The following is a 226941-nucleotide window of genomic DNA, read 5'->3' as shown; positions in this document are numbered from 1 at the left end:
CGGTGTAGTCGCCGTTGGCCCGCAGGCCCAGCCAGCCGCTTCCGGCGGCGCTTTGCCCCGGGTCCACGCGGCGCAGGTCGGGCAGGCCGCCATTGCCGGACCGGTCCACCAGCCAAAAGACGCCCCCGCCCGTGGCCTTGGCCAGGGGGGCCAGGCGGTCGGGTGTGGTGCGCATGTCGGCCAGCTCTGGCGGGTTCAGCGCGCCGACCACGGCCAGCGCCGTCCTGTCGCCGTCCTTCACCCGCCACAATCCGGGCTCGGTCGCCTCTAGGCTGCCGCGCGCCACACCATCGGGGCTGTCGACCAGGGGCAGGCTGGTGACGGCGTCGCTGGGGGACCGCACCTCCACCGGATCGGCGTCCGGCTTCAGCGAGCGGCGTTCCACCACCAGGCGGTCGCCGTCCACATGGGCCTTGAGGTCTTCCTCCTCCAGCGCCGGCTCTTTCATCAGCCAGTGGGCCAGGCGGCGCAGCAGCTCGGCAGCGGGTCCGCCACCCTCGAAGCCGCGCGACCATAGCCACATGTGATCGGACGCGATCTGGGCCACGCGGCCCTTGCCCACGCGGTCCAGCACCACCAGCGGCTGGTTGTTGGCGCCGGTCATGACCACCGTGCCCTGGCGCGGCACGATGTCGATCTGCCGGAACCAGCGGCCCCAGGGCGCCTTCTGTTGTCCGGCCTGTGCGGGAGCCGTGTCGCCATAGCCGTCCAGGCCGGCGGTGACCGGGTGGCGGCGGCCGGCTTCGGTCAGGGTGGGGGTGAAGGGCTGTTCCGTCACCGTGCCCGTGGGCTCACCCGGCAGGATCGCGCCCAGGGGCGTGCGGTACAGCGACAGCGGCGTGGCATAGGCGGGGCCGCTGGCCTCCAGGAAGGCGCCGCCGTTGCGCACATACTCCGCGATATTGGCCAGATAGCCCATGGGCAGGACGTTGCGCTGGCGATAGCGGTCGAAGATGACGAGGTCGAAGTCGTTCAGCTTCACCTCGAACAGCTCGCGGATGGGGAACTGGATCAGCGACAGCTCGCGGATGGGCGTGCTGTCGGATTTCTCCTGCGAGCGCAGGATGGTGAAGTGCACCAGGTCCACCGCCGGGTCGGCCTTCAGCAGGTCGCGCCAGGTGCGCTCACCGGCATGGGGCTCGCCCGAGACCAGCAGCACGCGCAAGCGATCGCGCACGCCGTTGACGATGAAGGCGGTGCGGTTGTTGGCCATGGACAGCTCGGCCGGGCCGGCGTTGACCGACAGTTCCAGCAGGTTGGGGCCGCCATGGCCCACGGTGACGGTCAGGGGCACATCCTCCCCCACCGGCACCGGCACCTGACGTTCGGGCTGGCCGTCCTGGCGGATGGTCAGCAGGGCGCTGTCGGCCCCCTTTCCCGCCGGCAGGTCCTCCACCCGCACGGTGGCCGTGACCGTCTTGCCGACGATGCCGTAGCTGGGGCCGCGTACCAGCACCAGGCGGCGGTCGCCCTCGCCATGCTCGCCCGTCAGCAGGGTGTGGATGGGGCCCAGGTCGGCCAGGCTGTCCGGCTTGTCCGGCACGTCATGCACCTGCCCATCGGTCAGCAGGATGGCGCCGGCCAGGCGGCGGCGGGGCACGTCGGCGACGGCCTGGGTCAGGGCGTCGATGGCGCGGGTCTCCTCCCCCTTGCCGCCGGCGGTGGAGGTGCCGGTTTCCACCACCCGCAGGTCCAGGTCGGGCACCTGGGACAGCTTGGCCTTCAGTGCGGCCAGTGCTGCGTCCGTCCGCTCCTGCCGGTGGCCCACCTTCTGGCTGGCGGAGGTGTCGACCACCACCACGGCCACGTCCTTCAGCGGGTGGCGGTCCTCCCGCACCAGGGCGGGGTCCAGCAGCAGCAAGGCCAGCGCCGCCAGCGTGGCCACGCGCCAGGTCAGGCCGCGCGCCCGCCGCCACGCCATGAGGCCCAGGCCGAAGAGCGACAGGACGCCCAGCAGGATCAGCAGCCAGGGGGGCAGCAGGGGCTGGAAACTGACGCTGAGGCCGGAAAACAGGTTCATCATTGGCCCAGCCGCTCCAGAATCGCCGGCACATGCACCTGATCGGCCTTGTAGTTGCCGGTCAGGGCGTACATCACCAGGTTGATGCCGAAGCGGTAGGCCATCTCACGCTGGCGCTCCCCCCCGGGCACCACGGCGTTCAGCGGCCGTCCCTGCCCATCGATGGCCCAGGCGCCGGCCCAGTCGTTGCCGCCGACCAGCACGGGCGAGACGCCGTCGTTCACCCGCCCCTCCGACGCTTCCGCCCACACCTGGCCGCCGGCCTGCCGGCCGGGGAAATCCTGCATCAGGAAGAAGGTGCGGCTTAGCACATGGTCGGGGCCCACCGGGGCCAGGGGCGGCACGTCCAGGCCGTGGGTCAGGTCGCGCAGCCGCGCCTGGACGGCGCTGTCGGGCGCGCCCTGGTCGCGGGTGTCGAACAGGATCATGCCGCCGGCGTGCAGGTACTGGTTCAGCTTGGCCACCGCCGCGTCCGACAGGGAGGGCTGGCCCGGCGTCACCACCCAGTACAGCAGGGGGAACAGGGCCAGGTCGTCCTTCTCCACGTTCACGCTCATGGCGCCGGCCACCTCCACCGCCGTGCGGCGGTTCAGTTGTTCGCCCAGGCCCAGCAGGCCGGCCTTGGTGGTGGCGTCGGCGGTGCGGTCGCCCGTCTCGACGTAGGCCAGCCAATTGGCGGTGGTGGCCTTCACGATCTCACTGTCCGGTGTCGCGGCATGTCCGCGCGGGGCCGCCAGCACGGTCGCCAGCGCCAGCGCGGCCGCCGTCGCCCCCCGGCGCCAATTGCGGCCGGGCGACGGCCGCAGCGATGTGGGCAGCAGGCCGCGCACGAACAGCGACAGGAACAGGTCCGCCACCCACAGCGCCGCCGCCACGCCCAGGAACCAGGGGCGCAAATCCGTCTCCCGCATGCCGCCGAAACCCTGGTAGGTGACGCCGGCCAGGGTGGGCATGGGCACCAGCGGCGCCACCGCCCCGGCCAGGTTCAAGGCGCGGCGCCGATCCCCCACGCCGTAATAGCCCGGCGGGTGCAGCGGGCCCACCTGGACCTCCATCCCGTCCTTGCCCTCCGGCTCCAGCGGCTGAGCCAGGGCGGAAGGGGCGACCAGCCGGCCCTGGCCATCCAGCAGCATCAGGGGCGGCAGGGCGCCGCCGGCATTGCCGCCGATGCCCCCCGGCAAGCCGTCGCTGAGCGCCACCAGGCGCCGCAGCATGTCGACATACAGGCCGGACAGGGCCAGGTTGGACCAGGCGGGATCGGCGCTGGTGTGCACCAGGACCAGCCAGCCCTTGCCCCGCCGCTCGCCCGTCACCAGCGGCGTGCCGTCCTCCAGCCGGGCCCAGACCTTGTCGCCCAGGTCGGGGCCGGGCTCGGCCAGGACCTGGCGGCTGACGGTCACGTCGGGCGGCACCTCCAGCCCCGCGAAGGGGCTCTTGTCGTCGAAGGGCGACAGGTGGGCGGGCGTGGTCCACGACAGGGCGCCGCCCAGCGAGCGATCCCCCCCGCGCAGGCGGACGGGCAGCAGGGTTTCGGCGCCAATGGGTTCCTGCTCATGGGCAAGGCGGGTGCCGCCGAAGCGCACCAGGACGCCGCCCTGGTCGATCCACCGGCTGACGCGGTCCGTGTCGCTGTCGCTCAACGCGCCGGTGTCGGGCAGCACCAGGACGGACACGCCGCCCTCCAGCAGGGCGCGGATGGTTCCGCGCCGCACCTCGGCATAGGGCGCCAGCGCCCGGTCCAGATAATACAGGCTGGACAGCAGCGGCTGGCTGTCGCCGCCCGGCCCGGCGGTGGCCAGGCCCACGGGCCGGCGGCGCCAGCGGTCATCCAGCAGCAGGCTGGCGCCCACGCCGGTGCGCTCTTCCAGATGCAGGCGGACGGCGGCGTTGCGCAATTCACCGGGCAGGGTCAGGGGCAGGGTCAGTTGACGTTCGCCCGGGGCGAAGACGCCTTCGGACCGGCCCAGGGCGCGGCCATCCTCGCCCAGCGCCTCCACGGCGATGGGCTGGGCCTGCGCGCCCTCCGCCCGTTCCACCGGCACCATCAGGGCGCCGCCATCGGTGCGGGCATCGCTGTTGGGCGCCCGCAGCAGCAGGGGGCTGTGGTCGGCGCCGGCGGTCAGCACCGTGACGCGACCCAGGGCGCGCAACCGGCCGGCCATCGCCGCCACGCTGCCGTCGTTCAGGCCATCGGCCAGCCAGTAGCTGTCGGCGGCTAACCCCGCCAGCGGGCCGGTCTTCTGGGCCGTGTCCAGGGCCGCCAGGGCCGCCGCGCGGTCGCTGGGCCAAGGCTGCGGCGCCAAGGCCTGCACCAGGCGGCGGGCCGCCGTGGCGCTCATGGGACCCTGCACCTGGGGCGCCTGCCCATCGGCGCCGGCGGCGGTGGGCAGCAGCAGGACCGGGCGGTCCTGGCGTTCGGCCTGGGTCACCAGCCGGTCCAGCGCCTGTTGCCGCTCCGGCCAGTCGCGGCCGGCGGCCCAGCCGGTGTCGACCACCAGCAGCATGGGCGCGCTGCCGGGGGCCGGCGCCGCGTCCGGGTGCAGCAGGGGACGGGCCAGGCCCACGATTAGCAGGGCGCCCAGCGCCAGGCGCAGCACCAACAGCCACCAGGGCGTGCGCGCCGGCGTCTCCTCCTTGGCGGTCAGGCCCAGCAGCAGGCGCAAGGCGGGGAAGGTGACGCGCTTGGGTGCCGGCGGTGTCAGGCGCAACAGCCACCACAGGCCCGGCAGCAGGATCAGGGCCCACAGCACCAGCGGGCTGGCGAAGGCCATCAGACGCCCCCCTCATTCATATGCGCCACGCCGGAATGGGCGGCGGCACTGCGCAGGCTTTCCTGGGACAAGGCGCCCCACAGGCCCAACAGGGCGGCCTGCGGCGGCGTATCGGTGCGGTGCAGGGAGAAAGACCAGCCGCAGGCGCGGGCGATCTGGGCCAGGCCGGCGCGGTGGGCGGCCAGCCGCTCCCGGTACGCGTCGCGCAGGGCGTCGACCCGGGGCACCAGCAGGCGCCGGTCGCCCTCAATCGCCCCCGCCACGGACTGGAACTCCACCCGCCCGTCATAGGGCAGCGTTTCCTCCGCCGGATCGAGGATCTGCAGAAGGTGGCCGCGCACGCCATGGCCGGCATGGAAATCGACGGCCGCCTGGACGTCCTCCAGCGGCGACAGCAGGTCGCCCATCACCACCAGCCGCGCATGGCGGGCCAGCGGCTGGGCGGGCGGCACCGGCGGTGGCGGGGCAGGCTGGGCGCGGGTCAAGGCCAAGGCCAGCGGCTCCAGCGCCGGGCGGCCGGGCAGGGGGCGGGGACCGCCCATCAGGCCCACCCGCTCCCCGCCGCGTACCAGCAGGCAGGCCAGCGCCAGGGCCAGCAGGTCGGCGCGCTCGCGCTTCAGGGGCAGCTCCCGGTCCGACCGCCAGTCCATCGACGGGCCGGCGTCACGCCATAGCCAGACGGTCTGCGCCGCCTCCCACTCGTTTTCCCGGACGTAGACGTGATCGCCCTTGGCCGACTGGCGCCAGTCGATCTGGTCGGTGTCGTCGCCCTGCTGATAGCGGCGGAACTGCCAGAACGCCTCGCCCGTGCCGACGCGGCGGCGGCCGTGCAGGCCGGGCGACACGGTGGCCGCCACCCGTTCCGCCGCCACCAGCAGCGGTGGCAGGCGCTGGGCCAGCGCGTCGGCGCGGTCGCGCAGCCGACTGGCCGCCGGCGCCGGATTCGCCTGCACGGGATTTTGGGGGGCCTTTGGGGGGGCGGCGGACATCAGGCCAGCGGCGCGCACAGACGATCGATGACGGCGTCCAGGGTGATGCCCTCGGCCCGCGCGCTGAAGTTCAGCGCCATGCGGTGGCGCAGCACCGGCTTGGCCAAGGCCACCACGTCATCCCGCGACGGGGTGTAGCGGCCGTCCATCAAGGCCCGGGCGCGGCTGGCCAGCATCAGGGCCTGGGCGGCGCGGGGGCCGGGGCCCCAGGCCACGTGCCGCCGCACCTCCGCCACGTCACTGGTCTCGGGCCGGCCGCTGCGCACCAGGTCCAGGATGCCGTCGACCACGCTGTCGCCCACCGGCACCCGGCGCACCAGCTCCTGGGCCGCCTGCAATTCCGCCGCCGTCAGCACGGGCCGCACGGTCGCGGAGGCGGCGCCGGTGGTGGCGATCATCATCAGCCGCTCGGCGTCGCGCTCGGGATAGGTCACGTCCACCTGCAGCAGGAAGCGGTCCAACTGCGCCTCCGGCAGGGGGTAGGTGCCCTCCTGTTCCAGCGGGTTCTGGGTCGCCAGCACATGGAAGGGACGGGGCAGGGGGTGGTACTGCCCGGCCACGGACACGCGGCCCTCCTGCATCGCCTGCAGCAGGGCGGACTGCGTGCGCGGGCTGGCGCGGTTGATCTCGTCGGCCATCAGCAGCTGGGCGAAGACCGGGCCGGGGATGAAGCGGAAGGCGCGGCGGCCGTGCTCCCCCTCCTCCAGAACTTCGGAGCCCAGGATATCGGCCGGCATCAGGTCGGGGGTGCATTGCACCCGGCGTTCATCCAGGCCCAGCACGGTGCCCAGCGTTTCCACCAGGCGGGTCTTGGCCAGGCCGGGCACGCCCACCAGCAACAGGTGGCCGCCGGCCAGCAGGGTCACGAGGCTAAGGTCGATCACCTCTTCCTGGCCGAAGATGGCCTGGCCGATCATGGCGCGCACACTGGCCAGTTTCAGGCCGGTGTTTTCGATGTCCAAGGCCAGGCTCGCATCCGGGTAAACGTGGTCACGGGGCAGGTCGGTGATGCTCAACACGGGGTCTCCCAGGGAATGGTTCACCAGCAATGCCAAAAACGCCGGCTCCGGGCCTGTATGCCAGCCCCCTTTATGCTAGCTTTGTGGCCGAAATCGGAAAATTTTCCGGTCCACCCGCCTCGGCAGATAGGTCGAGGGGGTGGCCCATTCGGCTTGATGGTTGATTGCGTCATGACGGAAAGCAAGCCCGATGCCGGTTCCCAGGCCGGCCAGCAGACGGCCGGCACGGCCGCGCCCGCCGCCGAAGGCCCCGCCGATCTGGCCGGCTTAAGGGCGGCGGCGGCCCCGGACGGCGGGGCTTCTGACACCCGCCCGGACGAAGGCTACGATATCCGTATCGCCCGGGACGGCACCTGGTTTTACCACGGCAGCCCCATCGGCCGGCTGCCCCTGGTCAAGCTGTTCGCCACCGTCCTGCGCCGGGACGAGGCCGGCGACTATTGGCTGATCACCCCGGCGGAGCGCGGCCGCATCCGGGTGGACGACGCGCCCTTCGTGGCGGTGGAGATGCGGCGGGAGGGTGAGGGCCCGAACCAGGCGCTGTCCTTCCGCACCAACCTGGACCAGTGGGTGACGGCGGGGGCGGAGCATCCGATTCGGGTGGCCATCGACCCGGAAACGGGGGAGCCCGGCCCCTATATCCACGTGCGCGGCGATATCGGCCGCGGGCTGGAGGCGCGGCTGAACCGGCCCGTCTTCTATGAACTGGCCGATCTTGCCCTGGCCGGTGCCACGGAGGCGGGAGGGGGTGATGGACCCGCGGGGGTATGGAGCCAGGGTGTGTTCTTCCGGCTGGAGGCGGCGTGACCACGGCGGCGGCGATCCGCCGCGCCTTCGCCGGGCGCTGGCACGGGGCCTTCGCGTTCGAGGGGCCTGGCATCAACGCCCGGGGCGACCGCGATGGCAACATCCCGGACGCCGTGTTCGATGTCCCGTCGGTGCGTGATGCCGCCGTGCTGGTTCCCCTGGTCGACCGGCCCGACGGCATGACCGTGCTGCTGACCCAGCGCACCGCCCATCTGGCGGCCCATGGCGGCCAGATCAGTTTCCCCGGCGGCCGGGTTGAGCCGGAAGATACCGACGCCGTGGCGACGGCCTTGCGCGAAACGGAGGAGGAGGTGGGCCTGCCGCCCACCCAGGTGGAGGTGGTGGGGCGCCTGGACACCTACTACACCCGCACAGGGTTCCGTGTGGTGCCGGTGGTGGGCCTGGTCCAGCCGCCCTTCTTCCTGCAGCCCGACCCGTCGGAGGTGCAGGAGGTGTTCGAGGTGCCGCTGGCCTTCATTCGCGACCCCGGCAGCCGTCAGCGCCAGTCGCGGGAGTTCAAGGGCGCGCTGCGCCACTTCTGGGTCTTCCCCTACAACGAGCGCTACATCTGGGGCGCCACGGCGGGGATGCTGGTGAACCTATGCGATGTGCTGGGCGTGCCCGACTGATCCTGGCGCGCGCCGGTGGGGGCGTTGCCCCTTGATCATCGGCTTGCTAAACTTCCCTCAAAATACAACCATTAGGCGTCATGACTTCCGTCCGCTCCCTGGTGCCCGCTGGCCCCTTGGCCTCCGTGGCCAGCCGCCGCGTCCTGCAATCGCTCATGCGCACCGGGCAAGAGGCGCGATTCGTCGGCGGCTGCGTGCGCGACTGTCTGCTGGAGGTGCAGGCGGCGGACATCGACATCGCCACGCCGCTGCCGCCGGAGGAGGTGATGCGCCGCCTGAAGGCCGATGGCATCCGCGTCATCCCCACGGGCCTGAAGCACGGCACCGTCACCGCCATCATCGGCAGCGAGACGTTCGAGATCACCACCCTGCGCCAGGATGTGGAAACCTTCGGCCGCAGCGCCCGGGTGGCCTTCACCGACGACTGGCTGGCCGACGCCGCCCGCCGCGACTTCACCTTCAACGCCCTGTCGCTGACGGTGGATGGGGAACTGTACGACCCCTTCGGCGGCGTGCCCGACCTGACGGCGGGGCGCGTGCGCTTCATCGGTGACGCCGAGACACGCATCCGTGAGGATGTGCTGCGCCTGCTGCGCTTCTTCCGCTTCTACGCCCGCCTGGGCAAGGGGCCGCCGGACGCGGTGGCGCTGGACGCCTGCACCCGACTGGCGCCCCTGGTCAGTGGCCTGTCCGGCGAGCGGGTGCGGGAAGAGGTGTTGAAGCTGCTGGCCACCGACCGCGCCGCCGATGTCTGGCGCATCATGGTGGACCAGGGAATCATGGAGCATGTCCTGCCCCAGGCCATGGCGGTGGACCGGCTGGCCGCGCTGGACCGCCTGGAATGGATGGTGGGGGAGACGGAGCCGCTGGCCCGCCTGGCCGCCTTGCTGCCCGCCGGCCCCTTGGCCCACGGCGCGGCCGAGGCGGTGGCCGACCGTTTGCGCTTCTCCAACTTCCAGCGGGAACGGCTTAAGGCCATCGCCGCGCCGGCGGTGGATGTCCATCCCGAGCTGCCCTTCAAGTCGCGGCGAATCGCCTTGCACCGCCTGGGACCGGAAGTCTACCGCGCCGTGCTGCTGCTGTCGGCGGCGGGCATGGGCACGCCGGCCTTCGAGCTGTTCGAGCCCCTGGCCGAGGCATCCGCCTGGCGGGAAATCCCCTTTCCCCTGCGCGGACAGGACGTTTTGGACCGGGGTTTGCCACCGGGACCGGAGGTCGGCCGCCTGATGGCTGAGTTGGAACGCTGGTGGATCGCCCACGATTTCCAGCCCGACCGCGATGCCTGCCTGGCGGAGCTGGAGCGGCGGTTGGCCTCCATCCCTCGCCCCGCGAAGCAATAACGCCAGCGGCACGAGCCAGCGGCACGAGATGGTGACTCGTGCCGCTATAGGCCACGACCGTGGCCGCCGGAGCGAGCACCGCAGGGCGCAGCGAGGACAAGCCTGGGCGGACGGATGTCCGCCGCCCGGCGATTGAGGGAACGTCTAACGCGCCGCCTTCACGTCCGCCGCCGTGACCGCGTCGGTGTAGTGGTTGCCGAAGTGGGTGCGGACATAGTTCACCACCGCCGCCACCTGCTCGTCGTCCAGGAATTCGCCGATGGGCGGCATGGCGCGCTGGCCGTGCACCACCATGGCGACGGGATAGCCCGCCGCCTCCAGATTGGGATTACCGGCCAGGGCGGGATAGGTGCCGGCGCCGGTGGCGCCCTTGGCGTCCGGCATGTGGCAGCCCTGGCAGATGGCCTGGTACAGCGCGGCGCCGTCCCTCTGGCCGAAATGGCGGGGGCTGGCGAAGGCGGCGGAACTGGCGTCCGACGCCTGGGCGTGGGCGGCGTGGGGCAGCATGCCCGCCGCCCCATAAAGGCCGGTCAGCAGTGCCGTCAGGCCGGCCGCCTTCACCGTGAAAGACTTGAGGATCGTCATGGATGGTCTCTCGCGATAGGGGGGCGTCAGGCCGTCACGACCCGCTTGTGCAGGCGGGTGATGGCGTCGAGGGAGGACAGGACCGCCCCCTCCTGCCAGCCGGTGATATAGCTGGCGTGCTCACCCGCCAGGGCGATGCGCCCGTCCACCTGGCACAAATCCTGGTAGTGCGCGGCCCGCGTCTCTTCCGTCCAGGCGGCGTGGCAGCCCAGGGTCCAAGGCACGCGGTGCCAACCCACCGCCACGCCGGTGTCGAACTCCTTGATGTATTGCGGGTGGATCTGGGCGCCATAGGCCAGGGCGCGCTTCACGCGCTCCTCCGGCGGCATGGCGGTGTACTCCATGGCGTAGGGGCCGAAGACGTAGGTGCCCAGCAGCACCCCCTTGCCCGGGCTGCCGTAGCCGCTGTTGGGATAGCCGATCATGGCGATGGGCAGGTCGGTGAAGCTGATGCCGCCGTAGATGGCCTCGTCCTGTTCCCAGAAGCGGCGCTTGAACTGCAGGCCCACCTTGGCCGCGGCCTCATAGGGCACGGCATTGATGGCGTTGGTCATCTTGGCGCCGACGTTCAGCTTGATCTGGCTCAGCACCGTCAGCGGGATGGTGCATAGGCACCAGTCGGCCTTGGCCGTCTGCGGCGCACCGCCCTTCACGGTGTCGGTATAGGTGACGGTGACGCCGTGGTCGTCCTGCCGGATCTCCGTCACCTTGGTGTTGTAGCGGATCAGGTCCTTCACCTGCCGCGCCAGGGCGGTGGGGAACTGATCCATGCCGCCCACCGGCTGGAAGATGGTGGACTGGAACTCATCCCGCATCCCCATGCCCAGGAAGCGCCACAGGCCACCCTGCATCACGTCGCTGAGGCCGGCGGGGGTGGAGGGGACGGGCGCACCGTTCACGCCGCCGCCCGGCGCCTTGGCATAGCCGCGCACGTTGCTGGACTCCAGGCCGGCGGCATAGGCGTAGTTCTTGTCCAGCCCGCCCCAGGCGCGCAGCGATTCCAGCAGCTTTTCCTGGTCTTCCTTGCCCACCGTGCCGTCCAGCGCCCGCTGGTTGGTCAGCTTGGCCAGCAGTTCCGCCACATGGCCGTGGTAGTCGGCCTGGATCTCGCGGAAGCGCTGCGGCTTGCCGCCGTAGGCTTGGCTGGAATGAAGGTAGGCGTTGTAATTGACCTGGTTGAACGGTTCCAGCGCCACGCCATAGCGGTGGCAATAGTCCAGCACGGCGCGGTGGTGATAGGGAATGCGCCAGGGACCGGGGTTGATGTACAGCCCGGGATCGAAGCCCACCGTCTGCTTGAATCCGCCCAGTTCGGTGTAGGTGTCGCCGCCACGCAGGGACCAGCTGCGGCCGCCGGCCTTTTCCCGGTACTCCAGCACCTGGACCTTGTAGCCCGCCTTGCGCAGCTCGATGGCCGCGACCAGGCCGGCCACGCCGGCCCCCAGGATCAGGACGGAGGCGCCCCTGGCGTCGCCGTCCAGCTTGATGGGGCCGGTGTAGGTGGTCTCCGCCGCCAGGCCCAGGCTGGTGGCCGCCTGATACATCACGGCGCTGCCCGCCACCGTGCCGATCATGGCCAGCAGGTCGCGCCTTTTCATGTCCCTAAAACCCATGCCCGTTCCGCCTCCGTTATTTTGGAAAGGCGGCGAGTCTCCCTGTTTATTTTTCTGTTTATTTTTTGCCGGCGGCATTGCCGCCCGGCTACCTGACACCCCCCAAGCCGGGGAACGGGACGCCAACGACCGAACGCGATGGAATCGCCGGGTTAGATGTCTGAATTAATTAAATGAACTGCCCGATTTGCCCCGTCTTCACGGAATTTCGCTGACATGCCGCCGGCCCCCGTGAAACCGCGTCCAACAGCGGAATTCAGCGTTACATGGGCCGGCGGGGCTGTCAATTCGATTGCCGGGTCGATTGCCGGGGGACCAGCGGGCCTATTCGCCCAGGGTCGCGGCGTAGCTTTGGATGCCGCCGCTGGCCGGCTGATAGATGCCGATCAGGGTGTTCCCCAGAATGGAATTGGCGGTGCAGAGGCCGGTGGTGGCGGGGTTGGTGCTGGCCAGCCAGCGCGCTTCGCCGAAGCCGCCGCCCGTCTCCCGGGCCACATGGGCGAAGGCCGCCCCGGCATCGGTGGTGGCGGCCAGGGCATAGCCGCCGGGGACGCCGGTGATGCCTTCGAAATGGGTGATGATGCCGGGCAGGTTCTTGTAGCTCAGTTCCGTGATGTTGCTGAGCGCGCCGGTGGCCGGGTCATAGTCGGCCAGCAGGCCCACGTTCAGGCCCTTGCCGTTCTTGTAGCCGCCGGCCACGGTATAGGCGGCGGGCCCGTCGGCGGCGTTTTGCCAAATGCCGTACAGCGTGGCCAGTGGCCCGATGTCCAGTATCTGGAAGGCCCCGGTTTTCAGGTTGTGGATGAAGCCGTTGCCAGAGGCCGGCTTGCCCGCCACGTCATAGTTGCCCACGACCAGGTCGCCCATGGTGCTGTGGGGAATGGTGTTGGCCACGGTGCCGCCGGCCACGTCCGCCGGCACGTCGATCTGGGTCCAGGTGCCCGACCCGTCCGGGGCGCCTTGGTAGATCATGCCGTGGTCGGCTTTGCCGCCCTCGCTGTACTTGTAGCTGCCGACCGCCCGGATGTTGCCCTTACCCAGTGTGGGATCGAACAAGGGGGTGTTGGGCCCGTAGAAGATGGACGAGGTCACGGTCTGGCCGGGGAAGGTGGGCGTCAGGAAGATATAGCCGTCGCTGTCGGTGGGCGACAGCGGCCCGCGATACAGCAACCCTTGAGGGGCGCCGCCGTTCTGCTGATAGCTGCCGGTGATGATCACCGGGTGGCCATCGCCCCCGTCCTGCCGGATGCCGGTGACGGAGTAGTTCGGGGCGAAAATGTCGGTGTAGGTTACGGTCGGCGTGCTCATGACGGGTATCTCCCGCTGGGGTTGTGGTTCATTGGCTTATATACACGAGCGCGACAGGGCATTTCTTTCTCTTTTGGGTAGTAAGTCCTTCTCCGCAGGCGCGGTGCATGGTTTTGGCTTGCAAGTGCGAATGACTCGCATTACTGATGGTGTCACACGCTGATGACTGCGGTTGAGGGATGGGACGATGAGGGAAGTGGAACGAAAGGCTGACGGCTGGCATTCGGCCCCGCGCGCCCTGGCCCACAGCCGCACCGCCTTAAGCCGCAGTCCGGCCCGTTTCGCCGCCACCGCTCTGGTCGGCGCGGCTTTCCTGGCCTTCGGTGTCGCCCCTATCGGGGATGCTCATGCGGCGTCCCACGACATCGCCAGCTTCATCAAGGAACATGACCGGAACGGCGACGGCGTGGTCACCGCCCAGGAATACCAGGCGGTGCGGGACCAGCAGTTCAGGGCACTGGACACCAACGGCGACGGCTGGGTGAGCGAGGCGGAGTACACCACCGAGTTCGAGGCGCGGCTGACCAAGGAGAACGTGCCGGCGGAGCGCAAGGCCCAGCAGTTGAAGCAGACCCATGTCCGCTTCGTCGCCATCGACCTGGATGGCGATCAGAAGATGTCGCGGGAGGAGTTCATGGCGTCCGGCTGGCGCATGTTCGGTTTCCACGACAAGAACGGCGACCAGAAGGTGGACCAGGCCGACGTGGCCCTGGCCGCGTCCTTCAAGCCGCTGTTGGACAAAGATCGCGAGGCGGCCGGCAAGGCGCCCTGAGTTTCAAGTTTTCGAGTTCCTATCGGTGCCTGGGGCCTGGACGATGCGGAGTCCACGCCCCCGTTTAGACAGGGCACCGTACAGCCGGTCGGCGGCGTGCTAGTCGTGTGGCGCGACGGGCGGAATGGCGGCCTCCTTTCCCCTTCCGTCGACCGGCTCTTTTTATCGGGCCCCGGGGTGATGCCCCCGGGGCCCCTTGCTTTTTCGCCCTCAGGCGGCGGGCGGACGCATCCGCGTCCTTGCCTTGTCCTCGATTTCCAGCCCGCCTGCGGCTCTCCGGAAATCTCCGGCGCCCGCGGTCGCGGGCTGCCAGCGGCTTTGCCGCTGGGGTGGCGCGCTAGGGTTAGGTCGCGCTTACGGCCACTTCACCTCGGGCGGCAGGCTCATCAGGATGGCCTCGATGTTGCCGCCGGTCTTCAGGCCGAACAGCGTGCCCCGGTCGTGCAGCAGGTTGAACTCGACATACCGGCCCCGGCGCACCAGCTGGTGGTGGCGCTGCGCCTCGGTCCAGGGCAGGCGCATGCGGCGGCGCACGATCAGGGGATAGACATCCAGGAAGGCCTGGCCCACCGCGCGGGTGAAGGCGAAGTCGGCCTCCCAGTCGCCGGTGTCGTGCCGGTCGTAGAAGATGCCGCCGATGCCGCGCGGCTCATTGCGGTGGGGCAGGAAGAAGTAGCGGTCGCACCACTCCTTGAAGCGGGCGTAATAGTCGGCGCCATGCGCGTCGCACGCGGCCTTCAGCGCCGCGTGGAAGGTGGCGGCGTCCTCCGCCGTTTCGGCGCTGTCCAGGAACATGGGCGTCAGGTCGGAGCCACCGCCGAACCAGGCCTCCTGCGTCACCAGGTGGCGGGTGTTCATGTGCACCGCCGGCACCAGGGGGCTGCGCATGTGCGCCACCAGGCTGATGCCGCTGGCCCAGAATTGGCCGGTGGCCGCGGCGCCGGGAATCTGGGCGCGGAATTCCTCGCTGAAGGTGCCGTGGACGGTGGAGATGTTGACGCCCACCTTCTCGAACACCCGGCCGCGCATCAACGACATGACGCCGCCGCCGCCCTTGCTCTCGCCATCGCTGTCCGGTCGATCCCAGCTCTTGCGCTCGAACCGGCCGGGCGCGCCCTCGCCATAGGCGGGCAGGTCGGCCGCCTCATCCTCGATGGCCTCGAAGGCGGCGCAGATGCGGTCGCGCAGATCCTGGAACCAGGTGGCGGCCCGGGCCTTGCGCTCCTCGGCCAGGGGGGCGTCGCCCGCGAGCGCTTGCGGGGACAGGAGGCTGGCGGACAGGGGGATGTCGGTCATGGGTCGAGGTTCCGGAGCAGGTCAGCGGGGCCAGGCGTCCAGCTGGCGTATGGCCTCACCCACCACCATGGCGGCGGCCATGGCGACGTTGAGGGAGCGCAAGCCCGGGCGCATGGGAATGGCGAGGCGCGCGTCGGCGGCGGCGTGAACCTCCTCCGGCACGCCGGCCGATTCCCGGCCCAGCAGCAGGATGTCGTCCGGCTGGAAGACGAAATCGGTGTACCACATGGCGGCCCGCGTGGTCAGCAGCAGCAGGCGCGGCATGACCGCACCCTGCCCGGGGCGGGGCTGCCCTGCGTCGCCCCCGGATTGACCGTTCGCCCGCCGACGGGTCTCGAACGCCGCCCAGGACGTGTGGCGCGCCAGGTCCACACCCTCTAGGTAGTCCATGCCCGACCGGCGGAGACGTTTATCGTCCAAAACGAATCCGCACGGCTCGATGATGTCGATGCCTACATTCAAGCAGGCGCCAAGGCGCATCAAGGTTCCGGCGTTCTGGGGGATGTCAGGTTGGTAAAGGGCGATGCGCACGGGAAAGTAGTCCAGTAAGGTGTTGGAAAGACTAGCTCTTCGGCCGCCAAACCTTTCGTTTGTGCAGCTAAGAATAGCGCTAGGGCTGCATTCACACGCTTCCCAAGCCACGGGGGCGCATGTATATGGATTTACCGCGACCGGACAAGACGCCGGCCGTCAACCTTATTCTCGGGTGCACCTGCGCAAGGCAGGTTCGCTCAGGATAGGGTTATAACAATATTGGGAAACCCTTGTGAGGCGGGCGCCGGGGCGTTTTCAGGTGCCCCTGACTTCGAGGAGAAGCTTGGTATGGCGGACACGACCCAAACGGCCGGTCACGGGCCGGGGAGCGGCTCTCACAGCGGCGGGGATCCTACACGTCGCGACTTCATTTATCTTGCTGCCGCCGCGACTGGTGTCGTGGGCGCCGCCGTCACGGCCTGGCCCTTCATCGACAGCCTGAATCCCGCGGCGGATACCCTGGCCTTGGCCAGCACCGACGTTGATCTGGCCCCCGTGCAGGTGGGCCAGTCCATCACCGTCACCTGGCGCGGCAAGCCGGTGTTCATCCGTCACCGCACGCCTGAGGAAATCAAGTCGGCCGTGGACGTGAACGTCTCCGAACTGCGCGACCCCCAGACGGACGCCGCCCGCGCCAAGAAGCCGGAATGGCTGATCGTCGTCGGCATCTGCACCCACCTGGGCTGCATCCCGCTGGGCCAGAAGAATTCCGATCCCCGTGGCGAATACGGCGGATGGTTCTGCCCCTGTCATGGTTCGGTCTACGACACGTCCGGCCGCATCCGCAAGGGTCCCGCGCCGCGTAACCTGGAAGTGCCCAGCTACGCGTTCAAGACCGACACTTCGATCCGTATCGGCTAAGCCGGACCCCCAGGGAGCGAGAAATGGCTCACGGCCCTTCATCCTCTTTCAAGAACCCGGTGGTCAACTGGCTCGACCAGCGGCTGCCGATCTTCACCATGATCCAGAAGGAATACGGGGTGTTTCCCACCCCGCGTAACTTCAACTACTTCTGGAACTTCGGCGCCATCGCCATGATCATGCTGGTGACGATGATCGTCTCCGGCATCGTGCTGGCGATGCACTACACGCCCAACACCAACCTGGCCTTCAACTCCGTCGAACGCATCATGCGCGACGTGAACTTCGGCTGGTTGATCCGCTACATCCACATGAACGGCGCCTCGTTCTTCTTCATCGCCGTTTATATCCACATCTTTCGCGGCCTCTACTACGGTTCCTACAAGAAGCCGCGTGAGCTGCTGTGGATGATCGGCGTGGTGATCTTCCTGCTGATGATGGCCACGGCCTTCATGGGCTACGTGCTGCCGTGGGGCCAGATGAGCTTCTGGGGCGCCACCGTCATCACCAACCTGTTCTCGGCCCTGCCGCTTGTGGGCCAGGACATCGTGACCCTGCTGTGGGGCGGCTTCTCCGTCGACAACCCGACGCTGAACCGCTTCTTCGCCCTGCACTACCTGCTGCCCTTCGTCATCGCCGCCGTCGTGTTCCTGCACGTCGCGGCCCTGCACGTCACCGGGTCCAACAACCCGCTGGGGGTGGAGCCCAAGGGCCCGCAGGACACGCTGCCCTTCCACCCCTACTACACGGTGAAGGACAGCTTCGGCACGGTGGTCTACCTGGCCATCTTCGCCGCCTTCGTCTTCTACGCCCCCAACTTCTTCGGTGAGCCGGACAACTACATCCAGGCGAACCCGATGGTGACCCCGCCGCACATCGTGCCGGAGTGGTACTTCCTGCCGTACTACGCGATCCTGCGCTCCATCACCTTCGACATCTCCATCCCCTTCACCGGGCTGAAGCTGATCGAGGCCAAGCTGGGCGGCGTCATCGCCATGTTCGGTTCCATCGCCATCCTGTTCATCCTGCCCTGGCTGGACACCTCGCCGGTGCGCAGCGCCCGCTTCCGTCCCATCTTCAAGAAGGGCATCCTGGCCTTCCTGGTCGCCTTCTTCCTGCTGATGTACGTGGGCGCCCAGACGGCCGATGCCGCCTGGCACCTGGGGGGCCTGGAAATCCCGCTGGTCTATGTCGGCCAGTTCGCTACCCTCGTCTACTTCGGCTTCTTCCTCTCGCTGCCGTTCGTCGGCCTGATCGAGAAGCCCCTGCCGCTGCCGGCCAGCATCGCCAAGCCCGTCCTGGGTGGTGGGGCCACCGCCGCCGGTGCCGCCGCCAAGCCGATGGAGAAAGCCTGATGCGTCGTCTTCGGTCCCTGATCCTTGCCGGTCTCGTCGCCGTCGCTGCGGCCGCTCCCGCGGTCGCCAGCGAAGAGATGGAGTATCCGAAGAACGAATGGAGCCACGGTGCTGTTACTCGCGGTTTCAGCAACATCTTCGGCACCTTCGACCGCAAGGCGCTGCAGCGCGGCTTCCAGGTTTACAAGGAAGTCTGCTCCGCCTGCCATTCCATGAACCTGCTGTCGTACCGCAACCTCAGCGCGCTGGGGTACAACGAGGCGGAGATCACCGCCATCGCCGCCGGCTACGACATGACCGACGGGCCCAATGACGAGGGTGAGATGTTCACCCGCAAGGGCGTGCCGGCCGATCACTTCAAGGCCCCGTTCCCCAACGAGAAGGCCGCCGCCGCCGCCAACGGCGGCAAGGCCCCGCCGGATCTGTCGCTGATCGTGAAGGCGCGCAAGGGGGGTGAGGATTACATCGTCGCCCTGATGACGGGCTTCGAGCCGGCCCCCGCCGGCTTCACCGTCCCGTCGGGCGGCAACTACAACAAGGCCTTCCCCGGCCATGTCATCGCCATGCCGCCACCCCTGTCGGACGGCGGCGTGACCTACGCCGACGGCACCAAGGCCACGGTGGAGCAGCAGGCCAAGGACGTGGCCACCTTCCTCGCTTGGGCCGCCGAGCCCAACCTGGAAGCCCGCCACGAAATGGGCCTGAAGGTCATGATCTTCCTGATCGTGCTGGCTGGCATCCTCTATGCCGCCAAGCGCGCCGTGTGGGCGGACCAGCACTAAGCCGGTCCCCCGGACGGGAGAGTGAAAAGGGCGCCTCGGGATGACCGGGGCGCCCTTTCTGTTTGGCCCGTTTGCGCAGACGGTGGCGAAGGGAATGGAGGGACGGCATGGGCATGCTGACCGCAGCGGAAGTCTTGGCCTTCTGGTTTCAGGAGCTGACGCCGGACGATTGGTTCAAGGGCGGGGCGGACATCGACGCGCGTGTCCGCGACCGGCTGGCCGACAGCTACCACGCGGCGGCCGAGGGCGCACTGGACGCCTGGGCCGACACGTCGGACGGGGCCTTGGCCTTGCTGATCCTGCTGGACCAGGTGCCGCGCAACATCTTCCGGGGCGACGCGCTGGCCTTCGCCACCGATACGCGGGCGCAAGCGCTGGCCAGCCGCGCCGTGGCCCGGGCGCAGGATCTGGAACAGCCGGTGGGGCGGCGCCTGTTCTTTTATCTGCCGTTTGAGCATGCGGAGGAGATCGTGCTGCAGGATTGCTGCGTCGCCCTGGTGGGGGAGCGCATCGGCGTAGGCGATCACCTGGACCATGCCGAGCGGCATCGCGAGGTCATTCGCCGCTTCGGCCGCTTTCCCCATCGCAACGGCATCCTGGGCCGCGCCTGCACGGCGGCGGAACGGGAGTACCTGGAGCAGCCGGGGGCCGGCTTTTGACGGTTGGGGTGCGGCGGACGGCCGCAGGCCATCCCGCCAATGGGCACGTCCTAAAGTGGTTCTATGACCGATCCGTCATCGCCGTTACCATTCCCGCCGAAGGGTTCGACGGAACCCATCGCGGGGAGCATGAGATGAGCGCGTATACCAAGGCATTGACCTTGAACGGGATTTTAATGGGCGTCGGTTTGGGGCTGCTGCTGGGGGCCAGTGTTCCGGCCTGGGCGGCGGCGACGCCGGAGCAGGTGAAGAAAGCAGTGGATGCCGGCGACCTGCCGGCGGCCGAGCACATGCTGCGCGACGCCATTCGGGAGCATGGCGACAGCGCCCGCGCCCATTATGAGTTGGGCGAGGTGCTGGGCATGGAGGGGCTGCATCAGGACGCCGTGGGCGAACTGGAACTGGCCCGCAAGATGGACCCGACCCTGCATTTCGCGCGCAGCCCGGAGACGTTCCAGCAACATCTGGCGCGCGAACAATCCTTCCTGAAGCCGGCGGCGGAACCCGCCCCGGCGCCCAAGCCCACCCCGGAGCCCAAGCTCGCCGCGCCCGTCGTGTCGCAGTCGGTGTCCCATCCATCGGCCCCGCCGGCCAAGACCCCCGATGATGGCGGCATGACCATCATCCTGGTGGTGGGCGGGCTGCTGCTGGCGGGCCTGGCCATCTTCATGGTGTTCCGCCGCAGCCGTCCGGCCTATGGTGGCAGCTATCGCCCCGCCACCGGCCCGGTGCCGCCGCCCTATCCCCAGTCGGCGCCCCCTGTCTATGGTCAGCCGGGCTATGCCCCGGTGGTGGTCCAGGACAACAGTGGTTCCAGCTTCTTGACCGGCATGGTCGTGGGGGAACTGATGTCCGGTGGCCATCACCACGACACCGTGATCCACGAGACGGTGGTGAACAACGTCACGGAAAACCGGGTCTATGAGACCGAGCGCCGGCCGGACCCCAGCTTCGACTCCGGCAGTTCGTCCAGCGATGGCTGGGGTGGTTCGTCGGACGGGGGCGCCTCGTCCAGCAGCTTCGACAGCGGCAGCAGCAGCAGCGACAACAGCAGCTGGTGAGGCGTCAGAAGAACGCGGCGGCGTAGGCCGGGTCGTACTGCATGGCGCCGACCCGGTTGCCCTCCGTGTCTTCCAGGTAGATCAGGCGGCCCACGCCGTCGATGGTGTAGGGCGGCATGGCGATGGTGCCGCCCTGGGCTGTGACCTTTGCCATGATGGCGTCCAGGTCATCCACGCCCACGGTGCATTCAAAGCCCTTTATGCCCGTGCCGGTCACGGGCTCCTGCCGTTGCTGCAGGGCGCCGCCCACGGCCCGCTCCCCCTCCGCCCCGGTCTGGATCAGGTAAAAGCCGGGCGGCCCCCAGGGGGTGATGCGCCAGTCGAACACCGCCTCATAGAACGTCTTGGCGCGCTCCACATCCTCGGCATGGATGGCGAAGAAGCGCAGGTGGTTGGCCATGGGGACCTCCGTGGTGGGAATAGCCGGATGATGCCGTATTGGCCCGTGGCCGTCTTGCGCTAGGATGACGATCCATGTCGTGAAGGCGCCAAGATGGCCGACCCCTTCCTCATCCGCAGCCTGGCCCTGACCTTCAGCGACGGTCACCGCCTGCACGCGCACCGGCATGACTGGGGCCAACTGCTGTATGCCGCGCGCGGTGTCATGCGGGTGACGGCGGGCGACGTCGTCTGGCTGGTGCCGCCGGCGCAGGCGGTGTGGCTGCCCCCTGGGGTCGGGCACGCGGTGGACATGCGCGGCGCCGTCGCCATGCGCACGCTGTACATTGCCCCCACCCTGGCCGCCCCCACCCTGGCCGCCGATGTCGACGCTTTGCCCGCCGCCTGCCAGGTGCTGGGCGTGGCGCCGCTGCTGCGCGAACTGATCCTGCACGTGGTGTCCGTGGGCATGCTGCGCGCCGACCTGCCCGATCAGGCGCGGTTGGCCGGGGTGCTGATGGATCGGCTGGCGGCGGCGGAGCGGCTGCCCCTGTCGCTGCCTTGGCCGCGTGACCGCCGGGCCATCGCGGTGGCGGAACGCCTGCGCCGCGATCCCGCCGATGGGGCGGACCTGGATGCGCTGGGCGCCGCCGCGGGCGCCAGCGCCCGCACCCTGCAACGCCTGTTCAAGGAAGAGACGGGCCAGCGCTTCGGCGAATGGCGGCAGCGCCTGCGCCTGTTGCACGCCGCCAGCCTGCTGGGCAGCGGCCTGTCGGTCACCCAGGCCGGGCTGGAGTCGGGCTACGACAGCACCAGCGCCTTCGTCAGCGCCTTCCGTCGCCGCCTGGGCGTGACCCCGGCGCGCTACCGCCCCTCCATCTCCGCTTCATAGGTCTTCCGCATGAAGTCGATGAAGGCGCGCAAGGGGGCCGGCACATGCCGGCGGCTGGGATAGTAAAGGTAGGGTCCGGGGAAGGGGGGCAGCCAATCCTCCAACGCCGTCACCAGCCGCCCAGCGGCCAATGACGGTGCCAGGAAGCCCTCGAAGGTGCAGATCCAGCCCAGTCCAGCCTCCGCCGCGCTGACGGCGATGGGCACGCTGTTTCCCACCAGCCGCCCGTCGGGCATGATGCGCACCACCTCATCCCCCCGCTCGAACTCCCAGGGCTGGACGGCGCTGTCGGCGAAGCGGTGGCGCAGGCAAGGGCGGCCGATCAGGTCGCGCGGGTGACCGGGCAGGCCCTCGCGCGCGATGAGGTCCGGTGATGCGGCCAGGACGTAACGCTGCGGCGGACTGATGGGCACGGCCACCACGTCCTGGGCCAGGGCTTCGCCATAGCGGATGCCGGCGTCGAAGCCCTCGGCGAAGACATCGACGAAGGCGTTGTTCTCGATCACCTCCAGCGTGATACCGGGATAAAGCGCCAGAAAGCGGGGCACCAGCGGCGCCAGGGTCAGCCAGGACACGACGACGGGCACGTTGAGGCGCAAGGGGCCCGTGGGCGTGTCGCGGAAGCTGTTCACCTCGTCCAGCGACTCCGCCACCTCGGTGAACACGGGCGCCAGCCGGGCCACCAGCCGCTGGCCCGCCTCGGTCGGGGTGACGCTGCGTGTCGTGCGGTTCAGCAGGCGCACGCCCAGATCCTCCTCCAGCCGTTTCAGCGCCAGGCTGAGGGTGGAGGGGGCCACCCCCCGTTCCTTGGCGGCGCGGCGGAAACTGCGGTGCCGGGCCACGGCCAGGAACAGGTCGAGATCGGCCAGATTGGGCGCGGGCATGGGGCTCACCATTGTTCGATTACTCGAACAGCACATTGCGGATTGGCCAGATTATCACGCGGCATGCGTTGGCGGCATAGTCTGGCTCATCAACGCCCCGCCCACACGCCTGGGCCGCGTCGCACCCACCCGCTTTTCCAAAGGAATCAACGATGCAGCAGCGTATTCTCGGCACGTCCGGCGGTGCCCAAGGTCTCGCCACCTCCGCCCTCGGTCTGGGCTGCATGGGCATGTCCGGCATGTATGGCCCCAGCGACCGGTCCGAAAGCGTCGCCACCCTGCATGCCGCCGTGGACGCCGGCATGGTCCTGTTGGACACCGGCGACTTTTATGGCATGGGTCATAATGAGATGCTGATCGGCGAAGCCCTGGCCGATGCCGGTTTCACCCGCGCCCACCAGCGCGATGAGGTGCAGATCAGCGTGAAGTTCGGTGCCCAGCGCGACCCGGCCGGAAACTGGATCGGCTTCGACGCGCGCCCCTCGGCGGTCAAGACCGCGCTGTCCTATACTTTGCAGCGCCTGCGGGTGGACCACATCGACATCTATCGTCCGGCCCGCCTGGACCCCAACGTTCCCATTGAGGACACGGTGGGGGCCATCGCCGACCTGGTGAAGGCCGGCTATGTTCGCCACATCGGCCTGTCTGAGGTGGGTTCTGACACCTTGCGCCGCGCCGCGGCTGTCCATCCCATCGTCGACCTGCAGATCGAGTATTCCCTGATCTCGCGGGGCATCGAGCGGGACATCCTGCCCACCTGCCGCGACCTGGGTATCGGCATCACCGCCTACGGCGTGCTGTCGCGCGGCCTGATCAGCGGGCACTGGAACAAGGAGCGGGAGAGCAAGGGCGCCGACTTCCGCGCCCACAGCCCCCGTTTCCAGGGGGGGAACCTGGACCATAACCTGGCCCTGGTGGAGGAACTGCGCCGCGTGGCGGCGGAGAAGGGCGTCAGCGTCGCCCAGATCGCCATCGCCTGGGTGTTGGCCCAGGGCCAGGACATCGTTCCCCTGATCGGCGCCCGCCGCCGCGACCGGCTGGCGGAATCGCTGGGGGCCCTGGACGTGACCCTGACGCCGGACGATCTGGCCGCCATCGAACGGGCGGTGCCCAAGGATAGCGCCGCCGGCGATCGCTACAACGCGCACGCCATGGCTTCGCTGGACAGCGAGCGTTGAAAACAGGAAGGGCGGCCGGGTTGCCCTGGCCGCCCTTTTTCGTTTCGTTCGCGTAACCAAGCTGCGCGGCTAAGGGTTCCTGTTCCTAAACTTTCTAGGACCCTAAACTTTCTAGGACAAGGCCCGGCCCCGGATGGGGCCGCCGGCCGCTTCAGGGCATCAAACGTTAAACCGGAAATGGAAGATGTCGCCGTCCTGGACGACGTATTCCTTGCCTTCGATGCGCAGCTTGCCGGCATCCTTGGCGCCGGTTTCGCCGCCCAGGGTGATGTAGCTGTCGAAGTCCACCGTCTCGGCCTTGATGAAGCCGCGTTCGAAGTCGGTGTGGATGACGCCGGCGGCCTCGGGGGCCTTGGCGCCGCGGCGCACGGTCCAGGCGCGCGCTTCCTTGGGGCCGACAGTGAAGAAGGTCAGCAGGTTCAGAAGGCCGTAGCCGGCGCGGATCAGGCGGTTCAGGCCAGGCTCCTCCAACCCCAATGAGGACAGGTACTCGGCCTTGTCCTCATCGCTCAGCTGCGCCAGTTCCGATTCGATGGCGGCGGAGATGACAACCGACACGGCACCCTGGGCCTTGGCCATCTCGGCCACCTTGGCCGACAGGCTGTTGCCGGAGGCGGCGGACGCCTCCTCAACGTTGCAGACGTACAGCACGGGCTTGGCCGTCAGCAGCTGCAACTGGCGCCAGTACGGGCGCTCCTCCTCCGACACCTCGGACACGCGGGCGGGCTTGCCATCGCGCAGCACGACCAGCGCGCGTTCGATCAGGTCGGCGAAAATCTTGGATTCCTTGTCGCCGCCCTTGGCCTTCTTCTGCAGCGCGGGCAGGCGCTTCTCCAGGCTGTCCATGTCGGCCAGCATCAGCTCGGTTTCCACCGTCTCCGCGTCGCGGGTGGGGTCGATGGAGCCTTCGACGTGGGTGATGTCGCCATCCTCGAAGCAGCGCAGCACATGGACGATGGCGTCCACCTCGCGGATATTGGCTAGGAACTGGTTGCCCAGGCCTTCACCCTTGGAGGCGCCGCGCACCAGGCCGGCGATGTCCACGAACTCCAGCTGGGTGGGGACGGTCTTCTGCGACTTGGCGATGGCCGCCAACTTGTCCAGGCGCGGGTCGGGCACACCGACGCGGCCCACATTGGGCTCGATGGTGCAGAAGGGGTAGTTGGCCGCTTCCGCCGCCGCCGTGCTGGTCAGCGCGTTGAACAGGGTCGACTTGCCGACGTTGGGCAGGCCGACGATGCCGCAATTGAATCCCATGGGAATACTCTAGATGTAAGGGGCCGCTTTGGCCGCGTTTATCGGGCAAAGACGGCCGGATTGCAAACCGCCGTTACGCAGATCCGCCATCGGCGGGATGGCCGTTCCCAGGCGCCCAGCCGGCGGGCGCCATCTCGAACGCCTGGAACTCGAACGCCGGGGCCACGGTGCAGCCGACCAGTGTCCACGCGCCCAGGGATTCGGCCGCCTGCCACTGGCCGGCCGGAACCACGCCTTGAGGCCGTTGGCCGGCGATCAGGTTGGCGCCCAGCATCAGATCGGTCGTGGCCAGGCCATCGGCCGAGAGCGACAGGCGCAGGGGCGCGCCGGCATGCCAGTGCCAAACCTCGTCCGCATCCAGCACCCGGTGCCAGTGCGACCGCTCCCCCGCCTTCAGCAGGAAGTAGATGGCGGTGGAGCTACCCCGGCCACCCTGCGCCGGGGTGTGGCGATAGGTTTCCACATAGTGCCCGCCCTCGGGATGGGGCTTGAGGTCCAGCAGGCGGATGATGCTGTCGGCGTTCAGGGGGGCGTCCAAGGAGATGGGCTCCATCGGCTCAGCCCCGCGGCGGCACGGTCAGGCGGAAGCTTTCCCGGTCCGATGCCTGGGTGAACCAGATGGCCAGCTGGGGCGCCCGGTCGCGCCAGTGGTCGCAGTCCCACCGCAGGTCCAGGTAGGCGAGGGCGATCACCACCGACAGGGTGCCGATGGTCAGGCCCTGCAACTGGTCGACCTCGGCCTCCAGCAGATCCACGGCGCGGGTCATGGCCTGGCGCTGGCGTTCCGTCCAACTGGCGGAACGCAGGTTTTCCGGCCGCAGGCCCTCCATGCGGCGCAGGATGGCGGCGTCGCACATGCCGTCGGCGATAGCCTGCTGCCGCAGCGCCAGCCAGCGCGCCGGTCCGGCGGCCGGGAACAGGGGCTGGCCCACCGTGCCCAGGCTGTCCAGGTACTCGGCGATGACCGGGCTGTCGAACAGGGTCAGGCCGTCGTCCGTCACCAGGGTGGGAATCTTGCCCAGGGGGTTCAGGGTCGGCACCACCGTTTCCGGCGACCAGACATCGGTGGGGGACAGGTCGATCCGGGATGCCAGTCCCCGCTCATGGGCGACCATCAGCGCCTTGCGCACGAAGGGGGACGTCTGGCTGTAGAAAAGCTTCATGAGGGGGCTTTCGGGAAAGGCTGGAACGCGATGGCTTCTTATCCCCGGAAATCGTCTTTCCGGCGGCGGATTTCGGCGAAGACGGCCACCGGGTCGCTGTCCGCCAGACCCACGGCGGCGGCCAGGGCGGGCAGGTCGGCGCGCAGGAATGGGTTGGTCGCCCGCTCCACGGCCAGGGTGGTGGGCAGGGTGGGGCGGTCATCGGCGCGCAGGGCTGTGACCTCCCTCATGCGGGCCGCCAGGTCGGCGTTGTCCGGCTCCAGCGTCAGGGCGAAGCGGCCGTTGCCGGCGGTGTATTCGTGGCCGCAATAGACGATGGTTTCCGGCGGCAGGGCGCGCAGTCGGGTGAGGGAGCGCCACATCTGCGCCGGCGTGCCTTCGAACAGGCGGCCACAGCCCATGGAGAACAGCGTGTCGCCGGAAAACAGCACGGCGTCCTCCGCTCCATGGAAGGCGATGTGGCCCCGGGTGTGGCCGGGCACGTCGATGCCGGTGAGGGGGCAGGCGCCCACGGTGAAGCTCTCCCCATCCGCGATGGCGCGGTCGATGCCGGGGATGCGGTCGCGGTCGGCGGCGGGCCCGACGATGGCGGCGCCATAGCGGGCCTTCAGGTCCAGGTTGCCGCCGACATGGTCGCCATGATGGTGGGTGTTGATGATCAGGTCCAGGGTCCAGCCGCGCCGCTCCAGCACCGCCGTCACCGGGGCGGCCTCGGCCGGGTCGACGACCGCCACCACGCCCGTGGCGCCGCAGCGCAGCAGGTGGATGTAGTTGTCGCTGAGGGCGGGGATCAGGGCGACGTCCAGGCGGGGCGGGGGCTGTATCATGGGCGCAAACCTATCGCAGCGGGGCATGTAATGCTAATCCTTGCGGCAGGCGCCCGCGCCATCGCTTGACAGGGCCGCGGCGCCGGGATTGCCTACAGGGGAAAGCGCCTTGCAACCATATCCGAACCGAAACGGCTCATGAGCGATCTGCTGACGGCGGTGGCGATCTTTATGATGGTGGCGGGGCTGTCCTACCTCGCCGCCCTGGCCGTTTCCCATCTGGTCGAGCGCCACCTGCACCTCAGCGAAGGGGTGGACCGGGTGGATGAGCGCTTTCAGGAGGCGAACATCCTGCATCGCAAGTTCGAGGACCGGGGCGCCAAGATCATGCCCCGCGTCGCCCGTCTGGACAATACGCTGAAGTCCGCCCGCCGCCAGAACTACATGTCCACCCGCCGCGTCGCGGATTTGGAGGCCAGGCGCGATCAGTTGATCCGCGTGCTGGGGGAGGAGGAGGCATTCTCCCGCCCTGGTCGTCCCGCCCGTCATTTCGTGGCGGCCGTCATCAACCGCCATGTGCAACGGGCCGTGCTGGAACAGAAGGAGGTGCTGGGCCTGTCGCGCAGTTGGGCACGCACCCAGAACGTCCACGCCTGGGCCCCCAACGCCGGTGACGCCAAGACCTTGGTGGAAAGCTATTACCCCCACTCCATGGGCTTCCACATCATCGAGATCCGGGAGCCCTCGCAGGATGGTCCGGGGGACGAGGAAGGAGATCAGGTCATGCTGGATGAGGCGGACGCCTCACCCGCCCGGTCCTAAGCCCGCCCATGTCCATCAGCTTTTCCCTGCTGTTCGGTATCGCCGCCGGTCTCACCGCCGCGGGGCAGGTGGCCAGCACCACGGCGCGGCGCATCCGGCGCATGCGGCGTGACACCCGTGCCCGCCGCACCCAGGTGGAGGAGTTGTTCCAGGCCGTGCGCGCCAAGGCCAAGCTGACCCTGGATCTGAAGCGCGAGGAGCGCAAGATGACGGCGGAGCTGGAACAGTTGCGCAGCAGTGTCACGGAGCATGACCGCCTGGCCGAGGCGCGGCGGGCGGATGAGGCCCTGCTGTATGTCTATGATGAGCGCCGCATGCCTAACGACAGCGGCTTCACCGTCACCATCAGCCATTCCAATTTCCAGATGGTGTCGCGGGGTGCGCCGGAACCGGTGGTGTCGTCCTGGCGCCTGGGGCGCCGCTATCTGGTGTGGGCGTCCAGCGCCAAGCTGGCCGTGTCCAAAACCTTGCAGCGCTTCCCGCCCGAGCGGGGCTACGCGGTCAAGGGGGGAGAGCCCTATCCCAGCGACCCGGAAGAATTATAGGGCGGGTGGTGCGGGATGACGCGGGGCGATGCGTCGCCTTGCGATGGGTGCGTGACCGCCCCAAACGCCCCGGCATGGTCCCAGCCTTGCCCGCCTTCCGCCGCAATCCCGGTGTTGAATAGGACCATCAACGGTCGCTTTCCCCCACGCTCCCACCAATGGTGGCCGCCAATCGGGGTAGGGATCGGACGGATGTTCCTCCTTCGGGATCAGCGTGACGCCATGTTGCTCAAGACAGTCTTCCTTCCCCTGACCGCCGCGGGTTTCGGCGCCGTGGCCGGGTTGTGGGACCTGACGTCAGCCAGCCTGGATGGCACCTTGGTCATGCTGGCCATGGCGGGCTTCCTGCTGGCCGTCGCCGCGCCCCGGCAATGGGGCGTGTGGGTCCTGGTCATTGGCGTCGGCGTGCTGCTGGCCCATCTGGTGACCCCCGCCCGTCCCGGCATGCTGTTCGATCTGACGGTCGTGTCCGGCTTGGTGGCGGGCGCCGTGGCCCTGTTGCCGGCGGCGGTGGGGGCGGTGGTGGCCCTGGCCGTGCTGTGGGTCCTGCGCCCCGCCCTCTCGTCCGCCACCTTGGCGCCGGCCGCCCTGGCGCAACAGGGTGCCCAGGCCGCCCGCCGTATGGCCGGCCGGGTGGCGACCTTCAACGGCAGCTCCCTGGGTGGCAACCCCCTGGCTGGACGTGCCAGCCTGGATGCCGGCGACTGATCCCCCCGCACCACCTGGTGGACGTCTGGAATCGGACCACGGGCTGAATCCAGGGCGTTGGTTGACAGCGTCATCGCGCACCCCCTACGGTCGCGCCGGCCTCGCCGCCGCAGGGCAGAGCCGACACCACCCAACGCCGTAGGGACCCTCCCATGAAAATTGCCGCCGCCGTCGCCTTCCTGGCCATTGCCGTCGCCGGTTCCGCTGCCGCCGATCCGGCCGGCGATCCCGTGAAGGGTGAAAAGGTCTTCCTGCGCTGCAAGGCCTGCCACAGCGCCGAAAAGGATGGCGCTGACAAGCTGGGCCCCAACCTGTGGGGCGTGGTCGGCCGCGCCTCCGGCAGCAAGGACGGCTTCAACTACTCCCCCGCCATGAAGGGCGCCGGCAAGACCTGGGATGCCGCCACGCTGGACACCTACCTGACCAATCCGCGGGCCTTGGTCCCGGGCAACCGCATGGCCTTCCCCGGCCTGCCCAACGCCCAGGATCGCGCGGACGTGATCGCCTATCTGTCGACCTTGAAGTAAGCGCCGGTATCCGGTCCTGGCCCCGACGGGTCGGGGCCGGATCGTTGCGATCGCGCGACTGCTGCCGCCGCGACACAACCGGAGACATTCGCCGGAATGTGACTTTTGATCCCTTGACGGCGGGGGATGCTTTCGTGGGACTCTGCCTCCGCGTCAAGAACGAGCAGGCCGCCTGAACGGCCCGCCGTGGAGGGATAGAGGGAGCCCATGACCAGCCGGATGTTACGCACGACCACCGCCATGGCGGTGGCGATGATGGCGTCTTTCGTCGGTATCACCGCGCACGCGCAGCAATATTCCGCCGGCATCGTCTTCGGCGACAGCCTCAGCGATCCGGGCAACCTGGTGCCCCTGGGACTGGCCCCGCCGGCACCTTATTACAATGGCCGTTTTTCCAATGGGCCGTTGTGGGATGAAAAGGTGGGCGCGCTGATCGGCGGCGTGCCGTTCAAGAGCTACGCCTATGGCGGCGCGCGGTCGACGGCCGAGCGGCCCATCGACTTCCTGAACCAGATCAACGCCTTCCTGGCGGCGAAGCCGACCATCACCAGCAGCCAGCTGTATTCCCTGTGGATCGGCGCCAACGACTATTTCCAATACGCCACCAGCGGTTCCTCCGTCGATGCCGCGACCGAGGCGGCCACGGTCGTGGGCAACATCGGCACCGGTGCCAGCAAGCTGATCGCCGCCGGCGCCCGCAACGTCCTGGTCTTCAACCTGCCCAACCTGGGCAACACCCCCTCCATCTCGGCGCAGGGGGCGACGGCGGCGCTGCAGGCCAACCAGCTGACGGCCATCCACAACGCCGACGTGCTGAACCTGACCAAGAGCCTGAACGGCACCAGCGGCGCCCGGGTCATCCTGGTGGATGTGAACACCATCTTCAGCATGATCCAGGCCAACCCGTCAGCCTATGGCATCACCGACGCCACCCATTCCTGCCTGCTGGGCGGCAAGGCCACGGGGTACTGCACCGCGTCCAACATCAACACCATGCTGTTCTGGGATGACGTGCACCCAACCACCACCGGCCATACCCTGGTGGCGGAATATGTGGCGGGCACCCTGACCACCGTGCTGCAGGCGCCACAAGCCGCCGTGGCGGCAACGCAGCTGAACTTCATCGCCGATGACGGCATGACCGGCGCCGTCCGCGCCCGCCTGAACGGCATCCGCTCCGGCACCGCGGTGGCCGGCGTCGGTGGCGGCATGGGGACCGGCACCTCCACGGGGCGCGACGGCCGCGTCGGCGTCTTCCTCTATGGCAACTACGGCACCGGTGACCGCCAGGCCATCGACGGCCAGATGGGCTATAATTACGACAGCTACACCGGCGCGCTGGGCGTCGACTACCGGGTGTCGGACTTCGTCACCACCGGCATCGCGCTGGGCTATGGCGACAACCGCATGCGCTTCCAGAACAATTTCGGGAAGGATGAGCTGCACGCCTACAACCTGATGGCCTATGCCACGGCCACCATGGGTGCGTTCTACGCCGACGGCATGATCACCTACGGTTATGACGAGTTCACCCAGATGCAGCGCCAGACCGGCTTCGCGCCGCAGCCCTGGGGCAACGCCACGCCCAACGGCACGACCTACGGCGCCAGCCTGTCGGGCGGGTACAGCGTCACTCTGGGCAACGTGGCCCTGGGGCCCACGGCGGGCCTGCGCTACACCCGCGCCAGCATCCACAGCTACACGGAAAAGGATGCCGGCGCCCTGGCGATGAGTGTGCCGGACTTCGATGCCGAAAGCTTCCGCGCCCAGGCGGGCGGCCAACTTGCCGTTCCCTTCGTGATGGGGGACGTGGTGGTGGCGCCACAGATCCAGGCCGGCGTGCAGCATGAGTTTCTGAACTCCGGCCGCATCTTCCAGGCCACCCTGCCGGGCGGCCAAGTGGCGGAGACGGATGGGGGCGCCGGCAAGCGCACCTCCTACTATGGTGGTGGCGGCATCGCCATCCAGGCCAACGGCTTCAATGTCGCCGTCTCCTACCAGGGGACGTTCGACAATGGCGACCGCACCGACCATGCCGTCATGGGCCATATCCGGGTCAGCTTCTGAGTTTATAAGAACAGTGCTAGGTTGACTGGAGGCGCGGGATATTCCCGCGCCTCTTTTGTTGCTACCCTGGCGGCCAGGAACAAGGACGCGAGGGAGGATAAGACCATGTCCCGTTTGCGTTTTTCCCTGGGGGTGGCCGCCTGGGCCTTGGCCGTCCCCTTGCTGACGGGCGCGAGCCAGCGGCCCGGCAACTCCGCCGCTGTTGACCCCGCTGCCGTTAACCCGGCTCAGGAGATCCTGGACACCGACCGAGCCTTCGCCGCCAAGGCGCGGGAGACCGATGTGGGGGCCGCGTTCCAGGCCTTCGCCGCTGAGGAGGTCACGCTGCTGAACCGTCCGCGGGCCAAGGTGGACCGGGCGGCGTTGGCCACCCTGTTCCCCGCTGGGCTGGAGCTGGAATGGGCGCCGGAGGACGCCTCAGTCTCCGCCGACGGCACCTTGGGCTATAGTTGGGGCAAGGCCCGCTCCCGCCTCAGGAAGCCCGATGGCACGGTGGTGGAACGCCCGCCCGTGCGCTACGTCACCGTCTGGCGCCGGGCCACCAGGGACGCCCCCTGGCGCTTCATCCTGGACGGCGGCACGGTCGACCCGGAATGGGAGGCGGCGCAGTCGAAGGCGCAGTAACGGTGCCGAAAACGAAAGCTCCGTCGGGCGTAGCTTCAGGCCTGCCACTGCAGGCCCCGGAGTGAGCACCGCAGGGCGGAACGAGGATAGCCAAGCCAGCGGATGCTGGCGCCGGCGCCGGAGGCAAACGCTAGAGCAGATCGCGTAAAGGCGGAATCACCTTGTAGCGTGAATCTGCTCGCGGACAGGCTCAGTGCGCCGCGAAGGTCCGCTTCTGCGCGCGCTTGACCTCGCCCTCGAACAGGCGGGGGAACAGGCGATAGAGCGTGGCGGCGATGGCGGGCAGCAGGATGATGGCGCCCAACATGTTGGCGATGAAGACGAAGGTCAGCAGTTCGCCCATGTTGGCCTGGAACTTCAGGGCGGAGAAGGACCAGGTGGCGACGCCCACGGCCAGGGTGAGGGCGGTGAACAGGATGGAGCTGCCGGTTTCCTGCAAGGTCTTGTAGTAAGCCTCGGCGAAGCCCAGGCCATGCTTCAGGTAGGATTGCAGACGGTTGAAGATGTAGAGGCCGTAGTCCACGCCGATGCCCACGCCCAGGGCGGTGACCGGCAGGGTGCTGGTCTTGAGGCCGATCTTCAGCTCGGCCATCAACGCGTCGCACAGCACCGAGACGACGATCAGGGGCAGGACGGTGGCGATGGTGCCGACGACGGAGCGGAAGGTGATGGCGCAGAACACCAGCACGGTGGCGTAGACCCACAGCAGCATGGGCGTCTCGGCCGCCGTCACCGCCTGGTTGGTGGCGGCCATGACACCGACATTGCCCGTGGCCAGGCGGAAATGGATGGGCCCCTTGTCGTTGGCGTCCGTGCCGTTGGCCTTGTTGTAGGCCTCCACCGCCTTGACCACACGGTCGATGGTCTCAGCCTTATGGTCCTTGGTGAAGATCATGACGGGCATGACCGAGCAGTCGGCGTTCAGCAGGCCGGTGGACGTCTCGACGGGGGAGACGGCGCGCACCAGCACCTGGCTGTTGCGGGGCAGCACCCGCCAGTTCAGGTTGCCCTCATTCCAGCCCATGTTGACGGTCTTCATGACCTGGGGCAGCGACAGGGTGGACTGCACCCCGTCGACATTGCGGATCCGCCAGGCGAAGTCGTCCACCTTCGAGATGACGTTGTAGTCGATGCAGCCGTTGGCCGGCGCCTCGGCGATGACCTGGATGATGTCGACGCCAATGGCGAAGTGGCTGGCGATGAAATCCGCATCCTTGTTGTAGCGGCTGTCCGGCCACAGCTCCGGCACGCCGGCTTCGGCGTCGCCGATGACGCGGCGGCCGGACTCATGGTGTGCCCAGGCGAACACGGCCAGGCCGATCATCAGGGCGGGAATGGCGCCCTTGGGCCGGGCGAAGACGGTGAAGACCTTCCACACCGCGTCGAAGCGATCCACCTGGCCCGCCACCCGCCGGCGGTAGCTGTCGCCCAGCGACAGGAAGGACAGGGCAACCGGCAGGATGACGAGGTGGGTGACGACGATGATGACCATGCCCACGGACGCCGACAACGCCAGTTCCTGGATCATCTGGATCTTGACGATACGGATGGTGAGGAAGGCGATGGCGTCGGCCACCAGGGCGCTGGTGCCCGGCACCAGCAGGCGCTGGAAGCTGATGCGGGCGGCGGAAAAGGCGTCGGCGCCCTTGCCGATCTCCTGCGTGATGGTGCCCACGTTCTGCACGCCGTGGCTGATGGCGATGGCGAACACCAGGAAGGGTACCAGGATGGACATGGGGTCCATCGCCAAGCCCATCAAGACCAGCAGGCCCAGCTGCCACACGACGGTGACGACCGACAGGGCCAGCAGCACGGCGGTCATGCGGAAGGACCGGCCGTAGACATAGACCAGGATGGCGGTGATGACGAAGGCGACGCCGAAGAATCCGATGACGCCCACCGTGCCGTCGGCCACGTCGCCCATGGCCTTGGCGAAGCCGATGATGTGGATGTCCACGGCATCGTCGGCGTATTTGGCGCGGATGGCCTCCAGCTTCTTGGCCACCTCCATGTAATTCAGCTTGGCGCCGGTGCTGGGGTCGCGGTCCAGCAGCTGAATGCTGACCAATGCCGCGGTGAAGTCCTCCGCCACAAGGCGGCCCACCTGGCCTGATTTCAGCACGTTGCCGCGCACCACGTTCAGCCAGTCCGGCGTGGCCTGGAACTCCGCCGGGATGACGTTGCCGCCGCTGAACCCGTCCTCCACGATCTCGATGAAGCGGACGTTGGGGGTGAAGAGCGAGGTGACGCTGGCCCGGTCCACGCCGGGAATGAAGAACACCTCGTCCGTCACCTGCTTCAGCTTGGTGAAGAACTCCGGCGTGTAGATGTCGCCCTTCTTGACGCTCAGCGCCACCACCACCCGGTTGGCCCCACCGAATTCCTTCTGATACTGCAGGAAGGTCTTCATATAGGGGTGTTCTTGCGGCAACTGCTTCTCATAGGCCGTGTCCACCGCCAGGTGGCTGGCCTGCCAGGCGAAGAAGGCCGTGGTCAACGCGAACAGAACCAACACCACCTGCCGGTGGCGGAAGATCACGGCGTCGAGGAAACGGGGCAGGGAGGTCATCGGGCACTCGGGGGAAACGGGGAAACCGGAAAGGGCGTAAGCGGCCGGCGGGCCGGACTGTCAGGGGGCTTTAGGGCAGCGCGCCCGCCAGCTTGGGCCCCTCGTCGCCCAGCAGGACCAGACTGCCGTCGGCGCCCCGCACCGCGTCGGCGAGGGCCAGGCGATCGGGCCGGTAGCTCAATGTGAAGCTGCCGCCGCCGTCGGCGCTGTTCAACACCGTGCCCAGGGCGCCCACCAGCACGACATGGCGGTTCGGGGTGGCGACCCCGCCCATCAGGCCAGCCTTGGTGCCGGTATCGATGGCCTGCCAGTTCTGCCCGCCATCGGTGGAGCGGAAGGCGTGGCCTTGCAGGCCGAACACCAGGACGGTCTTGTCGTCCACCATCAGGCCACCGAACAGCGAGCCCTCATAGGGCAGGGCCCGCTTGGTCCAAGTGTGGCCCTTGTCCGGGCTGGTGTAAACGCCGCCGGCCTCGCCCACCACCATGCGGGTGTCGCCGCCGGTGGCGAAGATGGCGTTGAGGTGCAGGTCGTCGTCGGTGATGCGGCGCTTGGTCCAGGTCTTGCCGCCATCGGCCGTTTCCAGGAACAGGCCGTAGGCCCCCACCGCGATGCCATGGTCGGCATCGTCGAACAGCACGTCCATCAAGGGCTGTTCCCAGTCGGGCGCGAAGTTCTGCAGGGTCCAGCTTTCGCCGCCATCGGTCGTGTGCAGGATGGTGGCGTCGTGGCCCACGGCCCAGCCCTGCTTGGCGTCGATGAAGCGCACGCCGGTCAAGGTGGCGTTGGCCGGGGCCGGCACCTGGCGCCAGCTGTGGCCGTTGTCGTCGGACAGCAGGATGTGCCCGCGTTCCCCCACCGCCACCAGCCGCGTACCCGCCAGCGTCCCGGCCAGGATCAGAGAGCGCGGGGCGAGGGGGGCCAGCAGCGCCGGGATGGGGGCATTGGCGGCCGGGGTCTTCGCGGCGATGGGCGCGGTGACCTTGATGGCGGACGATGAGGGGCTGTCGCCGGTCGCCATCTCCCTCGCTCTTAGGTTGTCCCCAGGGGCGAGGCTGGAAGCCAGGACCAGGGACAGGGCGCCGGTGGCAAGCCGGGCGGCGAGGGGGCGGCATCTCATCATTCAAGTCGCCTGCCACCTCTCGGCGGCCGACGCCCATAAAACCGGGAAAGGGATTCTGCTCTGTCACGGGCCGCCGAGGGAAATCCGGCGGTCCCGTGACGGCGCAGGATTAGAAGGAATACTTCAGGCTGAAGCTGATGAAGTCACGATCGTTGATCAGGTTGAAGTCACCACCGCCGAAGAAGTTGGTGTAGTTCACATCGGCCGACCACTTGTCCAGGAAGGTGGCGGTCAGGCCCACCGACACGGCCTTGCGGCCATCGATGAAGGTGCCGACGGGCAGCGGCGTGGTGCCGTGGACGTCATGCTCCCACACGATGCGCGGCATCAGGTTGACGCCGCCGATGGCGTTCAGATAGTCGAAGCGGGCGACGATGCGGTAACCCCAGGAGAACTCGGTGCCGAAGCCGCTGGTGGCCACGCTGTCCATGCCGCCCAGGCCCAGGAAGTTGGCGTTGCCGCCCACATTGGTCCCCGTGCCGCTGAAATGCACGCCATCGGGCATGTTGTGCACGATGTCGGCGCCCACCTCGCCCAACAGGATGACCTGGCTGGCGCCCATCATGGGCGGCAGGTCCTTGGTGAAGGTCATCTGCACCTGGCTGATGTCGTAGCGGCCATAGCCCTGGATGGTGCTGCCGAACAGGCGGGACGCGCTCTGCTCGATTTCCGCCGTCGTCGTGCCCTGGATGCCGCCCAGGCGCTTGATCAGCGCGTTGGTGTTGAAGATGTGGGCGGCGGCGGTGGCCGCCTGCTGGGCACCGGCGGTGGCGCCGGCGGTGCGGCCGGCGGCGGCGCCCTGGGCGGCACCCGCAGCCTGGGCCGCGGTAAGCGACGCCGGCCCGCCGGCGGCGGCGATGGCGGCCTGCACCTGGGCCTGCACCGGGGCCGGCAGCGAGCTGAAGCTGGTGCCCACCAGGGACGGGGCGGCGACGGACAGGACCCGGTTCACCGCCGTCTGATAGGCGGCGGTGGCCGCGGCGGTGCCCTGGGCGGCACCCTGCGAGGCGCCCAGGGCCGCGCCCTGCTGCGTGCCGGTCTGGATGAAGCCGAAGACCGAGGGTGCGGCCAGCATGGCCTGCAGCACGTCCACGGCGTCATACTGCAAGGGTTGGCCCTGGCGGAACGAGTATTCGCCCTGGATGGCGATGCCTTCAACACTGGTGTTGAAGCTGACGCCGTACATCTTGATGTCGTTGACATAGTCGGCGTAGTAGCCGCTGTGGTTGCTGAACGTCTCGGGGTTTGAGGCGAAGTCACCGAAGCTGCCCACCTTCACCGACAGGTCGGGCACCCGGTTGTTGTACTTCATGAAGAAGAAGCCAAAGTCGGTGTCGTCCAGTTCCGGCACCGAATAGTGGACGCCGAAGCCGAACTGCCCGTCGTCGCGGCCGTTGTGGTCGTTCAGGCGCGGCACGTTGGTGCCGAACGGGGCGATGGGGGTGACCTGGCCCAGGATGGGGTTCTTGACGGTGCCGTTGGTCTCGATGGCGCCCTGGAAGGGGCTGTCCTTGGCCAGCGGGTTGCCGAAGGGCAGGGACAGGTAGCGGGCGCCCGGTGACAGCGCGTCGTCGCTGCTGAAATAGGTGCCCGCCGGGTCCAGCAGCGTCTTCTCCCATTTGAACTGGTAGAAGGCTTCCAGGCTGAGGTTGTTGGTCAGGCCCAGGTTGGCGCTGATCATCGGCACCGGCAGGAACACTTCCTTCAGTTCCGTGCCGGGCTGGTGCAGCGCCGAGACGTCCACCGGGTTGATGGCGTTGATGCCGTTGGGAATGAAGGTGCTTTCACCCCAGCTCAGCACCTGGTTGCCGACGCGCATGCTGAGCGACGTGCCGCCACCCAGGTCGAAGTTGCCATAGGCGTAGGCGTCCAGCAGCCGGGCGTAGGCCGCCGACTGGTCGCGGGCGGTGGAACTCAGCGTGAAGGCGCCGGTGCGGGCGCCGGCCGTGCTGTTCGCATCGTTGTTGATGGGGTCGTAGAAGAAGGTCGCGCGGCCGAAGAAGCCGATGTTGTCGTAGTCCAGCTTCAGTTCATTGGTCATGCGGCCGGTGGTCGACACCAGGCCGGTGCCGTAGTTCAGGTCGCCGTTGTCCTGGTTGATGGAGGCGGCGTTGCCGCCGTTGGCCTTGCCCACCAGGTTCTTGTCACGCTCCTGCACGCGGATCAGGCCGCCGAAGGTCAAGGTGGTGTTGAAGCTGCCCTGAAGGTCGCCGGAATTGAAGTCCAGGGCGCGTGCCGGCATCGACGCGAATAGCGACGTGCCCAGCGCGGCAACGCTGACGCCTGTCAGAATGCGAGATTTCAGGCACGACTTTCCAAAGACGTTCGCCACCATGCGTCTTTCCTCCCAGTACGTTATTTTTTGAGACGCGGCCGTTCCTGGCATTCCTGTCAGGGACCGTGTCCAGCCTCTCTGGGCAAAGAGTCGGTTTTCCCGCCCGGCTCGTCAAGCATTGATGAGCAGGATCAAGGGATTCCGGGCCGAATAGGGCAAATCTGCAACGCCGTTCAACTCGGATTCCGGGGGGCTGGCGGGGGTGTTTGGAGGGTTGCCAGTAGGCGTCAAGCCGGGTTCAGGAGGCGACCGCCTGCATCTTTGTCGGCTTCAAAAAAGTTTTGCAGAAGTCGTCCGCGGGACGCGGTTTTGAGAAGAAGAAGCCCTGAAGCTGGTCGCATTGGTGCCGGCGCAGAAAGTCCAGCTGCTCTTCCGTCTCGATTCCCTCCGCCACAACCGTCAGGCCCAACTGCCGTCCCATGGCGATGATGGTGGCGGCGATGGCGGCGGTGTCGGTGTTCGACGTGGCCTCCGACACGAAGGACCGGTCGATCTTCAGCGTGGTGATGGGCAGCCGGCGCAGATAGGACAGCGAGGAATAGCCCGTGCCGAAATCGTCGATGGCGATGGAGATGCCCTGCGACCGCAATTCCGCCAGGGTGTCGGCGATGTAGGCCAGGTTGGACATCATCGCCGTTTCGGTGATCTCCAACTCCAGGAACTCCGGCCCCACACCATACTCCTGCAGCAGCTGGCGCACCCGTTCCGCGAACTGCCCGGACGACAGTTGGCGGACGGAGACGTTGACGGCCACGGGCAGGGGTTGCAGTCCTTGCTCTTGCCAGGTGCGGATCTGGGCCAGGGCGGTGCGCATCACCCATTCGCCGATGGGCACGATCAGGCCGTTCTCCTCCGCCATGGGGATGAAGCGGGCGGGGGAAACCGAGCCCATCTCCGGATGGTTCCAGCGGATCAGGGCCTCGGTGCCCACCGGATTCAGTGTTTCGAGGTCGATCTTGGGCTGGTAGTGCAGGCTGAACTGGTTGAGGTCCAGGGCCTCGCGCAGCGCGTGCTCCATGGACAGGCGGGCCACCGCCTCCTCGTTCATGCGCGGGGTGAAGAACTGATAGCTGTTGCCGCCCGCCGCCTTGGCATTGTCCATGGCGGTGGCGGCGTCGCGCAGCAGGGCGTCGGTGTCCGTGGCGTCGCCCGGGAACAGGCTGATGCCGATGGACGTGGTGATGAACAACTGCTGGCCATCGATGGCGAAGGGCCGGGTCAGGCCCACCAGGATGGCCTCGGCGATGCGGGCGGCCACCTGCGGCTCCGGCAAATCCTCCGCGATCACCATGAACTCGTCGGCCCCCATGCGGCCCACCGTGTCGGCGGCGCGCACGCAGGACACCAGGCGTTGGCCCAGGGCGCGCAGCAGCTTGTCGCCCACCTGGCTGCCCAGGCTGTCGTTGACCAGTTTGAAGCGGTCCAGGTCCATGACCAGCACGGCGACGGAGGTGCCCTTGCGGGCGCCGTGGGCGATGGCGTGCTGCAATCGGTCCTGCAGCAAGGTGCGGTTGGCCAGGCCGGTCAGGGGGTCGTGGGTACTAACGTACAGCAGCTGCTCCTCGAAGCGCTTGCGGTCGGTCACGTCGGTCATGGTGCCGGTGAAGCGCACGGGGCGGCCCCGCTCGTCCCGGATGGCCAGGCCGCGCGCCTCGATCCACAGCCAGCTGCCATCGCTTTTGCGTAGGCGGAAGACGCTGAGATAGTCGCCGCTGTCCCCGGACAGATAGCGCTCGATGGTGCTCATGGTCGCTGGGGCGTCGTCCGGGTGCAGCAGCGCTTCCAGCGGCTTGTCGTGCCAGGGGCTGGCGCCGCCGGGATAGCCCAGCATCTCCAGGAACTCCGGGCTCCACCACGTCAGGCCGGTGGCGAAGTCGGCGTCGAACACGCCGGAGCGGGTGGCGCTGACGGCCTGCTTCAGCCGCTCCTCGCTTTCCCGCAAGGCCCGTTCCGACCGTTTGCGCTGGGTGATGTCCTGGACGACGCAGATGGCGGTGCGACGATCGCCCAGCCGCATCTGGCTGACGCCGAAGGCCATGGCGAAGGTGGTGCCGTCCTGCCGGCGGCCCTGCACCTCCGCCCGCTGCTCGCCGCCATGGCTGCCCCCCTGGCGGCGCAGGCAGGCCATCAGTTCCGTCGAAACGCGCGGCCAATCCTCATCGGCGATGAAGCCGACGAAGGGCTGGCCCGCCGCCTGGCCCGGCTCATAGCCGAACAGCAGGTGGGCCGCGCGGTTCATGGTGGCGACCCGCAAATCCTCATCCAGGGTGATGATGCCATCGGCCACGTTGTCCATGATGCCGGACAGATGCGTCTCTCGCTCGCGCAGGCGGGCCTCCACCCGTTCGCACTCCACCAGCGCCCGGTCGAATTCCAGCAGCAGGTCATTGGTGGTGCGGGCCAGCAGGCCCAGCTCGTCATCAGCATGCTGCGGGGGCACGGTCAGCAGCACATCGGCCGGACGGCGGGCATCCACCGCGGCGATGCCGTGGGTCAGCCGCAGGAAGGGCTTGGACAGCGAGATGTAGAAGACCACGACCAGGATCAGGGCCACCGTCCACACCAGGCCGACGCCCAGCACGATGGCGGAACGACGGAAGAAATCCAGCGCGATCAGGTAGCGGTCGACGCTGACCTTCAGCACGCCCACGTTCTGGTTATGGCGCTCGATCACCAGTTGAATCGAGAAGGTCTTCTCTTGCGGCAGCAGGATCTCCGCCAGCCATTTCAGCCCACCTTCCGCTTCCGGCCGGTCCTTGGCGGCCAACTGGTTGCCGAAGTCCTCATAGATCACGGCGTGATACAGTGGCCGGTATTCGAACAAGCCGGTCAGAACCCGTTCCGCCAGCGCCTGGTCGAAGGCGTAGGCCGCCTCCGCTGCCGGCTGGCGCGCCGTGCTCAGCACCTGCTGCACCAGCTGATCGGTCTGCTGCTCGACATTGAACAGGTCATAGGTGATCTGGGCGGTGTTGAGGATGACGCCCAGCGCCAGGGTCAGCAGCGCCGTGTTGCGCGCCTGCTTGTACGAGAGGCGCTTGCGCAGCGGCAGCCGCCCCTTCCCGCCGTCGCCGCCCTTGCCGTCCGGCGCCGTGCCTGTACCGGTGTGTTGGGGGTCCGTATGTTGGGAAGCCGTGTCCTGGGGGCGCGCTCCATCGTGGGGGGCACCGTTGGTGACGGCGTGCGCGGTACCGAACCGCGCCAGGATTCGGGACGACGACGGTGCCTCGGAGGACGGTGGGGGCGTCATGCCAACCTTCTGGTCACGGGGCGTTCACGGGCGGCAGGGGCGGCGACACCGCCCCTGGGTCGACCTTAAGACTTATGGGGGGCCGGAGTCTCGCACTTCTGTATGATTGACCCGCTGGGATAGGTGTCAGCGACCCTCCACGATGTTGCGGAAAATCTTGAGCCATTCGTCCGCGGTAGCCCGTTTGCGGAAGCTGACGACAAGTGGTTGGGGGAAGCGGCGCGCCCGGAGGGTCATCTCGAAATGCTGGTCCTTGGCCTGGTAGCGCCAAGCCGTCAGATCCTTGGCCGCCAGCAGCACGGGTGGTCGTCCGCCCAGGCCCTTGCCGATCACCGCGACCAGCCCGCGCGCCTCATCGGCGGCGATGCCGGTGCCCTCATGCGCGTGGCGTTCGGTGATGGTGAAACCGTCCAGCGCGTCGAAGCGGCGGAAAATCTCCCCTTCCGACGGGCCACGCGTCGCCAGCCAGGCGACCAGCGCCAGGACCAGCCCCACCCCCATGACGGTCAGCACGATCAACAGCATGGGGTATGGATAGAATGAACGGGCGCCCCCCGCAACCCTGCGCTGCGGGAGGCGCTTTTCCCTTACCAGGACCCGGTGTTGGGCATGGAGGCCCAGGGTTCCTGCGGGGGCAGGGCGTCGCCGGCCTGCAGCAGCTCGATCGAGATCTGGTCGGGGGAGCGGACGAAGGCCATGTGGCCATCGCGCGGCGGGCGGTTGATGGTGACGCCCGCGTCCATCAGACGCTGGCACGTGGCATAGATGTCATCCACGGCGAAGGCCAGATGGCCGAAGTTGCGGCCGCCGGTATAGACCTCCGGATCCCAGTTCCATGTCAGCTCGACCTCCGATTCCGGGGAGCCGGGGGCAGCCAGGTAGACCAGGGTGAAGCGCCCCTTCTCGTAATCGCGGCGGCGCACCAGTTCCAGCCCCAGCTTGTTGACGTAGAAGTCCAGCGAGGCGTCCAGGTCGGTGACGCGGACCATGGTATGCAGGTATTTCATCGACGCATTCCCGGATGATGGCGTGTGCGCCGACCTTAGGCCCTTGGTCGCAAGGACGAAAGCCCACCGGTTTCCCGGCGGGCTTTTTCCGATGGCACCAGGGGGGCGGCTCAGCGGCCGTTGCGGATATGCACCTGACCGGACCCGTGCTGGCTGATGGACTGGTTGGTGGCGACCCCGTCCAGGGTGAAGTCGCCAGAACCGGCGATGTCCACCGACAGGGGGTCGGCCTTGCCGGCATGAATGGTGACGTTGCCGCTGCCGTGGATTTCAGCCGACACCGCGCCGTTGACCGAGGCCATGTCGACATTGCCCGAACCGCTGATTTCCAGCGACACCGCGCCGCTCGTCTTGCCGGTGCGCACTTTGCCGGAGCCCTTGATCTCCACCGAGACGGCCTTGGCGACGTCGCCCACGGTGATATCGCCACTGCCTGTCACGTCCAAAGCGGCCGCCTGCACCCGTCCCACGGTGATGGAGCCGGAGTGCAGATCCGCCACTGCCAAATCGGCGTTCAAGTCACCGGCGGTCAGGTCCCCGACGAAATCATCGACCGACAGGGCGGTGCCGGCGGGCAGGGTGACGCTGACCTTCATGAAGTCGCGGTCGCTGTAGTGTTCGTGGTGGCGGTGCTCCTGCTCCACCTTGGCCTTGTCACCCTCGCTGTGGAAGGACAGGCGGTTCACCTGGTCATCATCGCCGGTGGCGGTGACGGTGATCTCCTTGGCGGAGGGCGATACCGTGATTTCGACATGGGCCACCAGGCCCTCCAGCTCCAGCGTGCGGCCATGCAGGGTCTGCGGGCCGACGCTGGCGGCTTGGGCCGGGACGGCCAAGGGCAGGGCGGACAGGACGACGAAGGCGGCGGCCAGGCGGTGGGGCATACGAGACATGGAACGGGATTCTCCCTCACGGATGGGTCCGGCCCGGATGTCGTCCGGGCAGTCGACACCCTTTACGCAAGGGGTATGCCAATGCCGAAGCCGGCGGAAAGCCTGGGGCGGGAGCCCATAGGCGACAAGTGAACGGCGATTTAATCGCCGTTCAGGCCAGTCGCGTGGCGAATCTCGCGATTATTCCGGCGCGGCGGTCTTGCCGCTGATGAGGTCCACCCACTCCTGTTCTGTCAGGATGGTCAGGCCCAGTTCACGCGCCTTGGTGGCTTTGGAGCCCGCGTCGGCACCGACGACGACATAGTCGGTCTTGGCGCTGACGGAACCCGCGACCTTGGCGCCCAGGCTCTCCGCCTTGGCCTTGGCCTCGCTGCGGCCCATGGTTTCCAGCGTGCCGGTGAACACCACGGTCTTGCCCACGACGGGGGAGCCGGTGGTGCTGGGCCGCTGGTAGGTCTCCACGGTGATCTGGGCCAGCAGGCGGTCCAATAGGGCGCGGTTATGCTCTTCGCGGAAGAAGGCCATCATGTCGTCGGCCACGCCCACGCCGATCTGCTCGATGGCGCACAGCTCGGCATAGGCCTCGCCCACCAGTTCCGGCTTGCGCTCCGTGGGCTGGGCCGCCCGTTCCTGCGCCGCCTTGATCATGGATTCCTGCCAGTGGTCCACCGTCAGGTAGTGGCGGGCCAGCAGCTTGGCCGTGGCCTCGCCCACCTGGCGGATGCCCAGGGCATAGATAAGGCGGTCCAGGCCGATGGTGCGGCGGGCCTCGATGGCCGCGAACAGCTTCTCCACCGACTTCTTGCCGAAGCCGGTCATGGTGACGATGCGGTCCAGCCGCTCGTCCTCCCGCTTTTCCAGGGTGAAGATATCGGCGGGTTCGCGGATGCGTCCCTGGCTGAAGAACAGCCGCATGCGCTCGATGCCCAGGCCCTCGATGTCGAAGGCCAGGCGGCTGGTGAAGTGGATGAGGCGCTCCACCGCCTGCGCCGGGCAGATCAGGCCGCCGGTGCAGCGGCGCACCACGCCGTCGGGTTCGGCGGCCGTTTCAATGGACTCGCCCGGCGGGGCTTCGGCCGCGTCCGTTCCGCCTTCCACGGCGGCCATTTCCGCCGCCATGTCCGCCTTCTCGGCCGTGGAACGCACGGCCAGGCTGCCGCAGGCGGGGCAATGGGTGGGGAATTCATAGGGCTTGGCGTCGGCCGGGCGCAGGGACGCTACCGAACTCACGATCTGCGGGATGACGTCGCCGGCGCGCTGGACGATGACCGTATCGCCCACCCGCACGTCCTTGCGGCGGATCTCATCCTCGTTGTGCAGGGTGGCGCGGGAGACGACGACGCCGCCGACGGTGATGGGCTCCAGCTCCGCCACCGGGGTCAGGGCGCCGGTGCGGCCCACCTGGATGCTGATGGCCTTGAGGATGGTCTGCGCCTGTTCCGCAGGATACTTGTGCGCCGTCGCCCAGCGCGGCGTGCGGGTGCGGAAGCCCAGGCGCTCCTGCAGATCCAGCCGGTCCACCTTGTAGACCACGCCGTCGATGTCGAAGGGCAGGGTGGCCCGCTGGGCGCCGATGGCACGGTAATAGTCCAGCAACTCCTCCGCCGTGCGGCACAGGCGCGATGGCTCGCTGAGGGTGAAGCCCAGCTCGGCCAGGCGCTGGCGGCTTTCCGACTGGGTGGTGCCCAGCGGCTCCGACAGCTCCCCCCAGGTATAGGCGAAGAAACGCAGGGGCCGGCCGGCCGTGATGCTGGCGTCCAACTGGCGCAAGGACCCGGCGGCGGCGTTGCGTGGATTGGCGAAGACTTTCTCGCCCTTCTCCGCCTGGGCCTTGTTGAGCGCCAGGAAGTCCTCGCGCCGCATATAGACCTCGCCCCGCACCTCCAGGACGGCCGGGGTCCCTTTTCCGGAAACTGGGCCCGTCAGCGTGTTGGGGATGTCGTCGATGGTGCGCACGTTGGCGGTGACGTCCTCGCCCTCCGCCCCGTCGCCGCGCGTGGCGGCCTGCACCAGCCGGCCGTCCTCATAGCGGATGGACAGGGACAGGCCGTCGATCTTGGGTTCCGCCACGAAGTCCAGCGGGGCCTCGTCATCCAGCACCAGGAAGCGGCGGATGCTGGCGACGAAGTCGGTGACGTCCTCGTCCTCGAAGGCGTTGCCCAGCGACAGCATGGGCACCCTGTGCTTCACCTTGCCGAATCCGGCGGCCGGGGCGGCACCCACCGTGGCCGTGGGGCTGTGGGCGCCGGCCAGCGTCGGGAAATGCTTCTCCAGGGCCGCCAGGCGCTTTTCCAGCGCGTCATACGCGGCGTCGGAAATCTCCGGCGCGTCCTTCTGGTAATAGAGGGCGCGGTGGTGCGTGATTTCCGCCACCAGGCGGGCATGTTCCGCCTGGGCATCCTCAGGCGTCAGGGTGTCGATGGCTTGCGTGGCGGCCATGGCATGTACTCAGGCAGAGGCGAGGGGGCAAAGGCGGAGAGAGGGGCGCCGGGCTCAGCCGGCGGCCATCAGTTCGGACGCGGCGGCGCGGGCGGCGGCGGTGATCTCGGCGCCCGACAGCATGCGGGCGATCTCCTCCCGCCGCTCCTCGGGCGATAACATGACCACGTCGGTGGTGGTCTTGCCGGCGGCCACGCGCTTGCGCACGTTCAGATGCTGCTGGCCGCGCGCCGCGACCTGCGGGCTGTGCGTCACCACCAGCACCTGGACACCGGCGCCCAGGCGGGCCAGGCGCTCGCCCACGGCGTTGGCCACGGCGCCACCGATGCCGGTGTCGACCTCGTCGAACACCAGGGTGGGCACGGTGCCGACCTGGGCCAGGATGACCTTCAGCGCCAGCATGAAGCGGGCGAGTTCGCCCCCGGACGCGATCTTGGCCAGCGGGCCCGGCGGGGCGCCCGGGTTGGTTGCGACGGTGAAGGCCACGCGGTCGCCGCCGCCAGGTCCCCAGTCGGCCTCCGCCACCGCCTCCACGGCGGTGACGAAGCGGGCCCTGTCCAGCTTCAACGGCGCCAGTTCGGCCATCACGGCCTTGTCCAGCTTTCCCGCGGCCTTGCGCCGCTCCTCCGTCAGGGCGGTGGCGGCGGTGGCATAGGCCTGCTTGGCCTCGGCGGCGTCCTTGGCCAGGCGGGTCAGCAGGTCGCCCTGATCCTCGATCAGCGACAGCCGCCGGGCGAAGTCGGCGCGCAAGGTCGCCAGGCCGGCCACGGCGATGCCATGCTTGCGGGCGCAGGCGCGCAGGGCGAACAACCGTTCCTCCAGCTTTTCCAGGCTGGCGCCGTCATGGTCCATGTCGCTGGCCATGACCTGAAGGGTGCGCGCGGCCTCCCCGATCTCGGCGGCGGCCTGGTCCAGGATGGCGATCAGCGGGTCCAACTGGCCGGCGGCCTTGTCGGCCACGCGGGTCAGGTGGCGCAGGGCGTTGGCAAGGGCGCGTTCCGCGCCGCGCTCGCCGGAGATTTCGCCGGCCGCCCCCGTCAACGCCTCCACCAGCTTTTCCCGGTGCATCATGACGGCGCGCTTTTCCGCCAGCGCCTCTTCCTCATTGTCCTTGGGGTCCAGCGCGTCCAACTCGGCCAGCGCATGGCGGACGTAGTCCTCCTCCTCGCGCGCCCGGGCGGCTTCGCGGTCGGCGTCGGCCCGCGCCGTTTCCGCCGCCTGCCAGGCGCGGTAGAGCGCGGTCAGGGCGGCGCGCTTCGGCGCCAGCCCGGCGTAATCGTCCAGCAGGTCGCGGTGGGTCAGCGGGTTCAGCAGGCCATGGGTGTCGAATTGCCCATGCACCTCCACCAGCGTCTCGCCGATCCGGCGCAACAGCGCCACGCCAACCGGCTGGTCATTGATAAAGGCGCGGGAGCGGCCATCGGCGGTGACGGTGCGACGCAGGACCAGCGTGGTGTCGGCGTCCAGATCCTGTTCACGCAGCAGGGTCAGCGCGGGATGGCTGTCGCCGCCCTTGGCGAAGGCGCCCAGGTCGAACTCCGCCACCACCGTCGCCTGGTCCGCGCCATGGCGCACCAGGCCGCTGTCGCCCCGGCCGCCCAGCGCCAGGCCGAGCGCGTCCAGCAGGATGGACTTGCCGGCGCCGGTCTCGCCGGTCAGCACGCACAAGCCTTGGCCGAACGACAGGTTCAGCCGTTCGATCAGGACCACGTCACGGATCGAGAGGGACGCCAGCATGGCACTCACCCGGTTTTGCGAGCCTTGGGACGATACTCCCCAGACGACAAGGGCCCCGGACCGATCCGCGACCGATCCGGAGCCCCGCTGTCGGGATATGATTTTTCTAGGGCTTAATCGCCGAAAAGCCAACCCAAGAAGCCACGGCTCTTGCCTTCCTGACGGGGCTTGTCGGCTTTCTCGTCCGTCGGCTTCTGGTCGGCGGGCTTGTCGGCCGCCGGGGCCGCTTGGTCCGCCGGCGTCGCGCCGGCCGCCGGGGCGGCACCCACGGCGGAAGCGCCCGCTGCCGGAACGCCCGCCGGGGGAGTGCCGGTGGGGGCGACGGCATCGGCCGGGGCCTTGGCGGTCAGGTTGACCGGGATGATCCGCGGCTTGGGCAGATCCTTCATCAGGTCGTAGGTGTTCTGGTACCAGTCGCTGCCCGGGTAGTTATAGCCCAGCACGGCGGCGGCCTTGCGCGCCTCATCCAGCATGCCCAGGGACAGGTAGACCTCCACCAGGCGGTGCAGGGCCTCCGGCACATGGCTGGTGCTCTGGTACTGGTCCACCACCTGGCGGAAGCGCTTCATGGCGGCCAGGTTCAGGCCCACGCTCTGGTAATAGCGGCCGATGTCCATTTCCTTGCCCGCCAGATGGTCGCGGGTCAGGTCGATCTTCAGCTTGGCGTCGCGGGCGTAGGGGCTGTTGGGGAAGCGGCGGATCACCTCTTCCAGGGCCTTCAGCGACTGCACGGTCGGGGTCTGGTCGCGCCGCACGTCGGAGATCTGCTCATAATAGCAGAGGCCCTTCAGGTAATAGGCGTAGGCGACGTTGGGGTTGCCGGGGTGCAGGCTGATGAAGCGGTCCAGCGAGCCGATGGCCTCTTCATACTTGTTGGCCTGGTAATAGGCGTAGGCCGCCATCAGCTCGGCGCGCATGGCCCAGGTGGAGTAGGGGTGCTGCTGCTCCACGGCACCGAACAGCAGGGCCGCCTTCTGGTATTCGCCCCGGTCGATGGCGTTGCCGGCTTCGGAATAGATTTGCTCCACCGGGCGCTCGATGTAGGGCGCCTCCTTCTCATCGCTGGAGCAGGCCGCGACCGCGAGCAGCGCCACGGGGGCGGCGAGCGGGACCAGGCGGCGGAGGCGACGGGGCGACAAGGCAATGCGAGGGAAGGACAAGGGCATCTTCTCGGAGCGGAATAGGCGGCGGGATGCGCGACGGCGTGTTATAGCACGGTCATCCCGCCCATCGCCAAGCGGCACATTGTCGGGCGAACAGCGAATTTTTTCAAAAAACCCGTCCGCTCGACAGGGGGGGATGCCGTTCCCCCACCCTACACGGGCGTATAGGATTGGCCCTGGCGGGGCATTTTCGCCTCGACAGGCGCGTTCGATGGCGCTGGATGTGCGATACGTCAATCTCCACTTTACTATTTGGACGCTATCGTAAAACGCCTCCCAGGACAGCTTCCCATCGCCATGTTCGACAAGTCGGCCAAGCCCAACGTCACGGAATTCCGCTTCGCGCACCCGGCGTTGTGCCTGCCCAATTCCTTTTTCACGCTCAGCCACGGTGAGCCGGTGCTGCAGGTCGACCTGGGCGACGCCCGGGGCGCCATACCCTTGCGCCAAGTGTCGCAGATGTTCGCCATCGCGCCCGACAGCGGCGACGGCCAGTTGCTGGGCATGATCGCGCAAAGCCTGAAGTTCGTGCGCATCATCCATAATGGCGACCGCATCCCGTCGGAAATCCTGGACGGCAGCGCCAGCTGGTCCATTGAACCCCGCCACCGCGACATGGCTTTCCTCAAGATCGGCGGCTCCCTGCTGAAGGCCATCGCCGGCGCGCGCGACACCGCCACCCTGGATGAGAGCGAGGAAGCCAAGCGCCGCATGCGGGAGCAGGCGGCGGAGATCGCCGCTCTGGTCGGCCTGGCGGTGGAGCGCAAGCAGGAGGTGGTGGACAGGGTGGAGGTACTGGCCAATGAGCTGGCCTTCCTCGAGGCGCTGCGGGAGTACTTCAAGCCCGTGTTCGACATCGGCCGCAAGCTGCGCGAGATGCAGAAGCTGGCGCGCGGTGACCGGGAGCTGGACCACCAGCTGCGGCGCATCCAGTCCCTGCTGAAGGTGCCGGTGGACAAATACCGCGGCTGGTTCGATGAGGTGGAGGCCGGGACCGGCGAAGCCGTGGCCGCGCTGAAGCAGTTCGACGGCACGGTCGCCATGCTGCGCCGTCACCGCGACAACCTGCACTTCGAAACCCTGGCCTGGGAGGACATTCCCCAGCGCTGGAAGTCCGTGGATCCGGCCAAGGACGAGGCGATGCTGGAGATCGGCCGCCTCTATCGTTTCCTGGCCTCCCGCTATCTCGATACCAAGGTGTGGTTCGGCGCCTGAGCGGTGCCGATGTCCAGCGGCGGACGATAAAACTGTCCGTTTGCGGACAGTGGGCGATTCCGTACGCTGAAATGGTAGCCGTATTTGCCAAATGTGGCGAATGCGGCCATTTAGTGGCGACCGCTAGTCAATGACCCATAAACCTTAAGCCGTGACCGACGGAAATCCGCGGGTTTCGGCGGTTGGCACACCCCTTGCTGATAAGGGGTCATCCTCACCAACCGCCTCCGATGGAGAAAAACATGTCGTCCTTCACCGCCGCGCCCCGCACCGCTTCCTTCCGCTTTTTCAAGTACTTGCCCAGCACCGACCTCATCGAGTCCGTCGCCATGCTGGCCGTGGCGCTGGTGATCAGCGTCAGCGTCAACGCGATGCTTTGATCCAGACAGCTTGACCGAAGGGAAACGCCATCATGACCATCCTGACCGTCCCCCGTCGCGCCGCCGCCCGCCGTACTGTCGTCCCTGGCCTGATGAGTCGCCTGACCGGCCTGGTCGAAACCGCCGGCATGCTGGGCGTCGCCGCCGTCATCGCGCTCTGCATCAACGCCATGCTGTAAGCCTGACCGATCACCGTTCAACCGCCGCCCGACCCGCGGCCCGCCAGAAGAGAAGGGGATAGCCATTATGACCACCATCACGACCAGCCATACCGCTAGCCGCACCGCCACCCCTAACCTGATGAGCCGCATGACCGGTCTGGTTGAGGTCGCCGGCATGCTGGGTGTCGCCGCCATCATCGCGCTGTGCATCAACGCCATGCTGTGACACCGCTGAATAATCCGCGCGCCCTGCCGTGATGGGGCGCGCTGGCCGGGGTTCCGGCGCAAACGAAAAGGCCTTCTTCCCAAATGTGGAAGAGGGCCTTTCGCTTTTGGGCTGGGCGGTGGCGTCCGCCGGCGGACAGCGCGGGGTGTCCGTATACGGACAGTGTTCGTCACCGCACAGCGGGAGGTATCTGAAATCGCCACTAAATCGTCATTAAGGCAAAAATCTGGCGATGCTGTGGCGAGGGTGTGGGGCGACAGGGTCTAAACCCCAGGATTTCCGCCATTTCGAATGGTTGGCACACCCCTTGCTAATATAGGGACATCACCGACCAACGCACCGATGGAGACAGAAATGACCGCCTTCACCGCTTCCAGCCGCACCGCTTCCTTCCGTTTTTTCAAGGGGTTGCCCGACATCGCCGTTGTCGAGGGCGTGGCCATGATGGCCGTGGCCCTGCTGATCGCCGCCAGCATCAACGCCATGCTGTAACCGCCGTCAGACCCGCTGCTTCCTGCCAACCGACCATCGCCCGACCAGCGATCATCATTCAAAAGGGGACCAAGATCATGACCACCGCCGCCATCACCGCCACCGAAACCGCCGTCACCACCGGCTTCGCCGCCCGCCTGTCCGCCATCGTCGAGACCGCCGGCATGCTGTCCATCGCCGCTGTCATGGCCCTGTGCATCAATGCCATGCTGTGAGACCAGGCTGATCAATCGCGCGCCCTGCTGGGATTGGGGCGCGCCGGCCGGGGTTCCGGCACAATCGAAAAGGCCTTCTTTCCGCTGGGGAAGAGGGCCTTTCGCTTTTGGGCGTCAGGGTTGGGCGCCGCCGTAGTGGCCCTCTTCGAAAAACCAAACGCCCCGCTTTTCTCCCTGAAGCATCGGTGCATAAGCCCTTCCGAGGGAGGTCTGTTGTGCGGAGCCTGGCGCGTCCTACGCCATCGTCCGCCCGTGAACACTGGGAGTGTCCGTAATCGGACAGTGTCCATTCCTGCACGGAACGAAGTGGTTCATTCTAACACTAAGTTGCCATTGAGGCTAAATTCTGGCGGCCGCGTGGCGTGGAGGTGGTGGATGGAGGCTCAAACCCCAGGCTTCCCGCCATTTCGATGAGTTGGCACGGCCCTTGCTTTTATAGGGACATCACCGACCAACGCACCGATGGAGACAGAAATGACCGCCTTCGCCGCTTCCAGCCGCACCGCTTCCTTCCGCTTTTTCAAGGTGTTGCCCGACATCGCCGTTGTCGAGGGCGTGGCCATGATGGCCGTGGCCCTGCTGATCGCCGCCAGCATCAACGCCATGCTGTAACCGCCGCCGGACCCGCCACTTCCTGCCAACCGACCATCGCCCGACCAGCGATCATCATTCAAAAGGGGACCAAGATCATGACCACCGCCGCCATCACCGCCACCGAAACCGCCGTCACCACCGGCTTCGCCGCCCGCCTGTCCGCCATCGTCGAGACCGCCGGCATGCTGTCCATCGCCGCCGTCATGGCCCTGTGCATCAATGCCATGCTGTGAGGGGCGCGCCGATCCAGACCTGGCGGCCGGGCAGTCCCGGCCGGAAACGGAAAAGGCCTTCTTCCCGAGATGGGGAAGGAGGCCTTTTCGTTTGAGGCTCAGTTATTGGTGTTTGTTTGATTCTGGTGCTTGTTGGCCGGACGGAGAACGGCGTGGTTTCGTCTGATCTGTAATGACGGATCAGGCGGTGGCGGCCAGGCGCGGACGCTCCCAGGCCGGAACGAAGGCGGCATCCACCTCTTCGACGATCTCGTAAGCGGAGGCGTCGGCGAACAGGGCATGCAGCAGCTTGTTGTTCAGGGCGTGGCCCGACCGGATGCCGGAGTAGTGACCGACGATGGCGTGACCCGCCATGTACAGGTCGCCCACGGCGTCCAGGATCTTGTGGCGCACGAACTCGTCATCGAAGCGCAGGCCACCCTCATTCAGGACGCGGTCGCCGTCGATGACAATGGCGTTGTCCATGGAACCGCCCCGGGCCAGGCCGGCACGGCGCAGCATGTCCACTTCCTGCAGGAAGCCGAAGGTGCGGGCCTCGGCCACCTCATCCTTGAAGCTTTCGGCTTCCAGCCGGACGAAACCTTCCTGGCGGCGCACGGCGGCGCTGGCGAAGTCGATCTCGAACGCGAAGCTGGAGCCCGAGGCGGGGGTCAGGGTGGCGACCTTCTCGCCCTCCACCACCGACACGGGGCGCAGCACGCGGATGACGCGGCGGGCGGCGTCCTGCTGGGCGATGCCGGCGCATTCGATCAGGAACACGAAGGGGGCGGCGCTGCCGTCCATGATGGGAACTTCGGCGCCGTCCAGGTCGATGACCAGGTTGTCGATGCCGCAGCCACGCAGGGCCGACATGACATGCTCAACCGTGCCCACCGTCGCGCCGGTGGCGTTGGCCACCACCGTGCACAGGCGGGTGTCCACCACCGCGTCCCAGCGGGCTGGGACGGTGGCCTGGGCCTCCGTCGCGCCGCCGCGCAGCAGATCCACCCGACGGAAGACGATGCCGGTGTTCACCGGCGCCGGGCGCATCGTCATGGCAACGGGCAGGCCGGAATGCAGGCCGACACCGGTGCAATTGATGGGGGCCTTCAGCGTCTGCTGGCGGGCGGCGATGATGGGTTCACGATCGGCGTACACGGTTCCAACTTCCTTATTCGGCCGTGATACGGATGGGCCGGGGCCTTTCCTGCATCACGCTCGCCCCAAGGTTTCATCCCTGGGGGCTTGGGTTCGGACGGGGAGGGACGGAGCGGGCGGTCCAACCGTGACTGCCTCAATCGCGACTGCGAGCCCTGTCATCCACGTCCGGCGACCGGTCCGGCTTGCGGTCTAATTTTCGACCGTGCCGCCTTGCCGCCTTGGGCTTGACCCTCCGCCTTGGCTTTCACCGCGTGTTGCGGTGCATCCAAAGCGGAACGTCACGCTGCCTAAGTAACAACGTAGGCGCCAGGCATCAAATCACTCTTTGTTACCGAATGTTACGCGGCGCTATGCGTATCTACTTGAGCACAAATGCAATTTCGCCTTCTTTTCGCCGCAAATGAAAAGGGCCGCTTCCCTGCGGGGGGCGGCCCTCGACATGATGCAATGCAGTGATGCCAGTCACACGACGGGCATCAATTCACCAGGGTCAGTTCGCCTGGCGACGCAGGAAAGCGGGGATGTCCAGCGAGCTGTCCTCGCCCGGAGCGCGGCCCAGGCCCGGCTCCTGGTGGACGGCGGGGGCGGGTTGGCGGGGTGCCATCTGCGGGGCCGGGGCGTGCTGCTGCACCGGCTGCTGATGTTGGACCTGCGGGGCATGCTGCTGCGGCGTGTAATGCGCGGCGGGGGCCGGCTGGCGCGGCATCGGCTGCGGGTGCTGGACCTGCGGGGCCGGGGCCGGCTCGTCGCCGCCAAAGCCGAACATGCGCTGGAAGATGCCCTTCTTGCGCGGCTCCGCCTGCGGCGGTGCGTAACGCTCAGGGTTGGGCGCACCCAGGCGCGGACCGGCATCGGCCGGACGCGGCGGGATGAAGCCGCCGGCGCCGCGCTCGCCACGCAGGGCACCCGGGGCCGGCGCGCGCATCGGCACCTCGGCACGGGGGGCGGGCTGCTCGGCCACCGGCTCCGGCCCCATCTCGGCGACCGGCGCGGGTGTCGTCTCAACCGGGCTGTAGGGTGACGGCGCGGATACGGCCATCTGCGGCGCCGGGGCGGCGGCCGCGACCGGGGCCGCGGCGGGCGTTGCGGCCGGCGCGGTCGGGGCGGAGGCCGTGGCCGTGGGCGCCACCGGGGCCGGCGTCAGCGTGGAGTGATAGCTGGCCGTGGCGGGGCGCACCGGCGTGCTGACCGACGGCGTGGTCGCCGGGGCGGGGGCGCGGCGCACGGCGCTGGTGCTGACGACCGACAATTGCGGAGCGGCCGGCTGCTGGCGCGGCTGCTGGCCGGCCAGGGTCTCGATGCCCGTGGCCACGACCGACACCCGCATCTTGCCATCCAACTGGGCGTCGAAGGTGGAGCCGAAGATGATGTTGGCGTCGGGGTCGACCTCGTCGCGGATGCGGTTGGCCGCCTCATCCACCTCGAACAGGGTCATGTCGTAGCCGCCGGTGATGTTGATCAGGACGCCGCGGGCACCCTTCATCGACACGTCGTCCAGCAGTGGGTTGCTGATGGCGGCCTCCGCGGCCTCCACGGCCCGGCGCTCACCGGTGGCCTCGCCCGTGCCCATCATGGCCTTGCCCATCTCCGTCATCACGGTGCGGATGTCGGCGAAGTCCAGGTTGATCAGGCCGGGCATGACCATCAGGTCGGTCACGCCGCGCACGCCGGAGTGCAGCACGTCGTCGGCCATCTTGAAGGCGTCGGCGAACGTGGTCTTCTCATTCGCCACCCGGAACAGGTTCTGGTTGGGAATGATGATCAGCGTGTCAACGTAGCCGGCCAGCTCATTGATGCCGGATTCGGCGATGCGCATGCGGTGCGCGCCTTCGAAGTGGAAGGGCTTGGTCACCACGCCCACGGTCAGGATGCCCTGTTCCCGCGCGGCGCGCGCGATCACCGGGGCGGCGCCCGTGCCCGTGCCACCGCCCATGCCGGCGGTGATGAAGCACATGTTGGTGCCTTCCAGGTAGGAGAGGATCTCCTCCAGCTGCTCCTCGGCGGCGGCCCGGCCCACGTCCGGGCGCGAGCCGGCGCCCAGGCCGCGGGTGATGGTGCTGCCCAGCTGCAGGCGCTTGGTCGCCTCGCTGCCGGTCAACGCCTGCGCGTCGGTGTTGGCGACCACGAACTCCACCCCTTCCAGGTTGGAGCGGATCATGTTGTTGACGGCGTTGCCGCCGGCGCCGCCGACACCGAACACGGTGATGCGCGGGCGGGTCAGCACTTCCACCGGCGGAATGGTGACTTTGATGGTCATGGCGTTGTCCCCTTTGCGGAGCGTCCGGAATACGGTGCGGTTAGGTCTTTGGTGTGTTTCGGTCTTCGACCGACGGATCGGGGGCCGGTACATCGACCCGTCCTGGCGGACGGGCGCGATGGGGGCGGCCTGAATTTCTGCAGGGAGATGGCCGGGGTCATAAGTTGTCCCTCAGCCAGTTGCCCATGCGGCCCAGCCAGCCGGTGCCGGCGGGCTCCATCAAGGGGGCCAAGGCCGGGGCCTCGGCATGTTGTTGCACGGCGTAGGCCAGCAGGCCGGCGGCGGCGGAGAAGGCGGGGCCCCCCACGGATTCCGCCAGGCCGCCGATGCGCAAGGGGCGGCCCAGCCGCACCTGCTTGTCCAGCACCTGCTGGGCCAGCTCGCGCATGCCGGGCAGCTGGCTGGCGCCGCCGGTCAGCACCACGCGGCGGCCGGCCAGCTTGGCGAAACCCGAGGCGTCCAGGCGGCCACGCACGAACTCGAACACCTCCTCCAGCCGGGGCTGGATGATGCCGACCAGCAGGGACTTCGGGACGTGGTGGGCCTGGGCCCGGTCCTCTTCCCCGATCTGCGGCACGTCGATGATCTCGCGCTCGTCCGATGGGGCGGGCAGGGCGCTGCCGTACAGGGTCTTCAGCCGCTCCGCATGGGCCAGCGGCGTGGTCAGCCCCCGGGCGATGTCGCTGGTGACATGGCTGCCGCCGATGGGCACGCTGTCCGTCCACACCATCTTGCCGTCGAAGAAGACGGAGATGCTGGTGGTGCCACCGCCCATGTCGATCAGGGTGACGCCCAGGTCCATCTCATCCTCCACCAGGCAGGACAGGCCTGCGGCGAAGGGGGACATGACGAAGCCTTCCACACCCAGGTGGCAGCGGCCGACGCATGAGTTGAGGTTGCGCACCGGGCCGGCTGCCGCCGTCACCACATGCAGGCGCACGCCCAGCCTCTCCCCCACCATGCCGCGGGGATCGCGGATGCCGCTGGAGCCGTCCACCGTGTAGCCCACGGGGATGGAGTGGATCAGCTCCGCGTCGGCGGAGACGTTCAGGTTGCGGGCATGGGCCAGCGCCCGGCGCAGATCATGGTCGGTGATCTCGGATCCCGAGATGCCCGTTTCCACCGTCAGAGTCTGGCTTTCCGGCTGGCCGCCGGACAGGCCCACCAGCACCTCGCGGATCTGCTCGCCGGCCATGGTCTCGGCGGCATGGACGGCCGTGCCGATGGCGGTCTCCGCCGCCTCCATGTCCACGATGGCGCCGGCGCGCACGCCGCGCGACACCTGGTGGCCGATGCCGACCACGCGGATGGCCCCGGGCTCCTCCACCCGGGCGATGAAGCACACGACCTTGCTGCTGCCCACGTCGAGCGCCGCGATGGTGCCGCCGCGCGCCACGCGCTTGGGCTTGGACCGGCCGGTTACGGTGAATGCCATGGTCTGGTCCGCCTCAGTTCTTCTTCGCCGCCGCCTGGGCGGCCGCCTGGCGCTTTTTGTCCGCTGCCTTCGCCGCCGCTTTGGCCGCGATCGCGGCGGGCGACGCCTGGACAACAAGCCGGTCCGGCACGCGCAGGTCGATGGCGACCACATCGCGTTCCAAAATCTTGTCCGATGCTTCAAGGGCGGCCAGCTGATGGATGGCCGCGTCGTAATTCAATTCCGGCAGGCGCACTTCCATCCCGCCCTTGAGGTGCAGGTCCCAGCGCCGGGCGCCCACCAGCACGGCGGCGTCGACGCGGGACTGGATGGCGGGCTCGGACGCCAGCGCCGCCAGCAGGGCACGGCCCTGCTTGGGGGCACCCTCGCCGACCAGGATGGGCAGGTTGGGGAAGTGATCCAGATTGTGGTCGGTCAGCACCGTGCCTTCGGCATCGACCAGGGCCAGCTTCTGCTCGCGCTGCCAGATGGCCATGGGCTGGCGTTCCGTCAGCACGACGAACAGGGTGTCGGGCAGGCGCCGCTCGATACGGGCGCTGGCGATCCAGGGGATCTGCTCCAGCTGCTTGCGCGCCGCGTGCGGGTCGAAGCCCAGGATGGGCGAACCGCGCTCTACGCCCAGCGCCGCCAGGACCTGGGCGCCGTCGGTTTCCTTGCGGCCCTTGACCAGCACTTCCTGCACCTGCAGGCCGCCGCGGGCGGTGATGTCCAGGAAGGCGGCGTCCACGGCGTTGCCGGCGGCGGTCAGCTTGCCGCTGGCCCAGCCCCAAAGCGCAAGGCCGCCGACCAGGGCCAGCGGCACGATGATGGTGGCCCGGCGGCCCAGGAACTGTTGCCAGCGCGGAACGGCGCGGCGGCGGTTGGCGGCCTGGGCGGCCTTCTGCGTCGTCCGCCGCGTCTCGTACGCGATGCGGCTGCGCGGGGTGTCGCCCTCGGGGAACAGCCCGGGGCTGGAGGGATGGGTCACCCGTGGCATGCCGCGTGCTCCACAATCCAGCCGCACAGGTCGGCGTAGCTGAGGCCAACGTAAGCCGCCTGTTCCGGCAGCAGCGACAGGGGCGTGAAGCCCGGCTGGGTGTTGGTTTCCAGGAAGCAGAGGCCGGTGACGCCGGGCTTGCCGTCATCCCAGCGGAAGTCGCTGCGGCTGACGCCGCTGCAGCCCAGGGTCTGGTGGGCCAGCAGCGCCAGGCGCTTGGCCTCCTCCGCCACCTCGGCCGGGATCTGGGCCGGGCAGACGTGGACGGCGTGGCCCTCGGTGTACTTGGCCGTGTAGTCGAAGAACTCGGTGCTGGCCACGATCTCGGTCACGGTCAGGGCGCGGTCGCCCACCACACCCACGGTCAACTCCCGACCGGGGATGAACTTCTCCACCATCACGGTGTCGCCGTAGACCCAATGCTCCGCCTCGACGGCCGGCCCGTTGTGGCCGGCATGGACGATGCGCACGCCGACGCTGGAGCCTTCGTCCACCGGCTTGATGACGTAGGGCGGTTCCATGACGTGGCCGACCAGCACCGCCTCGCGGGTGGCGATGACGTCCTCGGCGATGGGCATGCCCACGGTGCCCAGCACCCGCTTGGTCATGGCCTTGTCCATGGCGACGGCGGAGGCCATGACGCCGGAATGGGTGTAGGGCACGCCCAGATATTCCAGGACGCCCTGGATCATGCCGTCCTCACCGCCGCGCCCGTGCAGGGCATTGAAAACGACGTCCGGCTTGGGCGTCAGGGCCGCCAGCAGGCCGGCCAGGTCGCGCTGCACATCCACGGCGCGCACGACATATCCCTTGGATTCCAAGGCGGTGACGATGGACGCGCCGCTGACAAGCGACACCTCGCGCTCGGCAGACCACCCGCCCATCAGGACGGTGACATGCTTAGGCTGGTGACCACTCATCAAACGGCTCCCTATCGGCTGAGGCGGTTCAGCCAGGCGACACAATCCCTAGAGGATAGCCCACCTTTGCAGAACCGCTGGGAAACGCAACATTTTGTGAGTTTCTTGGCGCCTCTTTTTGAAAACCGCTAGCTATAGCGTTGAAATGTCCAGGCCGCTGCAACCGGGGTATAACTACCCTTAGTCTTTCCCTATGTCCTCCGGATGGGTCGAAAATCGACTCGGGCTCCAGAGGTTGCTGCACCCGCTCAGGACTGATTCGCAGGCGTGTCACACGTGTCCAAGGGCACCCCGATGCGGCGGATTTCCCAGCGCAAGGTGATGCCCGAGGTTTCCAGGACGCGGCGGCGCACTTCCTCGCCCAGGGCCTCGATATCGGCCGCGGTGGCGTCGCCCAGGTTCAGCATGAAATTGGCGTGCTTTTCCGACATCTGGGCGCCGCCCACCACCAGGCCGCGGCAGCCGGCCTTGTCCACCAGGGCCCAGGCCTTCTCCCCTGGTGGGTTGGCGAAGGTGGAGCCGCCGGTACGGGCGCGCACGGGCTGGCTGGCGGCGCGCGCGGCCGCGATCTCCTCCATGCGGGTCTGGATGGCGGCTTTGTCGCCGGCCGTCCCGCGCAGGGTGGCGGCGGTGAAGATCACGTCCTCCGGCACGCCGCAGTGGCGGTAGGTCAGGTGCAGCGCGTCGCGGCTGTAGTCGTGGCGGGTGCCCTGGCGGTCGATGCCCACGGCGCTTTCGATCACGTCCACCGTTTCCCCGCCATAGGCGCCGCCGTTCATGCGGATGGCGCCCCCGATGGTGCCGGGGATGCCGGACAGGAACTCCAGCCCCGACAGGCCGGCGGCCTGCGCCGTCTGCGCCACGGTCAGGTCCAGGGCGCCGGCGCCGGCGTGGACCCGGTCACCCTCGACGGAAACCTGGGCGAAGCTGCCGCCCAGGCGGACGACCACGCCCCGCACGCCGCCGTCGCGGACCAGCAGGTTGCTGGCGACACCGATGACGGTGATCGGCACGTCGGCCGGGCAGCCGGCGAGGAATTGGGCCAGGTCGTCCTCGTCCGCTGGGCGGAACAGCACGTCGGCCGGGCCGCCCACGCGGAACCATGTCAGGGGGCCCAGGGGCGCATCTGGCGTCAGGCGGCCGCGCACGGTCGGCAGGCGGCGCAGCAGGGCGGTGCCCCGGCTGACCTCTCCTTCATCCATCGTGCGCCGTTCCGCCATCATGTCAGCCCTGGCTCCCCCCATGATGCGAACCGGGAATGGAGGTGCCGAACAGGCGGTCCAGCTCCGCCGGCAGGGCGTTGGCCCAGGTGGTGATGCTGCCGGCGCCCAGGCAGACGACCAGGTCGCCCGGCCGCGCCATGTCGCGGATCATGGACGGCAGCGCCTCGGGCGAGGGCAGGGGCAGGGCGTGGCGGTGGCCGTGGGTGCGCAGGCCGTCGACCAGCGCCTCCTTGGCGACACCGGGGATGGGCGTCTCACCGGCGGCATAGACATCGGCGACGATGACGGCGTCGGCGTCGTTGAAGCAGGTGCAGAACTCCTCGAACAGGCTCTGCAGGCGGGTGTAGCGGTGGGGCTGGACCACGGCGATGGTGCGGCCGGTGCCGGCGGTGCGGGCGGCGCTCAGCACCGCGGCGATCTCCACCGGGTGGTGGCCGTAATCGTCGATGACGACGATGCCGTTGCTCTCCCCCGTCTTGGTGAAGCGGCGCTTCACACCGCTGAACTTGGCCAGGCTCTGGCGGATGCTGTCGTCGCGGATGCCCATGTTGAGGGCGACGGCGATGGCGGCCAGGGAGTTCTGCACGTTGTGCAGGCCGTACATGGGCAGGTGCAGGCCGGTGATGGTCCGCTCCTCCCCCGCCACGCGGTCGGAAACGACGACGTCGTAGAAGGCGCCCTGCACCGTGGTCTGCAGGTTGGTGGCGCGCAGATCGGCCTGGGGGTTGAAGCCGTAGGTGACGATGCGGCGGTCCACCCGGCTGATCAGGGCTTGCACCTCGGGATGGTCGATGCATAGCGCCGCGAAGCCGTAGAACGGGATGTTCTGCACGAACTGGTCGAACGCCTCGCGCGCCTTGTCGAAGGTGCCGTAGAAGTCCAGGTGCTCGGGATCGATGTTGGTGACCACGGCGATGGTGGACGGCAGCTTGGTGAAGGTGCCGTCGCTTTCATCCGCCTCGACCACCATCCAGTCGCCGGAGCCCAGCTTGGCGTTGGTGCCGAGGGCGTTGATGATGCCGCCGTTGATGATGGTGGGGTCGAAGCCGGCGCCGTCCAGCAGGGCCGATACAAGCGAGGTGGTGGTGGTCTTGCCGTGCGTGCCCGCGATGGCCACCGACCACTTCAGGCGCATCAGCTCCGCCAGCATCTCGGCGCGCCGCACCACGGGGATCAGCGCCGCGCGGGCGGCCATGACCTCGGGGTTGTCGCGCTTCACGGCGGAGGAGATGCAGACGACGGCGGCGTCGCCCAAATTCTCCGCCCGCTGACCGATGGACACGGGAATGCCCAGGTCGCGCAGGCGCTTGACGTTGTAGTTGTCGGCCAGGTCGCTGCCCTGGACGGAATAGCCCAGATTGTGCAGCACCTCGGCGATGCCGGACATGCCGATGCCGCCGATGCCCACGAAATGAATGGTGCCGATGGACAGGGGCATCGCCCTCATTGGCCGTCTCCGCTGCGATAGGGGGATTGCGCCCGGGCCGGCCCCGGGGCGGCGGGACCATAGGCGAACGGTGCCGCGGGAGGGAAGCCTGTCTTACGAGGGGGGCTCATGCGGCGGCCCTCCTGTTCTGGGCCGTTTCCAGCACGGCGTCGGCCAGGCGCTCGGCCGCGTCCGGGATGGCGAAGGACCGGGCGCCGGCCGCCGCCAGGGCCAGCGGCGCCGGGTCGTCCAGGAAAGCGGCCAGGCGATCGGCCAGCGCTTCCGCCGTGAACTGGGCATGCGGCATCAGCCAGGCGCCGCCAGCCTCCACCAGGGACTTGGCGTTGGCGGTCTGGTGGTCGTCCATGGCCTGGGGGTAGGGCACCAGGATGGCCGGGCGGCCGGCCACCGCCAATTCCGCCACCGTTCCGGCACCGGAACGGCAAATGGCTACGTGGCAGGCATCCAGCCGACCGGCCATATCGCGGAAGAAGGGGGCCAGTTCGACATCCACGCCCAGGCCGGCGTACCCCTCCCGCGCCTGCTCCATCGTTTCCGGCCGGGCCTGCTGCTTGATGCTCAGGCGCAGGCGATGCTCCGGCGACAGTCGGGCGACAGCGGCGGGCAGGATGGTGCTGAAGACGGAAGCGCCCTGGCTGCCCCCGGTCACCAGGATGGACAGGGTGCTGGTGGGGGCGGTGTAGGGGCGGCCGGCCAGGTCCAGGATGGCGGGGCGCACGGGGTTACCGGTGCGCACGGTTGCCACATGGCGCGGCAGGCCGCTGACCTGGGGAAAGGAGGTGGCGATCAGGCGGGCGCCGCCGGCCAGTAGCTTGTTGGCCCGGCCCATCACGGCGTTCTGCTCATGCAGCACGACCGGCAGGCCCAGGCGCTGGGCCGCGAACACCGTGGGGACGGAGGGATAGCCGCCGAAGCCCACCACCACGGCGGGCTTCAGGGTCTTCAGGATGCGGCGGGCCTGCATGGCGCCGGCCAGCAGCGACAGGGCGGTGCGCGCCTTGGATGCCAGGCCACGGCCGGGCGTGCCGGCGCTCACCCGGTGCACCGGGATATCCGCCAGCCCCTCGCCAAAGGCGTGGCCGCGCGTGTCGGTCACCAGCACCACGGCATGGCCCCGGGCGCGCAGCGCCCTGGCCAGCGCCTCCGCCGGGAACAGGTGGCCGCCGGTGCCGCCAGCCGCCAGGACGATCGGGCCCGTGGGGGGCTGCTGCTGGGTCATGGCAAGTCCCCCTGGCCGAAGCGCTTGCGGGTCAGGGCCAGCAGCATGCCGACGCCGATGCCCAGCGCGATGAGGGAGGAGCCGCCGTAGCTGATGAAGGGCAGGGTCATGCCCTTGGTCGGCATCATGTGCAGGCTGGAGGCCATGTTGATGCAGGCCTGCAGGCCGAACTGCATGGCCAGGCCGGCGGCGCCCAGCATGACGAACAGGCTCTGCTCGCTGTACGCCCGGGCGAAGCTGCGCATCACCACCACGCCGAACAGCAGCACGATGAACAGGCACCACAGCATGCCCAGTTCCTCCCCCGCCACGGCGAAGATGAAGTCGGCATGGGCGTCGGGGATGGTCATCTTGACGGTGCCCTGGCCGGGGCCGGTGCCCCACAGGCCGCCATGCTGGAACGCGTCCAGGGCGCGCTGGACCTGGTAGTTGTCGCCGGCGGCGGGATCAAGGAAGCGGTTCACGCGGCTCTGCACGTGCGGGAACAGGAAGTAGGCGCCGACCAGGCCGGACAGGCCGCACACCACCAGCACCGCCACCAGCAGGATGGGCAGGCCGGCGATGAAGAACTGGCCGAACCACACGGCGCTGACCACGAAGGTCATGCCCAGGTCCGGCTGCATCAGCAGCAGGGCCACGATCATCAGGTAGAAGATGATGCAGACGCCGAAATAGACCACGTTGTTGGTGTGCCGGGCCTGGGCGAACAGCCAGGCGGCCACCACGGCGAAGGCGGGCTTGATGAATTCCGACGGCTGGACCGACAGGCCAGGCAGGTGGATCCAGCGCGTCGCGCCCTTGATCTGCACACCCGACACCAGGGTCAGGGCCACCCCCGCCAGCGACAGCAGGAACAGGATCATCGCCATGCGCCGCACGCCTTTGGGTGACAGCAGCGACACGCCCACCATGATGATCAGGGTGGGGATCAGCATCATCACGTGATGCTGGATGAAGTGGAAGTTATCCAGGCCGATGCGTTCCGCCACCGGCGGGCTGGCGGCCTGGATCAGCACCACGCCGATGGTGGCGATGAGGAAGACGGTGGCCAGGGTCCAGCGGTCGACGGTCCACCACCAGCGGCCGATGACGGATTGGTCGGTACGCGACAGCGTGATCATGACGCCCCGTCCTTTCCGTCTTCCAACTGGTCGGCCAATTGGCGCACGATGCGGACGAAGGCGTCGCCCCGCACCTCGAAGTTGGGATATTGGTCAAAGCTGGCGCAGGCGGGGGACAGCAGCACCGTGCCGCCGCCGGCCTGTTTCGCCAGGGCGTAGGCGGCGGGTACCGCCTGATCCAGCGTGCCGTAGCGGCCATAGCTGACCTTGCCCTCCAGCCAGGGGGCGAATTCCTCCGTCGCCTCACCAATCAGGAAGGCGTGGCGCACCCGACCCATGAAGGGTTCCAGGCCGCTGAGCCCGCCCTCCTTGGCCTTGCCGCCGACGATCCAGTACATGTCCTCGTAGCAGCCCAGGGCCTTGGACGCCGCGTCGGCGTTGGTGGCCTTGCTGTCGTTGACGAAGCGGATGCCGTCGAGGGTGGCGATGGTCTGCTGGCGATGCACCAGGCCGGGGAAGGTGCGCATCGCCTCGGCGATCACCTCGGGCGGCACGCCCACGGCGCGGGTGGCGGCATAGGCGGCGCAGGCGTTCTGCCAGTTGTGGCGGCCGGGCAGGGCCGCGCACTGGCGCAGGTCGACCACGGTCCAGGCTTGTCCCTCGGTATCGTCCACCAGCACGCCATCGGCGGCGTGAACGCCGCCCGGCACCGCGCGTTCCGATGAAATGCGGATGACTTTGCGCCCCTCCTCCGACTCCAGGCTGTCGGCCATGGCGGCGGTGTTGGGCTCATCCACCCCCAGGATGGCGACGGCCGGGGGCTTGGACGGATCGCGGGCGCCCGGCTGGAAGATCAGGCGCTTGGCGGCGATGTAGCCATCCATGCCGCCGTGGCGGTCCAAATGGTCGGGCGTGATGTTCAGCAGGACGGCGGCGTCGAAGCCCAGGGAGGGCGTCAGTTCCAGTTGATAGCTTGACATCTCCAGCACATAGACGTCGCCCCTGGGGTTGTTGGGGGCACCGAGTGCCGGGAAAGTCAGGACGGGGATGCCCAGGTTGCCGCCCACGGCCAGGGTGCGGCCGGCATGGGCCAGGATATGGCCGGTCAGGGCGGTGGTGGTGGACTTGCCGTTGGTGCCGGTGATGCCGACGTAGGCGGCGTCCGGCTGGGCCAGGCGCAGCAGCTCCACATCGCCGATGATGGGCACGCCGGCCGCCTTGGCCCGCGCCGCCACTGGGTGCGGCGCCGGGAAGGTGTGGGGAATGCCGGGCGACAGCACCAGGGCCGCGACACCCGAAAGATCAGCCTCATGCAGGTTGGTCAGGGGGATGCCGGCGGCCTCCGCCGCCTTCTGGCCCCCGGCGCCGTCGTCCCAGGCCAGAACCTCCGCCCCGCTGGCGGCCAGCACGCGCGCTGCCGCCAAACCGGAGCGCGCCAAGCCCATCACCGCCACGCGGCGGCCTTTGAAGGAGGGGAGGAGGATGGGCTGGGACATGGGGGCTTAACGCAGCTTCAGGGTGGACAGGCCGGCCAGGGCCAGGATGACGGCGATGATCCAGAACCGGATGACGACGGTGGGCTCCGACCAGCCCTTTTTCTCGAAATGGTGATGCAGCGGCGCCATGCGGAACACCCGTTTGCCCGTCAGCTTGAAGCTGGCGACCTGCACGATGACCGACACCGTCTCCAGCACGAACAGCCCGCCGATGATGGCCAGCACCAGCTCATGCTTGGTGATGATGGCGACGGTGCCCAAGGCACCACCCATGGCCAGCGACCCCGTGTCGCCCATGAACACCATGGCCGGCGGCGCGTTGAACCACAGGAAGCCCAGGCCGGCGCCCACCAGGGCGCCACAGAACACCGCCAGTTCACCCGTGCCCGGCACGTGGTGGATCTGCAGGTAGTTGGCGAAGACGGCGTTGCCCGACAGGTAGGCGATCAGGCCGAAGCTGGCGGCGGCGATCATGATGGGCACGATGGCCAGGCCGTCCAGGCCGTCTGTCAGGTTCACGGAATGGCTGGAGCCCACGATGACGAACACCGCCCAGGGCCCGAACAGGAAGCCCAGGGGGACCAGCACGTCCTTCAGGAACGGCACGGCCAGGCTGGTGTCCAGCGGGCTCTGCGCCACATGCAGGTACCAGGCGGTGGCCACACCGGAGACCACGATCATGGCCACCATCTTGCCCCGGCCGGACAGGCCCTTGGTGTTGCGCTTGGTCAGCTTCAGGAAGTCGTCGCCGAAGCCCACCAGGCCGAAGCCCACGGTCACCAGCAGCACGATCCAGGTATAGGCGTTGGTGACGTCCACCCACAGCACGGTGGAGATCAGGACCGAGATCATGATCATCAGGCCGCCCATGGTGGGCGTGCCCTTCTTCTTTAGGTGCGTCTCCGGCCCGTCGGTGCGGATGGGCTGTCCCGCGCCCTGCATGGACTTCAGCCAGCGGATAACCCCCGGGCCGATCAGGAAACTGATGATCAGCGCCGTCAGCATGGCCCCGCCCGTCCGGAACGTGATGTACCGGAACAGATTGAAAAGCTGGAAGTCGTCGGCCAGCGGGAACAGCAAATTGAACAACATGGGACGGGTCTTAGCTCCCGGAGACGGCGGGTGAGGGGGGCGGAGGCGGAGTATCCAGGGCTTTCAGGGCGTCGACCACCAGCGCCATGCGGCTGCCGGCGGACCCCTTGACCATGACGATGTCGCCGGCGCGCACGGCGGCCCCCACCAGGGGGGCCAGCTCGGCGCTGCTGTCGGCGTGGGCGCCCCGGCGGTCGGCCGGCAGGCGGTTGAACAGGTGGCGCATGAGGGGGCCGCAGGTGAAGACCAGCCGCACGTCGGCGCTGACCAGGGGCTCGGCCAAGCCGGCATGCAGCGCGGGGGCATCGGTGCCCAGCTCCAGCATGTCGCCCAGCACCGCGATGCGCCGGCCGCCCGGACCCGGCTGGGCCTGGCCCAGCACGGATGCCGAGGCCGCCACCGATACGGGGCTGGCGTTGTAGCTTTCATCGATCAGGGTCAGGCTGCCGCCGCCATGGGGCGTGGCGGGCAGCGGCACGCTCTGGCGCACACCCCGGCCCTTCACCGGGGCCAGGGTGGCCAGGGCCTGGGCGGCGACGGTGACGTCCCCCCCCGCCGCGGCCACGGCCAGCAGCACGGCCAGGCTGTTCAGCGCCTGGTGGCGGCCGGGCACGGCCAGGGTATAGCGGATGACCTCGCCCTGGATTTCGGCGGTCACGTCGCTGCCGGTCGGGCCCAGATCCAGGTCAATCAGGCGGGCGTCGGCCCCGGCGGTGGCGCCGAAGCTCAGCACCTGGCCCACGCCCTGGGTGCGGGCGGCGGCCAGCAGGCGGGCGTATTGCGGGTTGTCCCGGTTCAGGATGGCCGTGCCCTGGCGCGACATGCCCTCGAAAATCTCGGCCTTGGCGTCGGCGATGCCTTCGATGGACGCGAAGAACTCCAGGTGCACCGCCTCGACCGTGGTGATGATGGCGATGTCCGGCCGCGCCATGCGCGACAGCGGGCCGATCTCCCCCGCATGGTTCATGCCCATCTCGAACACGCCATAGCGCGCATCGGACGGCAGGCTGGCCAGCGACAGGGGCACGCCCAGATGGTTGTTCAGGTTGCCTTCGGTGGCGAAGGTGGGCCCCAGCGCGCCGAGCGCGGTGCGCAGGAACTCCTTGGCGCTGGTCTTGCCGACGGACCCGGTGACCGCGATGATCTTGGCGGTGGCGTTCAGCCGCGCCACCCGCGCCAAATCTTCCAGCGCCGCCTGGGTATCATCCACCAGCAGCAGCGGGGCGTCCGCCGGCACGCCCTCCGGCACCTGGCTTACCAGGCAGGCGGCGGCCCCGCGCTGCAAGGCCACCGCGACGAAGGCGTGGCCGTCGAAGTTGGGGCCCTTCAGCGCCACGAACAGGTCGCCGGGCTTCAGGGTGCGGGTGTTGATGGACACGCCGGTGGCGGCCCAATCGGCGCCCAGCGCGCGCCCGTTGGCGGCGGCGGCGGCATCGGCCGCCGTCCACAGCACTTTGCTGGTGGGGGGCGGGGTCATGCCTGCCCTCCCTGGTCTGTTCCGCCAGTGAGGCCCAGCACGCCACGGGCGACGGCGGCGTCGTCGAACGGACGCACTTCCTTGCCCACGATCTGGCCCTGTTCATGGCCCTTGCCGGCGATGACCAGCACGTCGCCGGCCTTCAGCTCGCCGATGGCCAGCGCGATGGCGGCGGCGCGGTCGTCCACCTCGGTGGCGCCGGGGCAGCCGGCCAGCACCTCGGCCCGGATGGCGCCGGGAATTTCCGTGCGCGGATTGTCGTCGGTGACGATGACGCGGTCGGCCAGGCGGGCGGCGATGGCCCCCATCATGGGGCGCTTGCCCCGGTCCCGGTCGCCGCCGCAGCCGAAGACGACGGACAGGCGGCCCTCGGCATGCGGCCGCAGGCTGTTCAGCACCGTCTCCAGCCCGTCGGGCGTGTGGGCGTAATCGACATAGACGGCGGCGCCGTTGTCCAGCGTCGCCACCAGTTCCAGCCGGCCGCGCACGCCGTCCAGCTGCGACAGCAGGCCGGCGGCTGCCTGGGGTTCGGCACCGCTGCCGATGACCATGCCCAGCGCGCACAACGCGTTCCACACCTGGAAGCGGCCGACCAGCGGCAGGACGATGTCGTGGCGGGTGCCCATGACCTCCAGGGTCAGGGCCTGGCCCTGGGGCAGGGGGCGCAGGGCCGTCACCGCCAGCTCGCGGCCCCGCTCGCCAAAGCCGATCAGGGTCTGCTTGCGGGCGCGGGTCAGGTCGGCCAGGGCCTGGAATTCCGGAATGTCGGCATTGACCACGGCCGTGGCCCCGCGCGGCATCACGCGGTCGAACAGCATGGCCTTGGCCTTGAAGTAGGCCTCCATGGTGCCGTGATAGTCCAGGTGGTCACGGGTCAGGTTGGTGAAGCCGCCCACGGTGACCAGCACGCCATCCAGGCGGAACTGGTCCAGGCCGTGGCTGCTGGCCTCCATCGCCAGATGGGTGATGCCGCCCTCGGCCAGGCGCGACAGCGTGCTGTGCAGGGCCACCGGGTCGGGCGTGGTCAGGCTGTCCTCCCGCGGGAAGCCGGGGGCGATGAGGCCCAGGGTGCCCATGGCGCCGGCCTGGTGCCCCTGCAGGGACCACAGCTGGCGGGTGAACTGCGCGGTTGAGGTCTTGCCGTTGGTGCCGGTGACGGCGGCGATGGTGGCGGGCTGGCGCTTGTAGAAGGCCGCCGCCAGTAGGGCGAAGCGCCGCCGGGGGTTGGCGTCCTCGATCAGGCTGACGGGATGGGGCAGGTTTTCAGGCAGCGTGGTGCCCTTGGGCGCCAGCACGGCCACGGCGCCGGCGGCCACCGCCTGGGGTATGAAGTCCCGGCCATCGCGGGCGCTGCCCGGCATGGCGGCGAACAGCATGCCCGGCTTGACGGCGCGGCTGTCCGCGGTCAGGCCGGTGATCTCGGGGTCCCGTTCCAGGGCCAGCGCCGATACGGCGATTTCGGTGCGCGATGCCATCAGATCGGTCAGACGCAAGGGTCCCTCTCACACGTGATGCCGGGGCGGGTTGATAGCGCGCTCCCCGGCATCGGTCGACCCCCACCTTACGGTGCCCTGTCGTCGGGTTTCAGGGGGGGCTGGTTAATTGATGGCCATGGCCTGCAACACCTCGGGATCGTTGCGGACCACCGGCTTGACCCCCAGCAGGGGGGCGGCCTGCCAGACGATGCGCTGGACGGCGGGGGCCGCCACCCAGCCAGCGGTGGCGAAACCGAAGCTCTTCTTGTTGCCATGCGGCTCGTCCACCATGACGAACACCACATAGCGGGGATCGGTCATGGGGAAGGCGCCGGCGAAGGAGGTGCGCAGCGACTTGTGGGCGTAGCCCTTGCCGCTGACCTTTTCCGCGGTGCCCGTCTTGCCGCCCACCAGATAATCCAGGGTGTCCGGCGCCTTCAAGTCGCCCGTGCCGAAGGCCGTCTTGCCCGTGCCCTCCGTCACCACCAGGCGCATCAGCTTGCGCAGGATGGCCGAGGTCTGGGGCGAGATCACCCGCGTCTCGGGGATCTCCGTGTTGGGATCGCGCTTCAGCAGGGTGGCGGGGCGCAGGATGCCGCCGTCCACGACCGCGCCCACGGCGGACACCATCTGGATGGGGCTGACGGAAATGCCGTGGCCGAACGCCACGGTCAACAGCGTGGTCTGCCGCCAAGGGTTGGGCACGAGCGGGGCGCCCACCTCGGGGATTTCCAGGGACGGGGCCTTCAGCATGCCGAAGCGGCCCATATAGTCGCGCTGGACGTCGATGCCGAACTTCTCCGCCATCTTGGCGGAACCGATGTTGGACGACTTGCGGAAGATGTCGACCACATCCATCCAGTAGTTCACCGGCTCATCGTCATGGATGGTGAAGCGGCCGATCTTCAGCGGATGGTTGGTCTCGAACGTCTCGTGCAGCTTCACCGATCCCGTTTCCAGCGCGATGGCCGTGTTCAGGATCTTGAAGACCGAGCCCATCTCATAGACGCCCAGGGTGGCGCGGTTGAACTTCGAATCGTCGTGCATCTCCCCCGGGTTCTGGGGGTCGAAGTCCGGCAGGCTGACCATGGACAGGATTTCGCCCGTCTTGATGTCCATGATCAGGCCGGCGCCGCCGATGGCATTGAAGTCCTGGATGGACTGCGTGATCTCCTTGCGCATGATGTGCTGCAGGCGCACGTCGATGGACAGGCGCAGCGGCTCCGAATTCTCGCGCAGGCGCTTGTCGAACGACTGTTCGATGCCCATCAGGCCGTTGTTGTCGATGCCGGTCAGGCCGATCAGGTGCGCCGTCAGGCTGCCCTGCGGGTAGATGCGGTGCTCCTCCTGCTGGAAGAACACGCCGGGGATGCCCAGCTTGTTGACCTCGAACTCCTGACGGGGCGTCAGGTTGCGCTTGATCCAGACGAAGCGCTTTTCGCCCTTCAGGTCCTTCAGCACCTGGCGATAATCGAGGTCCGGCAGGGTGGCCACCAGCTTGCGCGCGGCCTCCTCCGCATCGATCACCAGCTTGGGATCGGCATAGGCGGACGCGGTGGCCAGCGAGGTCGCCAGCAGCACGCCGTTACGGTCGGTGATCTCCGCCCGGGTGACGGGCAGGGGCCGGGCGGTGGTGTTCTCGGCCACCGGCGGCTCCGCCTCGCGGCTGAACACCATAGTGTCGGCCAGACGCACACCGATGGCGCCCAGCACCAACGCGAACAGGGCCGCCGTCACCAGAAGGCGCGACCGGCCCTGTTCCAGCGCGTGGCTGGTGGGATTGTTCAGGCGAACCCTGCCTTCCGGCCGCGGGGCCTGGATGCGCTCCATGCCCGCGATGTCGAAGCCGGTCAGGGAAAACGGCGCGTCGCTCATCGTGCCGCCCCCAGCTTGGCGCTCAGGGTCTGCTCCGCCATCACCATGGGCTGGGCCTTGGACTTGGCGGCGGCGAGGGTCACCTTGCCGTCCCGGCCGGTCTTGTCGGCGGCGTCCAGGCTGGCCATCAGCGCGCCGATGCTGTCCATGCGCTCAGGGCGCGCGGACTGCTTGGGCGCCGTGGCCGCCGGCTTGGGGGCCGCGACGGCCTTCACCGGGGCGGCCGGCACGTCCGGCGCCTTCAGCGCCACGACCTGCGCCTTGGGCTGGGCCAGCGGCGCGCGGGCGGGGGCCTGGGCGGCGGCCATCTGCACCGCCGTCGCCGTGCTGGCGACGTAGGTGGATTCCGGCGCGGGGGCCGGCTTGACCGTCGGCTGGTCGGCGGGGGCGGGGCTGGCCGCCGGTGTGAGCGGCGCGGGCGCCTCGGGCTTCACCGGGACGGCGGCCATGGCCACCATCTGCTCCGCCTTGGTGGGGCGCAGGGTCAAATGTTCGGTCGCCAGCCGTTCCAGCCGGGTGGGATCGTTCAGGTAGGCCCATTCGGCCCGCAGTACCTGGATGGACTGCTGTTCCTGCGCGATCTGCCGGTTCAGCGAGGCCAGGTGCTCCTGCTCCTCCTGCACGCGATAGCTGGTGTGATAGAGGATGCCGCTGGCGACCGTGGCGAGGCACAGCCAGACGAGCGTGGACTTGCCTATCATGCTGCTTCTCCCATGGGCCAAGCGGGGGCGTTGGTGCGTTCGGCGGCGCGCAACCGAGCGGATCGGGCGCGCGGATTATGGCGAAGTTCCGGCTCGCCAGGGGTGACCCCGCTGCGGCCCAGAAGCTGGAAGGTGGGGGCGGGGCCGCTGTGCGCGGCCGGCATGTGGCGCGAGGGCGCGCCCTCCGATCCGCTGCGCTGGCGCAGGAAGTCCTTGACCCGGCGGTCTTCCAGGGAATGGAAGGAAACGACGGCCAAGCGGCCACCCGGCGCCAGCACCCGTTCGGCGCCGGCCAGGCCGCGGTCCAACTCGCCCAGTTCATCGTTCACATGCAAGCGCAGGGCCTGGAAGCTGCGGGTGGCGGGGTCGATGCCATCCTTCTTCGACCGGGGAACGACGCCGCGGATGATGTCCGCCAGTTGCGCCGTCGTCTCGATTCGCGCGGTCGTACGGGCGGCCACGATGGCGCGGGCGACGCGTCGGGACATGCGCTCTTCTCCCAGGCGCCACAGGATGGTGGCGATGTCGGCCTCGTCGTAGTCGTTGACTACGTCGGCGGCGGTGGGGCCGCTCAGGCTCATGCGCATGTCCAGCGGGCCGTCGAACCGGAAGGAGAAGCCGCGCGAGGGGTCGTCGATCTGGGGGGAGGAGACGCCGATGTCCAGCGCCACGCCGTCCACCGGGCCGATGCCGTGGGCGGACAACAGCTCCGCCATGTCGCCGAACTGGCCCTCGATGATGCGCAGGCGGCCGGGGAAGCGGGCCAGCAGGGGCTCCGCCCGCTTGATGGCGGCGGGGTCACGGTCGATGCCCACCACCTGGCAGTTCGCCGCCTCCAGGATGGCGCGGGTGTAGCCGCCGGCGCCGAAGGTGCCGTCGACGTAGACGCCGCCCTCGCGCACGGCCAGCGCCGTCAGCACCTCCGCCAGCAGGACGGGGATGTGGACCTGGGTAGCCCCCGCCTGGGCGCCCTCAGCCTGGGTAACGGTCGCGGTCATTGCGCCCCCCCACCATTGGACCCGGCCGCCAGCACGGAGTTGGTGCGGGCCAGGATGGTGGACAGCGAGATGTTCTGGGCGCGGCTGCGGTCGCGGCTGGCGGCCTCGTGGGCGGACAGCGCCTCGGGGTCCCAGATCTGGAAGGTGTGGCGGCGGCCGACGAAGGCGGCCCCCTCGGTGATGCCGGCGAACGCCAGGAAGTTTTCCGGCAGGACGATACGGCCCTCCGGGTCGAGGGCCAGGCGGACGGATCCGCCAAACACCGTCGTCTCGATCAGGTCGCGCATGTCATCGGGCATGTTGGGGTTGTCCAGCGCCTCTGACAGGCGATCCATATAGTCGACGCTGCACGCATCGATGGCGTTGGCCTGCAGCGACCGGAAGACGATCAGCTCCGTCTGTCCACCAAGGACGCCGCGGAAGGAAGACGGGACTGAAACCCGACCCTTCTTGTCGACCTTGTTCACATATGTGGACAGGAACAAGCCCATCGATCCCCGCGTCTCCTGCGCCTCCGCGCCCCATCCGATCCGGCACCAGGCCCGCCTTCAGAATGCGCCGCACCTCCGGGTAAGACCGGACAGGCATGCGCGCCCTGTTTTTGGGTCCATATGGGGTACCATGGGAAGTTATGGGCGTCAATGGGAGGAGGGGGCTGAATGCTTGTCCACACTGTGCTTTTCCACAGTTGTGGATAAGGTTCTTCTTGGTTGCGACCTTAAATCGAATGGGTAGGTGCGCTTGCCCCATATTCCCGGGTTTCCGCCGAATTTAATAGGCGGCGACCAAGCGACACCTATCCTGTGGATAAAGGCCTGGCCAATGCCTCTGTTAATGAAAAGGGCGTGAAATCTTTTGGATATGCCATCCTGGTTATTCGGTGGCCGCATTTCAGGCCAAGTAGTCGTCAGCCTTAAGTCACCCACCAAATATGGTAAGGGAAAGGTGATAGGCCCCCGATATGTAGGCCGCCAGGGTGGCTGGCAGGGAATTTCCCATCATTTTCCCATGAATTCCCATGCCGGGCCCATGCCGAGCCGTGTCGCCCATGTCTTCCCAAGGCGCGCCCTCAGGCACCCATTGTCCCGGCACTTTCCCATGGCTGCCCATGTCGGGGCTGTGCCGGCGCGGCGCGCCCCGCCGGCCATGACGCACGGGCCCCGCCGAGCGAAGGGAACCTATTCGATTGCACCAAGGCCCACGCGCGATGTCGTTGCCGCAGCCAAGATAAAATTAAGCATTCCCGTCGTATCACCGCAGGTGGAAAGGGAGATTCTCCCCATTGTATTCCCGGAAGGGTGTGATTCGTGGCGGCACTGTTCCCTTCGGAGGTTGACCACCGGTCCGGCGGCATCGTCCTGAGCCGCCAATTCCTGTTCCTGTTCCTGCCCATCGCCGTCCTTCTTCTGGCCGGTGCGCTGCTGATCGCCCAAGCGCGGGTGAAGGCGGAAATGGACCGCATGGTCATGGCCGACGCCGGCGGCGTCGATTTGGGCGCCGGCCGTCTGCGCGACCGTCTCGAGGAACCGCAGCGGGATTTGCGCTCCCTCGCCACCGAGGTCGCCACCCGCGCGGCGGTCGACGCGCCCACGGCCGCCGCCCTCGCCCAGTTGACGGGGGAACTGACGACCCTACTTCGCCGTGACCCGCGATATGACGGGGCGGCGTGGGTCGACCAGAGCGGCAAGGAACGGGTCCGGGCTTGCCGGGCCGGGTCAGGGCCCGACCCGGTCGCCGTCCCGCCGGAGAGGCTGGCGGACCTGTCGGGCGACGCCTTGTTCGTACGGACGGTGAACGGGTTGCCCGGCGCCATCCAGATCATCGGACCGGACGGGGGCCCGACCGGCCGGGCAACCGGTCGGGCCCTGCGGTTGGCGACGCCGGTGGCGGCTGCCGATGGCACGGGCCGGGGCGCGATGATCCTGGGGGTGTCGAAGACCTACCTGTTCCAGGACCTGATGGCGCCTCCCGGCGGCGCGTGGCCCATGGTCCTGGACCACTCCGGGAATTGGCTGTTCGGTGGCAGCGAGACGGACCGGTGGGACCTCGTCGTCAGCCGTCAGTCCCTGGCCAACGCCTATCCCAAGGTTTGGACACGGATGACCGCGGCGCCGAACGGCCGGTTGGTTGATGCCAGCGGCATCTGGACCTGGCGCCTGGTTCGGCTTGGGAGCGTGGGCTTGGCCGCGGAAGACCCTGGAGATGCCCGCTGGCTGGTTGTCACCCATAGAACTGCGGCGGATGTGGCCGGGGCGCGGGCGGCCATCTGGGAACAGGTGATGGGCGTGACGGCACCCCTGCTGGGATTGTTCGCGCTCCTGTCCTGGTTCGCGGCGGCGCATACCCGCGCCCGGGAACAGGCGGCGCGCGCCGCGCTCGCGGCCGAGGTGGCGGAGCGGGAGGGCCGGCGCCGCGTCGCTGAACTGGAGCAGGCCCACCGGGCCAGCGCCATGCTGGCCGCCATCGTCACCTCGTCGGACGACGCCATCGTCAGCAAGACGGTGGAGGGACGCGTCACCAGTTGGAATCCCGGTGCCGAGCGGCTGTTCGGCTACACCGCCGAGGAGATGGTCGGCCAGTTCGTGACAGCCATTTTCCCAGCCGACAGGTTGGAGGAGGAGACGGCGATCCTGGACCGGGTGCGGCAGGGCGAGACGGTGGGCCATTTTGACACCGTCCGCCGCCACAAGGATGGCCATCTCGTCGATATTTCGGTTGCCGTGTCCCCCATCCGCGATACGGCGGGCCGGATCATCGGCGCGTCCAAGATCGCGCGCGACATCACCGAGCGGAAACGGGCCGTCGATCAGATGGCCGAGTATCGCCGCACTCTGGAAATGCAGGTCGCGGAACGCACGCAGGAGATCGTCGCGGCCAACAGCCAGCTGGAAGCCGCGCTGCGGCAGGCGAACGCGGCCAACGATGCCAAGAGCCGGTTCGTCGCCAACATGAGCCATGAGCTTCGCACCCCCATGAACGCCGTCCTGGGTTTTCTGGCATTGGTGCTGGAGCGCGACCTCCCGCCGGAGATCCGGCGACAGTTGCTGATGGCACATCGGGCCGCGCAGGCCCTGCTGGCCCTGATGAACGACCTCTTGGACCTGTCCCGCCTGCAAAGTGGCAGCCTGGTTCTGGAACCGGTGCTTTTCGATCTGCACGGGCAGATGCGCGCCTGTTTGGGCCAGGTCGGGGAAAAGGCGCGGGAGAAGGGGCTGACGTTGGCGCTGGACTACGGCCTGGGTTCCGATCAGGCGCATATTGGCGACCCCGCGCGTGTCCGCCAGATCGTCCTCAAACTGCTCGACAACGCGATAAAATTCACCCAGAGCGGCGACGTGCGGCTCTCGGTGCGGGCGGGGCCGAAGCCGGGGTTGGTGGAACTGGCGGTCACCGATACCGGGATCGGCATGACGGCGGACCAGGTGGACCGCATCGTCGATCCCTTCTTCCAGGCCGACAGCCGGCCCACCCGCCGGTTCAACGGACTGGGCCTGGGGGTTTCCATCTGCAAGGAACTGGCCGAACTCATGGGCGGGGCCATCGCGGTGGAAAGTCGTCCGGGTCAGGGCAGCACGTTCCGGGTCCGTCTGTGGCTGCCGTCGGCGCCGGGCGGGCTTTCCTCGGCGGCCGGTTCCGCAAGCCCGGTCGAGGGCACCGCCGCCCCCCGTCATTTCACCGTCCTGCTGGTCGATGACGTGGTGGAGAACCTGGAGCTTGCCCAGCTTCATCTCAAGGAACGGGGCCATGCCGTCGTCACCGCCCGGGATGGCGAGGAGGCGGTGGCGCTGTCACGGGACCGGCGCTTCGACATCATCCTCATGGATGTGCAAATGCCGCGCTGCTGCGGGAAGGAGGCGACGCGCCGCATCCGCCAGGGGACCGGCGCCTGCGACCCCTCCGTGCCCATCATCGGACTCAGCGCGGATGAGAGCCTGGGGGAACGCCAGGCCTGCCTGGATGCCGGCATGACCGCCTATGTCACCAAGCCCGTCGATTACGACGCCCTGGCCGACCTGATGCAGCGGCTGGTTTCCGGCGGCGCCGCAGCGGCACCAGCCGTCCCGGCCCCATCCCCGGCGGTCCAGCCCGCTCAAGGGGCGGTCCTGCAGGTGGGGGCCGCTTCCCCCGACGCGCGCCGGGCATTAAGCGCATTGCGCCACGCCCTGGAAAGTGATGACGTGGAGCGTATCGAGCCCGCCCTGCACAACCTGCGCGAAACTGGGCTGGCGGGCCGGCAGATGAGGACACTGGAACGCCTGGTGCACGAATTCGAGTTCGAGCAGGCCCGTGCCATGGTCGCCGGCCTGGATGAAGCCCTGGCCGCCCGGGGGGCGCTTCCGGTGGCCGTCGACCAAGGATTATCCGCTCATGGATAAGCTATGGAAGATACTGATCGTGGACGACGAGGCGGTGAATCTCCACGTCCTGCGCGACATCCTCTCCGACAGCTATGCCCTGGTCTTCGCCAAGGGCGGTCAGCAGGCGCTGGATTCTGCGCACCGGCACCGGCCGGACCTGATCCTCCTCGACGTCATGATGCCGGACATGGACGGCTATGAGGTCTGCCGCCAGCTGAAGGCGGAGCCGGATTTGCGCCATATCCCCGTGATCTTCGTGTCCGCGATGGGAACGGTGGAGGATGAGGCCCGCGGGTTCGAGGTGGGGGCCATCGACTATGTCACCAAGCCGGTTTCAGCGCCCCTGGTGCGTGCGCGCGTGCGCACCCAAATCGCCCTGGTCGACCAGGCGTCCATCCTGGACCGGCTGTGCGTTGCCGGCGAGTACAAGGACCAGGAAACCGGCGACCATGTGCGTCGCATCGGTCATTACGCCGAACTGCTGGCCCGGGCGCTGGGGTGGGGGGAAGATTGCTGCCAGGCCCTGCGGCTGGCGGCGCCCATGCACGACATCGGCAAAATCGCCATACCCGACAGCATCCTGTTGAAGCCGGGCAAGCTGGACGCGGAGGAAATGGCCGTCATGCGCACTCATCCCGAACGGGGGGCGGCGATCATTGGCACCAACGGTCCGGCCCTGCTGCGGCTGGCCGCCAGCATCGCCCTGACCCATCACGAGAAATGGGATGGAAGCGGCTATCCCCGCGGCCTGTCGGGAACGGACATCCCCATCGAGGGGCGCATGGTCGCGCTGGCGGATGTCTATGACGCCCTGCTGTCACCCCGGCCGTACAAGCGGCCCTGGTCGCGGGCGGAGGTCACCGCCCACCTGGCGTCCGAGGCGGGCCGCCATTTCGACCCCACGCTGACGCCCCTGTTTTTGGAGGCCGTGGCGGCCGACCATGCTGCTGCCGGTGACAGGGTCGGTAATCTGCCAGACGGTCTGTAAGCCGGGTTCTGTCCTCCGGCCCGTCCCCCCGTGAAGGGGGCAGCGGCCGTGGGATGGCCATTCATCTGGGACGCCTGTCGCCAGGCGCCTCGCGCGACCTACCCGGGCGGCGGCTCGGAAGATGCTTTGGCCGGTTGCCCGGCCGTGCCGCCCCTATTCGATCTTGCTCCCGGTGGGGTTTACCGTGCCGCCCCTGTTGCCAGGGGCGCGGTGCGCTCTTACCGCACCCTTTCACCCTTGCCTGACGGCCATTCCCCGAAGGAGGCGGCCGGCTGGCGGTTTGCTTTCTGTGGCACTTTCCCTAGGGTCGCCCCCGCCAGGCGTTACCTGGCACCGTTCTTCCGTGGAGCCCGGACTTTCCTCCCCCCGGCGGCTTTCGCCATTGCCGGAAGGCGGCCATCCGACCGTCTGGCAGGCGGCGACCCTAGGCGCACGGGTTCGCGGATGCAAGCGCGCAAAACAGGCCCATGGCATGAATTGTCCACCTGGGACCTGTGGTCAAGCCGCCGACTGTCCAGCCCGGGTCAGCAGGCTTTGCAGCCGCCGCACGGTTTCGGCATCCGCCGGCTGACCCAGCGCCTCCGGGTGCCAATGGCGCTGGAAGGCGGTCAGCGTCTCGCTGAAAGTCGCGATGTCCAGGTCGTAGCCCAGGCGCGCCAGCAGCCGGGCCACCTGGTCCTGATCCGGGTCCCCCCTGGGCCGTGGGACTCCGGTGTCCGGCCACAAGCCGATGCCGGCACCGGCCAAGCCCCGCCAGTCGAATAATTCACCCGGGTCCTGTTTGCGGGCGGGCGCCATGTCGGAATGGGCGATGACGTTGCCGGCCGGGATGGGGTGCCGCGCCAGGATGCCCTGGCAAAGATCGGCGACGGCCCGCATCTGCGCGTCCGGGAAGGGGCGGTAGCCGTACTCGTGTCCTGGGTTCACGATCTCCACCCCGATGGAGTGGCTGTTGACATCGCTGATCCCGCGCCAGGCCCCACGGCCGGCATGCCAGGCGCGGCGGCCCTCATCCACCAGCTGCCAGACGGTGCCATCCTCTGCCACCATGTAATGGGCGCTCACCTCTGCCGCCGGGTCGCACAGCCGGTCCAGGGCGGCCTCGGCTGACGCCATGCCGGTGTAGTGCAGCACCAGCATGTCGACGCTGGCCCCATCCGGCCGGGGGCCATGGTTGGGTGAGGGGCGGTCACGGAAGCGCATGCGCATCAACTCGCCGTTCGGGCCGTCACCAGGCGGGGGCGGCGCAGCAGCACCACGCCCACGCCGGCGATGGTCACCAGCGTGCCCGCCGCCAGGTGCCAGGACAAGGGCTCACCCAGCAGGGCCACACCACCCGCGACACCGAACACCGGCACCAGCAGCATGAAGGGCATGGTCTGGTTGACGGCGTAGCGCTGCACCAGCGGGAACCACAGCACATAGGCCAGAATGGTGGAGATCAGCGCCATGAACAGGATGGAGGCCCAGGCCGCCGGTGGCGCTGTCTGGATCGCCGCCCACTGCCCATCCTCCAACACCGCGGACATCAGCACCAGCTGCGGTACAGCGAACAGGGCCATGTAGCCGTTCAGCGTGAACGGATCCATGGGCGGCATCCATTTCAGCTGGATGCTGGAAAAGGCGAAGGCCGCCGCCGCCAGCACCACCAGGCCCAGATGCGCGGGGTCGTCGGCCCCGCCAGGATGATAGGCGATGATGCCGACGCCGGCGATGGCCGCCGCCATGCCCACCGCCCGGCGCCAGCCCAGCCTGTCCTTGAAGAACATGGCCGCCATGAGGGAGGCGAAGGGTACCTGCAGCTGGATGGCGACGGAGGCCGCGGCGGCGCTGCATCCCATCAGGCCACTGAACACCAAGGGGAAATGCAGGCCCCCCAGCACGAAGGAATAGGCCAGCACCGGCCGCACGTGGCCCCATGGCAGCCGCCGCCAGGGCACCAGCACCAGCGCCACCAGCGCGAAGCGGATGGCCATGGCGGTGATGGGATGGAATTGGCGCAGGGCGAATTTCGAGATGGAGAAGTTGATTCCCCAGATGGCCACGACGGCCAGGGCGCGCAGGATGTCCAGCGGCCTCACGCCCCGCTCTCCAGCTCCTCCTTCAGCGCCTCCAGTTCCAGCCAGCGCTCCTCGGCCGTGGCCAGGTCCTGATGGACCTTGTCCAGCTCGGCGGTGGCCTTCTGGAAGGCCGCCGGGTCGCGGGCGTAGAGGGTGGCGTCGGCCAGCTTTGCCTCCAGCTTCTTCACCTGGTCGCCCAGCTTGTCCATCAGCGCCGGCAGCTGGTCCAGCTCACGCTGTTCTTTGTAGCCCAGCTTGCGCTTGGCCTTCGGGGCCTCCGCCGCCTTGGGGGTGTCCGCCGTCTTGACTGCGGCGCCGGCGGCCGGGGCGCGGGCCGGGCGCTGGACCAGATAGTCGCTGTAGCCGCCGGCATATTCCGCCACCACGCCATCACCCTCCACCGCGATGGTGGAGGTGACCAGCCGGTCCAGGAAGTCGCGGTCGTGGCTGACCAGCAGCAGGGTGCCGGGATAGTCGCTCAAGACCTCTTCCAGCAGGTCCAGCGTGTCCATGTCCAGGTCGTTGGTCGGTTCGTCCAGCACCATCAGGTTGCTGGGCTGGGCGAACAGCTTGGCCAGCAGCAGGCGGTTGCGCTCGCCACCCGAAAGCGCCCGGGTCGGCTGTTCCAGCATGCCGCCGTCGAACAGGAAGTCCCGCATGTAGGAGGCGACGTGGCGGGGCGTACCGCCCACCACCACGCTGTCGCCGCCGAAGGGCAGCAACACCTGGCGGATGGTCTGGTTGGGGTCCAACTGGGCGCGGCGCTGGTCGAACACCACCGTCTCCAGGTTGGTGCCACGGCGGATGGTGCCACTGTCCGGCGCCAGTTCACCCATCAGCATCTTCAGGAGGGTGGTCTTGCCCGCACCGTTGGGTCCGATCAGGCCCACCCGGTCGCCGCGGAGGATGCGGGTGGAAAAGTCGCGGGCGATGATTCGGGTCTTGCCTTCCGCATCCTGGAAGCTCTTGGCGATGTTGGTCGCCTCGATCACCAGCCGGCCGGAGTTCTCGGCATCCGACACCGCCAGCTTCACCTGGCCCTGGCGGTTGCGGTCGGCACGCTCCTTGCGCAAGCCCTGAAGGGCGCGGACGCGGCCCATATTGCGGGTGCGCCGGGCGCTGATGCCCTCGCGCAGCCACTTCATCTCCACCGCGATTTTGCGGTCCAGCTTGGCGAAGGCCAGGTCCTCGGCCGCGAACACCTCATCCCGCCAGGCCTCATACTCGGCGAAGGGGCGTTCCGTCTCACGCATGGTGCCGCGGTCCAGCCACATCGTCTTGCGCGCCAGAGTGTTCAGGAAGGTGCGGTCGTGGCTGATCAGCAGCAGGCCGCCGCGAAAGGCCTGCAGCGCCTTTTCCAGATACTCGATGGTCGGCAGGTCCAGGTGGTTGGTCGGCTCGTCCATCAGCAGGACGTCGGGGTCGCTGACCAGGGCCTGGGCGATGGCGGCGCGGCGCGCCTCGCCGCCCGACAGGGTCGCGGCCGCGCGGTCGCCGGGCAGGCTCAGTTCGTCCAGCACCGCCTGGACGCGATAGGGCGCGTCCTCCACCAATCCGGCGCTGACGAAGTCCGCCACCGTGGCATGGCCGCTGAAATCCGGTTCCTGGTGCAGATAGCCGATGCGGGCGCCCGGCTGGATGAAGCGCTCCCCCTTGTCCAGGTCGACCACGCCGGCGAGGGCCTTCAGCAGGGTGGATTTGCCGCTGCCGTTGCGGCCGACCAGGGCGATCTTGTCCCCCCGGCCGATGGCGACGTCCACGTCCTGGAACAGGGTGGTGGCACCCAGGGTGATCTGGGCGTTCTTCAGGGCGACGATGGGCGGGGTGGGGGCCATGGAAGCGGTATGCTCTGAGATGCGGGGTTACTGGTTTGGGCCGGCGGGCGTGCCGGCCCGCAGGCTTTGGACCTTGTCATAGGCGGCGTTCAGCGCGGCCGTCTTTTGGGTGGCGACCTCCACGAACTCCGCCGGCAGGCCCTGGGCCATGACCGTGTCGGGATGGTTGTCGCGCAAGGCCTTGCGCCAAGCCAGCTTGATTTCCGCATCGCTGGCGGTACGGGGGACGCCCAGCACGGCGTAGGGATCGTCCAGCGGGTCGTCATAGCCGCAGGCGGCCCCGCCATGGATGCGGCGGATGCCCTCGAACGTGGTGTCGGGAATGCCGAAGAGGCGGGCGACCTCCGCCAGGAAGGCCAGTTCGGCCGGATGCAGGCGGCCATCGGCCGCGGCGATGTGGAACAGGCAGCCCAGCAGGTCCTCCAGCACGGTCGGCCGGTCGTGGAACATGCCGGCCAACTGGCGGGCATAAGATTCGAAGCCCACGCTGTCGCGTCTGGCCATGTCGAAGACGCGGCCCACATGGCGCGCCTCCTCCGCCGGGATCTGGAACACGCGCTTGAAGGCGTCGATCTCCGCCCGGTCCACCACGCCATCGGCCTTGGCCATCTTGGCGCCAAGGACGATGACGCCGATGGTGAAAGCCATGCTGCGCGTTTGATCCGGCTGGCCGTCCGGGCCCGGCGGCACCGGGGGCTGGGACGGCCAGGCGTCGGCGGCCCAGGCATCGGCGGCATGGCCGGCGGCCACCCCCAGCAGCGCACCCAGCGGGCCGCCCACGGCGAAGCCCGCGACCCCGCCCACGATCTTTCCCCAGATGCTCATCGATCCCAGCCTCGGCCATAGCTAGGCCCGCCGGATTTGCCGGGCCGGCCGCACCATAGCCGGCCGGCCCGGTCACGCCAATGGGCTCAACCGGCCGCCCCCGGGTTCGCCCCGGGGTTCGCTTGGGGGTTCGCCTATGGGGCTCATTGCTGGACGGTGACCAGCAGCTCCATGTTGTGGTGGATGTCGCAGCTGACGACGACCAGCTTTTCCGTGGTGTCGAAGACGATCTTGTTCTCCTGGCCGGGCGCCTGAAGGTCCAGGTCGAACAGGAAGTGCGGGGTGTAGGACACCACGTGGTGCGGCTGGTTGTCGTCATTGCGGATGATGACGATGTCGCCGCGCTTGATGGTCAGGGTCGAGGGCACGTACTGCCCGTTCTTCTGCGTGACGGTGTAGGTCGCCGGCTCCGCCTGCGCGGCGACGGAAAAAAGGCCCAGGGCCAAGGTCAGGGCGGCGCTACGGATGGCGGTACGGATGGGGGACATGGTGTTCGCTTCCTTGAGGGAGAGGTCAGATGCTGAGGCGGACGGACAGTTGGAACTGCCGGTTCGCCGTGTCCGCCGGCTGGTCCAGGACGGTGCGCAGGGGACGGTTGCTGTCGATGTTCATCAGTTCACCGGTCAGGGTGAGATAGCGGGTGGCGCGCCAGGCGGCGCTCAGCACCTCCGCCTTGCCGTGCTCGCTGAAATTCACCCGATCGGCGGGGCCGCGCTCGGCGGTGCCGAAGGCGTCGACGCGGAAGCCGAAGCGGAAATCCCGCCAGTCATAGCCGAGAAGGACGTAGGCGGACTCGAACTGCGTCGTGCTGCGGCTGTCGGGGGTGGGGGCGATGATGGTGACGCCGCGCATGGCCTGTGACATCAGCACGAAGCCATAGGGCAGCCGCTGTTCCAGGCTGGCACTCCAGAACCGCGTCTCCCAGGCCAGTTGCACGCGGAAGGCGGAGGGGTCGGCATTGTTGTCATAGCGCATGACCGACAAGCGGGGCAGCCCCGGCTTCTGCCAGGTGGCGCCCGCATACCAGCCGGGTGTGTCGTCGATCTCGCGGTACATGTCGATGCGGATGGGCGGCTGGCGGAAGGAGTCGGCCGTGGCGTCGGGCTCGCGCGGGCGATCCAGCAGGCCCACGGGCCGGTCGTTGAAGGTCCAGCCGCGCACGGACAGCAGCGCGCCCGCCGGGTCGTTCCAGCCGTAGACGGCGCCGAACAGGTCCACCCGCCCGATGTCGCCGTGCCAGGTGTAATTGATCTCGCCGCCGATGGTGCGCAGCTCATCCCCAACCCAGCTGTTGATGGCGGATGGTGTCAGCGTGTAGGTGGGCGTCCAGCCCGGCCCGTCGTTCTCCAGCGAGATGGGCGGGAAGAAGGCGCCGACCTTGATCGTGACGTCGCTGGCGAAGGCGGGATGCCAGCGGGCGTAGGATTCGATGACGTCGAAGATCGTCTTCTGCTTGGGGTCGATGCGGATCTGGCCCTGAACGTCCAGCCCCTGCGCCACCTTCCACACGCCCATGACGTCGGCCTCGGCGAATTCCTCGGTGACGGAACCCGACTTGCCGTCCCCGCCATAGCGGGTCTTGCCCAGGCCGCCGTCCAGCCAGGATTTCTCGGCACTGGTGGCGACGGTGCGGAAGTCGGCGAAGCCGTTGAGGTAAATATCCATGGCCTGTGCCGGCAAGGCCGACAGGCCCGTCAGCAGTACCGCCGCGCATGCCGGCAGGTGGGATGGGCGCATTCCCCGTAAGCTCCTTTTCGGTTCAGGCCCTTTGATTCGGCCTTACAGGAAAGACGGGAGAGCGAACGGAATATTCCCTAAGAGGTACAGAATCTTTTGTTTGTGGCTGAGGGGCCACATGGCCGGCCCCGGATGGGGCCAGCGCTGGCCGGGGCGGTGGCATCTTGGTAAAAGGGGGGCGATACCAAGGGCGGGTCCGCGGGGGACATGAACGGCCCGGTTGGACAGGGAAAGGGCGTGGCGCCATGGCGGAATGGTTCTTCCACAACGGTCAGCAGCAGGCGGGGCCACTGGATGACGCGGCGGCGCGCAATTTCGCCCGCGCCAATCCAGGCGCCCATTGCTGGCGGGAGGGCTTCGTCGACTGGCTGCCCGTGGGCCAGGTAGCGGAGCTTTATGGCGGCACCGCTTCATCTCCCCCGCCGCCCCCGCCGGGTGGCGGCGGCATCTGGGGCGCCTTCACCGGGGGCGGCAACCCCTTCGCCGCGGCCCCGCCGGGTCCGGCCAGCGCCCTGGACTACACCATCCATGGCCATGAGATGCAGTATGTGGCGGTGACCCTGGCGCCCGGCGACAGCGCCATCGCCGAGGCGGGCGCCCTGCTGTACAAGGACGCCAGTGTCGAGATGGCCACCATCTTCGGCGATGGCTCCGCCCGCGATGGCGGCAGCGTCCTGGACCAGCTGTGGGGGGCGGGCAAGCGCGTGCTCTCCGGTTCCACCCTGTTCACCACCGTTTTCACCCAGCGCGGCGCGGGGCCGGGCACGGTGGCCTTCTCCGCCCCCTATCCCGGCACCATCTCGGCCCTGAAGCTGTCGGACTACGGCGGGCGCCTGATTTGCCACAAGGACAGTTTCCTGGCGGCGGCGCGCGGTGTCGCCATCGGCATCTATTTCCAGCGCCGCATCCTGACCGGCCTTTTCGGCGGCGACGGCTTCATCATGCAGAAGCTGGAGGGCGACGGCATCGTCTTCATCCATATGGGCGGCACCCTGGTGGAGCGCACGCTGGCCCCCGGCGAGGTCATCCATGTGGACACGGGCTGCCTGGCCGCCATGACCGCCGACATCGACTTCGACGTGGAACAGGTGGGCGGCATCAAGTCCATGCTGTTCGGCGGCGAGGGGCTGTTCTTCGCCCGCCTGCGCGGCCCCGGTAAGATATGGCTGCAAAGCCTGCCCTTCTCGCGCCTGGCCGGCCGCATGCTGGCCTCTTCCCTGGTGGGAACCCGGGAGGAGGGGGGTGTGTTCGGCGCCATAGGCAACATCCTCGACAAGCGCTGACATCGGGCGCCGGGGTAAGCTCGGCGTCCCACAGCCTGGAGGATCAATCCCATGACCGCCCCATCGCCCCAAGGTTTCCGCACCGAAACCGACAGCTTCGGCCCGCTGGAGGTTCCCGCCGACCGCTACTGGGGCGCCCAGACCCAGCGATCCCTGGGCAACTTCAAGATCGGGGGGCATCGCATGCCCCCGGCCCTGATCCACGCCCTGGGCATCCAGAAGCAGGCGGCGGCCCAGGCGAACGTGAAGCTGGGCGAACTGGATGAGGCGCTGGGCCGCGCCATCATCCAGGCGGCGGCGGAGGTGGCGGCCGGCACGTGGGACGACCACTTCCCCCTGGTGGTCTGGCAGACCGGCTCCGGCACCCAGAGCAACATGAACGCCAACGAGGTCATCTCCAACCGCGCCATCGAATTGCTGGGCGGGGAGATGGGCTCGAAAAAGCCGGTGCATCCCAACGACCATGTGAACCGGGGCCAGTCATCCAACGACAGCTTCCCCACCGCCATGCACATCGCCGCGGCGGTCGAACTGCACCGCACCCTGGTGCCAGCGCTGGAGCATCTGCGCGACGCCCTGGCCGCCAAGGCCGACGCGTTCAAGGCCATCGTCAAGATCGGCCGCACCCACCTGCAGGACGCCACGCCCTTGACCCTGGGCCAGGAATTCTCCGGCTACGCCCAGCAGCTGGCCTATGGGGTGGAACGGGTGAAGGCGGCGCTGCCGGCGCTGCTGCGCCTGGCCCAGGGCGGCACGGCCGTGGGCACCGGCCTGAACGCTCGGAAGGGCTTCGACGCCGCCTTCGCCGCCGAGGTGGCGGACCTCACCGGCCTGCCCTTCGTCACCGCCCCCAACAAGTTCGAGGCGCTGGCGACCCACGACAGCCTGGTGGAGGTGTCGGGCGTGCTGAACACGCTGGCGGTGTCGCTCATGAAGGTGGCGAACGACATCCGCCTGCTGGGCTCCGGCCCGCGCTGCGGCATCGGTGAGTTGAGCCTGCCGGAGAACGAGCCCGGCAGTTCCATCATGCCGGGCAAGGTGAACCCGACGCAGTCGGAGGCCATGACCATGGTGTGCGCCCAGGTGATGGGCAACCACACCACCGTCACCATCGCGGGCGCCACCGGCCATTTCGAGCTGAACGTCTTCAAGCCCGTCATCATCCACAACGTGGCGGAGTCCATCCGCCTGCTGGCCGACGCCGCCGTCAGTTTCACCGACAATTGCGTGGTGGGCATCACGGCCAACGAGGACCGCATCGCCAAGTCGCTGCATGAAAGCCTGATGCTGGTGACCGCCCTGAACCCGCACATCGGCTATGACAAGGCGGCCAAGATCGCCAAGAAGGCCCACGCCGAGGGCACCACCTTGAAGGCCGCCGGCCTGGCCCTGGGCTTCCTGACCGAGGCGGAGTTCGACGCCTGGGTGAGGCCGGAGGACATGATCCATCCCAGCTGATCCAGAGATGCGGGCAAGGGGACACAAAATTCCCCTTGCCTGAATTCCTGTTCTGTGCCTTGATCGTTCCTAGTTTGTTCTTTCGCAATGTCAGCGATGGAGGACGATATGGCCGGCGCGTTTCAATGGGGGCATCTGGACCAGACGAGCATCGTGGCTGACATGGCCACCGCCGTGGCGGTCTACGCCAACCCCCGCGATGAAATCGTCATCCGCCGCCAGGGCGGTTTCGACGCCGAGGACGATGTGGTGGTGGTGCCGCTCAGGGTGGCCGAGGCCCTGCTGCGTCGCATGGAAAACCTGATCCGTGAGATCAGGGCGGAGACGGCGCTGAGCTGAGGCTGAACCTCTTTGGCGTTTCCCTTGCCCTACCCTCTGGTCAGTGTGTATCATACACATGAAAAGCGTCGACCTTATCCGGGAACTTCAAGCGGTAGGTTGGATTCTGGATCGTGTGCGCGATTCGCACCATGTCTTCAAGCATCCGCATCGCCCCGGTACTCTGGTGGTCCCTCATCCCAAGAAGGATTTGGGCATGGGCTTGGTCGCCGCCATCCGCAAGCAGGCGGGATTATGAGGGCGCGCGATGGAGGACGGAATGCGGTATCCCGTAGTAATTGAGCCGGGAGACGAGGCCACCGCCTATGGCGTGGTTGTTCCCGATTTGCCGGGCTGTTTCTCCGCTGGCGATACGCTGGATGAGGCGCTGAAGGCGGCGGAGGAAGCGGCCGCCGCTTGGCTGGACGCCACCCTGGATGAAGGCGGCTCCGTTCCATCGGCCTCCCCTCTGGAGGCGCTGCGGGCCAACCCCGACTATGTCGGCTGGATCTTCGCCATGATCGAGGTAGATCCCGCCGTGCTGGACGACAAGGTGGAGCGGGTGAACATCACCTTGCCGCGCCGGATTCTGCGCCGCCTGGATGTCCTGGCCAAAGCGGCGGGTGAAACCCGTTCCGGCTATATCTCTTCCATGACCTTGCGCGACGCTGCCCGCAAGCGCGCCTGATTTTACAGGCCCAGCGCCGCCAGCAGCGCGTCGAACGCCGTGTCAGCCTCTTCCACCCGTTCCACCCTCGGTATCGCCGTCAGGGGGATGCCGGGGGCGAAGCGGGCGAGGGTGGTGAGCGTCTCGGCCAGGGGCACGGTGGCGCCGGGGGTGGCGCTGACGGCGATGGCGGCGACCCGCAACCCCCGGCGGGCCAGCACGTCCAGGGCGGTCAGGGTGTGGCTGAGGGTGCCGAGATAGCTGCCGGTGACCAGCAGCAGGGGCAGGTCCAGCGCCACCATCCAGTCCAGCACCGTGCGGTTGTCGTCCAGCGGCACCATGGCGCCGCCGACACCCTCCACGAACAAAGGCGCTGCGGCGAAGGCCGCCTTTTCCCGGCACCATTCGATCATGCCGTCCACGTCCAGGGGCCGGCCCTCGCGCGCCGCCGCCATGTCGGGCGAGAGCGGCGCGGCGTAGCGGTGCGGGCTGATGCGCGCCACCTCGGCTGGCGTCACCGGCCGGCCCATGGCGGCCAGCAACTGCGCGGGGTCGCTGGCGGCCAGGCTGGAGGCGTCGTCCACATCGATGCCGCTGACCACGGGCTTCAGGGCGGTGGCGGCGATGCCCTTGGCGCGCAGGCGGCGCACCAGGCCGGCTGTGACGAAGGTCTTGCCGATGTCGGTGCCGGTGGCGGTGACGAAAAAGGCGGGGACGGTCATTCGGGGCTCTCGACACTTTTGAGCGGCAGGATGCGGTCGCGGATCAGGCCGGCCAGGCGCTCGATCTCCGCATCCGGCGTGTGGGCGGTGAAGGTGACGCGCAGACGGGCGGTACCGGCCGGCACGGTGGGCGGGCGGATGGCGGTGACCAGCAGGCCCTCTTCCTCCAGCAGGCGCTGGGCCCGCAAGGTCACCTCGGCGCCGCCCAGCACGATGGGCACGATGGGGCTTTCGGCGGCGGGCAGGTTCAAGAGGGCGGTGAACCGACGGGCCTTGGCCACGGGCAGGGCGCACAGGTCGGGGTCACCCTGGATGATGTCCAGCGACGCGATGGCGCCGGCCACCGTGGCGGGCGGCAGGCCGGTGGAATAGATCAGGGTACGGGCGCGCGTCTTCACCAGGTCGATAACCGCCTGGGACGCGCAGAGATAGCCGCCATAGCCGCCCACCGCCTTGCTCAAGGTGCCCATCTGCAGCGGCACCAGCGGCTTGTCGCCAAAGGCGAAGCTGGAACCCCGGCCCTGGGCCAGCACACCGATGCCATGGGCGTCGTCGGTCATCAGCCAGGTGTCATGCTGCGCGCACAGGCTGGCCAGGGCGGGCAGGGGGGCCAGATCCCCGTCCATGGAAAAGACGCCATCCGTCACCAGCAGGGCGCGGCCATGGCGCGGCCGGTAGGTGCCCAGCACCTGGGCGGCATGGTCCACATCGTTATGGCGGAAGATGCGCAGCGTGGCGCCGGACAGCTTGGCGCCGGCCCAGATGCAGGCGTGCGCCAGTTCATCCACCACCACCAGATCCTTAGGGCCCACGAAGGTGGGGATGATGCCGGCGTTGGCGAGATAGCCGGAGCCGAAGACGCACGCCGCCTCCGTCCCCTTCAGCGCGGCCAGTTTCTGCTCCAGCACGGTGTAGAGCGGGTGGTTGCCGGTGACGAGGCGTGAGGCGGCGGCCCCCACGCCGTACCGCTCCACCGCCGCCACCGCGGCCACCTTCACCCGGGGGTCGTGGGCCAGGTTCAGGTAGTCGTTGCAGGAGAAGGACAGCAGGCGCCGGCCGCCACGGGTGATCCACAGACCGCCCTCGCCATTGCGGTCGCTGTCCACCAGCCGGCGGCGCAGCGAGGCGTCGTCCATCTCGGCCAGCTTGGCCTCGGCGAAGTCGGTCAGGGACTGCATGGGCGCGCCATTCATTGAAGAAGTCGGCCGGAGCTTAGCCGCAAGAGTCCGCGATACGCGTGCGAAAGTGCGGCGCCTGGGTTGCGGGCGTCAAATTCCGTGTCCATCTCAGCCTACGGATGCGCTTGGTCTGTTGCTCACCCTGTTTTGATGCGCGGGCGTGAAAAGGGGTCACCTTTGGCTGAGGAAGAGTCCCGGTTGGCGGACCGCCTGAACAATTGGTCCTGGCTGTTCGAGATCGTCGGCCAGATCCTGATCTCAATTCTTGAAACGGTGTTCAAGGCGCTGGTCTAGCGCTGTCGCGCAATCATCTGTCGCGCACGGCATGTCGGCTCTCACCAAGTTTCCCCGAGATCCCCCGGCAGCAGGCGCCGCCCCGGTTTTTCTTGACCGGTCTCCGCCGCTGCCGTTAGGTGCGGGCAGGCCTTGAGCTTCGGCCCGGCCCCCGGTATTCCCCAAGGAAACGCACCCGTGACCGCTATCGACATCAGCCGCCCCGCCGCCGCCTTTACAGACAATAGGGGCACCCCGGTTCTGGAGAGCGACGACGTGCGCACCGACTGGACGCGCGCCGAGATTCAGGCGCTGTTCGACCTGCCCTTCACCGAGCTGGTGTTCCGGGCGGCCGCCGTCCACCGCCGCCGTTTCGATCCCACCCAGGTCCAGATTTCCACCCTGCTGTCCATCAAGACCGGCGGCTGCCCCGAGGATTGCGCCTACTGTCCGCAGAGCGCGCACCATGAGACGGGCCTGAAGGCGTCGAAGCTGATGGAGGTCCAGAAGGTGCTGGCGGAGGCCAAGGCCGCCAAGGACGCGGGAGCCAGCCGCTTCTGCATGGGCGCCGCCTGGCGCAGCCCCAAGGACCAGGACCTGGAGTCGGTCTGCGCCATGGTCGAGGGCGTGAAGGCCCTGGGCATGGAGACCTGCGTCACCCTGGGCATGCTGAACTCCGGCCAGGCCCTGCGCCTGAAGGAGGCGGGGCTGGACTACTACAACCACAACCTCGACACCTCGCCCGAGTTCTACGGCAACATCATCACCACCCGCACCTATCAGGACCGGCTGGACACCCTGGCCAACGTGCGCGAGGCCGGCATCAACGTCTGCTGCGGCGGCATCGTTGGCATGGGCGAGGATCTGACGGACCGCGTCGGTATGATCCACACCCTGGCCACCCTGCCGCAGCACCCCGAGAGCGTGCCCATCAACATGCTGGTGCAGGTGGACGGCACGCCGCTGGATGGCGAGGCCGCCCTGGACCCCATCGAGTTCGTGCGCACCATCGCTGTGGCCCGCATCACCATGCCGGCCTCCATGGTCCGCCTGTCCGCCGGCCGCGAGGGCATGAGCGACGAGACCCAGGCCCTATGCTTCCTGGCCGGCGCCAACTCCATCTTCTACGGGCCGAAGCTGCTGACCACCGCCAACCCGGTGGCCGATCATGACAAGCAGTTGCTGGCCCGCCTGGGCATGACCTCCATGGACGTGGTGGAAGAGGGCTGCGCCCCCGAGGACCATGCCGACGAGGACCATGCCCACCCTGGCGAGGGGGGCTGCTCCGGGGCGTGCGGCCACTGATCATGGCCGGTCCTGAATCGTTTCCTGTCCGGAATGAAAGCCGGAACGACTGGTATGAACAGGGCGGCCGGCACATCTGGCTGCCCTACACCCAGATGAAGACGGCCTTGCCGCCCCTGCCCGTGGTGGCGACGGAAGGGGTGCGCCTTACCCTGGCCGATGGCCGGCAGCTGGTGGATGGGGTGGCCAGCTGGTGGACGGCCTGCCACGGCTACAACCACCCCCACATCCGGGAAAAGGTGGCCGAACAGATGGCGCGCATGCCGCACGTCATGTTCGGCGGCCTGGCGCATGAACCGGCCTACACCCTGGCGGCCCGCCTGGCGGCGATGCTGCCCGGCGACCTGACCCGAGTGTTCTTCTGCGACAGCGGCTCCGTCTCCGTCGAGATCGCCATGAAGATGGCGACGCAGTATTGGCTGAACCGGGGCGTGCCCGGCCGCACCAAGCTGGCGGCTTTCCGCGGCGGCTATCACGGCGACACCATCGCCACCATGGCGGTGTGCGATCCGGAGGAGGGCATGCACAGCCTGTTCGCCGGCTTGCTGCCCGAACACCTCATCCTGGACCTGCCGGTGGATGAGGAGAGCACGGCGCGGTTTGAGCGTGACCTGGCCGCCCATGCCCCCACCCTGTCCGCCATCCTGGTGGAACCGCTGGTGCAGGGGGCGGGCGGCATGCTGTTCCATGACGCCCAGGTGCTGCGCACCTTGCGCGCCGCCGCCGACCGCCACGGCCTGCTGCTGATCTTCGATGAGATTTTCACCGGCTTCGGCCGCACCGGCACGATGGTCGCGTGTGAAGCCGCCGGCGTGGTGCCGGACATCCTCACCCTGTCCAAGGCCCTGACCGGCGGCACGATGGCCCTGGCCGCCACCGTGGCCAGCGATCGGGTTTTCCAGGCCTTCTGGTCGGACAACGCCCAGGCGGCCCTGATGCACGGCCCCACCTACATGGCCAACCCGCTCGCCTGCGCCGCCGCCAACGCCTCCCTCGATCTGTTCGAGAGCGAGCCCCGGTTGGCCCAGGTGGCCGCGATCTCCCAGGGGCTGGCGGCGGGGCTGGAGCCCTGCCGCGACCTGCCCGGCGTCCGCGACGTGCGTACCCTGGGCGCCATCGGCGTGGTGGAGCTGGAGCGCATCGCCGACATGAACGGCCTGAAGCGGCGCCTGATCGACCGGGGTGTCTGGGTGCGACCCTTCGGCCGCATCGTCTACCTCACCCCGTCCTTTACCATGGATGCCGATGACCTGGCCTTCCTCACCCGGGCCGTGGTCGACGCCGTGACCGAGCATCAGCGAGCCACCGCATGACCCTGCGCAAGCGTTCCGTCCTGATCGCCGGCCACCCCACCAGCGTGACGCTGGAGGAACCGTTCTGGGAAACGCTGAAGGACATGGCCGTGGCCCGCGGCCTGTCGATCAACGCCCTGGTGGAGGAGATCGACGGCAACCGCGACGGCAACCTGTCCAGCGCGCTGCGCGTCGCGGCGCTGCTGTGGGTGAAGGGGCAAATGCCGGCCTGATCAACCGGCTGGCGCCCCAGCGGCTGTCCCGGTGGGCACCAAAGTCACCAGCTTCACATCCGTCTGCCCGGCCAGGGCGAAGGTCAGCTGCTCATAGCGCAGGGGGCCGTCGGTCGGGTGGTGGAAGGCGCGTTCGCCACCGGCGCGGGCGGTGACGGCGTGGGTGTGCCAGAGGTCGGCGAACAGGGGGCTGCGCTGGCTGAGGTCCGCCACCAGGGCCCGCATGCCGGGGTCGTCCAGGTGGTGGCTGTAGTCCACCCGGAACTCCGCCACCACCCGCCGCGCCCGCTCCACCCAATCCGGGATCAGGGCCTGGGCGGTAGGGTTCAGGAACAGATAGCGCAGTTGGTTGCGGTCGGTCCCCGGGTCTGGCGGGACCAGCCAGCCGGTGAACAGGCGGGCGGCCGCCGCGTTCCAGGCCAGGGCATTCCAGCATCGGTCCAGCAGATAGGCGGGGTGGGGGAGGCTCCGCACCAGGGCGTCCAGCGCCGACGGCACTGGGGTGTCATCTCCGGCGGCGGCCCCTTCCGGGTCGCGCTTGCCGGCCAGATCGAACAGATAGGCCCGCTCCGCCGCCGACAGGCGCAGCGCCTGGGCCAGACGCGTCAGCGCGGCGGGGGAGATGGAGACGTCGCGCCCCTGCTCGATCCAGGTATACCAGGTGACGCTGACGCCGCTCAGTTGCGCCAACTCCTCCCGCCGCAGGCCCGGGGTGCGGCGGCGGGGGCCGGGCGCCAGGCCCAGGGCCGCTGGTGACAGCCGCTCACGCTGCGCCCGTACGAATTCCCCCATCTCCCGCCGTTTCGAGGTGTCGAGGACATCCATGGGGTGGACCTTTGAGGATAAGGTGAGGATAGGGTGGTGGCGTTTGATACCAGTATAAACCTGGATCTGGTACCAGTTTAAACGGATGCCATCCTGCCGCCCCACGACGCCGCATCGGCGTCGTCTCAAAAGAAGGGGAATAGGGAATGACCACCCAGCAAGCGCCTCAAATGATTGGCGGGCGGGACCAGGAATCGCTGGTGGCCGGCCAGTTCGGCCCGCAGGCCGCCGCCTATGTCGCCAGCGCCGTCCACGCCCAGGGGGAGGATTTGCGGCAGCTGGCCGGCCTGGTGGCGGGCAAGGGCTACAAGACCGTCCTGGATTTGGGCTGTGGCGGCGGGCACGTCGCCTTCACCGTGGCGCCCCACGTGGGCCAGGTGGTGGCCTGCGACCTGTCGCCCGACATGCTGGCCGCCGTGGCGACGGAGGCGGAGCGGCGCGGCCTGGCCAACATCGGGACGCGGGTGGGCCGGGCCGACGCGGTGCCGGCCGATGACGCCCACTTCTGCGCCGTGGTCAGCCGTTACAGCGCCCACCATTGGCCGGACCTGGCGGCGGGCCTGAGGGAGGCGCGGCGGGTGGTGAAGCCCAATGGCGTCGCCGTCTTCGTGGACGTGGTGACGCCGGGTCAGCCGCTGCTGGACACCTTCCTGCAAAGCATCGAGCTGCTGCGCGACCCGTCGCATGTGCGCAATTACGCGGTGGCGGAATGGCGGGCGGCCCTGGGGGCGGCGGGCTTCCGCGTCACGGGTGTCACGGAGCGGCGCCTGCGCCTGGAGTTCGGCAGCTGGATCGCGCGCATGACCCCACCGGATAGCCATGTGGCGGCCATCCGCTCCCTACAGGGGCGCATGGCGGACGCCGTCACCGGGCATTTCGCCATCGAGGCCGACGGCACCTTCACCCTGGACACGGCGACCTTCGAGGCCGTTCCGGTTTGATTTTTTGGAAAGTCCTCAGTCGCCGGGCGCCCGCATCCGAAAGCTCAGGCCGCCGCTAGCTCTTAAAAAACGCGGCGGCGGCGTTCAGCGAGGCCTGTTTGGCCTTGATGGCGTCGTCCACCCGCGCGATCTCCGCCTCCAGGCTGTTGCGGTATTCGCGCAGTTCCCCCACCGACAGGCGGGCGATGTCCAGGAAGCTGCTGGGGCGGCTCGGCGGTGGGGCGATGTCGTCGGTGTCCATGGGGCGGTTGCCTTGTCCTGGGGAGGGGCTGGCCCTCCAGCCGTGTCGGTTGTCACTGTGCCGCCGGGGGCCTACATGGTGCAAGACCCCAAGCGGCGAGGGGGCATCCCCCGCCGGATGTAAGAACGGAGATCTGGAAGCCATGCGCGCCATCGCCATCACCGAACCCGGCGGGCCTGAGGTCCTGAAGCCCATCGAGCGGCCGCTGCCGCAGCCGGGCCCCGGCCAGGTTCTGATCCAGGTGGCCGCCGCCGGTGTCAACCGGCCGGATTGCCTGCAGCGGGCGGGCCTCTACCCGCCACCGCCCGGCGCCTCCGACCTGCCGGGGCTCGAGGTCGCGGGCACCGTCGCGGCCCTGGGCGAGGGCGTGACGGGCTGGGCGGTGGGCGATGCCGTCTGCGCCCTGGTGAACGGGGGCGGTTATGCCGACCATGCCGTGGCGCCGGCCGGCCAGTGCCTGCCCGTACCGGAAGGATTCAGCATGGTGGAGGCGGCCGCCCTGCCGGAAACCTTCTTCACCGTCTGGACCAACGTCTTCGACCGCGGCCGTCTGGCGGCGGGGGAAAGTTTCCTGGTCCATGGCGGCACCAGCGGCATCGGCACCACGGCCATCCAGTTGGCCAAGGCCTTCGGTGCCCGCGTCTTCGCCACCGCCGGCGGGCCGGACAAGGCCAAGGCCTGTGAGGAGATCGGCGCCGAGCGCGGCATCGACTACAAGGCGGAGGATTTCGTCGCCGTGGTGAAGGAGGCGACGGGTGGCCGGGGCATCGACGTCATCCTGGACATGGTGGGGGGCGATTACCTGCCCCGTAATATTGACGCCCTGGCCGACCAGGGCCGTCACGTCACCATCGCCTTCCTGCGCGGGGCCAAGGTCACCCTGAACATGGTGCCGGTGATGACCAAGCGTCTGGTCCTGACCGGGTCCACCCTGCGGCCCCGCACGGCGGAGGAGAAGGCCGCCATCGCCGCCAGCTTGGCGGAAAAGGTGTGGCCGCTGCTGGCGCAGGGGAAGGTCCGTCCGGTGATCTACAAGACTTTCCCCTTGGAAGAGGCGGCGGCGGCGCACGCGCTGATGGAAAGCAGCGGCCATGTCGGCAAGATCGTCTTGATCGTTTAAGGCCGCGATCTACCCAGGGCAAGAGGGGCCGGGCCTATAAAAAGGCGTGGCCTCGCCCGCCGCGTGCCTCTATATAGCAAGTGTACGCGTCACAGTTTTCCGTCCGGCTGCGTGGGGCCTTCAGCCCGCGCGACGGGCGGATATTGCTTTTCGCTACCGTATTCACGGGTTTTAGGCGTGTTGGCGGGACGCCCCGCCACGGGTTAGGAGGAAGCATGGCACTGCCCTTGATGCCGAAGGCCACCGCGGTCTGGCTGGTTGAGAACACCGCGCTGTCCTTTGAGCAGATCGCCGAGTTCTGCGGCATGCACTCGCTGGAAGTGCAGGCCATCGCCGATGGCGAGGTGGCGATTGGCATGGTCGGCCGCGATCCGGTGGGCAACGGCGAGTTGACCAAGGACGAGATCGAGCGCTGCGAGAAGAACCCGGACCTGAAGCTGCAGATTCGTATCCACGACCTGCCGCAGCCGATCGCGCGTGCCAAGGGCCCGCGCTACACCCCGGTGACCAAGCGTGGCGACAAGCCCGACGGCATCGCCTGGCTGCTGAAGAACCATCCGGAACTGTCGGACGCCGCCATTTCCCGCCTGATCGGCACCACCAAGCCGACCATCGCCGCGGTGCGCGACAAGACCCACTGGAACACCAGCAACATCAAGCCGCGCAGCCCGGTGCTGCTGGGCCTGTGCAGCCAGCGTGAGTTGGAAGCCGCCCTGTCCCGCGCCCGCCGTGGCCTGCCGGAACCGGAGATGGAAACCACCACCCTGCTGGAGACGGCCGAGGACCGCGCCCTGGCCGCCGAGCAGGCCGCCCTGGAGGATGAGGAGCACGAGGAGGAGATCGAGGAGTGATCCTCTGATCGGTTCCAGTGACGTGAAAAGGGCGGCCCCGCGAGAGGCCGCCCTTTTCTTTTCCCAAACGTCCGGCGCCCCCCACCGGCATGAAATGTCATGGCGGTGTTAGCCCGCGACCGCCGGCGTTTGAGGCAACCGGCGTCACGCCGCGTTGGGCCAGTCGGTGTAGCCCTTGGCGCCACCGCCGTAGAACGCCTCCTGCGGGGCCTGGGCCAGGGGCGTGCCGGTCTTCAGGCGGTGGACCAGGTCGGGGTTGGCGATGAAGGGGCGGCCGAAGGCCACCATGTCGGCGCGGCCCTCGGCGATGGCGCGGGCCGCCAGGTCGCGGTCATAGCCGTTGTTGGCGATGTAGGCGCCGCCGAACTTCCGGCGCAGGGACTGGAAGTCGAAATGCTGCGCGCCGTTGGGTCCGCGCGTCTGCCCCTCCACGCAATGCAGATAGGCCAGGTTCATCTCGCCCAGGCGTTCGGCCAGGAAGCCGTAGGTGCCGTTGGGGTCGCTGTCCAGCGGGGTGTTGCCCGCCGCCTGGGTTATGGGCGACAGGCGCAGGCCCACGCGCTCCGGCCCCCACACCTGGGCCACGGCCTGGGCCACCTCCACCGTCAGGCGGGTGCGGTTCTCCACGCTCCCGCCATAGCGGTCCGTGCGGTGGTTGGTGCTGTCGCGGATGAACTGCTCCAGCAGGTAGTTGTTGGCGGAATGGACCTCGACCCCGTCGAAGCCGGCGGCCTTGGCGTTCTCGGCGGCGCGGTGGTAATCGGCGATGATGCCGGCGATCTCCTCCGTTTCCAGCGCGCGGGGCAGGGAAGGTTGGGCGAATCCGCCCTCGACATAGGTTTCACCACCCGCCTGCAGGGCGCTGGGGGCCACCGGGGCGGCGCCGCCCTCCTGCAGGCTGGTGTGGGAGATGCGGCCCACATGCCAAAGCTGCAGTACGATGTGGCCGCCGGCTTGATGCACGGCGTCCGTCACCGCCTTCCACGCCGTCACATGTTCCGGCGTGTAGATGCCGGGGGTGTAGGCATAGCCGCGCCCCTGGCGTGAGATGTTGGTGGCCTCGGTGATGATCAGGCCGGCGCTGGCGCGCTGGCGGTAGTAATCCACCGCCAGCGGGGTATGAACCCCGTCCATGCCGGCGCGGGCGCGCGTCAGGGGCGCCATGGCGATGCGGTTGGCGGCGGGGATGGCGCCGATATGCGTCGACGCGAAAAGATCGGGGGTGGTGGTCATGGTGGAACCCATTCCTATCGGGGGCGTGCCGGGTGGGTGGCGTGGGGCAGGGACGGTGGGTAACCGCCCGCTCCTGAACATAGGTCCATGCGGCCGCCGCTTTTAGACCGCAGCCGCGACAGGACCCTTCACGATACGGAAAGAATGGCGGCCCGTTCTCAACGGCATGGACCGGGCAACCGCAAATCCGATGGACGCCATGCCGGGGCGGCGTTAGATCCCGGGGATCATGGACAGAGGTATCATGACCACCGCACCCTCCCGCCTTATCGTCGGCATCAGTGGCGCCTCGGGCGTGCTCTATGGCGTCCGCCTGCTGGAAATGCTGCGCCCCCTGCCCATCGAAACCCATCTGGTGATGAGCCGGTCGGCGGAGATGACGCTGGCGCATGAGACGGACTTGAAGCCCGCCGACGTGCGGGCTATGGCGGACGTCAACCACGCCGTCGCCAATGTCGGCGCCGCCATCTCCAGCGGCAGCTTCCGCACCCTGGGCATGGTCATCGCGCCGTGCTCCATCCGCACCATGAGCGAGATCGCCACCGGCGTGACGTCCACCCTGCTGACCCGGGCGGCGGACGTCGTGCTGAAGGAACGGCGGCGCCTGGTGCTGATGGTGCGCGAGACGCCGCTGCACCTGGGGCACCTGCGCACCCTGACGGCCCTGGCCGAGATGGGGGCCGTCATCGCCCCGCCGGTGCCGGCCATGTACATCCGGCCGGACAGCGTGGACGATCTGGTGGATCATACCGTCGGCCGCGTCCTGGACCTGTTCGACATCGACAGCGGCCGCCTGCGCCGCTGGGGCGAGGCGCCGCCGGAGGATGCGGAGACGGAGTGAGCACAAGAAAACGGCGCCACCGATCAGCGGGGCGCCGTTTCGTTTAGCCGTGACAGGGATGAGGCCGGCGATCAGCCGTCCAGCTTTGCCGTCAGGCCCAGGAAGGCGGGCAGCGGGTGGGTCACCACGTAGGTGGGGATGGGGCCCAGATAGTCGCGCATGCGGCCCTTTTCCACGAAGCGCTTGCGGAAGCGGCTGTGGGTGAAGAAGGGCAGGATGCGGGGGGCGATGCCGCCGGCGATATAGACGCCGCCGCGCGCGCCGATGGACAGGGCCAGGTTGCCGGCCACCGTGCCCAGCATGCCGCAGAATAGGTCCAGGGCCTCGATACAGGCGGGGTCGCCGGCGTGCTGGGTGCCGGCGGCCGTGACCTGGGCGGCGGTCAGGCGCGCCGGCTCCTTGCCATCGGCCAGGCACACCGCCTCATACAGGTTGACCAGGCCGGGGCCGGACAGCACGCGCTCCGCCGACACATGGTCGAACTGCTTGCGCAGCACCGCCAGGATGGCCGACTCGCGGTCGTTGATCGGGGCCATGGTGACATGGCCGCCCTCGGTCGCCAGGGCTGTCCAGCCCGGCTGGCCATTGCTGCGCTTGCGCGGGACCAGGGCGGAGACGCCGAGGCCGCTGCCGGGCCCCAGCACGGCGATGGGCGCGTCCGCCACCGGGGCGCCGTCGCCCACCTGCACCCGGTCGTCGGGCACCAGGGTGGGGATGGACAGGGCCACGGCCGTGAAGTCGTTGATGACTTCCAGCCGATCCAGCGACAGCGAGCGGCGCACCCCGTCGATGGAAAACTCCCAGGGCAGGTTGGTCATGCGGATGCGATCGCCGGTGACGGGGCCGGCCAGCGCGATGGCCGCCTGCTTGGGCCGCACGCCCGGGGCCTCCAGTGCCAGGTAGGCCTCCGCCGCCGCCTCCAGCGAGGGGTAGTCGGCGCAGGGCAAGATGCGCACGCCGGAGATGGTGGCGGCATGTGCGTCATGGGACGCCGCGTCCGAGGACTCGGAGAGGGCGAAGCGGGCGTTGGTGCCGCCGATATCCGCCAAGAGCGAGAGGCCCTGCATGGGTGACGCCTTCCTTTCCCGTTTCCGTCCCAGTTCACCTGTTCCCATCACCTTGTCAGCGGTGACGGTGAGCGCGCGCACCGTTCCCCAAGAGGAAGGCGCGGGCGGGCGGACCACATCCTGCCCGCACGATTTCCACCCCCGTCTTAGAACGTGGCGGCGACAGCGCTGTCAATATCGTTGGTGCAGGAAATTTGGGGTGGGGGCTGCCCGTCCGATGTAACGCAATTACACGAACTTCTCTTGAATCAACGTGTTGCGTCGCACAACGGTTGAGGTGGGCCGCTCTTCGTCCACCAGACGCAATAGCCTGAATAATCAAGATTCTTCCACCGGCCTTCATTTTCCGCTTGATCAACCGGGCTTCGATCGGCATATTGTGCAGTGCGACATGGCCGCGATCGCGGTTCTGTCGTAACGCACTTCTTGGGCGTTTCCTCCCTAAACTCAGGGCCGTGCCGATAGGCGCGGCCCTTCTTTATTTCCGGGCCCGGAATCATCTCCGGCGCCGCGCCTTGACGAAGCGGTTCCAGGCTGACTCTCAACGAGTCGTCTTTCCATCCCTCGATACCGTGGCTGGCTCTGGTTGGCCTTCTTTATGGTGGCCGCCCCCAGGCGGCGCATTGTCAGGCGGCGCATCGCCCGGGGGCCCCCCCTCGGCCTGCCCGGGTGAGGCCACTCTCCACAATGCCGTTCCGGAAAACAGGCTCCGCGTAGAGTCCCGCCGAGTGGGGAAGAAAATTTTCGGTTTGATGAAACAGAAGGGTTGCCAGCCGGTTCGGGCGATGCTACACACCCGCCCACGCCGATGACCCCGGCAACGGGGCCCCGCAAAAATCGGCGGATTTCGAAGGATGGGCGCGTAGCTCAGCGGGAGAGCACTACCTTGACATGGTAGGGGTCACAGGTTCAATCCCTGTCGCGCCCACCATCCTTCACCAGAAAATCCAGATTTGGAATCAGCAGCTTGAAGCCGCGACGGATCACCGGACGCGGCTTTTGTCTTTCTGGCCGCCCGATGCCCTTGGGGGAAGGGCCCACCCGCGCCGGCCGGCGGGATAGGCCCCATCCGGCGTTCAGGCCTTGCCCTTGGACAGGAAGGCCTGGAAGGCGGCCTTGGCCTCGGGGCTGGCCAGCGCCTGGCTGAACAGCACGGCTTCCCGCGCCATGGTTTCCAACACCTGGGGCGTGTCATGGCGCATCAGGGCCTTGGTCTGGGCCATTGCCGCCCGGGGCTTCGCCGCCAGCGCCGCCGCCTTGGCGGCGGCATGTTCATACAGCGTGTCGGTGGGGATGACGGCGTTGATCAGGCCCGCCGCCTCCGCCGCGTCCGGCGCCAGCGCTTCGCCGGCCATCAGCATGGCGGCCGCCTTGGGATGGCCCAGCAGGCGGGCGGCCAGCAGGCTGGACCCCGCCTCCGGCACCAGGCCCAGGCTGACGAAGGGCATGGCGAAATGGGCGCTGGGCGCGGCATAGACCAGGTCGCAGTGCATCAGCAGGGTGGTGCCGATACCCACCGCGTGGCCCTCCACCGCCGCCACCACGGGCTTGGGGAAGGTGGCGAGCGCGCGCAGGAAACGCATCACCGGATTGTCGGCGGTCAGCGCCGGGCCGGCCAGGAAGTCCGCCAGATCGTTGCCGGCGGTGAAGCTGCCGCCCGATCCCTGGATCAGCACCGCCCCCACCGACTCGTCGGTGGCGGCGCCGGTCAAGGCATCGGCCAGGGCGGTGTACATGGCGCCGGTCAGGGCGTTCCGCTTTTCCGGGCGGTTCAGCACCAGGGTGCGCACCCCGTTCCCATCCTCCACCAGGACCGTGGCGTGACTCATCTCATGTCTCCCGAGGTGCCCCGGCGGCGGCGCAAGGACCTGCCCCGGGGTTAGTGATTGCTTATCCCCGGATGCTGCCGTAGGGGCGCGCGCCGGGCAAGGTTTGGTTGGCGCCTGCTTCCGCCTGTCCATCCTGTGGTGTGGAACCGCCGTCCCCGCAGGGAGGTTGACGGGGGCATTGGGCATGTCGCGCCACTGTTCAAGACTGTTAACCCAATCTTTAGATGTCCCGGCCAAAGATGACAGCGTGGTGAACGGGATGCGGCGGATTTGCCGCCCCGCGCCACGGCATTCTGGGCCAAGTCCGGCGTCGATGCACATCCGGACGGTACTGAAAGGGGACGGGCGATGGGTTCATTCTCTTCTGAGTCGGTCGACCTGCTGCGGGCCTACACGGCCCAGGCCAACCGCTACCCCATGCTGTCGCCTGAGCGCGAGCTTGAGCTGGCCAACCGTTGGGCCACCAGCCAAGACCAGCGCGCCGCTGACGAACTGGTACACAGCCATATGCGGCTGGCCATCAAGATCGCCTCGCGCTATGCCCGCTCCGGCCTGCCGGTGGGCGACCTGATCTCCGAAGCCAACATCGGCCTGGTCAAGGCGGTGCAGCGCTTCGACCCGGCGCGCGGCTTCCGTCTGGCGACCTACGCGCTATGGTGGATCCGGGCGGAGGTCCAGTCCTATGTCCTGCACAACTGGTCCATGCTGAAGGGTGGCAACACCGCCGCACTGAAGCGCCTGTTCTTCAACCTGCGCCAGGCCCAGCGCCGCCTGGGCATCCACGACCGCATGATGACGGACGAGGAGGCGGAGCGCATCGCGGTGGAGATGGACGCCACGGTGGAGGAGGTGCGGGAGATGGAGCACCGCTTCGCCACCCCTGTCGCCTCCCTGAACGTCGCCATGGGCGACGAGGGCGAGCAGGAAGCCATGGACCTGTTGGCCGATGATACCGAGTCCGTGGAAAGCCGCCTGGCCGAGGGCAGCGAGCTGAGCCAGCGCAAGGGCCTGATGCTGGACGCGCTGAAGGCCCTGGGCGACCGTGAGCGCCACATCTTCATCTCTCGCAACCTGGCGGAAGAGCCGGTGACGCTGGAACGGCTGGCCCAGCATTACGGCGTCAGCAAGGAACGCATCCGCCAGATCGAGACGGGCGCCTACAGCAAGGTGGCGCGCAGCGTGCGCCGGGCGGCCGAAGGCGGAACCGTCACCGCCCCCATCCTGCCCATGGCGGCCAAGCGTGCGAAGTCCGGCATGGGCCGCGTGCCCACCGCCAACGACATCATGGCCCAGGCCGCCCGCACGGCGGCGTGAGACTTAATGCAGGTTCCTTCAGGCGGCGGGCGCGGGCATGCGCCCGCTTGCCTTGTCCTCGCTCCGCCCTTCGGTACTCGCTTCGGTGGCCACAGTCGCGGCCTAATCAAAAGGTGAAAATGGCGGCGGCGCTTCAGTCCCCCGCTGCCAATCCCTCGCGGCGGGGGTCGACTCCGCCCTCCAGGCCGGTGGCGGTGTGTTTGATGACGTGCAGGCCGCTGGGCATGGACTTCAGTTCCACCGTCTGGCCCAACGCCTCCAGCCCGGCCTTCAGGGGCGGAGCCCAGGGGCCGTTCTCCAGCGCGGTGGTGCCGTTGCGGTTGACGATGCGCGGCAGGCTGACGGCCTCCTGCGCGTCCAGGCCCCAGTCCAGCGCCGCGATGATGGTTTCCGCGACATAGCCGATGATGGCCGGCCCGCCGGGCGAGCCCACCACCAGCACGGGCTTGCCCGCCTGGTCGAAGACGATGGTGGGCGCCATGGAGGATCGGGGGCGCTTGCCCGCCGCCACGGCGTTGGCCACGGGCAGACCGGTGCCGGGGCTGGTCGGGATGAAGGAGAAGTCGGTAAGCTGGTTGTTAAGCACATAGCCGTCCACCGCCATGCCCGAGCCGAAGGCGAACTCCACCGAGGTGGTGAAGGACACGGCCATGCCGCTGCCGTCCATCAGCGACATGTGCGAGGTCGAGGGGATGTCGGCCTGCCATCCGGGGCCGTACAGCGCGCCCTGCTTCTGCGGCGGCACGCCGGCGGCCACGGGGCCCTGGGCGGCGTGCGCCGGGTCGATCAGCTTGGCGCGGTCGGCCAGATAGCCTTTGTCCAGCAGACCCTTGGGCACGGTGACGAACGCCGGGTCGCCGACATAGAGGTCGCGGTCGGCATAGGCCAGGCGGCTGGCCTCCACCATCAGGTGCCAGGCGGTGGGCGAGTCCTTGCCCAGGCCCTTCATGTCGAAATGTTCCAGCAGGCCCAGCATCTCCACGATGGCGATGCCGCCGGAACTGCTAGGCCCCATGCTGCACACCTTCCACTGGCGGTAGGGCGTGCAGAGGGGGGCGCGCTCCTCCACCTTGTAGGCGGCCAGATCCTGGGCGGTGACCAGGGCCGGAGCCCCCCCCGGGGTGTTGGCTGGCAAGGCGCTGTCGGCCAGATGCTTGGCCAGGTCCTGGCCCAGGATGCCGTGGTAGTAAGCATCGGGGCCCTGTGCCGCCAGCACCTCCAGCGTATGGGCCATGGCCGGGTTGCGGAAGGTCTCTCCCGCCTGCAGGGGCGTCAGGCTGCCATCCGGCCCGGTGTGGAAGAACAGGGCCACCATGTCCGGCCGGTCCTTCAACTGCGGTGTCAGTCCTTTCAGCAGCAAGGCCAGGCGCGGGCTGACCACGAAGCCGTCGCGGGCCAATTGGAGGGCGGGCTGGAACAGCGTGGCCCAAGGCAGCTTGCCATAGCGCTTGTGCGCCTCCGCCAGCAGGGCGGGGATGCCGGGGGTGCCCACCGCGCGGCCGCCGTCGAAGGCGCGCATCAGGGGCATGGGGCGGCCGTCGCCGCCCACGAAGCGGTCGGGCAGGGCGCCCGCCGGCGCGGTTTCCCGCCCATCCAGCGAGACCAGCTTCTTGGCCTTCGGGTCCCAGATCAGCATGTAGCCGCCGCCGCCCAGGCCGGAGGACTGGGGTTCCACCAGGCCCAGCACCAGTTGCACGGCGATGGCGGCATCCACGGCGCTGCCGCCCTGGCGCAGCATGGCGTGCCCCGCTTCCACCGCCAGCGGGTTGGCCGCCACCACCATGTCGGACTTGGTGCGCACCAGCGGCCGGAGTGCGAACGGGGATGACAGTTCCGGATCGCCGCCCTGAGCGTGCGCCGGGCCGCTGGCGGCCAGCGGCGCCAGGGCCAGGGATGCGGCCAGCAGGACCGGGGCCAGCGCAAGGCCCAGGATGGAACGGTGGGGACGGGCGGGGGCGGTCTGCCGGGCGGTCTGGTGCATGTCGCAACAATGACATGGCGCTAGCGGCCGGGGAACAGGGGAACGGCCGCGCAGCGGGCCGCCTATCCCGGGCGTTGTCCTGCTAGCGCTACCATGTGCAAAAGACAAAACGCGCCGCCCTGGTGGACGGCGCGTTCCGTGTCTCCGGCCCGCAAATAAAGCTCCCCAACGCCGGCACCCGGATCGTTCCCCCGGAGGGGCGTCGCCATCAGGCACCAGCGGGTCGAGGACGAAGCAACTTACTTAGGTAAACAGGAAAGCCGGCGCCAGGAGCCCCCGGCGCCGTTCCTTCCCTTCCTCAAATCCGACGGATCAGAGGACTTCCACGCGGTTGGCCTGCGGACCCTTCTGACCCATGCTGGTCGTCAGGCGAACCCGCTGCTCCGGCGCCAGGGCGCGAACGCCCGAACGCTCCAGCGCGGTGATGTGGACGAACACGTCCTTCCCGCCGCCATCGGGGGTCACGAAGCCGAAGCCCTTGTCGGCGCTGTAGAACTTCACAGTGCCCTCGACCGTCTCGGTCGGGCCGCTGGCTTCCCAGCCGCCGGCGCGACGCGGGGCGCCACCACCGAAGCTGTCGCGGCGACCGCCGCCCATGCCGCCGCCCATGCCGCCGCCCATTCCGCCGCCGCCCGGGGTGGCGGTGGACTCATCCACGCTGTGGATGGCGGCAACCTGCGGACCCTTCTGGCCCTGGGACAGGTCGCAATTGATGGTGGTGCCGTCCGCCAAGCTGTCGTGGCCGAAGGCCTGCACGACGGAGGCGTGCAAGAAGGCGTCCGGCGACCCGTCGGACAGGGTCACGAAACCAAAACCTTTCGTGGGGTTGTACCATTTGACGGTGGCGTTGACGCCCCGGCGGGTGATCTGCGGGCTCTGCGGAGAACGGCGCTCATACATGTGATTTGAACTCGAATGTAGTCGATAAAGTGCTTGGCCGGGGGCACCGGTCGCAAGAAGGATCCCCACCACGCGCCCCTCCCAAGCCGGATCTGGCTGCGCAAGGATTTCCTCCTGTGTGGCAGCTTATACCGGAAAAAGCGGGACTGCACCAGCCATGCTATGGCCGGGCGCCAAGTCATTTCGTGCGCGGGCGGCGGGCCTAGGCGCGTAACGGGCGCCCGGGGATGAATAGACCGCAATAACGGGTGGCGTCAGCGGAACCGGGCCCCCAGATATTGCGTCCAAGTCACCTCAGCCGGTTATCTTGATTTTCCATTGCTGAAGCTTGCGGTAGATGGTCGACGGGCTGATTTCCAGCAGGGCGGCGGCGCGGGGCACGTCATCCCCCGTCAGCGCAAGCGCACGTTGAATCGCTTGCTTCTCCAGCTGCCACAAGGGCACGATTTCACCCGCCTCGGCCGATGGGGCGGACGCCGGTGGGCCGGCCGGATGCGTGGCCGCCGCAGCCGCCACCCCCTTGGAAACATTGGATTCCTGCGGGTTCAGGCGCAGGGGCGTCGCGTCGGCTGAGGCGCTGCGCAACGGTTCCGGCAGCATGGCGCGGGTGACCGCGGCGCCGTCATTCAGCACCACGACATTGCGCAGGATGTTCTGCAACTGCCGGACGTTGCCGGGAAAGTCGTAGGCCATCAACGCCGATTCGGCGTCCGCGTCCAGGCGTTGGAAGGCCTTGCCCTCCTCCTCCGCCATGTCGGTCAGGAAGTGGCGGGCGATGAGGCAGACATCGCCCTCACGATCACGCAAAGGGGGCAGATGGATGGGCACCACGTGCAGGCGATAATACAAATCCTCGCGGAAGCGGCCGGCCGCCACCTCCGCCAGCGGGTCGCGGTTGGTGGCGGAGATGAAGCGGACGTCCACCTTCTCCATCTGTGTGCCCCCCACGGGCTGGAAGGTGCCGGTCTGGACGAAGCGCAGGATCTTGGCCTGCAGCTCCATCGGCATTTCGCACACCTCATCCAGGAACAGGGTGCCGCCATCGGCCTGGCGCGCGGCGCCCGCGCGGTCCCCCACCGCCCCGGTGAAGGCGCCCTTCACATGGCCGAAGATTTCGCTTTCCAGCAAATCCTTGGGGATGGCGGCGCAGTTGATGGCGATGAAGGGATGGCCCCGGCGGGGGCTGCAGCGGTGGATGGCGTCGGCCGCCAGTTCCTTGCCCGTGCCGCTTTCGCCCGTCAGGAAGACGCTGGCCCGGCTGGGCGCCACGCTCTCGATCAGGCGGTAGACGGTCTGCATGGGGGCGGAAGCGCCGACGAAAGCGTGAAAGCTGCCCCGGTCCAATTCCCGCCGGTAATGCGCCACGATTCGCGTCAGGCGGCGGCGTTCCAGGGCGTTGCGCACGGTGACGATCAGGCGTGCGGCGGTGAACGGCTTCACCAGGAAGTCGAAGGCGCCGTCGCGCATGGCCTCCACCGCCACGCTGATGGAGCCATGGGCCGTCACCACGATGACCGGCAGGTCGGGGTGGCTTTCGCGCGCCGCGCGCAGCACCTCCAGCCCGTCCATGTCCGGCAGCTTCAGATCCAGCACCAGGGCGCCGGGCGGCGCGGTCCGCAGGCTGTCCAGCGCCAGGGTCCCGGTCTCCTGATGCTCCACCTCGTAGCCTTCGCTGCGCAGATATTCCATGTAGACCCGTGCCAGGGGGGCAGTGTCCTCGACAAGCAGCACCCGGTTGTGATCCGACTCGGTCATGGGGCTATCCAGTAAGCGGCGGGCCGGTGGGGCGGCAGGAAAAGCGCAGCAAAACGAGCGTACGACACCCACCGTTGGAAAAGAGGCATATTTGCCAGGTGGGTGGGATGCACAAGCGTCAGGGGCCGGTCGGCTGTTCCACCAAGGGCATTACCGGCGGGCGTCACCAGCGGGCGTCAACGGACCGCACGCGCGTTTCAGTATGGCCATTTCAACCGCCGCGCAATGACTGTACAATATGTTTCCGTGTTAATGATCCATGGGGCTGGTTCCACGCATGTCCGCCCAGCAGGGCTCCAAGGGTGCGGCGTTGCCGCAGGCGACCCTTCCGCGGGCGACCCTGCGGGACCGTTTCGTCGCCTGGTGGGAGGGCTATGACCTCGCGGCGCTACTCAGCCGCCGGCCACACCCGGATGAGGACGAGGCCGGTGCCGGCGGGGTGCCGGGGGGCAAGCAGTCGGCGCAATCCGCGGCCGACCGCCGGGTCCTGAACCGTTCCGGCAAGCCGCTATGGACGGCCACCCGCGTGCAGGTGGCGGAAAAAATCTGGGGTGACGGCTACGCCACCCCCGGCGGCAACGACCATATCCCGACCCTGGTGAAGCCCTTGGGGCTGAATCCGGCCATGAGCGTGCTGGACCTCGCGGCGGGCCTGGGCGGTTCCACCCGCAGTATGGCGTCGCAGTTCGGCGCCTGGGTGACGGGCCTGGAATCGAACCCGGTGCTGGCGGAAGCCGGCATGTTCCGGTCCCACAAGGCCGGCATGGCCCGGCAGGCCCCGATCCAGCCCTACGATCCCGAAACCTTCTCCTGGCCCAAGCGCGTGGACGCGGTGTTCGCCAAGGAAGGGTTCTACACCGTCCGCAACAAGGATGGCCTGCTGGACGCGGTGGAGGCGGCGTTGAAGCCGCGCGGCCACTTCCTGTTCACCGACTATGTGCTGGACAAGGCCAAGGCCGGCGGCCCGGTGTTCAAGGGCTGGCTGGACCACGAGCCGGTGGAGCCGCATCCCTGGACCGTGGACCAGTACGCCCAGGGCCTGCAGCAGCGTAACCTCGACATCCGCATCACCGAGGACATCTCCGACCTGCACCGTGGCCTGATCCTGTCCGCCATTCAGGGGCTGGTGACCCATCTGGAGCAGCACAGCATGGATCATGAGACCAAGGTCGCGGTGGTGGAGGAGGTGGAGCTGTGGGCCCGCCGGGTGGCCGTGCTGGACGCCGGCATCCGCCTGTACCGTTTCTACGTGTTGAAGCCTGCGGATATCAGCTGATCGATTTTACGATATGACTCAGGTTGACAGCGGGGCCGGCCCTTACTATTTTCCCGGCCTCGAACCGTGATCCAATCCAAGTGCCCGAGTCCAAATCATGAAGATCGTGAACTCCCTCAAGTCGATGAAGACCCGCCACAAGGCTTGCCGCGTTATTCGCCGCAAGGGTCGCGTGTACGTCATCAACAAGCAGAACCCGCGCTTCAAGGCCCGTCAGGGCTGATTTAAGCGTTTCTGCCCAGTGGCCGGTTCGCCGGCCATCGGAACCAAAAACCGCGCCTGGATGAAGGCGCGGTTTTTGCTTTTGTATCGCGGCGTGTCCGGGCCAGTTCTTGCCCAGGAAAAAGCCCCGCCGGTCGATTCGGCGGGGCTTTTCTGTGGTCTCGGCCATGGCACCGGCCTTGTGGCTGGGCCGATGCCAAATCGCGCTGGCGGCCCCTCTTGCGGAGGGGCCGCCGAATCGCGGCGTCTTACCAGACCTTGCAGGCCTTGGCGCCCCGGTTCATGGGGGCGTCGGCCTTGCAGTTGAACGCCTTGGCGAACTCCGGATTGTTGGAGACGACGCCGTTCACCCGGTACTCCGACAGGGAATGGACGTCAGTGATCGCCTGGTCGCGCTTGGCGTCGTCACGCTGGTTGCTGCACCACACCTGGGCATAGCCCAGGAAGAACTTCTGCTCGGTGGTGAAGCGCCCGTCCTTCTTGGCGGCCTTGCCCTTCAGGGTGGCCATCAGGGCCTTCAGCGCGATGGCGTGGCCGCCGTTGTCGGCCAGGTTCTCGCCCAGCGTGGCCTTGCCGTTCAGGTGCACGTCGTCGATGGCGACGAAGCCGTCATACTCATCCACCACGCACTGGGCGCGGGCCTCGAACTTCTTGGCGTCCTCGGGCGTCCACCAGTCCTTCAGGTTGCCGTTCTTGTCGTACTGGCGGCCCTGGTCGTCGAAGCCGTGCGTCATCTCATGGCCGATGACCGCGCCGATGGCGCCGTAGTTGATGGCGTCGTCGGCGCCCGCGAAATAGAACGGCGGCTGCAGGATGCCGGCCGGGAAGTTGATGTCGTTCTCGGTCGGGTCATAATAGGCGTTCACGGTCGGCGGGCTCATCTGCCATTCCGACCGATCGTGGGGCTTGCCGATCTTGTTCAGCTGGCGCTTGGTCTCGAACGTCGCGGCGCGTTCCACGTTGCCCACGAAGTCGTCCTTCTTGGTCACGACCGAGGAATAGTCGCGCCACTTGTCGGGATAGCCGATCTTTTCGGCGATGGCGTCCAGCTTCTCATGCGCGCGCTTCTTGGTTTCGGCGCTCATCCAGTCCAGCTGGTCGATGTCGACCGAGTATGCCGCCTTCAGGTTCTTCACCATGGTCAGCATCTTGGCCTTCTGCGCGGCGCCGAAGGCGGTCTTCACATAATACTTGCCCAGGTCCTCGCCCAGCGCGTCGTCCGTCTCCATGACGCAACGCTTCCAGCGGGGCATGTTCTGGTCCACGCCGCGCAGCTTCTTGGAATAGAAGCTGAAGCGCTCATCCACGAAAGGCTTGGACAGGCGGCTGGAGAAGGCGTGGGCGACGTGCCAGGACAGATAGGTCTTGACGTCATCCACCGACGCGCCGGCCAGGATGGTCTGCAACGCCTTGAAGAAATCGGGCTCCGTCACGTTCAGGGTCTGGAACGCGGGGGCGCCGGCGGCCTTGAAGTAGTCGGCCCAGGCGAAGCCGGGGGCCAGGGTGGACAGGGCGCCCACCGGCTTCTTGTTGTTCACCTTCTGCGGATCGTTGCGGTCGGCCAGGCTCAGCGACGCCTTGGCCAGGTCCGTCTCGATGCGCATCACCGTCTTGGCCTTGGCATCGGCCGCCGCCGGGGCGTCGCCCAGAAGCTGGAAGGTGCGCGACACGTGCTCGACATAGGCTTGGCGGATGCCGTCGAACTTGGCGCCTTCGCGGACGTAGTAATCGCGGTTGGGCAGGCCTAGGCCGCCCTGGTCGATCGCGGCGATATCCTGCCGGGCGTCCTCGAAGTCCGTCTGTGCGCCAAAGCCGAAGAACACGTCCACGCCGACGGCGTGCAGGGCCGCCACCAGGGCCGGCAACTGCTCCTTGCCCGGCAGCGCCTTGACCTGGTCCAGCAGCGGCTGGATGGGGGCGGCACCCTTGGCGTCGGCCCCGGCCTCGTCCATGCACGCGGCGTAGAAGTTGCCGACGCGTTCGTTGTCGGCGTTGGGGTGGGCGACGATGTCCTCCAGCGCGGCCTTCAGGATTTGCTGGTTGCGCTCATGCAGGGCGTTGAAGCTGCCCCACCGGGACTGATCGCTGGGGATGGGGTTGGCCTTGATCCACGGGCCGCAGGCGTACTGGTAGAAGTTCTGGCAGGGGTCGACGGTGTCGTCGACCTGGGGCAACGCCGACTCCGTGGCGGACGCCTTTTGGGGGGCGTCCGCGGCCTTGGCGGCGAGCGGCAGCGCCACCAGGGCGGTGGCCAGGGCGATGGGGGCCGCGCGATTCAAAATCCCCGCGATCGGTTTGCTCATAAGGGGTGCTCCACCTTCGTTATGTTCTTTGAAATGAAAAGGGGGCGCCGGCGGTGTGCGCCGGCGCCCCTCAGATACCCATCACCAGACGCGGCAGGCCTTCTCGCCGGCCACCATCTTGTCGGTGGGCTTGCAATTGAACGCCTCCGCGAACTCCTTCATGTTCGAGAGGGTGCCGTTCACCCGGAATTCCCCCAGCGAATGCGGGTCGGTCTGCGCTTGCAGGCGCCGGGTTTCCGGCCGCGCCTCGCCACACCAGACCTGGGCGAAGCCATAGAAGAAGCGTTGCGCCGCCGTCAGGCCGCCGATCTTCTCGTCCTTCCTGGCGCCCAGCCGTTCCATCAAGGCGCGGTAGGCCACGCGGATGCCACCGTTGTCGGCGGTGTTCTCGCCCAGCTTGAGCTTGCCGTTCTCCTTCACGTCGCCGTCGGCGACATAGCTGCCGTACTGGTCGACCAGGCACTGGGCGCGGGCCTTGAACTTCTCCGCGTCGTCGGCCGTCCACCAGTCCTTCAGGTTGCCGTTGCCGTCGAACTTGCGGCCCTGGTCATCGAAGCCATGGGTGATCTCATGGCCGATGACCACGCCGATGGCGCCGTAATTGGTGGCGTCGTCGGCCGCGTCATTGAAGAAGGGCGGCTGCAGGATGCCGGCCGGGAAGTTGATGTCGTTGTGGGCGGAGGAATAGTAGGCGTTGACCGTCGGCGGGGTCATGGACCATTCGCCCTTGTCCACCGGCTTGCCGATCTTGGCCATGTCGTAGTGGAATTCGAAGGTCTCGGCCCGCAGGGCGTTGCCCAGGGCATCGCCGCGGCTGACGGTCAGGGCGCTGTAATCGCGCCATTTGTCCGGATAGCCGATCTTGGCGGTGAAGGCGTCCAGCTTGGCATGGGCCTTGGCCTGGGTCTCGGGGCTCATCCACGTCAGGGTGGGGAAGGTCTCGTCCAGCGCCTTGCGGATATCGGCCACCATCTGCAGCATGCGGGTCTTCTTCTCCGGCCCGAAGGCGCGGGCGACGAAGTATTTGCCCAGATCCTCGCCCAGGGCGGCGTCGGTCGCGGCGACGCAGCGCTTCCACCGGGGCTTCATCTCCCGGGCGCCGCGCAAGGTGCGGTCATAGAAGTCGAAGTTCTCCTGGACGAAGGCGTCCGGCAGCCAGGTGGCATAGGCGGACAGCGTGCGCCAGGTCAGGTAGGTCTTGATGTCCGCCAGGCTCAGCTCCCGGATCAGCTTGCTCTCCCGCTTCATGTAGTCGGGATTGCTGACATTCAGCGTGGCCGGCGGCTTCAGGCCGGCGCCATGGATGTAGGCCGTCCAGTTGATCGCCGGGTCCAGGGACTGCAGTTCGGCGAAGGTCTTGAGATGGTAACGGTTCTCCGGCTCGCGCATGGCCGTGCGGTCCAGCGAGGCGTCGGCCAGCTGCGTCTCGATGCGCATCACCGTCTGCGCCTTGGCCTCCGCGTCCGGCAGGCCCGCCAGCGCCATCATCTTCCCGATATGGGCGACGTAGGCGGCGCGCTGCTGCTTGGACTTGTCGTCGTCCTTGAAATAGTACGGCTTGTCCGGCAGGCCCAGGCCGCCCTGGTAGACGCCGGCGATGACCTGGGTCGCGTCCTTGAAGTCCTGTTGCTGCCCAACCCGGTGGAAGGCGTTGACGCCGGCCATGTGCAGGTCGATCAACAGGCCGCTCAGGGCCTTCTTGCTCTTCAGGCCGTTGATGCGGGCCAGCAGCGGCTGCAAGGGCGCCAGGCCGCGGGACTCGATGCCCGCCTCGTCCATGCAGGCGGCATAGAAGTCGGCGATGCGCTGCCCCTCGAAAGACGCGTTGGCGGATGTGGAGCGAGCCGCCAGCTTCTCCAGCTCATCATGCAGCAGGGCCAGGTTGTCGTCGGCCAGCTTGTTGAAGGTGCCCCAGCGCGACTGGTCGGCGGGAATGGGGTTGCGCTTGTTCCAGACGCTGCAGGCGTGAAGGAAGAAGTTGTCGCACGGGCTGACGCCGTTATCCACCACGGGCAGCCCGGGGGCGGCCGGGGTGTCCGGCGCCGGTTGCGCTGCGGCCAACGGCGGTGCCGGGGGCTTGGTGTCGGTGGTGTGGCAGCCGGCCAAGCCGGCGGCGGCGATCAAGGCGGCCACGGCGGCCGATGTGGAAAGGCTGCGTACCCCTGACATGATGACCCATCATCTGTTGTTGTCGTTGTTCCCCGGCGGGAAGCCCCAACAAGATCCCGCTGCCGGCCGATACCGCTGCCCTCGGGCACCGGGCCTGGAACCCAGATGGGGGTCAAAATCGACGTCGCCTGAAATTTTGATGTCGGGCGAAATGATTTGACGGTCGCGACCATATCATAGCCGTCGCGGCGTCAGGAAAGCGCCTTGTGTAACCGCTCTGTAACCGGCCCCGCGTCCGGGGGCAGCAGCCGCGCCAGATTGTCGCGCAGGGCGGTCGGACAAGGGGGGCGGGGCCCCACCGGCGACGGCCAGCCCGCCGCCAGCCCCTCAAGGGCGGTCATGTACAGCCGCTCGGCCTCCAGCTCCGCCGCCTTGACATCCTGGCGCAGGGCCTCGCCACCAGGCAGATCCTTGAGGGCGCGGCGGGCGTGGCGCAGGGGCGCGATCACCGGTCCCCGCCACCGGTCGGCCAGGGCCTGGGCGGCATTCATGTCCGCTTCCGTCAGGATATGGCCCCGGGCCGCCGCCCATACCCCCCACAACAGAAGGGGCACGTCAGCGCCGACGGTGTCCTGGGCCTCCAGGCACAGGGCGGCCACCCCGGGTCGCGCATATATTTCAAGGGCGAAGGGCCAGAGCGGGGCAGGGGTCGGCTCTCCCGGGGCCGTGTCCTCGGTCACCCGATTTTCAGCCAACGGGTTCGCCCATGGGCTCGCCCACGTAAATGCCCAGGCCGCGCGCCGTGCGCACCAGGGTGCCGTCCACATCCACCGCGGCGTAGGCCTTGATAGCGTCGGCGATGGGCACGTCGATGACCTTGCGGTTGGACCAGGCCACCATGCGGTCGTACCGACCTTGCGCGATCAGGTCCACGGCATGCACGCCGAAGGCCGAGGCGATCAGCCGGTCGCGGGGATTGGGGGACCCGCCGCGCTGCACATGGCCCAGCACGGTGACGCGGGTTTCGGCCCCGGTCGCCTCCGCGATCAGGTGGCCGATATAGCCGCCGATGCCGCCATAGCGCTTTTGCCCATCGCTGAACTCCTGCCGCGCCTTGCCGCCGCCGGGCAGGGTCGCCGCTTCCGACACCACCACCAGGGCGAAGTTGCGGCCATGGGCCCGGATCTGGCGGATGCGGTTGGCCACCCCCTCCACCGTCCACGGAATCTCCGGCAGCAGGATCACGTCGGCGCCGCCGGCGATGCCGGCCGCCAGCGCGATGTGGCCGGCGTCCCGGCCCATGACCTCCAGCACCATGACGCGGGCATGGCTGGCGGCGGTGGGTTGCAGGCGGTCCAGCGCCTCCGTCGCCACGGCGACGGCGGTGTCATAGCCCACCGACACCTCGGTCAGGCCCAGATCGTTGTCGATGGTCTTGGGGATGCCGACCAGGTTAAGGCCCCCCTCCTGCGCCAGGCGGCGCAGGATGGCCAGGCTGCCGTCGCCGCCTATGCCGATCAGGGCGTCCAGGCCCAGTTCGCGGCAGCCGCTGATGATCTCTTGCGACCGATCCTTCTTACTGCCGTCCGGCATGGGATAGGCGAAGGGGTCGCCCTTGTTGGTGGTGCCCAGCACGGTGCCGCCCTGGCGCAGGATGGTTCCGTCCACGTCGGCGGGCAGCAGCACGCGGTGGCGCACCGGGCGGTCCAGCAGGCCATGGGTGCCTTCCTCGATGCCCACGACCTGCCAGTTGTAGGTCGTGACGGCGCGGTGGACCACGGCGCGGATGACGGCGTTCAGGCCGGCGCAATCGCCGCCGCTGGTCAGGATGCCGATGCGCTTGCCGTTGCTCATGCCGTCGCTCATCATCAGGGGAATGGGTCAGGGGCACGACCGATACGACGGTCGAGACCTGAGTTTGAGGAAAACCGGACCTGCCCGCAATCGCCGAAAGACATGCCGAAAGGCAGCACCCCTGCCTGCGGATTTCTGGTATAGATCGCCCGATGATCGAGATCAGCGAACGCTAAAAGGCACGGATGACTGAACAACACACCCTGAAGGAGAAGCTGGCGACGCTTCGGGTGGAGCATCGTGACCTCGACGACATCATCACCCGGCTGACAAGCCAGTTCCCGGTGGATCAGTTGCAGATTCAGCGGCTGAAGAAGCGCAAGTTGCTGCTGAAGGACTTGATCGCGCGGCTGGAAAGCGAGTTGCTGCCCGACATCATCGCTTGATGTCATCTCCCACCCCGGATGGCCCCCGCCCGGGCGTGGCGGGCATGCGGCGCCGGCACTTGCGCGGTCGCCGCCCGCTCCTATAATCCGGCGCTTCTTTTATCCCGGGGGGGAGCATCACCGGTGAGCCAGAAGCCTGAAAGCGCGCCGCTAGTCGGTATCATCATGGGCAGCCAGTCCGACTGGGCGACCATGCGTCACGGCGCCGCCGTCCTGGAAGAACTGGGCGTGCCCTTTGAGACGCGCATCGTTTCCGCCCACCGCACCCCCCATCGCCTGGTCGACTACGCCACCACCGCCCGCGACCGTGGCCTGAAGGTCATCGTCGCCGGTGCCGGCGGTGCCGCCCATCTGCCCGGCATGGCCGCCGCCATGACCCCGCTGCCCGTGTTCGGCGTGCCGGTGGAAAGCCACGCGCTGAAGGGCATGGACAGCCTGTTGTCCATCGCGCAGATGCCGGGCGGCATCCCCGTGGGTACCTTGGCCATTGGCAAGGCCGGCGCCATCAATGCCGCCCTGCTGGCCGCCGCCGTCCTGGCCCTGTCCGACACGCGGCTGGCCGACGCGTTGGATGCCTGGCGCGCCGCCCAGACGGAGCGTGTGGCCCTGGAGCCGCAGGACGAGGCATGAGCAAGAACGCGCTTACCGTCGTGCCTCCAGGTTCGACCATTGGCATGTTGGGCAACGGCCAGCTGGGCCGCATGACGGCGCTGGCCGCGGCCAACCTGGGCTATCGCGTCCATGTCTTCGGGCCGGATCAGGACAGCCCCTGCGCCCAGGTGGCGGCGACGGAAACCCTGGCCGCGTTCGACGATTGGGCGGCGCTGGAGGCTTTCGCGCGCTCCGTCGACGTCGTGACGCTGGAGTGGGAGAACATCCCCACCGCCACCATCGATTTCCTGGCCGCCCGCGTTGCCACCGTGCCGGGCTCAGGCGTCCTGGCCGTGGCCCAGGACCGGGTGGCGGAAAAGACCTTCGCCAATAGCCTGGGCATCGGCACCGCCCCCTTCCGCGCGGTGAACGATGCCGATTCCCTGCGCGCCGCCGTGGCCGACCTGGGGACCCCGTCCATCCTCAAGTCGACGCGCATGGGCTATGACGGCAAGGGCCAGGTGCGTCTGGCCCCTGACAGCGACCTGGCCGCCGCCTGGGAAGCGTTGCGCACCGATTCCGCCGTGCTGGAAGGCTTCGTGACGTTCGCTTGCGAGGTTTCCGTCATCGTCGCCCGCCGGGCCGATGGCGTCATGGCCGCCTTCCCGGTGGTGGAAAACCGCCATGCCAAGGGCATCCTGGACGAAACCCTGGTGCCGGCGGCGGTGACCCCGGCCGTGGCGGACGAGGCCACGCGCATTGCCCGGACCCTGACCGAGGCACTGGGCGTGGTCGGTCTGCTGGCGGTGGAGATGTTCGTGACGCCGGACGGGCGGGTGCTGGTGAACGAGATGGCGCCCCGGCCCCACAACTCCGGCCACTGGACCATGGATTTCTGCGCGACCAGCCAGTTCGAGCAGCTGGTGCGCGCCGTCTGTGGCCTGCCCTTGGGTGCCACCGACATCCTGGCCCCCTGCATGATGAAGAACCTGATCGGCGACGATGTGGACCAGTGGCACGCCCTGCTGGCCGAACCGGGCGCCCGCCTGCACCTCTATGGCAAGGCGGAGGCGCGGCCCGGCCGCAAGATGGGGCATGTGAACCGTCCACGCTGAGGCCGCGCCTTTAACGCATCAGCTGGGGAAAACGTCGCTGACGCTGGTTCCAGGCAGGCCGGGCAGGTTGTCCCAGGAACTGTCGCCGGGCGCGGTTTGCAGCATGTAGGACCAATGGCTGACGTTCATGGCGGCGTTGCCGCCCGTCATCTGCATCAGGAAAGCCCACTGGCCGTCCCGCTCAACCATACGGCCGTTGCCGAACGTCAACGTCAGGGTTGAGCTGTCGGTGGCGTCGAGGCTCGCCGCATCCACCGGCGCGAACGTGAGGGCCACGTCGCCCCTGGGCGTGACCGATCCCGCCACGGTCATGTAGGAAAAGGCGCCACCGTTCAGGCTGGCCGCGCACTGGCCGACCACATAGCCGGCCTCATACTTTTCCAGATACCAGACGGTTTGGTCCTGTATCAGCGCGCTTCGCACGGTGGCGCCGTTCAGCACCTGCAAGGCCGGCAAGGTGAGCGTCGGCACATACCAATAGGTGCCCGCCAACCAGGACCATATATCCGTTACGCCTGTCACGGTTCCCTCCTGTTATTCTCAATTGAGGAGAGTAACAGGATTGTTATACTATCTAAAGTAAATGAATCGGCTCAGGCGTCGTCATCTGGGTCGAGATGCTTGCCGTCCAGGTCGGCGGTTTGCCGGTCCTGGCGCTGTTGCTCCGCCGTGCGTTCCGCCTTGGTGCGGCCATGGACGACACGATTCTCGGCCGCCTTGGCCGCCCGTTCCTCCTTGGCCTTTTGCTTACGAAACCGGTTCAGGTTGACCACGTCACCCACGGTCGTCTTCCCCTCGTCATGATGCCCGGAAGAGGCGCGGCCAACCAAGATGGCGGTTCGTACGCGCCCTGCATCCCAAGTCACTAACCTAACCTTAACCCAGGATCAGCATTGTTCAAGACGGGTTTGTTCCGCTTGATAGGGCGGGGTATGAATTATCCGCGAAATGGGCTGGACTTTTTCGACAAGCCCCGGCGGTTGTTAACCATGTTGTGCCTGCGGGGCCGGCGAATTCTGTGATTCGCCTTCACCGCGATGGCGCTTTTCTTCGAGGGTTAGGACGGTATGGACGGTTCTGCGGGTAGTGCGGTCAAGGGGCGGCGGCGGCGGACAACACCGGTGTCCCCGGCGCCGGCGGCGACCCCGGGGGCATCGGCCCCGGCCCGGCGCACCGTCAATCTGGCGCTGCAGGGCGGTGGGTCCCACGGCGCCTTCACCTGGGGCGTCCTGGACCGCCTGCTGGAGGATGGCCGCTTGGATGTCGAGGGCATCAGCGGCACCAGTGCCGGCGCCGTCAACGGTGCCCTGCTGGCCTATGGCCTGCTGACCGGCGGGGCGGAGGAGGCGCGGGGCCTGCTGCACCGCCTCTGGCGGCGCATGGCCAAAAGTTCGGCCACCGGCCCCTTGCAGCCGACCTGGCTGGATTGGATGACGGGCGGGGCCCGCCGCAACCTGGACCATTCTCCGGTCTATGCCGGGCTGGATCTCATGGTGCGCATGATGTCGCCCTACCAGTTCAATCCGCTGGGCCTGAACCCCATGCGGGACGTGCTGGAGGGGCTGATCGACTTCGACGTGCTGCGCCGGTCCGAGGGCGTGCGCCTATTCGTCAGCGCCACCAACGTCAACCGCGGCCAATTGCGGGTGTTCAAGGGCCAGGATCTGTCGATGGACGCCCTGCTGGCCTCCGCCTGCGTGCCCATCCTGTTCCAGGCGGTGGAAATCGAGGGTGAGCCGTATTGGGACGGGGGCTACATGGGCAACCCCACGCTCCACCCCCTGCTGCACGACTGCCGCGCCACCGACATCCTGGTGGTCCAGGTGACGCCGCTGCAGCGGCCCACCGTGCCCACGGCGCCCAGCGCCATCGTTGATCGCATGAGCGAGATCGGCTTCAACGCCACCCTGCTGCGGGAACTGAAGTCGCTGGAGCTGGTGAATCGCCTGTGCGCCGACCATGGTATCGATCCGGCGGAGGCTGGCGTACGCCCCGTGTTCCTGCACTTGGTGGAACCGGGCACGGGCATGGCGGACCTGGGCGTCTCCAGCAAGCTGAACGCCGACTGGGGCTTCCTGACGGAGTTGCGCGACATGGGCCGGGCCGCGGCGGATGATTGGCTGACCCGCTGCTACGACCAGGTGGGGCGCGAAAGCAGTTTCGCCGCCGGTCGCGCCATCATCTGAGCGGCGGTCGGGCGAGCCGGCCTTCCTCCCCTGCTTACCTTCCTCCCCTTTCGTGCCGGCGCCTATGGCGGGTGCGTGCGCCCCGGCGCCTGAATCGGTGTTGCCCTGTCCTGACGGGTGGGACAGGCGGTTCAGGCTTGGCGGCGGCGGACGACTCGGTAGGATGGTAAGGCGCCGTTGATCTGCCTCAAGGCCGCCGTCACGCCGGCCTGCGACGATCAGGGCATCAAGCAAGAAAGGGACCCGTGTGGCGGGTCCAAGGGGGGATGCGCGGATGAGCGGACGCTACGCGGAAATATACAACCGGTCCCTGGACGACCCTGAGGGTTTCTGGGCGGAGGCGGCGCAGGCCATCGATTGGATCCGCCCTTGGGATCAGGTGCTGGACGACAGCCGGGCTCCCCTGTTCCGCTGGTTCACCGGCGGCCAGTTGAACACCTGTTGGAACGCGTTGGACCGCCATGTGGCCGCGGGCCGGGGCGACCAGGTGGCGCTGATCCATGACCGGCCCATCACCAGCACCGTCGAGACCTACACCTATCGGGAATTGCTGGACCTGACGGCGCGCTTCGCCGGCCTGCTGGCGGCGCAGGGGGTGGGGAAGGGTGACCGGGTCATCCTCTACATGCCCATGGTGGCCGAGGCGGTCGTCGCCATGCTGGCCTGCGCCCGGCTGGGCGCCATCCACTCCGTGGTATTCGGCGGTTTCGCCGCGCGCGAGTTGGCCACCCGCCTGGACGACGCCAAGCCCAAGGTCGTCGTCTCCGCCTCCTGCGGGATCGAGGGCGCCCGGATCATCCCCTACAAGCCCTTGCTGGACAGCGCCATCGACCAGGCGGCGCACAAGCCCGACCGGTGCATCATCCTGCAGCGGCCGCAGGAAGCCGCGCCGTTGATGCCGGGCCGCGACATCGACTGGGCGGAGATCGAGGGGGCTGCACCGCACGATTGCGTGCCGGTGGCCGCCACCGACCCGCTGTACATCCTCTACACCTCCGGCACCACGGGCCAGCCCAAGGGCGTGGTGCGCGACAATGGCGGCCACGCCGTGGCGCTGAAATGGACCATGGAGCATTTCTACGGCCTGAAGCCGGGGGAGGTGTTCTGGGCCGCCAGCGACGTCGGCTGGGTGGTGGGCCACAGCTACATCGTCTATGCCCCGCTGCTGCACGGCGCCACCACGGTGCTGTATGAGGGCAAGCCCGTGGGCACCCCGGACGCAAGCGCCTATTGGCGGGTGATCAGCCAGCACAAGGTCAGCATGCTGTTCACCGCCCCCACCGCCTTCCGCGCCATCAAGCGCGAGGACCCGGACGGGTTGCTGCTCAAGAATTTCGACCTCAGCCACTTCCGCCAGCTCTATCTGGCGGGCGAGCGGTCGGACAGCGACACCCTGCGCTGGGCCGAAACTCACCTGAAGGTGCCGGTCATCGACAATTGGTGGCAGACGGAAACTGGCTGGCCAGTGGCGGGCAATCCCGCCGGGTTGGGGCTGATGCCGGTCAAGCACGGTTCCGTCTGCAAGCCCCTGCCGGGATGGGATGTGCGAGTCCTGGACGCCCAGGGGCATGAGGTGCCGCCCGGAACGCTGGGGGCGGTCACCATGCGTTTGCCGCTGCCGCCGGGGGCGCTGCCCACCTTGTGGAACGCGGAGGAACGCTTCATCCGCAGCTATCTGGCGGAATACCCGGGCTTCTACCAGACGTCCGATGCCGGCTACATGGACGAGGACGGCTACCTGTTCATCATGGCCCGCACCGACGACATCATCAACGTCGCCGGCCACCGCTTGTCCACCGGTGCCATGGAAGAGGTGCTGGCGGGCCATCCCGACGTGGCGGAATGCGCCGTCATCGGTGTGCATGACACCCTGAAGGGGCAATTGCCCTTGGGCTTCCTGGTGCTGAAGGCCGGGGTCACACGGTCGCATGACACCATCGTGGCCGAGGTGGTCCAGCGGGTGCGCGAAATCATCGGGCCCGTCGCCGCCTTCCGCCAAGCCCTGGTGGTGGACCGCCTGCCCAAGACGCGGTCCGGCAAAATCCTACGGGCGACCATGCAGAAGATCGCGGATCAGGAGGCGTGGGCCATGCCGGCCACCATCGACGACCCGGCGATTTTGGAGGAGATTGGACACGCCCTTTCCGAAGCCGGATTTGGGCGAAAAAGATAGGAAAAACAATGGAATATCCGCGCCAATCTGCCGCTTCGGGTTACCCCCGATGTGGCAAAATTGTGACGGTGCGTTGACTGATCTGCGGTCTTTGTTGCCAAAGTGGGTTGACTGGCCCGCGTGCCCTGCATACCGTCCGTTTCGAAGTTTGGTACGGGTTGAACGGGCGGGCAAAATCGGCAGCCGGAAAAACGGCGCCACTGGGAGTGTGAAAGAGGCCGCAGCGCAAATGCTGCGGCCCTTTCCATTTTTGGTGTCTGCTTGGCACCGATGGGTGGGGCCAGGCGTCGCCCGCCCGGCCCCTTCCGATCACTTACCCTCTGCTTTAATTGGCGACTTGGCCGGTGGGCAGCGCGGTCGTCGTCTGGCTGAGGTTGGTGATGGGGATGTGGCGCGGCTTGGCCGTCTCCGGCACCTCCCGCACCAGGTCGATGTGCAACAAGCCGTTTTCCAGCGTCGCGCCGGTTACCCGGATATGCTCCGCCAACTGGAAGCGGCGCTCGAAGGCGCGGCCGGCGATGCCCCGGTGCAGGTACTGCGCCTGCTGGGCGGACGACTCGTCCTTGCGGGACTTGCCGATCACCGTCAGCGCGTTCTCCTGCGTCACGATGTCGATCTCTTCCTGACCGAAGCCGGCGACCGCCATGGTGATGCGGTAGTCGTCATCGCCCCGCTTTTCGATGTTGTAGGGCGGATAGGCGTTGCCCTGGTCCTCGGTCTTCAGCGCCGACTCCATGAGGCGGGTCAGGCGGTCGAAACCGACGGTGGAACGGAACAGCGGGGACAGGTCGTAACTGCGCATGATAATCCTCCGGTAGAGCGATCACCCCGGCCCCTGGGCGCCATCGTGGCCGTCCCGGTGGGTGGGGTTTCATGCCGGCTCCAGGAACCCCTCCAGGGCATTCCCGCCGACGATCTTTCATCTGTGAATGCCTGCGCCGGATTTCAATAGGGGGGCCGCCGGCCCCGTGCCCGCGTGGGATTTGTTTAAAAACCCCGCCCTCTATTTCCAAAGATTTAAGCCTTTCGCGGCACTCTGTATTCACACCTCCTGTGACCAGAAGGTGATCACGGGCCGGCGTGTATTGCGGGGCGGATCGATTCGGCCCTACAGTCAACGTCCGTGCCCGGGTTACGCCGGTGGGAACCCCCCATGCGGTATCCAGGACCAGCCCGGAGAAAGGGACGTCGTTGCTCGAGTCCAATGCCTTTTTTGATCGGACGTACGAGGAGACGATGGCCCTCTTGGTTGAGGCGCGCAACTACGTCGCCTTTCAGGAAGCCAAGGACCAGCGGGGCCTGCCCCCCCAGGTTCGACTGCAGATCAGCTACGAATCGCTGCGCGTCACCAGCCGCCTGACCCAGGTGATGGCCTGGCTGCTGGCCCTCAAGGCGGTGCATGCCCACGAGCTGACGGCCGATCAGGTGCTGGGCGATCAGTTCGCGCTGTCCGGCGGTGCCATCTGCAGCGATCCCTCGGGCCCCGATAATGGCGAGTTGCCCGCCGGCCTGCGCTCGCTGCTGCAACGCAGCCATAGCCTCTATATGCGGGCGGAGCGCCTGGAAGACCAATACCGGCGCAGCGTGGCTTGACGCTTTCCCCAGGTGGCGGCAGGCGTATCTGACCCTTCGGGCACCCCGAAATATCCTGCCCCGACATATCCGGGAACCTGCGGGCGGTCCTTGCGCGCCCCTGATCGACAGGGGCGGGGGCTTGGCGCCTGGCATCAGGCAGCAAAAAAGAGCGCCCCGGATGGGACGCTCTTTTTTGAAAGCGTGAGCGGCGTGCGGCGTGGCCGCCCGCGGCTTACTTCAGGCCCAGGCCCGAGAAGCGGCGGTTGAACTTGGCGATCTGGCCGCCAGTGTCGACCAGCTTCTGCACGCCCGTCCACGCCGGGTGCGACTTCGGGTCGATGTCCAGGCGCAGCGTGTCGCCGGCCTTGCCCATGGTGCTCCGGGTCTTGAACGAGGTGCCGTCGGTCATGACGACGGTGATCTCATGGTAGTCCGGGTGAATGTCAGCTTTCATGATCGCCCAAGTCCCAAAACAAAAATCTCGAAATGCGAAGCCGGGCTTATAGCCAAAACCGTCCCCGGGATCAACACCCGATCACGCGCTTCTTGCGCGCGCAGACGCCACAGCCGCGCATGGCTGTGCCACAGGGTGGGTGCCGAACGGTCTGGCGGTGGTTGCCCCACGGCCGTCCAGGCATTACCTAAGCCATCACGCGCGCGGGGCCAAGCTGATTGTTCAGGACCGTTGAATGATGGGGGCGACCGCGCATGCCGCTTGATACAGATTGGGAATATCGCCGGTGACCGACGCCAGCCCGTCCACCCCGCCCGCCCGCAAGTCGTTGCGCCCCTTGGCCTTTCTGCTGCCCTTTGTTCGGCCTTACGTTTGGCACTCGGTGGGGGCGGGCATCGCCCTGCTGCTGGCGGCGGCCACCACCATCGGCATGGGCCGCGGCCTCCAGGCGGTGGTGGACCAGGGCTTCGTCACCAGCAATCCGCACCTGCTGGACCATGCGCTGCTGGTGATGCTGGGCGTCATCCTGGTGCTGGCGGGGTCCACCTATGTGCGCTTCTCCCTGGTTTCCTGGGTGGGGGAACGGGTGGTTGCCGACATCCGCCGCGCGGTTTTCGACCATCTGGTGACCTTGTCGCCCGGATTCTTCGAATCGACCCGCACGGGCGAGGTGCTGTCCCGCCTGACCACGGACACGACGCTGTTGCAGACGGTGGTGGGCTCCACCATCTCCATCGCCTTGCGCAACTCCCTGATGCTGTTGGGCGGGCTGGTCATGCTGGCCATCACCAGCGCCAAGCTGACGGCGCTGGTGCTGATCGTCGTGCCCCTGGTGGTGCTGCCCATCGTCATCCTGGGCCGGTCCTTGCGTAAGCTCAGCAAGGACAGCCAGGACCGCGTGGCCGATGTGGGCGCCCAGGTGGATGAGACGCTGGGCGGCATCCGCATCGTGCAGGCCTTCGGACATGAGACCATCGAGACGGCGCGCTTCGGCAGCCGGGTGGAGGATGCCTTCATCACCGCCGTGCGCCGCATCCGCGTGCGGGCATTGATGGCCATGATCATCATCTCGCTGGTCATGGGGGCCATCGGCGTTATCCTGTGGATCGGCGGGCACGACGTGCTGGCCGGCCGCATCTCCGCCGGCCAGCTCTCCGCCTTTATCTTTTATTCCGTGCTGGTGGCCGGCGCCGTCGGCGCCATCTCCGAGGTCACGGGTGAGTTGCAGCGTGCCGCCGGCGCCATGGAGCGGCTGGTGGACCTGCTGGACACCAAGTCCGACATCGTGGCCCCGGCCAACCCGGTGGCGCTGCCCACCCCGGCCATCGGCACCGTGGCCTTCGAGGGCGTGCGCTTCCACTACCCGGCCCGGCCCGACCATGCCGCGCTGGAGGGCCTGGACCTGACGGTGGCGCCGGGCGAGACGGTGGCCATCGTCGGCCCCAGCGGCGCCGGCAAGACCACCCTGTTCCAGCTGCTGTTGCGCTTCTACGACCCGCAGGACGGCCGCGTGCTGGTGGACGGTGTGGACGTGCGCACGGCCACCCCGGGGGACGTGCGCGCCCGCCTGGGCATCGTCCCGCAGGAGGCGGTGATCTTCTCCACCAACGCGTGGGAGAACATCCGCTATGGCCGGCCCGACGCCACGGATGAGGAGGTGCGCGCCGCCGCCCGCGCCGCGCACGCGCTGGACTTCCTGGAGGCCCTGCCCGACGGCTTGGGCACCTATCTGGGGGAGAAGGGCGTGCGCCTGTCCGGCGGCCAGCGCCAGCGCATCGCCATTGCCCGCGCCATCCTGCGCAACCCGAAGATCCTGCTGCTGGACGAGGCGACCTCCGCCCTGGACGCGGAGAGCGAGCGCGGGGTGCAACTGGCCCTGGAAACCCTGATGAAGGACCGCACCACCCTCATCATCGCCCATCGCCTGGCCACCGTGCTGAACGCCGACCGCATCATCGTCCTGGACAAGGGCAAGATCGTCGCCAGCGGCCGCCATGAGGAACTGATCCGCCAGGGAGGCCTCTACGCCCGGCTGGCGGCACTGCAGTTCGATGCGGCCAGCGGGACGGCCAGCGGGGCGCCCAAGGAGGAGGGCGAGGCGGCGGAGTAGGGGAGATGACGCTGGATGGGGTGCAGGTTCGGGAAGACGGCCTGGTCGTGGGTTTCCGCTATCACGATGGGCAGCTTGCCGGCTTCGCGGCGAGCGAAGACGGGCTGCGCTTCGACATTCGTTCCGTTGACGGTGCGGAGCGCACGATCCTGGAGGCGCGCGGTGTAATTGACTTCGCCGTCCAGGACTATTGGCCCGGCACCGTCCTCTCCACCATTCATCTCTGGCGCGTGGGAGAACCGGCACTGCTACCGTTGGCCGCGCAAGCACTGGACGATCTTTATCAGGGCCGCGCCACGGCTGGCGACCTGTCGACGCTGGTGGCCCGCCAGCGGAGGCACCATCCAGAAGCGCTGATCCTTCACCTTGATTCCAGTTATGGCGGTACCTTCACCTGCCTCTGTGAGCGGGTTCGGCACGTTGACGGAAATACGGCTTAGCCGTACCCTTGCGTCATAGGGTCGGAGACGCCATGTTCCAATGGGACAAACGCAAGGCTGCTGAAACTTGGCCAAGCACGGCGTCCGATTTGAGGATGCCTGCGCCGTCTTCCGGGATCCGTTCGCCATCGAGTGGCCGGATGAGCGTGAGGATTATGGTGAGGAACGTTTCATCATCATCGGCATGGCGGCGGGGCGGTTGTTTTACGTCGCCTACGCCCTCCGGGGTGATGATATCCGTCTGATCTCCGCCAGAGGAGCTGAGCCCCATGAGCGCCGACGATACCACGATGAAAACGCTTGACCCCGACGCCACCCCTTTCGCGCGCTTTGATGCGATGTCAGAGGAAGAGCGCCACCAGGCTGCGTTGAGCGATCCGGACGCGCGACCGTTGACGCCTGAAGACATGTCCCGTATGCGCCGGGTGCCGCAGGTGCGGACGATGCGTCGAGCGCTGGGGTTGACGCAGGAAGAGTTCGCCGCGCGGTTCCATGTGCCCATCGGGACACTGCGCGACTGGGAACAGGGCCGGAAGGAACCGGACGCCACGGCGAAAGCCTATCTGAAGGTGATCGCCAAGAACCCCGACGTTGTCCAGGAAGCGCTCAAGCGGACCGCCTGAGGTTAATGCGCCCCACCCTCCAGGTACGCCGCGCGCACCTGCTCGTTGGCCAGCAACTCGCGCCCTGAACCCGTCAGCACCACCTCGCCCGAGGCCAGGACATAGGCGCGGTGGGCCAGCTTTAGCGCGTGGTAGGCGTTCTGCTCCACCAGCAGGATGGTCATGCCGCGTTCCCGGTTCAGCTGCTCGATGACCTGGAAGATCTGGCGGATGATGAGGGGGGCGAGGCCCAGCGAGGGCTCGTCCAGCAGCAGCACGCGCGGCCGGCTCATCAGCGCGCGGGAGATGGCCAGCATCTGCTGCTCCCCGCCCGACAGTGTGCCCGCACGCTGGGCCTGGCGCTTCTCCAGAATGGGGAACAGGCCATAGCAGGTGGCCAGATCCTCGGCGAAGTGGGCGGGGTCGGCCAGGGTGGCGCCCAGCCGCAGGTTTTCCAGCACCGTCATGCGCGGGAAGATGCGCCGTCCCTCGGGCACCTGGGCGATGCCCTGCGCCGCGATCAGGTGCGGCGGCAGGCCCACCAGGCTCTTGTCCTGGAACAGGATCTGGCCCTGGCTGGGTCGCGGGTTGCCGCAGAGGGTCATCAGCAGGGTGGACTTGCCGGCACCATTGGCACCGATGAGGGTGACGATCTCCCCCTCGTTCACCGTCACGTTGACGCCGCGCAGGGCGTGCACGGGGCCATAGCTGGCGTGGACGTCGGACAGTTGCAGCAGCGGGCCGGCCATCAGGGGGCCCCCACGCCGGCGTGCGCCAGATCGTCCGCGTCGGGTTCGCCCAGATAGGCCTTGATCACCCGCGCGTCATTGCGGATTTCGGCGGGCGTGCCGGCGGCGATGCGGGCGCCATGGTCGACGACGAAGATGCGGTCGGAAATGTCCATGACCAGGCCCATGTCATGTTCGATCAGCAGGATGCCGATGCCGTGTTCGGCGCGGATGCCGGCCAGCAGGTCGGCCAGCGCCCGCGTTTCGCGGGGGTTCAATCCCGCCGCCGGCTCATCCAGGCACAGCAGCAGGGGGTTGGTGCTCATGGCGCGGGCGATCTCCACCCGGCGCTGCATGCCGTAGGACAGGTTGCCCGCCGCCTCATCCGCCACGGCCAGCAGGTCCAGCCGGCGCAGCCAGTCGCGCGCCGTTTCCACCGCCGCCTCTTCCGCCGCGCGCCAGCCCTTCAGGTTCAGCAGGCCGGCCAGGGAGAAGACGGATTTGGGCATCAGCGTCTGGTGCTGGGCCACCAGCAGGTTTTCCAGCACTGTCATGCTGGGGAACAGGCGGATGTTCTGGAAGGTGCGCACGACGCCGGTGCGGGCGACGCCGTAGCCCTTCAGCTTTTGCAGCTCGATGGGCCCCCGGGTCGGGTGGCGCAGCAGCAGCCGGCCGGCCGTGGGTCTGTAGAAGCCGGTCAGGCAGTTGAAGATGGTGGTCTTGCCGGCGCCGTTGGGGCCGATCAAGGCGGTGATGCGGTTGCGGTCGGCGGTCAGGTCCACGCCGTCCACGGCCAGCAGGCCGCCGAAGCGCATGGTAAGGCCCTGAACATCAAGAAGGGGCTCAGTCGTCATAACGCGGCCTCCGCCACGGGCTTGGGCTTGGCGGTCGACAGCCGGATGGTCGGCAGGCGGCCGGCCAGCAGGCCGCCCGGCTTCCAGATCATGATCAGGATCATGGCCAGGCCGAAGGCCAGCATGCGGTAGTCGGCGAAGCCGCGCGCCAGCTCCGGCAGCACGACGATGAACAAGGCCGCGATGATCACGCCCGCCTGGCTACCCATGCCGCCCAGCACCACGATGGCCAGGATGGTGGCCGACTCCATGAAGCCGAAGCTTTCCGGGCTGACGAAGCCCTGGCGGGCGGCGAAGAAGCAGCCGGCCAGCCCGCCCATCAGGGCGCCGGTGGCATAGGCGGAAACCTTCACCATGGTGGGGTTGATCCCCAGGGAGCGACAGGCGATCTCATCCTCGCGCAGGGCCTCCCAGGCGCGGCCGATGGGCAGGCGGCGCAGGCGGGCCACGGTGTAGGCCGCCAGCGCGGTCAGCGCCAGGATGAGCAGATAGAGAAAGATCAGCCGGTGTTCCGGCGCGTAGGCGATGCCGGTGATTTCGCTGAAGGTGTGGCCGCCCTCCGGCGCCCGCCGGTCGAAGGTCAGGCCGAACAGGGTGGGTCGGGCGATGCCGGAGACGCCGTTGGGCCCGCCGGTCAGGCTCTGCCAGTTCAGGATGACGATGCGGGTGATCTCGCCAAAGCCCAGGGTGACGATGGCGAGATAGTCGCCGCGCAGCCGCAGGATGGGCAGGGACAGCAGCACGGCGAACAGGCTGGACGCCAGCCCCCCCGCCGCCAGCGCCGGCCAGAACCCCCAATGCAACTGCGTGGTGGTCAGGGCGCAGGTATAGGCGCCGATGGCGTAGAAGGCGGCGAAGCCCAAATCCAGCAGCCCGGCCAGGCCGACGGTGATGTTCAGGCCTGTCGCCAGCAGGATGTAGATCAGCGCCGTTGTGCCCAGGTCGATGATGTAACGGTTGGCGAAGGGCAGGAAAGGCAGGGCGGCGGCGGCCAGCACCAGCAGCGGGCCACCCCAGGGACGCAGGCGCTGGGTACTGGCCGGCGGTCGCCAGTTGGCGAGGGGGGCTGTGGCTTTGGCCAGCGGACCCGCCAGGAGGCCCAGGATCAGCCGGCCCAGGAAGACGAGGACGCCGGCCAGGGGCACATAGGCCAGGTTGGTCTGCACCACCAACCCTTGGTCCAGGTTGACGGTGCGCAGGCCCAGGAAGGGCACGGCCAACGCCATGGCGACCAGGCCGGCGATGCCGGCGTCGCGCAGGCGATGGGGGAAAGGAATCGGGGCGTTAGCGGGTGCGGCCATGACCTCACACCTTCTCGATGTCAGGACGGCCCAGCAGGCCCGAGGGGCGGACCACCAGCACCAGGATCAGGATGGAAAACGCCGCCACGTCCTTATAGGCGCTGGAGACGTAGCCGGAGAAGAAGGCCTCGATCAGGCCGATCAGCAGGCCGCCCAGCATGGCGCCCGGCAGGCTGCCGATGCCGCCCAGCACGGCGGCGGTGAAGGCCTTCATGCCGGCCAGGAAGCCGATGTAGAAGTCGATGACGCCGTAATAGAGCGTGACCATGACGCCGGCCACCGCCGCCAGCCCGGCCCCCAGCACGAAGGTTAGGGAGATGGTGCGGTCCACATTGATGCCCAGCAATGCCGCCATGGTCCGGTCCTGCTCACACGCCCGCTGGGCGCGGCCCAGGGCGGTGCGGTTGATGACCAGGGTGAACCCGGCCATCAGCGCCACGGTCAGCAGGATGATGAACATCTGGATGTTGGTCAGGCCCAAGCTGAAGTCGCCGTCGTGCCACAGGGTGACGCCGCCCGTCATGACCGGGGGCAGCGACTTCGACCGCGCGCCCTGGGTCAGCATGACGAAGTTCTGCAGCAGGATGGACATGCCGATGGCGGAGATGAAGGGCGCCAGCTTGGGCGCCGTGCGCAGCGGCCGATAGGCCACGCGCTCGATGGTCCAGCCATAGGCGGCGGTGAAGGTGCAGGAGATGGCCAGCACGATGACCAGGGCCAGCGGCACCGAGGTCACGCCCGCCCCCAGCAGCAGGGTGAAGGTGGTGACGGCGATGAAGGCGCCGATCATGTAAATCTCGCCATGGGCGAAATTGATCATGCGGATGATGCCGTACACCATGGTGTAGCCGATGGCGATCAGTCCGTAGATGGCGCCCAGGGTCAGGCCGTTGATCAAATGCTGTAGGAATGTGCCGACTGCCAGCGTGAAACCCATTGCCGCCTTAACCGCCCCTATTCATGGCTGTCCGGCGCGTTTCGGGCCGGTTCCCCCGCCGGCTTTGGCGCGGGTCCGCCCTGCCGGGACCGGCTGCGACCTTAACCCTAGTGCGCAGGGGCGGCAAGGCGGGGGCAGGGCGCGCGGGGGTGAAAATGCTGCGGGCGCAACATTTTTTACTGGCGATGGCGGGTAATTGGCCGAGGTAACGCCGTTCAGGCGCCGTAATTCCCCGTCGTTGATTCTGTTAAATGCTTGTACAGGATGGTCGTGGCCAGGGCTGAGCCATCGACATGGATGGCATATCCTGGGATGTCGCCCACGGTCTGGAACCCGACGGAGCGGTACAGCGCCCGGCCCTCGTCACTGCCGGTGTCCAGCAGCAGCAGGGTGCGCCCCTCCGTCCGGGCCAGCGCCTCGACGGCGGTCATCAAGGCGCGGCCGATGCCGCGTTGGCGGGCGTCGGGATGGACCAGCATTTTGGCGACCTCCGCCCGGTGGCGGCCGTTGGGCGGGCCGGCCAGCAGCAACTGCACCGTGCCCACCAGGCGGTTTCCCAGCCAGGCGCCCAGCAGGCGCCGCCCTCCCGTCTCCAGGCCCGGCCGCAGGCCTTGCCAGAAGGCGGCGGCTTCGCCCTCGGTGAAGGGCAGGATGAAGCCGACGCTGGCCCCGCCCAGGATGCAGGCGTGCAGGATGCCGCTCAGCGCCGGGGTCAGGGCGTCCAGCTCGGCGGCGGGGATTTCGCGGATGGTCAGGCTGGTCATGATGGCTCGGCGGTGGCTCAGGGGCGGGTGATGGCGATGACGTAATGCGCGGCGTCCGGGCCGGGGCAGTGGAAGCGGCTGCCGCCCGTCAGTCGGTAGCGCAGCATGTCCCCCGCCGACAGGGCGTGGCGTGTGCCGTCCAAAGTCAGGTCCAGCCGGCCCGACAGCATCCACAAATGATGCTCCAGCCCCGCCACCGGGGGCGCCTGATAGGCGATGACGGCACCCGGCGGCAGCGTGCCCTCCACCATCTCCGTCATATAGCCGGTGGCGGGCGGGGAGATGCCCCGACGGTGGAAGCCGGTTTCCGGATCGGTCCAGACGGGCTGGGAGGCGCGGGGGATGAACTGCTGCGGATCGGCCTCCACCTCCGCCAGCAGGCGGGACATGGGCCGTTCGTAGGCGGTGCACAGCCGCCCCAGCAGGGCGGCGGTGGGGCTGGTCTCCCCCCGCTCCAGGCGGGATAGGGTGGCCCGGCTGATGCCGCTGTGCTCCGCCAGGGTTTCCAGCGTCCAGCCGCGTTCCAGGCGCAGGCTTGCCAGGCGGGCGGCCAGGCGTTGGTCGAAAGGGGCGGGGGCGGGCGTCTGTTCCATAATGGGAATATTTCCCATATATGAGATGAAGATCAAGCCCCGCTCATCCTGTCGCAGCGCAAAATCATCTTATCTTTCGCGGGCGACCTGGGCATGCTGAACGCTTCCGCGGTTGAGCGGACAACGATGCAAACAAGAGGGGTGACCGATGGGGTCCTGGCAGGGTGGCGAGGGTGGCAAGGGTCGGTTGATGAAAGGCGTCACGCGCCGGTGGGTTCTCAATGCCCTGGGCGGGACGCTGGTCGGGTTGGCACTGGTCGCCGCCCTGCCGCAGGTCCAGGCCAAGGAGAGCGCCGCGGCGCCCGCCGCGCTGCTGTCCGGAGGCGCGGTGGCCTCGGCCGACAGCTTCGGCACGGCGGCGGGGGCGGAGATCCTGAAGGCCGGCGGCAACGCCGTGGACGCGGCCGTGGCCACCGCCTTCGCCTTGGCCGTGACCTATCCCGAGGCCGGCAACATCGGCGGCGGCGGCTTCATGACCCTGTTCGTCGACGGCAAGCCCTACTTCGTCGATTACCGGGAGGTGGCGCCCAAGGCTGCCACCCGCACCATGTACCTGGATGCCCAGGGCAACGTGATCCCCAAGCTCAGCCTGGTGGGGGCCAAGGCCGCCGGCGTGCCCGGCACCGTCATGGGCCTGTGGGAGGCGCACCACCGTTTCGGCACGCTGCCCTGGGCACGGGTGATGCAGCCGGCCATCACCCTGGCGGAGAAGGGCTTCCTGCCCTCCGACAAGATCATCGCCTACCGCACCGACATGATGGCGCAGTTCGCGGGCACCAACTTCGCCCGGTATTTCGGCCAGATGCAGGCGGGCAAGACCTTCATCCAGCCGGAATTGGCCGAGACGCTGAAGCGCATCGCCAAGGACGGGCCCAAGGAGTTCTACACCGGCAAGACGGCGCAGCTGCTGGTCGCGCAGATGAAGAAGGACGGCGGCCTGATCACGGCGCAGGATCTGGCGGACTATAAGGCCAAGTGGCGGGAACCCATCCAGTTCACCTGGCAGGGCAACGTCGTCTATACCGCGCCGCCGCCCAGCTCAGGCGGGGAGGCTCTGGCCCAGCTCTTGAAGATGAAGGAGCTGCGCGCCGCCGACTTCAAGGACGTGCCGCTGAACTCCGCCAAGTACATCCACCTGCTGGCGGAGATCGAGAAGCGGGTGTTCGCCGACCGCGCCGAGTACCTGGGCGACCCGGACTTCTACAAGGTGCCGGTGGAAAAGCTGATCAGCGACGACTACCTGGCCAAGCGGGCGGGGGAGATCAACCCGAACGCCATTTCCCCCACCCCCGATGTGAAGCCGGGGCTGGAGCCCAATGAGACCACGCACTTCTCCGTGGTCGACAAGTGGGGCAACGCCGTCTCCAACACTTACACCCTGAATTTCGAGTTCGGGAACGGCGAGGTGGTGGAGGGCGCCGGCTTCCTGATGAATGACGAGATGGATGACTTCAGCGCCAAGCCGGGCGTGCCCAACGGCTTCGGCGTGGTGGGCAAGGACGCCAACGCCATCCAGCCGGGCAAGCGCATGCTGTCCTCCATGACCCCCACCATCGTGACCCGCGACGGCAAGGTCAGCCTGGTGCTGGGCACGCCCGGCGGCTCCCGCATCTTCACCGGCGTCTTCCAGGTGATGAGCAACGTCTATGACTTCCACATGCCCTTGCAGGCGGCTGTGGCGGCGCAGCGGGTCCACCATCAACTGCTGCCCAAGGACACCATCTATTACGACCCCTACGCCCCGCTGACGGGCCCGGAGGCCGACAAGCTGAAGGCCATGGGCTACACGCTGGTGAACCAGGGCTGGAACATGGGCGACGTGGAGGCCGTGCGCGTGATCGGCACGGATCTGGAAACCGCGTCCGATCCGCGCGGCCGCGGCGCCGGCCAGGTGGTGCGCTGATCAAGCCACCAGTTCATTGAATTAATTGACGAAACGGCCGGGAGTGTGTTGCTTCCGGCCGTTTTTAATTGCGGTCGCATTAAGGCAAACATCGCCCTTAAATCGTCAACATCCACCTTCAGATTACCAGTCATGGGAAGCCGACGACGGCATCAGCCGACAAGCGAGCGTCCCACGTTTTGGAGGTTAAGATCATGACGAGCGATTTCCTGCGTCTGGCGAAGGTAAAGCGCTTTGCCGCGGTTGCCGCCCTGGTCGTGGTCGGGGTCGCCGCATCCGGTCTGACCGCGACCAAGGCCAAGGCTGATGAGTACTGGCACCATCACCGCGGCTACTACCGCTATCACGATTACTACGGTCCCCGGGTCTACGTGGCGCCCCCCCCGTACTACTACGCCCCGCCGCCCCGTCCGGTGTACGTGCCGCCGCCCCCGGTGTACTACGCCCCCCCGCCGCCCCCGCCGGTCTATTATCCGCCGGTCGGCCTGAACGTGGTCATCCCCATCCGCTGACCCTATCCACCTAGCCCATCCCATTCAGTCGGCATCAAGTCCGGCCCGGGGCGGCACCCTTCAGGTTCCGCCCCGGTTCAAAACAAGAGAGCACCGAGGCCATCATGTTGAAGAAAGCTGTCATCGTCGTTGTCGCTGGCTCCCTGTTGGCCGGTTGCTCCGGTCTGAACGCCCGCCAGCAGCGCGCGCTGTCTGGTGGCGCCATCGGCGCCGCAGGCGGTGCCGCCCTGACCGCCATCGTGGGCGGTCCGGTTCTGGCAGGTGCGGCGATCGGCGCCGCGGGTGGTGCCGCGGTCGGCGCCCTGATTAAGCCCTGAGTCTCGTTGACCGCCTTTTTATCTTCTTGAATCCCCTCATTCCCTGTTTCCCATCCCAGACTTGATCAGGCCCGGCTGGCATCCGCCCGCCGGGCCTTTTTCCGTGGGCGGTTCCGCGGGCACCCGTCCCCTGCCGCCCCCATCGCGGGGCCAGGTCGGCCTCTTTCGCGAGGCATAACGCCGAAGGGGCATGCGCCCGGGGAATTTCGGCCGACCTTGTCCGGCCGGCCACAAGCTGCTAGGGTCCCCGCCGCTCACAAACACCCAGGTTAAAGTTGAAGCACCATGAAGGTTAACGCCAACACCATGCGCCCCGGCCACGTTATGGAGAATAACGGCAAGCTGTGGGTGGTCGTGAAGACGCAGATCGTGCAGCCCGGCAAGGGCGGCGCCTTCATCCAGATCGAGATGAAGGACGTGCGCACGGGCACCAAGACGATCGAGCGCTTCCGTACCCAGGAAAGCGTGGAACGTGCCCGCCTGGACGAACATGAGATGACCTTCCTGTTCGCCGAGGACGGCGACAGCTACACCTTCATGGACAAGGAAACCTTCGAGCAGGTCTCCATCCCCGGCGATGTCGTTGGTGACGGCAAGGTCTTCCTGACCGATGGCATGGAAGTGACGGTGCAGACCTTCGAAGGCGCGCCGCTGTCCGTCGAACTGCCACAGACCGTGACCCTGCGGATCACCGAGGCCGACCCGGTGGTGAAGGGCCAGACGGCCTCTTCCTCCTACAAGCCGGCCGTGCTGGAAAACGGTGTGCGCATCCTGGTTCCGCCGCACATCGAAGCCGGCACCCGCGTGGTGGTCAGCACCGCCGAGGGCGAATATATGGAACGCGCGAAGGACTAAGCCTCCTTCCCGCCGCCGCCCTCGGGCGGCTGGTTCGTTGCCAGAGCGAATTCCGCCTTCCGGTGGAATTCGCTCTCGGCTTTTATGGTAGGGCGGTCCCCCGGGGACCTGCCCCGTGATGAGATCAAAAGGGACACCCCATGGCCGCCCGTTCCGCTATCCTCAACGTCATGACCAAAGCCGCCGAGAAGGCGGGCCGCGCCCTGGTGCGCGACTTCGGCGAGGTGGAGCAGCTGCAGGTTTCCCGCAAGGGCCCGGCGGACTTCGTGTCCGCCGCCGACCGCAAGTCGGAAAACATCATCCGCGAGGAACTGGCCAAGGCCCGTCCCAGCTTCGGCTTCCTGCTGGAGGAGACGGGCACCGTCGCCGGCAGCGACCCGTCGCATCGCTGGATCGTCGATCCGCTGGATGGCACCACCAACTTCCTGCACGGGCTGCCGCACTGGGCCATCACCATCGCGCTGGAGAAGGAAGGCGAGATCGTCGCCGGCGTGGTGTACGAGCCGGTGCATGATGAGATGTTCTGGGCGGAAAAGGGCGCCGGCGCCTTCCTGAACCACACCCGCCTGCGTGTTTCCGCCCGCCGCGCCATGCCCGACGCCCTGATCGCCACCGGCATTCCGTTCAAGGGCCATGGCGACCACGCCGCCTATCTGCCCCAGTTGCAGGCGGTGATGGGCGAGGTCGCCGGCATCCGCCGTCTCGGCGCCGCCGCCCTGGACCTGGCCTATGTCGCGGCCGGCCGTTTCGACGGTTTCTTCGAGACCAACCTGAAGCCGTGGGACGTGGCCGCGGGCCTGCTGATGGTGACCGAGGCCGGCGGTTTCGCCACCGAGATCGGCGGCGGGCGCAACCCGCAGAGCGGCGCCAGCGTGCTGGCCGCCAACGCCCATCTGCACCTGCCCCTGGGCACGCTGCTGCGCAACGCCGGCAAGAAGGCCGCCGGCTGACGGGTTTATTCCGATTAGTGGAAACGGCCCGGACCGTCCCGTCCGGGCCGTTTCATTTTCAGGTGACGGGCAGCGTCACCCGGGCATCCAGCCCCCCGCCTGGCCGGTTGGACAGGATCCGGTTGGACAGGATGATGTCGCCGCCATGGGCGCGGATGATGGCGAGCGCGGCGGTCAGCCCCAGGCCCACGCCGCCCGTGACCCGGTTGCGGGACCGGTCCAGGCGGAAGAACGGGCTGAACACCTGCTCCAGCGCATCGTCCGGGATGCCCGGGCCCTCGTCCCGCACCGTGATGACCAGGTTTCCCGCCCCGTTTTGCACCTGTGCGTCATCCAGCGTCACCGTCGGCGGTGTCGCGTGCCTGACGGCGTTCTCGACCAGATTGGTGAACGCGCGCTTGAGTGCGAAGGGCCGGCCGCGATAGACGGCATGCGGCGGTCCCACATAGGGGATGGTGATTCCCTGGTCGGCGAATTCGTCGGCGATGGTGATCAGCAGGCCCGCCAGGTCGAAGGCCGTCACCGCCTCCTCATCCGCGTCATCGCGGAAAAAGGCCAAGGCCCCGTCCACCATGGCCTGCATCTCGTCTACATCGCGGAACAGCCGCGCCTGTTGCACCGGATCCTCTACGAATTCGCCGCGCAGCCGCATGCGGGTCAGAGGGGTGCGCAGGTCGTGCGAAATGGCCGCCAGCATGGCGGTGCGGTATCCCACGAACTTCTGGATCTGCCCCTGCATGCCGTTGAAGGCCCGGATGACACCGCGCAGTTCGCGAGGGCCCGACTCGATGATGGGGGGCGCCTTGGGATCGGTGCCGAACTGCCGCGCGGCGGCGGCGATACGTTCGATGGGGCGGGACAGTTGCCGCGCCGCGATCAGCGAAACGGCCGCGGCCGACAGCAACAGCAGCACCAGGATGATGGCGATGCGGGACAGACGCACCAGATCCCGGGACCAGTCCCGCGCCATGTAGACCAGCCAGCTGCCATCCTTCAGCGGCACGCCCAGGAAGCGTGGGCGCGGGTGCGTTCCCATGTCGGCCCGCAAGCCCATGCGGCTCGCGTCCGCCGCTGTCGCGGTGAACACCAGGGCCCGCTGTCCCAGTGCCTCCAGCCAGGGGCTGGGCAGGGGATGGATGTCCTCCGGTCCCGATTCCCGGTCCAGCGCCACGGCCAGGGGGCTGGCGGCGTCGTACCAGTCGACCTCATACAGCTTGGTAGACGCGGCGCGGGCCAGGGCCGGCCGTATCTCCGGCGGGGCGGTGTCCATGGCGTGGCTGATGCTGGTGACCGCCTGGAACAGGCCGGCCTCGTTGGCGGGCGGCGGCAGCCAGATGCCGGCGAAGCTGACGGCCAGGGCGCTCAAGGTCGCGGCCACTGTCACCGCCGCCATGATGGTCAGGGCGAAACGACGGGCGATGGTGTCCAGCGGCCAAAGCGACCTCATTGCCGTCGCACCTGGGGTGTGAAGATGTAGCCGCCGTTGCGGACGGTGCGGATCAGGGCGGGATTCTTGGGGTCGTCCTCCAGCTTGTGGCGCAGGCGGCTGACCTGCACGTCGATGCTGCGGTCATAGGCCCCGTGGCTCAGCCCCCGCGCCAGATCCAGCAGCTGGTCACGGGTCAGCACGCGCTGCGGATGCTCCACGAAGGCCAGCAGCAGGTCGAACTCCCCGCCCGACAGCAGCACCAGGGTGCCGTCCTCGGACCGTAGCTCGCGCCGCGCCACGTCCAGTCGCCAGCCGGCGAAGCCCAGGCAGGGGCGGGTTTCGGCCACCGCGCCGCCCCCGTCATGGGTTCGCCGCAGGACGGCCTTGACCCGGGCCAGCAGCTCGCGCGCGTCGAAGGGCTTGGTCAGGTAGTCGTCCGCCCCGATCTCCAGCCCGACGACGCGGTCGGTATGGTCGGCCATGGCGGTCAGCATGATGACCGGCACGCGGGACGCCGTGCGCAGGGAACGGCACAGGCTGAACCCATCCTCCCCGCGCAGCATGACGTCCAGGATCACCAGATCCACCGGCTCCGCCGCCAGGGCCGCGCGCATGCCCCCACCTTCCTCCGCCACGCGCACGCTGTAGCCGTGCTTTTGGAAGAACAGGGTCAACAGGGACAGGATGTCCTCATCGTCGTCGACGATCAGCAGGGTGGGGGAGTGCGGCGGCGTCAGGTTCATGGCCGCATGCTAGCACGCCCCTTCCCCGCGCCTGTGTCCGTTGTCCCGGCCAATTATTTCAGGCCGGACACATTGTGCCGCCGCCGCAGCAAACACGACATCAGCCGCCAAGATTGGCAAGGCACGATCCCAGCGTCCTGGCGGTCGGCGCGGTTGGGGGCGGCCACCGGACGCCGTTTCCCCTGTGAGAGGCCAAGCGCCCATGTTTCCCCGCAAGATTCTCATTCCCGTATCCACCCTTGTGACCGCCGTCGCCTCCCTGCTCGCCGCGCCGGCGATGGCCGAGGATGCAACCGCCCAGCCAACGTCGGTCTGGCCAGCACCGGTGTGGGACGTCAGCCTCGGTGCAGGCGTGGCCGTACGCCCGACGTACGAGGGCAGCGACCGTTACCAGGCCAGCCCCGTGCCGCTGTTCACCGTCCGCTATAACGACATGCTGACCATGGGACCCGAGGGGCTCAGCGCCTATTGGCACCATGGCGATTTCCGCGTCGGCGCCGGCCTGACCTTCGACCCCGGCCGTAACGACAGCAAGGGCAACGGCTTGTTCAACAACGGCGACGACCGGCTTAAGGGCATGGGCGACGTGGACAAGTCCCTGGGCTTCAAGGTCTTCGGCGCCTATCAGCTGGGGCGGCTCAGCCTTGACCTGTCCGCCGTGAAGTACACTGGGGACCAGAACGATGGCGTGGTGGTGACCGGTGGTGTCGGCCTGCCCCTGAAGCTGGCCGAGCGCCTGACCCTGACGCCCCATGTCGGCGTGAGCTGGGCCAGCGACAGCTATATGCAAGCCTATTTCGGCGTCACCCCGGCCCAGGCCGCCGCCAGCCGTTTCGCCGCCTACAGCGCTGGGGCCGGCTTCAAGGATGTCAGCGCCGGTGCCCTGGCCCGGTATCGCATCACTGACCACTGGTTCGTGACCGGTGACGTGACGGTTAAGCGCTTGCTGGGCGACGCGGCCGACAGCCCGGTGACCTACGCCGCCACCAGCGCCCGCGCCTTCGCGGCGGTGGGCTATCGTTTCTGACGAAGCCACCCCCCGGTGCCGGTGGCGCCGGGGAACGGTTCAGTCGCTTCCGGGAGGGGCGATCAGGCCAGGGCCGTTTCCACCGCCTGGATGATGGCCTCATTGGACGGGCGGAAAACGGACGACCAGTAACGGACCAGGCGACCATCCTTGCCCAGCAGGTACTTGTGGAAGTTCCAGCGCGGGGCGGCGTCCTCGCCGGCGACATCCACCAGCCAGCCGAAGAACGGATGGGCCGTGGCGCCCACCACCACTTCCTTGTCCGCCATGGTGAACTCGACGCCGTAGTTGCGCTGGCAGAAGGCGCCGATTTCCGAGGCGGAGCCGGGTTCCTGCTTGCCGAAGTCGTTGGATGGCACCCCCAGCACCACCAGGCCGCGGGGGCCGTACTTGGCGTGCAGGGCCTGCAAATCCTCATACTGGTTGGTGAAGCGGCAGTTGCTGGCGGTATTCACCACCAGAACCGGCTGCCCGGCGAAGGCGGCCAGGGGGATGGCGCCTTGACCGCCCAGACGCTGGAACGTGAACGTGTGGGCGGAAGGGGCGGCGGCGGTCTGCGGCTGGGGCAGCATGGGGGTGGGCTCCTGACCGATGGTCTGGTGGGGCGGCGCCGGATGGGCCGCCGGTGTTAATCAGTGACTTAGAATTATTCTAAATTAAGGGGTGGCGTCAAGCACGGGATGCGGCAGGCGGCGTCATGAAACAGGGCCGGTGAGCCAAAGCGGTGATAAAAAGGTTGCGCGGACCATGGATTGGCCACATTTCCAAGGTCTAGTCAGCCTGCCGAAAGCCGTTACCCGTATGCGTCGCCCCACCATGCCCCCTGTGCCCGTTCTAGCTGTTGTGGCCGCCGCGTTGTTGGCGATTCCGGCCTATGCCCAGACCTCCCCGACCGATGTTCCGGCCGCTGGCGCCTCTCCCACAGGCGCTCCTCAGGGCGGAACCGTCGACGCTGGAAAGGGATCCAGCCCGCAGGAGCCGGCGGCGCATCCCGCCCCGAAGCCGAAGGCCGCCCAGCATAAGGCGCCCAAGGCCGCGCCGGCGCCGGCCGTTCCCGGCCAATCCACCGACAGCCAGTCGGGCAAGGCGACCACCCCGCCCAGTTCCGGCGAGCTGGGCACGCCCACCATCGAACGGGCCAAGCCCGCGCCCACGCCCAAGGTGGTGCCGGTGCCCGACATGCCGAAGGCGCTGACCAAGCCGGAGGCGACGCCCATCCCCGGCCGCACGCCGGAACCGGAGGGGGCCCAGCCGCCCGTGACTTCCGACATCCGGCCACGGGGCGTCACCCATGTGGACAAGGGCACGCCCGCCACCCCGGCGGACCGTCTGGTCGTGCCCTTCACCGCCGGGTCCACCACCCTGGACAAGAAGCAGGAGGCGGCCTTGACCGCTGTCGCCGGACGCCTGGGGCAGGACCCCAACCGTCGTCTGGAGATACGGGCATATGCCCCGCTGCCGGCCCTGGACCGGGAGGCCGCCGCCCGGCGCCTGTCGCTCATCCGTGCCAACGCCGTGCGTGACCGCCTGATGGCCTTGGGCGTACCCAAGGAGCGGCTGGTGGTGTACGCCATGGGGTCCGTCAATGGCGACCAGGACGACAAGAACGCCGTGCGCGGGGCCGCCAAGGGCTCCGACCTGCCGCCTGAGGTCTTCGACCGGGTGGAGCTGACCTTCATCCACTGAGCCAGTCCCCGCGGGCCGGGACGGTGGCAGCCGTCCGGGGCCAACCCGCCGCAGCGATAAAGGAAAACAATGTCGCGCCCGACCCCCTATCTGTTCCGCATGTGTGTGTTCCTGGCGGCCATCGCCGCGGTGATGGGGGTGCTCTACCCGCAGGTGGAGCGGTTCTTCATGGCCAATCCCGCCCTGAACGGCTTGATCCTGGGGGCGCTGGCCATCGGCATCCTCTACATCTTCCGCCAGGCCATGATGCTGCGGCCCGAGGTCGAATGGCTGGAAACCTTCCGCAGCGGCGGGGCCACCTCCACCCAGCCGCGCCTGCTGGCGCCCATGGCCCATATGCTGGGCGATCGCGGCCGCGGCGGCACGGCGGGCATGGCGGGCAGCCGCCTCAACCTGTCGGCCATCGCCACCCGGTCCCTGTTGGATGGCGTCAGTGCCCGCCTGGACGAAAGCCGGGAGATCAGCCGCTATCTGATCGGCCTCATGATCTTCCTGGGCCTGTTGGGCACCTTTTGGGGCCTCTTGCAGACCGTCTCCACCATCGGCGGCGTCATCTCCGGCCTGAAGATGGGCAACGGCGACGCGGTCGCCATCTTCTCCGAACTGCAGCAGGGCTTGGCCGCCCCGCTGGCCGGCATGGGCACGGCCTTCAGCGCCAGCCTGTTCGGCCTGGCCGGGTCCCTGGTGCTGGGCTTCCTGGAGCTGCAGGCCGGTCAGGCGCAGAACCGCTTCTACATGGATCTGGAGGATTGGCTGGCCGGCTCCACCCGCATCGGCGGTGGCGGCCTGGTGGAGGCGGGCGACCAGCCGGTGCCGGCCTACATCCAGGCCCTGCTGGAGACGACGGCCGAGAACATCGAGAAGCTGCAATACACCATGGCGCAGGGGGAGGATAACCGGCGCAACGCCAACAGCCACCTGGTGGCGCTGACGGAGCGGCTGGCCACCCTGTCGGACCAGATGAAGGCGGAACAGCAGCTGATGGTACGCCTGGCGGAAGGTCAGATGGAGATGCGGCCCGTGCTGCAGCGCCTGACCGACCAGCTGGGGCAGGCGGGGGGCCTTGGCGGTGGCGGCTTGGACGATGCCAGCCGTGCCCACCTGCGCAACCTGGACCTCTACCTCGCCCGTCTGGTGGAGGAGGTGGCCACCGGCCGCGTCCAGTCCACCCAGGAAATCCGCACCGAGATCAAGATCCTGACCCGCACCATCGCGGCGCTGGGCGAAGGGGCGGAGCGTTAAGCCATGGCGGGCATCGGCCGGCGGGCCTCGCGCCGCCATCTCGACATCTGGCCCGGTTGGGTGGACGCGCTGTCCTCCCTGGTCATGGTCATCGTCTTCCTGCTGATGGTGTTCGTGCTGTCGCAGTTCGCGCTCACCTCCCTGCTGCACGGCAAGGATGAGGCGCTGGCCCAACTGAACAGCCGCATCGCCCTGCTGGCCGACCAACTGGCCATGGAGCAGGCGGACAAGGCCAAGCTGACCGCCGACATGGCGGCCCTGACGGAGCAGTTGCAGGCGTCGCTGGCCAAGAACACCCAGTTGCAGGCGGATCTGGACGCTGCGGGCAAGGCCAAGGACGATCTGGCGGCGCAAGTGCAGGCCCTGACCGACGCCGCCGGTGTCAAGCAGGCGGAGCTGGATAACGAGAAGAACGTCAGCGCCCAGGCCAAGGCGCAGGTGGACCTGCTGAACCAGCAGTTGGCGGCGCTGCGTCAGCAGCTTGCCCAACTAAATGCCGCGCTGGCCGCGTCGGAGCAGAAGGACAAGGAACAGCAGGTCCAGATCGTGGATCTGGGCAAGCGCCTGAACGCCGCCCTCGCCGGCAAGGTGGCGGAACTGGCCCGCTATCGCTCCGAGTTCTTCGGCAAGCTGCGCGAGGTGCTGGGCGACCGGCCGGACATCCGCATCGTCGGCGACCGCTTCGTCTTCCAGTCCGAGGTGCTGTTCGACAGCGGCAGCGCCGAACTGGGCGACCGGGGCCGCAAGCAGCTGGCCAGCCTGGCCAAGACCCTGTTGGACATCTCCAAGAAGTTTCCCAAGGATCTGAACTGGATCCTGCGGGTGGACGGCCATACGGATGCCGTTCCCATCCACACCCCCGCCTTCGCCAGCAACTGGGAACTGTCCTCCGCCCGCGCCACGGCGGTGGTGAAGTTCCTGATCCAGCAGGGCGTGGCGCCGGAGCGCCTGGCCTCCACCGGCTTCGGTGAGTTCCAGCCGCTGGAACCGGGCGACACCCCCGACGTCCGCGCCCGCAACCGCCGCATCGAGCTGAAGCTCGACCAACGGTGATAGGGGCAGCGGCGCGGGGGCCCCACGCCGCTGTAGACCGCGCCCGCGGTCGCCGGCGATTGAGGGACTGTAAACGCGAGAGCTGGCTGCGTAAAACCAAACGCAGCCAGCTCTCGCTGAGTCTGTCCCGCGAGCAGCTTCACGCCCAAAGGCGGTTCCACCTTTGGGCGATCTGCTCTAGTTCCACACGCCGGCCAGTTCCGCCTCTTCCCCGCCCAGGCCGCGCTTGAAGGTGTTGATGCCCTCCACGTCCGGCGTCAGGCCGCCCAGGTCGAAGGCGACGCGGCCCTGGGCCTTCAGTTCCAGGCAGGCCCGCCACAGCAGCAGATGGTGGGCACGGGTGCGGCGGCCTTCCGGGCCGCTCCATCCCACCTGGTAGGTCGCGGCCACGCCGTGGCCGAAGATCAGCATGCCCGCCACCGGCTCCCCCTCCAGCAGGGCGCGCAGGACCAGGACGTCGCCATCCTTGTGCATGGCGGTGCGCAGGCGGGTCAGCAGCTTGGTGCTGGCGGCGCGGTACTTGCGCTCCTTGCGGTCGGCCTCGTGCTTTTCCAGCAGCCAGGGCAGGGTGGCGCCATCGCGGTCCACCTCCACCACCAGGCCGGACTTCTCCCCTTGGCGCAGCTTGTTGCGCCACTTGGGGTCCAGCTTGGCACGCAAGGCGGCTTCATCCGGCGTCAGGTCCAGCCAGATGGTCCGATAGCCGGGCCCCGGCTGATGACGCCAGCCGGCCCATGTCAGCGCCGTGGTGGCCAAGGGTCCGGCCGGCACCTCGGCGATCACGCTGGGCCAGCGCAGCAGGCCGGTGGGATAGGCCTGGCGCAGCAGGCGGTAAACCACGCCCACGGTGCCCCAGTCCTGCGCCTCCGGCACCAGTAGGGGGCCGCGATGTACCTTGGCCACCCGCACGGCGCGGGCCAGGCGCTTCTCCAGCACCAGCACCAGACCGATGGGCTGCCCATCCCGTTCGAAGATGCCCAGGCGCGGCTTCCAGCCCTCCACCGTCATCATGGCGGCGGCGTAGCCGAAGCATTGCGTCAGGCTGCTGCGCGGCACCCGCTTCAGCAGGGCGTTCCATTCGCTGATGCGGGCGCCGTCCCAGCGCAGGGTGACGTTGGGGGCCGCGCCCGGCACCTTGGGTTCCGGCTTGGGCTCCAGCTGGGGCGCGGGCGTCACCGCGGGCGGGACCTTGGATTTCTTGACGGGGGTGGATTTGGCCACGGGACTCGACAGCGGCAGGTGGGAACGGTATGCCGCCCAGCATATCGCTTGTCGTGGAAGGACCACCAGTCATGAAGACCCGCACCCAACCCTGGTGGCACCCCGACCGCATGGCCCTGCGCGCCGCCAACCTGAAGGCGCGTGGCGCCATGACCCGCGCCCTGCGCCGCTGGTTCGAGAATGAAGACTTCGAGGAGGTGGAGACGCCAGCCCTGCAGGTGTCCCCGGGGCTGGAGCCGCACCTGATGGCCTTCGCCACGGAACTAGTGGGCAGCCATCCCGACGACCGGCTGACCCTGCGGCTGCACACCAGCCCCGAATTCACCATGAAGAAGCTGCTGGTGGCGGGGCTGCCGCGCATTTTCCAACTGGCCCATGTCTACAGGAATGGCGAGCGCTCCCCCACCCACAGCCCGGAATTCGCCATGCTGGAATGGTACCGGGTGGGGGCGGGCTACCGCGACCTGATGGACGATTGCATCGGCCTGACCCGGGCGCTGTGCGCCGCCGCCGGCGTCGATATCCTGCGCCGGGGCGATCTCACCTGCGATCCGCTGGCGGCGTGGGAGGTACTGACGGTGCAGGAGGCGTTCCAGCGCCATGTCGGCATCGACCTGCTGGCGACGGCACCCGATCCCGCCCGGCCGGACGTGGCCCTGCTGGCCCAGGCGGCCGAAGCCGTGGGCATCCACGCCCATGCCGGTGACACCTGGGAGGATTTGTTCTTCCGCATCAGCCTGGATCGTATCGAGCCTCACCTGGGCATGGGCCGGCCGACCTTCCTGACCGACTACCCCGTGTCCATGGCCGCGCTGTCGCGGCCCAAGCCGGAAGACGGCCGCGTGGCGGAACGGTTCGAGCTGTACGCCTGCGGCGTCGAGTTGGCCAACGCCTTCGGTGAGCTGACGGATGCCGCTGTTCAGAAGGCTCGTTTCGAAGCCGATATGGATTTGAAGCAGGCGCTGTATGGTGAGCGCTATCCCATCGACGCCGATTTCCTGGCGGCCCTGGAATTCGGCCTGCCCGACTGCGCCGGCATCGCGCTGGGCTTCGACCGCCTGGTCATGCTGGCCACCAACGCTGCCGCCATCGACGACGTGTTGTGGGCGCCGGTGGCGCTGCCCTGAGGTGATTCGACTCGGAGACCGGCATGCCGTATAGTGAGTTGCTCCATGGGCAACGATAGCGGCGGGAGTTATGTATGGTACGTGACGCGACACTGGTGGTCGAGCTTCCTTCCGATGTCACGGCGAGCTTGAGTCGACTTGCAACCGTGACCCGGCGAGGCCCGTCGGCTTTAGCAGCGGATGCGATTACCGACTACGTCACACGCGTGGAAGCTGATACCGCCGCGCATTTGTCAGAAGCGGAATGGCAGGTGGAAAAAGAGCGGCGTAACGCCTTCTTGCGCGAAATATTGAAAGAAGCCCGGCGCCGTTCGAGCGGAGAAGCATTCGATGCCGCCCGCAGTCAGGATTTCCTCTATGATGAGGATGGCCTGCCCGGATGACATCCATCGTGGTGGATAGTTCAGCATTGATCGAAATCGTCCGGGATGGCCCTCGGGCAGATGAATGCGAAGCTTGCCTGGAGCGTGCCGATCAAATGTTCATCAGCGCGGGAACTCTGGCGGAGGCATTGATCGTTGCGCGGCGTCAGGGGCTTGGAGACCTTTTGGAACTCCTGGCTGGTCGTCAGGCAATGACCGTGGTTCCGATCACGGCGACTGAGGCGCACCGTGTCGCCGATGCCTACGATCGCTGGGGGAAAGGTGTTCATCCGGCGGGGCTCAACATGGGCGATTGTTACGCCTATGCCCTGGCGTGGGAGCGCAATCTGCCGCTGCTCTTCGTCGGGGGCGACTTCTCCAAGGCCGACGTGATCCCGGCGCTGTAGGCGCCGGGTCTGCGTCACGCCTCCGCGATGGCCTTGTTGAAGGCCCGTACCGCGGCACCTGGCCCTTCCGGGTGCTGCCAGACGGAGGAAACCACCGCCAGGAAGTCGGCGCCGGCGCGCACCACGTCGCCGCAGTTCTCCGGCGTGATGCCGCCGATGGCGACGCAGGGGATCTCCATCATCTCCTGCCACCAGGTCAGCAGCTCAGGCATGGCCCGGTGCTCCGTTTCCTTGGTGCCGGTGGGGAAGAAGGCGCCGAAGGCGACGTAGTCCGCCCCGTCCTCGCCCGCCACCATGGCCAGGTGGCGGCTGTCGTGGCAGGTGACCCCGACGATGGCGTCCCCGCCCATGATCTTGCGCGCCTCGCGGTAGGGCATGTCGGTCTGGCCGACATGAACACCGTCGCAGCCCATCTCCTTGGCCAGGCGCGGATGGTCGTTCAGGATGAAGGCCACCTCGCGCTCCTGCGCCACCGGGCGCAGGGCGTCGATGGCGCGACGCACCGTGTCGTCGTCCACATCCTTCAGCCGCAGCTGGACGCAGGCGACATCGCCCGCGTCCAAGGCCGTGGCCAGTTGAACGGCGAACGCCGCCGGCTCCAGGGCCGGCGGCGTCACCAGGTAAAGACGGCAATCAGCCTTCAAAAACTTATTCCTTGCCCTGGTAGATGCGAACGATCCGGTCCAGCAGGGCCAGCGCGTCCTCACGGCTGCGCTGGAAGCTGTTGCGGCCGATGATGGAACCGTTGCCGCCGCCATCACGGATGGCGCGGGCGTCGTCGAACACCGCGTCCTCGCCCTTGGCGGCGCCGCCGGAGAAGACCACCAGGCGCTTGCCGTTGAAGGCGGAGCGCATGACGTCGGCCACGCGCTCGGCCTGGGTGGACCGGGCGATGCCCTTGGACTCGTAGACCTTCTTGGACTCCTTGTTGCCCAGATGGTCGGTGGCCAGCTTCACCTTGATGATGTGGGCGCCCAGCAAGGCCGCCATATGGGCGGCATAGGTGCTGATGTCGATCGCCAGCTCGGCGTCCTTGTCCAGGTCGCCGCCGCGCGGGTAGGACCACAGCACGGTGGCCAGGCCGCAGGCCTTGGCCTCGGCCGACAGTTCGCGGAACTCCTCGAACTGGTCGAACATGGCGTCGGAGCCGGGGTAGATGGTGAAGCCGATGGCGGAGCAGCCCAGGCGCAGGGCGTCGGCCACAGTGGCGGTCACCGCCTGGTCCGGCGCGTCGCCGCCGCGCGACAGGCTGTTGGAGCTGTTCATTTTCAGGATGGTGGGGATGGCGCCCGCGAAGGTGGCGGCGCCCTGCTCCAGCATGCCCAGGGGGGCGGCGTAGGCGTTCAGGCCGGCGTCGATCGCCAGCTGGAAATGGTAGTGCGGGTCGTAAGCCGGCGGGTTGGGCGCGAAGCTGCGCGCGGGGCCATGCTCAAAGCCCTGGTCGACGGGCAGGATGACCATCTTGCCGGTGCCGCCCAGGCGGCCTTCCATCAGGATGCGGGCCAGGTTGGCCTTGGTGCCGGGATTGTCGCTCTCGTACCAGGAAAGAATTTCCTTAACGCGGCGGGTCAGCTTCATGGTTACGGTATCCCCGAGTCTGTTTTGAATGTTTGTGTTTATTGTACGCGTGATGCCGGGTTGATATCCCAGCACCGGGTGCTTGGCAATCTGCCCCAGGCTCGGGGCAAGATCATGGCAGATTTCCGCCAATCGCGACGGTGGACTAGTGATCTTCCTGGGGCCGGGCGTCGCGTTCTTCACCCTTGCCAAATCCGCCCCGGTTCCCGGCGTACGCCGCCACCCGGTCGCGTCCCGCCCGCTTGGCGGCGTACAGGCCATGGTCGGCCCGATCCAGCAATTGCTTCAGTGTCACCGGCGGCAGGGCGGCGGCGACGCCGATGCTGATGGTCACGGCGATGGACGTCTCATCGTCCACGCCATAGGGCGTTCCACCCACCGCGCGCCGTACGCGGTCCGCCACCGCCAGGGCCGTGGACTCGTCCGCGTCGGGCAGCAGCAGGGCCAATTCCTCACCACCCAGGCGGGCGAAGACGTCGGTCTTGCGCAGCAGGGTGCGGATGCGGCCCACCACCGCCAGCAGCACCTCGTCGCCCGCGCTGTGGCCCAGGGTGTCGTTCACCTGCTTGAAATGGTCGATGTCCATCATCAGCAGAGCGGTCGGCTTGGGCATGGGACGCGCCCGGGCCAGCGCCGCCTCCGCCAGTTCCATGAAATGGCGGCGGTTATGGATTCCGGTCAGCGGGTCCCGGCTGGCCAGGTCCTTCAGCCGCTCATTGGCGGACAGCAGGTCGCGGGTCTGGCGGGCGACTTGTTCCTCCAGCATGGCGCGGCGGCGGCGAAGATAGGCGGTGCGGAACTGGACCAGGGCCACCACCCCACCCAGCGCCAGCGCGGCGGCGGCCAGCCTGGCCCACAGCGTCTGCCACCAGGCCGGCTGGACCTTGATGGACAGCTTCAGCGGCGTGGACCAGTCGCCCGCGCTGGTACCGGCCTTGATCAGCAGGCTGTACCGGCCGGGCGGCAGGTTGGTGTAGGAGGCGACCCGCTGCGTGGCGTCGGTTTCCGTCCAATCCTTATCGAAGCCGGTCAGCTTGTAGGCGTAGCGCATCTCCTCCGGCGCCGCGTAGTTCAGCGCGGCGAAGGCCACCTCCAGGCTGCGGTCGTGGTGTCCCAGCCGGATGGGCGCGGGGGCCGTCGCGGTGCCGGTGGGTACCGCCTGGCCGGCGATGCGGATGGCGGTGACGGCCAGCGGCGGAGGCATGGTCCGGGGTTTGAACCGGTCGGGATGCACCACCGTCGCACCGCCGCCGCCGCCGAAGATCAAGCTGCCGTCCGGCAGGACAGCGCCGGAATGGATCCAGTAGGCGGGAAGGGCGACGCCGTCGGCACGCCCCAGGGGCCGCGCGGTCCAGGTCCGCGGGTCGATGACAGCCAGGCCATCGGCCGTGCTGGCCCAAACCCGGCCACCCCCGTCCAGCAGCAGGGTGCCGATGTTGTCGTTGGGCAGGCCGTCGCCCACGCTCAGCCGCCGGAACACGCCATGCGGGTGGCCGGGGCCGGCGGCTTGTTCCAGGATGCCGATTCCCCCACCCAGGGTACCTGCCCACAGCCGGCCCTCGCCGTCGCGCAGCAGGGTGGTGACCAAGTCCGCCGGCAGGGATTGGCGGTCGGCCGGGTCATGCGTGTAATGGCTGAAAGCGCCGGTGGCTTGATCCAGGCGGTCCAGGCCATGGCGGGTGCCCACCCACAGGCCGCCGGCGCCATCGTCCAGCATGACATTGACGCTGTCATCGACCAGGGAGGCGGGATCGGCGCTGTGCCGGTATACCGTCGTCTCCCCGGTGGCGGGGGTATAGCGCACCAGCGGCCCGGCGGCGAACCACAGGGTGTCGCCCTTCGCCAGCCCATAGATGACTGGGCCGATGGCGGCGCCCGGGAAGGCGCGCTGATCCAACGCGCCGCTGTGGGGGTCATGACGGAACAGGGCGCGGCCGGCACCGGCGCCCAGCCAAACGCTGCCGTCCGGCGCCCCCGTGATGCTGAGCACACCGCCGGGAGGCAGGGAGGCGACATTGGGCAGGGGGGTGATGGTGCCTGCCGCGGAATCCAGCAACGCGGCCCCATGGTCCTTGAACCCCATCCAGGCGCGCCCGTCCGGGGTGGTGGCGATTCCCAGCACGTTGTCATCGGGTAGGCCCCTGCCGGTGCCCCCACCAACGCCTGGGTCGGGCAACAGGGTATCGATGGCGTCGGCGTGCAGGTCTGTGCGGCTGACCCCCAGGTTGGTGGCCGCCCATAACACGCCCTTCCGGTCGCGCAGCAGGGCGCGGACGCTGTCGTCCGCGATGCTGGAAGGGGTCAGCGGATTATGGCGCACCGTGCGCAGCGCGCCCGTGGCGGCGTCGATGATGGTGATGCCCCCGGCCAGCCGGCCCACCCAGATTTCGCCGGGCCGGCCCTCGGTCAGGCAGAACACCAGGGGGCCGCCCAGCGCCTGCGGGCTGGCCTCCGGCACCAAATGGGCGACGCCCCAGCCATTGGCGCCGGGAGGGTCGGTTTCGGCGGGCAGCACCTGTCCCAGGCCGGAGCGCACGGTGGCGAACCACACGCGGCCGGCGCTGTCCTGGGTCATGGCCATCACTTCATCCGCCACCGGGCGGCCCTGCGTGTCCAGCAGCGGGACGGGGGTGAAACCTTGGGCGCCGGGCGCGCGCCGCAGCAGGCCGGTCACCGTGCTGACCCACAGGCTGCCATCCTGGGTGCGCAGCAGGGACCGGATGCGATCCGCCGGGGCGGAGGTGGCGTCGCCGTCACGGTGCGCCTCCCGCGTCACGGCGCCGTCGGGGCCGATATGCTCCAAGCCCGCGTTGGTGCCCACCCACACGCCATCGCCGGCGTCGCTGATCATGCTCAGCACGCCGCCCCGGGCCGCCTGGCCCTGCGGTTCTGGAAAGGTTTGGAACTTGCCGCTGGTCGGATCGTAGCGGGCCACGTCCCCGGTGGCGGTGGAAACCCACAGCCGGCCGGCTGTGGCGGGAACCAGGGCGGTGATGACGTTGCCGGGCAGGCTGCCGTCCACGTCGTCGCGGTGGAAAAAGGTGCGGAAGCGGTAGCCGTCATAGCGGGACAGGCCGCCCTGGGTGCCCACCCAGATGAAGCCGTCGCTATCTTGCGCCAAGGCCATGGCGATGGGGTGGGGCAGTCCCGCCTCCCGGCCGACGTTGGTAAAGACGGTGGCGCGCAGCCGGTCCCAGCCGCCGACCTCCGCCTGCGCACCGCCGTCGGCGAACAGGGGCGATATCGCCAGGAGGGTTACGATTCGTCGTAATCGCCGCACAGGGACTCCCGCAAGCCTGGAATCGCCGGACCTGAGGCTAAGGTTGCACACGGTTCGGCCGTCTGAATAGGGCGATTGATGGAGGATGGGGACGGCTCGTGATTGGGCATGCTACGGGCCGATCCCTCCATCACCCGCGTCGTCCTTAAGGGAGGAAGTTTGAGGAGAGGTTAATTCCAATCAATATTGGCAGGTGTAGGGGTGCACGCCCAATCTGAACCGCCCAAGATCAGGGGTGCGCCAACCAGTCGCGGCAGGCGGACACCGGGTCGCGGTGGCCGCGCAGATCCAACACCTCCCCGCCCTCCGGCAGGTGCAGCCGCGCCCCGAGGGATCGGGCGATGTCAGCCAGCCGGGCCGCGGCGGCGGCCTCCCCGGAAAAGGCGATGTCGGGGATGCCCGCGGCCAGGGCTGCCAAGGCGTGGCCCGCCGCATCGCCACAGTCCAGCACGGCCGTCACCGGCGCGCCGGGAAACTCGGCGGCGACGCGGTCCAGCAACGCCCGCCAACCGCCAGCCCCCAGTGCGCCGGTGGCGTCCGGCGCACTGACCAGGCGCACGGGAACGCCGGCCGCCGCCGTCAGCGCGGCACGGGCGTGATCCAGCGACAGGATGCGGATGGGGCGGTTCATGCCCAGCGTCCCAAAAGAGATTTCCCAGAAGAAAAGGCGCCCCGGCCGGAACCGGGACGCCTTCATCTTAACTCAAACCCAATCCCGACTGGGATCAGCCGACCTTGTGCATGGCGACGGCGGTGTCGCTCATGCGGTTGGAGAAGCCCCACTCGTTATCGTACCAGGTCATGATGCGCACGAAGGTGCCGTCGATGACCTTGGTCTCGTTCAACGCGAAGATGGACGAGTGCGGGTCATGGTTGAAGTCGGTGGACACCAGCGGCTCGGCATAGGCGCCCAGGATGCCCTTTAGCGGGCCCTCGGCGGCGGCCTTGATGGCGGCCGAGACTTCCTCGACCGTGGTGGCCTTCTTGGCCACGAACTTGAAGTCCACGACCGAGACGTTGGGGGTGGGGACGCGCAGCGAGGTGCCGTCCAGCTTGCCCTTCAGTTCCGGCAGCACCTTGCCCACGGCCTTGGCGGCGCCGGTGGAGGTGGGGATGATGTTCAGGGCGGCGGCGCGGGCGCGATGCAGGTCCTTGTGCATCGTGTCGACCGTGTTCTGGTCGCCGGTGTAGCTGTGGATGGTGGTCATGAAGCCGTGCTCGATGCCGATGGCATTGTTCAGCACGAAGGCCACCGGGGCCAGGCAGTTGGTGGTGCAGCTGGCGTTGGAGACGATCTTGTGCTCCGGCGTCAGCTTGTCGTGGTTCACGCCATAGACGACGGTGATGTCCTCATCCGTGCCGGGGGCGGAGATCAGCACCTTCTTGGCGCCGGCGGTCAGGTGCTTGGCGGCGGCGTCGCGGGCGGTGAAGATGCCGGAGCATTCCATCGCCACGTCGATGCCCAGCTCGCCCCACGGCAGCTTGGCCGGGTCGCGTTCCTGCACCACCTTCACCGTGTGGCCGTTGACTACCAGGTTGCCGTCCACCACCTCGACCGTGCCGGGGAAGCGGCCGTGCACGCTGTCGTACTTCAGCAGGTGGGCGTTGGTCTTGGCGTCGGCCAGGTCATTGATGGCGACCACTTCGACGTCCTTGCGGCCGCTTTCGTAAATGGCGCGCAGCACCAGACGGCCGATGCGCCCGAACCCGTTGATGGCAACACGAACAGCCATGTGTCTTCCTCCGACATCGTTGAACCGCCCGAGGGATCGGGCCGGCTATGCTGAAACCTTGAAGATGGTAAACGTCACGCCACCCTTTTAGGCGCTATGGGGCTTGCATGGCAGGCCTACCATAGTGGGACGTCTCATCCCTTACCCTGCGTCGAAGCGGGGCGCCCCGGATTTGACACCGGCCGCCCCGCCCCTTGTTCTGGTTACAGGCGCGCCTTGGCGGCCGCGACCACGCCGTCGACGGTGATGCCGAAGTGCTGGTACAGCTCCTTGTAGGGGCCGGACTCGCCGAAGCCGGGCATGCCGACGAAGCCGCCCTTGGGGCCGATCCAGCGGTCCCAGCCCATGCGGACCATGGCTTCCACGCCCACGCGGACCACATCGTCACCGCCCAGCACCTGGGCCTGGTAGGCCTCACCCTGCTCGACGAACAGTTCCCAGCTGGGCATGGAGACGACGCGGGTGGGAACACCCTCGGCCTGCAGCACGTCGCGGGCCTGAACGGCGATCTCCACCTCCGAGCCGGTGGCCAGCAGCACCACCTTGGCCGCGCCGCCTTCCGCCTCGCGCAGGACGTAGGCGCCCTTGGCGGTCAGGTTCTCGTCGGTGTGCTCGGTACGCAGCGTGGCCAGGTTCTGACGGGTCAGCGCCAGGACCGACGGACGGGTCTTGGAGCGCAGCGCCAGCTGCCAGCACTCCGCCGTCTCCACCTGGTCGGCGGGGCGGAAAACCAGCAGGTTGGGGATGGCGCGCAAGGCGGCCATATGCTCCACCGGCTGGTGGGTCGGGCCGTCCTCACCCAGGCCGATGCTGTCATGGGTCATGACATGCACCACGCGCTGCTTCATCAGCGCGCCCAGGCGGATGGCCGGGCGGCTGTAGTCGGCGAAGCACAGGAAGGTGCCGCTCAGCGGGATCAAGCCGCCGTGCAGGGCCATGCCGTTCATGGCGGCGGCCATGGCGTGCTCACGCACGCCATAGTGGATGTAGCGGCCCTCGTACTTGTCGCGCTGCAGGCTGACGACGCCCTTGGTGCGGGTGTTGTTGGAGCCGGTGAGGTCGGCGGAACCGCTCATCAGTTCCGGCACCACGTCGAAGATGGCGTCCAGCACGTTGCCCGAGGCCTGGCGGGTGGCCACGCTGGGACGGGCCTCGCTGGTGGCGCGCTTGAAGGCGGTGATGGTGGCGTCCAGCTCCGCCGGCGCGTCACCCGACTGGGCGGCCTGGAAGGCGGCGCCCAGGCTGGCGTCGGCGGCGGCCAGGCGCTGGCCCCAGGCGCTGGCGGCGGCGGCACCCCGGGCGCCGTACTGGCGCCAGGCGTCCAGGATGGTGGCCGGGATTTCGAAGGGGCCGTGCTCCCAGCCATAGGCGGCGCGGGCGCCGGCGATCTCGGCAGCCCCCAGGGGCGAGCCGTGGCTGGAGTTCTTGCCGGCCTTGGTCGGGGCGCCCAGGCCGATGGTGGTGCGGCAGGCGATCAGCGACGGCGTGTTGGTGGTCTTGGCCTGGGCGATGGCGGCGGCCACGGCCACCGGGTCATGACCGTCGACGGCCTGAACGTCCCAGCCATAGGCGACGAAGCGGGCCTTCACGTCCTCGGACAGGGACAGGTTGGTGGGCCCGTCGATGGAGATGCTGTTGTCGTCCCACAGGACGATCAGGCGGTCCAGGCCCAGGTGGCCGGCCAGCGAGGCGGCCTCATGGCTCACCCCTTCCTGCAGGCAGCCGTCGCCGGCGATGACATAGGTGTGGTGGTCCACCAGGGCGTCGCCGAAGCGGGCGTTCAGGTGACGCTCCGCCAGGGCCATGCCCACGGCGGTGGCGATACCCTGGCCCAGCGGGCCGGTGGTCATCTCGATGCCGCGGGCCATGCCATATTCGGGATGGCCGGCGGTGCGGGCGCCCAGCTGGCGGAACTTCTTGATCTGCTCCAGATCGATGTCCTCATACCCCGTGAGGTAGAGCAGGGCGTAGATCAGCATGGAGCCGTGGCCGGCGGACAGCACGAAGCGGTCGCGGTCGGCCCAGTCGGGGCGCTTGGGATCGAACTTCAGGAACTGGGTGAACAGCACCGTGGCGACATCGGCCATGCCCATGGGCATGCCGGGATGGCCCGACTTGGCCGCCTCGACGGCATCCATGGCCAGGACGCGGATGGCGGTGGCGAGGTCCTTGTGGGGAACGCCCCCGACGACATCTCCGGTGGCGGGCTGGGACGACATGGGCAGAGGGCCTTTCATCAAGCGGGTGCGCTGTTCAGTGGCGTTGTTCGGTGGCGCTCAGGGGCCGTCCGGGAAAGCCGCCACGGGAAGGGCCTTCCCGGGAATCGATCCCGGGCCCGATGCTCCCGATCATCTGCGCCGCCGCACCACCCTTTTGCCGGGTGTCGTGCGCGCACAATCCGGGCGCGAGGGGCGGCGGCACCATGACCGCCACTGCCGGCCGCGTCAAGGTCCGGGGCCCTCTGAAAACTGCAAGCGCGGCCAGCGTTAACGCCTGTGTCCGCAGGGTCTTTGCCGCCCGTTCTTGCACTCATTCCGCGCCCTGGTCCCGCCCTGGCCTCCGCCTTGGCCGTTTTTCGCTGGTCCCCGCCGCTTTCTTTCTTTATTCGACGCCACAGCTTGATCCATCCTATTCCGCCTGACATCGTCCCTTGCCATCTGGCCATTGCCAACCGGACCCATTCCATTCCATGGATAGACTGAAGACCGCGCTGGATCGTCTGGATGCCGCCGTCCTTATTCTGGATGGTGCGCTGGAACGCCGCCTCGCTCAGCCGGTGGCCGTTCCTGGCGAAGACGACGCGGCCAAGGCCCGCATCGCCGAGCTGGAGCGGGCGCTGGCGGCGGCGGAGGGGCGGGAACAGGGTGCCAAGGCCGCGACCGCGGCCTTGTCGGAGCGGCTGGACCGGACCATCGGGCAGCTGCGTGCGGTGCTGGAGGACTGATTACAGATGGCCCGCGTGGACATCATCCTGAATGGACGCCCCTATGGCCTGGCCTGCGACGATGGCCAGGAACAGCGCCTGCGCGAGCTTGGCTCTTACGTCGACGCCCGCCTGCGCGAGGTGGCGCATGACGCCTCCGGCGGCAGCGAGACGCAGCTGCTGGTGCTGACCGCCCTCATGCTGGCCGACGAGATTTTCGACCTGCGGGCGGAGCTGGGCGGCCCCCGCCGTCCGGCGCCCGTGCCGGCGCAGGACCCGACCCCTGCGCCCCGCGCAGAGGACGAAAGCGTCATCGCCGCCGTCGATAGCCTGGCAAAACGCATCGAAGACATTGCGGCCAGGCTGGATCGCTCCTAAATTAGGGTTCTGGAAGGGGGCTGCGCGGTTCGACAGGACGCATTATCCCCAGGGCCGATACCCAATCCTCTAGGGGGCTGTCCCTGCCGACGCCGTGGTGTCGGACATATGGCTCCCACCTGCCTTGGCAGGCCGTGGAGGATACGCTTGTCCATCGGCCGTCGCGGCTCCTTCCAGACCTCTTCGCCCTCCGGTCCCTGACGACAAGGTCCGGGCCATCCTTCGAGGGACCCCATCTTCCCGTGACCGCCGCATCGTCCCGTACCCACGACGCCTCCCTGGTCCCCGCCGCCGCGACAGGTCCGGATCCTGTCGCCCCCCACCCCTCGGCGGAGGAGGCGGCGCGCGCCGCCAAGAAGTCGGTACGGACATCCGCCCGCCGCGTTCGCGCCGCCCTGGAGTTGGACCGCGCGGCGGCCTCCAAGGCCCTGGCCGACAATTTCCTCGACACCCTGCCCAAGATCACCGACGGCTTGGCCCCGGTGGGTCTGACCGTTGCCTTCTACTGGCCGGTGGGGGATGAGATCGACCCCCGCCCACTGATGCACCGCGCTGTCGCCACCGGCATCAAGGGGGCCCTGCCGGTCTGCCAGGCCAAGGGCCTGCCCCTGCTGTTCCGCCGCTGGTGGCCCGGCACCCTGCTGTCACCCGACATCATGGGCGTGCCCGCCCCGATGGAGGAGGCTGCGCCTGGGGGGGGCGCCGTGGTGCCGGACGTGGTGCTGGTGCCGCTGCTGGCCTTCGACCGGCGGGGCCGCCGTCTGGGCTATGGCGCCGGTTTTTATGACCGTACCCTGGCCCAGTTGCGGCGGGAGCGCGCCATCCAGGCGGTGGGTATCGCTTTTGCCGACCAGGAACTGGACAAGGTGCCGTGCGACGCGCATGACCAGGCATTGGATTGGATCGTCACCGAACGCTACGCCGTTCGGGCCGGGCAGCGCCCCAAGCGCTGAGCCCGTTCTTTTATCGAGGTTGGGTCATGCGGTTGTTGTTCCTGGGTGACGTGGTGGGCCGCAGTGGCCGCGATGGCGTGATGCGGCACCTGCCGACTCTGCGCAAGGCGCTGGCGCTGGACTTCGTCGTCGTGAACGGCGAGAACGCGGCCGGCGGCTTCGGCATTACCGAGAAGATCGCGCAGGAGTTCTTCGCCGCCGGCGTCGACTGCCTGACCACGGGCAACCACGTCTGGGACCAGAAGGAACTGGTGGGGCAGATCGACCGCCTGCCTAACGTGCTGCGCCCGCTGAACTATCCGGAGGGCACGCCCGGCCGTGGCGCCTCGCTGCTGCCGACGCGTGACGGGCGGCGCAAGGTGCTGGTGGTCAACGTCATGGCCCGCCTGTTCATGGATGCGCTGGATGACCCTTTCGCCGCGGTGGAGAAGGTGCTGCGCACCTATCGCCTGGGCCCCAACGCGGCGGACGCCATCGTCATCGACGTGCATGGCGAGGCGTCGTCGGAAAAGATGGCGATGGGCCATTTCTGCGATGGCCGCGTCACCCTGGTGGTGGGGACGCATACCCACACGCCCACCGCCGACACCCAGATCCTGAACGGTCGCACCGCCTATCAGACCGACGCCGGCATGTGCGGCGACTATGACAGCGTCATCGGCATGAAGAAGGAGGCGGCGGTGCTGCGCCTGACGCGCAAGCTGCCGACCGATCGCCTGACCCCGGCGGAGAATGACGCCACGGTCAGCGTCTGCGGCGTGTTCGTCGAAACGGACGACCGCACCGGCCTGGCCGTGCGGGCGGAGGCGGTCCGCGTCGGTGGCCGTCTGGCGCAGGCCATCCCCGTGCTCGGCTGAATCCTGGCCTGAAATCCTGGGCTGAAACTGGGCGCGGTGGGGACGTCCAAGCCCCTTTCCGGGGTGCGTTGCAGAAACCGCCTTGGCGACATTGCCGGAATTCCGCCATAAAGCCGCCGTACCTCGGACGGAAAGCATCGTCCTGTGACAAGCCTGTGGCAAGCAGTGCCCCCAGGTCTGTCCCTGGGCGTGCCTGATGCCACAATATGTGGTATAAGCTGCCCGGATATACCCCCGCTCAACCCCATATAGAGTTCAGGGTCCCATGGCTGGACATTCACAGTTCAAGAACATCATGCACCGCAAGGGCGCCCAGGACGTCAAGCGGTCCAAGCTGTTCAACAAGCTTGCGCGTGAAATCACCGTGGCCGCCAAGGCAGGCCTGCCCGACCCCGGCCACAACCCGCGCCTGCGCGCCGCCATCCAGGCCGCGCGTGTGCAGAACATGCCGCGCGACCGCATCGACCGCGCCATCAAGCAGGGCACGCCCGGCGCCGGCGACGACACCAACTATGATGAGGTGCGGTACGAGGGCTACGGTCCCGGCGGTGTCGCCCTGATCGTCGAGGCGCTGACCGACAACCGCAACCGCACCGCCTCGGAAGTGCGCTCCGCCTTCTCCAAGCACGGCGGCACGCTGGGCGAGACCAATTCGGTCAGCTTCATGTTCAACCGCATCGGCCTGATCACCTACCCGGCCGCCGTGGCGGATGCCGACACCGTGCTGGAGGCCGCCATCGAGGCCGGCGCCGACGATGTCAGCAGCGATGAGGAGAACCACTCCATCATCACCGGCGTGGACAGCCTGGGTGAGGTGCGCGACGCGCTGGAAGCCAAGTTCGGCGCGCCGGAAGGCGCCAAGCTGACCTGGCAGCCGCTGAACACGGTGGCCCCGTCGGAAGACGCGGCGCAGAGCCTGCTGAAGCTGCTGGACGTGCTGGACGACAGCGACGACGTGCAGAACGTCATCGGCAACTTCGAGCTGTCGCCGGAGCTTCTGGAGAAGCTGGGCTAAGCCGGACGGTAAGGGGGACGGCGGCCATGGGGGATCGGTCGATCCGCGTGCTGGGCCTTGATCCGGGACTGCGCAACATGGGCTGGGGCGTCATCGACGTTTCCGGCAACCGGTTGACGCATGTCGCCGACGGGGTCGTGCATTCCAACGACCGGGACGATTTGGCCCGCCGTCTCGTCACCCTGTACGAAGGTTTGCAGGACATCATACGGACCTGGACGCCGGATGAGGCCGCGGTGGAAGAGACCTTCGTGAACAAGAACCCCGTTTCCACCCTGAAGCTGGGGCAGGCGCGGGGCATCGCCCTGCTGGCCCCGGCGCGCGAAGGGCTGCCCGTGTCGGAATACCCGCCCAACCTGGTGAAGAAATCGGTGGTGGGCGCCGGTCACGCCGACAAGACGCAGGTACAGGCCATGGTGCGCATGCTGCTTCCCGGCTTTCAATTGTCCAAGGCCGATGCCGCCGACGCCCTGGCCGTCGCCATCTGCCACGCCCACCATAGCCAGACCCGGCGCCTGGTGGGCGGCATCATGGCGGGGGCGGCCCGATGAACACCCACGCGGGGGCCGCATGATGATCGCCAAGCTGAAGGGTCTTCTGGACAGCACCGGCCTGGACTGGGCCATCATTGATGTGGGCGGGGTGGGCTATCTCGTCTCCGCCTCCTCCCGCACCCTGCGCCGCTTGGGGGGCACGGGGGAGGCCGTGTCGGTCCTGACCGAGATGTGGGTGTCGGAAGACAAGATGCAGCTGTTCGCCTTCGCCGACGTGGCGGAGCGGGACTGGTTCCGCCTGCTGACGACGGTGCAGGGGGTGGGCGCCCGCGTGGCCCTTGCCGTGCTGTCCGTGCTGTCGCCGGAACAGATCGCCCAGGCCCTGATGGCCCAGGACAAGACGGCGCTGACCCAGGCTGATGGCGTGGGGCCCAAACTGGCCACCCGCATGATCAGCGAACTGAAGGACAAGGTGCCTGCGCTGGCGCTGGCCCCCACCCTGGCCGGCACCGCTCCCGGCAAGACGGACGCGGCGGCCGTGCCCGCCACCAATGGCGCCGTGGCCGACGCCGTCTCCGCCCTGGTCAATCTGGGCTACAAGCGGCTGGAGGCTTTCGCCGCCGTCACCGCCTGCGCCGCCCGCCTGGGGCCCGAGGCAGGCGTCTCCGAACTGATTCGCGCCGGGCTTAAGGAATTGAGCGCATGAGCGGCGGCCCGGAGTCGGATCGCCTGGTCAGTCGCGAGCGCACCGCCGGCGATGGGCAGGACGTGTCGCTGCGCCCCATGACGCTGGCCGACTTCACCGGCCAGAAACAGGTGCGCGAGAACCTGTCCATCTTCATCCAGGCTGCCCGGTCGCGCGGCGAGTCGCTGGACCACGTATTGCTGTTCGGGCCGCCGGGCCTGGGCAAGACCACCCTGGCCCAGATCGTGGCCAAGGAGATGGGGGCCGGATTCCGCGCCACCTCCGGCCCGGTCATCGCCAAAGCGGGCGACCTGGCGGCCCTGCTGACCAATCTGCAGCCGCATGACGTGCTGTTCATTGATGAGATCCACCGCCTGTCACCAGCGGTGGAGGAAATCCTCTATCCGGCCATGGAGGATTTCCACCTGGACCTCATCATTGGTGAGGGGCCGGCCGCGCGCTCTGTCCGCATCGACCTGCCGCCCTTCACCCTGGTGGGCGCCACCACCCGCTCCGGCCTCATCACCCGGCCCTTGCGGGAGCGGTTCGGCATTCCGCTGCGCATGCAGTTCTATGAGCCGGAGGAGTTGCAGTTGATCGTCAGCCGCGCCGCCCGCCTGCTGGACATGCCGCTGCTGCCCGAGGGCGCCCTGGAAATCGCGCGCCGGTCGCGCGGCACGCCGCGCGTGGCGGGCCGGCTGCTGCGCCGTGTGCGCGACTTCGCCGCCGTGGCGGGGGCGGAGGTCATCGACGCCCGCGCCGCCGACATCGCCCTGACCCGGCTGGAGGTCGACCGCCTGGGATTCGACGCCATGGACCGGCGCTACCTCAACTGCATCGCCAACAACTACGGCGGTGGCCCGGTGGGGGTGGAGACGCTGGCGGCCGCCCTGTCGGAACAGCGCGACGTGCTGGAAGAGGTGATCGAGCCCTATCTGATCCAGCAGGGCCTGCTGCAGCGCACGCCGCGCGGCCGCCTGCTGACCGACATGGGCTATCGTTACCTGGGCCTGCCCGCCCCGGTGGCCACCCCGGCGCGTCAACTGGACCTGCTGGGCGCAATCGGCGGGGAGCCGGATGCGGAGGAGGGGCCGGATGTCTGAGGCGCCGACCCGCTCTGTTTCCCACTTGTCCGGCTACATGGTGGGCGACGTCCACCACTTCCCCGTCCGGGTCTATTACGAGGACACGGACGCCGGCGGTATCGTCTACCACGCCAACTACCTGCGCTATGCCGAGCGGGCGCGGACGGAAATGCTGCGGGTTCTGGGCGTGCCGCATGCGGAACAGGTGGCGGCCACCGGTGTCGCCTTCGCGGTGCGCCGCTGTGTCATGGACTTCCTGGCGCCGGCGCGGCTGGAGGAAACGCTGGAGGTGCGCAGCCGCATCACCGGTGTCACCGGCGCCACGGTTTTAGCGGAACAGACCATATACCGGCCACAAAGTGGTGGCAGCATGCCGTCGGCCATGGTCGGCGGCGACGCCCAAACCCTGGTCCGGTTGAGCCTGAAACTGGCCTGCATCAACGCCCAAGGCCGGGCGGTGCGGGTCCCGGCGCCGGTGGCGCAGGCCTTCGCCCGCTTGGGCGTGGTCCGCGACTCCGGTGACAACACACGCCGCGGCGACGGCGAAAAGATCAATTCGAAGGGTGACGGCGCGCCGGCGGGCGCCCCGTTGGAAGAGTGAGAGTGGCGATGCAGCATCAGATCATGAATTTCGTGGCCCTGGGCGCCAATCCGACGGCGGACATCTCGGCCCTCAGCCTGTTCATGACGGCCAACTGGCTGGTCAAGGCCATCATGCTGGGGCTGTTGGCGGCCTCGGTCTGGGTGTGGGCCATCATCTTCGACAAATCGGTGAAGCTGCGCCGCATGAAGGCCGCCGCCGCTGATTTCGAGGAGCAATTCTGGTCCGGCGGCTCGCTGGACCAACTGTATGAGGAAGTGGGCAAGGCCCCCAGCGATCCGCTGTCCGCCACCTTCGCCGCCGGCATGCGCGAATGGCGCCACGCCAACGAGCGCGGGCTGACATCCTCCGGCGCTATGCGCGCCAACCTGGCCCAGCGCATCGAGCGCGTCATGTCCGTCACCGTCAGCCGCGAAATGGCGCAGACGGAACGCTACATCACCGTGCTGGCCACCGTCGGGTCCAACGCCCCCTTCGTCGGCCTCCTGGGCACGGTGTGGGGCATCATGCACAGCTTCACCAGCATCGCGGCGGCCGGCAACACCAGTCTGGCGGTCGTGGCCCCCTCCATCGCCGAGGCGCTGTTCGCCACGGCCCTGGGCCTGGTGGCCGCCATCCCGGCCAGCATCGCCTACAACAAGTTCTCCTCCGACATCGCCCGCTTCGGCGACCGGCTGGACTCGTTCGTGACGGAATTCAGCGCCATCCTGCAACGCCACCTGGAAGAGCGGGGCTGACATGGGCGCGTCGCTGTCGGGAAAGCAGTCCACCGGCCGGGGGCGGCGCCGCGCGCGTCCCATGGCCGATATCAACGTGACGCCCATGGTGGACGTGATGCTGGTGCTGCTCATCATCTTCATGGTGACCGCACCCTTGCTGACCGTGGGTGTGCCGGTCGACCTACCCAAGAGCAAGGCCCCGGCCCTTCCCGGCCAGGATGAGCCGCTGGTGGTGTCCATCCGCGACAATGGCGATGTCTACCTGAACGAGACCAAGACGGACCTGACCGACCTGGTGCCGCGCCTGGCCGCCATCAGCCAGAACAACGCCGACGCCCGCATCTTCGTGCGGGGCGACAAGTCGCTGGCCTATGGCCGCATCATCGAGGTCATGGGGGCGATCAGCAGCGCTGGCTACAAGAAGGTGTCGCTGATCGCGCAGTTGCCCGACGCCCCGGCCCGTCATTAGCAGGAAGCCAGACCAGTCCCATGCGTCCGGCCATCATCTTTTCAACCGTCCTGCACATCGCGCTGCTGCTGCTGGCGATCCTGGGCCTGCCTTTGCTGAAAAGCGAACCGCTGGTCATGGATGAGCCGGTGGCGGTGGAGATGGACATCAGCCAGCTGACGAACACCTCGGTCAAGCCGCCGGAGACGCCGCAGCCGCCGGCGCCCAAGGCGCCCGAGCCGCAGCCCGACCCGACACCGCCCACCCCGCCGCAGCAGGCGGAGGCCGAGCCGACCCCGCCACCTCCGGAACAGGTGCCCGAGCCCCCCAAGCCGGAACCACCGAAGCCGGAACCACCGAAGCCGGAACCGCCCAAGCCCGCCCCGCCGCCCCCGCCGGAACCCGAGGCCCTGCCCATCAAGAAGATGGAGGTGCCGAAGGTCGAGGAGCAGAAGACGGCGGAGCTGGAGCAGCCCAAGCCGGTGCCGAAGCCGGAGCCGCCGAAACCGGAGCCCAAGCCCGAGCCGCCCAAGCCCGACCCCAAGAAGCCTGAGCCCAAGAAGGATGTGCCGTCACTCGACAGCATCCTGAAGAACGTGGACAAGCTGAAGGAAGACAAGCCCAAGTCGACGGCGAAGGACACCCCGGCGAAAGACATGCCGAAGACACAGCAGACATCTACGGCTCAGCCTCAATCCGACCATCTTTCGGTGTCAGAGCAGGATGCCCTGCGCTCGCAATTGGCGGGATGCTGGGCCGTGCCGGCTGGCGGCAAGGATGTGGACAAGATGAGCGCCGACATTCGCGTCACCTTCGACAGTTCCATGCACGTCACCAAAGTGGACTACGTGTCCGGCAACGGCTCGCTGTCCAACCCGACTTATCGCAGCTTCGTGGAAAGCACTCTCCGCGCGCTGCAGAAGGACCAGTGTTCGACCTTGCGCCTGCCCAAGGAAAAGTACGGCGGGGCCGGGTCCATCGTGTTCACGTTCAGCCCGAAGGACATGTTCTGATGATCACGCGACAGACGCTAACCGCCCTACGGCGCGCCATCGCCCTGGCGGCGGTGATGCTTATGGCGGTCGCGGTTCAGGCCAAGGCCGAACTGCATCTCGATATCACCAAGGGCACGGTCCAGCCGCTGCCCATCGCCGTGACCCAGTTCTACGGTGAGGCGGTGGGCGCCCAGATCGCCAACGTGATCGAGGCCGATCTGGAGCGTTCCGGCCTGTTCCGTCCCCTGGACCACCGCGCCTTCATCCAGACGCCGGAGCAGCTGGCCAACGGCCTGCCACGCTATGGCGACTGGAAGGTCATCAACGCCCAGGCCCTGGTTAGCGGCACCGCCAGCGTGCAGCCCGACGGCCGGCTGAAGGTGGAGTTCCGCCTGTTCGACGTGCTGGCGCAGCAGCAGCTGACGGGCTTGGCCTACTTCACCCAGCCCGACGGCTGGCGCCGCATCGCCCATATCATCGCTGACGCCATCTATAAGCGCGTCACGGGCGAGGACGGCTATTTCGACACCCGCATCGTCTACATCGCCGAATCAGGTCCGGCGACATCGCGGCAGAAGCGCCTGGCCATTATGGACCAGGACGGGGAAAACAACCTGTATCTGACCGATGGACGGGTCCTGGTGTTAACGCCACGTTTCTCGCCAACGGCTCAGGAAATTACATACCTGAGTTACTTCAACAACAAACCTCGGGTATATATCTTCAACGTGGACACCGGCCGGCAGGAAATCCTGGGTGATTTTCCGGGCATGACCTTCGCCCCGCGCTTCTCGCCGGATGGCAACAAGGTCATCATGAGCCTGGCCCAGAACGGCAACACCGACATCTATCTGCTGGACCTGCGCACCCGTCGTCAGACCCGCCTGACCGACAATCCGGCCATTGATACCGCGCCCTCCTTCTCGCCCGACGGAAGTAAAATTACTTTCGAATCTGATAGAGGTGGAAGTCAGCAGATCTATACGATGAATGCTGACGGCACGAATGTTCAGCGTATTACTTTCGGCGCCGGAAAGTATGGCACGCCGGTGTGGTCCCCCCGCGGCGACCTCATCGCCTTCACACGGATCAACGGCGGCCGGTTCTCGATCGGCGTGATCCGCCCGGATGGCACCGGTGAGCGCGAATTGAGCACCGGCTACCTGGTTGAGGGCCCAACCTGGGCGCCAAATGGTCGCGTCCTGATGTATTTTAAGGAGAAGCCGGTGGGCGAGGGCGGCCGTCAGCGGCAGGTAAGGCTTTACTCCATCGACCTTACCGGGGCTAATGAACGGCAGATGCTGACCCCCACGGACGCTTCCGACCCCGCTTGGTCGCCCTTGATTCCGTGATGGGCCCACAGTATTTTCGCAGCGCAAGAGCGACGTAAGACTTGTCGGTCTACAGAGACGGGAATAAGTGGTGGCTGCGGCTTGACGGCCGCGGCCGCTGCCTCACTTCAATCGAGATCGCGGTCGCGATAATATCAATCCCACTTAAAGTTGTCCGTAGGGGGTCTCAAACTATGCGCATGAAATACCTGAGCCTGTGTGCGGCTCTGGCCCTGGTGGCCGCTTGCTCCTCCACTCCGGAGAAGAAGGCCGAAGTCGCCACCGGCGGTCAGGCTGCCGTCGCCCCGCAGCCGACCCCGGCCAAGCCGACCGGCCCGGTCCCGGGTTCCAAGGAAGACTTCGTGGTCAACGTTGGTGACCGCGTGTTCTTCGGTTACGACAAGTTCGACCTGACCCCGGAAGCCACCGCGACCCTGGATAAGCAGGCCGCTTGGCTGAAGAAGTACGGCCAGGTCACGATCACGATCGAAGGCCACACCGACGAGCGCGGCACCCGCGAGTACAACCTCGCCCTGGGCGAGCGTCGCGCCAACGCCGTGAAGAACTACCTGACCGCCACCGGTGTCGACCTGGCCCGCGTGCAGGTGATCAGCTACGGCAAGGAGCGTCCCGCTGTCCTCGGTTCCAACGAGGCCGCCTGGGCGCAGAACCGTCGCGGCGTGACGGTCATCAACTAAGCTGCCCCATAAGGGTGGTTGGTACAGGGGCGCCGTTCGACCCATCGGGTCGGGCGGCGCCCTTTTACTTTGTGCATATTACTTTCAGTTTGGTCTTTATTACTTTTGGGGCGTTGTTGGCGGTGGTCCCGTTCGGGGGCGCGTCGCCCGCGCTGTCCCTATAGCCGAGCGGAGTCACGTCCAAAGGCGATTCCCCCTTTGGGCGAACTGCTCTAAGGTCGCGCGTGGCCGGCGGTCTGGACCCGGCCCAAGCTCTTCTCCCCGTCCCGCTGATTCTTGCCGGAACCGATCCATGACGCCGTCGCTGTCGTCCCCCCTTTCCCCCCGCACGCACAACCGCGCCGGCGCCTGGTGGCGTGGCGCGTTGTCCCACAGGGCCGCCCGCTGGGCCGCCCTCTGCGGCATGGCCGCCGCCGTCGTGGTGCCGCTGCTGGCGCCGGTGCCGGCCCAGGCGCAAAGCCGGGACATGCAGGATCTGCTGAACCGCCTTTCCCGGCTGGAGACGGACGTGCAGACCCTGTCGCGCGACGTGTACCGCAATGGCGTTAAGCCCTCCGGCCCCATGAACGGCGCCCCCGGCGGCAACGGCCCGTCGGCCGCCGCGGAGATCGAGGTGCTGAAGCTGCAGATGGAAACCCAGACGCAGCAGCAGACCGGCAAGTATGAGGAACTGGCCTATCAGGTCAGCCAGATTAAGGAACGGCTGGACAAGCTGTCGGCCGACATCGACCTGCGCCTGCAGAAGCTGGAGGACAAGGCCGGTATCGGCCTCGGCGCGTCGGTTGGCGGCGCTGGGGGCGGCGATGCCGGCGCCCCGCCGACCGACCTCAAGGGCGGCGGCAAGCCGCCGCTGCCGTCCACCGATACCGGCCCGGTGCCGCCGCCGGGCGGCAACAAGGGGGCGGCCAATTCCGCCGCCGGGGCCGACTCCGCCGGCACCCTGCCGGCCGGTCCGGTGCAGGACCAGTACGACTATGCCTTCAACCTGCTGCGCCAGGGCGACGCGCCCAACGCGGAGAAGGCCTTCTCCCAATTCCTGAAGCAGAACCCGGACAGCCCCCTGGCCTCCAACGCCCAGTACTGGCTGGGCGAAACCTTCTATATGCGCGGTAACTACAAGGCCGCCGCCGTGGCCTTCGGCGACGGCTACAAGAAGTACCCGAAGAGCAACAAGGGCGCCGACTATCTGCTGAAGCTGGCGCTGTCCCTGGATGGCCTGGGCGACAAGACCAGCGCCTGCGTGGTGCTGAAGCAGTTGGATGCCGACAAGGACGCGGCCCCCACGCTGAAGCGCCGGGGTGAGGACCAGAAGAGCCGCCTGGGCTGTAAGTAAGCCCCGCGCACCCCGGGGGCGGGGATGGCGACGACAGGGGGCGACATGGGCGATGGCGAGTCGGTCCTCTATGGCGGGTCGGACGGGGTTGCCGTCGACGACGCGCTGTTCGACCGCCTCATGGCGCCCCTGGGGCCGTTCGAGAACGCCCCCCTTCTGGCGGTGGGGGTTTCCGGTGGCCGTGACAGCCTGGCCCTGACCCTGCTGGCCGATCGCTGGGCCCGCGCCCGGGGGGGCGGGGTCCTGGCCTTGACCGTCGATCACGCCCTAAGGCCGGAGTCGGCGGCGGAAGCGGCGCAGGTCGGCCGCTGGCTGGCCGGCCGGGGCATCGCCCACACCATTCTCACCTGGACCGGGCCGAAGCCCGCCAGCGGTTTGCAGGCCGCGGCGCGGCGAGCCCGCTATGACCTGCTGGCCGGCGCCTGCCGGGCCCGGGGCATCCTGCATCTGTGCCTGGCCCATCATCGCGAGGACCAGGCCGAAACCGTGGCCTTGCGGCGCGCCGGCGGCAGTGGCGCCGATGGTATGGCCGGTATGGCCGCGGCCCGCGCGCTGGCCGATGTCCGCCTGCTGCGGCCCCTGCTGGCTGTCGGACGCGCCGACCTGGCCGCTACCTGCGGCACCTTCGGCCAGCCCTGGATCGACGACCCTTCCAACCTCATGGACCGCTATGCCCGGGTCCGCCTGCGGCGCCAGGGGCTGCCCGTGGCGCCGCTGCTGGCCGAAGCGGTGGCGGCGGGCCGGGCGCGGGCGGCACTGGACGGTGCCGTCGCCGATGCCGTCGCCCGCCATGTGCTGCTGGCGCCAGAGGGGTACGCGGTGGTGGATGCCGATGCGCTGCTGACGGACATCCCCCGGCCGGTTGCCCTGCGCCTGCTGTCCGGCCTGGCGGCGGCGCTGGGTGGCCAGCCTTATCCGGCCTCACCGCAGGGGGCGGAGCGGCTGCTGGCGGCGCTGCCGGGCCTTTGGGAGACGGACGCCGGCGCCCTGGCCCTGACCCTGGCCGGTTGCCAGGCGCGGCGTCTGGCCGGCGCCGGGGCGGGACGCCGGCTGCTGTTGTTGCGCCAGGTGGGACGCATGGCGCCGCCCGTTCCCCTGGATGGGGCGGGGGCGCGCTGGGATGGGCGGTTTCAGGCAATCGGCGGCGGCATCGTCCCCGGCCTGACCCTGGGCGCCCTGGGCGCGGCCGACGCCCGGCGGCTGGCCGCGCTGGATCTGGCGGCGCTCGCTCGGATTCCCAAGGCGGTATGGCCCACCTTGCCGGCCCTGCGGTCGGGTGGGACGCTGGTGGCGGTGCCACATCTGGATTGGGCCATGGGGCCGCTTGCCGGCGGGGGCAACGGGCCGGCTGGCGGGCTGGAGGGGGAGGGGGCCTTGCCCCGGCTGGCTTTCCGTCCGCTGTCGCCCCTCGCGCCTCCCCCGTTTTTGCCGTCCATGGAGACCGGACTAAACGTGATGGCAGTTGTCTCGGACGCGCGCGTCATTATCTAATGGGAACAGACCCGGTGGGTGGCATATTCATCGGGTGGGCTGCGGCCCCCGCCATTGAAACCGATCATGCGGACCGGGTGGCAGGGCGCGGTTGTCGAGGAAAGGCTGAGAGACGTGAACAACTTCGGTAAAAATTTGGCGCTGTGGGCGTTTATCGGCGTCTTGCTGTTCGTTCTGTTCAACCTTTTCCAGACCTCCACCAATCGGACGACGCAAACCAGCATCCCCTTCAGCGAACTGCTGGAAGAGGTTGAGCGCGGTACCGTCGCCGACGTGACGATCAAGGGGCCGCAGGTCACCGGCCATTTCCGTGACAACCGCACCTTCTCGACCTACGTGCCGCCGGAAAGCAACCTGGTGAGCCGCCTGGCCGACAAGAACGTGAAGATCACGGCGGTTCCGGACGACAGCGGCAACCCCACGCTGTTCAGCATCATCATCTCCTGGCTGCCCATGCTGGTCCTGATCGGGGTGTGGATCTTCTTCATGCGCCAGATGCAGTCCGGCGGCGGCAAGGCCATGGGCTTCGGCAAGAGCCGCGCCCGTCTGCTGACCGAGAAGGTGGGTCGCGTCACCTTCGACGACGTGGCCGGCATCGACGAGGCCAAGCAGGAACTGGAAGAGATCGTGGAGTTCCTGAAGGACCCGCAGAAGTTCCAGCGCCTGGGCGGCAAGATCCCGAAGGGCGTGCTGCTGGTGGGCCCGCCGGGCACGGGTAAGACTCTGACGGCCCGCGCCGTGGCGGGTGAGGCCAACGTGCCCTTCTTCACCATCTCCGGCTCCGACTTCGTGGAAATGTTCGTCGGCGTGGGCGCGTCCCGTGTCCGCGACATGTTCGAGCAGGGCAAGAAGAACGCCCCCTGCATCATCTTCATCGACGAGATCGACGCCGTCGGCCGCCACCGTGGCGCCGGCCTGGGCGGCGGTAATGACGAGCGTGAGCAGACCCTGAACCAGCTGCTGGTCGAGATGGACGGGTTCGAGGCGAACGAGGGCGTTATCCTCATCGCCGCCACCAACCGTCCCGACGTGCTGGACCCTGCCCTGCTGCGCCCCGGCCGCTTCGACCGCCAGGTGGTGGTGCCCAACCCCGACGTGCAGGGCCGTGAGAAGATCCTGAAGGTCCATATGCGCAAGGTGCCGCTGGCCCCCGACGTGGACGCCCGCACCATCGCCCGTGGCACCCCCGGCTTCTCCGGCGCCGACCTGTCCAACCTGGTGAACGAGGCCGCCCTGCTGGCCGCCCGCGCCGGCCGCCGCGTGGTCGGCATGGGCGAGTTCGAGGCCGCCAAGGACAAGGTCATGATGGGCGCCGAGCGCCGGTCCATGGTCATGACCGACCGGGAAAAGAAGCTGACCGCCTATCATGAGGCCGGTCACGCCCTGGTCGGCTTGTTCATGCCGGAAAGCGACCCGCTGCATAAAGTCACCATCGTGCCGCGTGGCCGCGCCCTGGGCGTGACCATGAGCCTGCCCGAGCGGGACAAGTACGCCTATTCCAAGATCGAGCTGGAATCCAAGCTGGCCATGATGTTCGGTGGCCGGGTGGCGGAAGAGCTGATCTTCGGGGCGGAGCAGGTGACCACCGGTGCCGGCAACGACATCCAGCAGGCCACCAACATGGCCCGCCGCATGGTGACCGAGTTCGGCATGAGCGCGCGTCTGGGCCGGGTTCGCTACAACGCCAATGAGCAGGAAGTGTTCCTGGGCCACTCCGTGACCCAGCAGCAGAACATCTCCGAGGCGACCTCCCAGCTGATCGACGAGGAAATCCGTCGCATCATCGAGGAGGCCGAGGGCCATGCCCGCCGCATCCTGACGGAGCACATGGACGACCTGCACAACGTGTCCAACGCCCTGTTGGAATACGAGACGTTGTCGGGCGACGAGGTTCGCGCCCTGTTGCGGGGCGAGAGCATCGTGCGGCCCGAGTCGACCGAGCCGCCCAAGGTGCCGCCGCGCGGCGTCGGCCGCCGCACCTCGGTGCCCACCGCCGGTGGCACCACCAGTGCGGAGCCAGGTCCGTTCTCCCCGGAGCCCCAGCCCGGCACCTGATCCAGGCTAGACCCCGTCGCGAAACCCCCGGCCCCCAGGCGCCGGGGGTTTTGTTTTTTCGGTGGCGGTCTGCGGTGGGGCAGGGCTGTTCCCAGGGCGGGTGACGCCGGCGCGGGCAGGGGACTAGAATCGCGGCGTTGCGTGAGAGGACATTCATGCCATCCGACCTGCCTTCCGTCCCCTTGGACCCGTGGGTGTCCGGGGCCCCCGTTGCCGCCGAAGACGTGTATCTGACCCCCGTGGGCCTGTTGTCCGGCTTGAATGCCCCCGATGGCCAGCCGCTGGCGGGCACGGCCCTGTCCTTCACCCAGGTGGAGGTGGCGGTGCGTCGCCCTGATGCGGTCGCCCGCAAGGTGATGGACCTGCACGACCTGGCGGCTTGGGCGATGGTGGCAGGCGTGGGGCCAGCGCTTGAACGGCGCCTGGCCGCCCTGTCGGCGCCCCGCCCGGCCTTCGCCGGCCTGGACCTTTCCCGCCCCCTGGTCATGGGCATCGTCAACGTCACGCCCGACAGCTTTTCCGACGGCGGTGACTATGCCGCGGCCGATGCCGCCATCGCCCATGGCCGGGCGCTGATGGCGGCGGGCGCCGACATCCTGGATATCGGTGGGGAGAGCACCCGCCCCGGCGCCGCCCCGGTGTCGCCGGCGGAGGAGGCCGCGCGCGTCGTGCCCGTCATCCGCGCGCTGGCGGCGGCGGGGGCGACCCTCTCCGTCGATACCCGCCATGCCCCGGTCATGGCGGCGGCGCTGGACGCCGGCGCCCATATCATCAATGACATCAGCGCGCTGGAGGGTGATCCCGACAGTCTGGCCCTGGTGGCCGCGCGCGGCTGCCCGGTCGTGCTCATGCATATGCAGGGCGATCCCCGGACCATGCAGCTGGAGCCGCGCTACACCGACGCCGCCCTGGACGTGATGGATTACCTGATGGCGCGGGTGGAGGCGTGCGTGGCCGCCGGCATCCCGCGCGGGCGCATCGCCATCGACCCCGGCATCGGCTTCGGCAAGACGGTGGCGCATAATCTGGACATTCTGCGCCACACGGCGCTCTATCATGGCACCGGCTGCGCCCTGCTGGTGGGGCTCTCGCGCAAGCGCTTCCTGGCGGCCCTGTCGCGGGGGGAGGCGCCCAAGGATCGGCTGGCGGGGTCGCTGGCTGGCGGCCTTGCCTGCCTGGACCGGGGCGCGCATGTCCTGCGGGTGCACGATGTGGCGGAGACGGTGCAGGCGCGGGCCCTGTGGCAGGCGCTGCATGGTCGGGATATCTAGACTTCTGATGGCGTGAAAGACGATGGCGCGTAAACTCTTTGGTACCGATGGCATCCGGGGCACGGCCAATACCGAGCCCATGACGGCGGAAACGGCCCTGAAAGTGGCCATGGCGGCCGCCTTGCAGTTCCGGCGTGGCAATCACCGCCATCTGGTGGTCATCGGCAAGGACACCCGCCTGTCGGGCTATATGCTGGAACCGGCGCTGGTGGCCGGCTTCGTCTCCATGGGCATGGATGTGACCCTGGTGGGCCCCATGCCCACGCCGGCGGTGGCCATGCTGACGCGCTCCTTGCGGGCGGACATGGGCGTCATGATCTCCGCCTCCCACAACCCCTTTTACGATAACGGCATCAAGCTGTTCGGGCCGGACGGCTACAAGCTGTCGGACGAGGTTGAGGCCGCCATCGAGGCGCGCATGATGGAGGGCTTCGCCGGTGATCTGGCCGGCGCCAAGGATTTGGGCCGCGCCCAGCGCCTGGACGACGCCATTGGCCGCTATATCGAGCAGGCCAAGGCCACCTTCCCGCGCGGCCTGCGCCTGGACGGACTGAAGATCGTGGTCGATTGCGCCAATGGCGCCGCCTACAAGGTGGCGCCCAAGGTGCTGTGGGAACTGGGGGCCGAGGTGATCCCCGTCGCTGTCGCGCCCGATGGCTTCAACATCAACAAGGACTGCGGCGCCACGGCGCCCAAGGCGATGCGGGAGGCCGTGGTGGCCCATGGCGCCCACCTGGGCATCGCCCTGGACGGTGACGCCGACCGCCTGATCCTGGCGGACGAAACCGGCACCCAGATCGACGGCGACCAGGTCATGGCCCTGATCGGCTGCGCCTGTGCCGATGCCGGCACCCTGCGCGGCGGCGGTGTCGTGGCCACGGTCATGTCCAACCTGGGCCTGGAACTGCACCTGAAGGGCCGGGGCCTGAGCCTGGCCCGCACCCCCGTGGGCGACCGTTACGTGGTGGAGCATATGCGCGAGCATGGCTTCAACGTGGGCGGCGAACAATCCGGCCACATCGTCCTGTCCGACCATGGCACCACCGGCGATGGCTTGGTGGCGGCCTTGCAGGTGCTGGCGGTCATCCAGCAGTCGGGCAAGCCGGCGTCGGAGGTGCTGCGCGTCTTCCAGGCGCTGCCCCAGGTGCTGAAGAACGTGCGCTTCGATCCGGCAGGCGGGGCCACCCCCCTGGCCGCCGCCAGCGTCCAGGACGCCATCCGGGCCGGCGAGGCGCGGCTGGGCGCCACCGGCCGGGTGCTGATCCGCAAGTCGGGTACAGAGCCGCTGATCCGCGTCATGGCCGAGGGCGATGACCAGGGCCTGGTGACGGCGGTGGTGGACGACATCGTCGCCGCCATCAAGGACGTGGCGCCGGCGCCGGCCGCCAAGGTGGCGGAATAAGACCATGCGCGGCCGCGTCCTGATCGTCGCCGGGTCCGACAGCGGCGGCGGTGCCGGCATTCAGGCGGACATAAAGTCGGTCACGGCCCTGGGCGGCTATGCCATGACGGCGGTGGCCGCCCTGACGGCGCAGGACACCCACGGTGTCCGGTCCGTCATGCCCGTCCCGCCGGACTTCATCGCCCTGCAGATGCGGCTGTGCCTGGCCGACATCGGCGCCGACGCGGTGAAGACCGGCATGCTGGCATCGGCCGAGGTCATCGAGACGGTGGCCGAGGTGCTGAGCGAGGTGGGCGTGCCCGCCCTGGTGGTCGATCCGGTGATGGCGGCCAAGGGCGGCCAGCGCCTGCTGGAAGACCGTGCCCTGTCGGTGGCCATCGAGCGCCTGCTGCCCATCACCACCCTGCTGACCCCCAACACGGTCGAGGCCGCCGCCCTGACCGGCCTGCCCCCGGAGAGTTTCGAGGGGGACAGCCTGGGCGGCATGCGCCGGGCGGCCGACCGTCTGCTGGAGTTCGGCGCCCAGGCCGTGCTGGTCAAGGGCGGCCATCGCGCCGGTCCCGTGGTGACCGATTTGTTGGTCACCCGGGGTGGGGAGCATAGTTATACCGCTCCCCGCGTTGAGACGGTCCACACCCACGGCACCGGCTGCACGCTGGCGTCGTCCATCGCCTGCGGCCTGGCCCAGGGTTTGGAGTTGCCCCAGGCGGTGGCCCGGGCGCACGCCTACGTGCAGGAGGCCATCCGCACGGCCCCCGGCTTCGGTGGCGGCCACGGCCCCCTGAACCACGCGCACACCGTCCGGCCCTTCCCGTAAGGCGCTTCAGACGAAACTCTCGCCCATCGCCGCCGGCTCCGCCAGCAGGGCGGCCACGGTGCGCAGGCCCTGTTCCAGCAAGTCCGTCCGCTCCACCCCGCCGATGCAGACGCGCACGGCATGCGGCGTGTCCCCCCGGGCCACGGCGAAGGCGTCGGCCGGCGTGACGCGCACGCCCCGGGCCAGCAGCGCGCGGGCGAAGTCCTCCCGCCGCCAGGGCTCGGGCAGGTTCAGCCACAGGTGGGGGCAGGCGGTGTCGGAGGTGGCGCCGGGTATCAGGCGGCGCGCCTGGGCCTGGCGTTCCGCCACCAGGGCCCGCCGCTGGGTGGCGCTTTCCAGGGCGGCACCCGACAGGATGAATTCCGCCGCCAGTTCCGCGCCCAGGGGATTGACGCCCAGCAGGGTGGCGCGCAGCAGGGTGCGCACCCGGTCCATCAGGGGCGGCGGGCACAGCAGGAAGCCGGTGCGCAGGCCGGGCATCAGGTTCTTCGATAGGCTGGTCAGGAACAGCACCCGCTCCGGGTCCAGCGCCGCCAGGGGCTGCAGGTCCGGGCCATCGGCCAGGAAGCCGTAGACATCATCCTCCACCACCCGGATGCCCGCACGGCGGCAGGTGGCCATCACCGCCCGTCGCCGCTCCGCCCCTTGCGTCACCGTGGTGGGGTTGTGCAGCCGGGGCATGCAATAGAGGGCGTGGGCGCCATGCGCGTCCGCCGCCTGTTCCAGCGCGTCGGGCAGCAGCCCCTCGCCATCCATGGCCACCGGCACCAGCCGCAGATCCAGCAGGCCCGCCAGCGGCTTCACCGCCGGATAGGACAGTTGCTCCACCAGCAGGCTATCGCCCGGCCGGGTGATGGCGGCCAGGGCCAGGTGCATGGCGTTCTGTCCCCCGGCGGTGGGCAGCACACGGGCCGGGTCGACGGCCAACCCGGTGGTCTGTTCGATCCACAGGGCGCCCGCTTGGCGATGACGGGCGCTGCCGTTCACGGGCGGATAGTGCATCAGGCCCGACAGATCGTTGCGCTCCGCCAGGGAGGCCAGGGCCCGGCGCAAGCGGTCCTCGTTGGGGTGTTGGGTCAAGGCGTTCACCGACAGATCGATGATGCCGCTGTCGTCCCCGGGCGCCTCCGCCGGGCGGGGGTCGCGCACGAAGGTGCCGCGCCCCACCTCGCCGCCGATCAGGCCGCCGCGTTCCGCCTCGGCATAGGCGCGGGTGACGGTGCCCACGGTCACGCCCAGGCGCCAGGCCAGGTCACGGTGGGTGGGCAGCTTGGCGCCGATGGGCAGCGCGCCGCTGTCGATGTCGTCCCGCAAGGCGGCGGCGATGGCGCGATAGCGCGGCCCAGGACGCTGACTGATGTCGGGTAGCCAGCGCGGCTGTTTCTCCATCATTGTCATGGCGACAATATCCACATTGATGGGAGTAATGTCCCTGTTCTATTCCGGGATTGTGCCTATTGTCATCTGCCTTCATACGGAGACAGGGCCATCCCCGCAAAGGAGTGTCATCGCCATGCGCCTGCCCATCTATCAGATCGACGCCTTCACCAGCGCCGTGTTCAGCGGCAACCCCGCCGCGGTCGTGCCTTTGGAAGCCTGGTTGCCGGCCGCGCAGATGCAGGCCATCGCGGCGGAGAACAATCTGTCGGAAACCGCCTTCGCCGTGCCGCCGGGTGACGCCGACGGGGGCGCCTGGGGTTTGCGCTGGTTCACGCCCGAGGTGGAGGTCGACCTGTGCGGCCACGCCACCCTGGCGACGGCGCATCTGATCATGAACATCCTCCAGCCTGGGAAGGAACGGGTGGTGTTCAGCACCCAGAAGGCGGGCTTGCTGACCGTGACACGGGGGGAGGAGGGCCGGTTGACCCTGGACTTCCCCACCCGGGCCCCCCAGGTGCCGGATACGGTTCATCCCGGCTTGGTGACCGCCTTGGGCGGTCCGGCGCCCGCCGCCATCCTGGCCGCGCGGGACTATCTGGTGGTATACGACCATGCCGCCGATGTGCGGGCGCTGACGCCCGATGCGGCCGGGCTCATGGGCATCGACCGTTTCGCGGTTATCGTCACGGCCCCGGGCGACGAACCGGGCGTGGACTTCGTGTCCCGCTTCTTCGCCCCGGCCAAGGGTGTGCTGGAGGACCCGGTCACTGGCTCCGCGCATTGCACCCTGATCCCCTACTGGGCGGAACGGTTGGGTGTTGACCGCCTGTCCGCCCGGCAGGTGTCGCGCCGGGGTGGGGCGCTGGCCTGCCGGCTGGTGGGCGACCGCGTGCATATCAGCGGCGACGCGGTGCTGTTCCTGGAAGGACACATCCACATCTGATGCACGGCATCGGGTGCCGGTGCCTGGCCATCGCTGGGCGCCGACGGGGCCTATGCCGTTCAGCCGATTGATCCCGACCATGCCTTTTGGGGAGGATGCGGCCCTGCCTCGGAGTCGGAAGGGGTATGACACCGGTTGGTCTGCCCCCATCCGGCGAGTCGGCCCTTCCGCTCCGGGCTAGCCCAACCCGGGGTGGCGTTCGCCGATGATTTACCCTGGTATGCCGCTCCCGGAAGTGGTGGTTGCGGACATTACCGTTTACCCGGCCCGTTGGATGCGGGATGATGGGGCCACGCAGTTATAAAATTGGGCGTTTAAGCTGTATTAATCATACGGCCGCGCCCCGCTATTGGTCGGAGCCAGGGTCCCAGTGGAAAGGCAACAGCATCTGGTCGGAACGGTGAAAACCGCGTTCGAGCTGCACAGCCTGCACAATGACCAGTGGCTTCTGGTCAAGGAAGGGCCCGATCTGCGGCAGATCGAGCCGGCCGCCGCCCTGCTCATCGACCGCAAGGAGGTCGACGGCGTGCGCATCGTCCGGCGCCGTGACTATCTGGACCACGACTTCAAAAGCCATATCACGGTGCGCAAGCGCCTGCGCCCCGGCGTGGCGGAGACGGACCCGCTGCAGATCGCCAACCCCGGCCGTGACGCCTCCTGGTGTGACAAGCCGGAGGATTTCACCGGGGACATCCAGCGCCAGGTCATCCGGGGCCTGTTCGCCCGCTACTTGGATGAGAACCGGCTGACCCCGCTGGAAGTGCTGTATTACGAGGTGGCGGCGCGGGCTCTGGATAACGCCGGCACCCTGGTGCAGGGCGCCCTGCAACGCCTGGCCAGCCAGCAGGTGCGCGGCAGTCAGCAGACCGCCGTGTCGCGCATGAAGGAACTGATGGCCATGGTGGATGACGGCCTCAGCCGTCTGGTGGCCAAGGCCAAGGGCAACCCTGTGCCGCCGCTGGCGCCGGGCGGCCTGAAGGCGCTGTCGGAAAAGCTGGCCGCCGGCGGGGCCGACCCCATGCCCGGCCTTTACCGCGCCACCGCCGCCTATCTGGCGGGCACCAAGACCTGGATGGAAAAGCTGGACCGGCTGTTCCGGCTGTTCACACCCGACCTGACCGTGCGCGAGATGCGCATCATCGACAGCATCGCGGCGGAGATCATGGGCTCCTCCCTGGCGCTGCGGGAACTGGTGGGGAAGGAGGCCGATCGCATCGAACTGGTGCTGAACGCCATCAACCTCTATGTCGGCAAGTTGGGCAAGGTGGAAATGGACGCCGGCGGCAGCCATCCGCCGGGCGTCATCGCCCTGTCCGAATTGCTGGCCCAGGGCGTGCTGCCCCGCACCCTCGCGGAACTGCGCCTGGGTCTGCTGCGCCATCTGCATGCGCGCCTGCCTTTCCATGGCGAGCGGCACATCCAGGATGAACTGCGCGCCCTGGTCCGCATCCAGGACCATCTCAAGGTCACGGCGCCGTCCCTGGTGAATGACGAGGAAATCCAGGAAGCCATCGCGCTGCGCGCCGATAAGCTGATCCAGCCCGAAGCCATGGCCGACGTCATGGCCATGGCGCGCGGCACGTACGCCAAGATCAATCTGGTGCTGAGCCTGGTGAACATGGCGCCGGGACGGCAGGCCCGGGCCAAGCTGGCGCCCTATTTGCGCTCGCTCATCGTGCCAGACGACATCGTCTGGGACATGGGCTGCCAGAACCGGCGCATGGACATCATCCCGCCCTTGAGCGAATTGGCCGACCGCATCCAGAACGCGGGCCTGCCCGATGCTTCGAAGCGCGAAATCCTGGACATCCTGGACAGCGCCTTGTTCGAGACGGTGCGGACGGACATTGTCGGCAACCAAGCCATGGGCTTCGCCGACCGCATGCTGGCCCTCATCAACACCTGCGGTGGTTTGCCGGAGGGCAGGGCCCGCACCTTCGCCAGCGACACGCTGACCACGGCCCTGCGCCGGCCGGAGTTCATTCTGAACTATCTGGAGCGCTTCGACAGCGCGACGGAACGCCGGGACAACTACTTCAAGCTGTGCGAGACCCTGGCCGCCAGCCGCCTGGTGCCCCCCGCCTTGATTCCCCACGCGGCGGCTTAGTTCCCTGTTTCCTCGAGCGGCGGCCGCGTCCGGTGGGGGCGGGAGGTTGAGGCGCTTGATCACCGGGTAAAGCCGCTGCAGCCGCCTTATCCGAAAGGATGTTTCGCGTTGCATTCGGACATGGCAGCAATGTGTCGTCGCCATGTCGTCATGATTGACGTTCTTGCGCGGCGCCCATAAGGTCCGCAGCGGGACACGCCTCCCCAACGAGGCGCAACTATTCTGCAAGGAATAGCATCATGACCGTACCGCCGAAGCCCGAGAGCCGGCCGTCGAATCCGAATTTCTCCTCTGGTCCTTGCGCGAAGCGTCCGGGTTGGACGCTGGAAGCCTTGAAGGGCGCCCTGGTGGGCCGCTCGCACCGGTCCAAGCCCGGCAAGGCCAAGCTGCAAGAGGTCATCGACCGCAGCCGCGCCCTGCTGAACATCCCGGCTGATTACCGCATCGGTATCGTCCCGGCCTCCGACACCGGCGCCGTGGAAATGGCCCTGTGGTCCCTGTTGGGCGCCCGTGGCGTCGACATGGTCGCCTGGGAAAGCTTCGGCAAGGATTGGGTGACCGACGTCGTGAAGCAGCTGAAGCTGGCCGACGCCCGCACCTTCACCGCCGGCTACGGCAAGCTGCCGGACCTGACGCAGGTCGATTTCAAGAACGACGTGGTCTTCACCTGGAACGGCACCACCTCCGGTGTGCGGGTGCCCGATGGTGAGTGGATCGCGGCCGACCGCGAAGGCCTGACCATCTGCGACGCGACCTCCGCCGCGTTCGCCATGGATCTGCCCTGGGACAAGCTGGATGTGGTCACCTGGTCCTGGCAGAAGGTGCTGGGCGGTGAGGCGGCGCACGGCATGCTGGTGCTGAGCCCCCGCGCCGTCGCCCGCCTGGAAAGCTACAAGCCGGCCTGGCCGCTGCCCAAGATTTTCCGCATGACCAAGGACGGCAAGATCGTCGAAGGCATCTTCAAGGGCGAAACCATCAACACCCCCTCGATGCTGGCGGTGGAAGACGCCCTGGACGGCCTGCGCTGGGCCGAGGCCGTGGGCGGCTTGAAGGGCCTGATCGAGCGCTCCGAAAGCAACCTGGCCGCCGTGGCCGATTGGGTTGCCGCCGGCACCACCGCGGCCTTCCTGGCCGAGGTGCCCGCCACCCGCTCCTGCACCTCCATCTGCCTGAAGTTCGCCGATCCGAAGCTGGCCGGCCAGACGCCGGAAATCCAGGCCGAAGTGGCGAAGAAGGTGGCGTCCCTACTGGAAAAGGAAGGCGTGGCGCTGGACGCCGGCGCCTACCGCGACGCCCCCCCGGGCCTGCGCATTTGGGGCGGCGCCACGGTGGAGCGGTCGGACATCCAGGCGCTGCTGCCCTGGATCGACTGGGCCTATGCCACGGTCGCGGCCGAACTGGTCGCCTGAAGCGCGCCTTTAGCGTCTTAACGCCTATTCCCGAGACATAACGGCTTGGCGCCGCCCTGCACCTGGACTCCATCGAGCGGCGGCGCCGACCCATCCTCTAGAAGGATCAGAGAGCCATGCCCAAGGTTCTTATTTCGGACAGCCTGAGCCCCCGCGCCGTCGAGATTTTCAAGGAGCGCGGCGTCGAGGTCGACGTCATCACCGGCCTGAAGCCCGATGAGCTGAAGGCCATCATCGGCAAGTACGATGGCCTGGCCATCCGCTCGTCCACCAAGGTCACCAAGGAAGTCCTGGCCGTCGCCACCAACCTGAAGGTGGTCGGCCGCGCCGGCATCGGCGTCGACAATGTGGACGTGCCCGCCGCCACCGCCCATGGCGTGGTGGTCATGAACACCCCGTTCGGCAATTCCATCACCACCGCCGAGCACGCCATCGCCATGATGTTCGCGCTGGCCCGTGAAATCCCGGCCGCCAACACCTCCACCCACGCCGGCAAGTGGGAAAAGAACCGCTTCATGGGCGTCGAGCTGTACGGCAAGACGCTGGGCGTCATCGGCTGCGGCAACATCGGTTCCATCGTCGCCGACCGCGCCGTCGGCCTGAAGATGCGCGTCGTCGCCTTCGACCCCTTCCTGTCGGCCGAGCGCGCCCAGGACCTGGGCGTCGAGAAGGTGGAGCTGGATGAGCTGCTGCGCCGCGCCGACTTCATCACCCTGCACACGCCGCTGACCGACGCCACCCGCAATGTCCTGGACGCCAAGGCCCTGGCCAAGACCAAGCCCGGTGTGCGGATCATCAACTGCGCCCGCGGCGGCCTGATCGTCGAGGCCGACCTGAAGGCGGCGCTGGACAGCGGCCATGTCGCCGGTGCCGCCCTGGATGTGTTCGCTGAAGAGCCGGCCAAGGAAAGCATCCTGTTCGGCAATGAGAAGATCATCTGCACGCCGCACCTGGGCGCCTCCACCACCGAGGCGCAGGAGAACGTGGCCCTGCAGGTGGCCGAGCAGATGTCCGACTTCCTGGTGACCGGCGCCGTGGTCAACGCGCTGAACATGCCGTCGGTCTCCGCCGAAGACGCGCCCAAGCTGAAGCCCTATATGAAGCTGGCCGAGCAGCTGGGCGGCTTCGCCGGCCAGATCACCGAGACCGGCCTGAAGTCGGTGACGGTGGAGTATGAGGGACAGGTCGCCGACCTGAACACCCGTCCGCTGACCGCCATCGTCCTCATGGGCCTGCTGTCGCCGCTGCTGGCGTCAGTCAACATGGTCAACGCCCCCGTGATCGCTCGCGAACGGGACATCAAGGTGGCGGAAACCAAGCGTGAGGAGGCCGCCGACTACCAGACGCTGATTCGCGTGGTGGTGCAGACCGAGCGCGCGACCCGCACCGTGGCCGGTACGTTGTTCGGCGGTGAGAAGCCCCGCATCGTTCAGATCGAGGAAGTGCCGGTCGAAGCCGAACTGAGTGAGCACATGCTGTTCATCCGCAACGAGGACAAGCCCGGCTTCATCGGCAAGCTGGGCACGACCCTGGGCGACGCCGGGGTGAACATCGCCACCTTCCACCTGGGCCGCACCGAGGCCGGCGCCAACGCCATCGCGCTGGTGTCCGTGGACCAGGAGGTCAACGACGCCCTGCTGGAACGCATCCAGGGCCTGCCCAGCGTGGTGCGCGCCAAGGCGCTGCGTTTCCAAGCCTAAGGCCCCGCTGACGGGACCATGGAAAGCCGCCCCGGGCACGACCGCCCGGGGCGGCTTTTCTTTTGGTCCGGTCGTCCATCCCTTGATCATTCCGGCTCCGAACCAAATAAATCGGACCATATGCATATGGTCCGATTTTGTGCGTCCCGGCTCCTGTTCTTCTGTGGTATTAGAAAGCACCGGCTTGGCCGTCCCGGCAGGGATACCCGGCCACCGTTCAGCGACACTCATTCAACCCTCAGGTGCCATCGATGAGCTCCACGCCCACCAGTCTGTCGAAGACCGAGTTGTCCTCCGCCCTCCAGGAAATCAGCCGGGAACTGGAAGGCCTGCGCGCCGAGATCGAGAAGGTGGGCACCGTCGCCCAGCAGATTGACGCCATCGCCAAGCAGACCAACCTGTTGGCGCTGAACGCCACCATCGAGGCGGCGCGCGCGGGTGAGGCCGGCAAGGGTTTCGCCGTCGTGGCCGGTGAAGTGAAGAACCTGTCGGGCCAGACCGCCGCCGCCACCGCGGAAATCTCCGCCGTGCTGCAGAGCCTGACCAAGCGCACCCAGCACCTGGGCCAGCTGGTGGAACGGGCGATCACCTCCGCCTGACAAGGTTCCGAGCGGCCTGGAAAGAGTCGCCCTGTATTCACAGGCCCGCGCCCGGGGACGGTCCCCAGGCGCGGGCCTGTTTCTTTAGCGGCCGCAGATGATTTCTCGGCCGCACCCTTTGCCGGGTAGCCCGAGTGCCCGGCTGACAATTTTGGATAAGGCCGCACCGCCCGCTTTCCCTTATTGGCAACCTTGGCGGTTTGTGACTTATTCTTATGGGGTAGATGGGGGCGGTCGAGAGGACCGGCGCCCTGGCCCTTTGGCCAGCCCACTCACAGATGGCGGGAGAGTACGTGCTGTTCGCGGAGGGACCCCAGGCTGCAGGCCAGCTCGCCCAGCAGGCGATGGATCGCATGCGCGCCGAGGCGGTGGCCCCGCATCCCCACAACTTCACCGTCTGGTACGCTTATTACAGCGGTCGCTATCCGGACCTGATCCGCGCCGTCGATATCATCGCCAGCAATGGCCTGCCTTTCACCGAGGCGCGGTGCGGTGATCTGTACCATAAGTTCTTCGCCGCCGACGGCGAACTCCAGGCGATGCAGGAGATCGGTGACAAGCTGACCGAGGCCCTGGCCGGCATCGCCAGCACCCTGTCCACCGCGGGTAATGATGCCGGCAATTTCGGCGCGGCGCTCAAGACGTTCCAAGGCCAGGCCGAACTGTCGGACACGCTGGCCCAGTTGCGCGGCATCATCCGCGTGATGACGGAGCAGGCGCAGCGTGTCGCCGTGCGTAACCAGTTCCTGCAAACCCAGCTGACCGACAGCGCGCACCAGCTGGAGAATATGCGCCGGGATCTGGATACCGTCCGGCGCGAGGCCATGACCGACGCGCTGACGGAGCTTGCGAACCGCAAGCAGTTCGACCAGGCCCTGCGTGAGGCCGCCGCCGCCGCCATGGAGGATGGGCGCCCGCTGTGCCTGCTGATGATCGACATCGACTTCTTCAAGAAGTTCAATGACAACCATGGCCATGTCGTGGGCGATCAGGTGCTGAAGCTGGTGGGACGCACCCTGAAGGACTCGGTACGCGGCCGGGATACCGCCGCCCGGTTCGGCGGCGAGGAATTCGCCATCGTCATGCCGGAGTGCACCTTGGACGAGGCGCTGGCCTTTGCCGAGAAGACCCGGGCCACCATCGCCAACCGCCGCATCGTGAAGCGCACGTCCGGCGCCCCCATCGGCAATATCACCCTGTCCGTGGGCGTCGCGCTGTATGAGCCGGGCGAATCGCTGGGCCGCTTCATCCAACGCGCGGATGAGGCGCTGTACGTCGCCAAGCATGAAGGCCGCAACCAGGTGCGGGCGCATGTCCACGCGGGCGAGGCGGCGTTTGTCTGAGAGGCCGGCGGGGCCGCCAGCCGATAGGGCATTCTAGGCGCGAAGGCGCGTCCTTACCACTTGCGCTCGGTCTTCATGCCGCCGGCGTTGATGGCATCCAGGAAGGCGCTGCCGGTGGATTTGCGGTCACGGGTGGCGCGCAGCGTGCCGGGCGACCGGGTGGTGGACACCACCTTGACCGCCGCCTCCGTCGCGTCGGTCTGGATTTGCCGGCGCACGTCGGGCTCCAGCGACTCGAACGCTTCCCGGGCGAAGACCAGCGCGTTTTCCGATCGGGTTTCCAGAACCTGGCGCAAGGCGTTGGCCGCCATGAGACATTCCAACCGCTCCGGCCCGGACAGGTCGTCCAGGACATCGGCCAGGATGCCGATCGCTTGCAGCGTCTTGGTATCGTTCAAGCGCAGGTTCATCGGTTCACTCCCCGCTTCGCCGGCCGCCGCCCATACAGCATGGGCCGGACGAAGGGCTTCATCACGTCGACCCTCATCTTTCCACCATATGAACCACTTGTGCAACGGGATAGGTGCTCTGGCTTTCGCCGGGGCGTCCTTCCGGCGGATGGGGTAGCCTGCCCGACCGACCCCACGCGGGGGCAGACGCGGGCGGCGCGTGTGCTATATATGTTCCCATCATGACCGATCTGTTTTCCCGTCTGGACCCGCCAGCGCCGCCCAAGCCCGCCCAGCCTGAAAAGGATGGGCGCCAGGCGGGCGCACCCTTTGCCACGCCCGCCGCCGCCCCCCGTCCGGCGCCAGCGCCACCCCCGCCGCCACCGCCCGGCTGGTCGCCCGCCTATCTCGACGCGCTGAACCCGGCGCAGCGCGAGGCGGTGGAGGCGCTGGACGGTCCCGTCCTGGTGCTGGCCGGTGCCGGCACGGGCAAGACCCGGGCCCTGACCACCCGCCTGGCCCACCTGCTGATGACCCGGCGCGTCAGCCCCTGGAACATCCTGGCCGTCACCTTCACCAACAAGGCGGCGCGCGAAATGCGCGAGCGGGTGGGCGCGCTGATCGGGGGCGATACCGAGGGCTGGTGGATGGGCACCTTCCATGCCCTGGCCGCCCGCATCCTGCGCCGCCATGCCGAGCTGGTGGGCCTGACCTCCAGCTTCACCATTCTGGACACCGACGACCAGCTGCGCCTGCTGAAGCAGCTGATGGAGGCGGAGGGCGTGGACGCCAAGAAGTGGCCGGCCCGCCTGCTGCTGTCGGTCATCGAGCGGTGGAAGGACCGGGCCCTGCCGCCCGACCGCCTGCGCCCCGAGGACGCGGGCGAGGCCGCCGGCGGCAAGGTGCTGAGCCTCTACCGCCAGTATCAGGAACGCCTGCGCACGCTGAACGCCTGCGACTTCGGCGACCTGCTGATGCACAACATCACCCTGTTCCAGGCGCATTCGGACGTGTTGGCGGATTACCACCGCCGCTTCCGCTACATCCTGGTGGACGAGTACCAGGACACCAACGTGGCGCAGTATCTGTGGCTGCGGTTGCTGGCCCAGGGGCATCACAACATCTGCTGCGTCGGCGATGACGACCAGTCCATCTACGGCTGGCGCGGGGCGGAGGTGGGCAACATCCTGCGGTTCGAGCAGGACTTCCCCGGCGCCAAGGTCATCCGCCTGGAACAGAACTACCGCTCCACCGGCCATATCCTGGGCGCCGCCGCCGGCGTCATCGCCCACAACCAGGGCCGCCTGGGCAAGACGCTGTGGACCGAGGCCGAGGGCGGGGAGAAGGTGCGCCTGCGCGGCCTGTGGGATGCCGACAGCGAGGCGCGCTGGGTGGGTGACGAGGTGGAGGCGCTGCAGCGCAAGGGCACGGGCCTGGACCAGATGGCCGTGCTGGTGCGCGCCGGCTTCCAGACCCGCGAGTTCGAAGAGCGTTTCATCACCCTGGGGCTGCCCTATCGCGTGGTGGGTGGCCAGCGTTTCTATGAGCGCCTGGAAATCCGCGACGCCATGGCCTATCTGCGCGTGGTCGCCCAGCCGGCGGACGATCTGGCGTTCGAGCGCATCATCAACACGCCTAAGCGCGGCATCGGCCCGGCCACCATCCAACAGCTGTACCAGACCAGCCGCGCCCTGGGCGTGCCGCTGCTGGAGGCGACCTGGCGCCTGACCGAGACGGATGAGCTGAAGCCCAAGGTGCGCGGCACCCTGCGCGGCCTGGTGGAAGATTTCGCCCGCTGGCGGGCGCAGATGGACACCGTGCGCCACACCGACCTGGCCCAGGCCATCCTGGATGAGAGCGGCTACACCCGCATGTGGCAGGAGGACAAGACGCCGGAGGCGCCGGGCCGCCTGGAAAACCTCAAGGAACTCGTCAACGCCATGGGCGAGTTCGAGAACCTGCTGGGCTTCCTGGAGCATGTCAGCCTGGTGATGGAGAACGCGGAGACGGTGGATTCCGCCCAGGTCTCGCTCATGACCCTGCACGGCGCCAAGGGGCTGGAGTTCAACGTCGTCTTCCTGCCCGGCTGGGAGGAGGGGGTGTTCCCCAGCCAGCGCACCCTGGATGAGAATGGCATCGCCGGGTTGGAGGAGGAGCGGCGCCTGGCCTATGTGGGCATCACCCGGGGCCGCAAGCGCGTCTATATCAGCCACGCCGCCAACCGCCGCATCCACGGCACCTGGTCCACCAGCCTGCCGTCCCGCTTCATCGGCGAACTGCCGGATGAGCACATCACGGTGGAGAACGACCCCGGCCTGACCTCAGGGCATTGGGGCCAGGGGATGGGGGGCCACGGGATGGGCGGCAACGATGGCGGCTACAGCCGGGGTGGGTCGTCCTGGGGGGCTCGCAGCGACAGTTTCAGCGACAGCTTCAACCGCATGGGCCGCCAGGCGCCGGCGGGTAACCGCACCGGCCGCCTGATCGAAGGCACGGCCGTGGACGTTACCCCCCGCGCCCGGCCGGATGCCCCTTTCCGCCCCGGCGCCCGCGTCTTCCACCAGAAGTTCGGCTACGGCGTGGTTAAGGCGGTGGAGAACGACAAGCTGGAAATCTACTTCGAGCATTCCGGCACGAAGAAGGTCATGGACAGCTTCGTCGTGCCGGCCGACCAAGCGGGGAAATAGGGGTCTTTATTGTTCCCTCAGGTGCCGGGCGCCGGCATCCGCGGGCCTGGCTTCCTCAAGCCCGCTCGAACGTTCCTGTCAGGGCGCCCCAGGCCAACACGGTCTGGGGCGTCAGGGCTGCCAGCAGGTCGCCCAGGCTGGGCAGTTCCGGCAGGGCCAGCGGGTGCTCCAGGGCCAGCAGCTGGAAGACATAGCGGTGGGGGCCATGGCCGCGCAGGGGCCTGGGGCCGGCATATCCCACCCGGCCGAACAGGCCCCGGCCCAGGGTGACGCCGTTGCCCACCCGGGGGCACAGTTCGCCCTCATCGAAGGTCTTGCGCGTGGGTGCGATGTCGGTGGCCAGCAGGTGGGTCGCCGGGCGGGGCAGGGGCGCGTCCGGGTCCTGGACCACCAGCACCAGCGCCGCCGTGCCGGTGGGCACCCCTGTCCAGCTCAAGGCGGGCGACAGGTTTTCGCCCAGGCCGCCGCCGGCATGCCGCAGGGGAATGGCGCCGCCCTCGGCGAAGGCGGGGCTGCTTAGGCGCAGGGTGGCGGGCGCATCCTTGACATGGGCGTGGTTGATGACCAGGCGTCCATCGCCGGCGCGCACGCCGCGCAGCAGACGCCCCAGCCAATGGCCGCGGACGGCGGGAACACCGTGGGAGATCCGGCCGGACGGCAAGAACTGGAGGTCGAGGTGCTGGGGGATCAGGGGCAGGCGGCTATCCAGGGTGGTCCTCATGCGGCTCCTCCCGCTGAAGGTCGGCCCGCTGAAGGCCGGATGGCCCCTTCCTGACGCCGCTATCGCGGAACGTGACGGCGGCGGTGGCCCGTGTTATGCGAGGGTAGTCTCGCATAACGGATAGTTGAGGATGTCCTCGCAAAAGTCAACATCCGCCGATACGGCCGTGACCGGCGCCGCCGCGACCGATGTCCTGGACGCTGGCCGGGCGCCCAAGCGGGCGCGGGGGCGCATGCGCGTGGCGGCACTGCTGGACGCGGCCACCCTGGTGTTCGCGGAAAAGGGCTATGACGCCGCCACGATGACCGAAATCGCGGCGCGGTCCAGCACGGCCATCGGCTCCCTCTACCGCTTCTTCCCATCCAAGGAAGCCTTGGCCGAAGGGCTACTGCACCGCTATGGCGAGCGGGCGTCGGCTGGATTGGACGCCATCGCCGCCCGGGCGCACGACATGACGGCGGCCCAGATGGCGGATGCGCTGCTGGATCTGATGATGGCGCTGAAAAGCGAGCGCACGGCCCTGAAGGTGCTGATGGATGCCCGTGTGGACGGCGCCAACCGGCGGCGGTACCTGCTTGGCGTCATCCGTGGCCGTATGGCCGGCGTGCTGTCCGCCCATGCGCCTGGGTTGTCGGCGGACCGGGCCGACCTCCTTTCCATCATGCTGCTGCACCTGATGAAGACCATTCCCGAATTGGCGGAGGAGGCTGAGGCGGCGGCCCTGTTCCAGGAGATGCGGCTGGTGCTCTCCGCCTATCTCACGGCGGCGGTGGCTGGCGGCTGACGGGCCGGGGCCAGCGGCAGAACGCCCCCTGGCGGCCGGGGGGCGGGTTGCTGCTATGGTGGTCATTGCAGGTGCGGTTAGGAAGTCAGGTGGTCATGTCGGCATCAACCCCTTGGGAACGGTTTTCCTGCGGCGAGTCCGTTCCCTGGTTCAACGGCCCCACGCACAGTCATCCGCGCTATGCCTTGGACAGCGTTGCCGGTCGCCATGTCCTGCTTGGCTTCTTCGCCTCCGCCGCGGACGCGGATGGGGCGGCGATGCTGGGCGCCGTGGCCGCGAACCGCGCGCTGTTCGATGATGAGCGGCTGTGCTTCTTCGGTGTCACCACCGATGCCGGGGACGATGCCGCCGGCCGCGTGGCGCCCCAAATCCCGGGCATCCGCTACTTCCTGGATTACGACGCCAGTCTCAGCCGGGGATATGGCGCCGTTGACGCCGACGGGGGGCAGGCCGCCTTCTGGCTGTTGCTGGACCCCACCTTGCGTGTGCTGATGGCGGCGCCAGCGGCGGAGACGGATCGGGTCATGGCGGCGTTGGCGTCGCTGCCGCCGTCGGCCCTGCATGCGGGGGTTGAGGTGCAGGCGCCCGTGCTGGTGGTTCCCCGGGTTTTCGAGCCGGATTTCTGCCGTGTGCTGATCGCCCTGCATGAGCGGCACGGCGGCCTGGATTCCGGTGTGATGAACGAGGTCGACGGCCGCCTGGTGGGCGTCTACGACTATGAGCGCAAACGTCGCCGCGACTATTTCATGGAAGAACAGGCGGTGTGCCAGGCCGCGACTGAGCGCATCGCCCGGCGCCTGCTGCCCCAGGTGCGCCAGGCCTTCGCGTTCGAGGCCACCCGCATGGAGCGGCACGTCGTCGCCTGTTACGACGCGGCGGAGGGGGGGCATTTCCGGGCCCATCGCGACAACACCGCCGCCGGCACGGCCCATCGCCGCTTCGCCGTCACCGTGAACCTGAACGCGGAAGAATATGAGGGGGGCGACCTGCGCTTTCCCGAGTTCAGCCCCCACACCTACCGTGCCCCCACCGGCGGTGCCGTGGTTTTCTCCTGCAGCCTGCTGCACGAGGCCATGGCCGTCACCCGGGGACGCCGCTACGCCTATCTGCCCTTCCTGTTCGATGAGGCGGGGGAGCGGCAGCGGCAGGAGTATCAGGCGCGGGTGGCCCAGGCCGCCGACCAACAGGGTTAGGGCGCGCTCTCAGTCTCAAAACTATCCAGGGCCCTGTCCACCGCCGCCACGACGGCGGCCCAGTCACCGGGGGTGGGCTGGCGGAACAGCCGCACGGACGGGTACCACGGACTGTCATCGCGGTTCTCCAGCCAGCGCCACTCCGCCACATGGGGCAGCAACAACCAGGTGGGCCGCCCCAAGGCGCCCGCCAGATGGGCGACGGCCGTATCCACGGTGATGATGAGGTCCAGGGCGCTGATGGCCGCCGCTGTTTCGGCGAAGTCCGTCAGATCCCGCCCCAGGGATATGAGCCCGGTGACGGGCCCGCCGTCTTTTTGCAGGCTGTGCCACGCGACGTCCGTTCGGCGCGGCAGTAGGCTAAGGGCGCTCGGGGGCAGGGAGCGCCGCCGGTCGTTCCAGTGGCTGGGGCTACCCTGCCACACCACCCCGGCAGCCAGGCGCTTGCCGTCGCGGCCTTCCATGATGCGCCCGGCCCATCGGCGGCGGCTGTCTTCCGGGGCCTGTAAATAAGGGATCGGTCCGCCAGGCAGCGTTTCCAGGGTGACGCCCAGACACCCCGGCAGGCTCATCATCGGCAGGTGCGCATCGGCGGGGGGCAGGCCGGAGACGCCGGGGAAATCAGGTGCCAGGGGCAACAGGGTAGGCGCTCTATCCAGCTCCAGGGGTGCCAGGCTGGCCTCGATCAGGCGGATCAACTCCGGCCGCGTCTCCAGCACCAGGCGGGCATTGGCCTGCCGTGCCGCGGGCGCCAGGAAGCGCAGCATTTGCAGGGTGTCGCCCCAGCCTTGCTCGGAATGGATGAGCAGGATGCCGCCGCCCAGATCCTGTCCTTGCCAGAGTGGGGCCGTGAAAGCCCGGCGCTGGGTCGCCAGGCGGCTGCTTCCCCGCCATCGCCATTCGTATTCCTGCCAGCCCTCGGTTAGGCGCCCCAGCTTCAGCAGGGCCTGGGAGCGATTCCAATGGAGCTTGGCGTCATCGGGGGTCAGGGCCAGTCCGCTGTCGTAGGCGGCGAGGGCGCCCGCGCTGTCCCCCGCTAAATCCAGGACGACGCCCAGGTTGACCCAGGCCGCCTGATGGCGGGGGGACAGGGTCACCGCTTGGCGATAGGCGCGGATGGCGGCCGGCAGATCGTCCAATCCCTCGTGGACCTTGCCCAGGTTATGCCAGAAGTCCGCGCTGTCAGGCGCCAGCGTCACCGCCCGCTCCAGGCACCGCAAGGCCCCCTGCAGGTCGCCCTGTTCCGTCAGACAGATGCCCAGGTTGCTGTAGGCGCTGCCCCGGTCGGGGCTGGCGCCGATGGCCAGGCGGTGATGCTCCGCCGCTTCGGCGAGGTGGCCCAGGGCCCGCAGCGCCACCCCCCGGTTATCCAGCAACTGCGCATCGCGGGGGGCGAGGGCCAGTCCCACCTGGAACAGTTGGTCGGCCTTGGCGGCGTCTCCGCGGGTCAGGTGCAGGGCGGCCAGGTTGCTGATCGCGTCGCGATGTTCCGGCTGGTCGGGATGGGTCCGGTCGATCAGGCGTTGGTAAGTTGCCGCCGCCGTCGCCAGATCCCCGGCGCGATGGGCGATCAGCGCCGTCCTGAACAGGGTGGCCGGAGCCTGGGTGTGGGGCGCGGACATTTGCGGCCAGTGGTTGCCATATTTGAGATGATATGAATCGGTCGCGCGGATCAATGCAAGCCCATTGCCCAGGCCAGGACGCCGGCCGCCCGTAACGCACTGGTTACAAACCATCGCGCGCCGTGCTTCCAAGTGCCTGATATAAGGGGCGTAATCTGCGGGCCGCCTCTCGCTGGCCCGCCCGTGCCCATGTGGGCCGTGAACATTGGGGGCTCTGCTTGATGTCGGGCAATATCACTCAACACCACGCCAAATTGCGCCGCGCCGTGTTGGCGGCGGCGTCGGCCGTTTCCCTGCTGGCGCTGGCCGTGCCGGCGCGCGCCGCGGACGATCCCAAGGTCGACACCAAGTATATCTGGGACCTGAGCGACTATTACAAGTCGACGGCCGACTGGGACGCGGCGCGGGCCAGGATCAAGGCGGAACTGCCGGGCCTGGCCAAGTACAAGGGCACGCTGGCCCAGGGCCCCGCCGCCACCCTGGCGGCGCTGGAGGCCATTTCCCACGTCAATCATGAGCTGGAGCAGGTGGGCACCTACGCCAGCACCATCGCCAACACCGATACGCGCGACGCCGCGGCGCAGGAGCGTGACGGCCTGGCGCAGGATCTGGCGGGCGAGGTGTCGGCCGCCACCGCCTGGCTGTCGCCGGAAATCCAGGACCTGGGGGCCGCCAAGATCGATGCCTACCTGCGGGCCGAGCCCAAGCTGGCCAAGTTCGGTTTCGGCTTGCACGACGCCCTGCGCCTGAAACCCCACACCCTGGGGGCGGAGGCGGAGGGTGTGCTGGCGGCGCTGGGCCCGGCGCTGGGCGGTGGTGGCACCACCTACAACCTGCTGGCCAACGCCGACATCGACTGGCCCACCATCACCCTGCCGAACGGCAAGTCGGTGAAGCTGACCCAGGCCAATTACCAGAAGTACCGGGAAGACCCGGACCGCGCCGTGCGCAAGGCCGTGTTCGACGCCTTCTGGACCAAATTCGGCCAGTACGCCAACACCATGGGTTCCACCCTGGGCAATACGGTCCAGGGCGACGTCATCCAGTCCAAGCTGCGCCATTACCCGTCGGCGGTGGCGGCGTCCCTGTCCAGCAACGACATTCCCGAAGCGGTCTATCGCACCCTGGTGCAGGAGGCCAACAAGGGCCTGCCGACGCTGCACCGCTATTTCAAGCTGCGGCAGCGCATGCTGAACCTACCCGACCTGCACTATTACGACATCTATCCGCCCCTGGTGCAGTCGGACGCCAAGTTCCCCATCCAGGAGGGGGAGAAGCTGGTGCTGGCGGCGGTGAAGCCGCTGGGTGAGGAGTACCAGAAGGCCCTGGCGGACGGCTTCAGCCACCGCTGGATGCACGCCTACCCGCAGGAGGGCAAGCAGTCCGGCGCCTACCAGACCGGTGTCTACGGCCTGCATCCGGTGGTCTTCCTGAACTATCAGGACAATTACAACTCCGTCTCCACGCTGGCCCATGAGTGGGGCCACGCCATGCACACCACCTTCGCCAATCGCAGCCAGCCTTATGAACTGGCGGGCTATTCGCTGTTCATGGCGGAGATCGCGTCGACGGCCAACGAGTTCCTGCTGTCCGACTACATGCTGGCCAACGCCAAGACACGCCAGGAAAAGCTGCTGTACCTGGGCAATGAGCTGGAGACCATCCGCGGCACCTTCTTCCGCCAGACCATGTTCGCCGAGTTCGAACTGCGGGTGCATGACGCGGTGGAGAAGGGCGAGCCCATGTCGGGCAAGCGCATGACGGAGATCTACCTGGATCTCCTGCGCAAATATCACGGCGCCGACCAGGGCGTGATGCAGATCGACCCGGTGTACGCGGCGGAATGGGCCTTCATTCCTCACTTCTACCGGCCGTTCTACGTCTACCAGTACGCCACCTCCATCTCCGCCTCCGCCTATTTCACGGAGAAGATCCGCGACGGCGGGCCGGCGGCGCGCGACACCTACCTGGCGGCGCTGAAGGCCGGCGGGTCGGACTATCCGGTCGACGTGCTGAAAAAGGCCGGCCTGGACATGGCCTCGCCGGCGCCCTACCAAGCGCTGGTGCGGCGCATGGACACCGTCATCACCGAGATGGAACGGTTGCTGGATCAGAAGGACTGATTTCCTTCACAGGCGAATCAGCACCGTTTATAGAGGATGCGCAGGTTCCGGCGGGGCAGCTCGCCGGAACCTTTTCCCATGGGCTTCATGATTTTTGCGGGGAGTGTCGGTGATGTCGGGCATGTGGCGGGTCGCACTGACGGTGCATGAGGACGTGGTGCAGAACTTCGCCCAGGTTTTGGAGAGCCATGTTGACGCCGTGTCCACCTTCGAGCTGGAGGAGGGCGGCAACTGGCTGATCGAGGGCACCAGCCATGGCGAACCCGACCAGTCCCGCCTGGTGGCCCGTGTCACTGTCCTGGCCATGGCCCTGGGGGTTCCCCAGCCGCAGATCGAGGTGGAGCCGCTGGCCCCCATCGACTGGGTCACCCAGACCTACCTCAGCTTCCCGCCCATCCGCGCCGGCCGCTTCTTCGTCCACGGCAGCCACCACAAGAAGCCGGTGCCTGCCGGCTGCATCGGCCTGTTGATCGAGGCCGCGATGGCCTTCGGTTCCGGTGAGCACGCCACCACCCAGGGCTGCCTGCGGGCGCTCAGCGATCTCAACAAGTCCATGCCCGTGACCCGGGCGCTGGACATGGGCTGTGGCTCCGGCATCCTGGCCTTCGCCATCGCCAAGCTGTGGCACGCCCCGGTGGCGGCGGTGGACATCGACGCCCTGTCCATCATGATCGCGGCCGAGAACGCCCGCCTGAACAAGGTGGACAAGCTGGTGACCTGCCGCGGTGGCGACGGCTATCGCACCCCCATCGTACGGCAGAAGGGCCCCTATGACCTGATCGTCGCCAACATCCTGGCGCGACCCCTGGCCCGCATGGCGCCGCAGCTGCGCCGCAACCTGCGCCGGGGGGGCGTCGCCGTGCTGTCTGGCCTGCTGGCCCGGCAGGAAAAGCTGGTGATCGCCGCCCACCGCCGCCAGGGCCTGAAGCTGGTGCGCCGGTATCAGATCGGTGAGTGGAACACGCTGGTGATGAAGGGCTGACAACCGCCCTTCCGGATGGCGTTTTCCCTTCTGTAAATTCATGTAACCAGACTGTAAACGCGGCAGACAGGCCCGGGGTCGGGGCGTATCACGAAGTCCGATGGTGACCGGTCGCCCTTGCTGGGACGACCGGTTCCCGCGAATACGGCATCGGGCGACCGGCGCCGGTAAGTCGCGGCGGGGGTCTTCTCCCCGCGTTGGTCCCCGCCGCGACGCTTCCTCTCCCCACCAAAAAATTTGATGACGTCAAAAGCCTCGCCTACACTGGCGAAATCGGGCTTGGGGACTGCCCTTGCGTGCGATCGTGCCGCGTCCTAGGTTCGTCCCCCAAATCAATCGGCCGCCCGCTTGCCGGTCTTGAGAGAGGCGTCTTACCCGTGGATAGCACCCATATTCCCCCCGCCGCCGTCCCCTATCGTGGCGATGCCGAACTGGCCCGCCTGCTGAAGGCCGCTGGCATCGACCGTGACGTCGCTGGGGTAAGGGAGTTGCTGCGCGGCGTACGGGCGGCGCCGGAGGATGTGGACCCCGCGCATTTCCTGTCCCTGTTCGGCGCCGATTTGCCGGATGAGCTGGCGGCGCAGCTGACGGCGCTGAAGTCGCTGATCGAGGCGCCGCCCCCGCCGCAGGTGGGAGATGTCGCCGCCCGGGTGGCGGCGCTGCGCGGCGAATTGGTCCGCGCCGATTTGGACGGTTTCATCATTCCCCGGGCCGATGAATACCAGGGGGAATACGTGCCGGCGCGCGGTGAGCGCCTGGCCTGGATCACCGGCTTCACCGGTTCGGCTGGCGTGGCCGTGGTGCTGCGCGACCGCGCCGCCATTTTCGTCGACGGCCGCTATACCCTGCAGGCCCAGGCCCAGGTCTCCGGCAGCCTGTATGAGCGCCACCACCTGACCGAGACCTTCCATGGCGACTGGATCGCCGGCGTGGTCCGGCAGGGCGGGCGCATCGGCTATGATCCGTGGTTGCACACCGTGGGCTGGATCGAGCGCATGAAGACGGCGCTGGCCCGCGCCGGCGCCACGCTGGTGGCGGTGGACACCAATCCGCTGGACGCCATCTGGCATGACCGCCCCTCCGCCCCGCTGGGGCCGGTGGTCGCCCACGCCCTGGCCCATGCCGGCCAGTCCTCCGCCGACAAGCGGGCGGAGATCGCGGCCGAGCTGAAGCGCAATGGCGAGCTGGCCGCCGTGCTGACCCAGCCGGATGGTATCGCCTGGCTGCTGAACATCCGGGGCGGCGACGTGCCCAACACGCCCCTGCCGCTGTCCTATGCCCTGTTGACCAACGATGGCGATGTCGACCTGTTCATCGACAACCGCAAGCTGGTTCCGGGGCTGGAGGTCCACCTGGGCAACCAGGTTTCCGTCCGCAAGCCGGAGGAGCTGCGCGGCGCCCTGGAGGCCCTGGGCGCCACCGGCGGCAAGGTGCGCGTCGATCCCGTCTGGACCGCGTCCTGGGTGTTCGACCGTCTGACCGAGGCCGGTGCCCAGGTGGTAAAGGAGCGCGACCCCACGGTCTTCCGCAAGGCGGCCAAGAACACTGTGGAGATCGCGGGCTCCCGCGCCGCCCATGTCCGTGACGGTGTCGCCGTCATCCGCTTCCTGCACTGGCTCAGCGGGGCCGCCGCCGGCGGCACGCTGACCGAGATCGACGCGTCGGACCGCCTGTTCGATTTCCGCAAGGAACAGCCGCTGTTCCGGGGCACCAGCTTCGACAGCATTTCCGGCGCCGGGCCCAACGGCGCCATCGTCCATTACCGCGCGGCCCCCGAAACCAACCGCGTGCTGGAAAAGGACAGCGTCTACCTGATCGACAGCGGCGGGCAGTACCTGGACGGCACCACCGACATCACCCGCACGGTCGCCATCGGCACGCCCCCGGCGGAGGCCAAACGCCACTTCACCCTGGTGCTGAAGGGCCATATCGCGCTGGCCACCCTGCGCTTCCCCAAGGGCACCACCGGGTCGCAGATCGACATCCTGGCCCGCCAGTTCCTGTGGACCCAGGGCCTGGATTACGACCATGGCACCGGCCACGGCGTGGGCAGCTTCCTCTCGGTGCATGAGGAATCGGCCCGTATCGCCAAGGTGCCGAACACCGTGGCCCTGGTCCCGGGCATGATCCTGTCGAACGAGCCCGGCTACTACCGCGCCGGCGCCTACGGCATCCGCATCGAGAACCTGGTGCTGGTGCAGGCCGCCACCGCCATCCCCGGCGGTGACCTGCCCATGATGGCGTTCGAGTCCCTGACCCTGGCGCCCATCGACCGCAACCTGATCGAGCCGTCGCTGCTGAATGATGCCGAGAAGGCCTGGCTGAACGCCTATCACGCCCGCGTGGCGGAAAAGGTGGGGCCGCACCTGGAGGCGGACGCCGCCGCCTGGCTGGCCGCGGCCACGGCGCCGATCTGAGCATTGGGGACGCCGGCGGGTTTGCGGGCCCGCCGGTATCCTTTAAGCTGTCGTTCTCATGATAGGGGGAACGGCAGTGGATCGGCGTTCATTCCTGGCGGCGGCGGGCACCGCCGCCGTCATCGCGTCCTCGGCTCCGGCGGTGGCGGGCGGCCCGGACCCGGTCAAGCCCTCCCTGGTGCGCCCCCCGATGTTGCGGCCCCCCATGTTCCGGCATGGCGACACGGTAGGCGTGCTGGACCTCAGCACCGCCGTTTATGATCCCGCCGTCGCCGACCGCGTCACCGCCGTCATCCAGGCGCTGGGCCTGGTGCCGGTGCTGTCCCCGCATCTGCTGGACCGCTCGCGCGCCTTCACCGCGTCTGTCCAGGAGCGGTTGTCCGACCTGCATGGCTTCGTCGCCGACCCGGCCATCCGGGGCGTCTTCTGCGCCCGGGGCGGCTATGGCGTCAGCGAGATCGTGGACCGTGTGGATTACGACCTGATCCGCCGCCACCCCAAGGTCTTCTTAGGATTCAGCGACCCGACGCTGCTCCACCTGGCCATCGCGCGCCAGGCGGGGCTGGTCACCTTCCACGGCCGCATGCCGGGCCTGGCCAAGTTCACCCCCTATTCGCTGGAGGCGCTGCGCCGCGCCGTGTGCGCGCCGGAGCCCGTGGGCGTTCTGCGCAATCCGGACGAGGGCAACCCGCTCCGCCCCGCCTATCCGCTGCGCACCATCGCACCCGGCCAGGCCAGCGGCCGCCTGGTGGGTGGCAACCTGTCCATGATCATGGCCGCCATGGGCACGCCGTGGGAGATCGACACGCGCGGCGCCATCCTCATGGTCGAGGACGTGGATGAGGCGCCCTACGCCATCGCCCGCATGCTGTGGACCCTGCGCCATGCCGGCAAGCTTCAAGTGGCGGCCGGCATCGTCGTCGGCGCCTGCGCCGGCTGCGACAAGCCCTCCGACGCCTCGCCCTATGGCTTGAACGAGGTGTTCGACCTGGTGCTGGGCGACTTGGGCATTCCCGTCTTCTCAGGCTTGGCCCTGGGCCATACCGACGACACCCTGACCGTGCCGCTGGGCGTTCAGGCCCACCTGGACGCCACGGCCCGCACCCTGACGGTGCTGGAGAGCGGTGTGGTGGGGTAGGGCTCCCCGCTCAAGACCGGCGCATGCGGGCGATGATGGTCGCCAGGTTGGGCCGGGAGCCGGCGGCCAGGATGCTGGCCTGGAACAGGCGGCCCAGCAGCATCACCTCCACCACGGCGAACAGGGCGAGGGTGGCGCCGGCGCCCAGCACCTCCCACGTCGGCATGCCCAGGCCCAGGCGCGCCAGCACGGCGAAGGGTGTCCAGATGGGCACCCAGGTCAGGATCTCGATGCCGATGCCGCCGCCCCCCGCCAGGATGCCTTGGATCAGGGCGATGACCGGCATCAGGATGATCAGCATCACCGGGGTCAGGTAGGCCTGGGCGTCGCGCATCGACTCGCTGATGCCGCCGATGGCCAGGAACACCACCGAGACGGCGATGTAGCCCATCACCAGGAAATAGACGATCACGGCGACGGCGCCCGGTGACGACAGTGGCGCCAGCGCCGGCCGTATCATGTCGGCGATCACGCCATGGGTCGCATAGGCGGCGACAAAGGCGCAGCCGATCCAGACCGCGATCATGGCCAGGCCCACGGCGATGGTTCCGGCCAGCTTGCCATACATCAGCTCATGCGGCGTCACGCAGGACAGCACGGCCTCGATCAGCTTGCTGGACCGTTCCTCCACCGTGCTCTGCAGCATCCAGCTGCCGGACAGCATGAGGCTCATCATCAGCATGTAGGCGGCGACCAAGGGCAGGATGGAGCGGACCAGCATCGCCTCGCGCGCGCCACCGCCCGGCGGCGGCGCGGTGATGGTGACGATGGGCGTGATCGTCGCGGCCGCGTCGGCGACCTCGGCCGTAGTGCCATGGGTCACCAGGAAGCGGGTCCTCAGGTCATGGGTCAGCACCTGCTGCAAACGATCGACGAAGCCGCCATGTGGCTGCCCGTTGGCCCAGAGCCTGACTTGGCTGGCAGTCCCGAAGTCGGCGGGGATCAGCACCACATAATTGATCGCGCCGTCCTGACCCCCAGGGACGCCCCCGCTGGTGCTGTCCGGATGCAAAAGGGGATGCAGGGCCGTGTCCAGCCCGGCATTGGGTGTCGCGGTCACCGATGCCGGCGCCGCCACGAAGGAATAGTCCGGCTTGGGCGCGGTGAAGGCCGGCAGCTCCGGCGGGGCGACGGCCTGGATTTGGGCCAGCGCCGCCGACAGGCCGCCATTGGACCGGAACTGGCGGACATCCTGGTCGGTATACCAACGGCCATGCGCCGCCCAGGGCGCCTGCGGGTCGGCGCTTTCCAGGTGGTGGCGCTCGACATAGCGGCCCAGCTGCACCAGCGTGGCGCGCTGCTGCTCCCGCTCGAAGGCGTCGCGGATGGCTGCTTCCACCCCGCCGTCGCCCCGGTCGATGATCATGACCCGCTCGATCTCGTCCCGGCTCATGATGCTTTGGATGACAGGCCCCGCCGCCAGCATGATGGGCAGGATCAGCAGGGTGATCCAGAAGCCGCGGGTGCCGGTGATCTGGCGGAACTCACGGGTGGCGACAAGCAGGATATGGCGGATCATGCCGCTTCTCCCTGGCTGGGCTTATTGGGGATGGGCTTGCCCGCCGGGTCGATGAACGACGGGCCGACGATATGGACGAAGGCGTCGTGCAGGCTGGCCCGGCGCTGTTCGAAGCGGCGGAGGGGCACCCCCGCCGCGACGCAGCGTTCCAGCACATCCCCCGGGTCCACCCCGGGCGCCAGCTTCACCTCCCACTCCCGCCAGCCGTCGCCTTCATCGTCGGCCAGGGGCGCACCGGCGTCGGCCGATTGCACCCCGGGTAAGGTCGCCGCATCGGCCCGGGTGATCACGGACAGGCGGGCGGGCAGCAGGGCGCGCGCCTCATCCTGCGTGCCCTCGAACCGCTTGCGCCCCTTGGCCAGCAGCAGCAAGCGGTCGCACAGCCGTTCGGCATGCTGCATGACGTGGGTGGAAAAGATGACCGTGGCGCCGCCATCGCGGGCCCGCCGGATCTCATCCTCCAGCAAGCCCTGGTTCAGGGGATCAAGCCCGGAGAACGGTTCGTCGAGGATCAGCAGGCGCGGCTTGTTCACCACCGCCGTGGCCAGCTGCACCTTCTGCGCCATGCCCTTGGATAGCTTGTCGATCCGCGTTCGCTCGAAGGCGGCCAAGCCAAACCGTTCCAGCAGGGCCCGTCCCTCGGCGCGGGCGTCGGCGGCGCTCATGCCCTTGAGCTGGCCATAATAAACGATGGTGTCCAGCACCTTCATGGTGCGGTACAGGCCCCGTTCTTCCGGCAGGAACCCGATCTCGCCCGACCGCTTCCGGTCCGGCGGCCGCCCGAATATCGAGATTTCGCCCTTATCCGGACGGATGATGTCCAGGACCATGCGCAAGGAGGTGGTCTTGCCCGCGCCGTTGCCGCCCAGGAAGCCGAACACCTCACCGTCGCGCACCTGGAAACTCAAATCATCGACGGCGAGCAAATCGGCGAAGGATTTGCGGATCGCGGTGAATTCCAGAGCGTTCATGCCCGCCGCCAGCCCCGTATTGTTGTTTGGCGCATCAAGAATGCACTGGGGAGTTGAGGCGGTAAAGGGCCGCCAGCGCGTCTGTTTGTCCCGGCCAAGAGAAAGGCCCGGCGGATCGCTCCACCGGGCCTCGTCTCTTGCATTTACCGAAAAGGCTCAGCGCCCGCCAGGGGGCTTGTCAATGTCCTCCGGACATGGCCTTCACGATCTCCTCGGTGACCTTCTTGGCGTCGCCGAACAGCATCATGGTGTTGGGGCGGAAGAACAGTTCGTTCTCCACGCCGGCGTACCCGGCGCCCATGGAGCGCTTGATGAAGAGCACGGTCTTGGCCTTCTCCACATCCAGGATGGGCATGCCGTAGATGGGGCTGCTGGGGTCGGTCTTGGCGGCGGGGTTGGTGACGTCGTTGGCGCCGATGACGTAGGCGACATCCGCCTGGCTGAAATCGCGGTTGATCTCGTCCAGCTCGAACACCTCGTCATAGGGCACGTTGGCCTCGGCCAGCAGCACGTTCATGTGCCCGGGCATGCGGCCCGCCACCGGGTGGATGGCGTACTTCACGTCCACGCCTTCCTTCTTCAGGATGTCCGCCATTTCGCGCACGGCGTGCTGGGCCTGGGCCACCGCCATGCCATACCCGGGCACGATGATGACGCTGGACGCGTTCTTCATGATGAAGGCGGCGTCGTCGGCGGAGCCGGACTTGAAGCTGCGGTCGCCCGCCGGGCCCGCCGCGGCACCGGCGGCGGCGTCACCGCCGAAGCCGCCCAGGATGACGTTGAAGATGGACCGGTTCATCCCCTTGCACATGATATAGCTGAGGATGGCGCCAGAGGAGCCGACCAGCGCGCCGGTGATGATCAGCAGCGGGTTCTGCAGGGTGAAGCCGATGCCGCAGGCCGCCCAGCCGGAATAGCTGTTCAGCATGGACACGACGACCGGCATGTCGGCGCCGCCGATGGGCAGGATCAGCAGGAAGCCCAGGCCCAGCGACACCAGGATGATCAGCCAGAAGAAGAAGGCGCTCTGCGTCGCGCAGAGCAGCAGGATCAGCAGCACCAGCCCGGCCGCCAGGGCGGCGTTCAACGGGTGCTGCATGGGGAAGACCAGGGGCTTGCCGCTCATGCGGCCGTCCAGCTTCAGGAAGGCGACCAGGGAGCCGGTGAAGGTGATGGCGCCGATGGCGATGCCCAGGCTCATCTCGATGAGGGAGCCGACATGGATGTCGCCATCCGTGCCGATGCGGTATTCCTCCGGCGCGTAGAAGGCGGCGGCCGCGATGAACACGGCGGCCAGGCCCACCAGGCTGTGGAAGGCCGCCACCAATTGCGGCAGCGAGGTCATCTTGATGGTGCGGGCGATGTGTGCGCCCGCCGTGCCGCCCAGCGCGATGCCGACGATGATGAGCACCGCCGCCAGGAAGGAGAACTGGGGCAGCACGAACAGGCTGGTGATGATGGCAATGGCCATGCCGGCGATGCCGAACATGTTGCCGTTGCGGGCCGTTTCCGGGCTGGACAGCCCGCGCAGCGCCATGATGAAGCACACGGCGGCCGCGAGATAGGCGAGCGAAGTCGCGATCAGCATGATGGTCCGGCCCCCTTACTTCTTGGCGCCCTGGGCAGGGGCCTTTTTCTTGTACATGGCCAGCATGCGCTGCGTGACCATGAAGCCCCCGAAGATGTTCACCGACGCCAGGATGACGGCCAGGAAGCCCATCACCATGGAGAAGCCGAAGTGGTGGGCGCCGGTGGCGATGAGCGCGCCGACGATGATGACCGACGACACGGCGTTGGTGACGCTCATCAGCGGGCTGTGCAGGGCCGGCGTCACCCGCCAGACCACGTAGTAGCCGACGAACACCGCCAGCACGAAAACCGTCAGGCCGGTGACGATGAAGGGCATGCCCTGCTGGGCCTGGTCGGTGGCGATCTGGGTCGCCTGGTTGGCCACGTTGGCGGCCTGCTCGGCCAGCTTCTGCGCGTTGGTGGCGAGGTCGGCCGCGTTCTTGGCGTAGTTTTGCGCGTCCATGGGGCTTACTCCGCTTTCTCGGGCGCTGGCTCGACAGGGGCCGGCGGGGCCGGTGGGACTGCCGGGGCGAAGGTCGGATGCACGACGGCGCCGTCATGCGTCAGGGCCGTGCCCTTGATGATCTCGTCGTTCCAGTCGATCTTCAGGGCCTTCGCCTCCTTGTCCACCAGGGGGGTCAGGAAGTTCAGCAGGTTCTTGGCGTACAAGGCGCTGCTGTCCACGGCGATGCGGCTGGGCACGTTGGTGTGGCCCACGATCTTCACGCCGTACTTCTCCACGATCTTACCGGGCTCGCTGCCCTCGACATTGCCGCCCTGTTCCACCGCCAGGTCCACGACCACGGCGCCGGGCTTCATGGTCCGCAGCATGGCGTCGGTCACCAGCACGGGGGCCTTGCGGCCGGGGATCAGCGCCGTGGTGATGACGATGTCCTGCTTCTTGATGGTCTCCGCCACCAGGGCCGCCTGCTTGGCCCGATATTCGGGGCTCATCTCCTTGGCGTAGCCGCCGGCGGTCTGCGCCTGCTGGAACTCCTCGTCCTCCACGGCGACGAAGGTGGCGCCCAGAGACTGCACCTGTTCCTTGGTGGCCGGACGCACGTCGGTGGCCGAGACGATGGCGCCCAGGCGGCGGGCGGTGGCGATGGCCTGCAGACCCGCCACGCCCACGCCCATGATGAAGGCGCGGGCCGGCGGCACGGTGCCGGCGGCCGTCATCATCATGGGGAAGGCGCGGCCGAACTCATAGGCCGCGTCCAGCACCGCCCGGTATCCGGCCAGGTTGGCCTGGCTGGACAGCACGTCCATGCTTTGCGCGCGGGTGATGCGGGGAATGAATTCCATGGCGAAGGCGTCGACGCCGGCGTCGGCGTAGCTCTTCACCCGGTCGGCGTCGCCATAGGGGCTGAGGATGGCGGCCAGCTTGGCGCCGCGCTTGATCAGCGCCAGCTCCTCCGGCTCCGGCCGCTGCACCTTCAGCACCACGTCCGCGTCCGCCAGCGTTGCGGCGGCGTCGGGCGCGATGGTCGCGCCGGCGGCGGTGAAGGCATCATCGGTGATGGCGGCGCCCAGGCCGGCGCCCGTCTCAATGGTGACGTCGAAGCCGAGCCCGACGAATTTCCGTACCGTCTCGGGCGAGGCGGCGACGCGCGACTCCCCCGGTCGACGTTCTTTGGGTACGCCGATTTTCATTGGTTACGCTCCCCATGATCGCCGGCCCCGGCCGCGATGGCCAAGGCTGGCTTAGAGTCAGTTCAGCCGCGGGAAGACTTCCCCCGCGGAAGGGTGATGACGCCGGGCCACCATGACCTATCCGGTAATCTTTGTGAAGAAGCGGACAGGCATGCGCATGGAACCGTCATTATCCGCGCGGACCCCCGCAGCAAAAATGATTAACGTCATTCGCGCCTCCCCCGCGTCAAAGCCAGGATGTACGGGCGGAAGTGCAATTGTCCACCGGTTACCATAAGGGCCAGCCATGCGGTTGGGGTGTGGCGACTTGGCCGGAAGAGGCCCCACGAGGGGCATAGGGTCGCGGGGATGGCCCGCGCCGACAAGGGGTGAAAAAGACCTATGCGGGACATTGGGGTGGTTTGGTCCACAACACGCCGTTAAACTGCGCCCGGTGTCCGCCCTTCCGCCGTTGAACCGACATCAGACCACAACGGCCTTACAAGGATGGGCGCACCCCATGTGGACGAGAGAATTCGTGATGACCGATTCCCATGCCTTGGCCGCGGCCGGGCGCGCCCTGTTCAAGGAACTGACGGAAGCCGGTCGCCCCGTGGTGGGCGTGGGCATAGGCGAGGGGCTGATCTATCTGCGCGTCACGGCGCCCGACCATGGCGCGCCGGAGAATTACAACGGCTATCCCGTGGTGGTGTTCGGTGAGGACGGCGCCCGCCGCCACTGAGGTTCCGCGGCGCACTTGGCCCCTCTCTCGCAGGGCCAGGTGACGCCCCATGGGACGCCAGCCAGCGAAAGCCCGCGACAGGCGGGGTGTCATCACTCCCGCCGCGCCTCCTCAAGACGTACCCCCAGGCGTCTGCCCCCTGTGCGACCGGCCGCTGGTGCCAGGGCCGTCGGTCGAGCTGCATCACTTGGTGCCCCGCAGCGAGGGCGGCCGCGTGACCGTTCCCCTGCATCGTGTATGTCACCGCAAAATACACGCTGAATTGACGGAGCGGGAACTGGCCGTGGCCTACGCCACGGTGGCGGCCCTGCGCGCCCATCCCGCCATCGCCGCCTTCATCCGCTGGGTGGCCAACAAGCCCCCCGAATTCACGACCCGGACCGCCCCCCGGCGGCGTTGAGCGCCGTGCCCGGCCCGGCCCCGTGCGCCGGCCCCAAGATCACCCTTGATCGAAAAATTGTAAGAGAAATCAATTTGGTTGAATTGCTGAATATCGGGGCCTTTATATCCAAAAGGATATGGGGCTTTAGGACTTAATAAATAATTATTTAATGTACATCAATAGTCATCCCGGAGGGTCGGCCGTCTGACGTGGCGTCGGCCATAAACATTTCCTGCCGGGGGGATCATGTCCGCTTTCGCGAATCTTAAAATCACGGCCAAGATATTGGCGATGCTCGGCTTGCTGGGCATGTTCGCCTTGGTCGCCTCCGGCTTTGCCGCCACGCGCATGTCGGCCATCGATGACAGCTACGGCCGTTTGCTGAGCGGGGCAAGCAAAGCCTCGATGGCCTTGGCGCGGGGTAACCGCAGCCTGGTGTTCATCGAACGCTCGATCTACGAAGGCATGACGGTGACCGACGACGCCGGCAATGCCAAGGCCGACGCGAATTATCGCAAGGGTGTCGATGCCTATTATGGCTTTATGGACCAAGCGAAGGCGGCCCTGCCCAGCCGCGCGGCGGACATCGAGGCTTTGCAGCAGGAGATGCGATCCCTGCTGGCCCCCACCGGCATCTGCGGCCAGACGGTCGATGCCGCCACCAAGTCCGCTTCGGCCGAGGAGAATGTCCGCATCAGCACCACCATGATGGGCCCCAAGTGCGACCCGGCCATGCTGGGTCTGCTGGACCGTCAGGCCAAACTGGCTGACAGCATTCGCGGCGACGCCGATGCCATCGCCACTCAAAACCACGAGGGGGCGATCAGCACGATTTGGCTGGTGTTCGGCCTGGTGGTGGCCGGTCTGTGCCTGGTGGGCGGCCTGGCCTTCTATCTGACGGTGACCGGTATCGGCCGGCCGCTGCAGCGGGTGAGCGGCGGGCTGGTCAGCCTGGGGCAGGGGGACTACGGCGTCGATCTGGCCGGGCTGGACCGCCGGGACGAGGTCGGCCAGATGGCCCGTGCCTTCAACGACCTGAAGGCCGGTCTGATCCGGGCCCGGGAGTTGGAGAACGCGCAGCGGGCCGAGCAGGAGGAGAAGACCCGCCGGGCCGAGCGCGTGGCCCGCATCACCCGCGATTTCGAGGCCAAGATCTCGGAACTGTCCACCAGCCTGGCCAATGCCTCCAACGAGATGGACGCCACGGCCAAGGCCATGTCCAACAACGCCGAGGAAACCAACCGCCAGTCCATGGTGGTGTCGTCAGCGGCGGAGCAGACCTCCGCCAATGTGCAGACGGTGGCGGCGGCGGCCGAGGAACTGTCGGCCTCCATCCAGGAGATCGGGCGCCAGATGGGACGCACCATGGACACGGTCAATGACGCGGTGACCGAGGCGCGCAATACCGACCATGTGGTCCAGACGCTGTCCAGCGGCGCGGAACGCATCGGCGACGTCGTCCGGCTGATCGCCGATATCGCCGCGCAGACCAACCTGCTGGCCCTGAACGCGACCATCGAGGCGGCTCGGGCGGGGGAGGCCGGCAAGGGTTTCGCCGTCGTGGCCAGCGAGGTCAAGAGCCTGGCCACCCAGACGGCCAAGGCGACCGATGAGATTGGCGCCCAGGTCGGTGAAATCCGCCAGGCGGCGTCCGATGCCGTGGGGGCCATCCAGGCCATCGCCCAGCGCATCCAGGACATCAACGGCATCGCGTCGGCCATCGCCGCGGCGGTGGAGGAGCAGGAGGCCTCAACCCACGAAATCGCCCGCAACGTTCAGGAAGCGGCCCGGGGGACGGAAGCGGTGACGACCAATATCGCCGGTGTTTCGGAAGCCGCGTCCAGCACCGGTGTCGCTGCCAGCCAGGTCCAATCCTCCGCCTCGCTGCTGGCGCGGGACTCTGACACCCTGAAGCAGGCGGTCAGTTCCTTCACCGCGGAGATGAGCGCCGCCTGATGCGGCGCCTTCCCCAACTTGATTGAGGCGGTTCTGACGCAAACGGCCCGGGGGCATCCCCGGGCCGTTTTTCTTATTTAGGCCGGCACCGGGCGCGGCCATCTTGCAAAACGCGGACATGACAAAAGCCGCCCACTGAGCTTCAGGGGCGGCTCCGTCCGTGCGTCTAACAGCGCGTGAAAGGCTTAGTAGCCCTCGCGCTCCAGACGCTTGCGCAGCAGCTTGCGGGCGCGGCGAATGGCCTCGGCCTTCTCACGGGCGCGCTTCTCCGAGGGCTTCTCGTAGTTGCGACGCAGCTTCATCTCGCGGAAAATGCCTTCGCGCTGCATCTTCTTCTTGAGAGCGCGGAGGGCCTGATCGACGTTGTTGTCACGAACCAGCACTTGCACGGGACGTCACCACTCCAAACAGAGTAAAAGGTTAACGGGTAATAGCCAAGACGCACGGTCGCGCAGGCAGCCCGATCGGAGGCCGGTGGTATAACACAGCCCCCCGGCCCTGTGAAGCCTTTCCCGCCATCCCCACGCGGGGCCCCCATGCGCCCGGCGGATGGGCGGCGGCATCCGCCTCAAAAGGACAGGCGGCCCGGCATGGGGTGACAGAGGCGCGCAACCCATGGAAACTGGGTCGAGGCTGCCTATATCGCATGCGGCCGTCACCCTACGGATGGGGGCGGGGAGAGGGGGAACGTTGGCAATCCTGAAGATCGCCCGCATGGGCCACCCGGTGCTGCGGCGCCCGGCGCTGCCGGTGGAGGAGCCGATACCCGCGGTGGTGCGCCAATTGGCCCAGGACATGATCGAGACCATGATCGATTCGTCCGGCGTCGGCCTGGCGGCGCCGCAGGTGCATGTCGGCTGGCGCGTCATCGTTTTCCGCGTCCCGGCCGAGCGGGCGGGCGGCGATGGCGTCGCGGCGCAGGTGCTGGTCAACCCGGTGGTCGAGCCGCTGTCGGAGGAGATGCAGTTCGGCTGGGAGGGGTGCCTGTCCATCCCCGGGCTGCGGGGCGCCGTGCCCCGCTACAACCATATCCGCTATCGTGGCCTGGCGCTGGATGGGTCCGTGGTGGAGCGCGAGGCGAGGGGCTTTCATGCCCGCGTGGTGCAGCATGAGTGCGACCACCTGGACGGCGTGCTGTATCTGGACCGCATGGACGACCTGCGCTTCCTCAGCTTCACCGAGGAAATGAAGTATTTCGGCACCGATTCGGTCCCCCGGCTGCCCGGCTGATGCCGCCCGGCCGCCCTTGGGGAGCGGACTTTGGGGGCCGACTTTGAGGGGTGGAGACGGGCGGTGCCCGCGCCTATACTGGCGCCAGTTTTTCGGCCACCCGGTGGCCGCAGCCCCGTGCAAGGGAGTGTTTCCCATGGTCGCCTCCGATACCGACACCCCGACCGATTCGACCGTTGCTCCGCCGTCTTCCCCGTCGCCCACCACCCCGGTGGATGAGCGGCTTGCCCTGCGCGACCGTCTGATGCTGGCCATCCTGCCCCATGTCGCCTTTGATGGCTGGTCGGCGGTGGCGCTGCGCCAGGGGGCGGCGGACGCCGGCATGGGTGCGGCCCAGCTGGCGGCGCTGTTCCCCGGCGGTGTCGCTGATGGGGTGGCGCAGTTCAGCGATTGGGCGGACCGCGCCATGCTGGCGCAACTGGCAGGGCGGGACCTGTCGGTCATGAAGGTGCGGACGCGCGTGGCCCTGGCGGTGCGCCTGCGCCTGGAACTGCTGTCCCCTTGGGCGGAGGCCGTGCGGCGCACTTCCTCCTTCGTGGCGCTGCCCACGCACACGGCTTTGGCCGCGCGCCTGCTGTATCGCACGGTGGACGCCATCTGGTACGCCGCGGGCGACCAGTCGACGGATTTCAATTATTACACCAAGCGGGCCTTGCTGGCCGGTGTGCAGACCGCCACCGTGCTGTACTGGCTGGGTGACCGGTCGCCGGATTACGCCGACACCTGGGCCTTCCTGGACCGGCGCATCGAGAATGTGATGGCCTTCGGCCGCACGCTGGCCACCCTGTCCCCGCCCAAGCTGTCGTCGCTGAAAAACGTGGGCGACCTGCTGCCTTCGCCCCTGCGCTTCAGTCGTCATCTGCGCCAGCGGGCCTGAACCCCCGATAATCCCGCTTCCTGAAATGGAAAGGGCCCGGACGGGTGATGTCCGGGCCCTTCGACTTTAAGCGCCCCGCTTGCGAGGCGCGCGCTCAGTTGTCGTGGCTGACTTCCACGTCCTTGGTTTCCCGCACGAACAGCAGGCCGATCACGAAGGTGATGGCGGCCACGATGATCGGGTACCACAGGCCGGCGTACATTTGGCCAGTGGTGACCACGATGGCCAGCGAGATGGCGGGCAGGAAGCCGCCGAACCAGCCGTTGCCGATGTGGTAGGGCAGGGACATGGAGGTGTAGCGGATGCGCGACGGGAACATCTCCACCAGCATGGCGGCGATGGGGCCGTAGACCAGGGTCACATAGATGACCAGGATCCACAGCAGGAAGGTCAGCATCGGCTTGTTGATGGCGGCGTCATCGGCCTTGGCCGGATAGCCGGCGGCCTTCACCGCGTCCGCCACCGCCTTGTCGAAGGCGGCCTTCTTCTCCTTCATGTCCGGCGCCTTGGCGTCGTAGCTGTCGATCACCGTGTCGCCGATCTTGATCTGAGCCACGCCGCCGGCGCTGCCGTCGATCGCGGTGTAGGGCACGCTCTTGCCCACCAGGGCCGCCTTGGCCACGTCGCAACTGGACGTGAACCGTGACGCGCCGGTGACGTTCAGCTGCCAGGTGCATTCCGCCGGGTCGGCCGTCACCGTGGCGGGGGCCGCCGCCATGGCCGCCTCCAGCGCCGGGTTGCCATAGTGGGTGATGCCCCGGAAGATGGGGAAGTAGGTCAGGATGGCCAGGGCCAGGCCGGCCAGGATGACCTTCTTGCGGCCGATGCGGTCGGACAGGCTGCCGAACACCACGAAGAAGGGGGTGGCGAACAGCAGGGCGATGGCTGCCAGCGTGTCGGCGGTGTTGGGGTCGATCTTCAGCGTGCTCTTCAGGAAGATCTGGGCATAGAACTGGCCGCAGTACCAAACGACGGCCTGGCCGGCGACCACGCCGAACAGGGCCAGCAGCACGAACTTCAGGTTATAGAGGTTGCCGAAGCTGTCCAGGATGGGGGAGGAGGAGGTCTTGCCTTCCTCCTTCATCTTCTTGAACAGCGGCGATTCGTCCAGCTGCAGGCGGATCCACAGGGACACGGCCAGCAGGGCCAGGGACACCAGGAAGGGAATGCGCCAGCCCCATTCCTTGAAGTCCGCGTCCGGCAGGCTGGTGCGGCAGGCCAGGATGACCAGCAGCGACAGGAACAGGCCGCCGGTGGCGGTGATCTGGATCCAGGCGGTGTAGGCCCCACGCTTGCCATGGGGCGCGTGCTCCGCCACGTAGGTGGCCGCACCACCGTACTCACCGCCCAGCGCCAGGCCCTGCAGCAGGCGCAGGGAGATGAGCAGGATGGGCGACAGCACGCCCACCGACTCATAGCTGGGCAGGAAGCCGATGACGGCGGTCGACAGGCCCATGATCACGATGGTGACCAGGAAGGTGTATTTGCGGCCCACCAGGTCGCCCAACCGGCCGAAGACCAGGGCACCGAAGGGGCGGACGAAGAAGCCGGCCGCGAAGCCCAGCAGCGTGAACACGTCCTTGGCGCCCTGCGTGGGCAGGCCCGAGAAGAACCGGGCGCTGATGATGGAGGCCAAGGCGCCATACAGATAGAAATCATACCACTCGAACACGGTGCCGAGGGATGAGGCGAAGATGACCTTGCGCTCCTCCTTCGTCATGCGGGTCGAGGCCCCACTGGTACTGCTGCTGGCGATGGTCGCCATCGTGACTCCTCCCATGGATGTTTTAATCGTGTGCTGGCGGCGGGGCGGTCCGGGCGGCGCCTCGGCCCCGCCATTCGGACAAGGGGGGCGGAGGTCGCGCCTGCCGCCGGTGGCCCGCCGCCGGGCCAGAATCGGCGTTCCAAAATCGGCGTCTAGGATATCGGCGCGCTGGATAGCGCTTGGATATCGGGCGTTGATGTCAGATTGCTGCCGCTGGCCCCCCTTCGCGTCCGTCCCCTTGGTCCAGGATTTGCCACCCTGGCCTGACACTCAACCGCGCCTTGGCGGGCCCCGTTGGCCGGAGCCTCATGCGGGTTCCCGCTGCCGGGTCCCGCGTTCGCTTGAGGTGTTAGCGCTACCCCCCGCCTGCCCACGCGGCCATTTGCCGCCTGGACAATTGGTTTCGGCACCGTCTCAAGCCTTGCAAAGGTAACACCTCAGTCTTGACCCGGCAACATGGCAATCGCCCCTCAATGCCCGTTGAATCAAAAGGATAGGAGCTTGTTCCCAATGGTTTGGCGGCTGTCGTAAAAAATTGATGAAGGGTGTTGCATGCCGCCGCCGCACCCGGCAAAGTGCGGCCCGCGTGGGCCTGTAGCTCAACGGTTAGAGCCGGCCGCTCATAACGGTCTGGTTGCAGGTTCGAATCCTGCCGGGCCCACCACGCCTTCCCTCATCCTCAGTCGAAATCGAAGACGTTGGTTTTGGTCAAGGCCGCGCCCAACGCGAGGATATTTTCCGGCGTCGGGTCGATACGGCCGTCCGGCGCGAACGTGATTTTCCGGTCCTGCGACCGCATGGCGTTGAAAAAGACGGCGCGGTAGCGAAGGCTCATCATCAGGTAGCCCACCTGCGGCACCGTCAGGGCTTTGCCGCCGTTGGCCACTTGTGCCGCCTCCACCATGTCGTTCCAGCCCTGCAGGTCGGCGGTCGCTTCGTCCGTCATCTTGAGCATGATGAAGGTCGGCAAATCCCGCGCCGTCCCGTCAGGGGCGCGGGGTTCCGGCGACGGGATTTTGGTATGGGCCGCCAAGTGCCCGAGGACGAACGTCGTGTTGTTGGGCCGGATGGAGTCCGCCTCGACCACGTCGAAAGGCCGTGTGCTCGCGACATCGCCCAGGAAGGTCGGGGTGAAAAGGATCTTCCCTTCCCGGACACCGGCCTCGAACTTGTTAAGCCGGCCCGCCGTATCGATCCCGAAGCCCTTCAGCAGGCCGTCGGCGGCCAAAGCCGACAGTTCCGCCGCCAATGAGGGTGAGGCCGTGATGGCCTCCATCACCTGCGCGGTCTGCTGGGGCGGCGCCTGTTTGGCGAATTCATCCAACAAGGCTTGCAGCGGGGCGCTCAAGGAAACGGCCAGGGCGGCCATACCTGCCAGTGTGCTCACGTAACGGCCCCATCGTTTTTCGGTTTCGACGTTTTCGGTTTCGACATATGCCGGCATGAAAGCCTCCACTCTCATGGGGGCCATCACCTGCCCCTAAATTGCCACCAATCCGTGTCATGGCAAAGCGCCGCCGATAGGACGGGGCCAGGATCACCCACCGGCCCGGTATTTCGATCATCGCGGACAAAGTCCTGGTTTCTCAGGATAATCTTTTACCCTATCGTTCTGGATGGCGGCGTCCCTGAGAGAGCGCCCCGCAATCAATAAGGGGGATGGCATGGTGGTTGAGCGCTTGGACGGTCTGGCCGGCGGGATGGGCCGGCGCACGATGCTGGTGGGGGCGGGTGCCGCCCTGGCGCTGGCGGGCTGCGCGGTCAAGGGGGAGGATGGGCGGCATGGCGGCATCTCCGAAGCGGTGCGGTCGCCCCTGATGCTCACGCCCATCCGGGCCACGCCCGACCGCATCACCCGCGTCACCGTCTGCACGCGCCCCTTCCGCCCTCAGGGACCCCGGCTGGAGGTGGAGCGCATCGGCCAGAAGCTGGTGGTGCATCACTATGGCCACGGTGGCAGCGGCTGGTCCCTGTCCTGGGGTACGGGGCTGGTCGCCACCGAAAAGGCCATGGCCCTGGGCGAGCGCGACATCGCCGTCGTCGGCTGTGGCGCCATCGGCCTGACCACGGCGCTGCAACTGCAGCGCGCCGGCGCCAAGGTCACCATCTATGCCAAGGATTTGCCGCCCGACACCCGGTCCAGTCTCGCCACCGGCGTGTGGTCGCCGGATTCGCGCATCTGCCTGGAACAGTACGCCACGCCGGAGTTCAAGGCGCTGTGGGCGCGCGTGTGCCTGACCTCCTTCCAGGCCTACCAAAGCCTGCTGGGGCTGCCCGGCACGCCGATCGAGTGGGTGGACAACTATAACGTTGCCGACCCGGCCAACCACGAGCGGCAGGGGGAGGGGACCGATAGCCGGCCCCCCTTCGCCGACAGCCTGCAGCACGATTTGCTGCCCACCCTGACGCCGCACCCCGTCGATGTGCCGGCGGGCCTGCACCCCTTTGGCGGGCGGGTCGTGCGGCGCGGCACCAACATGGTGTTCAACATCTCCAGTTACGCCCGCCTGCTGCTGGACGATTTCCACGCCAACGGCGGCCGGATCGAGGTGCAGGAGTTCCATACGCCGGCGGATTTCGCCCGGCTGCCACAGAAGGTGCTGGTCAACTGCACCGGCTATGGCGCCCGCGCCCTGATGGGCGACGCCTCCATCGTGCCGGTGCGGGGGCAGTTGGCGCGCATGATCCCGCAGGACGATGTGCACTATGGCCTGTACTACAATGGTGTCTCCTTCGTGCCGCGGCGCGATGGCTTCGTCTTCCAGGTCATCGGGCCGGACGACTATTACGGCTATAACGATGACAGCGTGGCGCCCGACCGCCCCCTGGCCGACCAGGCGGTGCGCACCATCGCCAGCCTGTTCCCGCCGCCGGCCATCGGCTGATCGCCCATTCCGGCATCAAACTTTCCCGCGAGGCGGGATTGATTTATGGCCGCGGCGCCGCACTTTCTAGCGGCAGCCGTGTGCCCAGGGGTTCAAACTGAGCCAAAGGATGGGGGCCGTCCAGGCCCCCGGCTGACATTCAGGGAGGGAAGGGTACCATGTCTCGCGTTTCCGCTATCGCGCTGGCCCTGGGGCTGGCCGCGTCCAGCCTGGCGCTCAGCGCTGGGGCCGCCACCGCGCCGTCGCCCGCCATCACCGCCGCCGTCGCGGACGCCAGCCGCCCGCAGGCTGACAAGGACCGCGACGCCGATCGCAAGCCGGCGGAGATGCTGGCCTTCGCCGGGGTGAAGCCGGGTGACAAGGTGGTGGATTTCATGCCGGGCGCCGGCTACTTCACCCGCCTTTTCGCCAAGGCCGTGGGTCCCAAGGGGCGCGTCTATTCCCTGCTGCCTGGGGAGATCGCCAGCCGGTCGCAGAAGGCCGTCGACGGGCAGAAGGCCCTGGCCGAGGACAAGGCCTACGGCAACATCGTCCCCCTGGTCGAGCCGGCCGCCGCCCTGTCCCTGCCGGAAAAGGTGGACGTGGTCTGGACCTCGCAGAATTACCATGACGTCCACGCCTTCATGGGGACCGAAACGGTGGCGGCGGTGAACAAGGCCGTCTTCAACGCCCTTAAGCCCGGCGGCGTGTACATCGTGCTGGACCATGCGGCGGAGGCGGGCTCCGGCCTGCGCGACGCCAACACCCTGCATCGTATCGACCCCGAAACGGTGAAGAAGGAGGTGGAGGCGGCGGGCTTCGTGCTCGATGGCCAGGACGACGCTCTGCGCAACACGGCGGACAACCACACCCTGAAGGTTTTCGATCCCGCCCTGCGCGGCCACACCGACCAGTTCGTCTTCAAGTTCCGCAAGCCCAAATAAGCGCGCCCCGCGATTAGGGCAATGAAAGGGAGGCTGCGTCAGTGGCACTTTGGCCATTGCGCAGCCCCTTGTTTTTGCGGACCCTTTCCTCTTCGGCATAATAATGGGGGCAGGGCAATGGCGAAGAGGATGGTGGCGCTGGTCGCGGCGCTGGGGGTGATGGGCCTGGTTGCTACCGCTGGGGCGGCGGAGGCGCCGTACCAGGTGCTGGGCGGGTACGCCCACCACGGCCATGAGGAACGGTTGAACACCCCGGCCGATGAGGTCGCCTGGCTGCGCAAGAACCGCTTCGTCCATGGCGAGCTGGACAATTTCCCCGCCGACGCCATCGTGCTGCACCGGGTGGATATCGAGTCCTACCTGGACCAGGCGGGGTTCCAGGGGCATTACACCCACCTGTCCTATGGCTTCACCGACCCCACCGACCTATGGGTGGTGCGCAAGCCGGGCACGACGCCCTTCACCGTGGTGCGCGGCCTGCCTGGCGCTGGCGGCATCACCACCCAGGTGGCGGAGTTGCAGGCCCTGGGGGCCCGCCGGGTGATCCATGTCGGCACGGCGGGCCTGTTGTCGCCGGACGTGCCCTATGGCCAGATCATCGTGTCCGATGGCTCCTACCGCGATGGCGGCGCCTTCCTGCTGGCGCCTGACGCGCGGCAGCAGGTGGCGCGGCCGGATAAGGACTTCACCGCCCGGGTGCGCGCCGCCGCCGCCCGCTCCGGCCTGCCCAGCGCGCGGGGCATCGGCTACACCATGCCCATCTATTATTTCCAGCCGGGCAGCATCCTGCGCGACCTGCTCGCCATCAAGGGCCCGGACAAGCCCACCTTCGTGGAGATGGAGGAGGGGCCGTTCTTCACGCTAGCCACTTTCATGGGGCTCAAGGCCGCCAGCGTGGTCGTGGGGTCCGACCGCCTGGTCAATGAGGACGGGCGCCTGCACCAATCGCTGTGGGACGGCGACCTGGACGCCCTGGAACTGGCGGCGTTCAAGGTGGCGGTGGCGGCGGTGACCACCCCTTGAGCGTGCCTGAGGGCAGGACGCCTGTGACCGGCCTCACCTCGAAAAACCGTGCGGGCATGCTTAGCTAACTCTTGCAGTTCTGTCATGGTTCGAAGAAAGGGCCGGTCCCCCCGTGTCGCTTCCCATTCCCCTGTCCGTTCTGGACCTTTCCCCCATCGTCGAGGGCGGCACCGCCGGCCAGGCCCTGCGCAACACCCTGGACCTGGCCCGCCATGCGGAGGCTTTGGGCTACCGCCGTTTCTGGGTGGCGGAACACCACAACATGACGGGCATCGCCAGTGCCGCCACCGCCGTGGTCATCGGCTACATCGCCGGCGGCACCAAAAGTATCCGCGTGGGCGCCGGCGGCATCATGCTGCCCAACCATGCCCCGCTGGTGATCGCGGAACAGTTCGGCACGCTGGAATCCCTCTATCCCGGGCGTATTGACTTAGGCTTAGGCCGCGCGCCGGGCAGTGACCAGCGCACCGCCTGGGCGCTGCGGCGTGACCGGACGGACAACGGCGACAACTTCCCCCGCGACGTGCAGGAGCTGCAGGCCTATTTCCGCCCGGCCCAGCCGGGGCAGGCGGTGCGCGCCGTCCCCGGCGCCGGCCTGGACGTGCCGATCTGGATTCTGGGCTCCAGCACCTTCGGCGCCCGGCTGGCGGCGGAGCTGGGGTTGCCCTACGCCTTCGCCTCCCACTTCGCCCCGTCCCAGTTGCTGGAGGCGCTGCACGTCTACCGCCAGCATTACAAGCCCACCGCCGCCAATCCCAAGCCCCATGCCATGGTGGGTGTGAACGTCTTCGCCGCCGACACGGACCGCGAGGCGGAGGTGCTGTTCACTTCCCTGCAGGATCGTTTCGTGGCGCTGGCCCGCGGCAACCCCGGTCCCCTGCGCCCGCCGCAGCCGGGCGCGCAGTGGAGCCCGGAGGAACGCGCCTGGGCGGACCAGGCGCTGCGCTATTCCGTTGTGGGCGGGCCGGAAACGGTGCGCCATGGCCTTGGCGCCATCCTGCAACAGACCGGCGCCGACGAGATCATGGTGACCGCCGCCATCCACGACCATGCCGCCCGGCGGCGGTCATTCGAGATCACGGCCCAGGTGGCCGGCCTGACGCCGCTTATCAACTGAGGCGCCGGGCGACAACCCGAACGTGGAATAAGAAAGGGCCGCATCTCCGGCGTGGGGATGCGGCCCTTCTCGTCACATCATGCGTCTACTTGCCCATGGACTTGTCGCGGGCGGCCTTGAACTCGGCCTTGTCGTACCATTTCGGCCAATCGGTGCCGAAGGCCAGCGGGCGGCTGAGGTCATAGATCATGTTGACCTCCATCGCGCCGCCGCTGAGGTCCAGGTCGGGCGACCATTTGTCCGACGGCTGGTGGTAGTGGAGGCGCGTGAACTCATCCTCCTTCGCCTTGCCCCATTCGGCGCCATGCGCCACGCTGTCGATGCCGCTGTGGGCGTAGATCACCGGGATGCCAACCTTGGCCAGGTTGAAGTGGTCGGAGCGGTAGTAGTAGCCGCGCTCGGGGAAGGGCTCGGGGTTCAGGGCCATCATGTGGGCGTCGGTCCAGGCCTTCAGCCTGTCCTCCAGGTCGGACTTGCGCCCGCCCACCAGCACGATGTCGCGGGTCAGGCCCACGCTGCTCAGCATGTCCATGTTGAAGCCCGCGACCGTCTTGTTGGGCGCGAACAGCGGATGCTGGGCGTAGTATTCGGAGCCCAACAGGCCCTGTTCCTCGGCGGTGTAGGCGATGAACAGCAGGGTGCGGTCCGGCTTCGGGCCTTTGGTGTAGCGCTTGGCCAGCTCGATCAGGCCGGCGACGCCGGAGGCGTTGTCCATGGCGCCGTGATAGATGGTGTCGCCGTCGATGGCCGGACCGATGCCCAGATGGTCCCAATGGGCCCCCACCAGCACCATCTCATCGGGATGCTTGGCGCCCGGGATGGTGCCGATGACATTGTGGGAGATGACGTCGCGCTCCGTCGGCGTGATGCCGACCGACATCTTGAGGGGCAGGGGCACGGCCTTGAATCCGCGCCGGGCGGCGCTGTCCTTCAGCGTGTTGAAGTCCAGCCCGGCCGCCTGGAACAGGGCCTTGGCCTGGTCCAGCTGAATCCAACCCTCCACGGCGGAACGGCTTTTCAGCCCGCCGTCGGCCGGCATCAAGGTCAGCTTGGGAATACTGCCGCCATTGGCGACCACGCCCCAGGGGTAACCCGCGGCGCGCGTCTCATGCACGATGATGGCGGCGGTGGCGCCGTGGCGGGCCGCCTCCTCGAACTTGTAAATCCAGCGACCGTACCAGGTCATGGCGCCGCCGCCGAACAGCTTGGGGTCGCCGGTGGCGTAGCCGGGATCGTTCACCAGGATGACCACCGTCTTGCCCCGCACGTCGACGCCGGCATAGTCGTCCCAGCCGAATTCGGGGGCGGTGATGCCGTAGCCCACGAACACCATGTCGTTGTCCTTGACCTGGACATGGGGCGTGCGCTGGCGGGTCCAGACGATCATGTCGCTGAAATACGCCAGCGACAGCGGCTCCGCCTTGGGGCCGGTGATGACCATGGGACCGTCGGCCTTGCTGACGATCTCCGTCAGGGGGACGTCCTGCAGATAGCTGCCGTCCACGGCCGGGGTCAGGCCGATCTTCTTGAACTGATCCTGGATGTAGGCGATGGCCTTGGCCTCGCCCTCCGTTCCCGGCTTGCGGCCTTGGAAGTCATCGGACGCCAGGATGCGGATGTGGTCGGACAGGGCCTGGGCCGTCACCGGGGCCACGTCCTTGGTGACCTTGTCGGCCGCCACCGCCGGCAGGGCCATGGCCACTGCGAGAGCCAGCGCCGCCGTGCCTTTCAGCAGGCGGGCGCGTCTGGTGTGGGTTCGCATGGGTTTCTTGCGTTCCTTATCTTTCCCGGGGCGCGTCCATTGGCGTCCCTCAAACCGCCCATACCCCCTGCCTGGGGTTACAGGCGCCGGCAAGGTTACGGCCCCGCTGGGCCGCTTCCCCGACTGAAAAAGGCCGCCCGCACCCCCTGCCAGGGCGCCGGCGGCCCTTATGCTCATTTGCCCTGGGACTTGTCCCGGGCGGCCTTGAACTCGGCCTTGTCGTACCATTTGGGCCAGGCGTCGCTGGTGGCCAGGGCGCGGCTGATGTCGTACCACATGTTGACCTCGACGGCGCCGCCACGCAGGTCCATCGCCGGCGACCATTCGTCCGACGGCTGATGGTAGTGCAGGCGGGTGTACTCCTCCTCCTTTGCCTTGCCCCACTCGGCCCCATGCTCCACGCTGTCGATGCCCATGCTGGCGTCGATGACGGGGATGCCGACCTTGGCCAGGTTGAAATGGTCGGAGCGGTAGTAATAGCCGCGCTCGGGGAAGGGCTCGGGGTTCACGACCATGCCGTGGGCATCGGTCCAGACCTTCAGCCGTTCCTCCAGGTCGGACTTCTTGCCGCCGACCAGGACCACGTCATGCACCGGGCCCAGCACGCCCAGGCCGTCCATGTTGAACCCGGCCACCGTCTTGCCCGCCGGGTACAGCGGATGCTGGGCATAGTATTCCGAGCCCAGCAGGCCCTGCTCCTCCGCCGTATAGGCGATGAACAGCAGGGTGCGGTCCGGCTTGGGGGCGTGGGTGTAGCGCTTGGCCATCTCGATCAGGCCGGCGATGCCCGTGGCGTTGTCCAGCGCGCCGTTATAGATGGTGTCACCGTTCACCGCCGGGCCCACGCCCAGATGGTCCCAGTGGGCGCCGACCAGCACCACCTCGTCCGGGCGCTTCGCGCCGGGAACGATGCCCACCACGTTGTGCGAGATGACGTCGCGCACGACGGGGGTGATGCCCACCGACATCTTGGCGTTCAGGGGCACGGCCTTGAAGCCGCGCCGGGCGGCGCTGTCCTTGAGGGTGGAATAGTCCAGGCCGGCGGCCGCGAACAGTTCCTTGGCCACGTCCAACTGCACCCAGCCTTCCACGGCCGAACGGCTCTGCAGGCCGCCATCGGCCGGCATCAGGGTCAGCTTGGGCACGCTGTTGCTGTTGGCGACCACGCCCCAGGGGTAGCCGGCGGCCCGGGTCTCGTGGACGATGATGGCGGCGGCGGCGCCATGGCGCGCCGCCTCCTCATACTTGTAGGGCCAACGACCGTACCAGGTCATGGCGCCGCCGCCGAACAGGGCGGGGTCGCCGGTGGCGAATCCGGGATCGTTGACCAGGATGACCACCGTCTTGCCCTTCACGTCGACGCCGGCATAGTCATCCCAGCCGAATTCGGGGGCGGTGATGCCATAGCCGACGAAGACCAGGTCGCTGTCCTTGACCTCGGCATGCGCGGTGCGCTGCCGATTCCAGACGATCATCTGGCTGAAATACTCGTAGGACAGCGTCTTGGCCTGGCCGTCCTTGCCCGTGGCCGTGAACACCAGGGGGCCGTCGGCCTTGCTGGTGATTTCGGTCATGGGCACGTCCTGAAGGTAGCCCTTGGCGCCGGGTGCCGGCTTCAGGCCGACCTTTTTGAACTGGTCCTGGATATAGGCGATGGTCTTCTCCTCACCCACCGTTCCGGGCTTGCGGCCCTGGAAGTCGTCGGAGGCGAGGATTTTGACGTGGGCCGACAGGGCCTCGGGCGTTACCGGGGCGGCGTCCTTCGCCTGCCCCGTGGACGGGCTCCCTAGATTGATCGCCAGGACCGCGGCGACCAGTGCCGCCGTGCCTGTGCGTGGTCTCACTCCCATAAGCGTGAATCCCCATTGTCTTGGCCATGGCGCCGACCGGGCACATCCGCGATGGCGCCGCTTGGGGCGGCAGCATACGGATGTACCGCTCCGGATGCCATGGCCTGGGGCGGGGAGTCTGACGAAAGTTGGATATTGGATAAGGGCGTCAGGCGTCGACGCGGGTGCCCCACAGGTCGTATTCCTCGGCATGTTCCACCGTCACCTGGACGATGTCGCCCACCGCCACGCTGGTGTCGCCGTTCAAGAACACGCTGCCGTCGATTTCCGGCGCATCCGCCGCGGACCGGCCGATGGCGCCCTCCTCATCCACCTCGTCGATGATGACGTCGATGGTACGGCCCACCTTGGCCTGCATGCGCTCCTCGCTGATGGCCTGCTGGTGGGCCATCAGGCGGTTCCAGCGCTCCTCCTTCACCTCTTCGGGCACCGCGCCCTCGATGGCGTTGGCGGGGGCGCCGTCCACGGCCTCATACTTGAAGCAGCCCAGCCGGTCGATCTTGGCCTCCGACAGCCAGTCCAGCAGGAACTGGAAATCCTGCTCCGTCTCGCCGGGGAAGCCGACGATGAAGGTGGAGCGGATGGTCAGGTCGGGGCAAACCTCGCGCCAGCCGCGAATCCGGTCCAGCACCTTCTCCTGGTTGGCTGGCCGCTTCATGGCCTTCAGCACATTGGGGCTCGCGTGCTGGAAGGGGATGTCCAGATAGGGCAGCACCAGGCCCTCCGCCATCAGGGGAATGACCTCGTCCACATGCGGGTAGGGGTAGACGTAGTGCAGGCGCACCCAGGCGCCCAGACCGCCCAGCTCGCGGGCCAGGTCGGTCATGTGGGCGCGGACCTTGCGGCCCTTGAACTCGCTCTCGGCATGGCGCAGGTCCAGGCCATAGGCGCTGGTGTCCTGCGAGATCACCATCAGCTCGCGCACGCCGGCATTCACCAGGCGCTCCGCTTCGCGCAGCACGTTGCCGGCCGGCCGGCTGGCCAGGTCGCCGCGCAGCGAGGGGATGATGCAGAAGCTGCAGCGGTGGTTGCAGCCCTCGGAAATCTTCAGATAGGCGTAGTGGCGCGGCGTCAGGCGCAGGCCCTCGGGCGGCACCAGGTCGGTGTAGGGGTTGTGCACCGGGGGCAGGTGGTCATGCACCGCCGACACCACCTGCTCGTACTGGTGGGGCCCGGTGACGGCCAGCACGTTGGGGTACATCTCGCGGATGCGGCCTTCTTCCACGCCCATGCAGCCGGTGACGATGACGCGGCCGTTCTCGCGCATGGCCTCGCCGATGGCGTCCAGGCTTTCCTGCTTGGCGCTGTCCAGGAAGCCGCAGGTGTTGACCAGCACCACGTCGGCGTCGTCATAACTGGGCGACACCTCATACCCTTCCGAGCGCAGCTTGGTCAGGATGCGTTCGCTGTCCACCAGCGCCTTGGGGCAACCCAGGCTGACGATGCCGACCTTGGGCGCACCAGGGGGGGGCGCGCCGGGAGTGGGGACGGTGGGGGTGTGGGTGGGCTTGCTCATGGCGGCGCTCGGGAATCCAAAAGGGCGCCATCGGCGACGCCCCACGCCGTATGCGGTCGGCGGAGGTCTCTCTCGAAAGCGCGCTTACACTATACTATAAGGTGAGCGTCCGCCCCTGGTGGCGCGGGCACCCGTCTGGCCCGGGTATATAGCGGCACCGGGCCCGTTTGCCCATCCCCCGCGCTGTTGGGAGCGCGTGCCAGAGGCGCAGGGGAGGGGTCCGCAAATGTGGGGCCGCCCCCTGTCCTCCACGCACGGCTTGCCCTGTATTTTTACGTGTAGGGCGCTTGACGGGCGGTGCCGACCTCCATATAGTCCGCCCACATTTTTCGAGGGGCAGGCTGTAGGCCGCCCTTGCGGGCTAGACGCTGTCTCTCAAAAAGACCCCCTCGAAAATCTGTATAGCCGCACCCGAGTCCTTGTTCGGACGGCGTTTGCAAGGCCCGCGCGGAGCCAGTTGGTGCTTCGTGACGGGACTTTCGTCGTTCGGGGCATGGGTTTGGGTGCCTTGTTGTTGGAACTGTGAACCGAGAGCGGTAGATGCCGACGATCAACCAGTTGATCCGCAAGTCCCGTGAGGGCGTGCCGGAGCGGGACAAGGTCCCGGCGTTGCAGGAATGCCCCCAGAAGCGCGGTGTCTGCACGCGCGTCTACACGACCACCCCGAAGAAGCCGAACTCGGCGCTGCGTAAGGTCGCCCGCGTGCGGCTGACCAACGGCCACGAGGTCATCAGCTACATCCCGGGCGAGGGTCACAACCTGCAGGAACACTCCGTGGTGATGATCCGCGGCGGCCGTGTGAAGGACCTTCCCGGCGTGCGCTATCACATCATCCGCGGTTCGTTGGATACCCAGGGCGTGAAGGACCGTCGCCAGCGCCGGTCCAAGTACGGCGCCAAGCGTCCGAAGTAAGGAGTTAGTCTATGTCCCGTCGTCGTCGCGCCGAAAAGCGTGAAGTCCTGCCGGACGCCAAGTATGGCGATATCGTGCTGACGAAGTTCATGAACTGCCTGATGTACGACGGTAAGAAGTCCGTCGCCGAGCAGATCGTGTACGGCGCTCTGGAGCGTATCGAGGGCAAGGTGAAGGCTGATCCCATTCAGCTGTTCCACGACGCCCTGAACAACGTTCGTCCCTACCTGGAAGTGCGTTCCCGCCGCGTCGGCGGTGCGACCTACCAGGTGCCGGTTGAGGTCCGTCAGGACCGCGCCCAGGCTCTGGCCATCCGTTGGCTGATCGCCGCCGCTCGCGGCCGGTCGGAAAACACGATGACCGAGCGCCTGTCGGGTGAGCTGCTGGACGCGGCCAACCAGCGCGGCGTTGCCGTGAAGAAGCGTGAAGATACCCACCGTATGGCGGAGGCCAACAAGGCCTTCTCGCACTACCGGTGGTAAGGCTGGGAAAAGCTTAGGCCTTCAGGAATCATGGCGCGCTCCCATCCACTCGACCGTTATCGGAACATCGGCATCTGTGCCCACATTGATGCCGGCAAGACGACGACGACCGAGCGGATCCTGTACTACACCGGCAAGTCTTATCGCATGGGCGAGGTCCACGAGGGCACCGCCGCGATGGACTGGATGGAGCAGGAGCAGGAGCGCGGCATCACCATCACTTCGGCGGCCACGACCTGCTTTTGGCGTGACCATCGGGTGAACATCATCGACACCCCCGGGCATGTCGACTTCACCATTGAGGTCGAACGGTCGCTGCGGGTGTTGGATGGTGCGGTGGCGCTGTTCGACGCCGTGGCCGGGGTCGAGCCCCAGTCGGAAACCGTGTGGCGGCAGGCGGACAAGTACCGCGTGCCGCGCATGTGTTTCGTGAACAAGATGGACCGGGTCGGCGCCGACTTCTTCGGCACCGTCCAGATGATCAGGGAGCGATTGGGCGCCAATGCGGCGGTCCTGCAGCTTCCCATCAAGACGGAGGCCGGTTTCACCGGCGTCGTCGACCTGGTGAAGAATAAGGCCATCGTCTGGAAAGAAGAGACGCTGGGTGCCGAGTTCTTCGAGAGCGAGGTTCCGGCCGCGATGGTCGAGCAGGTGGACGCCTACCGCGCCCGTCTGGTCGAGCAGGCGGTGGAAATGGATGAGGCGGCTACCGAGCGCTACCTCGAGGGTGAGGAACCCGACGAGGCGGCGCTCAAGGCGCTGATCCGCAAGGGCACGATCACGCTGCGCCTGGTTCCGGTGCTGTGTGGCTCGGCGTTCAAGAACAAGGGCGTTCAGCCGATGCTGGACGCCGTTGTCGACTTTCTTCCCTCGCCGCTCGACATCGCCGATGTCGCCGGCGTGTCGCTGGACGGGGAACCGACCAGCCGGAAGACGGACGACGCGGCGCCCTTCGCCGGCCTGGCGTTCAAGGTGATGAACGATCCTTTCGTCGGCGCGCTCACTTTCGTCCGGGTCTACTCGGGCCGGGTGGCGGTCGGTGATCGCGTGCTGAACGCGAGCAAGGGTGAAAAGGAAAGCGTCGGCAAGATGTTGCTGATGCATGCCAACACCCGGGAGGAGATCGAGGCGGCCTGCGCGGGTGACATCGTCGCCCTGGCGGGGTTGCGGGACACGACGACGGGCGAAACCCTGTGCGATCCGGAAGCGCCGCTGGTGCTGGAACGCATGGAGTTCCCGGAGCCGGTGATCGAGGTGGTGGTCGAGCCTAAGACCCAGGCGGATCACGACCGGATGGCGATGGCGTTGCAGCGTCTGGCGTCGGAGGATCCGTCCTTCCGCGTCGGCCGTGACTCCGAGACGGGGCAAACCGTGATCGGTGGCATGGGTGAGCTGCACCTGGAGATCATCGTCGATCGCATGCGCCGGGAATACCGGGTTGAGGCCGATGTCGGCGCGCCGCAGGTGGCGTACCGGGAGACCATCGCCCAGAAGGCTGAGGTCGCCCACACGCTGAAGCGGCAGGTCGGCGCCATGGGGCAGTTCGCCCAGGTGACGCTGTCCTTCGAGCCGTCAGAGCCCGGCAGCGGGTTCCGGTTCGAGAACAAGGCGGGCGGCAAGCTGCCCAAGGAATTCGCCCACGGGGTCCAGAATGGCGTCGATGCCGCGAAGGACGGTGGGGTGATCGCCGGGTTCCCGGTGATCGATCTGAAGGTAGAGCTGGTGGACGGCGGTTTTCACGACGTCGACAGCTCCGTCGAGGTGTTCGAGCAGGCCGCTCGCGCCGCTTTCAGGGAAGGGATGGCGAAAGCCAAGCCAGTCCTGCTGGAACCGGTGATGGCGGTCGAGGTGGTCACCCCCGACGACTACATGGGTGATGTCATCGGCGACCTGAACAGCCGCCGGGGACAAGTGACGGGAATGGATCAGCGGGGCAATGCGCGCGTCATCATTGCCAGGGTCCCGCTGGCCAACATGTTTGGGTATGTGAACAACCTGCGCTCGATGAGCCAGGGCCGGGCGCAATACTCGATGCAATTTGACCACTATGAGCCGGTGCCGGCTGCCATCGCGGATGTCGTTCGCGCCAAGATGGCCTGATCAGGCAGAAGTCAAGAGAAGGAAGAGTAACCATGGCGAAGGCGAAATTCGAGCGCACCAAGCCGCACTGCAACATCGGCACCATCGGTCACGTTGACCATGGCAAGACGTCGCTGACGGCTGCGATCACGAAGGTGCTGGCTGAGACCGGTGGCGCGACGTTCACCGCGTACGACCA

At 68.0% G+C, this 226941-nt stretch carries 206 protein-coding genes, 2 tRNA genes, 2 other RNA genes and 1 pseudogene (1 of these 211 only partly in view); 113 read left to right on the top strand and 98 right to left on the bottom strand.

Annotation, left to right across the window (positions count from 1 at the left end; genetic code table 11):
• The 4 genes in view from FBZ90_RS03620 to FBZ90_RS03605 are tightly spaced (at most 35 nt apart) and all read right to left on the bottom strand, a layout consistent with a single transcriptional unit that may run on beyond the window.
• Positions 1 to 2023 carry the 5' portion of a hypothetical protein gene (locus FBZ90_RS03620; protein WP_145729668.1) on the bottom strand. The gene continues 98 nt to the left of window position 1, outside the view, so only the first 2023 of its 2121 coding nucleotides appear in the window; its start codon is at positions 2021 to 2023; its stop codon lies beyond the left edge, outside the window.
• Entirely contained in the window at positions 2020 to 4791 is a 2772-nt protein-coding gene (locus FBZ90_RS03615) for a DUF4159 domain-containing protein (protein WP_145729667.1), read from the bottom strand. Before FBZ90_RS03615 ends, FBZ90_RS03620 begins: the two co-directional genes overlap by 4 nt.
• Complete coding sequence (locus FBZ90_RS03610) at positions 4791 to 5744, bottom strand: DUF58 domain-containing protein (RefSeq protein ID WP_246130135.1); 954 nt, start codon at positions 5742 to 5744, stop codon at positions 4791 to 4793. The genes FBZ90_RS03615 and FBZ90_RS03610 overlap by 1 nt, the downstream gene beginning before the upstream one ends.
• Before the next feature lie 35 nt (positions 5745 to 5779).
• On the bottom strand, positions 5780 to 6742 hold the full coding sequence (locus tag FBZ90_RS03605) for an AAA family ATPase (protein WP_416211147.1): 963 nt from the start codon (positions 6740 to 6742) through the stop codon (positions 5780 to 5782).
• Between the two features lie 228 nt (positions 6743 to 6970).
• Here FBZ90_RS03605 and FBZ90_RS03600 point away from each other — a divergent pair, with 228 nt between their 5' ends.
• The 3 genes from FBZ90_RS03600 to FBZ90_RS03590 all read left to right on the top strand — a co-directional run bounded on the left by FBZ90_RS03600 (position 6971) and on the right by FBZ90_RS03590 (position 9575).
• Positions 6971 to 7606, top strand: coding sequence for a DUF1285 domain-containing protein (locus FBZ90_RS03600; protein WP_145729665.1), 636 nt, complete (start codon positions 6971 to 6973; stop codon positions 7604 to 7606).
• Positions 7603 to 8235 carry a CoA pyrophosphatase gene (locus FBZ90_RS03595; protein ID WP_420872581.1) on the top strand — a complete coding sequence of 211 codons (633 nt, stop codon included), beginning with the start codon at positions 7603 to 7605 and terminating at the stop codon, positions 8233 to 8235. The genes FBZ90_RS03600 and FBZ90_RS03595 overlap by 4 nt, the downstream gene beginning before the upstream one ends.
• Positions 8236 to 8315: 80 nt before the next feature.
• Positions 8316 to 9575, top strand: coding sequence for a CCA tRNA nucleotidyltransferase (locus FBZ90_RS03590; RefSeq protein WP_145729663.1), 1260 nt, complete (start codon positions 8316 to 8318; stop codon positions 9573 to 9575).
• Between the two features lie 144 nt (positions 9576 to 9719).
• Here the strand turns inward: FBZ90_RS03590 and FBZ90_RS03585 are convergent, their stop codons facing one another.
• From FBZ90_RS03585 to FBZ90_RS03575, 3 genes are all read right to left on the bottom strand, one after another.
• A complete protein-coding gene (locus FBZ90_RS03585; protein WP_246130134.1) occupies positions 9720 to 10160 on the bottom strand; it encodes a c-type cytochrome in 441 nt (146 codons plus the stop codon).
• Between the two features lie 26 nt (positions 10161 to 10186).
• Complete coding sequence (locus FBZ90_RS03580) at positions 10187 to 11758, bottom strand: NAD(P)/FAD-dependent oxidoreductase (RefSeq protein ID WP_186455589.1); 1572 nt, start codon at positions 11756 to 11758, stop codon at positions 10187 to 10189.
• Between the two features lie 339 nt (positions 11759 to 12097).
• Positions 12098 to 13081: a hypothetical protein gene (locus FBZ90_RS03575; protein WP_145729661.1), complete on the bottom strand. Its 984-nt coding sequence runs from the start codon at positions 13079 to 13081 to the stop codon at positions 12098 to 12100.
• A 187-nt stretch (positions 13082 to 13268) separates the two neighbouring features.
• On the opposite strand from FBZ90_RS03575, the gene FBZ90_RS03570 reads away from it, so the two are divergent.
• A complete protein-coding gene (locus tag FBZ90_RS03570; RefSeq protein WP_145729660.1) occupies positions 13269 to 13853 on the top strand; it encodes an EF-hand domain-containing protein in 585 nt (194 codons plus the stop codon).
• Between the two features lie 354 nt (positions 13854 to 14207).
• Here FBZ90_RS03570 and hemF read toward each other — a convergent pair whose 3' ends face one another.
• Positions 14208 to 15149 (bottom strand): oxygen-dependent coproporphyrinogen oxidase, encoded by a 942-nt coding sequence (gene hemF / locus FBZ90_RS03565; protein WP_246130133.1) that lies wholly within the window; start codon positions 15147 to 15149, stop codon positions 14208 to 14210.
• Positions 15150 to 15170: 21 nt separating this feature from the next.
• Entirely contained in the window at positions 15171 to 15680 is a 510-nt protein-coding gene (locus FBZ90_RS03560; RefSeq protein WP_145729659.1) for a tRNA (cytidine(34)-2'-O)-methyltransferase, read from the bottom strand.
• Positions 15681 to 15971: 291 nt separating this feature from the next.
• Here FBZ90_RS03560 and petA point away from each other — a divergent pair, with 291 nt between their 5' ends.
• From petA to FBZ90_RS03535, 5 genes are all read left to right on the top strand, one after another.
• Positions 15972 to 16544 (top strand): ubiquinol-cytochrome c reductase iron-sulfur subunit, encoded by a 573-nt coding sequence (petA, locus tag FBZ90_RS03555; protein ID WP_145729658.1) that lies wholly within the window; start codon positions 15972 to 15974, stop codon positions 16542 to 16544.
• A 23-nt stretch (positions 16545 to 16567) separates the two neighbouring features.
• The gene (locus FBZ90_RS03550) at positions 16568 to 17899 is read left to right on the top strand and encodes a cytochrome b (RefSeq protein WP_145729657.1); all 1332 of its coding nucleotides are present in this window, start codon (positions 16568 to 16570) and stop codon (positions 17897 to 17899) included.
• Positions 17899 to 18681, top strand: coding sequence for a cytochrome c1 (locus FBZ90_RS03545; RefSeq protein WP_211101900.1), 783 nt, complete (start codon positions 17899 to 17901; stop codon positions 18679 to 18681). Before FBZ90_RS03550 ends, FBZ90_RS03545 begins: the two co-directional genes overlap by 1 nt.
• A gap of 107 nt (positions 18682 to 18788) precedes the next feature.
• Positions 18789 to 19340, top strand: a complete 552-nt coding sequence (locus FBZ90_RS03540) for a DUF924 family protein (RefSeq protein ID WP_145729656.1) — start codon at positions 18789 to 18791, stop codon at positions 19338 to 19340.
• A 134-nt stretch (positions 19341 to 19474) separates the two neighbouring features.
• Positions 19475 to 20401, top strand: a complete 927-nt coding sequence (locus tag FBZ90_RS03535) for a tetratricopeptide repeat protein (protein ID WP_145729655.1) — start codon at positions 19475 to 19477, stop codon at positions 20399 to 20401.
• A gap of 4 nt (positions 20402 to 20405) precedes the next feature.
• Here the strand turns inward: FBZ90_RS03535 and FBZ90_RS03530 are convergent, their stop codons facing one another.
• Positions 20406 to 20801, bottom strand: coding sequence for a VOC family protein (locus FBZ90_RS03530; RefSeq protein WP_145729654.1), 396 nt, complete (start codon positions 20799 to 20801; stop codon positions 20406 to 20408).
• A gap of 93 nt (positions 20802 to 20894) precedes the next feature.
• On the opposite strand from FBZ90_RS03530, the gene FBZ90_RS03525 reads away from it, so the two are divergent.
• Positions 20895 to 21671, top strand: a complete 777-nt coding sequence (locus FBZ90_RS03525; RefSeq protein WP_145729653.1) for an AraC family transcriptional regulator — start codon at positions 20895 to 20897, stop codon at positions 21669 to 21671.
• On the opposite strand, the gene FBZ90_RS03520 is transcribed toward FBZ90_RS03525, so the two are convergent.
• Positions 21644 to 22555 carry a LysR family transcriptional regulator gene (locus FBZ90_RS03520; RefSeq protein ID WP_145729652.1) on the bottom strand — a complete coding sequence of 304 codons (912 nt, stop codon included), beginning with the start codon at positions 22553 to 22555 and terminating at the stop codon, positions 21644 to 21646. The genes FBZ90_RS03525 and FBZ90_RS03520 overlap by 28 nt on opposite strands.
• 152 nt (positions 22556 to 22707) lie before the next feature.
• Between FBZ90_RS03520 and FBZ90_RS03515 the strand changes: the two genes are divergently transcribed.
• Positions 22708 to 23733 (top strand): aldo/keto reductase, encoded by a 1026-nt coding sequence (locus FBZ90_RS03515; protein ID WP_145729651.1) that lies wholly within the window; start codon positions 22708 to 22710, stop codon positions 23731 to 23733.
• A 159-nt stretch (positions 23734 to 23892) separates the two neighbouring features.
• Here FBZ90_RS03515 and ychF read toward each other — a convergent pair whose 3' ends face one another.
• The 4 genes from ychF to gloB form a co-directional block, all read right to left on the bottom strand.
• Positions 23893 to 24990: a redox-regulated ATPase YchF gene (gene ychF, locus FBZ90_RS03510; RefSeq protein ID WP_145729650.1), complete on the bottom strand. Its 1098-nt coding sequence runs from the start codon at positions 24988 to 24990 to the stop codon at positions 23893 to 23895.
• A gap of 73 nt (positions 24991 to 25063) precedes the next feature.
• A complete protein-coding gene (locus FBZ90_RS03505) occupies positions 25064 to 25528 on the bottom strand; it encodes a cupin domain-containing protein (RefSeq protein ID WP_246130132.1) in 465 nt (154 codons plus the stop codon).
• Positions 25529 to 25547: 19 nt separating this feature from the next.
• The gene (locus tag FBZ90_RS03500; protein ID WP_145729648.1) at positions 25548 to 26153 is read right to left on the bottom strand and encodes a glutathione S-transferase N-terminal domain-containing protein; all 606 of its coding nucleotides are present in this window, start codon (positions 26151 to 26153) and stop codon (positions 25548 to 25550) included.
• Positions 26154 to 26191: 38 nt separating this feature from the next.
• Entirely contained in the window at positions 26192 to 26980 is a 789-nt protein-coding gene (gene gloB, locus FBZ90_RS03495) for a hydroxyacylglutathione hydrolase (RefSeq protein ID WP_145729647.1), read from the bottom strand.
• 138 nt (positions 26981 to 27118) lie between these two features.
• Between gloB and FBZ90_RS03490 the strand changes: the two genes are divergently transcribed.
• The 6 genes from FBZ90_RS03490 (at position 27119) to FBZ90_RS03465 (ending at position 32213) form a co-directional block, all read left to right on the top strand.
• Entirely contained in the window at positions 27119 to 27742 is a 624-nt protein-coding gene (locus FBZ90_RS03490) for a hypothetical protein (protein ID WP_145729646.1), read from the top strand.
• 8 nt (positions 27743 to 27750) lie between these two features.
• Complete coding sequence (locus FBZ90_RS03485) at positions 27751 to 28287, top strand: hypothetical protein (protein ID WP_145729645.1); 537 nt, start codon at positions 27751 to 27753, stop codon at positions 28285 to 28287.
• Positions 28288 to 28479: 192 nt separating this feature from the next.
• Complete coding sequence (locus tag FBZ90_RS03480) at positions 28480 to 28995, top strand: hypothetical protein (protein WP_145729644.1); 516 nt, start codon at positions 28480 to 28482, stop codon at positions 28993 to 28995.
• 152 nt (positions 28996 to 29147) lie between these two features.
• A complete protein-coding gene (locus FBZ90_RS03475) occupies positions 29148 to 29522 on the top strand; it encodes a c-type cytochrome (RefSeq protein ID WP_145729643.1) in 375 nt (124 codons plus the stop codon).
• Positions 29523 to 29729: 207 nt separating this feature from the next.
• Positions 29730 to 31589 (top strand): autotransporter domain-containing protein, encoded by a 1860-nt coding sequence (locus FBZ90_RS03470; RefSeq protein WP_145729642.1) that lies wholly within the window; start codon positions 29730 to 29732, stop codon positions 31587 to 31589.
• A gap of 105 nt (positions 31590 to 31694) precedes the next feature.
• Positions 31695 to 32213: a hypothetical protein gene (locus tag FBZ90_RS03465; protein ID WP_145729641.1), complete on the top strand. Its 519-nt coding sequence runs from the start codon at positions 31695 to 31697 to the stop codon at positions 32211 to 32213.
• A 190-nt stretch (positions 32214 to 32403) separates the two neighbouring features.
• On the opposite strand, the gene FBZ90_RS03460 is transcribed toward FBZ90_RS03465, so the two are convergent.
• From FBZ90_RS03460 to FBZ90_RS03415, 10 genes are all read right to left on the bottom strand, one after another.
• Positions 32404 to 34782 carry an efflux RND transporter permease subunit gene (locus tag FBZ90_RS03460; RefSeq protein ID WP_145729640.1) on the bottom strand — a complete coding sequence of 793 codons (2379 nt, stop codon included), beginning with the start codon at positions 34780 to 34782 and terminating at the stop codon, positions 32404 to 32406.
• A 70-nt stretch (positions 34783 to 34852) separates the two neighbouring features.
• Positions 34853 to 35803 carry a WD40/YVTN/BNR-like repeat-containing protein gene (locus tag FBZ90_RS03455; RefSeq protein ID WP_246130131.1) on the bottom strand — a complete coding sequence of 317 codons (951 nt, stop codon included), beginning with the start codon at positions 35801 to 35803 and terminating at the stop codon, positions 34853 to 34855.
• A gap of 211 nt (positions 35804 to 36014) precedes the next feature.
• Positions 36015 to 38240, bottom strand: a complete 2226-nt coding sequence (locus FBZ90_RS03450; protein WP_186455588.1) for a DUF1302 domain-containing protein — start codon at positions 38238 to 38240, stop codon at positions 36015 to 36017.
• Positions 38241 to 38478: 238 nt separating this feature from the next.
• Positions 38479 to 41487, bottom strand: coding sequence for an EAL domain-containing protein (locus tag FBZ90_RS03445; protein ID WP_145729637.1), 3009 nt, complete (start codon positions 41485 to 41487; stop codon positions 38479 to 38481).
• 126 nt (positions 41488 to 41613) lie between these two features.
• On the bottom strand, positions 41614 to 42012 hold the full coding sequence (locus FBZ90_RS03440; RefSeq protein ID WP_145729636.1) for a hypothetical protein: 399 nt from the start codon (positions 42010 to 42012) through the stop codon (positions 41614 to 41616).
• Positions 42013 to 42074: 62 nt separating this feature from the next.
• Positions 42075 to 42494 carry a VOC family protein gene (locus FBZ90_RS03435; protein ID WP_040844566.1) on the bottom strand — a complete coding sequence of 140 codons (420 nt, stop codon included), beginning with the start codon at positions 42492 to 42494 and terminating at the stop codon, positions 42075 to 42077.
• Positions 42495 to 42604: 110 nt separating this feature from the next.
• Positions 42605 to 43387, bottom strand: coding sequence for a GIN domain-containing protein (locus FBZ90_RS03430; protein ID WP_145729635.1), 783 nt, complete (start codon positions 43385 to 43387; stop codon positions 42605 to 42607).
• A 180-nt stretch (positions 43388 to 43567) separates the two neighbouring features.
• Entirely contained in the window at positions 43568 to 45826 is a 2259-nt protein-coding gene (gene ligA, locus FBZ90_RS03425; protein ID WP_145729634.1) for an NAD-dependent DNA ligase LigA, read from the bottom strand.
• Between the two features lie 54 nt (positions 45827 to 45880).
• Positions 45881 to 47563, bottom strand: coding sequence for a DNA repair protein RecN (recN, locus tag FBZ90_RS03420; RefSeq protein ID WP_145729633.1), 1683 nt, complete (start codon positions 47561 to 47563; stop codon positions 45881 to 45883).
• A gap of 113 nt (positions 47564 to 47676) precedes the next feature.
• Positions 47677 to 48723: an outer membrane protein assembly factor BamD gene (locus FBZ90_RS03415; RefSeq protein WP_338121698.1), complete on the bottom strand. Its 1047-nt coding sequence runs from the start codon at positions 48721 to 48723 to the stop codon at positions 47677 to 47679.
• Between the two features lie 300 nt (positions 48724 to 49023).
• Between FBZ90_RS03415 and FBZ90_RS03410 the strand changes: the two genes are divergently transcribed.
• From FBZ90_RS03410 to FBZ90_RS27700, 8 genes are all read left to right on the top strand, one after another.
• Positions 49024 to 49941: a hypothetical protein gene (locus FBZ90_RS03410; RefSeq protein ID WP_145729631.1), complete on the top strand. Its 918-nt coding sequence runs from the start codon at positions 49024 to 49026 to the stop codon at positions 49939 to 49941.
• 242 nt (positions 49942 to 50183) lie between these two features.
• Positions 50184 to 50321, top strand: a complete 138-nt coding sequence (locus FBZ90_RS27730; protein ID WP_186455587.1) for a hypothetical protein — start codon at positions 50184 to 50186, stop codon at positions 50319 to 50321.
• A gap of 32 nt (positions 50322 to 50353) precedes the next feature.
• Positions 50354 to 50500 carry a hypothetical protein gene (locus FBZ90_RS27725; protein WP_186455586.1) on the top strand — a complete coding sequence of 49 codons (147 nt, stop codon included), beginning with the start codon at positions 50354 to 50356 and terminating at the stop codon, positions 50498 to 50500.
• Positions 50501 to 50567: 67 nt separating this feature from the next.
• Positions 50568 to 50708, top strand: a complete 141-nt coding sequence (locus FBZ90_RS27720; RefSeq protein WP_186455585.1) for a hypothetical protein — start codon at positions 50568 to 50570, stop codon at positions 50706 to 50708.
• 354 nt (positions 50709 to 51062) lie between these two features.
• Positions 51063 to 51200: a hypothetical protein gene (locus FBZ90_RS27715; protein ID WP_186455584.1), complete on the top strand. Its 138-nt coding sequence runs from the start codon at positions 51063 to 51065 to the stop codon at positions 51198 to 51200.
• A 77-nt stretch (positions 51201 to 51277) separates the two neighbouring features.
• Positions 51278 to 51415, top strand: a complete 138-nt coding sequence (locus FBZ90_RS27710; protein ID WP_186455582.1) for a hypothetical protein — start codon at positions 51278 to 51280, stop codon at positions 51413 to 51415.
• Between the two features lie 474 nt (positions 51416 to 51889).
• Positions 51890 to 52027: a hypothetical protein gene (locus FBZ90_RS27705; RefSeq protein ID WP_186455583.1), complete on the top strand. Its 138-nt coding sequence runs from the start codon at positions 51890 to 51892 to the stop codon at positions 52025 to 52027.
• Positions 52028 to 52104: 77 nt separating this feature from the next.
• Positions 52105 to 52242: a hypothetical protein gene (locus FBZ90_RS27700; RefSeq protein ID WP_186455582.1), complete on the top strand. Its 138-nt coding sequence runs from the start codon at positions 52105 to 52107 to the stop codon at positions 52240 to 52242.
• A 180-nt stretch (positions 52243 to 52422) separates the two neighbouring features.
• Here FBZ90_RS27700 and lpxC read toward each other — a convergent pair whose 3' ends face one another.
• From lpxC to FBZ90_RS03325, 17 genes are all read right to left on the bottom strand, one after another.
• The gene (lpxC, locus tag FBZ90_RS03405; protein WP_145729630.1) at positions 52423 to 53379 is read right to left on the bottom strand and encodes a UDP-3-O-acyl-N-acetylglucosamine deacetylase; all 957 of its coding nucleotides are present in this window, start codon (positions 53377 to 53379) and stop codon (positions 52423 to 52425) included.
• Between the two features lie 493 nt (positions 53380 to 53872).
• Positions 53873 to 55639 (bottom strand): cell division protein FtsZ, encoded by a 1767-nt coding sequence (ftsZ, locus tag FBZ90_RS03400; protein WP_145729629.1) that lies wholly within the window; start codon positions 55637 to 55639, stop codon positions 53873 to 53875.
• 157 nt (positions 55640 to 55796) lie between these two features.
• Positions 55797 to 57074, bottom strand: a complete 1278-nt coding sequence (gene ftsA, locus FBZ90_RS03395; RefSeq protein ID WP_145729628.1) for a cell division protein FtsA — start codon at positions 57072 to 57074, stop codon at positions 55797 to 55799.
• 13 nt (positions 57075 to 57087) lie between these two features.
• Complete coding sequence (locus FBZ90_RS03390) at positions 57088 to 58050, bottom strand: cell division protein FtsQ/DivIB (protein WP_145729627.1); 963 nt, start codon at positions 58048 to 58050, stop codon at positions 57088 to 57090.
• Positions 58038 to 58970 (bottom strand): D-alanine--D-alanine ligase, encoded by a 933-nt coding sequence (locus tag FBZ90_RS03385; protein ID WP_145729626.1) that lies wholly within the window; start codon positions 58968 to 58970, stop codon positions 58038 to 58040. Before FBZ90_RS03385 ends, FBZ90_RS03390 begins: the two co-directional genes overlap by 13 nt.
• Before the next feature lie 248 nt (positions 58971 to 59218).
• Entirely contained in the window at positions 59219 to 60193 is a 975-nt protein-coding gene (murB, locus tag FBZ90_RS03380; RefSeq protein WP_338121697.1) for a UDP-N-acetylmuramate dehydrogenase, read from the bottom strand.
• A 1-nt stretch (position 60194) separates the two neighbouring features.
• The gene (gene murC, locus FBZ90_RS03375; protein WP_145729625.1) at positions 60195 to 61640 is read right to left on the bottom strand and encodes a UDP-N-acetylmuramate--L-alanine ligase; all 1446 of its coding nucleotides are present in this window, start codon (positions 61638 to 61640) and stop codon (positions 60195 to 60197) included.
• Positions 61641 to 61746: 106 nt separating this feature from the next.
• Positions 61747 to 62859, bottom strand: a complete 1113-nt coding sequence (gene murG, locus FBZ90_RS03370; protein WP_145729624.1) for an undecaprenyldiphospho-muramoylpentapeptide beta-N-acetylglucosaminyltransferase — start codon at positions 62857 to 62859, stop codon at positions 61747 to 61749.
• Positions 62856 to 63980, bottom strand: coding sequence for an FtsW/RodA/SpoVE family cell cycle protein (locus tag FBZ90_RS03365; RefSeq protein WP_145729623.1), 1125 nt, complete (start codon positions 63978 to 63980; stop codon positions 62856 to 62858). Before FBZ90_RS03365 ends, murG begins: the two co-directional genes overlap by 4 nt.
• Positions 63977 to 65416: a UDP-N-acetylmuramoyl-L-alanine--D-glutamate ligase gene (gene murD, locus FBZ90_RS03360; RefSeq protein ID WP_145729622.1), complete on the bottom strand. Its 1440-nt coding sequence runs from the start codon at positions 65414 to 65416 to the stop codon at positions 63977 to 63979. The genes FBZ90_RS03365 and murD overlap by 4 nt, the downstream gene beginning before the upstream one ends.
• Before the next feature lie 6 nt (positions 65417 to 65422).
• Entirely contained in the window at positions 65423 to 66505 is a 1083-nt protein-coding gene (gene mraY, locus FBZ90_RS03355; protein WP_420872583.1) for a phospho-N-acetylmuramoyl-pentapeptide-transferase, read from the bottom strand.
• Between the two features lie 13 nt (positions 66506 to 66518).
• Entirely contained in the window at positions 66519 to 67985 is a 1467-nt protein-coding gene (locus tag FBZ90_RS03350) for a UDP-N-acetylmuramoylalanyl-D-glutamyl-2,6-diaminopimelate--D-alanyl-D-alanine ligase (RefSeq protein ID WP_145729620.1), read from the bottom strand.
• Positions 67982 to 69478, bottom strand: a complete 1497-nt coding sequence (locus FBZ90_RS03345; protein WP_338121696.1) for a UDP-N-acetylmuramoyl-L-alanyl-D-glutamate--2,6-diaminopimelate ligase — start codon at positions 69476 to 69478, stop codon at positions 67982 to 67984. Before FBZ90_RS03345 ends, FBZ90_RS03350 begins: the two co-directional genes overlap by 4 nt.
• A gap of 105 nt (positions 69479 to 69583) precedes the next feature.
• Positions 69584 to 71335 (bottom strand): peptidoglycan D,D-transpeptidase FtsI family protein, encoded by a 1752-nt coding sequence (locus FBZ90_RS03340; protein ID WP_145729619.1) that lies wholly within the window; start codon positions 71333 to 71335, stop codon positions 69584 to 69586.
• Positions 71332 to 72036, bottom strand: a complete 705-nt coding sequence (gene ftsL, locus FBZ90_RS03335; RefSeq protein WP_145729618.1) for a cell division protein FtsL — start codon at positions 72034 to 72036, stop codon at positions 71332 to 71334. Before ftsL ends, FBZ90_RS03340 begins: the two co-directional genes overlap by 4 nt.
• Positions 72033 to 73034 (bottom strand): 16S rRNA (cytosine(1402)-N(4))-methyltransferase RsmH, encoded by a 1002-nt coding sequence (gene rsmH / locus FBZ90_RS03330; protein WP_145729617.1) that lies wholly within the window; start codon positions 73032 to 73034, stop codon positions 72033 to 72035. Before rsmH ends, ftsL begins: the two co-directional genes overlap by 4 nt.
• A complete protein-coding gene (locus tag FBZ90_RS03325; RefSeq protein WP_145729616.1) occupies positions 73031 to 73525 on the bottom strand; it encodes a division/cell wall cluster transcriptional repressor MraZ in 495 nt (164 codons plus the stop codon). The genes rsmH and FBZ90_RS03325 overlap by 4 nt, the downstream gene beginning before the upstream one ends.
• An 816-nt stretch (positions 73526 to 74341) precedes the next feature.
• Between FBZ90_RS03325 and FBZ90_RS03320 the strand changes: the two genes are divergently transcribed.
• Positions 74342 to 77410: a PAS domain S-box protein gene (locus FBZ90_RS03320; RefSeq protein WP_145729615.1), complete on the top strand. Its 3069-nt coding sequence runs from the start codon at positions 74342 to 74344 to the stop codon at positions 77408 to 77410.
• Positions 77343 to 78239: pseudogene (locus tag FBZ90_RS03315) on the top strand (response regulator); the annotation flags it as partial. The gene FBZ90_RS03320 and the pseudogene FBZ90_RS03315, both read left to right, overlap by 68 nt.
• Before the next feature lie 122 nt (positions 78240 to 78361).
• Here FBZ90_RS03315 and rnpB read toward each other — a convergent pair.
• The 7 genes from rnpB to FBZ90_RS03280 form a co-directional block, all read right to left on the bottom strand.
• An RNA gene (gene rnpB, locus FBZ90_RS03310) (RNase P RNA component class A) lies at positions 78362 to 78792 on the bottom strand.
• A gap of 86 nt (positions 78793 to 78878) precedes the next feature.
• Positions 78879 to 79589, bottom strand: coding sequence for an N-acetylmuramoyl-L-alanine amidase (locus tag FBZ90_RS03305; RefSeq protein ID WP_145729614.1), 711 nt, complete (start codon positions 79587 to 79589; stop codon positions 78879 to 78881).
• Positions 79589 to 80461 (bottom strand): DMT family transporter, encoded by an 873-nt coding sequence (locus tag FBZ90_RS03300; protein ID WP_145729613.1) that lies wholly within the window; start codon positions 80459 to 80461, stop codon positions 79589 to 79591. Before FBZ90_RS03300 ends, FBZ90_RS03305 begins: the two co-directional genes overlap by 1 nt.
• Entirely contained in the window at positions 80458 to 82275 is a 1818-nt protein-coding gene (locus tag FBZ90_RS03295; protein WP_145729612.1) for an ATP-binding cassette domain-containing protein, read from the bottom strand. Before FBZ90_RS03295 ends, FBZ90_RS03300 begins: the two co-directional genes overlap by 4 nt.
• Positions 82276 to 82302: 27 nt before the next feature.
• On the bottom strand, positions 82303 to 83100 hold the full coding sequence (locus FBZ90_RS03290) for a TerB family tellurite resistance protein (RefSeq protein WP_145729611.1): 798 nt from the start codon (positions 83098 to 83100) through the stop codon (positions 82303 to 82305).
• Positions 83101 to 83243: 143 nt separating this feature from the next.
• On the bottom strand, positions 83244 to 83588 hold the full coding sequence (locus FBZ90_RS03285) for a cupredoxin domain-containing protein (RefSeq protein ID WP_145729610.1): 345 nt from the start codon (positions 83586 to 83588) through the stop codon (positions 83244 to 83246).
• A gap of 25 nt (positions 83589 to 83613) precedes the next feature.
• Positions 83614 to 84837 carry a hypothetical protein gene (locus FBZ90_RS03280; RefSeq protein WP_145729609.1) on the bottom strand — a complete coding sequence of 408 codons (1224 nt, stop codon included), beginning with the start codon at positions 84835 to 84837 and terminating at the stop codon, positions 83614 to 83616.
• Between the two features lie 245 nt (positions 84838 to 85082).
• On the opposite strand from FBZ90_RS03280, the gene FBZ90_RS03275 reads away from it, so the two are divergent.
• The 5 genes from FBZ90_RS03275 (at position 85083) to FBZ90_RS03255 (ending at position 88584) form a co-directional block, all read left to right on the top strand.
• Complete coding sequence (locus tag FBZ90_RS03275; RefSeq protein ID WP_145729608.1) at positions 85083 to 86120, top strand: TIGR00266 family protein; 1038 nt, start codon at positions 85083 to 85085, stop codon at positions 86118 to 86120.
• A gap of 51 nt (positions 86121 to 86171) precedes the next feature.
• Positions 86172 to 87578 carry a class II fumarate hydratase gene (gene fumC, locus FBZ90_RS03270; RefSeq protein WP_145729607.1) on the top strand — a complete coding sequence of 469 codons (1407 nt, stop codon included), beginning with the start codon at positions 86172 to 86174 and terminating at the stop codon, positions 87576 to 87578.
• A gap of 108 nt (positions 87579 to 87686) precedes the next feature.
• A complete protein-coding gene (locus tag FBZ90_RS03265; RefSeq protein WP_145729606.1) occupies positions 87687 to 87917 on the top strand; it encodes a hypothetical protein in 231 nt (76 codons plus the stop codon).
• A gap of 58 nt (positions 87918 to 87975) precedes the next feature.
• On the top strand, positions 87976 to 88155 hold the full coding sequence (locus tag FBZ90_RS03260; protein ID WP_145729605.1) for a type II toxin-antitoxin system HicA family toxin: 180 nt from the start codon (positions 87976 to 87978) through the stop codon (positions 88153 to 88155).
• A 21-nt stretch (positions 88156 to 88176) separates the two neighbouring features.
• Positions 88177 to 88584 (top strand): type II toxin-antitoxin system HicB family antitoxin, encoded by a 408-nt coding sequence (locus tag FBZ90_RS03255; RefSeq protein ID WP_145729604.1) that lies wholly within the window; start codon positions 88177 to 88179, stop codon positions 88582 to 88584.
• Positions 88585 to 88586: 2 nt separating this feature from the next.
• Here FBZ90_RS03255 and bioD read toward each other — a convergent pair whose 3' ends face one another.
• Positions 88587 to 89285: a dethiobiotin synthase gene (gene bioD, locus FBZ90_RS03250; RefSeq protein ID WP_145729603.1), complete on the bottom strand. Its 699-nt coding sequence runs from the start codon at positions 89283 to 89285 to the stop codon at positions 88587 to 88589.
• Positions 89282 to 90463 (bottom strand): aminotransferase class I/II-fold pyridoxal phosphate-dependent enzyme, encoded by a 1182-nt coding sequence (locus tag FBZ90_RS03245; RefSeq protein WP_145729602.1) that lies wholly within the window; start codon positions 90461 to 90463, stop codon positions 89282 to 89284. Before FBZ90_RS03245 ends, bioD begins: the two co-directional genes overlap by 4 nt.
• A 471-nt stretch (positions 90464 to 90934) precedes the next feature.
• Here FBZ90_RS03245 and bioB point away from each other — a divergent pair, with 471 nt between their 5' ends.
• From bioB to FBZ90_RS03230, 3 genes are read left to right on the top strand one after another with little or no spacing between them, the layout of a single operon-like run.
• The gene (bioB, locus tag FBZ90_RS03240; RefSeq protein WP_420872580.1) at positions 90935 to 92041 is read left to right on the top strand and encodes a biotin synthase BioB; all 1107 of its coding nucleotides are present in this window, start codon (positions 90935 to 90937) and stop codon (positions 92039 to 92041) included.
• Between the two features lie 2 nt (positions 92042 to 92043).
• Positions 92044 to 93354, top strand: a complete 1311-nt coding sequence (locus tag FBZ90_RS03235; RefSeq protein ID WP_145729601.1) for an adenosylmethionine--8-amino-7-oxononanoate transaminase — start codon at positions 92044 to 92046, stop codon at positions 93352 to 93354.
• Positions 93351 to 93566 (top strand): ribbon-helix-helix domain-containing protein, encoded by a 216-nt coding sequence (locus tag FBZ90_RS03230; protein ID WP_145729600.1) that lies wholly within the window; start codon positions 93351 to 93353, stop codon positions 93564 to 93566. Before FBZ90_RS03235 ends, FBZ90_RS03230 begins: the two co-directional genes overlap by 4 nt.
• Here FBZ90_RS03230 and FBZ90_RS03225 read toward each other — a convergent pair whose 3' ends face one another.
• Positions 93567 to 94391, bottom strand: a complete 825-nt coding sequence (locus FBZ90_RS03225; RefSeq protein ID WP_145729599.1) for a helix-turn-helix transcriptional regulator — start codon at positions 94389 to 94391, stop codon at positions 93567 to 93569.
• Between the two features lie 146 nt (positions 94392 to 94537).
• On the opposite strand from FBZ90_RS03225, the gene FBZ90_RS03220 reads away from it, so the two are divergent.
• A complete protein-coding gene (locus FBZ90_RS03220; RefSeq protein WP_145729598.1) occupies positions 94538 to 95332 on the top strand; it encodes a class I SAM-dependent methyltransferase in 795 nt (264 codons plus the stop codon).
• Positions 95333 to 95387: 55 nt separating this feature from the next.
• On the opposite strand, the gene FBZ90_RS03215 is transcribed toward FBZ90_RS03220, so the two are convergent.
• Positions 95388 to 95573 (bottom strand): DUF1192 domain-containing protein, encoded by a 186-nt coding sequence (locus FBZ90_RS03215; protein ID WP_040847295.1) that lies wholly within the window; start codon positions 95571 to 95573, stop codon positions 95388 to 95390.
• Positions 95574 to 95715: 142 nt separating this feature from the next.
• Here FBZ90_RS03215 and FBZ90_RS03210 point away from each other — a divergent pair, with 142 nt between their 5' ends.
• A complete protein-coding gene (locus FBZ90_RS03210) occupies positions 95716 to 96693 on the top strand; it encodes an NAD(P)H-quinone oxidoreductase (RefSeq protein ID WP_145729597.1) in 978 nt (325 codons plus the stop codon).
• Positions 96694 to 96908: 215 nt separating this feature from the next.
• The gene (locus FBZ90_RS03205) at positions 96909 to 97544 is read left to right on the top strand and encodes a DUF1013 domain-containing protein (RefSeq protein ID WP_145729596.1); all 636 of its coding nucleotides are present in this window, start codon (positions 96909 to 96911) and stop codon (positions 97542 to 97544) included.
• 144 nt (positions 97545 to 97688) lie between these two features.
• On the opposite strand, the gene FBZ90_RS03200 is transcribed toward FBZ90_RS03205, so the two are convergent.
• Complete coding sequence (locus FBZ90_RS03200; RefSeq protein ID WP_145729595.1) at positions 97689 to 98777, bottom strand: alkene reductase; 1089 nt, start codon at positions 98775 to 98777, stop codon at positions 97689 to 97691.
• 244 nt (positions 98778 to 99021) lie between these two features.
• Here FBZ90_RS03200 and FBZ90_RS03195 point away from each other — a divergent pair, with 244 nt between their 5' ends.
• A complete protein-coding gene (locus FBZ90_RS03195) occupies positions 99022 to 99618 on the top strand; it encodes a UbiX family flavin prenyltransferase (protein ID WP_145729594.1) in 597 nt (198 codons plus the stop codon).
• A 71-nt stretch (positions 99619 to 99689) separates the two neighbouring features.
• Here FBZ90_RS03195 and FBZ90_RS03190 read toward each other — a convergent pair whose 3' ends face one another.
• Positions 99690 to 100733: a glucokinase gene (locus tag FBZ90_RS03190; protein WP_276509084.1), complete on the bottom strand. Its 1044-nt coding sequence runs from the start codon at positions 100731 to 100733 to the stop codon at positions 99690 to 99692.
• An 808-nt stretch (positions 100734 to 101541) separates the two neighbouring features.
• On the opposite strand from FBZ90_RS03190, the gene FBZ90_RS03185 reads away from it, so the two are divergent.
• Positions 101542 to 101616, top strand: a tRNA-Val gene (locus FBZ90_RS03185).
• A 145-nt stretch (positions 101617 to 101761) separates the two neighbouring features.
• On the opposite strand, the gene FBZ90_RS03180 is transcribed toward FBZ90_RS03185, so the two are convergent.
• On the bottom strand, positions 101762 to 102514 hold the full coding sequence (locus FBZ90_RS03180) for an enoyl-CoA hydratase-related protein (protein ID WP_145729592.1): 753 nt from the start codon (positions 102512 to 102514) through the stop codon (positions 101762 to 101764).
• Between the two features lie 348 nt (positions 102515 to 102862).
• Between FBZ90_RS03180 and FBZ90_RS03175 the strand changes: the two genes are divergently transcribed.
• Complete coding sequence (locus FBZ90_RS03175; protein WP_145729591.1) at positions 102863 to 103828, top strand: RNA polymerase factor sigma-32; 966 nt, start codon at positions 102863 to 102865, stop codon at positions 103826 to 103828.
• Between the two features lie 133 nt (positions 103829 to 103961).
• On the opposite strand, the gene ggt (FBZ90_RS03170) is transcribed toward FBZ90_RS03175, so the two are convergent.
• The 3 genes from ggt (FBZ90_RS03170) to FBZ90_RS03160 form a co-directional block, all read right to left on the bottom strand.
• Positions 103962 to 105809 (bottom strand): gamma-glutamyltransferase, encoded by a 1848-nt coding sequence (gene ggt, locus FBZ90_RS03170; RefSeq protein ID WP_246130130.1) that lies wholly within the window; start codon positions 105807 to 105809, stop codon positions 103962 to 103964.
• Positions 105810 to 106121: 312 nt separating this feature from the next.
• Positions 106122 to 106709 (bottom strand): cold-shock protein, encoded by a 588-nt coding sequence (locus tag FBZ90_RS03165; RefSeq protein ID WP_145729590.1) that lies wholly within the window; start codon positions 106707 to 106709, stop codon positions 106122 to 106124.
• Between the two features lie 294 nt (positions 106710 to 107003).
• Positions 107004 to 108464, bottom strand: coding sequence for a sigma-54-dependent transcriptional regulator (locus tag FBZ90_RS03160; RefSeq protein WP_145729589.1), 1461 nt, complete (start codon positions 108462 to 108464; stop codon positions 107004 to 107006).
• Positions 108465 to 108741: 277 nt separating this feature from the next.
• Here FBZ90_RS03160 and FBZ90_RS03155 point away from each other — a divergent pair, with 277 nt between their 5' ends.
• Together FBZ90_RS03155 and ykgO are read left to right on the top strand one after the other, a co-directional pair.
• The gene (locus FBZ90_RS03155) at positions 108742 to 109740 is read left to right on the top strand and encodes an SAM-dependent methyltransferase (protein ID WP_145729588.1); all 999 of its coding nucleotides are present in this window, start codon (positions 108742 to 108744) and stop codon (positions 109738 to 109740) included.
• A 97-nt stretch (positions 109741 to 109837) separates the two neighbouring features.
• Positions 109838 to 109963, top strand: coding sequence for a type B 50S ribosomal protein L36 (gene ykgO / locus FBZ90_RS03150; RefSeq protein ID WP_012973122.1), 126 nt, complete (start codon positions 109838 to 109840; stop codon positions 109961 to 109963).
• A 247-nt stretch (positions 109964 to 110210) separates the two neighbouring features.
• On the opposite strand, the gene FBZ90_RS03145 is transcribed toward ykgO, so the two are convergent.
• The 4 genes from FBZ90_RS03145 to FBZ90_RS03130 form a co-directional block, all read right to left on the bottom strand.
• Positions 110211 to 112265, bottom strand: a complete 2055-nt coding sequence (locus FBZ90_RS03145; RefSeq protein WP_246130129.1) for a M13 family metallopeptidase — start codon at positions 112263 to 112265, stop codon at positions 110211 to 110213.
• Positions 112266 to 112346: 81 nt separating this feature from the next.
• A complete protein-coding gene (locus FBZ90_RS03140; RefSeq protein WP_246130128.1) occupies positions 112347 to 114434 on the bottom strand; it encodes a M13 family metallopeptidase in 2088 nt (695 codons plus the stop codon).
• A gap of 191 nt (positions 114435 to 114625) precedes the next feature.
• The gene (locus FBZ90_RS03135; protein ID WP_145729587.1) at positions 114626 to 115201 is read right to left on the bottom strand and encodes a TIGR02444 family protein; all 576 of its coding nucleotides are present in this window, start codon (positions 115199 to 115201) and stop codon (positions 114626 to 114628) included.
• Positions 115122 to 116228, bottom strand: coding sequence for an ATP-dependent 6-phosphofructokinase (locus FBZ90_RS03130; RefSeq protein WP_145729586.1), 1107 nt, complete (start codon positions 116226 to 116228; stop codon positions 115122 to 115124). The genes FBZ90_RS03135 and FBZ90_RS03130 overlap by 80 nt, the downstream gene beginning before the upstream one ends.
• Positions 116229 to 116413: 185 nt before the next feature.
• Here FBZ90_RS03130 and FBZ90_RS03125 point away from each other — a divergent pair, with 185 nt between their 5' ends.
• The 3 genes from FBZ90_RS03125 to FBZ90_RS03115 all read left to right on the top strand — a co-directional run bounded on the left by FBZ90_RS03125 (position 116414) and on the right by FBZ90_RS03115 (position 118320).
• On the top strand, positions 116414 to 116614 hold the full coding sequence (locus FBZ90_RS03125; protein ID WP_145729585.1) for a YdcH family protein: 201 nt from the start codon (positions 116414 to 116416) through the stop codon (positions 116612 to 116614).
• Between the two features lie 165 nt (positions 116615 to 116779).
• Positions 116780 to 117244: a 5-(carboxyamino)imidazole ribonucleotide mutase gene (gene purE / locus FBZ90_RS03120; RefSeq protein WP_145729918.1), complete on the top strand. Its 465-nt coding sequence runs from the start codon at positions 116780 to 116782 to the stop codon at positions 117242 to 117244.
• Entirely contained in the window at positions 117241 to 118320 is a 1080-nt protein-coding gene (locus FBZ90_RS03115; protein WP_145729584.1) for a 5-(carboxyamino)imidazole ribonucleotide synthase, read from the top strand. The genes purE and FBZ90_RS03115 overlap by 4 nt, the downstream gene beginning before the upstream one ends.
• 18 nt (positions 118321 to 118338) lie before the next feature.
• On the opposite strand, the gene FBZ90_RS03110 is transcribed toward FBZ90_RS03115, so the two are convergent.
• Positions 118339 to 118842, bottom strand: coding sequence for a hypothetical protein (locus tag FBZ90_RS03110; RefSeq protein ID WP_145729583.1), 504 nt, complete (start codon positions 118840 to 118842; stop codon positions 118339 to 118341).
• 71 nt (positions 118843 to 118913) lie between these two features.
• Entirely contained in the window at positions 118914 to 119102 is a 189-nt protein-coding gene (locus tag FBZ90_RS03105; protein WP_145729582.1) for a DUF4169 family protein, read from the bottom strand.
• 285 nt (positions 119103 to 119387) lie between these two features.
• Here FBZ90_RS03105 and FBZ90_RS03100 point away from each other — a divergent pair, with 285 nt between their 5' ends.
• Both FBZ90_RS03100 and FBZ90_RS03095 read left to right on the top strand, forming a co-directional pair.
• Positions 119388 to 120506 carry a patatin-like phospholipase family protein gene (locus FBZ90_RS03100; protein ID WP_145729581.1) on the top strand — a complete coding sequence of 373 codons (1119 nt, stop codon included), beginning with the start codon at positions 119388 to 119390 and terminating at the stop codon, positions 120504 to 120506.
• A 274-nt stretch (positions 120507 to 120780) separates the two neighbouring features.
• Complete coding sequence (locus tag FBZ90_RS03095; RefSeq protein WP_145729580.1) at positions 120781 to 122679, top strand: propionyl-CoA synthetase; 1899 nt, start codon at positions 120781 to 120783, stop codon at positions 122677 to 122679.
• A gap of 325 nt (positions 122680 to 123004) precedes the next feature.
• Here the strand turns inward: FBZ90_RS03095 and FBZ90_RS03090 are convergent, their stop codons facing one another.
• Complete coding sequence (locus FBZ90_RS03090; protein ID WP_145729579.1) at positions 123005 to 123481, bottom strand: Hsp20 family protein; 477 nt, start codon at positions 123479 to 123481, stop codon at positions 123005 to 123007.
• A 338-nt stretch (positions 123482 to 123819) separates the two neighbouring features.
• On the opposite strand from FBZ90_RS03090, the gene FBZ90_RS03085 reads away from it, so the two are divergent.
• Complete coding sequence (locus FBZ90_RS03085; RefSeq protein ID WP_276509081.1) at positions 123820 to 124272, top strand: DUF1465 family protein; 453 nt, start codon at positions 123820 to 123822, stop codon at positions 124270 to 124272.
• A gap of 214 nt (positions 124273 to 124486) precedes the next feature.
• Here the strand turns inward: FBZ90_RS03085 and rpmE are convergent, their stop codons facing one another.
• Positions 124487 to 124708: a 50S ribosomal protein L31 gene (rpmE, locus tag FBZ90_RS03080; RefSeq protein WP_040848326.1), complete on the bottom strand. Its 222-nt coding sequence runs from the start codon at positions 124706 to 124708 to the stop codon at positions 124487 to 124489.
• A gap of 286 nt (positions 124709 to 124994) precedes the next feature.
• Between rpmE and FBZ90_RS03075 the strand changes: the two genes are divergently transcribed.
• The 4 genes from FBZ90_RS03075 to FBZ90_RS28245 all read left to right on the top strand — a co-directional run bounded on the left by FBZ90_RS03075 (position 124995) and on the right by FBZ90_RS28245 (position 127881).
• Complete coding sequence (locus tag FBZ90_RS03075) at positions 124995 to 126818, top strand: ABC transporter transmembrane domain-containing protein (RefSeq protein ID WP_145729577.1); 1824 nt, start codon at positions 124995 to 124997, stop codon at positions 126816 to 126818.
• Positions 126819 to 126823: 5 nt separating this feature from the next.
• A complete protein-coding gene (locus tag FBZ90_RS03070; protein ID WP_145729576.1) occupies positions 126824 to 127258 on the top strand; it encodes a hypothetical protein in 435 nt (144 codons plus the stop codon).
• Positions 127259 to 127325: 67 nt separating this feature from the next.
• Complete coding sequence (locus FBZ90_RS03065; RefSeq protein ID WP_211101899.1) at positions 127326 to 127562, top strand: BrnT family toxin; 237 nt, start codon at positions 127326 to 127328, stop codon at positions 127560 to 127562.
• The gene (locus FBZ90_RS28245; protein ID WP_145729575.1) at positions 127528 to 127881 is read left to right on the top strand and encodes a helix-turn-helix domain-containing protein; all 354 of its coding nucleotides are present in this window, start codon (positions 127528 to 127530) and stop codon (positions 127879 to 127881) included. The genes FBZ90_RS03065 and FBZ90_RS28245 overlap by 35 nt, the downstream gene beginning before the upstream one ends.
• A 2-nt stretch (positions 127882 to 127883) precedes the next feature.
• Here the strand turns inward: FBZ90_RS28245 and FBZ90_RS03055 are convergent, their stop codons facing one another.
• The 6 genes from FBZ90_RS03055 to FBZ90_RS03030 all read right to left on the bottom strand — a co-directional run bounded on the left by FBZ90_RS03055 (position 127884) and on the right by FBZ90_RS03030 (position 133037).
• The gene (locus FBZ90_RS03055) at positions 127884 to 128609 is read right to left on the bottom strand and encodes an ABC transporter ATP-binding protein (RefSeq protein WP_145729574.1); all 726 of its coding nucleotides are present in this window, start codon (positions 128607 to 128609) and stop codon (positions 127884 to 127886) included.
• Positions 128609 to 129442, bottom strand: coding sequence for a high-affinity branched-chain amino acid ABC transporter ATP-binding protein LivG (gene livG / locus FBZ90_RS03050; protein ID WP_145729573.1), 834 nt, complete (start codon positions 129440 to 129442; stop codon positions 128609 to 128611). The genes FBZ90_RS03055 and livG overlap by 1 nt, the downstream gene beginning before the upstream one ends.
• Positions 129439 to 130743, bottom strand: a complete 1305-nt coding sequence (livM, locus tag FBZ90_RS03045; protein ID WP_145729572.1) for a high-affinity branched-chain amino acid ABC transporter permease LivM — start codon at positions 130741 to 130743, stop codon at positions 129439 to 129441. Before livM ends, livG begins: the two co-directional genes overlap by 4 nt.
• Before the next feature lie 4 nt (positions 130744 to 130747).
• On the bottom strand, positions 130748 to 131680 hold the full coding sequence (locus FBZ90_RS03040; RefSeq protein ID WP_004273582.1) for an ABC transporter permease subunit: 933 nt from the start codon (positions 131678 to 131680) through the stop codon (positions 130748 to 130750).
• A gap of 215 nt (positions 131681 to 131895) precedes the next feature.
• A complete protein-coding gene (locus FBZ90_RS03035) occupies positions 131896 to 132444 on the bottom strand; it encodes a GNAT family N-acetyltransferase (protein WP_145729571.1) in 549 nt (182 codons plus the stop codon).
• Between the two features lie 17 nt (positions 132445 to 132461).
• Positions 132462 to 133037, bottom strand: coding sequence for a helix-turn-helix domain-containing protein (locus FBZ90_RS03030; protein WP_186455580.1), 576 nt, complete (start codon positions 133035 to 133037; stop codon positions 132462 to 132464).
• A gap of 190 nt (positions 133038 to 133227) precedes the next feature.
• On the opposite strand from FBZ90_RS03030, the gene ggt (FBZ90_RS03025) reads away from it, so the two are divergent.
• The 5 genes from ggt (FBZ90_RS03025) to FBZ90_RS03005 all read left to right on the top strand — a co-directional run bounded on the left by ggt (FBZ90_RS03025) (position 133228) and on the right by FBZ90_RS03005 (position 137574).
• Positions 133228 to 134940: a gamma-glutamyltransferase gene (gene ggt, locus FBZ90_RS03025; protein ID WP_246130125.1), complete on the top strand. Its 1713-nt coding sequence runs from the start codon at positions 133228 to 133230 to the stop codon at positions 134938 to 134940.
• A 194-nt stretch (positions 134941 to 135134) separates the two neighbouring features.
• The gene (locus FBZ90_RS03020; RefSeq protein WP_145729570.1) at positions 135135 to 135452 is read left to right on the top strand and encodes a hypothetical protein; all 318 of its coding nucleotides are present in this window, start codon (positions 135135 to 135137) and stop codon (positions 135450 to 135452) included.
• A gap of 104 nt (positions 135453 to 135556) precedes the next feature.
• Positions 135557 to 135769: a hypothetical protein gene (locus FBZ90_RS03015; protein WP_145729569.1), complete on the top strand. Its 213-nt coding sequence runs from the start codon at positions 135557 to 135559 to the stop codon at positions 135767 to 135769.
• A gap of 285 nt (positions 135770 to 136054) precedes the next feature.
• The gene (gene efp, locus FBZ90_RS03010; RefSeq protein WP_145729568.1) at positions 136055 to 136624 is read left to right on the top strand and encodes an elongation factor P; all 570 of its coding nucleotides are present in this window, start codon (positions 136055 to 136057) and stop codon (positions 136622 to 136624) included.
• Between the two features lie 140 nt (positions 136625 to 136764).
• Positions 136765 to 137574 carry an inositol monophosphatase family protein gene (locus FBZ90_RS03005; protein WP_145729567.1) on the top strand — a complete coding sequence of 270 codons (810 nt, stop codon included), beginning with the start codon at positions 136765 to 136767 and terminating at the stop codon, positions 137572 to 137574.
• A gap of 58 nt (positions 137575 to 137632) precedes the next feature.
• Here FBZ90_RS03005 and FBZ90_RS03000 read toward each other — a convergent pair whose 3' ends face one another.
• Positions 137633 to 139021, bottom strand: a complete 1389-nt coding sequence (locus FBZ90_RS03000) for an ATP-binding protein (RefSeq protein WP_145729566.1) — start codon at positions 139019 to 139021, stop codon at positions 137633 to 137635.
• On the bottom strand, positions 139018 to 139746 hold the full coding sequence (locus FBZ90_RS02995) for a response regulator (protein WP_145729565.1): 729 nt from the start codon (positions 139744 to 139746) through the stop codon (positions 139018 to 139020). Before FBZ90_RS02995 ends, FBZ90_RS03000 begins: the two co-directional genes overlap by 4 nt.
• Before the next feature lie 202 nt (positions 139747 to 139948).
• Here FBZ90_RS02995 and FBZ90_RS02990 point away from each other — a divergent pair, with 202 nt between their 5' ends.
• On the top strand, positions 139949 to 140773 hold the full coding sequence (locus FBZ90_RS02990) for a MipA/OmpV family protein (RefSeq protein WP_145729564.1): 825 nt from the start codon (positions 139949 to 139951) through the stop codon (positions 140771 to 140773).
• 62 nt (positions 140774 to 140835) lie between these two features.
• On the opposite strand, the gene FBZ90_RS02985 is transcribed toward FBZ90_RS02990, so the two are convergent.
• Positions 140836 to 141345, bottom strand: coding sequence for a glutathione peroxidase (locus FBZ90_RS02985; RefSeq protein WP_145729563.1), 510 nt, complete (start codon positions 141343 to 141345; stop codon positions 140836 to 140838).
• A gap of 229 nt (positions 141346 to 141574) precedes the next feature.
• Between FBZ90_RS02985 and FBZ90_RS02980 the strand changes: the two genes are divergently transcribed.
• The 3 genes from FBZ90_RS02980 to FBZ90_RS02970 all read left to right on the top strand — a co-directional run bounded on the left by FBZ90_RS02980 (position 141575) and on the right by FBZ90_RS02970 (position 144754).
• The gene (locus FBZ90_RS02980) at positions 141575 to 142459 is read left to right on the top strand and encodes an OmpA family protein (protein WP_145729562.1); all 885 of its coding nucleotides are present in this window, start codon (positions 141575 to 141577) and stop codon (positions 142457 to 142459) included.
• A 69-nt stretch (positions 142460 to 142528) separates the two neighbouring features.
• A complete protein-coding gene (locus FBZ90_RS02975) occupies positions 142529 to 143701 on the top strand; it encodes a coiled-coil domain-containing protein (protein WP_145729561.1) in 1173 nt (390 codons plus the stop codon).
• Between the two features lie 3 nt (positions 143702 to 143704).
• Positions 143705 to 144754, top strand: a complete 1050-nt coding sequence (locus FBZ90_RS02970) for a peptidoglycan -binding protein (protein ID WP_145729560.1) — start codon at positions 143705 to 143707, stop codon at positions 144752 to 144754.
• Between the two features lie 177 nt (positions 144755 to 144931).
• Here FBZ90_RS02970 and FBZ90_RS02965 read toward each other — a convergent pair whose 3' ends face one another.
• Positions 144932 to 145930, bottom strand: coding sequence for a lipid II:glycine glycyltransferase FemX (locus tag FBZ90_RS02965; RefSeq protein WP_246130124.1), 999 nt, complete (start codon positions 145928 to 145930; stop codon positions 144932 to 144934).
• Positions 145931 to 146046: 116 nt separating this feature from the next.
• On the opposite strand from FBZ90_RS02965, the gene epmA reads away from it, so the two are divergent.
• From epmA to FBZ90_RS02950, 3 genes are all read left to right on the top strand, one after another.
• The gene (epmA, locus tag FBZ90_RS02960) at positions 146047 to 147102 is read left to right on the top strand and encodes an EF-P lysine aminoacylase EpmA (protein ID WP_145729558.1); all 1056 of its coding nucleotides are present in this window, start codon (positions 146047 to 146049) and stop codon (positions 147100 to 147102) included.
• 74 nt (positions 147103 to 147176) lie between these two features.
• Positions 147177 to 147485 carry a hypothetical protein gene (locus FBZ90_RS02955; protein WP_145729557.1) on the top strand — a complete coding sequence of 103 codons (309 nt, stop codon included), beginning with the start codon at positions 147177 to 147179 and terminating at the stop codon, positions 147483 to 147485.
• Complete coding sequence (locus tag FBZ90_RS02950; RefSeq protein WP_145729556.1) at positions 147482 to 147871, top strand: type II toxin-antitoxin system VapC family toxin; 390 nt, start codon at positions 147482 to 147484, stop codon at positions 147869 to 147871. The genes FBZ90_RS02955 and FBZ90_RS02950 overlap by 4 nt, the downstream gene beginning before the upstream one ends.
• A 14-nt stretch (positions 147872 to 147885) precedes the next feature.
• Here the strand turns inward: FBZ90_RS02950 and thiE are convergent, their stop codons facing one another.
• The 6 genes from thiE to tkt all read right to left on the bottom strand — a co-directional run bounded on the left by thiE (position 147886) and on the right by tkt (position 156681).
• Positions 147886 to 148515 (bottom strand): thiamine phosphate synthase, encoded by a 630-nt coding sequence (thiE, locus tag FBZ90_RS02945; protein WP_145729555.1) that lies wholly within the window; start codon positions 148513 to 148515, stop codon positions 147886 to 147888.
• Positions 148516 to 148519: 4 nt separating this feature from the next.
• Entirely contained in the window at positions 148520 to 149449 is a 930-nt protein-coding gene (locus tag FBZ90_RS02940; RefSeq protein WP_145729554.1) for a class I fructose-bisphosphate aldolase, read from the bottom strand.
• 145 nt (positions 149450 to 149594) lie between these two features.
• The gene (locus FBZ90_RS02935) at positions 149595 to 152729 is read right to left on the bottom strand and encodes a ligand-binding sensor domain-containing diguanylate cyclase (RefSeq protein ID WP_145729553.1); all 3135 of its coding nucleotides are present in this window, start codon (positions 152727 to 152729) and stop codon (positions 149595 to 149597) included.
• Positions 152730 to 152958: 229 nt separating this feature from the next.
• The gene (locus FBZ90_RS02930; protein ID WP_186455579.1) at positions 152959 to 153360 is read right to left on the bottom strand and encodes a hypothetical protein; all 402 of its coding nucleotides are present in this window, start codon (positions 153358 to 153360) and stop codon (positions 152959 to 152961) included.
• Positions 153361 to 153454: 94 nt separating this feature from the next.
• Complete coding sequence (gap, locus tag FBZ90_RS02925; protein WP_145729552.1) at positions 153455 to 154462, bottom strand: type I glyceraldehyde-3-phosphate dehydrogenase; 1008 nt, start codon at positions 154460 to 154462, stop codon at positions 153455 to 153457.
• Positions 154463 to 154665: 203 nt separating this feature from the next.
• The gene (gene tkt, locus FBZ90_RS02920) at positions 154666 to 156681 is read right to left on the bottom strand and encodes a transketolase (RefSeq protein WP_145729551.1); all 2016 of its coding nucleotides are present in this window, start codon (positions 156679 to 156681) and stop codon (positions 154666 to 154668) included.
• Positions 156682 to 157151: 470 nt separating this feature from the next.
• On the opposite strand from tkt, the gene FBZ90_RS02915 reads away from it, so the two are divergent.
• From FBZ90_RS02915 to thiD, 21 genes are all read left to right on the top strand, one after another.
• On the top strand, positions 157152 to 157406 hold the full coding sequence (locus tag FBZ90_RS02915) for a hypothetical protein (RefSeq protein ID WP_145729550.1): 255 nt from the start codon (positions 157152 to 157154) through the stop codon (positions 157404 to 157406).
• Positions 157407 to 157412: 6 nt separating this feature from the next.
• Positions 157413 to 157763 (top strand): cell division protein ZapA, encoded by a 351-nt coding sequence (locus FBZ90_RS02910; RefSeq protein WP_145729549.1) that lies wholly within the window; start codon positions 157413 to 157415, stop codon positions 157761 to 157763.
• A 14-nt stretch (positions 157764 to 157777) separates the two neighbouring features.
• Positions 157778 to 157937: non-coding RNA, 6S RNA (ssrS, locus tag FBZ90_RS02905), on the top strand.
• 68 nt (positions 157938 to 158005) lie between these two features.
• On the top strand, positions 158006 to 158716 hold the full coding sequence (locus FBZ90_RS02900) for a 5-formyltetrahydrofolate cyclo-ligase (protein ID WP_246130123.1): 711 nt from the start codon (positions 158006 to 158008) through the stop codon (positions 158714 to 158716).
• Between the two features lie 26 nt (positions 158717 to 158742).
• Complete coding sequence (locus FBZ90_RS02895) at positions 158743 to 159573, top strand: TIGR00282 family metallophosphoesterase (RefSeq protein WP_145729548.1); 831 nt, start codon at positions 158743 to 158745, stop codon at positions 159571 to 159573.
• 265 nt (positions 159574 to 159838) lie between these two features.
• Positions 159839 to 160588, top strand: coding sequence for a YebC/PmpR family DNA-binding transcriptional regulator (locus FBZ90_RS02890; protein WP_145729547.1), 750 nt, complete (start codon positions 159839 to 159841; stop codon positions 160586 to 160588).
• A gap of 26 nt (positions 160589 to 160614) precedes the next feature.
• Entirely contained in the window at positions 160615 to 161139 is a 525-nt protein-coding gene (gene ruvC / locus FBZ90_RS02885; RefSeq protein WP_004272850.1) for a crossover junction endodeoxyribonuclease RuvC, read from the top strand.
• Positions 161140 to 161161: 22 nt separating this feature from the next.
• A complete protein-coding gene (gene ruvA, locus FBZ90_RS02880; RefSeq protein WP_145729914.1) occupies positions 161162 to 161788 on the top strand; it encodes a Holliday junction branch migration protein RuvA in 627 nt (208 codons plus the stop codon).
• Positions 161785 to 162870, top strand: a complete 1086-nt coding sequence (gene ruvB, locus FBZ90_RS02875; RefSeq protein WP_145729546.1) for a Holliday junction branch migration DNA helicase RuvB — start codon at positions 161785 to 161787, stop codon at positions 162868 to 162870. The genes ruvA and ruvB overlap by 4 nt, the downstream gene beginning before the upstream one ends.
• The gene (locus tag FBZ90_RS02870; protein ID WP_246130122.1) at positions 162863 to 163453 is read left to right on the top strand and encodes a YbgC/FadM family acyl-CoA thioesterase; all 591 of its coding nucleotides are present in this window, start codon (positions 162863 to 162865) and stop codon (positions 163451 to 163453) included. The genes ruvB and FBZ90_RS02870 overlap by 8 nt, the downstream gene beginning before the upstream one ends.
• A gap of 8 nt (positions 163454 to 163461) precedes the next feature.
• Positions 163462 to 164190 carry a protein TolQ gene (gene tolQ / locus FBZ90_RS02865; RefSeq protein ID WP_145729545.1) on the top strand — a complete coding sequence of 243 codons (729 nt, stop codon included), beginning with the start codon at positions 163462 to 163464 and terminating at the stop codon, positions 164188 to 164190.
• A 1-nt stretch (position 164191) separates the two neighbouring features.
• On the top strand, positions 164192 to 164641 hold the full coding sequence (tolR, locus tag FBZ90_RS02860) for a protein TolR (RefSeq protein WP_145729544.1): 450 nt from the start codon (positions 164192 to 164194) through the stop codon (positions 164639 to 164641).
• A gap of 20 nt (positions 164642 to 164661) precedes the next feature.
• Positions 164662 to 165633, top strand: a complete 972-nt coding sequence (locus tag FBZ90_RS27695) for a hypothetical protein (RefSeq protein ID WP_186455578.1) — start codon at positions 164662 to 164664, stop codon at positions 165631 to 165633.
• Positions 165633 to 166967 carry a Tol-Pal system beta propeller repeat protein TolB gene (gene tolB, locus FBZ90_RS02850; RefSeq protein WP_186455577.1) on the top strand — a complete coding sequence of 445 codons (1335 nt, stop codon included), beginning with the start codon at positions 165633 to 165635 and terminating at the stop codon, positions 166965 to 166967. Before FBZ90_RS27695 ends, tolB begins: the two co-directional genes overlap by 1 nt.
• 173 nt (positions 166968 to 167140) lie before the next feature.
• Positions 167141 to 167644, top strand: coding sequence for a peptidoglycan-associated lipoprotein Pal (gene pal, locus FBZ90_RS02845; protein WP_145729543.1), 504 nt, complete (start codon positions 167141 to 167143; stop codon positions 167642 to 167644).
• A 292-nt stretch (positions 167645 to 167936) separates the two neighbouring features.
• Positions 167937 to 168977 carry a tol-pal system protein YbgF gene (gene ybgF, locus FBZ90_RS02840; protein WP_145729542.1) on the top strand — a complete coding sequence of 347 codons (1041 nt, stop codon included), beginning with the start codon at positions 167937 to 167939 and terminating at the stop codon, positions 168975 to 168977.
• A 24-nt stretch (positions 168978 to 169001) separates the two neighbouring features.
• Entirely contained in the window at positions 169002 to 170468 is a 1467-nt protein-coding gene (tilS, locus tag FBZ90_RS02835) for a tRNA lysidine(34) synthetase TilS (RefSeq protein ID WP_145729541.1), read from the top strand.
• 114 nt (positions 170469 to 170582) lie between these two features.
• Positions 170583 to 172523 (top strand): ATP-dependent zinc metalloprotease FtsH, encoded by a 1941-nt coding sequence (gene ftsH, locus FBZ90_RS02830; RefSeq protein WP_145729540.1) that lies wholly within the window; start codon positions 170583 to 170585, stop codon positions 172521 to 172523.
• A gap of 194 nt (positions 172524 to 172717) precedes the next feature.
• Entirely contained in the window at positions 172718 to 173794 is a 1077-nt protein-coding gene (gene folP / locus FBZ90_RS02825) for a dihydropteroate synthase (protein ID WP_246130121.1), read from the top strand.
• Between the two features lie 22 nt (positions 173795 to 173816).
• A complete protein-coding gene (glmM, locus tag FBZ90_RS02820; RefSeq protein WP_145729538.1) occupies positions 173817 to 175196 on the top strand; it encodes a phosphoglucosamine mutase in 1380 nt (459 codons plus the stop codon).
• A 4-nt stretch (positions 175197 to 175200) separates the two neighbouring features.
• Positions 175201 to 176013, top strand: a complete 813-nt coding sequence (gene thiD, locus FBZ90_RS02815) for a bifunctional hydroxymethylpyrimidine kinase/phosphomethylpyrimidine kinase (protein ID WP_145729537.1) — start codon at positions 175201 to 175203, stop codon at positions 176011 to 176013.
• 6 nt (positions 176014 to 176019) lie between these two features.
• Here the strand turns inward: thiD and FBZ90_RS02810 are convergent, their stop codons facing one another.
• A complete protein-coding gene (locus tag FBZ90_RS02810; RefSeq protein WP_145729536.1) occupies positions 176020 to 177411 on the bottom strand; it encodes an aminotransferase-like domain-containing protein in 1392 nt (463 codons plus the stop codon).
• A gap of 115 nt (positions 177412 to 177526) precedes the next feature.
• On the opposite strand from FBZ90_RS02810, the gene FBZ90_RS02805 reads away from it, so the two are divergent.
• The 6 genes from FBZ90_RS02805 to FBZ90_RS02780 all read left to right on the top strand — a co-directional run bounded on the left by FBZ90_RS02805 (position 177527) and on the right by FBZ90_RS02780 (position 185494).
• On the top strand, positions 177527 to 178336 hold the full coding sequence (locus tag FBZ90_RS02805; RefSeq protein WP_145729535.1) for a PhzF family phenazine biosynthesis protein: 810 nt from the start codon (positions 177527 to 177529) through the stop codon (positions 178334 to 178336).
• A gap of 400 nt (positions 178337 to 178736) precedes the next feature.
• Positions 178737 to 180443 carry a hypothetical protein gene (locus FBZ90_RS02800; protein WP_246130120.1) on the top strand — a complete coding sequence of 569 codons (1707 nt, stop codon included), beginning with the start codon at positions 178737 to 178739 and terminating at the stop codon, positions 180441 to 180443.
• 239 nt (positions 180444 to 180682) lie between these two features.
• Positions 180683 to 181852, top strand: coding sequence for a phosphoserine transaminase (locus FBZ90_RS02795; protein WP_145729533.1), 1170 nt, complete (start codon positions 180683 to 180685; stop codon positions 181850 to 181852).
• A gap of 116 nt (positions 181853 to 181968) precedes the next feature.
• Positions 181969 to 183552, top strand: a complete 1584-nt coding sequence (gene serA / locus FBZ90_RS02790) for a phosphoglycerate dehydrogenase (protein ID WP_145729532.1) — start codon at positions 181969 to 181971, stop codon at positions 183550 to 183552.
• Positions 183553 to 183803: 251 nt separating this feature from the next.
• Positions 183804 to 184151, top strand: coding sequence for a methyl-accepting chemotaxis protein (locus tag FBZ90_RS28600; protein WP_004273812.1), 348 nt, complete (start codon positions 183804 to 183806; stop codon positions 184149 to 184151).
• A 293-nt stretch (positions 184152 to 184444) separates the two neighbouring features.
• Positions 184445 to 185494 carry a GGDEF domain-containing protein gene (locus tag FBZ90_RS02780; protein WP_145729531.1) on the top strand — a complete coding sequence of 350 codons (1050 nt, stop codon included), beginning with the start codon at positions 184445 to 184447 and terminating at the stop codon, positions 185492 to 185494.
• Positions 185495 to 185547: 53 nt separating this feature from the next.
• On the opposite strand, the gene FBZ90_RS02775 is transcribed toward FBZ90_RS02780, so the two are convergent.
• Positions 185548 to 185904, bottom strand: coding sequence for a hypothetical protein (locus FBZ90_RS02775; RefSeq protein WP_145729530.1), 357 nt, complete (start codon positions 185902 to 185904; stop codon positions 185548 to 185550).
• A 221-nt stretch (positions 185905 to 186125) separates the two neighbouring features.
• Between FBZ90_RS02775 and FBZ90_RS02770 the strand changes: the two genes are divergently transcribed.
• Positions 186126 to 188570: an ATP-dependent helicase gene (locus tag FBZ90_RS02770; protein ID WP_145729529.1), complete on the top strand. Its 2445-nt coding sequence runs from the start codon at positions 186126 to 186128 to the stop codon at positions 188568 to 188570.
• A 55-nt stretch (positions 188571 to 188625) separates the two neighbouring features.
• Here the strand turns inward: FBZ90_RS02770 and FBZ90_RS02765 are convergent, their stop codons facing one another.
• On the bottom strand, positions 188626 to 189291 hold the full coding sequence (locus FBZ90_RS02765) for a YbhB/YbcL family Raf kinase inhibitor-like protein (protein ID WP_145729528.1): 666 nt from the start codon (positions 189289 to 189291) through the stop codon (positions 188626 to 188628).
• A 130-nt stretch (positions 189292 to 189421) separates the two neighbouring features.
• Here FBZ90_RS02765 and FBZ90_RS02760 point away from each other — a divergent pair, with 130 nt between their 5' ends.
• The gene (locus tag FBZ90_RS02760) at positions 189422 to 190075 is read left to right on the top strand and encodes a TetR/AcrR family transcriptional regulator (RefSeq protein ID WP_145729527.1); all 654 of its coding nucleotides are present in this window, start codon (positions 189422 to 189424) and stop codon (positions 190073 to 190075) included.
• A 95-nt stretch (positions 190076 to 190170) separates the two neighbouring features.
• Positions 190171 to 191268 carry a 2OG-Fe(II) oxygenase family protein gene (locus FBZ90_RS02755; protein WP_145729526.1) on the top strand — a complete coding sequence of 366 codons (1098 nt, stop codon included), beginning with the start codon at positions 190171 to 190173 and terminating at the stop codon, positions 191266 to 191268.
• On the opposite strand, the gene FBZ90_RS02750 is transcribed toward FBZ90_RS02755, so the two are convergent.
• Positions 191265 to 192890 carry a tetratricopeptide repeat protein gene (locus FBZ90_RS02750; RefSeq protein WP_186455576.1) on the bottom strand — a complete coding sequence of 542 codons (1626 nt, stop codon included), beginning with the start codon at positions 192888 to 192890 and terminating at the stop codon, positions 191265 to 191267. The two genes, FBZ90_RS02755 and FBZ90_RS02750, sit on opposite strands and share 4 nt — an antisense overlap.
• Before the next feature lie 221 nt (positions 192891 to 193111).
• Between FBZ90_RS02750 and pepF the strand changes: the two genes are divergently transcribed.
• The 4 genes from pepF (at position 193112) to FBZ90_RS02730 (ending at position 199550) form a co-directional block, all read left to right on the top strand.
• Complete coding sequence (gene pepF, locus FBZ90_RS02745; protein ID WP_145729524.1) at positions 193112 to 195013, top strand: oligoendopeptidase F; 1902 nt, start codon at positions 193112 to 193114, stop codon at positions 195011 to 195013.
• Between the two features lie 112 nt (positions 195014 to 195125).
• On the top strand, positions 195126 to 195995 hold the full coding sequence (locus FBZ90_RS02740) for a 50S ribosomal protein L11 methyltransferase (protein WP_145729523.1): 870 nt from the start codon (positions 195126 to 195128) through the stop codon (positions 195993 to 195995).
• Between the two features lie 377 nt (positions 195996 to 196372).
• Positions 196373 to 198412, top strand: a complete 2040-nt coding sequence (locus tag FBZ90_RS02735; protein WP_246130119.1) for an aminopeptidase P family protein — start codon at positions 196373 to 196375, stop codon at positions 198410 to 198412.
• Between the two features lie 76 nt (positions 198413 to 198488).
• Positions 198489 to 199550 carry a S66 peptidase family protein gene (locus FBZ90_RS02730; RefSeq protein ID WP_246130118.1) on the top strand — a complete coding sequence of 354 codons (1062 nt, stop codon included), beginning with the start codon at positions 198489 to 198491 and terminating at the stop codon, positions 199548 to 199550.
• A 10-nt stretch (positions 199551 to 199560) separates the two neighbouring features.
• Here the strand turns inward: FBZ90_RS02730 and FBZ90_RS02725 are convergent, their stop codons facing one another.
• The 5 genes from FBZ90_RS02725 to FBZ90_RS02705 all read right to left on the bottom strand — a co-directional run bounded on the left by FBZ90_RS02725 (position 199561) and on the right by FBZ90_RS02705 (position 205262).
• Positions 199561 to 201069, bottom strand: coding sequence for an ABC transporter permease (locus FBZ90_RS02725; protein WP_145729522.1), 1509 nt, complete (start codon positions 201067 to 201069; stop codon positions 199561 to 199563).
• Positions 201066 to 202040, bottom strand: coding sequence for an ABC transporter ATP-binding protein (locus tag FBZ90_RS02720; protein WP_145729521.1), 975 nt, complete (start codon positions 202038 to 202040; stop codon positions 201066 to 201068). Before FBZ90_RS02720 ends, FBZ90_RS02725 begins: the two co-directional genes overlap by 4 nt.
• Before the next feature lie 178 nt (positions 202041 to 202218).
• Positions 202219 to 203628, bottom strand: a complete 1410-nt coding sequence (locus FBZ90_RS02715) for an NAD(P)(+) transhydrogenase (Re/Si-specific) subunit beta (protein ID WP_145729520.1) — start codon at positions 203626 to 203628, stop codon at positions 202219 to 202221.
• A gap of 15 nt (positions 203629 to 203643) precedes the next feature.
• Positions 203644 to 204072, bottom strand: a complete 429-nt coding sequence (locus tag FBZ90_RS02710) for an NAD(P) transhydrogenase subunit alpha part 2 (protein ID WP_040848625.1) — start codon at positions 204070 to 204072, stop codon at positions 203644 to 203646.
• A gap of 5 nt (positions 204073 to 204077) precedes the next feature.
• On the bottom strand, positions 204078 to 205262 hold the full coding sequence (locus FBZ90_RS02705) for a Re/Si-specific NAD(P)(+) transhydrogenase subunit alpha (protein WP_145729519.1): 1185 nt from the start codon (positions 205260 to 205262) through the stop codon (positions 204078 to 204080).
• A 520-nt stretch (positions 205263 to 205782) separates the two neighbouring features.
• Between FBZ90_RS02705 and FBZ90_RS02700 the strand changes: the two genes are divergently transcribed.
• From FBZ90_RS02700 to FBZ90_RS02690, 3 genes are all read left to right on the top strand, one after another.
• Complete coding sequence (locus tag FBZ90_RS02700; protein ID WP_244909245.1) at positions 205783 to 205983, top strand: hypothetical protein; 201 nt, start codon at positions 205783 to 205785, stop codon at positions 205981 to 205983.
• 49 nt (positions 205984 to 206032) lie between these two features.
• Positions 206033 to 206383 carry an HNH endonuclease signature motif containing protein gene (locus tag FBZ90_RS02695; protein ID WP_145729517.1) on the top strand — a complete coding sequence of 117 codons (351 nt, stop codon included), beginning with the start codon at positions 206033 to 206035 and terminating at the stop codon, positions 206381 to 206383.
• 228 nt (positions 206384 to 206611) lie between these two features.
• Entirely contained in the window at positions 206612 to 208321 is a 1710-nt protein-coding gene (locus FBZ90_RS02690; RefSeq protein WP_145729516.1) for a methyl-accepting chemotaxis protein, read from the top strand.
• A gap of 185 nt (positions 208322 to 208506) precedes the next feature.
• On the opposite strand, the gene rpsU is transcribed toward FBZ90_RS02690, so the two are convergent.
• Positions 208507 to 208710, bottom strand: coding sequence for a 30S ribosomal protein S21 (rpsU, locus tag FBZ90_RS02685; RefSeq protein WP_012567245.1), 204 nt, complete (start codon positions 208708 to 208710; stop codon positions 208507 to 208509).
• Positions 208711 to 209011: 301 nt separating this feature from the next.
• On the opposite strand from rpsU, the gene def reads away from it, so the two are divergent.
• Both def and FBZ90_RS02675 read left to right on the top strand, forming a co-directional pair.
• Positions 209012 to 209551, top strand: a complete 540-nt coding sequence (def, locus tag FBZ90_RS02680; protein WP_145729515.1) for a peptide deformylase — start codon at positions 209012 to 209014, stop codon at positions 209549 to 209551.
• A 136-nt stretch (positions 209552 to 209687) separates the two neighbouring features.
• Positions 209688 to 210428, top strand: a complete 741-nt coding sequence (locus FBZ90_RS02675; protein ID WP_145729514.1) for a COQ9 family protein — start codon at positions 209688 to 209690, stop codon at positions 210426 to 210428.
• Between the two features lie 94 nt (positions 210429 to 210522).
• On the opposite strand, the gene FBZ90_RS02670 is transcribed toward FBZ90_RS02675, so the two are convergent.
• Positions 210523 to 212193, bottom strand: coding sequence for an MFS transporter (locus tag FBZ90_RS02670; RefSeq protein ID WP_186455575.1), 1671 nt, complete (start codon positions 212191 to 212193; stop codon positions 210523 to 210525).
• A 588-nt stretch (positions 212194 to 212781) separates the two neighbouring features.
• Between FBZ90_RS02670 and FBZ90_RS02665 the strand changes: the two genes are divergently transcribed.
• Positions 212782 to 212857, top strand: a tRNA-Ile gene (locus FBZ90_RS02665).
• 15 nt (positions 212858 to 212872) lie between these two features.
• On the opposite strand, the gene FBZ90_RS02660 is transcribed toward FBZ90_RS02665, so the two are convergent.
• A complete protein-coding gene (locus FBZ90_RS02660) occupies positions 212873 to 213580 on the bottom strand; it encodes a hypothetical protein (RefSeq protein ID WP_145729513.1) in 708 nt (235 codons plus the stop codon).
• A 277-nt stretch (positions 213581 to 213857) separates the two neighbouring features.
• Between FBZ90_RS02660 and FBZ90_RS02655 the strand changes: the two genes are divergently transcribed.
• The 4 genes from FBZ90_RS02655 (at position 213858) to FBZ90_RS02640 (ending at position 218141) form a co-directional block, all read left to right on the top strand.
• Positions 213858 to 215078 carry an FAD-dependent oxidoreductase gene (locus FBZ90_RS02655; protein WP_246130117.1) on the top strand — a complete coding sequence of 407 codons (1221 nt, stop codon included), beginning with the start codon at positions 213858 to 213860 and terminating at the stop codon, positions 215076 to 215078.
• A 158-nt stretch (positions 215079 to 215236) separates the two neighbouring features.
• A complete protein-coding gene (locus FBZ90_RS02650) occupies positions 215237 to 216001 on the top strand; it encodes a class I SAM-dependent methyltransferase (protein ID WP_211101898.1) in 765 nt (254 codons plus the stop codon).
• A 117-nt stretch (positions 216002 to 216118) separates the two neighbouring features.
• Positions 216119 to 217024, top strand: coding sequence for a phosphorylase family protein (locus tag FBZ90_RS02645; RefSeq protein WP_145729512.1), 906 nt, complete (start codon positions 216119 to 216121; stop codon positions 217022 to 217024).
• 112 nt (positions 217025 to 217136) lie between these two features.
• On the top strand, positions 217137 to 218141 hold the full coding sequence (locus FBZ90_RS02640) for an LLM class flavin-dependent oxidoreductase (protein WP_145729511.1): 1005 nt from the start codon (positions 217137 to 217139) through the stop codon (positions 218139 to 218141).
• Positions 218142 to 218226: 85 nt separating this feature from the next.
• Here FBZ90_RS02640 and FBZ90_RS02635 read toward each other — a convergent pair whose 3' ends face one another.
• The 3 genes from FBZ90_RS02635 to rimO form a co-directional block, all read right to left on the bottom strand.
• The gene (locus FBZ90_RS02635; protein ID WP_246130116.1) at positions 218227 to 219903 is read right to left on the bottom strand and encodes a M28 family metallopeptidase; all 1677 of its coding nucleotides are present in this window, start codon (positions 219901 to 219903) and stop codon (positions 218227 to 218229) included.
• 173 nt (positions 219904 to 220076) lie between these two features.
• On the bottom strand, positions 220077 to 221753 hold the full coding sequence (locus FBZ90_RS02630) for a M28 family peptidase (protein ID WP_145729510.1): 1677 nt from the start codon (positions 221751 to 221753) through the stop codon (positions 220077 to 220079).
• A gap of 148 nt (positions 221754 to 221901) precedes the next feature.
• A complete protein-coding gene (gene rimO, locus FBZ90_RS02625; RefSeq protein WP_145729509.1) occupies positions 221902 to 223269 on the bottom strand; it encodes a 30S ribosomal protein S12 methylthiotransferase RimO in 1368 nt (455 codons plus the stop codon).
• A gap of 540 nt (positions 223270 to 223809) precedes the next feature.
• Here rimO and rpsL point away from each other — a divergent pair.
• The 4 genes from rpsL to FBZ90_RS02605 form a co-directional block, all read left to right on the top strand.
• Positions 223810 to 224181, top strand: coding sequence for a 30S ribosomal protein S12 (gene rpsL, locus FBZ90_RS02620; RefSeq protein ID WP_004274236.1), 372 nt, complete (start codon positions 223810 to 223812; stop codon positions 224179 to 224181).
• 11 nt (positions 224182 to 224192) lie between these two features.
• A complete protein-coding gene (gene rpsG / locus FBZ90_RS02615) occupies positions 224193 to 224663 on the top strand; it encodes a 30S ribosomal protein S7 (RefSeq protein ID WP_004274237.1) in 471 nt (156 codons plus the stop codon).
• A gap of 30 nt (positions 224664 to 224693) precedes the next feature.
• Complete coding sequence (gene fusA, locus FBZ90_RS02610) at positions 224694 to 226763, top strand: elongation factor G (RefSeq protein WP_145729508.1); 2070 nt, start codon at positions 224694 to 224696, stop codon at positions 226761 to 226763.
• A 32-nt stretch (positions 226764 to 226795) separates the two neighbouring features.
• Positions 226796 to 226941 (top strand): GTP-binding protein (locus tag FBZ90_RS02605; RefSeq protein ID WP_246130159.1); only part of this gene is annotated, 146 nt, incomplete at its 3' end.

This window comes from Nitrospirillum pindoramense, assembly GCF_007827955.1.
Lineage (GTDB): Bacteria > Pseudomonadota > Alphaproteobacteria > Azospirillales > Azospirillaceae > Nitrospirillum > Nitrospirillum amazonense_B.
This window is presented reverse-complemented; position numbering and strand designations above follow the sequence as displayed.

Coding starts and splice junctions, on each gene's coding strand:
- FBZ90_RS03385 (WP_145729626.1), bottom strand. CDS start 58,970: ATGAGTGGTCACCAGCCTAAGCATGTCACCGTCCTGATGGGCGGGTGG.
- FBZ90_RS03145 (WP_246130129.1), bottom strand. CDS start 112,265: ATGAGCAAACCGATCGCGGGGATTTTGAATCGCGCGGCCCCCATCGCC.
- FBZ90_RS03325 (WP_145729616.1), bottom strand. CDS start 73,525: ATGGGCTTGTTCCTGTCCACATATGTGAACAAGGTCGACAAGAAGGGT.
- pepF (WP_145729524.1), top strand. CDS start 193,112: ATGTCGGGCAATATCACTCAACACCACGCCAAATTGCGCCGCGCCGTG.
- serA (WP_145729532.1), top strand. CDS start 181,969: ATGCCCAAGGTTCTTATTTCGGACAGCCTGAGCCCCCGCGCCGTCGAG.
- bioD (WP_145729603.1), bottom strand. CDS start 89,285: ATGACCGTCCCCGCCTTTTTCGTCACCGCCACCGGCACCGACATCGGC.
- ftsZ (WP_145729629.1), bottom strand. CDS start 55,639: ATGACCATCAAAGTCACCATTCCGCCGGTGGAAGTGCTGACCCGCCCG.
- FBZ90_RS03575 (WP_145729661.1), bottom strand. CDS start 13,081: ATGAGCACGCCGACCGTAACCTACACCGACATTTTCGCCCCGAACTAC.
- rpsL (WP_004274236.1), top strand. CDS start 223,810: ATGCCGACGATCAACCAGTTGATCCGCAAGTCCCGTGAGGGCGTGCCG.
- tolR (WP_145729544.1), top strand. CDS start 164,192: ATGGGCGCGTCGCTGTCGGGAAAGCAGTCCACCGGCCGGGGGCGGCGC.
- fusA (WP_145729508.1), top strand. CDS start 224,694: ATGGCGCGCTCCCATCCACTCGACCGTTATCGGAACATCGGCATCTGT.
- FBZ90_RS02760 (WP_145729527.1), top strand. CDS start 189,422: ATGTCCTCGCAAAAGTCAACATCCGCCGATACGGCCGTGACCGGCGCC.
- FBZ90_RS03550 (WP_145729657.1), top strand. CDS start 16,568: ATGGCTCACGGCCCTTCATCCTCTTTCAAGAACCCGGTGGTCAACTGG.
- FBZ90_RS02810 (WP_145729536.1), bottom strand. CDS start 177,411: ATGACAATGATGGAGAAACAGCCGCGCTGGCTACCCGACATCAGTCAG.
- ruvC (WP_004272850.1), top strand. CDS start 160,615: ATGGGGGATCGGTCGATCCGCGTGCTGGGCCTTGATCCGGGACTGCGC.
- FBZ90_RS02930 (WP_186455579.1), bottom strand. CDS start 153,360: ATGAACCGCCCCATCCGCATCCTGTCGCTGGATCACGCCCGTGCCGCG.
- FBZ90_RS03520 (WP_145729652.1), bottom strand. CDS start 22,555: ATGCCCGCGCCCAATCTGGCCGATCTCGACCTGTTCCTGGCCGTGGCC.
- FBZ90_RS02710 (WP_040848625.1), bottom strand. CDS start 204,072: ATGGACGCGCAAAACTACGCCAAGAACGCGGCCGACCTCGCCACCAAC.
- FBZ90_RS03190 (WP_276509084.1), bottom strand. CDS start 100,733: ATGGGAACAGGTGAACTGGGACGGAAACGGGAAAGGAAGGCGTCACCC.
- FBZ90_RS03035 (WP_145729571.1), bottom strand. CDS start 132,444: ATGACCAGCCTGACCATCCGCGAAATCCCCGCCGCCGAGCTGGACGCC.
- FBZ90_RS03470 (WP_145729642.1), top strand. CDS start 29,730: ATGACCAGCCGGATGTTACGCACGACCACCGCCATGGCGGTGGCGATG.
- glmM (WP_145729538.1), top strand. CDS start 173,817: ATGGCGCGTAAACTCTTTGGTACCGATGGCATCCGGGGCACGGCCAAT.
- FBZ90_RS03205 (WP_145729596.1), top strand. CDS start 96,909: ATGGCACTGCCCTTGATGCCGAAGGCCACCGCGGTCTGGCTGGTTGAG.
- FBZ90_RS03580 (WP_186455589.1), bottom strand. CDS start 11,758: ATGAAAAGGCGCGACCTGCTGGCCATGATCGGCACGGTGGCGGGCAGC.
- FBZ90_RS27720 (WP_186455585.1), top strand. CDS start 50,568: ATGACCACCATCACGACCAGCCATACCGCTAGCCGCACCGCCACCCCT.
- FBZ90_RS27700 (WP_186455582.1), top strand. CDS start 52,105: ATGACCACCGCCGCCATCACCGCCACCGAAACCGCCGTCACCACCGGC.
- FBZ90_RS02970 (WP_145729560.1), top strand. CDS start 143,705: ATGGCGGGCATCGGCCGGCGGGCCTCGCGCCGCCATCTCGACATCTGG.
- FBZ90_RS02720 (WP_145729521.1), bottom strand. CDS start 202,040: ATGAACGCTCTGGAATTCACCGCGATCCGCAAATCCTTCGCCGATTTG.
- FBZ90_RS03460 (WP_145729640.1), bottom strand. CDS start 34,782: ATGACCTCCCTGCCCCGTTTCCTCGACGCCGTGATCTTCCGCCACCGG.
- FBZ90_RS02870 (WP_246130122.1), top strand. CDS start 162,863: ATGTCTGAGGCGCCGACCCGCTCTGTTTCCCACTTGTCCGGCTACATG.
- tkt (WP_145729551.1), bottom strand. CDS start 156,681: ATGTCGTCCCAGCCCGCCACCGGAGATGTCGTCGGGGGCGTTCCCCAC.
- FBZ90_RS02940 (WP_145729554.1), bottom strand. CDS start 149,449: ATGAAGCTGACCCGCCGCGTTAAGGAAATTCTTTCCTGGTACGAGAGC.
- FBZ90_RS03040 (WP_004273582.1), bottom strand. CDS start 131,680: ATGGGTTTCACGCTGGCAGTCGGCACATTCCTACAGCATTTGATCAAC.
- FBZ90_RS03020 (WP_145729570.1), top strand. CDS start 135,135: ATGACGAGCGATTTCCTGCGTCTGGCGAAGGTAAAGCGCTTTGCCGCG.
- ligA (WP_145729634.1), bottom strand. CDS start 45,826: ATGGCCGCCACGCAAGCCATCGACACCCTGACGCCTGAGGATGCCCAG.
- FBZ90_RS02635 (WP_246130116.1), bottom strand. CDS start 219,903: ATGCGAACCCACACCAGACGCGCCCGCCTGCTGAAAGGCACGGCGGCG.
- FBZ90_RS03100 (WP_145729581.1), top strand. CDS start 119,388: ATGGACGGTTCTGCGGGTAGTGCGGTCAAGGGGCGGCGGCGGCGGACA.
- murC (WP_145729625.1), bottom strand. CDS start 61,640: ATGAGGGCGATGCCCCTGTCCATCGGCACCATTCATTTCGTGGGCATC.
- ykgO (WP_012973122.1), top strand. CDS start 109,838: ATGAAGATCGTGAACTCCCTCAAGTCGATGAAGACCCGCCACAAGGCT.
- FBZ90_RS02775 (WP_145729530.1), bottom strand. CDS start 185,904: ATGAACCTGCGCTTGAACGATACCAAGACGCTGCAAGCGATCGGCATC.
- FBZ90_RS03115 (WP_145729584.1), top strand. CDS start 117,241: ATGAGCAAGAACGCGCTTACCGTCGTGCCTCCAGGTTCGACCATTGGC.
- FBZ90_RS03435 (WP_040844566.1), bottom strand. CDS start 42,494: ATGAAATACCTGCATACCATGGTCCGCGTCACCGACCTGGACGCCTCG.
- FBZ90_RS03275 (WP_145729608.1), top strand. CDS start 85,083: ATGGCGGAATGGTTCTTCCACAACGGTCAGCAGCAGGCGGGGCCACTG.
- FBZ90_RS03290 (WP_145729611.1), bottom strand. CDS start 83,100: ATGAGCATCTGGGGAAAGATCGTGGGCGGGGTCGCGGGCTTCGCCGTG.
- livG (WP_145729573.1), bottom strand. CDS start 129,442: ATGACGACTGAGCCCCTTCTTGATGTTCAGGGCCTTACCATGCGCTTC.
- FBZ90_RS03615 (WP_145729667.1), bottom strand. CDS start 4,791: ATGGCCTTCGCCAGCCCGCTGGTGCTGTGGGCCCTGATCCTGCTGCCG.
- FBZ90_RS03230 (WP_145729600.1), top strand. CDS start 93,351: ATGACCCTGCGCAAGCGTTCCGTCCTGATCGCCGGCCACCCCACCAGC.
- FBZ90_RS03215 (WP_040847295.1), bottom strand. CDS start 95,573: ATGGACACCGACGACATCGCCCCACCGCCGAGCCGCCCCAGCAGCTTC.
- murD (WP_145729622.1), bottom strand. CDS start 65,416: ATGTCCCAGCCCATCCTCCTCCCCTCCTTCAAAGGCCGCCGCGTGGCG.
- FBZ90_RS03015 (WP_145729569.1), top strand. CDS start 135,557: ATGTTGAAGAAAGCTGTCATCGTCGTTGTCGCTGGCTCCCTGTTGGCC.
- FBZ90_RS03165 (WP_145729590.1), bottom strand. CDS start 106,709: ATGTATGAGCGCCGTTCTCCGCAGAGCCCGCAGATCACCCGCCGGGGC.
- FBZ90_RS02715 (WP_145729520.1), bottom strand. CDS start 203,628: ATGCTGATCGCGACTTCGCTCGCCTATCTCGCGGCCGCCGTGTGCTTC.
- FBZ90_RS03530 (WP_145729654.1), bottom strand. CDS start 20,801: ATGGCCAACCACCTGCGCTTCTTCGCCATCCATGCCGAGGATGTGGAG.
- FBZ90_RS03570 (WP_145729660.1), top strand. CDS start 13,269: ATGAGGGAAGTGGAACGAAAGGCTGACGGCTGGCATTCGGCCCCGCGC.
- FBZ90_RS02895 (WP_145729548.1), top strand. CDS start 158,743: ATGCGGTTGTTGTTCCTGGGTGACGTGGTGGGCCGCAGTGGCCGCGAT.
- FBZ90_RS03545 (WP_211101900.1), top strand. CDS start 17,899: ATGCGTCGTCTTCGGTCCCTGATCCTTGCCGGTCTCGTCGCCGTCGCT.
- FBZ90_RS03465 (WP_145729641.1), top strand. CDS start 31,695: ATGTCCCGTTTGCGTTTTTCCCTGGGGGTGGCCGCCTGGGCCTTGGCC.
- FBZ90_RS02630 (WP_145729510.1), bottom strand. CDS start 221,753: ATGGGAGTGAGACCACGCACAGGCACGGCGGCACTGGTCGCCGCGGTC.
- murB (WP_338121697.1), bottom strand. CDS start 60,193: ATGATGGCGGAACGGCGCACGATGGATGAAGGAGAGGTCAGCCGGGGC.
- purE (WP_145729918.1), top strand. CDS start 116,780: ATGGGCAGCCAGTCCGACTGGGCGACCATGCGTCACGGCGCCGCCGTC.
- FBZ90_RS03445 (WP_145729637.1), bottom strand. CDS start 41,487: ATGACGCCCCCACCGTCCTCCGAGGCACCGTCGTCGTCCCGAATCCTG.
- FBZ90_RS03535 (WP_145729655.1), top strand. CDS start 19,475: ATGAGCGCGTATACCAAGGCATTGACCTTGAACGGGATTTTAATGGGC.
- FBZ90_RS03280 (WP_145729609.1), bottom strand. CDS start 84,837: ATGCGCCCATCCCACCTGCCGGCATGCGCGGCGGTACTGCTGACGGGC.
- FBZ90_RS02695 (WP_145729517.1), top strand. CDS start 206,033: ATGGGACGCCAGCCAGCGAAAGCCCGCGACAGGCGGGGTGTCATCACT.
- FBZ90_RS02655 (WP_246130117.1), top strand. CDS start 213,858: ATGGTGGTTGAGCGCTTGGACGGTCTGGCCGGCGGGATGGGCCGGCGC.
- FBZ90_RS03500 (WP_145729648.1), bottom strand. CDS start 26,153: ATGAAGCTTTTCTACAGCCAGACGTCCCCCTTCGTGCGCAAGGCGCTG.
- hemF (WP_246130133.1), bottom strand. CDS start 15,149: ATGACCGACATCCCCCTGTCCGCCAGCCTCCTGTCCCCGCAAGCGCTC.
- FBZ90_RS02705 (WP_145729519.1), bottom strand. CDS start 205,262: ATGAAAATCGGCGTACCCAAAGAACGTCGACCGGGGGAGTCGCGCGTC.
- FBZ90_RS27725 (WP_186455586.1), top strand. CDS start 50,354: ATGACCATCCTGACCGTCCCCCGTCGCGCCGCCGCCCGCCGTACTGTC.
- ftsA (WP_145729628.1), bottom strand. CDS start 57,074: ATGGCATTCACCGTAACCGGCCGGTCCAAGCCCAAGCGCGTGGCGCGC.
- ybgF (WP_145729542.1), top strand. CDS start 167,937: ATGACGCCGTCGCTGTCGTCCCCCCTTTCCCCCCGCACGCACAACCGC.
- FBZ90_RS03000 (WP_145729566.1), bottom strand. CDS start 139,021: ATGAGGTCGCTTTGGCCGCTGGACACCATCGCCCGTCGTTTCGCCCTG.
- FBZ90_RS02795 (WP_145729533.1), top strand. CDS start 180,683: ATGACCGTACCGCCGAAGCCCGAGAGCCGGCCGTCGAATCCGAATTTC.
- pal (WP_145729543.1), top strand. CDS start 167,141: ATGCGCATGAAATACCTGAGCCTGTGTGCGGCTCTGGCCCTGGTGGCC.
- FBZ90_RS02915 (WP_145729550.1), top strand. CDS start 157,152: ATGGATAGACTGAAGACCGCGCTGGATCGTCTGGATGCCGCCGTCCTT.
- FBZ90_RS02805 (WP_145729535.1), top strand. CDS start 177,527: ATGCGCCTGCCCATCTATCAGATCGACGCCTTCACCAGCGCCGTGTTC.
- FBZ90_RS03295 (WP_145729612.1), bottom strand. CDS start 82,275: ATGGCCCCCACCCCGCCCATCGTCGCCCTGAAGAACGCCCAGATCACC.
- FBZ90_RS03440 (WP_145729636.1), bottom strand. CDS start 42,012: ATGCTGTTGATCGTGCTGACCGTCATGGGGGTGGGGCTGGTCCTGGCG.
- FBZ90_RS03055 (WP_145729574.1), bottom strand. CDS start 128,609: ATGGCCGGCCCGCTGCTGCAACTGTCCGACGTCCACGCCAGCTATGGC.
- FBZ90_RS02725 (WP_145729522.1), bottom strand. CDS start 201,069: ATGATCCGCCATATCCTGCTTGTCGCCACCCGTGAGTTCCGCCAGATC.
- FBZ90_RS03350 (WP_145729620.1), bottom strand. CDS start 67,985: ATGACCCCGCCCCCCACCAGCAAAGTGCTGTGGACGGCGGCCGATGCC.
- FBZ90_RS03390 (WP_145729627.1), bottom strand. CDS start 58,050: ATGCCACGGGTGACCCATCCCTCCAGCCCCGGGCTGTTCCCCGAGGGC.
- ruvA (WP_145729914.1), top strand. CDS start 161,162: ATGATCGCCAAGCTGAAGGGTCTTCTGGACAGCACCGGCCTGGACTGG.
- FBZ90_RS28600 (WP_004273812.1), top strand. CDS start 183,804: ATGAGCTCCACGCCCACCAGTCTGTCGAAGACCGAGTTGTCCTCCGCC.
- FBZ90_RS03480 (WP_145729644.1), top strand. CDS start 28,480: ATGTTCCTCCTTCGGGATCAGCGTGACGCCATGTTGCTCAAGACAGTC.
- FBZ90_RS02700 (WP_244909245.1), top strand. CDS start 205,783: ATGACCGATTCCCATGCCTTGGCCGCGGCCGGGCGCGCCCTGTTCAAG.
- rsmH (WP_145729617.1), bottom strand. CDS start 73,034: ATGACCGCGACCGTTACCCAGGCTGAGGGCGCCCAGGCGGGGGCTACC.
- ychF (WP_145729650.1), bottom strand. CDS start 24,990: ATGGGATTCAATTGCGGCATCGTCGGCCTGCCCAACGTCGGCAAGTCG.
- FBZ90_RS02955 (WP_145729557.1), top strand. CDS start 147,177: ATGGTACGTGACGCGACACTGGTGGTCGAGCTTCCTTCCGATGTCACG.
- FBZ90_RS02750 (WP_186455576.1), bottom strand. CDS start 192,890: ATGTCCGCGCCCCACACCCAGGCTCCGGCCACCCTGTTCAGGACGGCG.
- FBZ90_RS03030 (WP_186455580.1), bottom strand. CDS start 133,037: ATGGAACAGACGCCCGCCCCCGCCCCTTTCGACCAACGCCTGGCCGCC.
- FBZ90_RS03155 (WP_145729588.1), top strand. CDS start 108,742: ATGTCCGCCCAGCAGGGCTCCAAGGGTGCGGCGTTGCCGCAGGCGACC.
- rpmE (WP_040848326.1), bottom strand. CDS start 124,708: ATGAAAGCTGACATTCACCCGGACTACCATGAGATCACCGTCGTCATG.
- FBZ90_RS03265 (WP_145729606.1), top strand. CDS start 87,687: ATGGCCGGCGCGTTTCAATGGGGGCATCTGGACCAGACGAGCATCGTG.
- FBZ90_RS27695 (WP_186455578.1), top strand. CDS start 164,662: ATGCGTCCGGCCATCATCTTTTCAACCGTCCTGCACATCGCGCTGCTG.
- FBZ90_RS03455 (WP_246130131.1), bottom strand. CDS start 35,803: ATGGCGACCGGCGACAGCCCCTCATCGTCCGCCATCAAGGTCACCGCG.
- FBZ90_RS03475 (WP_145729643.1), top strand. CDS start 29,148: ATGAAAATTGCCGCCGCCGTCGCCTTCCTGGCCATTGCCGTCGCCGGT.
- FBZ90_RS02975 (WP_145729561.1), top strand. CDS start 142,529: ATGTCGCGCCCGACCCCCTATCTGTTCCGCATGTGTGTGTTCCTGGCG.
- FBZ90_RS02770 (WP_145729529.1), top strand. CDS start 186,126: ATGACCGATCTGTTTTCCCGTCTGGACCCGCCAGCGCCGCCCAAGCCC.
- FBZ90_RS03285 (WP_145729610.1), bottom strand. CDS start 83,588: ATGTCCCCCATCCGTACCGCCATCCGTAGCGCCGCCCTGACCTTGGCC.
- FBZ90_RS03430 (WP_145729635.1), bottom strand. CDS start 43,387: ATGTCTCGTATGCCCCACCGCCTGGCCGCCGCCTTCGTCGTCCTGTCC.
- FBZ90_RS02985 (WP_145729563.1), bottom strand. CDS start 141,345: ATGCTGCCCCAGCCGCAGACCGCCGCCGCCCCTTCCGCCCACACGTTC.
- murG (WP_145729624.1), bottom strand. CDS start 62,859: ATGACCCAGCAGCAGCCCCCCACGGGCCCGATCGTCCTGGCGGCTGGC.
- FBZ90_RS02910 (WP_145729549.1), top strand. CDS start 157,413: ATGGCCCGCGTGGACATCATCCTGAATGGACGCCCCTATGGCCTGGCC.
- FBZ90_RS03245 (WP_145729602.1), bottom strand. CDS start 90,463: ATGCAGTCCCTGACCGACTTCGCCGAGGCCAAGCTGGCCGAGATGGAC.
- FBZ90_RS03600 (WP_145729665.1), top strand. CDS start 6,971: ATGACGGAAAGCAAGCCCGATGCCGGTTCCCAGGCCGGCCAGCAGACG.
- FBZ90_RS02990 (WP_145729564.1), top strand. CDS start 139,949: ATGTTTCCCCGCAAGATTCTCATTCCCGTATCCACCCTTGTGACCGCC.
- FBZ90_RS02645 (WP_145729512.1), top strand. CDS start 216,119: ATGGCGAAGAGGATGGTGGCGCTGGTCGCGGCGCTGGGGGTGATGGGC.
- ggt (WP_246130125.1), top strand. CDS start 133,228: ATGAAAGGCGTCACGCGCCGGTGGGTTCTCAATGCCCTGGGCGGGACG.
- FBZ90_RS03590 (WP_145729663.1), top strand. CDS start 8,316: ATGACTTCCGTCCGCTCCCTGGTGCCCGCTGGCCCCTTGGCCTCCGTG.
- FBZ90_RS02670 (WP_186455575.1), bottom strand. CDS start 212,193: ATGGCGACCATCGCCAGCAGCAGTACCAGTGGGGCCTCGACCCGCATG.
- ggt (WP_246130130.1), bottom strand. CDS start 105,809: ATGCACCAGACCGCCCGGCAGACCGCCCCCGCCCGTCCCCACCGTTCC.
- FBZ90_RS03340 (WP_145729619.1), bottom strand. CDS start 71,335: ATGAGCGACGCGCCGTTTTCCCTGACCGGCTTCGACATCGCGGGCATG.
- FBZ90_RS27730 (WP_186455587.1), top strand. CDS start 50,184: ATGTCGTCCTTCACCGCCGCGCCCCGCACCGCTTCCTTCCGCTTTTTC.
- efp (WP_145729568.1), top strand. CDS start 136,055: ATGAAGGTTAACGCCAACACCATGCGCCCCGGCCACGTTATGGAGAAT.
- FBZ90_RS03540 (WP_145729656.1), top strand. CDS start 18,789: ATGGGCATGCTGACCGCAGCGGAAGTCTTGGCCTTCTGGTTTCAGGAG.
- FBZ90_RS03260 (WP_145729605.1), top strand. CDS start 87,976: ATGAAAAGCGTCGACCTTATCCGGGAACTTCAAGCGGTAGGTTGGATT.
- FBZ90_RS02950 (WP_145729556.1), top strand. CDS start 147,482: ATGACATCCATCGTGGTGGATAGTTCAGCATTGATCGAAATCGTCCGG.
- ftsL (WP_145729618.1), bottom strand. CDS start 72,036: ATGATAGGCAAGTCCACGCTCGTCTGGCTGTGCCTCGCCACGGTCGCC.
- FBZ90_RS03195 (WP_145729594.1), top strand. CDS start 99,022: ATGACCACCGCACCCTCCCGCCTTATCGTCGGCATCAGTGGCGCCTCG.
- FBZ90_RS03135 (WP_145729587.1), bottom strand. CDS start 115,201: ATGTGGACGGCACCCTGGTGCGCACGGCGCGCGGCCTGGGCATTTACG.
- gloB (WP_145729647.1), bottom strand. CDS start 26,980: ATGATACAGCCCCCGCCCCGCCTGGACGTCGCCCTGATCCCCGCCCTC.
- FBZ90_RS03125 (WP_145729585.1), top strand. CDS start 116,414: ATGACTGAACAACACACCCTGAAGGAGAAGCTGGCGACGCTTCGGGTG.
- FBZ90_RS02690 (WP_145729516.1), top strand. CDS start 206,612: ATGTCCGCTTTCGCGAATCTTAAAATCACGGCCAAGATATTGGCGATG.
- FBZ90_RS03585 (WP_246130134.1), bottom strand. CDS start 10,160: ATGACGATCCTCAAGTCTTTCACGGTGAAGGCGGCCGGCCTGACGGCA.
- FBZ90_RS03225 (WP_145729599.1), bottom strand. CDS start 94,391: ATGGATGTCCTCGACACCTCGAAACGGCGGGAGATGGGGGAATTCGTA.
- FBZ90_RS03485 (WP_145729645.1), top strand. CDS start 27,751: ATGTCCATCAGCTTTTCCCTGCTGTTCGGTATCGCCGCCGGTCTCACC.
- FBZ90_RS03140 (WP_246130128.1), bottom strand. CDS start 114,434: ATGTCAGGGGTACGCAGCCTTTCCACATCGGCCGCCGTGGCCGCCTTG.
- FBZ90_RS03450 (WP_186455588.1), bottom strand. CDS start 38,240: ATGGTGGCGAACGTCTTTGGAAAGTCGTGCCTGAAATCTCGCATTCTG.
- FBZ90_RS03365 (WP_145729623.1), bottom strand. CDS start 63,980: ATGATCACGCTGTCGCGTACCGACCAATCCGTCATCGGCCGCTGGTGG.
- FBZ90_RS28245 (WP_145729575.1), top strand. CDS start 127,528: ATGAGCGCCGACGATACCACGATGAAAACGCTTGACCCCGACGCCACC.
- FBZ90_RS03210 (WP_145729597.1), top strand. CDS start 95,716: ATGCGCGCCATCGCCATCACCGAACCCGGCGGGCCTGAGGTCCTGAAG.
- petA (WP_145729658.1), top strand. CDS start 15,972: ATGGCGGACACGACCCAAACGGCCGGTCACGGGCCGGGGAGCGGCTCT.
- FBZ90_RS03305 (WP_145729614.1), bottom strand. CDS start 79,589: ATGCGCATGCGCTTCCGTGACCGCCCCTCACCCAACCATGGCCCCCGG.
- FBZ90_RS03180 (WP_145729592.1), bottom strand. CDS start 102,514: ATGAGTCACGCCACGGTCCTGGTGGAGGATGGGAACGGGGTGCGCACC.
- FBZ90_RS02995 (WP_145729565.1), bottom strand. CDS start 139,746: ATGAACCTGACGCCGCCGCACTCCCCCACCCTGCTGATCGTCGACGAC.
- FBZ90_RS02675 (WP_145729514.1), top strand. CDS start 209,688: ATGGTCGCCTCCGATACCGACACCCCGACCGATTCGACCGTTGCTCCG.
- tolQ (WP_145729545.1), top strand. CDS start 163,462: ATGCAGCATCAGATCATGAATTTCGTGGCCCTGGGCGCCAATCCGACG.
- FBZ90_RS03130 (WP_145729586.1), bottom strand. CDS start 116,228: ATGAGCAACGGCAAGCGCATCGGCATCCTGACCAGCGGCGGCGATTGC.
- rimO (WP_145729509.1), bottom strand. CDS start 223,269: ATGAGCAAGCCCACCCACACCCCCACCGTCCCCACTCCCGGCGCGCCC.
- FBZ90_RS03235 (WP_145729601.1), top strand. CDS start 92,044: ATGGCCGGTCCTGAATCGTTTCCTGTCCGGAATGAAAGCCGGAACGAC.
- FBZ90_RS03220 (WP_145729598.1), top strand. CDS start 94,538: ATGACCACCCAGCAAGCGCCTCAAATGATTGGCGGGCGGGACCAGGAA.
- FBZ90_RS02765 (WP_145729528.1), bottom strand. CDS start 189,291: ATGAGGACCACCCTGGATAGCCGCCTGCCCCTGATCCCCCAGCACCTC.
- recN (WP_145729633.1), bottom strand. CDS start 47,563: ATGCTGGCGTCCCTCTCGATCCGTGACGTGGTCCTGATCGAACGGCTG.
- FBZ90_RS03095 (WP_145729580.1), top strand. CDS start 120,781: ATGAGCGGACGCTACGCGGAAATATACAACCGGTCCCTGGACGACCCT.
- FBZ90_RS03200 (WP_145729595.1), bottom strand. CDS start 98,777: ATGACCACCACCCCCGATCTTTTCGCGTCGACGCATATCGGCGCCATC.
- FBZ90_RS03175 (WP_145729591.1), top strand. CDS start 102,863: ATGGGTTCATTCTCTTCTGAGTCGGTCGACCTGCTGCGGGCCTACACG.
- tolB (WP_186455577.1), top strand. CDS start 165,633: ATGATCACGCGACAGACGCTAACCGCCCTACGGCGCGCCATCGCCCTG.
- livM (WP_145729572.1), bottom strand. CDS start 130,743: ATGGCCGCACCCGCTAACGCCCCGATTCCTTTCCCCCATCGCCTGCGC.
- rpsG (WP_004274237.1), top strand. CDS start 224,193: ATGTCCCGTCGTCGTCGCGCCGAAAAGCGTGAAGTCCTGCCGGACGCC.
- FBZ90_RS03410 (WP_145729631.1), top strand. CDS start 49,024: ATGTTCGACAAGTCGGCCAAGCCCAACGTCACGGAATTCCGCTTCGCG.
- FBZ90_RS03090 (WP_145729579.1), bottom strand. CDS start 123,481: ATGCGCAGTTACGACCTGTCCCCGCTGTTCCGTTCCACCGTCGGTTTC.
- FBZ90_RS03525 (WP_145729653.1), top strand. CDS start 20,895: ATGGCCGACCCCTTCCTCATCCGCAGCCTGGCCCTGACCTTCAGCGAC.
- FBZ90_RS03490 (WP_145729646.1), top strand. CDS start 27,119: ATGAGCGATCTGCTGACGGCGGTGGCGATCTTTATGATGGTGGCGGGG.
- gap (WP_145729552.1), bottom strand. CDS start 154,462: ATGGCTGTTCGTGTTGCCATCAACGGGTTCGGGCGCATCGGCCGTCTG.
- FBZ90_RS27715 (WP_186455584.1), top strand. CDS start 51,063: ATGACCGCCTTCACCGCTTCCAGCCGCACCGCTTCCTTCCGTTTTTTC.
- FBZ90_RS03070 (WP_145729576.1), top strand. CDS start 126,824: ATGACGCTGGATGGGGTGCAGGTTCGGGAAGACGGCCTGGTCGTGGGT.
- FBZ90_RS03005 (WP_145729567.1), top strand. CDS start 136,765: ATGGCCGCCCGTTCCGCTATCCTCAACGTCATGACCAAAGCCGCCGAG.
- FBZ90_RS02650 (WP_211101898.1), top strand. CDS start 215,237: ATGTCTCGCGTTTCCGCTATCGCGCTGGCCCTGGGGCTGGCCGCGTCC.
- FBZ90_RS02755 (WP_145729526.1), top strand. CDS start 190,171: ATGTCGGCATCAACCCCTTGGGAACGGTTTTCCTGCGGCGAGTCCGTT.
- FBZ90_RS27705 (WP_186455583.1), top strand. CDS start 51,890: ATGACCGCCTTCGCCGCTTCCAGCCGCACCGCTTCCTTCCGCTTTTTC.
- FBZ90_RS03160 (WP_145729589.1), bottom strand. CDS start 108,464: ATGACCGAGTCGGATCACAACCGGGTGCTGCTTGTCGAGGACACTGCC.
- epmA (WP_145729558.1), top strand. CDS start 146,047: ATGAAGACCCGCACCCAACCCTGGTGGCACCCCGACCGCATGGCCCTG.
- FBZ90_RS02740 (WP_145729523.1), top strand. CDS start 195,126: ATGTCGGGCATGTGGCGGGTCGCACTGACGGTGCATGAGGACGTGGTG.
- ruvB (WP_145729546.1), top strand. CDS start 161,785: ATGAGCGGCGGCCCGGAGTCGGATCGCCTGGTCAGTCGCGAGCGCACC.
- thiD (WP_145729537.1), top strand. CDS start 175,201: ATGCGCGGCCGCGTCCTGATCGTCGCCGGGTCCGACAGCGGCGGCGGT.
- fumC (WP_145729607.1), top strand. CDS start 86,172: ATGACCGCCCCATCGCCCCAAGGTTTCCGCACCGAAACCGACAGCTTC.
- FBZ90_RS03255 (WP_145729604.1), top strand. CDS start 88,177: ATGCGGTATCCCGTAGTAATTGAGCCGGGAGACGAGGCCACCGCCTAT.
- FBZ90_RS27710 (WP_186455582.1), top strand. CDS start 51,278: ATGACCACCGCCGCCATCACCGCCACCGAAACCGCCGTCACCACCGGC.
- FBZ90_RS02890 (WP_145729547.1), top strand. CDS start 159,839: ATGGCTGGACATTCACAGTTCAAGAACATCATGCACCGCAAGGGCGCC.
- tilS (WP_145729541.1), top strand. CDS start 169,002: ATGGCGACGACAGGGGGCGACATGGGCGATGGCGAGTCGGTCCTCTAT.
- FBZ90_RS02980 (WP_145729562.1), top strand. CDS start 141,575: ATGCGTCGCCCCACCATGCCCCCTGTGCCCGTTCTAGCTGTTGTGGCC.
- FBZ90_RS03515 (WP_145729651.1), top strand. CDS start 22,708: ATGCAGCAGCGTATTCTCGGCACGTCCGGCGGTGCCCAAGGTCTCGCC.